Here is a 222,266-nt window from a genome sequence, read left to right as displayed (position 1 = left end):
AGCAAGGCCGTGGCCCTGTCCACCAACTGGCGCACCGCCCAGGGCTACACCGGCGACGTGTGGTTCGACGAGTTCGCCTGGGCGCCGCGCCCGGATCAGCTTTTCAACGCCGTCGTCCCGGCCATCACGCGCGTGGGCGGGCGCATCACGGTCTGCTCCACCCCCTGGGTGCCGGGCAATCTCTTCTGGAAGATCGCCACCGATCATCAGGGCAAATACACCCACTACAGCCGCCACACCATCACCATCCACGACGCCCTGCGCGAAGGCATGCCGCTGCCCGGCGGCCTCGACGAGCTACGGCTGAACTTCGACGCCGCCTCGTGGGCGATGTTCTTCGAGTGCCAGTGGGCCGAAGAAGAGGGCGCGCTTCTACCCTGGAGCCTGCTCGATGCCATCGCCGAGGACATCGCCCCCGTTGGCAGGAAAGCCGCCGCGCCGCGCTATGGCCGCCTGCGCCTGGGCGTCGACCTGGGCCGCGTCGCCGACCGCACCGCGCTGGTGCTGGTCGGTGAGCTGCTCGACCCGGTGAGCGCAGCCCCCACCGGCCGCGTGCGCTTGATCCATCACCACAGCGTGCAGGGCATGGACTTCGCCAGTCAGCGAAGCCTCATCGAGGACTGGATCGCCCGCTATGACCCCGAGCAGGTCGCCATCGACCGCTCCGGCCTGGGCTGGCAGCTCGCCGAGGAACTCGCGCGCGCCCACCCTGGGCGCGTCATGCCGCGCGCCTTCTCCGCCCCCTTCAAGGAGCGGCTCGCCCTCGACCTGCTCAGGCTTGCCGAGCAGAAGCGCCTCTCGATCCCGCGCGACCCGGCGCTGATGGCCGAGCTGCACGCCGTGCGACGCATCCCCACCGCCACCGGCATCCGCTACGACGCCCCCAGGGATGCCACCGGCCATGCCGACCGCTTCTGGGCGCTGGCGCTCGCGCTCGACGGCATGGCCGGGGTCAGCCGCGCCGCGAACATGGAGGTGGAGCTGTGGTGACGCTGCCCGACCGACGGCTCATGCAGATGCTCGCAGAGCACCTGCGCGAGATCGCCCAGCGCCAGGGCAATATCCCATGGCGCACCGGCAACCTCTACAAATCCATCATCGCGCGCGTCATTTCGGACAGCGAAGCCACCGTCGGCACCAATGTCCTCTACGCCCGCGCCGTGCACGACGGCCGGCCGCCGATGGTCATCAAGCCAGCGCGCAAGAAAGCCCTCTACTGGAAAGGCGCGGCGCACCCGGTCAAGGCCGTCAAGCACCCAGGCATCAAGCCCAACCCCTACCTCGCCCGCGCAGCCGAACGCTTCACCCGCGAGCCGCTGCCGCCAGACATCCGCGCATACGTCGGCGAAGAGATGGCGCGCGCGCTCGAAGCGCATTTCAAATCCCTTGGACTGGAGGTCAGACGCAGATGACCACGAATCGACGCCTCATCGCCGGCTTCGGCGCCTCGGCCATCGCCGTGGCCATGATCGCAGGCTTCGAGGGCTACTCCTCCCACGCCTACGACGACGGCGTGGGCGTGCAAACCCTGGGGTTCGGCTCCACCACCCACCCAGACGGCCGGCCCGTCATGCCAGGCGATACCGTCACCCCGCAGCGCGCCGTGGTCATGCTCGCCAACGACGCAGACCGCATCGCCCGCGACCTGGCCCGCTGCATCGGCGACGTGCCGCTCGCACAAAACGAATGGGACGCCTATGTCTCCTGGGCCTACAACGTCGGCCAACGCGCCGCCTGCGCATCCACCCTGGTCAAGCGCCTGAAGCAGACCCCGCCAGACTACGCCGGCGCCTGCCGCGAGCTGCTCAAATGGACGAAGGCCGGCGGGCGCGAGCTGCCGGGGCTCATCAAGCGCCGGCAGGCTGAGTACCGCCTGTGCATGGGAGAGGGCGCATGATCCCGCTGCCCACCGTCTGGATCGCCGCTGCCGCGCTGGCCGCAGGCGCGGCCGGCGGCTATGCGCTGGCGTCAAAAGTCTCGGCTTCCGAGACGGCACAGGCCGAAGCCCGGCTCGCCCGCTGCGAAGCTGGCCGGGCCGAAGACGCCCGCGCCGCCGCCGAACGCACTGCTGCCTTGCTCGCCCGCGCCCAGGACGCAGACCGCGCCGCAGCCGAAAAGCTCGCCGCGCAAAAAGCCGCGTTCGACAAGCGTTTGAAGGAGGTTCGACGTGAGATTTACAGCCTGTCCACTGGCCGCGAGTGTCTGTCTGGCGCTCTGCGGCTGCGCCTCAACCGCGCCATCGCCGGCGCCGACGACCTGCCCGCGCGTCCCGGCGGCGCTGATCCAGCCGCTCCCGAGCCTGCCGACGATACCGCCGTCGCGCAGTGGATCGCAAACGCCGCCAGCGCCTACGACGACTGCCGCGCCCGCATCGACGCCATCCGCCACTGGGACGAGGTGACCCACGATGGCCGATGAAGCCGACCTCGCCCAGGCGAAGAACGAATACGAACTGGCCGCGCTGCTTGCCCGACGGCGACCTCAAGGCCCGGCGCCCACCGGCTATTGCCTGTGGTGCGGCGAGCCGCTCATGGACGCGCGCCGCTGGTGCTCGGCCGAGTGCCGCGACGACTGGGAGCGTCACCAGTCCTTCGACAGCCGCCACCACCAGTGAGAGGCCGGGATCGGCATCGGCGCGCCCGTCTCGTCCTCCACCCAGCCAGCCAGTTCCCGCGCCGGGTCGATGCGCGGGATCAGATCGCCGAAAGCGGCATCGAAAGCCTGCGGGTGCGCCCGCCAGAAGGCATCGATCTCGGCAAGCTCCGCCACGGCAGTCTGATCAAGCATCCCCTGCTCGCGCCCCACCTCGTAGGCCGAGCGCAGATGCAGCGTCCAGTCCAGGTCGAAGGTATAAAGCTCCGCATCCGGCTGCGTGATCACGTCATAGAAACCGAGGAACGCATCGTCTTTTGGATGCGAATAAAGCGTTCTCAGAACACGCCAAGCCATTTCTGCACCCCCTTGCCGCCCTGCGGCGCGAAAACCTGATTCATCAGGCTGCCGCCTTGCGCATTGCGCTTGACATGCAGCGTCGTGCGCTTGCCATCCGATAGATTCACCACGGCCGTCAGCCGCTGATGGTCATGGGTCAGGCGGTAAAACTCGGCATACAGTTTGCCACGGCGCAGGCTCAGCGCGATCTCGCGGTCGCCGCGCCGGATCAGATCATCCATCAGCGCGTTGTAGCGATCGAGCGTCATGGACTGCGGCGTGATGTCGAGCTGCGCGGCAAGCTCGGCGCGGTGCCTCTCCACGTGGCTCATCGCGTAGCGGAGATTGTCCCACCGCGCCATCCTGGCGCGCTCGATCAGCCGCAGCAAATCGCGCCTGGGCAGCGCCTCGCGCTGCCTGGCCGCCATCTGCCAGCGCTCGATCTCGTCGGCTTCCCGCTCGACGACCTCCGGATCCGTCCCCAGATACGCCACCGTCACCGTCCGGCAGCGGAAGTGATACGGCGGCAGCCCCACATTGCCCGGCAGCACCTTCGTCCCGCCGGAAAACGCCATCGTCGCATCCAACATCGGCCAGGCCGCCTTGGCCGCCTCCATGTGGCCGCGCTCGATGGCCGCCAGATACTTGTCGCGCTGCTGCTGGATCGTCTCCATGCGGATCAGCCGCCCGTGCATGCTGCGGCAGATCGGTGTGGTGCGCTCGTCGATCCTCGCGCGCACCTCCAGATACCGCACCTGCGCCTGCTCGTAGCCCGCCACGCGCCCCATCTCCCGCGTCTTCGTCGCGATCGTATCCGCCGTGAGCTGCCAGTACGCCATGCCGCGCGCCTCGATCCCGTCGAACGTCTCGCTCAGCCGCTCGGCGAGCGTCTCATACGACCAGCCGCGCTCGAAAAACTCCGCCACCGCGCCGGTCACCGCCTGGCGCGTGCCCGCGTCCCAGTGCCGGCCGATCCAGTGCATGTCGAACCGGCGCAAAAGCTCGAGCGCCGCCTCGTCCTTCAGGCCAAAGGCGTAATCGATCCCGGCCGCCGCGCGCGCCGCTGCCATCGCCTCGGCCTCATAGATCGCCTGCGGCAGCGTCGCCACCGGCCCATCGAGCGCCCGGCGCATCGCCTCATCGCCGATCTCCGCCTCGATCGCCGCCACGATCCGCGCCTCGTCAGCCTGCGTAAAGCGCGCCGGATCGATGCCGCGCAGGCCTTCCAGCGCCCGCCGCAAAGCCGCCTCGACCCCAAGGCTCCACGAGCGCGTCATCGCTGCGGCCAGCCGCTCGGCGAGCGCCTCGAACGCCGCCTCATCCTTCGCCAGCAGGGCGATCAACTGCCGCTTGAGCCGCGCAAGCCTTGCGCTCTGTGGCGCCATGCCGCACCGATCCATGTCTGACCTCCTCGAACGTCACCCACCGCGCCCCGCAGCACCCGCAGAGGCGGTAGCGCTTGATCAACCCGCCGCCATCGGCCGCCGGCAGCCGCACCGTGCCATACACCCTGACCGCGCCGCTGCCGCATGCCGGGCAGTTCATGTGCCACCTCTGAGTGCCTGACGCGCGCGCTCCAGCATCTGCCGGATGTGCTCGCGCTGCTGTGGCGTCGGCGCCGGTTCTGGCAGCGCCTTGGGGCTTGGCCGCGACGGCACGTGCTGCCAGATCGCCGCTGGCGCAGGCCAGCGATCGGCATGCGCGGCAAGCGATCGGAACGCCGCCCGGATGCGCGGCGCATCGAGCTGCGCATCCCACCGCCCGCCACGCACCATCAGGGCATCCGCCCACGCCAGCGCCACCGCCTCCACCGCATCCGCCGGCGGGCAGCCCTCCAGCCTGAGCACCAGCAGCCGCTGGATACCCTCGGCCACCTCCGCCACCAGCCAGCCGGGCGCCTCACGCATGGCCCACCTCACCGCGCGCGCGTCGCTTGAGCGCCTCCAGCCTGAGCACCCCGTCCACCGTCGCCGACGGCTTGTGCGCACGCTCACCTGCCGCGCCATGGACATCCAGCGCATCCATGCGCGGCGCCGGCGTGCAGCCGGTGCGCGCCTGCACGCTCTCGGCCACGCGCCTCAAATAATTGTGGTTCTCCAGCGGCCGCACATCGCCCGCCTCGCGCTTGGCCAGCATCGCCTCCACCGTCTCGGCCAGCGCCGCCTCCAGCACCTCGGCATCCAGCCCCATCGCCAGCGCCTCACGCGCCAGTCTGAGCGCCCGATCCCAGGCCAGCGCGCGCTTTGCCGAGCGAAACAGCCCGAGATAGCGCACCAGCGCGCGCGACACCCCATCCGGCAGCGTCGCCAGCAGCCCAAACAGCTCCCGCGCCGCCGCCTCCTCGGCCCAGGCCTCCAGGGCCGTCTCTGCATGACACACCGGGCACCTCAGCCTCACCGTGCACCCTCCCGCCGCTGCTGGTAGCCAAGCGCCGCCACCGCCTTGCGCAGCATCGGCGCCGGCGCCCACTCGATCCGCTCCACCGTGCAGCCCATCTGCCTGAGCACCCCCAGCGCATACGCCGGAAACGGCCGTCCCAGCCCATGGCACTGCGCCGCCAGCTTCCTGATCAGCGGCGACCGGTCGTCAGCGGCCCTCACGGCCTTCAGGTAAGGCAGCCGCACCGCGGCGCCGGCCCGCTGCCAGTGCCGGATCAGGCGCACCAGCGCCGCCTCGTCCATCTCGCGGCACGACTCGACCCCTGTCACCTGACGCTGCACCAGCCGGCGCGTCTCCTCGTCCGCGCCCACCTGCGCCGCCGCCATGTGCGCCAGCGCGATCAGCTTCTTTCTGTCCATCCGTCGGCCTCCATCAAACATGCCCGCGCGCCATGCGCGCGCGGGCAGGGTTCATGCGGCAAACAGCATGTAATCGTCCTTTTTCCTGCACATGCAGCACATCCGGTTATGCGGCCCCTCGCTCGCAAACCTTGTGCCGCAGCACATACAGCGCCGCTCGGCTTTCTTCTTCTCCTTCTGCGGCTCCTTGATGTAGATGTGATACTTCACAGAGCTGCGCGAAAGCCCGGTCAGCCGCATGATCTCCTTGATAGACGCCCCGGCGCGATACAGCCCTTCGACGTCCTGGCACACGCCGCTCACCGCTCGGCCCGCCATGTCACGCTCTCGCTCTTGGCCGTCTTCAGGCACGCCCCGATCGCCGGCTGCAGCGGCTCATCCCCGTCGCACGCCATCTCGATCAGCTTCTGCTCGGGCTTGTAGACCGTCTCGGCCTTCACCAGGTCGTCGAACCGGAAGCCCAGCACCGCCTTGAGCCGCTCCGCATCGGCGATCTTCACGCTCGAGCGGCTGGCGATCGACGCCCGGCAGATGCCGGTCGCCACCAGCGCGCAGCCCGTCCCGTGCGCCTCGACGAGCCGCGCGTTGATCCCGTCGAGCTGCTCCTGCAGCGCTTCGATCTCGCCCTTGATCCGCCAGCCCTCGATCAACAGCCGCACGCTCGCCGCATCGAGCTGCGCCTCCTGCCCATCGACGATCTTCACCCCGGCAGGCTGCGCCGCCTTGGCCTCGGTCTGCGCCTTCACCTGCGTTTCCACCTTCTTCAAAGCTGCTTTGGCCATCATTCACACTCCTTTTCAACGCCCGCCGCCACGGGCACGCTCCTGAAACTCTCCGCCAGCGCCTCGAGCGCCTTCATCGCCGCGCCAGCGTCGCCATGCACCGCGATGTCCTTGAGCGTCAGCTCATAACGAGCCAAGCGCCGCATGAGCGCCGCCACGATCCAGGCATCCTCCACCGTCGCCAGGCCGCACTCGATCCGCTCGATAAGGCTTACCCCCCTCTCCCCCTGGGAGAAGGGCCGTGGGAGAAGGCCACCCACCATCCTCACGCCCCCTCCAGATCGCGCCGCGCCGCCGCCACATGCGCAGCCGCCAGCGCCTCGCCAGCCGCCTGCGCCATCATCCGCGCCAGCCGCAGCACCTTCACCACCGCCCGGATCGCCCCCGGCTGCCGGCCGATCTCCATCACCTCGCGCCAGGCCTCGCCGCCGGCCGCCTTCGCCACCGCCTCGATGTCCGCATCCTGCGCCCGCCGCAGGCTCACCCGCTTGCCGATGCGCGAAAACAGCCGGTCAAGGTAAGCCGCCCGGCTCCCACCCGTCATCCGCGTGTAGACCAGGTCATTGCCCACCAGCGCCAGCCCCACCCCCGCCGCGTCAAAGATCGAGCGCAGCGCATCCAGCGCCGCCACCGACAGATGCTGCGCCTCATCCACCACGATCAACCCGCCGGTCTCCCGCACCCGCGCCACGATCTCGCGGTGGATGCGCGCCGGCGACTGTGGGCAATCCTTAACCCCCACCGCCGCCGCCACCTCCTCCAGCGCCGCCGTCACCCCCGCATGCCCGGGCGTCATCACCGCCACCCACACCGCCGGGCGCGTGCGGGCATACTCCTGCACCGCCATCGTCTTGCCGACCCCGGCCGCACCGTAGATCACCGCCACATCGGCGGCCATCTGCGCATACGCCAGCGCCGCCACCACCCGGCCCGCCGTGGGCGTCGGCACGAACGCCGGCGCCTGCGGCAGCCGCGCCGCCGCCCGCTCCTCGCGCGCCGCCATCCACGCGGATAGCCGCTCCACGATCCGCGCCGGATCCGCCGCATACGACCCCGCCAGCACCTGCGACAGCGCCGAAGTACTCACCCCAGCCTCCTTCGCCACCCGGCTCTGGCTTGCCTCGCCCGCCTCGATCAGCCCGCGCACCCGGCTGACCACATCGATCGACTCCGCTACCACTTCCATCTGCCTGCTCCTTTTTCTAAGGTCATCACCCAGCCATCCGCTGCGCCATCTCCAGGATCAGCGCATCCGTCCTGGCCACCAGCTCATCCAGCCGCGCCTCCTCCTGCGCATCCCGCGCAGGACCCGCAGACTGGAACATCCGCACCGCTGCCGGCTCGACAGCGCCAGCCGCATCCGGCGCCGGCGCAGTGAGCATCTCCACCTGCTCCAGATACCTAAGCCGCTCACGCGACGCCCGACGCGCCGCAGCGCGATAGCGCTTCACCGCCTGCGCCGCCATCTGGTCATCGAACGGCGCCACCGACGGCTCTGCCCAGCCGATGAGCTGCCCATCGATGGCGCAGACCGCCACCGGCCTCTTCAAATCGTCCGGGTCGAAGCGCACCACCACCTTCTGCCCGGCCACGCCCCAGCCCGGCTCGCAGGCATACGCATTGCCGCACACCACCACCCTGTTGTCTGGCCGCACCTTCACCGGCTCCGCCGCCATCAGCAGCATCGCCTGCTGGGAGGGCGCCAGCTTGGTCACCACACGCCGGCCGTAGCTCTCGGCGAACACCGCATCGAAACTGCGCCCCTTCGCCGTCTCCGTCCGCCGGCCCTCGCGCGCGTTGTGCCGCGCGATCGCCTCCGCGCAGACCTGCTCGACCAGCGCCCAATCCGCCGCCTTAGAGCCGTAGTTCTCCGGCTTCGCATCCGGTCGGTTGCCCGTATACGCCCCGGCCAGCCGCGCATCCTTTGCGATCTCCTCCGCCAGATCGCGGAACGCCCGCTCGATCGGCTTGGCCTGGCCGTGGAACGGCGTCGCCCAGTGCACCTCCACCCCCAAGAGCGGCAGCGCACCCAGCATCTCATCCGCCTGCACCTTGAAGCGATACCGCCACGGCGCCCCGCCAGTCAGCAGCTTCGCGCCGAACTCACGCCCGTTGTCCATCAGCGCGTGATCCGGCACCCCGTAGCGCGCCACCATGTCCAGGAATGCCAGCAGTGCCGAATACGCGTTCAACGTCGGCGTCAGCCGCCAGCTCAAAATCTTCCGACTATGAATGTCCTGCCACGCCACCAGATGCACCCGGCCAACCCCGCCGCCGAAGCGCTCCGGCAGCCGCACGAATACATCCAGCCGGTGCCCGTCCGCATTCACCCACTCCAGCGCCGACAGATGCGCCACCGAGCGCTGCAGCGGCGAATACATCGCCTCGAACGCCTGCCGCCCCTCCCGCGCCAGCACCACCAGGCGCGAATCCAGCCGCGCCACCCGCCGCGCGATAGAGGCGTAAGACGGCAGCGTCCACCCACGCGACGCCGCATGCGCCTGCACATCCCGCACCACCTTGTGCAGCGATGGCTTCTCCGGCCGCAGATACCCCCTCAGGATCGCATCCCAAGCCTGACCGGAAATCTCCGCCTCGCGCTGCGCCTGCACTCCCCAGCGCGGCGCCAAGAGCGCCGGCCACGCCGCCACCGGCGCACCCTGCACCCCCGCGAACGCCCCATGCCCCCACCACCAGCGCGCCAGCGTCCCCGCCGGCACCCCAACCTCCGCCGCCGCCTGCTGCACCGCATGCCGCGCCGGCATGCCAGCGTCGATCGAGCGCTTGACCGCCAGACACGCCCTTGCCCGGCGCATCGCCTCATCCCGCACCCGTGCCGGCCGCGCGGCCAACTGCTCCATCGCCGCATGCCAGGGCTCGGCGCAGCCGGAAGAAGAAGTGGCGGTGGTGGCCGGAATCGAACCGGCCCCAAGGGTTAGATGCCCTTTGCCTGCGCTCGCCGAGCCGTCGCCCGGTTTGCCACAGGTACCGTCGCCGCGCGGCAGCGCTACCGCCGGTGATACCAAGGCGCATCCAGCGCCACCACCGCCGGCGAGCCCGCCGTCCGCGCTGGCGGGCGCGGCCCCGGACGGAGCGGGGCTGGAGCACACCCCGCCGACAGGCTCGCCGCCGGAGGCGGCGTGGATTTCGGCAAGCCGCTGCTCTGCCAGCCACCGATCGATGCGAGCGCGCACAACCGGCGGCAGAGCCTCGATGTCGTAGACCCGCCGCCGCCCACCCCGGCAGGTCTCCTCTTTGTACGGCCAGGATTCGCGGAGGGCGCGGCGCTCAGCCGCACGCTTTGATACGCCTATCGCCTTGGCGATTTCGTCAATCGACAAGGCTTTCATTCTTCTACCACCCCGTCCTTCAATCCAAGGAGAACGGCTGCCTTGTGCGCCTGCCCGCGTCTACCCTTGAAACGGCCGCGCAGCACCTCGTAGACGATGCGGTCAGAGACGCCGATCTCTCTGGCGAACTGGCGGATCGTCTTGCCGCGCCGCTCAAAATCGGCCCTGACCTCCTCAGGTGACCTGATTGGCTTTGTCAATGCGCTCATGTTTTGTGTATCCTTTGTTCAAGGTAGGCGCATTTTGTAGTCAATCGACGAACATGTCAATAGTCGTTTGACAATTTTTGGAGAGGTCGTGATGTCGCACTTTCATGGTCGCGCTTTGTCGCGCTTTAGCCTGGATGTCGCACTTAAAGCGTCGCACTTCGTGTCGCACTTTCTGGCATGAAGTGCGACGCAGACATCGCGGACAGAATCAAGGCGTGGCGTCACGCTCTTGGTCTCACGCAGGATGAGTTCTCGCGTCGTTCCGGGATTTCAAAGGCGACGCTGGTTGGCTATGAGGTCGGCCAACGCAAGCCAGGATCAGACGCCCTCGCCGCCATCGCCCGCACTGGCGTGGACATGCGCTGGCTGCTGACTGGCGAAGGCGAGATGCTGCCCAAACCCGCGCCAGATAAAGATTTTTCAGACGTCCCCTACGCCCGCCGCCTAGAAAAAATCGGCCTCCTGCTGGCCGGATTGACCGAACAGGAGGCCGCCGCCTTCCTCGATGAGATGTTCGCGCGCGCTCATGACGCGGCAAGGCGGCACGAGCTGGAGCAGGCGCTGATCCAGATGCGCGCCGAACTCGACCGCCTCAAGAAGACGGCCTGATCGCGCCGGCGCTGCTCGAACGCGATTTGAACGCCTTTGAACGCCCTACGCCTTGCCGCATAACGCTTGCAAACCGTTTGCTCCAAAATCACTTATCCACAGCTTATCCACAGCCCCGCTTGCAAAACGCCGCCCCGCCCGCACATCGCCTAACCCCGCGCCGCACAACGAATTTTCGCCACCCCGCCCCACTTGCCCTCCCGCTCTCAAACCAATTGCAAACTCACACTTTCACTCCTCGCAGGTCATGGGCCTCGTCGATTGGGAACTGCTGGTCCTCTTCGTGGGCTTGTTCGTCGTCAACCACGGGTTTGCTTCCACGGGCTTGGCCGCCCATGCGCTGGCACAGCTGGCTGCTCACGGCGTTCATATCGAGCAGCCCGGGGTCTTGCTGGTGCTGGCGCTGAGCCTGTCGAATCTGGTCTCGAACGTTCCGGCGGTGATGTTGCTGCTGCCGCATGTCGGGGGCGAGCCCGCAGCGGTTTTGTTGGCGTTGGTCAGCACCTTGGCCGGCAATTTGTTGCTCGTCGGCTCGATCGCCAACCTCATCGTCGTCGATGCCGCTCAGGCCCTTGGCATCGACATCGGCTGGCGCGATCATGCGCGCATTGGCATTCCGGTTACGCTGTTCTCCCTGGCCATCGTCTGGATCGCGCTGGCCTGAGGGCAACTCTGAACAAGTGCCTCGCGCGCCATCACGGGAACTGATTCAGCGTGGCCTGAGCCGGGTTTTCGATCCACGGAGGTGATTCATGGCATTCCATCCTGTTTGCAAGGCGGAAGATCTGCCGGTTGGCGCACTCAAAGCGGTGACGGTGGGCGGCGAGAAGATCGTCGTCTACCACCTCGACGACGGGTACTACGCCACTCAAGCCGTTTGCCCGCACATGTTCGCCCCGCTTTCGCGCGGGAAGATCATCGACGGTCATCTGATCCAGTGCCCGCTGCACCGGGCTCGGTTTGACATCCGCAGTGGGGAAGTGGTCGAGTGGGCCAATTTCCCGCCGGGAATTCAATTGCTCAACGTCGTCCGCTCGGAGCGGGCGCTCAAGACCTTTCCCGTCAAGCTCAAGGCGGGGACCGTCTACGTCAAGACCGATGAGCCCGCCTAAGGCAACGCTGAATAAGTTCCCGTGATGGCGCGCGCCCGGCCGTGGGCACGCCTTCGGATCGTCAGCCTGTGTTGGGGATCGGCGTGGCACAATTGCGCCCCTCGGTCCTTCCAATGCCACAGTCGCATCCGCCAACCGGTACAGCCGTGTCGCGGAAGGTTGTTCAACCAGATCGGATTCCCCTTAGGGGAACGAAAGTCAGCGCACCATGAGCGAACCCTCTTCGGTCTACGCCGCTTATCTCGGCAATAGCTATCTCTTCGGCGGCAATGCGCCTTATGTCGAAGAACTCTACGAGCGATACCTCACCAATCCCGGCAGCGTGCCGGACAACTGGCGGGCCTATTTCGATGCCCTCCAAAACGTCCCGGCCGTCGACGGCAGCGACGCGCGGGACATTCCGCACCAGCCCGTCATCAACGCCTTTGCGGAGCGCGCCAAGCAGGGCGGCACCAAAGTGGTCGTTGCAGCCGGGGGCGCAAGCGAAGAGGGGCGCAAGCTCGTCGGTGTGCAGCAGCTCATTGCGGCCTATCGCAATCTCGGGACGCGCTGGGCGGACCTCGACCCGCTCAAGCGCACCGAGCGTCCGGCCATCCCCGAGCTGGAGCCTTCCTTCTATGGCTTCACGGACGCCGATCTCGAGACGCAATTCAACACGAGCAACACCTATTTCGGCCGCGAGGTGATGCCGCTGCGCGAGCTGCTCAATGCCTTGCGCGAAACCTATTGCGGAACGCTGGGCGCCGAGTTCATGTTCATCACCGACCAGACGCAAAAGCGCTGGTGGCAGCAAAAGCTCGAGAGCATCCGCAGCAAGCCGAATTTCAGCGCCGAGAAGAAGCGCCACATCCTCGAGCGCTTGACGGCAGCAGAAGGGCTCGAGCGCTATTTGCACACCAAATATGTCGGGCAAAAACGCTTCTCGCTCGAAGGCGGTGAGAGCTTCATCGCGGCGATGGACGAACTGGTGCAGGGGTCGGGTCTCAAAGGCTGCCAGGAAGTCGTGATCGGCATGGCGCACCGTGGGCGTCTCAACCTGCTCGTCAACATCCTCGGGAAAATGCCCGCCGACCTCTTTGCGGAGTTCGAGCATAAGGCGCCCGAGTCCCTGCCCGCCGGCGACGTCAAGTATCACCAGGGTTTCAGCTCCGATGTGGCGACCGCCGGGGGGCCGGTGCATCTTTCGCTTGCGTTCAACCCCTCGCACCTGGAAATCGTCAATCCGGTGGTCGAAGGCTCGGTGCGGGCGCGCCTGGACCGTCGCGGAGACCCGCGCGGCTCGCAGGTGCTGCCGGTGCTGGTGCATGGTGATGCGGCTTTTGCGGGGCAGGGCGTCAACCAGGAAACCTTTGCCTTGTCGCAGACGCGCGGCTACTCCACAGGCGGCACGGTGCATGTGGTGATCAACAACCAGATCGGATTCACCACGTCCGACCCGCGCGACCTGCGCTCCACCCTGTACTGCACCGACATCGTCAAGGGCTATGAGGTGCCTGTGCTGCACGTCAATGGCGACGATCCCGAGGCGGTGGTGCTCGCGATTCAGCTCGCGCTCGAGTTCCGTATGGAATTCGCCAAGGATGTGGCGGTCGATATCGTCTGCTTCCGCAAGCTCGGGCACAACGAGCAGGACACGCCGAGCCTCACGCAGCCCTTGATGTACAAAAAGATCGCTGCGCATCCGGGCACGCGCAAGCTCTATGCCGACAAACTCGTGGCCCAGGGCGTGTTGCGGCCCGAAGAGCCCGAGGAGATGGTCAAGGCTTATCGCGCCGCGATGGACGCCGGACGCCACACGGTCGACCCGGTTCTGACGAACTTCAAGAGCAAGTACGCGGTCGACTGGTCGCCATTCCTCGGCAAGAAATGGACCGATGCGGCCGACACCGCGATTCCGCTGGCCGAGTGGAAGCGGCTGGCCGAGCGGATCACCACGCTGCCTGCGAACATCACGCCGCACCCGCTGGTGAAGAAGGTCTACGACGATCGCGCAGCCATGGGGCGCGGCGAGATCGCGGTGGACTGGGGAATGGGCGAGCACATGGCCTTCGCGTCGCTCGTCTCGAGCGGCTATGGCGTGCGTCTCTCGGGCGAAGACAGTGGCCGCGGGACTTTCTCGCACCGGCATGCCGTCATTCATGACCAGAACCGCGAACGCTGGGACGAGGGGACCTATGTGCCGCTCGAGCATGTCTCCGAAAATCAGGCGCCGTTCCATGTCATCGACTCGATCCTGTCGGAAGAGGCGGTGCTGGGCTTCGAATACGGCTATGGCTCCGCAGACCCGAACACGCTGGTGATCTGGGAAGCGCAATTCGGCGACTTCGCCAACGGCGCGCAGGTCGTCATCGACCAGTTCATCGCCTCGGGCGAAGTCAAGTGGGGCCGACTCAACGGCATCACGCTCATGCTGCCGCACGGCTACGAAGGGCAGGGGCCGGAGCACAGCTCCGCGCGGGTCGAGCGCTTCATGCAACTGGCCGCCGACACCAACATGCAACTCGTGCAGCCGACGACGGCGAGTCAGATCTTCCATGTGTTGCGTCGGCAGATGCTGCGCAACCTGCGCAAGCCGCTGGTGATCTTCACGCCCAAGTCGCTGCTGCGCGCCAAGGATGCCGCTTCGCCGATCTCGGAGTTCACGCGGGGCGGTTTCCAGACCGTCATCGGGGAGCTCAAACCGATCAAGGCAGAGAAGGTCAAGCGCGTCATCGTTTGCTCGGGCAAGGTCTATTACGAGCTGGTCAAGAAGCGTGAAGAAAAGGGCGCCGACGACGTGGCGATCATTCGCATCGAGCAGCTCTATCCCTTCCCGCACAAGTCCTTCGCCGCAGAGCTGCGCAAGTACCCCAATGCGACGGAGTTGGTCTGGTGCCAGGACGAGCCACAAAACCAGGGCGCGTGGTTCTTCATCCAGCACAACATCCACGAAAACATGCAGCCGGGGCAAAAGCTGGGCTATTCGGGCCGTGCCGCTTCGGCATCGCCCGCCGTTGGATACGCGCATCTGCACCAGGAGCAGCAAAAGGCGCTCGTCGAAGGCGCATTTGCGAAGTTGCGCGGCTTCGTTCTCTCCAAGTAAGGCGCGCTCGCGCGCATTGGCGTAACCCATCCCGAAAGAATTCCCCATGTCCTACGTCGAAGTCAAAGTTCCCCAGTTGTCCGAGTCGGTTGCCGAAGCGACCTTGCTGCAATGGAAGAAGAAGCCGGGCGATCCGGTGGCGATGGATGAAATCCTCGTCGAAGTCGAAACCGACAAAGTCGTGCTCGAGGTCCCGGCGCCCGCTGCCGGTGTGCTGGCCGAGATCGTCGCCGGTGACGGCGCGACCGTGGTCGCCGATCAGGTGATCGCCCGCATCGACACGGTGGGCCGCGCCGCCGCAGCGGCGCCCGCAGCCGCGCCTGCCCCGGCCGTCGCAGCTCCGGCATCCGCGCCCGCGCCAGCCGCTGCATCCGCGGCCGCGGCGCCCGCCGCAGGCGCGGCGCCCGCCATGCCGGCAGCGGCCAAGCTGATGGCCGAGCGCGGCCTGTCGGCCGAAGCCGTTGCCGGCACGGGTAAAGATGGCCGCATCACCAAGGGTGATGTGCTCGCCGCTGCAGCCAAGCCCGCAGCGGCGCCTGCCCCCACGCCCGCTGCTGCCGCGCCGGCCGCCAAGCCGGCGCTGGCCCCGGTGGCGGCTCCCGCGTTGCCCGGCCTGGGCGATCGGCCGGAGCAACGCGTGCCGATGACCCGTTTGCGTGCCCGGATCGCGGAGCGGCTGCTGCAATCTCAGGCGACGAACGCCATCCTGACGACCTTCAACGAGGTCAACATGGCTCCGGTGATGGAAATGCGCAAACGTTTCCAGGAGCGCTTCGAAAAGGAGCACGGCGTCAAGATCGGCTTCATGAGCTTCTTCGTGAAGGCCGCGGTGCATGCGCTCAAGAAGTTCCCGATCCTCAACGCTTCGGTGGACGGCAACGACATCATCTATCACGGCTATTTCGACATCGGCATCGCCGTGGGCTCGCCCCGCGGCTTGGTGGTGCCGATCCTGCGCAATGCCGACCAAATGAGCTTTGCCGACATCGAGAAAAAGATCGCCGAGTTCGGCGTCAAGGCCCGCGACGGCAAGCTGTCGATCGAAGAGATGGCGGGCGGCACCTTCTCCATCTCGAACGGTGGCGTCTTTGGCTCCATGCTCTCGACCCCCATCATCAACCCGCCGCAATCGGCCATCCTTGGCGTCCATGCGACCAAGGAGCGTCCGGTGGTGGAGAACGGCCAGATCGTGATCCGTCCGATCAACTACCTCGCGCTGTCGTACGACCATCGCATCATCGATGGCCGCGAAGCGGTGCTGGGGCTGGTCGCCATGAAAGAAGCGCTCGAAGATCCGGCGCGTCTGCTCTTTGACATCTAAGGAAGGGCAATCATGGCTGAACTCAAATTCGACGTCGTCGTCATTGGCGCCGGGCCTGGCGGCTATATCGCGGCGATCCGGGCGGCACAACTGGGTTACCAGGTCGCGTGCATCGACGACTGGAAAAACTCCCAAGGCGGGGCGGCACCGGGCGGCACCTGCACCAACGTCGGATGCATTCCGTCGAAGGCGCTGCTGCAATCGTCCGAATACTACGAACAGGCGCAGCATCACTTCGGTGAGCACGGCATCAGCACCGGCAAGCTCTCGATCGACGTGCCGAAAATGATTGCCCGCAAGGACGCGGTCGTCAAACAGAACAACGACGGCATCCTCTACCTGTTCAAGAAGAACAAGGTGCGGTTCTTCCATGGCCGGGGTTCGTTCGTCCGCGCCGTCGAGGGCGGCTACGAGATTCGGGTGCAGGGTGCGGAGGATCATCTGTTGCAGGCGCAACAGGTGGTTGTCGCCACTGGCTCGGCGCCTCGGGCTTTGCCCGGCGTGCCCTTCGACGAAGAATACGTGCTCTCCAACACCGGCGCCTTGCAGTTGTCCTCGGTGCCCAAGCGCCTAGCTCTGATCGGCTCCGGCGTGATTGGTCTGGAGATGGGATCGGTGTGGCGTCGGCTCGGCGCCGAGGTGACCATCCTCGAGGCCATGCCCACCTTCTTGGCGGCGGTGGACGAGCAAATCGCCCGTGAAGCCCGCAAGGCTTTTGACAAACAGGGCCTGAAGATCGAACTGGGCGTCAAGGTCGGTGGCGTCCAGGTGCAGCGCAAGGGGCGCTCGGCGGGCGTTTCGATCGCCTACACCGACGCCTCGGGTCAGGCGCATGAACTCGCCGTCGACCGGCTCATCGTCTCGATCGGCCGCGTTCCCTACACCGCGGGTCTCAATGCCGAGGCCGTCGGCCTGGCTCTCGACGAGCGCGGGGCGATCGTGGTCGATGAGTGGTGTCGCACCAATCTCCCCGGCGTTTGGGCCGTCGGTGATGTCGTGCGTGGGCCGATGTTGGCGCACAAGGCCGAGGAAGAGGGCGTGGCGGTTGCCGAGCGCATGGCTGGGCAGTTGCCTCAGGTGCACTTCAACACCATTCCCTGGGTGATCTACACCAGCCCGGAAATCGCCTGGGTCGGTCGAACCGAGCAGCAACTCAAGGCCGAGGGCGTGGACTACAAGGTGGGGACGTTCCCCTTCCTCGCCAACGGGCGCGCGCGGGCCATGGGCGACACGACCGGCATGGTCAAAATGCTGGCGGACGCCAAGACCGACGAGGTGCTTGGGGTCCACATCATCGGGCCGATGGCGTCGGAATTGATTGCGGAGGCCGTAATGGCCATGGAGTTCCATGCCAGCAGCGAAGACATTGCGCGGATTTGCCATGCGCATCCGTCCTTGAGCGAGGCGACGAAGGAAGCAGCGCTGGCCGTCGACAAGCGCACGCTCAACTTCTGAGATCGGCGCTTTCGTGTCGGCTTGGGTCAAGCCCATCTTCGAGAGTCAGCTCGCCGCGCGCGGCTATGAGGCCGACGCCGCGCAGCGGCGCGCGATCGACGCGTTGGAGCGTTGCGCCGAGGCGTGGGCGGACTACCGCACACGGCGGTCGAATGCCATCAAAAAGCTGCTCGTACATCCGCCGCTGCCCAAAGGCGTCTATCTCTGGGGCGGCGTCGGGCGCGGCAAAAGCTTCTTGATGGATTGCTTCTACCAAGGGGTGCCGATCCGGCGCAAGACCCGGCTGCATTTCCATGAGTTCATGCGCGAGGTGCACCGGGAACTGGCCGCGCTGCAGGGCACGGTCAACCCCATCGATGCACTGGGTGCGCGCATCGCCCAGCGCTACAAGCTGATTTGCTTCGACGAATTCCACATTGCCGACATCACGGATGCGATGATTCTCCAGCGCGTCCTCGAAGCTTTGTGGCGGCATGACGTCGGCTTCGTCACCACGTCGAACTTCCACCCCGACCGGCTCTACCCCGACGGGCTGCACCGCGAACGTCTGTTGCCGGCGATCGAACTCATCAAGCGCCGGATGGAAGTGATCGAGGTCGATGCGGGAACCGATTACCGCCGCTTGACGCTCGAAGCGGTCGACCTGTACCACACGCCGCTGAGCCCCGAAGCCGAGGCGCGGATGGACGAGGCCTTCGGGCGGCTCGCCGCAAGCGCCGACGAAGACCCGGTCTTACACATCGAGTCCCGGGTCGTGCGGGCGCGTCGGCGTGCCGGCGGCGTGGTGTGGTTCGATTTCGCGACCCTGTGCGGCGGGCCGCGTTCGCAAAACGACTATCTGGAGATCGCCAGCCAGTTCCACACGGTGTTTCTGAGTGGGGTGCCCGCGATGTCGCCGCGCATGGCCGCCGAAGCGCGCCGCTTCACCTGGCTGGTCGATGTGCTCTACGACCGCCGGGTCAAGCTCATCGTCTCGGCCGAAGTCGAGCCCGAGCGGCTCTACACCGAGGGCCCGATGGCGCATGAGTTCGTGCGCACGGCTTCGCGCTTGAGGGAGATGCAGTCGACGAGCTACCTCGCGCTCGCGCACCGCAGCGTTGACACTGCGCTGACTTGAGCGTTGGGGTGTTACGGCAACGCTGAACAAGCCCCTCGCGCGCCGCGCATCCCGGCTGCGGGCGGCCTGCTTCGTTGCAAATCCTCGCCATAGCTTCGGCTATGGCTGCGGTTTGCGCCTCGCATCCCATCCCGCGGCCAGGCGCGCGCCATCACGGGGACTTATTCAGCGTTGCCTTACAGCGCCTCGATGCGCACGATCGCGACCGAAATGTTGTCGCCACCGCCCTTGGCTCGCGCGCGCGCCTTTTCGATGAGGAATTCGCAGGCCTCGCGCGGGCTCAGTGAAGCCGTGACGTAAGCGAGCTCATCGTCGGTGAAATAGTGCCAGAGCCCGTCGCTGCAGGCCAGCAGTACATCGGAAGGTGCGAGCGGCCCCACGTCTGACGCGGTGAGGTTGAGCGGGTCGTCGGTGCCGAGGCAAGCCATCAAGATGTTCGACTGCGGATGCGAGCGCGCCGCCTCTTCCGTCAGCTCGCCCCGATCGACCAGCGTTTGCACATACGAGTGATCCTTCGTTCGGCGCAGCATCTGGCCGTTGCGAAAGTGATAGAGGCGGGAGTCGCCACTGTGGAGCCACGTGCACTCTCCCGACGGAAGAATGAGGAACAGCGCGATCGTGCTGTGCGGCTCTTGCTCGGCGGCCACGGCGGTGAGGCGGATGACGAGGTGCGCGTCTTCGGCGATCTGGCGCAGCAGCGCGGAAGCATCGTCGGTCTGGGGAGCGAAGCGCTCGAACAGTTGCCGGGCCGTGAGGATGACCTGGTCCGATGCCTTGCGGCCGCCGCTGCGGCCCCCCATGCCGTCGGCGACGACGCCCAGCACGCAGCCGCTGACCCGCGGATGCGGGACGATGGCGACTTGATCCTGCTGGTACTCGCGGTCGCCTTTGTGCAGGCCGGTCGCCGCGTTGAGTCGAAAGCCTTGCTTCATGGTGTCGGGTTCGGGAGCAGAGCCGACATTATTGACCCAAAGCGATGGCGCGACGCGGCGGGTCTCGAACGTGCAGCGAATCGCGTATGCTCCGGCTGGTTCCCGCCCAGGGCCAGGCCGACCGGGCGCCGACGGCGGCGGGCCCCTACCGATACGCATGAATTCAGAAACCTCCGTCGATCTCTTGCCGCCCCGGCTGGGCTGGAACCAGCGAACGGCTGAAGATCTCAATCAAAACTGTTTTTGTCGCTCGCTCGACTTCGATCGGCTGCGCAGCCAACTCGCCGCGGGTAACGACCAGGCCCAGGCGCTCGAGCGCTGGTTGCACGATCGCCCGCATTTGTTTGCGTCGACGGTGGTCTTTTTGAGCGAGGAGACGGCGCAGCAGATTGCGGCGTGTGTGTCGGCCATCGAGCATGTCGTCCATTTGCCCGCATACCAGCAGCAGGCGCTCGCGCGCTCGCCCGAGATCGCGCGCATCGACTGGGGCCCGCGCGGGGTGTGCATGGGGTTCGACTTTCATCTCGACGCCAGCGGCCCGAAATTGATTGAGGTGAATACCAACGCCGGCGGCTTGATGCTCAATCTGCAGCTGGCGCGGGCACAGCGCGCCTGTTGCGAGGAGCTCGACTGGGCGCTGAGCGGGCGTGAGCCTTCGCTCGAACAGGTCGAGCAGGATGTGTTCGAGATGTTCCTCGATGAATGGTGTTTGCAGGGGCGCTCGGGGCAGCCGAAGCTGGTTGGCATCGTCGACGAGCGGCCGTCGGAGCAGTATCTGGCACCGGAGTTCGTCGCGTTCCAGCGCTTCTTCGAGCAGCGCGGCCTGCGTGCGAGCGTGCTCGATGTCGCTGCGTTGACCTCGACCGACGGGCGCTTGAGCGCTGAAGGCCGGCCGGTCGACCTGGTCTACAACCGCTTGACCGACTTTTACTTCGAAGCACCCGAGAGTCAGGCGCTGCGCGCGGCTTACCTCGCGGGCTCGGCGGTGGTCACACCCCATCCGAGGGCACATGCCCTCTACGCCGACAAGCGCAATCTGGCTGTGCTGTCCGACGACGCGTTGCTGGCCCGCTGGGGTGTGGAAGCGCCCTGGCGGCAGACACTCCAGCGGGCTGTGCCGCGCACGGAGCTCGTCACGCCGGAGCGCGCCGAGGAACTGTGGGCGCGCCGTCGCACGCTGTTTTTCAAGCCTGCTGGGGGATACGGGGCCAAGGCCGCCTATCGCGGGGACAAACTCACGCGGCGGGTTTGGGAGGAAATCCTGCGGGGTGACTACGTCGCGCAAGCCCTCGTGGCGCCGGCAGCGCGTTTGGTCGAGGTCGATGGCGTTCGTGCCGATTTGAAGTTTGACGTGCGGGCCTATGCCTACGCCGGTCGGGTTCAGTTGCTGGCAGCGCGCATCTACGCGGGACAAACGACGAACTTCCGTACGGCCGGAGGCGGTTTTGCGCCGGTCGTCGTGTTACCGGCTCCAGAGATGGGCCGAGGCTTGGGAACGGCACAAGGGATGTGAGCCATGTGTGGCATTTGTGGTGAATTGCGTTTCGATGGGCGGGAGCCCGAGCTCGCGGCGGTGGCGCGCATGTCCGATCGCCTCGCGCGGCGTGGCCCCGATCATTCCGGCAGTTACAGCGACGGCCCGCTGGCCTTCGGGCACCGGCGGCTGTCGATCATCGACCTCTCGCCCAGCGCGAATCAGCCCATGGTCGACGCGGAGTTGCAACTCGCGCTGGTGTTCAACGGGACGATCTACAACTATCGCGAGCTGCGCGCGGAGTTGGCGGCTCTGGGTTACCACTTCTTCTCCAACGGGGACTCCGAAGTCATCCTCAAAGCCTATCGGGCCTGGGGGGAACGGTGCGTGGAGCGTTTCCACGGCATGTTCGCGTTCGCGATTTGGGACGAACAGGCCCGGCAACTGTTTCTGGCGCGGGACCGGCTCGGCATCAAACCGCTGTACCTCAGCGACGATGGGCGTCGGCTGCGCTTTGCCTCGACCCTGCCGGCTTTGCTGGCCAGTGGCGGGGTCGACACCCAGCTCGACCCGATCGCCTTGCACCATCATTTCACGCTGCACACGGTGGTGCCCGCGCCCAGGACGATCTTGAAAGGCGTGCGTAAGCTCGCGCCGGCCACCACCCTCACCCTCGACGCGACCGGGCGGCGCAGCGAGCGGACCTACTGGACGCTCGACGCGCGCCGGCCGGCCGAGCCTCTGAGTGAGGCGCAATGGATCGACGAGACCCGGCGGCTCTTGACGGCGGCGGTGGAGCGGCGCCGTCTGGCGGCGGACGTGCCCGTGGGGCTGCTGCTTTCGGGCGGGCTGGACTCGAGCTTGCTTGCGGCTTTGCTCGCGCGTGGCGAGACCGACCTGCGCACCTTTTCGATCGGCTTTGAAGACTTGGGCGCCGGGGCCGAGCCGGCCGACGAGTTCCAGTATTCCGACCGGGTGGCCCAGCATCTGGGCACGCGCCATGAGAAGTACGTCGTCTCCAACGCCGAGGTGTTGCAGCGCCTGCCCGAAGCTCTGAGCGAAATGACCGAGCCCATGACGAGTCACGACGTGGTGGCCTTCTACTTGCTGGGCGAGCGGGTGTCGCGTTCGGTCAAAGTGGCGCTTGCCGGGCAGGGCGCCGATGAGGTGTTTGGCGGCTACTTCTGGTACCCGCGGATGCAAGCCGAATCGGGCACACCGCTCGAACGTTTCGCCCGGCATTACTTCGACCGGGATCATGCCGAGTATCTCGAGATGATGGCCCCGGCGTGGCATGTGCCCGACGTGACCTCAGCCTTTGTGGCGGATGCGCTGGAGCGCCCGGGCGCGGACACTTTTCTGGATGCCGTCTGGCGGTTGGACTGCACCACCTTGATCGTCGATGACCCGGTCAAGCGCGTGGACAACATGCCGATGGCCTGGGGGCTCGAGGTGCGGGTGCCGTTTCTCGATCATGAGCTGGTCGAACACGCGATGCGGATGCCGCCCGAGCTCAAACTGCGCGAGGGCGGAAAGTACCCGCTCAAGGCGATCGCCCGTGGCCTCGTGCCCGATGCGGTCATCGACCGGCCCAAGGGCTATTTCCCGGTGCCGGCGCTCAAATACGTGCGCGGGCCTTTTTTGGCGTTCATGCGCGGCATCCTCGAGTCCGACGCCTGCCGACGTCGCGGGCTGTACCAGCGGCCTTATGTGGAACGCCTGTTGGCCGACCCGGAAGGGCCGCAAAGCTTCACCCGCATTCAGGGCAGCAAGCTCTGGCATCTGGCTTTGCTGGAATGGTGGCTGCAGGTCCATGTGGATGGACACGCGCCGTGAAAGTGCCGCTACGATTCCCCGGTTCCGGTTGAGCCCTCAGCCGGTGACACCAACCCCCCGTCAACCCAAACGACAAATTCAGACCATGATCGAACCGCCCGTCCACACCCTCGAAGAACTGTTTGAGCAACTGGGATTGCCTTCCGATGAAGCCAGTCGTCGTGCCTTCATCGAAGCCCACGCCCCACTGCCCAACGAAATCCCGCTGCCCGATGCGCCCTTCTGGACCCCGGCGCAGGCCACCTTTCTGCGCGAGGAGTTGGTCGAGGACGCCGATTGGGCCGAGGTGATCGAGGAGCTCAATACCCTGTTGCGCAAAAACTATCAAAAATGAGAGCAACAGGGCGCCGATTCACGCTGGCAAACGGCGGGAAAAGGCCGTAATCGGCTCGAAGACGGCGCCGATGGGCATACCCGCGATCAACGCCGCTCGTACCAAGGTCGGGTGGCGTTGACGACGCGCACCACCAGCAGCATCACCGGGACTTCGATCAACACGCCGACCACGGTCGCCAGCGCCGCGCCGGACTGAAAGCCAAACAGGCTGATGGCGGTCGCGACGGCGAGTTCGAAGAAGTTCGACGCGCCGATGAGCGCCGAGGGGCCGGCGACCTCATGCTTTTCGCCCAGCGCGCGGTTGAGCAGGTAGGCGAGGCCCGAGTTGAAGAACACCTGCACGAGGATGGGCACCGCCAGCAGCGCGATGACCAAAGGCTGACGCAGGATGGCTTCGCCCTGGAAGGCAAACAGCAGCACCAGCGTGGCGAGCAGGGCGGCGATGGACCAAGGCCCGATGCGCTCGAGCGTCGCGTCGAACGCCGCCTGACCGCGCGCGAGCAGATGGCGCCGCCAGAACTGCGCGAGGATCACGGGCAGCACGATATAGAGCCCAACCGAGATCAACAGCGTCGCCCATGGCACATGGATCGCCGAGAGTCCGAGCAGGAAACCGACCAGCGGGGCAAAGGCAAACACCATGATGGTGTCGTTGAGGGCCACCTGCGTGAGCGTAAAGAGCGGGTCGCCGCCGGTCAGCCGGCTCCAGACGAAGACCATGGCCGTGCATGGGGCGGCCGCGAGCAGAATCAGCCCCGCAATGTAGCTGTCGATCTGCTCGGCCGGCAGCAGCGGCGCGAACAGGTGGCGGATGAAGAACCACGCGAGCAGCGCCATCGAAAACGGCTTGACCAGCCAGTTCACGAACAGCGTCACCCCGATGCCGCGCACATGCGCGCGCACCTGCCCCAGGGCGGAAAAGTCCACCTTCAGCAGCATGGGGATGATCATCACCCAGATCAGCAGCCCCACCGGCAGGTTCACCTGCGCCACCTCGAGCCGACCGATCGCCTGGAACAGCCCGGGAAACAGCTGCCCAAACCCGATGCCCGCCACGATGCACAGCGCCACCCACAGCGACAGGTAGCGCTCGAACACGCTCATCGGCGCGGCGGCGGCGCGCTTGGCGGTGACTTCGCACTGGGCGCTCATGGCCGCTCTTCTTGCGCCAGGGCGCGTGCGGTCGCGGCAAGCGATTCGTGGCGGAGGGCTTCCGGCGGCTGAGCCACCAGGCGCTCGAGCCGGCGCCCAATCGCGGCGAGCGTGGCGCGGAAGGCTTGCAGCCGCTCGTCCTCGCTGCCCTCGACGTTCGAGGGGTCAGGGTAGCCCCAATGCGCGCTCGCTGGATGACCCGGCCAGACCGGGCAGACCTCGCCCGCGGCGTTGTCGCAGACGGTGATGATCAGGTCCATGCGCGGCGCGTCGGGCGCGGCAAAGACATCCCAGCTTTTGCTGTGCAGCCCCGCGGGCGAGATGCCCTCGGCCTCGAGCGCGCGCAAGGCCAGCGGGTTGGGCTGTTGGTTCGGGCGCGGGCTGCTGCCGGCCGAGTAGGCACGAAAGCGCCCTTCGCCGAGGTGATTGAGCATGGCCTCGGCAAGGATGCTGCGCGCCGAGTTGTGGGTGCACAGGAACAAGACGTTGAGCGGGCGGGACATGGGCATGGTGTCGATGTTCGCAAGACTGCGCCGGTTGCGGCCGCGGGCGGCGGGACTGAATCCAGAGCGAGCCGGCCACCCGATCGGCGCCGCCGCCCGACGTCGCTGGGATGACGATGTTACGGCAACGATGGTGACGGTTTTGTGAAAGGCGCGAGTCTTCAAAAATGAGAGCGCCGCAGCGAAGTTTGACGCCGGCGTTGGGCGCAAATTTCATGAAAAAGTCACGCCAAGGCCATCATCGCGTCATTTGAGGTGGCAAGCATGGGGACCGGTTCAACACCGACCGTCGACAGGAGACCCCAGCATGAAAGAACTCCCCAACCCCACCTTCGCGCTCTCGCCCGTGGCCTTGCCCAGGGGGTCGCTTCATCCAGGCATCGCAACGCGTGCTCCGCTGGCGGCCCCGGCGGCCGAGCGCGCAGGCCTGGTCGTGGCCTGGGCGCGCCACCAGGACGAGGTCCGTGCCGCGCAAAGGCTGAGATATGCCGTGTTCGCCGGCGAAATGGGTGCGCGCCTCTCCGGCCCCATTCCCGAGCACGACATCGACCTGTTCGATGACTACTGCGAGCACCTGCTGGTGCGCGACGAAGCCAGCGGCGAGGTCATCGGCACCTACCGCGTGCTCACGCCGGAGCAGGCCCAGCGGGTCGGCAGCACCTACAGCGACACCGAGTTCGACCTCACCCGCCTGCGCAGCCTGCGAGCGCGCATGGTCGAACTTGGCCGCAGCTGCGTGCACCCCGGGCATCGGCACGGCGGCGTCATCATGGCGCTGTGGGGCGCGCTCGGCGAATTCATGGTGCGCAACGGCCTCGACAGCATGATCGGCTGCGCCAGCATTCCGATGCTCCACAACGGCGTCATCAGCGGTGACGTGGCGGCGAGCATCTGGCGCCAGGTCCGGCAAACACATCTCGCGCCGATCGAGCACTGGGTCACGCCACGCCTGCCGCTGCCGGTGGAACAGCTGGACGACAGCCTCAGCGTCGAGCCGCCCGCGCTCATCAAGGGTTACCTGCGTCTGGGCGCCAAGGTGCTGGGCCCGCCGGCCTGGGACCCGGACTTCAACTCGGCCGATCTGCCCATCCTGATGCGGCTGGGCGACCTGCCGACGCGCTACCGCAAGCACTTCCTGGGCCAGTCGTGAGCCTGGGCGTGCCCTCGCGGGATCCGACGCTGCAGCAGTCGCTCGCGGCGCATCTCGCTTCGTTCGCCCCGTCCGATGGCGTGCCGGTACCGGTGGTCAAACCGCCTTCGGCAGCTTATGGTCCCCTGGTGCACCAGCCGCATGGCCGTGCCGACGACGGCGTAGAAGATGGGCGCGGCGGCTACACGAAATTTCCCTAGTTCGTGCAGGCGTTCACCCGCCCTCCGCGTGGCATCGGCTATGCGGTGCTGCGGTATTTCCTCGGCGCATCCTCGGGCGTGATGGAGCATCTAGTGCCCCTGCGGCGGATCGATCCTGCACCCGCGACAGGGGAAATCACCAGGCTTGTCACGCCAGCGTCACGAAAAGTCGTCAACAATCGGTCATGAATCCGTCGCTGGAATTTCGCTGATGTCTGTCAAAAGCGCCCGATCCCCCCAAAGTCAAACGAGCACAGCCCACCAAGCGCAGCCGCCCGGCGCGGGTGGCGCGGCATCCGAGCAGCCCTTACGGCTGCTCGACCGCGATCACAGCATCCTCGCATTCAACGAGCGCGTGCTCGACTGGGCCAGCCGCGCCGATGTGCCACTGCTCGAGCGCTTGCGCTATCTCTGCATCGTGTCGGCCAATCTCGACGAGTTTTTCGAGGTGCGTGCCGAGCCGCATCTCAACGCGATGCTCTCGGGCCAGGCGCGGGGCAGCTACACCGCGGATAGTTACGTCGCCCTCGCGCAGGCGGCGCGCCAGCTGGTGCAGCGCCAGTACGCGGTCTACAACGACGAGCTGATGCCGGCGCTCGCGCGGGAAAACATCTTTGTCCTAGGGCACAGCGAGCGCGATGCCGCACAGCGGCGCTGGGTCAAAGCCTATTTCGAGCGCGAGGTGCGCCCGCTGCTGATTCCGGTCAGCCTCGACCCGGCACACCCGTTCCCGCAGGTGGCCAACAAGTCCTTGAACTTCATCGTGCGCCTCTCGGGTGAGGACGCGTTTGGCCGCGACAACGACATCGCCATCGTCAAAGTGCCTCGGGTCTTGCCGCGCCTCATCCGTCTGCCGGAGAAGGTCTCGGGTGGGCGCACGCTCTTGGTTTCGCTCTCGAGCATCATCCGCTCGCACCTGGCCGATTTGTTCCCGGGCCGCCAGGTCGGGCAGTTTTCGCAGTTCCGGGTCACGCGGCATTCGGACCTCGAAGTCGACGAGGAGGACGTCAAAGATCTGCGGACCGCGCTGCGCCAGGGGCTGGTGCATCGGCACTACGGGCAGCCGGTGCGGCTCGAGGTGTCGGCGGGCTGTGCCGAGGAGTTGAGCCGCTTTTTGCTCGAGCAGTTCGGATTGCCCGATGCCGCGCTGTACCGAGTCGCCGGCCCCGTGAATTTGTCTCGCCTCACGCAGCTCATCGATCTGGTGGGGCGGCCCGATCTGCTGTTTCCCCCGTATGCGCCGCGCTTTCCGCTTCAGATGGTGCCGGGCGTTTCGATCTTTGCGCGCTTGAAAGAAGGCGACGTCCTCATCCACCAGCCTTATGAGAGCTTCGAGGGCGTGCTCGCCTTCTTGCGTGAGGCCGTCCACGACCCGCAGGTGCTGGCGATCAAACAGACGATTTATCGCACCGGGTCGGACCCGCAGTTGCTCGACCTGCTGCGCGAGGCCGTGCGTCGGGGCAAGGAGGTGACCGCCGTGGTCGAGCTCAAAGCCCGTTTCGACGAGGAGGCCAACATCAACTGGGCCGAGGCGCTCGAGTCGGTGGGCGCGCAGGTGGTTTACGGTGTGGTCGGGCTCAAGACGCACGCGAAGATGCTGCTTGTCACGCGCCGCGAGGGGCGTTATCTGCGCCGCTACGGGCACCTCTCCACCGGCAACTACAACCCGCGCACCGCGCGGCTCTACACCGACCTGAGCTACCTCACGGCCGATGCACGGCTCACCGCCGACATGGACCATGTCTTCGTCCACATTGCAAGCCAGACCCGCTTGCCGCGCCTGAACCGGCTGTGGCTCGCGCCCTTCAGCCTGCATCGGCGGCTGATCGAGCGCATCGGGGAATTGGGTCGGGCGGCTGGCGCTGGCCAGGCGGTGGAAATCCTCGTCAAGATCAACGCGCTGACTGATGAGGCGCTGATCCGGGCGCTCATCGCCGCCGGGCAGCAGGGGGCGAAGATCCGGCTCATCGTGCGCGGCGCCTGCATGCTGCCCGCTGGCGTGCCGGGGCAGACCGAGAACATCCAAGTCCGCTCGATCGTCGGCCGCTTCCTGGAGCATTCGCGGGTCTTTTATTTCCGCTGCGGCGACGACGAGGTGCTCTACCTATCGAGTGCCGACTGGATGAACCGCAACATGCTGCGCCGCATCGAGGTTGCCTGGCCGGTGGAGGATCCGGCGCTGCGCCGACGCATCGTCGACGAGTGCTTGCATGCCTACCTGCAAGACACGCACGACGCCTGGGAACTGATGCCCGACGGACATTACCGGCGCATCCATCGCCCGCACGGCATCAGCGCGCAGCAAACGCTCATGCGCCGCTACGGTGCCAAAGGGGCCAACGGCGAGGCGGGGGGCGTATGGAGTTGATTCTTTGGCGCCATGCCGAGGCCGAAGTCGCCGCCGAGGGGCAGGATGACCTGTCCCGGCGCCTGACCGCCAAGGGCGAAAAGCAGGCGGCACGCATGGCCGATTGGCTCGAGCGCCAGTTGCCCGAGGGCGCGCGGGTGCTGTGCAGTCCAGCCGTGCGCACGGAGCAGACCGCCCGGGCGCTCAAGCGGCGCTACAAGCTGCGAGCGGAACTCGCGCCCGACGGCAGCGCGTCCGACTTGCTCAATCTGGTGCAGTGGCCCACCGGAAAGCAACTCGTCGTCGTCGTTGGGCACCAGCCCGCCCTCGGCGAGGCGATCGCGCAGGTGCTGGGGCTGGCCTCCGGCAGTTGCGCCGTTCGCAAGGGCGCGCTGTGGTGGCTGCGCGCTCGCGAGCGCGATGGCCAGTGGCAAACCCTGGTGCGCACGGTTCAAAGTCCAGAGCTGCTTTGACGCTCATAGACCGAAAATTTGGCTCAATTGGGCGGACACCGGCATCATTCGGTCTTTCATTGCTCTGAAATCAGGAGCGAACGAGGTTTCCGCTCGGCACCACGGCCCTGATGGGCGGGTCTGGGATGAGTCGGCGGCGGGGCTTCAAAGGCCGACCAGCTTGAGCTGCCAAGGCGTTTTTTGCCAGGCCAGCGATTCTTCATGCAGCAGGTGCGCGCTCTGAGGCCAGGCTGCAGCCCAGCCCTCGCGGGCCGTCAGCACGAAGCGCCGCAGCCGGCGATCATCGAACTGGAGCGTCAGCCCTTCGAGGTCGGGGTCGCGCCGCGCATGGCAGAGCAGGGCGGCCAGGCGCAGGGCCATGAGCTGGCGCGCGAACACCGTGTCCGCGATCAGATCGGGGTCGAGCTTGCGCAGCTTGCCGCGGTGCCCCAGCACGAGTTGGCTCAGCCGGTGCAACTCCGGCAGCGAAAAGCCGGGTGCATCGGCGTTGTCGAGGATGTAGGCGCCGTGGCGGTGGTAGTTGCTGTGCGAGATCTGTGCGCCGATCTCATGCAGTTGCGCCGCCCAGTTCAGCTTGCGCTCGAGCCGCTCGCGCTCGGCTTCGGTAGACCCTTCGGACACGGTCTGCCCAAACAGGGCCAGGGCCGTGCGCGAGACGCGGTCGGCCTGCTCGGCGTCGACCTCGAAGCGGCGCGCCAGACGCGTCACGGTCGCCACCCGCGGGTCGGTCGCACGGGCTTCGCGGTCGATCAGGTCGTAGAGCACGCCATGGCGCAAGGCGCCAGCGGCCACATGCAGACGGTCGATTTGCAGCAGATCGAACACGGCCCGCAGCACTGAGAGGCCGCCGCCGATGACCGCTCGCCGATCCTCTTTGATGCCCTCGATCACGATGCGCTCGACGGTGCGGGCTCGCAACAGCCGCTCCTGCAGCCAGTCGAGGCCCGCGCGGTCGATCGTGCCGGCGGGCCATCCTGCCGCCGCCAGCGCGTCACCGACGGCGCCGATGGTCCCGGAAGCCCCATAGGCGGTATCCCAGCGCTCCCGCGGGAAGGCCGCGAGGGCTTCGTCGAGCACGGCCTTGGCGGCCACGTCGGCATGCTGAAAGGCGCGCTCGGTCAAGCGACCGTCCGGGAAATGCCGCATCGACCACGCCACCGAACCCACCCGGAACGACTCCATGACCAAAGGCTCGTAGCCCACGCCCAGAATCAGCTCCGTCGACCGCCCGCCGATATCGACCACCAGCCGACGCTCTTCGCTGGCCGGCAGCAGGTGCGCGACGCCGAGGTAGATCAGGCGCGCCTCCTCCCGCCCAGCGACCACGTCGATCGGAAAGCCGAGGATCTGCTGCGCGCCGGCCAGGAAAACATCCCGGTTGCGGGCCTCACGCAGCGTTTGCGTCGCCACTGCGCGCACCTGCCGGCGGGAAAAGCCGGCCAGCCGCTCGGAAAACCGCGCCAGGCAAGCCCAGCCGCGCTGCATCGCTTCGGCCGTCAGATTGCGGTCCTCGTCGAGGCCGGCGCCCTGGCGCACCGTTTCTTTCAGGTACTCGACGCGGCGGATCAAGCCATGCTCGAATCGCCCGATTTCGAGCCGAAAACTGTTCGATCCGAGATCGATGGCGGCAAGCAGGGTTCCGTTTTCCATGAGCGAGGCGGTTTTTGGGTGCAGAACAAGCGCAGCTCGCATCCTACCCCGCCGCCATGCCCGCGCGAGGGGGCTCGCCGGCGGCTTCGTGACGTTCACGAAACTGTCATTTTTGCGTCGTACAGTGCGCTCACCCGTGCAATTGCCGTGGTCATGGATTTCAACCGCAAGGAGTTGTGATGAAGCTGAAGAAATGGTGGGCCGCCCTGGGCCTGTTGAGCGTCGGGCTGGTGGCCCAAACGGCGTACGCGCAAGCCGTGCAGGTCGATCCCAACCTGCCCGTCTACCAAAAGGCCTCCGGTGTGGCTGGCAACTTCACGAGCATCGGCTCGGACACCCTCAACAACCTCATGACGCTCTGGGCTGAGGAATACAAGCGCCTCTACCCCAACGTCAACATCCAGATCCAGGGCGCGGGCTCCTCGACTGCGCCGCCGGCCCTGACCGAGGGCACCTCGAACTTCGGCCCCATGAGCCGGATGATGACCGCCAAGGAAGTCGAGGCGTTCGAGAAGAAGCACGGCTACAAGCCGACCGCGGTGCCGGTCGCCATCGACGCGCTCGCCGTCTACGTCAACAAAGACAACCCCATCAAGGGCTTGAGCATTCCGGAAGTCGACGCGATTTTCTCGTCCACGCGCAAATGCGGCCACCCGACCGACATCACCAAGTGGGGGCAGGTGGGCCTGACCGGCGACTGGACCAACCGCGACATCGCGCTCTACAGCCGCAACTCGGTCTCGGGCACTTATGGTTATTTCAAAGAGCACGCGCTGTGCAAGGGCGACCTGAAGAAGAACGTGGCCGAGCAACCCGGGTCGGCCTCCGTCGTCCAGTCGGTGTCTTCGCAGCTCAACGCGATCGGTTACTCGGGCATCGGCTACAAGACCTCGGGTGTGCGCGCCGTGCCGCTGTCGAAGAAAAAGGGTGATCCTTACGTCGAAGCCGATCCCAAGCACGCGCTCGATGGAACCTACCCGCTGGCGCGCGTGCTCTATGTGTACGTGAACAAGAAACCGAACCAAGCCCTGCCGCCGCTGGAGCGTGAGTTCTTCAAGCTGGTGCTGTCGCAGCAGGGTCAAAAGGTCGTCGTGAAGGACGGCTTCGTGCCGCTGCCGGCCACCATGGCCAAAAAAGCTCTCGACGAGCTGCAAAAGTAAGCGCAGGCAATCCTGAAGCCGGGCCTGGCGCTGGCTGGGCCCGGCTGCTCAACCAAGGAATTGACTCATGAAACGATACCTATTGCCCGCCGCGGTTGCGCTTCTCGAGGCGTCGACGCTGTTTCTCGGTGGCTGTGCCAGCACGCCGTCCAACACCAACGCCCCCTCGGCCGCGCCTGCGGGTAGCCCAGCGGCAGCGCCCGCGCCCGCCGAAAAGGCAGCGAGCCGGGTCCAAAACCTGTTCGTCGCCATGCCCGAAGACGGGCGCCTCTACTATTTCACCGACCCCAAGCTCTACCTGATCTATCTCGATACCGAAGAAGTGGCGCTGCGGCAGACCCGCATCGGCGCGGGCCCAGCCGGACAAACGGTGGTGTTTGCGCTCAGCAATGAAGACGTCAAAGCGAAGGGCCCGGGTTTGGCCGAGCAGCTCTACGACGGCAAGATCGAGGCCAACGCCAAAGACTTCTACGGCGAGGTTGTCAAGGACGGGCGTTTCTACGTCTTCGACCGTTATGCCGACATGAAGTCCTTCATTCAGTCGGGCGAGGTGGGTCTGGCGATGAGCGACATCGGCGCGGGCCCCAAGGGCGCGACGCTGGTTTGGGTGCTCAACACCGAGACGGCCAAGCAAGGCCGGCCGACCGCGCGCATCGAGAAGTTCAAGTCGCTGCATGGCATGAAGTGACAGTAAGATGACGAATCTGTGACGGGCCAGCCGGGCCCGTCTTTTTTGCCAGACAGGGAGAACCTGGCGCCTAAGGCAACGCTGAATAAGTTCCCGCGATGGCGCGCGCCCGGCCGCGGGATGGGATGCGAGGCGCAAACCGCAGCCATAGCCGTAGCTATGGCGAGGATTTGCAACGAAGCAGACCGCCCGCAGCCGGGATGCGCGACGCGCGAGGGACTTGTTCAGCGTTGCCCTAAGACTTCAAAAGCCATACAGATGAGCACCTCAGCCACAAAGCAAAGCCAGAACGCCGCCACCATGCAGACGGCCATGGCCGGGCGCATGCTGCGAGACCGGTTGTTTCAACGGGTCATGTCCGTGGGCGGCATCGGCGTCATCGCTGCCATTTTGGCCATCTTTGTCTATCTCGGTAGTGTCGTTCTGCCCTTGTTCACGCCGCCCGAGGTGCATGATGAAGCCCGATTTGCCGTCCCTGGCGGGTCTGCGTCGCCAAGCTTGCTCTACACCGCCGAAGAACAGCGCGAAATCGGGCTGCGCGTGACCGCGGCCCCGGCGCTTCATTTTTTCGCCTATGGCTCCGGCCAGCCGCTCAAAGAGCTGGCCGTGCCGCTGCCCAAGGACACCCGAGTCACTGCGTTCTCTCGCGGCGCGCTGTCGACCTATGCGATGGGGCTCGGCTTGTCCGATGGTTCGGTGTTGGTGCTCAAGCCCGAGTTCAAGGTCTCGTTCGAGGGCAGCACGCGCCGGATCGACCCCGATGTGGCCTTCCCCCTGGGCGAAGCGCCGCTGAAGATCGCGACCGACGGCAGCGCGGTGGCGCGCCTCGGTATGCAGCAGTCTGAGGAAGGCTCGACGGTCGCGGCTTTGACCGAAGGCGGCCGCTTGTTCCTGTCGGGCGTGAAGGTCGAGCGCAACCCCATCACAGGTGAGGAAAAGAGCGAAATTCAGCAATCCGAGATCAGCCCCGCACCGCGCGAGGTGCGCGACATCCTGATCGAAGACAAGCAGCGCGAAATGTATGTGCTCAGTGGCGACCGCACGCTGCTGCGCTACGACATTTCCGACAAGGCTGCACCCAAGCTGCTCGAGACCCTCGACATCGCCGCCCCTGAGGAGCGGGTCACCGCCCTCACGATGCTCAGTGGCGGCTTTTCACTGATCGTCGGCACCGACAAGGGCAGCCTCACGCAGTGGTTCCCCGTCCGGGTCGAGGGCACCCATTTCAAACTGCGCAAGATCCGTAGCTTCAAGCCCATGGACGGCGCCATTCGCACGCTGGCGCCCGAGTTCCATCGCAAGGGCTTCAGCGCGGGCAGTGACCGCGGGGAAATCGGCGTTTATTTTGCGACCTCGAACCGCCAACTCTTCACCCGAGAACTCAGTGATCGCCCCATCGTCGCTCTGGCCCTTCCGCCGCGCGGCAACGGTTACATCGCGCAGGACGATCAGGGCCAGACCTATGTCGCTGCGGTCGAGAACAACTATCCCGAGGTGTCCTGGAGCGCTCTGTGGGGCAAAGTCTGGTACGAGGGCTATGAGGAGCCGGTTTACGCCTGGCAATCGGCTGCGGCAAACGCGGATTTCGAGCCGAAATTCAGCCTGGCGCCGCTGACCTATGGCACCTTGAAAGCGGCGTTCTACGCGATGATCGTGGCCGTACCGCTCGCTTTGCTGGGCGCCATCTTCACGGCGTATTTCATGTCCCCGCGCATGAGTTCCATCGTCAAGCCCACGATCGAAATCATGCAGGCTTTGCCGACGGTGGTGCTGGGTTTTCTGGCGGGCTTGTGGCTCGCGCCCTATGTCGAAAACAACCTGGCCGGCGTGTTGTTGTGCCTGGTGCTGTTCCCGTTTGGCATTCTGCTGGCATCGTTGATTTATTACCGGTTGCCCGGCCCCTGGCGCGACCGGGTGCCCGCGGGCTGGGAAGCCGCCTTGCTGATCCCCATCATCCTGGTGTTGTTCTGGGGACTGCTCAGCCTCGGTCACCCGATCGAAGCGGCTTTCTTTGGCGGCGACATGCCGTACTGGTTGAGCAACACCATGGGCATCAAGTTCGAGCAGCGCAACTCCCTCGTCGTCGGGATCGCCATGGGGTTTGCCGTGACGCCGACGATCTTTTCGATCGCCGAGGACGCGATCTTCTCGGTGCCCAAACACCTGACCGCCGGCTCGCTCGCGTTGGGCGCGACGCCTTGGCAGACGCTGACCCGGGTGGTGCTGCAGACGGCAAGCCCCGGTATTTTCTCGGCCGTCATGATCGGCTTGGGGCGGGCGGTGGGTGAAACCATGATCGTGCTCATGGCCACCGGCAACACCGCAGTCATGGATTTCAGCATGTTCACCGGCTTTCGCACCTTGTCGGCCAACATCGGCGTCGAAATGCCCGAGGCCGGCGTGGGTGAAACCCACTACCGGTTGCTGTTCCTCTCGGCGCTGATTCTGTTTGCGTTCACCTTCATCGTGAACACCGTGGCCGAGTTGGTTCGGCAGCGCTTGCGCGAAAAGTACAGCACGGTTTGATTGCTCCTATAGAAATAGAAGGCCACGAGAAGTCATGAAAGACTGGTTCAAATCCGGTAGTCCCGGCATCTGGCTCACCGCTGGGGCGGTCGCGCTCGCGGTGGTGATGGTGGTTTCCGTACTGTTGCTCACGGCAGGGCGGGGGCTCGGGCATTTTTGGCCCAAGGCGGTCGCTGAAACCAGCTTCACCGAGCGGGATGGCTCGAAGATCCGCCTCATCGGTGAAATCCGCGAACGTGAAGAAGTCGCGGTGCGGCGCCTGCGCGATTCGGGCTTCAACATCGACAGTCAGGAAAAATTCGTCACCCGGGCGCTCTTCAAGATGGGGAACCGGGACGTGACGGGTGCCGATTTCCGCTGGTTCCCTGAACCCCTCTTGGGGCCGATTGCTTTTCCGCAAGATCTCATCACCATCGAGCGCCGCGAGTGGGGCAATTTTTACGGGCACCTCAAGGCGGTCAAGGAAAACGACCAGGTCGTCGCCGAGGGACCTCAGGCCTGGGTGCAGGCACAGGCCCGATTCGACCGCGCGAAGAAGCTGTTTGCGCAGATCTATAAGCTCGAGAAAAAAGACATCGGCGATGTCAACTATCGGATCGAGCAGCTGCGGCTCGAGCAGCGTCGGGCGGAAATCAGGAATGCGCTGACGCCCGAACTCAAGGCCAGCCTCGAGCAGCGCCGAGCCAAACTCGATGAGGAGTTCTCCGTGCTGCAGGCCCAGTTGCAGAAGCTGCGGGACGAGATCGCTCGGGATTCGCTCGTGGCCGAGATCATGGACGGCCAGGAGAAGGAAGTGAAATTCGCCGTCATCGCGGACATCTATCGACCCAACGCGATGAATCTGGGCGAAAAATTCGTGCATTACGGGCGTAAGTTCTGGGAATTCCTGACGGACGATCCGCGCGAAGCCAACACCGAGGGCGGCATTTTCCCGGCCATCTTCGGAACGGTCATGATGGTGCTGCTGATGTCGGTCATCGTGACGCCCTTTGGCGTGATGGCGGCGATCTACATGCGCGAATACGCCAAGCAAGGCCCGCTGATTCGCATCATCCGGATCTCGGTCAACAACCTCGCCGGGGTGCCGTCGATCGTCTATGGCGTCTTTGGCCTGGGCTTCTTCGTTTATTTGCTCGGTGGCAACATCGACCGGCTGTTCTTCCCTGAAGCCCTGCCGGCGCCAACCTTTGGTACGCCCGGCATTTTGTGGGCCTCGCTGACCCTGGCCTTGCTGACCTTGCCCGTGGTCATCGTTTCGACCGAAGAGGGCTTGGCCCGTGTGCCCCGTTCGGTACGCGAAGGCAGCCTGGCGCTGGGCGCGACCAAGGCAGAGACGCTTTGGCGCACGGTCCTGCCGATGGCCAGTCCGGCGATGATGACCGGCTTGATCCTCGCGGTGGCGAGGGCCGCCGGGGAAGTCGCGCCCCTGATGCTCGTCGGCGTCGTGAAGCTGGCACCCGCGCTGCCGCTGGATGGCTATTTCCCTTTCATCCACCTCGACCGCAAGTTCATGCACCTGGGCTTTCACATCTACGACGTCGGCTTCCAAAGCCCGAACGTCGAGGCGGCCCGTCCGCTGGTGTATGCGACGGCGCTGCTGCTCGTGCTCATCATTCTGGGCTTGAACCTGTTCGCGATCCGCTTGCGCAACCGGCTGCGCGAGCAGTTCCGCGGTCTCGAAACGGTCTGATGCCCCTTTCGTATCCTCAACACCGAACACGCGAACCATGAACACGCTCACGGACTCTCCCCGCAAGGTCGTCCCGCAGATGGCCGAAAAAGCCTTCGCGCCGCTGCCCCCGCTGTCGGAACAGGAAGCCAGCCTCGAGGTCAAAAGTCTCAACCTCTACTACGGCTCCAAGCAGGCGCTGCGCAACATCAACATGGTCATCCCGAAGAAGCGGGTGGTGGCCTTCATTGGCCCCAGCGGCTGCGGCAAGTCCACGCTGCTGCGCTGCTTCAACCGCATGAACGACCTGGTCGACAACTGCCGGATCGAGGGCTCGATCATCCACGAAGGGCGGGACATCTATGCGCCGGGCGTCAACGTCGCCCAATTGCGGCGGCGCGTGGGCATGGTGTTCCAAAAGCCCAACCCCTTCCCAAAGTCCATCTATGAGAACGTGGCCTATGGCCTGCGGCTGCTGGGCATCAAGGACAAGGCGCAGCTCGACGACACGGTGGAGCGCTCGCTCAAAGGCGCCGCGCTGTGGGACGAAGTCAAAGACCGGCTCGATTCCAACGGCCTGAGCCTCTCAGGTGGGCAGCAGCAGCGACTGGTCATTGCGCGGGCGATTGCGCTCGAACCCGATGTCTTGCTGCTCGATGAGCCGTGTTCGGCGCTCGACCCGATTTCGACCGCCAAGATCGAGGAACTGCTCATCGAGCTCAAGGACCGCTTCACGATCGTGATCGTGACCCACAACATGCAGCAGGCGGCGCGGGTGTCGGACTACACCGCCTACATGTACCTCGGAGACCTGATCGAGTACGGCGAGACGGAGCAAATCTTCTTCAAGCCCAACCGCTCAGAAACGGAAGACTACATCACAGGAAGGTTTGGTTGATCATGGGTGACAAGCACATTTCGAGCCAATTCGACGCTGAGTTGACCGTCGCGACGAGCCGCCTGATGGAGATGGGTGGTTTGGTCGAATCCCAGATGCGCGCCGCGATGGAGGCGCTGAAAAACTTCGATACCGATCGTGCGCACGAAGTCCTGCGGCTCGAGTCCGAGGTGAACGCCTTCGAGGTCGAAATCGACCGAGAAATCTCCTCGATCATCAGCCGGCGCCAGCCCACCGCCCGCGATTTGCGTCTGCTGGTGGCGATTTACAAGGCGACGACCAACCTCGAGCGGGCGGGAGACGAGGTGTCGCGCATCGCACGCATGGTGCTCGCACTGGCCCACGACGGCGTGCCGCGGCCCTTGCCGATTGCGGACCTGCAGCTCGCGTTCGAGCTCGCGATGAACCAGCTGCGCAAGGCGCTCGACGCCTTTGCCCGCATGGATGAGCGCATGGCCCTCGAAATCCTCAAAGAGGACGACGCCATCGATGTCGAGTTCAACGGCTTCATGCGCAAGCTCGTCACCTACATGATGGAAGACCCGCGCACCATCAGCGCGAGCCTGGACTTGGTGTTCATCGCCAAGGCCATCGAACGCGTCGGCGACCATGCGAAGAACCTGGCCGAGCAAATCATCTTCATCACCCGCGGGACGGACATCCGGCACGTGTCGCTCGAACAGGTGGAGAACGCCGTCCGATGAGACGTGTGCCTCGGGTGCTGATCGTCGAGGATGAGTCCTCGATCGCTGAGCTGATCGCCGTGAACCTGCGCCACAACGGGTTTGCGCCGATTTGGGCAATGGATGCGGAAGCGGCACAGCGTGAGCTCGACAGTGTGCTGCCCGACGTCATCCTGCTCGACTGGATGCTTCCTGGCTCGAGCGGGCTCGCGCTCGCCAAACGCTGGCGCAGCGATCCACGCACCAAAGACGTCCCCTTGCTCATGCTGACCGCGCGCACCGATGAGGCCGACCGCGTCAGCGGTCTCGATGCAGGCGCGGACGACTACATCACCAAGCCATTTTCGACGAAAGAGCTGTTGGCGCGCATCCGCGCGGTGTTGCGCCGGCGCGCGCCGGCGCCCGTCGATGGGGTGGTACGGATTGGTGAATTGGTGCTGGATGCGGCGACGCATCGGGTGACTTGGCAACAACAGCCGATCAAACTCGGTCCGACCGAATTCAAGCTGCTGCACTATTTCATGCAGCACCCGGAACGGGTGCACAGCCGGGGCCAGTTGCTCGACAAGGTCTGGGGCGACCATGTCTTCATCGAGGAGCGAACGGTCGATGTCCATGTCAAGCGGCTGCGGGAAGCGCTCGGGGCGGCCAGTGCAATGATCGAAACCGTGCGCGGTGCAGGTTATCGCCTGACCGCGCTCGCGACGGGGGTGGCGTCGGCGGGTCCCGAAGCTCAGCGCTGACCGTCTGAGCGGCTGTCTGGCGCGCCCGTCGCCCGTCCGTCTGGGGGCGCGTCCATTGAGCGCACCGCGGAACCCGAGTGCGCGGAGTTGAGGAAGCGCAGGGTGCCGGTCGCTTTGCACCCGATACTTGCAGCATGATCCTAAATCCGGCAGTTGGGCGCGCCCGGGCGGGCCGTCATCGGGCGCGCGGGCAAGGCGCAAACCGCAGCCATGGCGGGCGCCATGGCGAGGATTTGCAACGCCGCCCCCGCACCCGAGGGTGGCTCGACCGGGTGCGCAGCGCTCACCCAAAAGGTGAAGGGCCTGCGCAGCGAAAATTGCTGAAACATCAACACATTGCTTTTCGCGAGTAGCGGTCAACTTCCGGATTTAGGATGATGCACACGATTTCCTGGTGGGTGTTGGCGGGGCTGATCGGGGGCGGCTTGGCAGGCTTGCCGGGCGCTCTGGCGGGGGCATTGCTGGTCGCAGCCGGCTTCGAAGTGGTCAATCGCCGGCGGGCTCGCCGCTGGCTGGCGAACCCTGACCTCGCGCACCTGCCGACCGTCACCCGATTCTGGGCGGAGTTCCTCGATCGGATTCGTCGGCTGTTGCGTGCCAAGGCTGGGGAGGTCGAGGCCGCGGAGCGGCGCCTGGCCGCTTTTTTGAGCGCCCTGCAACAGTCGCCCAATGGCTTCGTCTTGCTTGACGCCCAAGGCCGCATCGAGTGGTGCAACGAGACGGCCGGGAGCCACTTCGGGATCGACCTGTCGCGCGACCAATTTCAGCCGATCACCGGCTTGGTTCGGGATCCGGCATTCGTCGCTTATTTCGCTGCGGGCAACTACCAACAGGAGACTCAAGTCAGCGGCCGCGGCGGGTCAGCCGCCTTGCCGCAGAAGCTTGCGGTCCAGTTGCATGTCTATGGGGACGGGCGGCTGCTGCTGCTCTCGCGCGATGTCACGGCGCTGGCCCAGGCCGAGGCGATGCGGCGGGATTTCGTGGCCAACGTCTCGCATGAGATCCGTACCCCGTTGACGGTCCTCACGGGCTTCATCGAGACCCTGCAGAACCTCGAACTGGATGCGGCCGAACGCGAGCGCTATTTGGCGTTGATGGCCGGGCAGGCCGAGCGTATGCAAACCCTCGTGAGCGATCTGCTCACGCTTTCACGGCTCGAGGGCAGCCCGACGCCCGGATTCAATGAATGGGTCGATCTGCCTTTGCTCATGCATCCGGTTGAGGATGAGGCGCGCGGGCTGGCCCAAGCCCTGTCGATGCAAAGCGGTCGGCCGCATGAGCTTCATTTCGGACCGGTTCCTGAAGTTCAACTGGCGGGCGCACGCAGCGAGTTGCGCAGCGCTTTTTCCAACCTGGTCGGGAATGCCCTCCGCTACACGCCGGGAGGGGGACGGGTCGACGTCGAGTGGTCGCAGCTGCCCGATGGCCGCCTCGAGTTTTCGGTGACCGATACGGGGCCTGGCATTGCGGCCGAGCACCTGCCGCGGCTGACCGAGCGTTTCTACCGGGTAGACCAGAGCCGTTCGCGGGAAACGGGCGGCACGGGCTTGGGACTGGCCATCGTGAAACACGTGATTCAGCGCCACGGCGGCGAACTGCGCATTGCGAGCGCGATCGGCAAAGGCTCACGCTTTTCCCTGGTTTTTCCAACGAACCGCGTCAGGGCTGAGCCGGAACGCGTCTGAAGATCGTCAAAAATTCGTTGTTGTCGCTTGGCCGCTGAATCGAAGCCACACGTGCCCATGCGGAGCCCGCACTGGCCGTCACGGGCGCATCGAAACGCGAGCCGTCGACGATCAGCCAGGGGCAAGCGGCAGAGTCTGCGCCTTGCCGCAGTTCCAGCTGGCCGTGAAAGCGCAGCGCCACCGCCTGCGCGGGCGTGAGTTCTGCGACGGCCACGCATCCGGGGGTTCCGATCAGTGCTTGCACCCGCCGCACCAACGGGACGTAGCTGCGGGCATAGTCCAGCAAGGGCAGCCAAAGGGTCATCAAGAGCACCCAGCAAAGCACCGCGCCCCCAGCGGGGAGGGCGAGACTTTTCCAGATCGCAGCACGGTGACGCCCGGCGCGCCAGGCAATGAGGCGGACCCAGCCGAACGTGGCGAGCACCGCGACGACGAACGCCCAGGGCACGAAGCTCGGTTCGAACCCGGGCGCCAGGCGGGCCACGTTGGCGGCCGGTTGTGGCGGAAAGCCCGTTTGCATGGCGGTCCAGACCACCCAAATGATGAGGGTGCAGGCGCTGAAGAAGATCAGCGTGAACCAGTCGATGAGCGCGGCCACACTGCGCTCCAACGTTGGCAGCGCAAACGCCGCCAGGGTGGCCAAGGCCGGCAGCGCCAGCAACAGCGAACGGTCGCCCGTGGGCGTGAACACGGCGGAGGCGCTCGCAACGACCGCGAACAGCAGCGGTAGCGCCAGGTGCGGATGGTGGGCGGGTTGTCGCAACTGCAGACGCCAACGCCACAGGCTCCAGAGCGCGAGCGGCCAAGCCGGCCAGGTGAACCAAACGAACAGGCGGAGGATGTTGCGCCAGGCCCATCCGGTTTCGGGAAGCTCCACTCGCCAACGCCACAGCCCAAGCACGCCGCAGAGCCCGGCGGTCAAGAGGGTGCAAGCCGCGATCACCAGCGCCACGCGCCGGGACCGGGGGGCTTCTTCGCCCATCGGGTGTGACCCGGCGAGGATGCCCGCCGTGCCGAGCCCGAGCAGGGTGGCCAGGGCCGGTGCGCCGCTGAGCGCGAGGCCGGGTAAGGCCAAGATCGCCGGCCAAGGGCTGCGTGATTCCGGTGGCAAGGTTCGCGCCACACCAAACATCAAGAGGGCTGCAAAACCAAGTTGCGCCACGGCCGGCGTGGTTTCATGGCTCAACTGCGCAAGCCCCAGGCAGGCCAGCAACGCGAGCAGCGCGCCGTCGGCAATCGCACGCGCGTAGTCCTTGGGGCGAGCCTCTCCCCCGAAGGCAAACGAGACGGGCTGGGCACGCGGCGTCAACGCCAGGTGGTAGACCGCGTACCAGGTGGACGCCATGGCGAGCGCAAGCAAGCCCAGGAAGGGCAACCGCGCCGCCCAGGGCGAGGGTAGAGGCAAGCCGGCGACGGCCCAGGCGCCCAGCCAATACGGCAGCAAGGCATCGGCGGCGGGCGCGTCGCTGCCCGGGATGCGCGGTGCGAGCCAGGTCACCGCATCCCACGGGGCCGTGCGGGCGAGTTCGAGCATGTAGCCGAAGCCCGTGATGTCGGCGCTTTTCCAAGGCTCGCGCCCGAGATAGCCCGCCAACAGATACGCGCCGCAGAGCATCAGCAGCGCCCAGCGGGGCAGGCGCCGAACGGCGCTTTGGGCAACGATGGCGGGCGTTGGAAGATTCACGATGGGGCGTCGGACGGGCCAGCGATGGAAAACAAAAGGGCAGCGCGGTTGCCCGAGCTGCCCTCGATGGTGCCTTGCCGGTGCTTACTTGGCGGCAGCCGTCTTTCCGAAGCGGTTGCGGAATTTCTCGACGCGACCGCCCATGGTGTCCACCGATTTTTGGGTTCCGGTGTAGAAGGGGTGCGACTCGCTCGAGGTGTCGAGCTTGAAGAGCGGCAGTTCGCGGCCGTCTTCTATCTTGATCGTTTCCTTCGTGTTCACGCAGGAACGCGTGACGAATTTGAAACCGTTCGACAGATCCACGAAACAGACTTCGCGGTAGTTGGGGTGTATGCCTTCTTTCATGATGCCTCTTCTTCAGCCGCGAGAGCCGCCCCGGCCCATCCGGAGTACTTTTCGCCAAAGCCCTTCATTATAACGGTCAGCCGCCGCGCCGCATCATGTCGAAGAACTCGGAATTGTTCTTCGTGGACTTCATGCTCTTGAGCACCATTTCCATCGCCTCGATCTCGTCCATGTTGTAGATGAACTGTCGCAGGATCCGGGTCTTTTGCAAGACTTCGGGCGGAAGCAAGAGTTCCTCGCGACGGGTGCCGCTGCGGTTGAGGTTGATGGCTGGGAACACCCGCTTCTCATAGAGTCGCCGCTCGAGGTGGATTTCGCAGTTGCCCGTGCCCTTGAACTCTTCGAAGATGACTTCGTCCATGCGGCTGCCGGTGTCGACGAGCGCCGTGGCGATGATCGTGAGGCTGCCGCCTTCTTCGACATTGCGTGCGGCACCAAAGAAGCGCTTGGGCCGCTGCAAAGCATTGGCATCGACACCGCCGGTGAGCACTTTGCCCGAACTCGGAACGACGTTGTTGTAGGCGCGGGCGAGACGGGTGATCGAGTCGAGCAGGATCACCACGTCCTTTTTGAGCTCGACGAGGCGCTTGGCGCGTTCGATGACCATTTCGGCGACGTGAACGTGGCGCGCGGCGGGCTCGTCGAAGGTCGAGGCGATCACGTCGCCCCGGACGGTGCGCTGCATCTCGGTGACTTCTTCCGGGCGCTCGTCGACGAGCAAGACCATCAGGTGCACTTCCGGGTAGTTGGCCGTGATGGCATGGGCGATGTGCTGCATCATCACCGTCTTGCCCGACTTCGGCTGCGCGACGATCAAGGCGCGTTGTCCCTTGCCGATCGGCGCAAAGATGTCGATGACGCGGCAGGTGATGTTTTCCTCGCTCTTGATGTCGCGCTCGAGCTTGAGTTGCTCTTTCGGGAACAGCGGGGTGAGGTTTTCGAACATCACCTTGTGCTTGTTTTGCTCGGGCGGCAGGCCATTGACCTTTTCGAGCTTGTTGAGTGCGAAGTAGCGTTCCCCATCCTTCGGGATGCGAACTTCGCCTTCGATCATGTCGCCGGTGTGCAGGTTGAAGCGCCGCACCTGGCTCGGGCTGATGTAGATGTCGTCGGTGCTGGCCGTGAAGCTCGTGTCGGGGCTGCGCAAGAAGCCGAAGCCGTCGGGCAGGATTTCAAGAACCCCGTCGGCAAAGACTTGCTCTCCGGCCTTGGCCCGCTTCTTGATGATCGCGAACATCAGTTCCTGCTTGCGCATGCGGCCGGGGTTCTCGATTTCGAGGGCCTCGGCCTGCTTGAGCAATTCAGAGACGTGCAAAGCCTTGAGTTCGTTGAGATGCATGAGCAACCTGCGTGGAATGCGGCCGGAACGGGGCCGATGGAGATGGGACGGAAGAGGGGACCCGGGCCCGAGGGCGGAGTCGAAGACGTTGCCGTGGTGTCGCAACGCGCGCCGTGAAGGTCGGCGCTGGGCGAATTATGACAGGAAATGACGGGAGAACCGGCGGCGCAGGACTCGGTGTTTCGAGCAAGACGACTGCCGCGCCGGGCACTCGATCTGGGGCGCTTCCATACGGGGGTGCACCGGCCGGTGCACCCCGGCTGCTGCGCCGCTCAGGCGGCGAGCTGCTGGTCGATGAAGGCGGTCAGCTGGGACTTGCTGAGTGCGCCGACCTTGGTTGCGGCGAGTTGACCGCCCTTGAACACCATCAGCGTCGGGATGCCGCGAATGCCGAATTTGGCCGGCACTTCACGGTTTTCATCGACGTTCATCTTGGCGACGCGAAGCTTGCCCTGGTATTCCTTGGCCACTTCGTCGAGGATCGGGGCAATCATGCGGCAGGGCCCACACCACTCGGCCCAGTAGTCGACGAGGACGGGAAGGTCGGATTTAAGGACGTCGCTTTCGAAGCTCGCATCGGTGACGTGCTGAATCAATTCGTTGGCCATATCGAGATCTGGGAGGGTTGTGGGGTCATCAGGATGGCGTGACCGGGGGCGGTTTGCTGCTGCGTCCGCGCCCGCGCTGGCTGCCGGGGAGGAGAAATTGTGACAGAAACCGGCGCCAGTCGCCGCGGCACAATGACGCGATGGATTCCATCCCAGAAGAACCGGACCGGATTGCGCCACAGGCTGATGTCCGGGCGCGTTGGGCAGCGGCGCTCGAGCACCTGAGCCGGCGGATGCAGGCGCGCGGCGTGCATCCGTCGCGGGTCGTGGTTTTGCTGCCTTACGCGCAGTTGGTCCCGACCGTCGTCGAGCTGTGGCGGAGCCGCGAGCGCGAGGGCTTCATGCCGCGGTTTCAAACCTCACGCCAGTGGGCGGATGAGCTTGGGTTGGTGGCCTGGAGCGAGCCGACAGGCTTGGATTTCACGGGGCAGACGGCGCTCGACCTGCTGACGGCCCGGCATTGGTTGACGCGGGCGGGGTTCGGGGCGGATGCGGCCTGGCTTGCGCCCCGCTTGGTGGAGGCCACGGCAGAACTGGTGCCGGTGGCCGCAGCGCAGGCCCCGGCGCGGCGTGCGGAGTGGGGGCGCTGCTGCATCCACGGCTGCGTGGCCGGTTGGGATGCGCCTTGGCTGCGGCATGAGCGTGCCTTGGCGACGCTGGCATTGACTTGGGCTTCGCAGTCGGCCTACGCCAGCGACGCCTTGTGGGACGACGCGGCGACCGCGGCGTATGAGCTGATTTTCTGGATGGACCATTTCATCCCCGACCCCTTGCTGCATGCGCTCGCTGCGCATTGGGGCGTACGCGCAGAGCCGTTCACGGTCGAGGAGGAGGAGGAGGAGGAGGAGGAGGCCATCCCGCCCGGGCGCCTGCGGGTGCATGCGAAAGTCGGTGATCTCGAAGAAGAAGCCGAGCGGGCGGCGGCCTGCGTTCTCGCCCATGTGCGGAGCGAGCGGCGACCGGTGGCTTTGGCGGCAACGGACCGGTTGCTGACGCGGCGCATCCGCGCATGGTTGGGCTTGCGCGGTGTGCGGGCGCGCGACGAGACGGGCTGGAGGCTTTCGACGACCCGTGCTGCGGCGCGCATCGTCGCCGTGCTGAGGGCCTGTGCTTGGGATGCCTCGACCGACCAGGTGCTCGATCTGCTGAAAAATCTGCCTGGTGATGCGCACGGGGTGGATGCGCTCGAGCGTTGGAGCCGGCAGCGGGCCTGCGCGCGTTGGCGGGACGCGCTGCGACTGGCGTCGCTGGAGGAGGCGGGCTCGGAGGCGTTCGGCGCGAGTGGCCTCGACACGATCGCTCGGGAATGGCTGGCGTCGGTCGAACGCTGGCGCAGCCGGCTGGGCGCGCCCCGGCCGTTCCATCAATGGCAGGATGCGCTGGCAGAGGTGCTGCGCGAGCTGGGCCTCTGGGCCCCGCTGGCTGCCGATCCTGCGGGCAGCGAAGTGCTTGCGGTCCTGGGGCTGGAAGAGTGCGCCCGTGCCGCCTGGCGTCGGCTCGAAAGCACCCAGCACCGAACGACCGCTGCGGAGTTTTTGTCTTGGGTCGAGTCTGCGCTGGAGTCTGCGTCTTTCGTGCCGCCGGCTACGGACGAAGTCGATGTGATCATTGTGCCGCTGGGGCAGATACGCTTGCGCCGATTCGGCGCCGCTGTGTTGCCGGGCTGTGATGCGCGCAGCCTGCCACTCGTTCCCGAGACCTTGGGATTTTGGAGCGACGCGCAACGGCGGATTCTGGGGCTGCCCGATCGCAGCGCTTGGGCCTGGGCGCAACGCCGCGCCTGGGCCGGCGCGCTGACCGCGCCGCAGATCGACATTTTGTGGCGCATGCAGGATGAACAGGGCGAGCCGCTGATGCCCAGCCCGCTGCTGCAGGCGACTTTGGACACCCAGCCTTGGGAAGAGGCGGCCGACCCGCGCAGCGCGCGCGCGCTTGCTCTCGCGCCGCAATGGCCCCCGCAGGCGCTCGGGGCGGATTTGCCGGTGGAGCGGCTGTCGGCCAGTGCGTATGCGGACCTGCGCACCTGCCCGTATCGGTTCTTTGCGCTGCGTCAGCTCGGTTTGCGCTCGCTCGACGAACTCGAGGAGGCGCTCGACGCCAGCGACTATGGCCGTTGGTTGCACGAGATCTTGCGCCGCTTCCACGATGCGTGCCCCAGACCTTCGGGTCGTGCGCGGGAGGATCTGCGGGCGTCGCTCGACGCGGCAGCGGCGGCGGTGGATGGGGGGCGGTGGCTGGAGGCGCCTGACTACCTTCCCTACCGCTTGGTCTGGCCCAGACTGAGGGAGGCTTATCTCGAATGGCTGCTGGAAGTTGACGCGCCGCTGTTGGCGCAGGTCGAAGGCGTGGAGCTGTGGCGCGAGCGGCGGCTCGGACCCTGGCTGCTGGTCGGGCAGATCGACCGGGTCGACCGGCTGCAAGATGGGCGCACGCGCCTCGTCGACTACAAGACCGAGTCGAGGCAGCGCACGCAAAAGCGTGTGCGCGAGCCCGACGAGGATACGCAACTGGCTTTTTACGCCGCGCTTTACCCGGAGTTAACCGTCGAAGCGGCGTATCTGAATGTGCATGATCGCGAAGGCTGCACGATCCATGCGCTGCCCGAGGTGGACGCCCGGCGTGAAGCGCTGCTGCGCTCGATCGAGTTCGATCTTCGGCGCGTCGCCGAGGGCCATCCGCTGCGGGCACTGGGCGAGGGAGAAGCGTGCGACTGGTGTGCGGCCCGGGGCTTGTGCCGGCGCGACTCCTGGCCCGAGGGTGGTCGAGCGGAGGAGGGGGGCGCACCATGAGCGGCGGGCCGTCAAAACCCTCCTACTGGATCGACGTGCGGCAGGCCGAGCCGGCGGAGTTCTACGCCCTCGCGTGTGATCCGGCGCGGCCTGTGGCCGTCGAGGCCTGTGCGGGCGCAGGCAAGACCTGGATGCTCGTGGCGCGCGTGCTGCGCGCCTTGCTCGACGGTGCCGAGCCGCACCAGATACTCGCGATCACGTTTACCCGCAAGGCCGCCGGCGAGATGCGCGCTCGCGTGCTCGAACTGGTCGATGAGCTCGCACGGGCGAGTCACGAGGAGCGTGTGAAGGCCCTGATTGAGCGTGGAGTAGCCCCTGGGCCAGCGGAAAATGCGGCCAAGCAGCTACAAAGTTTGAAGCACCGGCTGCTTGCGGCCGAGCGGCCGATCCAGATTCGCACCTTTCACAGCTGGTTTGCGACGCTGCTGCGCGCTGCACCGATGGCGGTGTTGCAGGAGTTCGGCCTGCCGAGCGTGTACGAACTCATCGAGCGCGACGAAGAGGTGTTCGCTGAAGTCTGGCGGCCCTTCCATGCAGCGGTTTCGGCGGATCCGTCGCTTCAGGCTGATTACGCAGCCCTGGTGGCCGCCGTCGGCCGCTCCGGCGCGATCGAGGCGCTGAGCGCTTTGTTGCAGCGCCGAACCGAGTTTGCGCTGGCCGATGCGCTGGGCGTGGTGGAGCGATCGGTCGCGCCCGCGCAGGCTTTGTTTCCGGCCTTAGCCGGTTATGCCGAGCCGGCGCTGGCGCTGTGCACCGAGGCTGCCCGAGCGCGCTGGTTGCAGAGGGCGCAGGCCCTCGGCCGGGCGCGCGCCAAGACCGCTGAAAACGCCGCGCGGGCGATCGTCGACGCGTTCGAAGCGCACGCTTTAGGGGCTGCCGACCCGCGAGACGGTGCGGTGCAGGGCGGCGATACCGAGCGGGCCCAGGCGCTCCTCGACGCGTTGCGCGGGGCGCTGTTCGTCCGGGATGAGGATCGGCTCAAGCACCATCTCGGCAAGTTTCCGGAGGCGCTCGAGGCCGAAGCCGAGCTCAGGGAGTTGCTGGCGGCGCGGCGGCAGCACGGGGCTTGGATGCACCAGCAACGCATGCTGCGGCTCGGCCGCTGCTTGCTCGGGGTGTACGCCGAACTCAAGCGTGCCCGCGGCTGGGTCGACATGGGAGACATCGAGCGCGCTGCCCATCGCTTGCTCGCCGATCCGACGCTTTCGGGCTGGGTCCAGGAACGACTCGATGCCCAGCTGCGGCATCTTTTGATCGACGAGTTCCAAGACACGAACCCGCTGCAGTGGCAAGCCTTGTATGCCTGGCTCAGCGCCTACGCGGGTGCGGGGACGGCCCCGAGCGTGTTCATCGTGGGCGATCCCAAACAAAGCATTTACCGTTTCCGCCGTGCCGAGCCGCAGGTGTTCGTTGCGGCCCAGCGCTTCATCCGCGAGGGGCTCGGTGGCAGCGTGCTCGGCTGCGATCACTCGCGGCGCTGCGCCAGCGCGGTCATCGAAGCCGTCAACACCGTGATGGAAGCCGCGCAGGCGGCCGGCGAAACCACCGGTTTTCGGACCCACAGCACCGAATCCAAAAGCCTAGGCGAGGTCGGGCGGCTGCCGGCCATCCCGCGCGCATCCCGATCGAAGGCGCGGTCGGCTTCGGATGCCGCTGCGTCTGAGCCAGCGGCAGATGCGGGGGGTGCAGGGAATCGAGGCGATGCAGCGGCCGCTGACAGACCGAACACCGAGGACGCTGCGGCCGTCGTGGACGTGCCGGTCTGGCGGGATAGCCTCAACGAGCCTCGGCTGACGGCCGAAGAGACGCTGCTCGAGCGCGAGGCGCGGCAGGTGGCCGCTTGGATCGCCGCTCGGATCGCCTTGGGCGCCAAGCCCGAGCAATTCATGGTTCTGGCGCGGCAACGCGCGCGGCTGTCGCTGCTCGACGATGCGCTGCGCGCGCTCGGGATTGCGGCGCAGCAGCCCGAGCGCAGCGATCTGAGCGAACTGCCCGAGGTGCAGGACGTCGTCGCCTTGCTCGATGTCCTGGTCTCACCGGTGCAGGACCTGTCGCTGGCCCGAGCGCTCAAGTCGCCCTTGTTTGGCGTGAGCGACGACGCCTTGGTGCGGCTCAGCTTGCGCGTCGCCGAGGCGCGCAGGCGCGAGGCGGCTGCGGTGACCTGGCTTTCGGTGCTGCTCTCGGACGATGCGGCGCTCGATCCCGCGCTCGAGCGGGCGGCCCGGTTGTTGCCGCGCTGGCAGGCAGCTCTGGCGGCCTTGCCTCCGCACGATGCGCTGGCGCAAATCTTTGATGAGGGTGAGGTCGTCGCCCGCTTCGTGGCGGCCGCCCCGCTTGCCCGGCGCAGCGCCGTTCAGGCATGGCTGCACGCCTTGCTGCAGGCGACGCTGCACATCGCGGGCGGGCGGTGTTTAACCCCTTACGCGGTGGTCCGTGCCCTGAAGCGAGCCGGACAGCCCGCGCCCCCCTTGGGCGACGCCGCGGCGGTGCGGCTGCTGACCATCCATGGGGCCAAGGGGCTCGAGGCCGACTGTGTGGTGCTGCTGGACAGCGACAAGCTTCCGCAGGGCAAGAATCGATTTGGGGTGCTGGTGGATTGGCCGGCCGAGGCGCCAGCGCCGCAACGGCTGGTTTTTCTCTCCGCTGAGGCCGACCAGGCCTCGGACATCGCCCCCTTGTTTGAGCGTGAGCAGGCCGAGCGCCGTCGCGAGGAACTCAATGCGCTCTATGTCGCGATGACGCGCGCCCGCGAGACCTTGGTGCTCAGCGCCGTCGAGGCGTCGAGCGGCACCGAGCCCACGCCCTGGCGGCGTTTGATGCCGCATGTCCCAGAGTGGGTGGTGCCGGCTGCGTCGACCCGGCTGCCGAACACTGGCTTGTCGGGGGCAGCCACGAGCTCGACGGTGTTGCTGCGGGGCTTGGAGCCGCTGCCGGTCGAAGGGCTCGGGTTGGACCCCAAGGACCTCGTGCGGTCGAACCGTTCAGGTACCGAGGCGATCACTCGGATCGAAGCGCCCGATGACGAGACGGCCCGGGTCGGCCAGGCGATGCATTGGCTGCTGGAACATGAGGCGCGGGTTTTCGGGGCACCACCGGGCGCCGCTCCCGATGCGCTGCTGCGCAGCGTTGAGCAGCGCTTTGGGCTCGACGGCGCTCAGGCGGATCGGGCCTGGTCGCTGGCACGGGCCGCGCGTTTTGGTGCGGCGCAGTGGGCATGGGATGCGGCCGTGATCGACTGGCAGGCCAACGAGGTGCCGCTGCTGTGGCAAGGGCAGTTGCTGCGCATCGACCGGCTGGTGCGCCGGCGCGACGGGGCTTGGTGGGTGCTCGATTTCAAGAGCGCGGCCCAGCCGCAGGCGCAGGACAGCCTGCGGCTGCAGCTCGAGCGCTACCGAGCGGCGGTGGCGGCCTTCCATCCCGGCGCCGAGGTCTACGCGGGCTTCATCACCGGGGCCGGGCAGTTCTTGGTGCTCCCAGAACCGTCCCCGGATCGCGGGCGCTGAACCCGCCCCCAGGTGGGAGGAGCGAACTCAATCCTGGGTGGCTGCCCCATGCGTGGCCGACCAAGCGCGCAACCACTCGACGGCGACGGTCTCGGGCTGATCGCTATGCGCGGTGTCGATCAGCAGCGGCGGTCCCAGACGTTGCGCCCCGAGGTCTTGCAGCCGCTCGTCGATCAGGTGCGCCGCGCCGCAGAAGGTGTGGGGATGGCCCGCCTCGTCTCCGAGCCCCAGCAGCCCGTAGCGCACCGAGCCGAGGTATCGGGGCTGCTGCTCGAGCGTTTCGAAGAAACGACGGGCGTTTTCCGGCAGGTCGCCGGCGCCGGTGGTCGAGGTGCAAAACAGGAAGGTGGTTTCGGCCGCCGCATCGAAAACGCCCGGGTCGACCGTGTCGAGCGCCTGCACGGTCGGGCTCCAACCCAGATCGGACGCCTCCATGCCCAGTGCCTGCGCGACGGATTCGGCCGTTCCGCCGGAGCTGCCATAAAGAATCATCAAGGGTTGGGTGGATGGGGTCGTGGTCATGATCGGTGTGCTCGGGATTCTGTTCGCGGCTGAGTGTCGGGCGGTATCGGTCGGTGGGATGCTGGCGATCTGCGGCGCCTCCGAGATCCGTTGGGTGCTGGAGAGAGCCGCATAATGCCAGGGTCTGGCCGCTTCGGTTGAGCGTGGCCGGCTCGCTGTCCCCAATCCCGATTCCCCACCCATGAGCCCGATCACCAAGGCCGTGTTCCCCGTCGCGGGCCTCGGCACCCGTTTTTTGCCGGCTACCAAGGCCACACCGAAAGAGATGTTGCCGATCATCGACAAGCCGCTCATTCAGTATGCGGTCGAGGAGGCGTATGCGGCAGGCATCACCGAGATGATCTTCGTCACCGGTCGGCACAAGCGGGCCATCGAGGACCATTTCGACACGGCGTTCGAGCTCGAGCATGAGTTGGAGCAGGCGGGCAAGCTCGCCTTGCTGGAAGTGGTTCGCCAGGTCAAGCCGCCCGAGGTGCAGTGTGTGTTCGTGCGCCAGCCGCGGGCCAACGGCTTGGGTGCGGCGGTGTTGTGTGCCGAGCGTCTGGTCGGCAACGAACCCTTTGCAGTGCTGCTCGCCGACGATTTGCTCGTCGGTGAGCCGCCCGTGCTGGCACAAATGGTGGCGCTGCATCGCTCGCTTGGTGGGAGTTTGCTGGCGACCGAGGAAGTGCCGCGCGAGCAGACGCGGCGCTACGGCATCGTGCACGGCCGCAGCGTCGCGGCATCGGTCACCGCGCTCGATGCGATCGTGGAAAAGCCCGAGCCGGAGCAGGCTCCGAGCACCGAGGCCGTCGTCGGGCGCTACATCCTCAGCCCCCGGGTGTTTCACCATCTGCATCGCGTGGGCACGGGTGCCGGTGGGGAGTTGCAGCTTACCGACGGCATTGCGGCTTTGTTGGCTGAGGAAGCGGTCTATGCCTATCGCTACGCGGGGCGTCGCTACGACTGTGGAAGCAAAGCCGGCTTCCTCGAGGCCACGCTGCGGCTGGGCCTCGAACATCCCGAGACCGGTCCGGCGCTGCGCGCGCTCATGCGCGAGATTGGTTGAACCCAGATTGTCCATGAGGCGGCCCTGCGGGCCTACGCGCGCCCTGGCGGTCGCTTTGCGGCGTCTTCGCGCCCGTGCTCGTCGCCAATAGCCTCGGCTATTGGCTCCTCTCCCGTGCGCGAATCCACGCGCAAACCGCCGCGCCATCTTCGCTCGTCCTCATGGCCAATCTGGGTTGAAAAAGACCGGGCACAGGCTAACAATTTGTAATCATGACCGCGACGCACACCCCGATCGATCCCGAACTCAGCGACTTCGTCGACCGTCTCGACGCCGCCGTCGAAGCGCATATGGAGTGGTCGCGCCGGCTGCTGCGCTGTGCGGTCCTGCGCGTCTCGCCCGGCGACGACGTGCTCTCGGCCGAGGCGCATCGGCTGTGCCGTTTCGGCCGTTGGTTTCAGTCGGCCTATGCTCAGTTCGAGGCGCTCGATGCCGACGCGGCTGCCGCCATCGCCCACGAACATGAAGCCATGCACGCGGCCGTGCGTGCGATCTGCGACGCCGTCCTGAAGGGGCAGCCCGGCTCGGCCGAGGCCCTCGACACTTTCGAGCGCACGCAGCGGGCATTCATCGATCAGCTCGCCCATGTCAAGACGCTGGCGCTCGCGACCGCGGTGCGGCATGACGCGCTGACCGGCTTGCCGATGCGCTACGGCATCGAGCGGGATTTCGCGCTGTGCCGGGCGGATGCGCTGCGGCATGGCGAACGGCTCTGGGTCTTGATGCTCGACATCGATCACTTCAAAGCGGTGAATGATCGTTACGGTCATCCGGCGGGCGACGCCGTGCTGGTGCATTTCGCCCAAGCCCTTCGAAAGCAGCTGCGCAAGAGCGAGCCCCTGTATCGCTTCGGCGGGGAGGAGTTCCTGGTGTTGCTGCGGACCGCGGATGCCGCTCAAGCCCTGCGCGCCGCCGAGCGTTTGCGCGCGGCGCTCGCCCGCAGCCCCGCGACCCTGCCGGACGGGCGCAGCCTTACGGTGAGCTTTACAGCGGGCTTGGCGCCGGTCGGCGCGGAGGAAGAGCTTTCGACCGCCGTGGCACGGGCCGATGCGGCGCTGTATCGAGGCAAGCAAGCCGGCCGCGACCGCGTGGTTCTCGCGGAATAAGGCAAGGCCGATCTTGCCCCCGTCCTCTACGGCCCCATCACGCCGTCGAACATCATCACGTCGACCAGGTCACCCACCCCAACGTTGCCCTGATCGTGGTGCAGCACGATGAGGCCGTTGGCTTGCACCATCGAGCGCAACACGCCCGAGCCTTGGTTGCCCGTGGTGCGTACGCTCAAACACCCGTCGGCGCCGCGGCTCACGATGCCGCGCTGGTATTCGGTGCGGCCGGGTTTTTTGCGCAGCGCCTCGGCGCTGTGGGCCCGCAGCAGCGGCGGCGGTGCGTCGGTGCAGCCCATCATGCGCAGCAGCGCCGGGCGCACGAAGGCCAGAAAGGTCACCATGACCGCCACCGGGTTGCCGGGCAGGCCGAACAACACCGCATCGCTCGACCCTGCGGTCATTTTTTCATAGCTTGAAACGACCGTTTCACGCTGGGAATCCGGTGTTTTTTCTGCAGAAATGCGCCCCACGGCCATGGGGCGGCCGGGGCGCATGGCGATGCGCCAGAAGGCGACGTCGCCGAGCTTTTTCATCATGGCCTTGGTGTAGTCGGCCTCGCCCACGCTGACGCCGCCGCTGGTGATGACGGCGTCGGCCTGCGCGGCGGCCTCGCGAAAACGCGCCTCGAGGGCCGTGGGTTCGTCGCGCACATGGCCGAGATCGATCGGCTCGCAGCCGAGCCGGCGCAGCAGGCCCAGCACGGTGTAGCGGTTGCTGTCGTACACCGCGCCCTCGCGCGGCGCCTCGCCCAGGCTGAGAATTTCATCCCCGGTCGAGAAATACGCCACGCGCGGGCGGCGCAGCACCGAGACCGTTTGCTGCCCGAGGCTTGCCAGCAAGCCGCAGGCGGCGGGCGTGAGCCGCTGGCCGCGGCGCAGCGCAGGCTGCCCGGCCATCAGGTCTTCGCCACGCAAACGCCGGTTGTCGCCGCGCTGTACCACCCCGGCGGGCACGGTGACGCGGTCGCCCTCGCTGCGGGTGAATTCCTGCGGCACGACGGTGTCGAGCCCGGCGGGCAGGATGGCGCCGGTCATGATCTTGAGGCACTCCCCCGGTCCGACCGTGCCTTGCCAGGCTTTGCCCGCGAGCGCCGTTCCGACCACGCGCAGCGTCAGCGCGGCTTCGGGGCGCAGGGCCGCACCGTCAAAAGCGTAACCGTCCATCGCCGAGTTGTCGTGCGGCGGCACGCTCAGTGGCGAGATCACGTCGTCGGCCAGGATGCGGTCGAGCGCGTCGCGCAGTGCCACGGTTTCGGCTTCGCGCACCGGCTCGACGAGGCGTTCGAGGAAGGCGCCCACCGCGTCGGCGCGCAGCGCCTGGGGGTCATAGCCGGCAATCTCGGCGGCGATGGCTTCGAGGGATTTCATGCGGGTCAGCAAAGCGGGAAGGAAGGGGCGGCCCTGCGGGGGGCGCGCGGGGCCTGCGGAGTCAGCGTCGTTCAAGCGCGCGCAGTTCAGCCAGCGTGTTGGCGTTGTAGAAAGCGTGCGCCTCGTCCTGCGCGCGATCGAACGGCACGAGCACGGTGCGGTGCTGCGCCGTCCAGCGGTCGATCTTGCGGCCGCCTTCGTGGGTATAGCGCACCAGACTTTCGAGCAGGTCGACGCACAGCAGGCTGAATACCGGCTGCGCGCGCACCGTGCCGTCTTCTTCGGGCGCGGCGGCCATGGCGATCTCGGCGTTTTCGCGCGCGGCCGCCTCGGCCAGCCGTTGCGCCAGGTCGAGCGGAAAGAGCGGGGTGTCGCAGGGCACCGTGAGCAGCCAAGGCGTTTCGCAACGCTCGAGCCCGGTCAAAAACCCCGCCAGAGGCCCGGCGTAGTCGGCCAGCGTGTCCGGCCAGACCGGCACACCAAACGCTTCGTAGGCCGCCAGATTGCGGTTGGCATTGATCATCACTTCGCCCACCAAGCCTCCGGTTTGGCTGCGCAGCCGCATCAGCGCGTGTAACGCCAGCGGCAGTCCGTTGAAGTTCTGCAGCCCTTTGTCTACCCCGCCCATGCGCGAGCCGCGCCCACCGGCGAGGATGATGGCCGTGATGGCACCGGCCCGGGTCGGCGGCATGGGGGTGTTTTCGGGCGGCGGAACGCCGTGCGCGTGTTCGGAGGAAGGATGCGAGGCAAAGTTCATGCGGGCCTCAGCCTCTCAGCCGCCGATGTAGCTCATTTCGACCCGGCGCGCGCCCCGGCCGACCTCGGTTGGGAGCTGCGCGCGCAGTTCGGAATAGCGATCGGTCCGTTGCTGCCAAATGGCGCCGATGGCGCTGGCGAGTTCCTCGTCGCTCACGGGTTGCTCGCCGCGCAGCAGGTGGCGCAAGTCCCAGCCGCGCTCGGCAAACAGGCACAGATAGAGCTTGCCCTCGGTCGAAAGCCGCGCACGGTTGCAATCGCGGCAAAACGCCTGCGTCACGCTGCTGATGACGCCGATTTCGCCGAGCGCCGGGTCATGCCGGCCATCAGCCCCGGCGTAGCCCCAGCGCTCGGCCGTCTCACCCGGGGCCGACGGGTCGAGCTGAACCAGCGGCAACTCTGCGTGAATGCGGCGCACCACCTCGGCGCTGGGCAGCACCTCGTCCATGCGCCAGCCGTTGGTCGCGCCCACATCCATGTACTCGATGAAGCGCAGCACGATGCCGCTGCCGCGGAAGTACCGCGCCATGGGCAGGATTTCATGCTCGTTCGTGCCGCGTTTGACGACCATGTTGACCTTGATCGGGGCCAAGCCCACCGCCTGCGCGGCCTCGATGCCTTCGAGCACCGCCGCCACGGGAAAGTCCACGTCGTTCATGCGGCGGAACACGGCATCGTCGAGACCGTCGAGGCTGACCGTCACGCGCTTCAAGCCCGCATCCTTCAACGAGCGCGCCTTGCGCGCCAGCAGCGAGCCGTTGGTGGTGAGCGTGATGTCGAGCGGCTCGCCATCATGGGTACGCAACGCCGCGAGTTGCTCGATGAGCCGCTCCAGCCCCTTGCGCAGCAGCGGCTCGCCCCCGGTCAGGCGAAGCTTGCGCACGCCGTGGGCGGTGAAGACGCGGGCGATGCGGGTGATTTCCTCGAAGCTGAGCAGCGCGCTGTGCGGCAGGTAGGGATAGTCCTTGTCGAACACTTCCTTGGGCATGCAGTAGTTGCAGCGGAAGTTGCAGCGGTCGGTCACACTGATGCGCAGATCGCGCAGCGGCCGCCCCAAGCCGTCCCCGAGCAACCCCGTCGCGGCGATGGGCTGCGCGGGTACACGCGCGAGCAGGGTGGTCGTGCGCTCGTCGAGCAGAGGAATTACGCGTTCGGACATGGAATTCATTATGCCGCGCTACCATCTGAGACCATAGGCTCAACCCCGCGCCCTTCGAGGAGACTCGTGATGCCGTCCCGTCGCCGTACCGTTTTGACCCACGCCGCAGCTTGGGCTGCCGTCTCGACCCTGCCGCGCTGGAGCGCCGCGCAGACCGCGGACGCCGGTGCCGCTTCGGCTGCCGCCGCCGAAGCCAAGGCGCCGCCCTTGCCGGCCGTGGGCTCGTTCCTCAAACTGCCGGCGCTCACGCTGCTCGATGGCACGGCGTTTCGGCCCGAGCAGGCCGACGGCCACGTCTGCATCGTCTATTGGTGGGCCAGCACCTGCCCGTTTTGCGCATTGCAAAGCCCGGAAATGCAAAAACTGTGGCTCTCGCACCGAGACCGCGGGCTCGTGATGCTGACGCTCTCGATCGACAAGAAGCCGCAGGATGCCGAGGCCTATCTCAAAAAGAAGGGTTACAGCTTCCCCGCCGCTTGGGTCACGCCAGAAGTCCAGCGTGTCTTGCCCAAGCCCCGCGGCTTGCCGATTACCCTGGTGCGTTCGCGCGAAGGCAAGGTGCTGCAGGCCGAGCGCGGGCAGATGTTCGCCGAAGAGGTCGAGCAGCTGGCACACTGGCTGTGATGCAGCATCAGCGACGTCGCACCGTACTCCCCGCAATCCCCATTTCAAAATTCCTATGGATGCTCAACAACGCTGGAACATCGGTTACTGGATCACGGCACTGCTGCTGTTGCTGACTCTGCAGTCGTGGTGGCAAACGCAGCAGCAGGTCGAAACCGTCCCCTACAGCGCGTTCGAACAGGCGCTGGCCGAGGGTCGGGTGGCCGAAGTGCTGATTGGCGAAAAGCTCGTCACCGGCAAGCTCAAGACCCCGGAAGCCAATGGCAAGACCGTGCTCGTCGCGACGCGGGTCGAGCCCGAGATGGCTCAGCGGCTCGATGCTTACAAGGTTCCCTACACCCGGGTGTACGAGAGCACCTTCTTGCGCGATCTGATGTCCTGGGTCGCACCGACGCTCGTGTTTTTCGGGCTATGGTACTTCGTGTTCCGACGCATCGCCGAAAAACAGGGCGGCATCGGCGGGCTCGGCGGTTTCATGAGCATCGGCAAGAGCCGGGCCAAAGTGTATGTGGAGCAGAACACGGGCGTGACTTTTGCCGACGTCGCGGGGGTCGATGAAGCCAAGGCCGAACTGCAGGAAATCGTGGCCTTCCTCAAAGACCCGCAAGGCTATGGCCGGCTGGGGGCTCGCATGCCCAAGGGGGTGCTGTTGGTTGGTCCACCGGGCACGGGCAAGACCTTGCTGGCCAAGGCAGTGGCGGGTGAAGCGGGCGTGCCGTTTTTCAGCATCAGCGGCAGCGAATTCGTCGAGATGTTCGTGGGTGTGGGCGCGGCGCGCGTGCGTGACCTCTTCGAGCAGGCACGGGAGAAGGCGCCCGCGATCATCTTCATCGATGAGCTCGACGCTCTGGGGCGCGCCCGGGGTGCAGCAGGCCTGGTCGGCGGACATGACGAGCGCGAGCAGACGCTCAACCAGTTGCTGGTCGAACTCGATGGCTTCGACAATTCAAGCGGCCTCGTCGTGCTGGCCGCGACGAACCGGCCCGAGATTCTCGACCCGGCGCTGCTGCGCGCGGGCCGCTTCGACCGTCAGGTGCTGGTCGATCGGCCCGACAAGAAGGGCCGGGTGCAAATCCTTCAGGTTCACACCCGCAAGATTCGCTTGGCCAAGGATGTGGATTTGGAGCAAGTCGCGGCTCTGACCACCGGTTTTTCCGGCGCGGATCTCGCCAACCTGTGCAACGAAGCCGCCCTGGCCGCCACTCGCCGCGGCGCAAGCGAGGTGACCCTGGCGGACTTCACGGTGGCGATCGAACGCATCGTGGCTGGCCTCGAGAAGAAAAACCGCGTGCTCAACCCGCATGAGCGCGAGGTCGTCGCCTACCATGAGATGGGCCACGCGCTGGTGTCGCTGGCCCTGGTCGAGGCGGAGGCGGTGCACAAGGTGTCGATCATCCCGCGCGGCATCGGAGCGCTCGGCTATACCTTGCAGCGGCCGACCGAGGATCGCTTTCTGATGACCCGGCCCGAACTCGAGCACAAGATCGCGGTGCTGCTCGGTGGTCGGGCGGCAGAGAAGCTGGTGTTTGGCCAATTGTCGACCGGCGCTGCCGACGATCTGGCGAAGGCCACCGACATTGCCCGCGACATGGTCACGCGCTACGGCATGGAGGAGTCTTTGGGCTATGTGGCCTGGGAGCCGCCGCGCCAGCAGTTCCTCGACGTGCCCGGTATGCCCACGGCCCCGCAGGCGAGCCCGCAGACCTTGGAGCGCATCGACGAGGCGGTGCGCCGCATCGTCATGGATGCGTTCGACGAGGCCACGGGTGTGCTCACCCGCAACCGCGAGATCCTCGAGCGCTGCGCGCGCGAGCTGCTCGCGCGGGAAACCCTCGATGAGGAAGCGCTGCGTGCGCTCACGCACGATCTGAAACCCTGAAGCCGAACCCATGATGAGTGAAACCAAGAACGCCGCCCTCGGGGCGGAAGCACCACGCCTGCCCGCAGCGATCTGGATCCTGGGCTTCGTGAGCCTGCTGATGGACATCGGCTCGGAGATGATCCACAGCCTCTTACCGATGTTCATGGTGGGCAGTTTGGGCATCAGCGTGGCGCTCGTCGGGCTCATCGAGGGCCTCGCCGAGGCGACGGCGCTGGTCGTCAAGGTGTTTTCGGGGGTGATCAGCGACTGGCTGGGCAAACGCAAGGCGCTCGCGGTGCTGGGCTATGGGCTTGGGGCACTGTCCAAACCCTTGTTCGCCTTTGCCCCCAGCGCCGGCTGGGTGTTTTCGGCGCGCATCATCGACCGCATCGGCAAAGGCATACGCGGGGCGCCGCGCGATGCTTTGGTGGCCGACCTGGCACCCCCTGCTTTGCGTGGCGCCGCCTTCGGGCTGCGGCAGTCGCTCGACACGGTGGGCGCCTTTGCCGGGCCGCTGATCGCAGTTGGCCTCATGCTGCTGTGGGCGAACGACTTCCGTGCGGTGTTCGTCGTCGCGATCATTCCTGCGGCGTTGGCGGTGTTGCTGCTGGCCCTGGGGGTGCGTGATCCGGACGGCACGGCGAGCCGCACGCCGGGCAACCCGATTTCGCGGGCCAATCTGCGTCGGCTCGGCACACCCTACTGGTGGGTGGTCGCGGTCGCAGCGGTTTTTACACTCGCGCGGTTTTCGGAGGCATTTTTGGTTTTGCGCGCCGAGCAAACCGGTGTTCCGGTGGCGCTGGTGCCGCTGGTCATGGTTGCCATGAACGCGGTGTATGCGCTCAGTGCCTACCCCTTTGGCAAGCTCTCGGACCGCGTGTCGCACGGGCCGATGCTGCTGGCCGGTCTGGCGGTGCTGGCCGTGGCCGACCTCGTCATTGCGAGCAGCACGCACTGGAGCGGCCTGCTGGTGGGCGTGCTGCTCTGGGGAGCCCACATGGGGCTGACCCAGGGTTTGCTCGCTGCCATGGTCGCCGAGGTGGCGCCGGCCGATCTGCGTGGCACGGCCTTTGGCTTTTTCAACTTGGTCAGTGGCGGGGCCATGCTCCTGGCCAGTGTGATTGCCGGGGCGCTGTGGCAACAGTACGGCCCGGCCTGGACCTTCGGTGCCGGAGCCGCCTTCTGCGTGTTGGCCGCTCTGGCCTTGTGGGCCCGGCGTTGGGCGCTCGCCGGGTACACGGCATCATGACCAATCAGCCGCCGTGGAAGCGCACCACGAGCGGCACGATCAGCAGCGCCACGATGTTGATGATCTTGATCAATGGGTTGACCGCGGGACCCGCCGTGTCTTTGTAAGGGTCGCCCACGGTGTCGCCCGTAACAGCGGCTTTGTGCGCTTCGCTGCCCTTGCCGCCGAAGTGGCCATCCTCGATGTATTTCTTGGCGTTGTCCCAGGCACCGCCGCCGGTACACATCGAGATCGCCACGAAGAGGCCGGTGACGATCGTCCCCATGAGCAGGCCACCGAGCGCCTTCGGGCCGAGCAACAAGCCGACCAGGATGGGGGTGACCACCGGCAACAGGCTCGGGATCATCATCTCCTTGATGGCAGCCTTGGTCAGCATGTCGACCGCCACGCCGTATTCCGGCTTGGCCGTGCCTTCCATGATGCCTTGAATGGTGCTGAACTGGCGCCGCACCTCCACCACCACCGCGCCCGCGGCGCGCCCGACGGCTTCCATGGCCATGGCACCGAAAAGGTAGGGGATGAGGCCGCCGATGAAGAGGCCGACGATGACCATCGGGTCGGAGAGGTTGAAACTGACCGACTGGCCCAGCCCCTCGAGCTTGTGCGTGTAGTCGGCGAACAGCACCAGCGCGGCCAAGCCCGCAGAACCGATGGCATAACCCTTGGTCACGGCCTTGGTGGTGTTGCCGACCGCGTCGAGCGGGTCGGTGATGTCGCGCACGCTGCTGGGCAGTTCGCTCATCTCGGCGATGCCCCCGGCGTTGTCCGTGATGGGCCCATAGGCATCGAGCGCGACGATGATGCCGGCCATGCTGAGCATGGACATGGCGGCCACCGCAATGCCGTAGAGGCCGGCGAGCCTGTAAGACACCACGATGGCGATGCAGACGAAGATCACCGGCCAGGCCGTCGAGCGCATGGACACGCCCAGCCCCGCGATGATGTTGGTGCCGTGGCCCGTGGTGGATGCCTGCGCGATGTGCTGCACGGGTTTGTATTGCGTGCCGGTGTAGTACTCGGTGATCCAGACCAGCGCAGCCGTGAGCGCGAGGCCGACGACCGTGGCGCCAAAGAGGCGCATTTGGCTGCCGCTTGCGGCGATGGCGTTGTCGGGGATGATCCAGAGCGTCACGCCGAGAAAGAGCACCAGCGAGAGGCCGCCCGCGATCGCCAGGCCCTTGTAGAGGGCGGGCATGACGTTTTTCATCCCAGGCGTCGCTTTGACGAAGAAGCAACCGATGATCGAGGCGATGATGGACACGCCGCCGAGTGCGAGCGGGTAGACGACCGCCTGCGCCGGGGCGGCTGCGACCATCAGCGCGCCGAGCACCATGGTGGCGATCAGCGTGACCGCGTAGGTCTCGAACAGGTCCGCGGCCATGCCAGCGCAGTCGCCCACGTTGTCGCCGACGTTGTCGGCGATCACGGCGGGGTTGCGCGGGTCATCCTCGGGAATGCCGGCCTCCACCTTGCCGACCAGATCGGCGCCGACGTCGGCACCCTTGGTGAAGATGCCGCCGCCGAGCCGCGCGAAGATCGAGATCAGCGACGAGCCAAAGGCAAAACCAATCAAGGGATTGAGCAGGTCGGCGAGGTGCTTGTCGGGTGTGAGGTTGCCATTGCCGACCAGGAACCCGTAGAAGCCCGCTACCCCAAGCAGCCCCAGGCCCACCACCAGCATGCCGGTGATGGCACCGCCGCGAAAGGCCACGTCCAGCGCCGGGCCGATGCCCCGCGTGGCGGCCTGCGCGGTGCGCACGTTGGCGCGCACCGAGACATTCATGCCGATGAAGCCACATGCCCCCGAGAGCACGGCGCCGACGACGAAGCCCACGGCGGTCTTGCCGTCGAGGAACACGCCGATGAGCACCGCGAGCACCACGCCGACGATGGCGATGGTTTTGTATTGCCGCGCCAGGTAAGCAGCCGCGCCGGCCTGGATGGCTGCCGCAATCTCCTGCATGCGGGCGTTGCCCGGGTCTTGCGCAAGAATCCAACTGCGTGCCCACAGTCCGTAGGCCACGGCCAAGAGCCCGCAGACGAGCGCCAAAATCAGCGCCGAGTTGCCAGTCATGTCGATCTCCTCATTCGTTGTTTCGCTTGGAAGGGGCTCAACGCTGTGGAGGAACCCCCGCTGCGTTGCTTCCTCGCGCTCCAGCGGGGGAGGCGATTGGCCAACGCGCGCAATTTACCGCCAAACCGTGACGCTGCGGTGTCGCGCAAGGGCCGTGAAAGTAAAATCAGGGTTAATCCCAATCCCTCCCTTGATCCTCAACAAAACGAAAGAGACTGCTCCTCATGTCGCTCGACAACGTCACGCCCGGCCCGAACGCGCCCGAAGCCTTCAACGTCATCATCGAAATCCCCATGAATGCCGACCCGATCAAATACGAGGTCGACAAAGAAACCGGGGCGATCTTCGTGGACCGCTTCATGAGCACGGCCATGCACTACCCCACGAACTACGGCTACGTGCCCAAGACGCTCAGCGGCGACGGCGACCCGGTGGACGTGCTGGTCATCACCCCGGTGCCGCTGATTCCGGGCGTCGTGGTGCCTTGCCGCGCGATCGGCATCCTGAAGATGCAGGATGAAGCGGGCGAAGACGGCAAGGTGCTCGCCGTGCCGACCGACAAGATTCTGTCGATCTACACCCAGTGGCAAAAGCCCGAAGACCTCAACCCCGCGCGGCTCAAGACCATCGCGCACTTCTTCGAGCATTACAAGGACCTCGAAGAGGGCAAGTGGGTCAAGGTGCTGGGCTGGGAAGGCCCGGAAGCCGCGCGCAAAGAAATCGCCGACGGCATCGCCAACTACAACAAGGCCCACGCCTGAATTTTCAGCCGAATCGTCCGCACGCCGGCATGATTCGGCTCGGTCGTGCTATCAAAAAGTGAAAAGCCCGCAGTTTTGATTGCGGGCTTTTCGCTCGTTGGGTCCTAGTCGATATCGACGCTGTGCACGCCGAAGGTGCCGAGTCGCTGGTCGGCAAAGAAGCGCAGCAGCGTCTCGCGCACGGTCCGAAACGCCAATTCCTCCCAGGGAACCTCCGCCTCGGAGAACAGCCGCGCCTCGATCGTTTCGTGGCCGGGGGCAAACTGCTCGTCGAGCAGGCGTGCGCGGTAGAACAGGTGCACCTGGCCGACGCGGGGCACACTGAGCACGCTGAACAAGCCTTCGATCTGGAAGTGAGCTCCCGCCTCTTCGTCGGTTTCCCGGGCCGCGCCTTGCAGCGCGGTTTCGCCCAGTTCCATGAATCCGGCCGGCAGCGTCCACTTGCCCCAGCGCGGCTCGATGTTGCGCTTGCACAGCAGCACCCGCTCGCCCAGGTAGGGCACGGTGCCGACCACGTTGAGCGGGTTTTCGTAGTGCACCGTGCGGCAGGCGGTGCAGATGGCGCGCTCCCGGGTGTCACCATCGTCGGGCAAACGGTAGACCACCGGGGCGCCGCAGGCGCGGCAGTGTTTGATCGGGCTACGGAACATGACGGCAGTGTACCGATCGGGGTGCCGCCGTGCAGGAACCAAGAGGCTCCGCGGAGGCGTCGGCCATCACAGGCTTTGCTTTCAGGCTTTACTGGTTTTGGTGTGCTTCTCGATCAAGGCCTTGGCGGTGTCGAGCAGCTTTTTGCCGTCGTAACCGCGCTTGTTCATGTCCTCGATCCACTCGACTTCGAGCGTGCGCGAGCGACGGCGAAACTCCTGGGCGGCTTCGGGTCCGATGGTGGCAATGGTGTTGCCGCGCGCCAGGGCGCTTTGGCGGCCCGCCGCGTCGCCCGCTTGTTGGACCTTGCCGAGCCAGCCGGAGGTGGTCAAGCCTGAGTTGGCGTCGATCACTTTCTTCAAGTCCGCGGGCAGGCTGTCGTAACGGTCTTTGTTCATGGCCATGACGAAGCAGGCTGTGTAGAGCGCGCCGCCGGCGGGGTCGAACTCGGCATGGTGGCGCGTCAGTTCCTGCACCTTCACCGACGGGACGACCTCCCACGGCAGGACGCATCCCGCGATGGTGCCCTTCGAGAGCGCGTCGGGGATCGCTGGCAGCGGCATGCCCACCGGGGTGGCACCGAGCGTCGCCAGCAGTTTGGTGACCTGGCGCGACGGGCCGCGGATTTTGAGGCCCTTGAGGTCGGCCGCCGTCCGTATCGGCTGATGGGCGGTATGGATCACGCCTGGCCCATGCACGTTCACCGCGATCAGATGCGTGCCCTTGAACTCGTCGGCAGCAAGCGTTTGGATGTATTCCCACAGTGCCTTGGAGGTGGCTTCGGCGTGGCTCATCATGAACGGCAGCTCGAACGCCTCGATCCGGGGGAAGCGCCCCGCCGTGTAGCCGGGCAGTGTCCAGATGATGTCGGCCACGCCGTCCTTGGCCTGGTCGTAGAGCTGAGCCGGCGAGCCGCCGAGCTGCATGGCCGGGTAGCCCTGGAACTGGATGCGGCCGCCCGACTCCTGGGTCACCTTGTCCATCCATGCCTTGTGCATGTTGATCCAGACGTTGGACTGTGGCGCCATGAAGGTGGCGAATTTCAGCGTGACGGTCGGCTGCGCCAAGCCGCGAATCGCGGGCGCCGCGAGCACGGCGGCTGCGGCGGTGGATTGGAGAAAGCTTCGTCTTGGAATCATGGAGTGCTCCATTGCGGTTCGAAGGGGGTTGATGGTGGGGCGCAGGGCGCGGCCCGGTTGTTCACGAGACGAGCCGGACCAAGCCCAGAGCGAGGCCTGGAAACGCCAGCACGAGGCCGATGCGCACGAAATCGCTGATCAGAAACGGCAGCACGCCGCGGAAGGTTTCGCCCAGCGGCACGCCGCGCGCCAGACCGTTGACCACATACACGTTGAGGCCCATGGGAGGCACGAGCAGGCCGAAGGACACCACCATCAGGATCAGGATGCCAAACCACAGCGCGACGGATTCCTTCGGCATGTCGAAATCGAGCCCCATCACCACGGGGAAGAAGATGGGGATGGTGAGCAGGATGATGGAAAGCTCCTCCGTGACCGTGCCGAGCGCAATGTGCAACGCCACGATGGCCAGCATCACCCAGATCGGCGCGAGGTTCCAGCTGGCGATGAGATCGGTCAACGCCTGTTGCACCTGCGAGAGGGCGAGCGTCGCGTTCATCACGTCCGCGCCGATGAAGATCAGGAAAATCATGGCCGAGCTTTCGGCCGTGGCGAAAAAGCTGTTGCGCAGCTTCGCCCAACTCATTTCACCCTTGGCCAGTGCCGCGAGCAAGGCGGCGAACGCACCCACGGCCGCCCCTTCGGTGGGCGAAAAGAACCCGCCATAGATGCCGCCGAACACCAGCAGGAAGACGGTTGCGATCGGTGCGAGCCCAAGCACGGTCTGCAGCTGCATCCGCGGGCGCTCGGCGTCCACTGCGGGGGCGTGGCCAGGCACCAGGCGCACGTAGATCGCGATGACGATCAGGTAGCTCACCATCGCCAGCACGCCGGGGACGGTCGCCGCCAGAAAGAGCTTGGCGATGTTCTGCTCGGTCAGGATCGCGTAGATCACCAGTGGCACCGAGGGCGGAATGAGGATACCCAGCGTTCCGGCGGTGGCGAGCGTTCCCGTGGCCAGCCGGCCGGAATAGCCGTGGCGCTGCATCTCGGGCAGCGCCACGCCGGTGATGGTGGCGGCGGTGGCCACCGAGGAGCCGCAGATCGCCCCGAACGCCGCGCTGGCCATCACCGAGGCCATCGCCAGTCCGCCGCGCAGACCGCCCACCAGCGCGGCGGTGAACTCGAACAAGGCCTTGCTGATCCCACCTTGCGTGGCAAACTGGCCCATCAGGATAAAGAGCGGAATCACCGAGAGGTCGTAGCTGGCAAAGCGCGCGTAGGCCATGCTGTTGAGGAAGCTGGCGTAGGGCGCCCAGCCGGCGATGGCCACGTAACCGACCGAGCCTGCGACGAACATCGCAATGGCGATCGGCAGGCGCAGCACCATCAGGGCAAACATTAACCCGATGGTCAGGAGCGCGACCTCAGTGCCGCTCATGCGCGGCATCCCGGCTCGGCGGGGTCGCAACGCTCGTGACGGCCGAAGCCCGCGGCGCACTGCACCAGGCCGATGAGGCCGCTCAGGGCAAAACCGAGCGCCAGGCTGGCGTAGGCCGGCCACTCGGGTACGCCGAGCAGCATGGTGGTCGAGCGGTTCTCGAACGACTCCAGCCCGCCGATGCCTGCACGCCAGGCCAGCAGCAGGAACGCCAGCCCCAACACCCCCGCGGCGAGGCGGTCGAGCGCGGCGTTGACCCGACCCGGCGCGCGCGCGGTGAAAAAATCGACGACGATGTGGCCGCGGTGCATCTGGCACAGCGGCATGAACAAGCCCACCACGGCGGCGGTGGCGAGCGCCACGCCTTCGTAATCCCCGGGGAGGCTCCAGCCCAGGGTCTCGCGCCCGAGAATGCTCAGCGTGGCCAGTACCAGGATGAAAGCGAGCAACAGACCCGCCATCCAGGCGAGCCCGCGGGCGAGGGCTTCGAGGAAGTTCAGCATGGAGTTTGGGGGACGCAGCGAGTAGGGACAGAACAGCACCTTTGACCCCGGCACTGGATGCGCGGCGCGCGAGGGAGGCCTTCGGTGTGGCCCTAGAGGGCGCAATTTTAGGCGCGGCGCAGGCTCCGGTTTGCCCAGGCCGGCGCGGGCTCTGCCCAGAGGCAGTGCCCGGCGTCAGACGATTTGCACGCGCAACTCGGATAGCCCGCTCACACCGCCCACCAGCAGGTCGCCCGGCACGACCGCGCCGACACCTTCGGGTGTGCCGGTATAAATCAGGTCGCCCGGTTGCAGTGTCCAGGCCGCGGAGAGATGCTCGATCACTTCGCCGATGTTCCAGATCAGTTTGGCGATTTGGCTGCGTTGGCGTTCCGCGCCGTTGACCTGCAGCCAGATTTCCGCTGTCGTGATGTCGCCCGCCTGGACCGCCGGCGTGATCGGGCTGATGGGGGCCGAGGCTTCGAAGGCTTTGCCGATTTCCCAGGGTCGGCCGAGTTTTTTCATTTCGTTTTGCAGGTCACGCCGTGTCATGTCGAGCCCGACCGCATAGCCGTAGATGTGCCGATGCGCCTCGGCCGCCGGAATTTGCGCGCCGCCGACACCGATCGCAACCACCAGTTCGATCTCGTGGTGCAGGTTGCGTGTCAGGGAAGGGTAGGGCAAACGGCCGGTTTCGCCTTCATTCACCGGGAAGACAGCGTCGGCGGGCTTGAGGAAGAAGAACGGCGGCTCGCGGCCGGTGAAGCCCATTTCTTTCGCGTGTTCTTCGTAATTTCGGCCCACACAATAAACGCGGTGCACCGGAAAACAGGCGTCGCTGTTTCGGACGGGCACGCGCACGGTGGGGGGCGGCGGGAAGACATCATTCATGGCTGGGCTCTTTGGGGTTTTGCCGAAGGAGCCAGTTTGCCACGGCCCCGTGCGGTGGCACACTCGCGGGTGAGGTCCATCGATTTTTACCCATTGTTCAGGAGTCCAGCCATGCAGCAGACATCGAATCGAAACGCTCTTTCGCCGCACCGCTGGGGGGCGGCTGCGCTCGTGGGCGCGCTCGTGCTCGCGGGTTGCGCGGACATGACGGAGACGCAGCGCCATACCGCCATCGGCGCGGGCATCGGAGCGCTTGCCGGCGCGGCCATTGGAGACAGCAAAGGCGCGGCGGCGGTGGGAGCGGGCATCGGCGCGCTTGGCGGCTACGTCTGGTCAACCCAGATGCAGCAGAAAAAAGCGGCGATGGAACAGGCCACGGCGGGAACCGGGGCGACCGTCACGCGTACCGCCGACAACCAGCTCAAGCTCAACATTCCGAGCGACATTTCCTTCGGCACCGGCAGTGCGGCCATCCAGCCGCGCTTGCGCCCTATCCTGGATCAGTTCGCCCAAGGACTGGCCGGGCAGCCGAGCATCGAGGTGCGCATCATCGGACACACCGACAGCACGGGCAGCGACGCGGTCAACAACCCCTTGTCGATCAACCGCGCGGCTGCGGTCCGCGACTATTTGGTGACGCGCGGCGTCGACCCCGGTCGGATCATCATCGACGGTCGCGGGTCGCGTGAGCCGATTGCCGACAACTCCACCGAAGCCGGCCGCGCGAAGAACCGCCGGGTCGAGATCTTCCTGGCCGAGCGCGCTCCGCAGCGCTGAAGCAAACCGGATGGAGGGCTGCCGGGCCCGGCTCCGCAATGATGAAGCTCTACAACTACTTCCGCTCCTCGGCTTCGTTTCGGGTGCGCATCGCGCTCGAGCTCAAAGGCTTGCCGTACCAGTACGTGCCCGTGCACCTTGCCCGGGGTGAGCACCGCGAGGCGGAATTTGTCGCGCTCGCACCCGAAGGGCTCGTGCCCCTGCTCGAACTCGATGATGGCACGCGGCTGTCGCAATCGATGGCCATCATCGAGTTTCTCGACGAAACCCATCGCAGCCCGCCGTTGTTGCCGTCGGAGCCGTTGGCTCGGGCGCGGGTGCGCGCGCTGGCTCAGATCGTGGCGTGCGAAATCCACCCGCTGAACAATCTGCGGGTGCTGCAGTACCTCAAGCGCGAGCTGGGCGCGAGCGAAGAGGCGAAGAACACCTGGTACCGACACTGGGTTCGCCTCGGCCTCGAAGCCTTCGAGCGGCAGTTGGCGCAGCAGCCGCCAACGCGCTTTTGCGCCGGCGAAGCCCCGACGCTGGCCGACTGTTTGCTGGTGCCGCAGATCTTCAACGCGCGCCGTTTCGAATGCGACCTCAGCAGCCTGCCGCGCACCCTGGCGGCCTTTGACGCCTGTATGGCGCTGCCGGCCTTCCAGCGCGCCCAACCGTCTGCATGCCCGGATTTCGAACCGTAGAACCGTTCTTGGTGCCCGCGCCGTTTTTCCGTCCCGACTGGCCCGCGCCGCCTCAGGTTCGGGCTTGTATGACCGTGCGAGAGGGCGGTTGCTCCCGCGCGCCGTTTGATCGGTTCAACCTCGGCGACCATGTGGGCGACGACCCGCAGGCCGTCGCGGAAAACCGCGCGCGGCTCGCCGCTGCGATGGGTATGCGGCCCGTGTTTCTTCGGCAAGTCCATGGAACGGACGTGCTGCGGATCGACGCCGATACGCCCGACGGCACGGCCGCGGATGCGGCGGTGACGGCCTCGCCCCACACGGCCTGCACCGTGATGGTGGCCGATTGCTTGCCCGTGCTGCTGTGTGATATCGAAGGGCGCGTCGTGGCAGCGGCACACGCGGGTTGGCGGGGACTCGCAGGCGAGGAGGGCGTGGGCATTTTGGAGCGAACGGTCGAAGCGATTCGACGCCTCACGGCGCAGAGGAGGGCTTCGAGCGGGGACAGCACAGCAGTTCCAGCGCTGATGGCTTGGCTCGGTCCTTGCATTGGTCCGCAGGCATTCGAGGTGGGCCCCGAGGTGCGTGCGGCTTTTTGTGACTGGGACCCCAGCGCGACCGAGGCCTTCCGCCGCGCGACCGATGGCGCGGCCGACCGCTGGTGGGCCGACTTGGCCCAGCTGGCGCGGCGGCGGCTGCGCGCCCTGGGTGTCGCGCAGATCTACGGCAACGACAGCAGCCCGGCATGGTGCACCGTGACGCAGCGCGACCGCTATTTCTCCCACCGGCGGGATACCGCTCGGCTCGGGGGCACGGGCCGCATGGCGGCCTGCATAGGCTTGGCCTGAGCCCGTCAGCTTGGTGAAGGGGCGCTGGTGCCATACTGGCTGCCTTGGAGATCAATCGAGGAGACGACGGGTGAGTGAATCGAATCGTGTGTTGAGCGGGCTGGACCCGATGGCGGCCGGACAGCAATGGATCGATAGCCTGACCACCGTGTGGTTGCAGGCGATGGCGGGTACCCCGCTCAAGCCCGGTGAGGCCGCCATGCCCGCGGCTCCGAAGCTGTCCATCGCTCCAGAAAAGCTGGCGGAGATCCAACAGGACTACCAAAAGGAGGCGGCGTCGATTTGGCTCGACGTGCTCAGCGGGCGCGCGCCGCTCAAGGATCGACGCTTTGCAGACCCCGCCTGGCAAAAGAACCCTTGGGCCACCTACACGGCGGCCATGTATCTGCTCAACGCACGCACGCTCATGCGGATGGCGGAGGCGATCGAGGGCGACGAGAAAACACGCAATCGCATCCGCTTTGCCGTCGAGCAGTGGGTAGCAGCGGCAGCCCCGACGAACTTCTTTGCGCTCAACGTCGAGGCGCAGCAAAAGGCGCTGCAAACCCAGGGTGTAAGCATCGCCAAGGGCCTGCAGAATCTGCTCGAGGACCTGCGGCGGGGCCACATTTCGATGACCGACGAGAGCCTTTTCGAAGTCGGCCGCAACGTCGCCACCACCGAAGGCGCCGTGGTCTACGAGAACGAGCTGTTCCAGTTGATCGAATACAAGCCGCTGACGCCTACCGTTCATGAGCGACCGTTCTTGTTGATTCCACCCTGCATCAACAAGTACTACATCCTCGATCTGCAGCCGGACAATTCGCTGATCCGCTACGCCGTCAGTCAGGGGCATCGCACCTTCGTGATCAGTTGGCGCAATCCCGACGAGTCGCTGGCGAACAAGACCTGGGACGACTACATCGAAGACGCAGCCATCCGCGCCATTTCGGTGGTTCAGGACATCACGCAGTCCCCCCAAATCAACACCCTGGGCTTCTGCGTCGGCGGGACGATCCTCGCCACGGCTCTGGGTGTGCTCGCTGCGCGCGGGGACGACACGGTGGCGAGCGCCACGTTCCTCACCACGCTGATCGACTTCACGGAAACCGGCGTGCTCGATGTGTTCATCGACGAAGCTTTTGTGCGCTACCGCGAAGCCCAGTTGGGGCATGGCGGCTTGCTCAAGGGGCAGGAACTCGCGACCACGTTCAGTTTCTTGCGTCCCAACGATCTCGTCTGGAACTATGTGGTCGGCAACTACCTCAAGGGCGAGACGCCCCCGCCCTTCGACCTGTTGTATTGGAACGCCGACAGCACCAACCTGCCGGGGCCGTTTTATGCCTGGTATTTGCGCAATACGTACCTCGAGAACAATCTGGTCAAGCCCGGCAAGCTGACCGTTTGCGGCGAAAAGCTCGACCTACGCAAGGTGCGCCAGCCGGTCTACATCTACGGCTCGCGCGAGGACCATATCGTTCCGATCGGTGGCGCCTATGCCAGTACGCAGGTCTTACGGGGCAAGAAGCGCTTCGTCATGGGCGCCTCCGGGCATATTGCCGGTGTGATCAACCCCCCGACTGCGAACAAGCGCAGCCACTGGACGCGCGAGGATGGAAAGTTCCCATCCACCGTCGAAGAGTGGATTGCAGGGGCGACGGAACATCCCGGCAGCTGGTGGCCCGACTGGGCGCGCTGGCTCGCGGCGCATGCAGGCGACAGCATCCCCGCACCCAAGACCTACGGCCGCGGCCGCAAATACCGCGCCATCGAGCCTGCGCCGGGCCGTTACGTCAAGGCCAAGGCCTGAGTTCCTTTTTTCAAACCCGAGGAGACTATTCATGGAAGACATCGTCATCGTTTCCGCCGTGCGCACGGCGGTGGGCAAATTCGGCGGCTCGCTCGCCAAGGTTCCGGCGACGGAGTTGGGTGCCATCGTCGTCAAGGAAGCGCTGCGCCGTGCCGGCGTGGGCCTCGACCAGGTGGGCGAGGTCATCATGGGCCAGGTTCTGGCCGCAGGCGCGGGCCAGAACCCGGCGCGACAGGCCTTGATGAAGGCCGGCATTGCGAAGGAGACGCCGGCGCTCACCATCAACGCGGTCTGTGGCTCGGGCCTCAAGGCCGTGATGCTCGCCGCGCAAGCGATTGCCTGGGGTGACAGTGAGATCGTCGTCGCGGGCGGGCAGGAGAACATGAGCGCGAGCCCCCATGTGCTGCTGGGCAGCCGCGAGGGCCAGCGCATGGGTGACTGGAAGATGATCGACTCGATGATCGTCGACGGCCTCTGGGACGTCTACAACCAGTACCACATGGGCATCACCGCCGAGAATGTCGCCCAGGCCTGCGGCATTACCCGGGAAATGCAGGATGCACTGGCGCTCGCCAGCCAGCAGAAGGCCGCCGCCGCGCAGGAAGCCGGCAAATTCAAGGACGAGATCGTCGACGTGCTGATCCCGCAGCGCAAAGGCGATCCGCTGGTGTTCAATACCGACGAGTTCATCAACAAAAAGACCAGCGCCGAAGCGCTCGCCAGCCTGCGCCCGGCTTTCGCCAAGGACGGTACGGTGACGGCGGGCAACGCCTCGGGCATCAACGACGGCGCCGCGGCGGTGGTGGTCATGACGGCCAAGAAGGCGGCGCAGCTTGGTCTCACGCCCATGGCACGCATTGCGGCCTTTGCCACCAGCGGTCTGGACCCCGCGCACATGGGCCTGGGGCCGGTTCCGGCCACCGAAAAAGCGCTCTCGCGGGCGGGCTGGAAGGTGGCGGACGTGGATTTGTTCGAGCTCAACGAAGCCTTCGCGGCGCAGGCCTGCGCGGTGAACCAAAAGCTCGACATCGACCCGGCCAAGGTCAACGTGAACGGCGGTGCCATTGCCATTGGCCACCCGATTGGGGCCTCGGGCTGCCGAATTCTGGTGACTTTGCTCCACGAGATGCAGCGACGCAACGCCAAACGGGGTGTCGCCGCGCTCTGCATTGGCGGCGGAATGGGGGTTTCCCTGGCTGTGGAACGCTGAAAAATTCGTTCCAATCCAAGCAACGATACCCAATTTCAGAGAGGAGCAAAGCAATGGCACAAAAGGTCGCATACGTCACTGGGGGCATGGGAGGCATTGGGACGGCGATTTGTCAGCGTCTGCATCGCGATGGCTTCAAGGTCATCGCGGGCTGCGGCCCGACGCGCGACTACACCAAGTGGCTCGATGAGCAAAAGGCGCTGGGCTACACGTTTTACGCGAGCGTGGGCAACGTCGCCGACTGGGACAGCACCGTCGAGGCCTTCTCCAAGGCCAAAGCAGAACACGGCCCCATCGACGTTCTCGTCAACAACGCCGGGATCACGCGGGATCGGCTGTTTCTCAAAATGACCCGCGCCGACTGGGATGCCGTCATCGAGACCAACCTCAACTCGATGTTCAACGTCACCAAGCAGGTCGTGCCCGATATGGTCGAAAAAGGCTGGGGCCGGATCATCAACATCTCCTCGGTCAACGGCGAGAAGGGTCAGGCCGGTCAGACCAACTACTCGGCGGCGAAGGCCGGCATGCACGGCTTCACGATGGCGCTCGCGCAGGAACTGGCCACCAAGGGCGTGACCGTCAACACCGTGAGCCCTGGCTATGTCGGAACCGACATGGTCCGAGCCATCCGTCCCGACGTCCTCGAGAAAATTGTCGCGACGATTCCGGTCAAGCGCCTCGGTGAACCCAGCGAAATCGCCTCGATCATCGCCTGGCTGGCGGGCGAGGAGAGCGGCTACGCGACCGGCGCCGATTTCGCGGTCAACGGCGGCCTGCACATGGGTTGAGGCCGACGCGGTCGGGTCGTTCGGCGCCGGTGGAACAGCTCGATGCCGTTGTCATTGGCGCGGGCGTCGTCGGCCTCGCGGTGGGCCGTGCGCTGGCGCTGGCTGGGCGAGAGGTTTGGGTCCTCGAGGCCGCTGGCGCTTTTGGCACCGGCATCAGCAGCCGCAGCAGCGAGGTGATCCACGCGGGCATCTATTACCCGCCGGGCTCGCTCAAAGCGCAACTGTGCGTGCGCGGGCGGCGGCTGCTGTATGACTACTGTGCCGACAGGGCGGTGCCGCACCGCCGCACGGGCAAGCTCATCGTCGCCACGCAGCCGGACCAGCTTGGCACGCTGGGCGTGATTGCCGCGCGCGCGGCAGCCAACGGCGTCGATGACCTGAGTTTGCTCGACGCCGACGAGGCGCGTGCGCTCGAGCCCGCGTTGCATTGCCTCGGCGCCCTGCACGTGCCCAGCACGGGTATCGTCGACAGCCATGCCCTCATGCTGGCGCTGCTGGCCGACCTGGAGCACCTTGGCGGCCTGCTGGTGACAAATTCCGAGGTCTTTAGGGTGGATGCCGGCGTGAATCGGTCCGGTGATGCTATTGTTTTTGAGTTGAGTGACGGCACGCGCATGGCGGCCCGCACGCTGGTGAACGCAGCGGGCCTGCATGCATTGGCGCTGGCGCGGCGCACGCGCACGCCGCGTACGCCGCCCTTGCCGCACGCGGCGTTCGCCAAGGGCCACTATTTCAGCCTGCCACGGCCCGCACCGTTTGAGCGTCTGATCTACCCGATACCGGTCGCTGGTGGTTTGGGTGTGCACCTGACGCTGGATTTGGCGGGTCACGCCCGCTTCGGGCCGGACGTGGAATGGATTGCCGCCGCGCCCGATGGCGGGCCTCCGGCAGATCCCACGCTCTACACGGTGGACCCGGCGCGGGCCGACGCATTCGAGGCCGAGGTTCGCGCCTACTGGCCCGATCTGCCCCGCGGCGCCCTGCAGCCTGCCTACGCCGGCGTGCGGCCCAAAATCAGCGCGCCCGAGGCGCCCGCGGCCGACTTCCTGCTGCTCGGCCCGGCGCAGCACGGGGCGCGCGGCCTGGTGCATCTGCTCGGCATCGAGTCGCCCGGCCTCACCAGCTGCCTGGCTTTGGCCGAGCGCGTCGTGGAACTGCTGCGCTGAGCTTGCGGCGCAACGGGCTGCGATATCCGGGTCGGGGATCCCGTGCGCGCTGCGCCTAGCCACGGGCAGCGGGGCGCGCGGCTTTTTGTGCGGGCAGGGCGTCCCGGGCTTCGGAAGGTGTGAGAGCGGGATCGTCAGCGACCCGAATGACATAATCAGTCGTAGCCATTTCTTGCATGTTCATGACGCTCAAAATCGCCGTTGCCCAGTTGGATTTCGTCGTGGGCGACATGGCCGGCAATGCCCGGCGCATCATCGAAGCGGGCCGTGCGGCCCATGCCCAGGGGGCCCAGCTGCTGCTCACCCCCGAACTCTCCATCTGTGGCTATGCTGCCGAGGACCTGTTTCTGCGCCCGGGCTTCATCGCGGCTTGCGAGGAAGCGCTGGACCAGGTGCGTGTCGCCCTGGCCGATGTGCAAGACCTCACCGTCGTGGTAGGCCACCCGTCGGGCGGCGATTGGCGCACGCGCAGCGTGGCCGTGCCGCAGCGTTACAACGCGGCTACGGTCCTGCGGGGTGGCCAGGTGCTCGCCCGCTATGCCAAGCGCGAGCTGCCCAACTACCAGGTGTTCGACGAGCGTCGCTATTTCGTCGCCGGCGATGCTCCCTGCGTGTTCGAGGTGGCCGGTGTGAAGATTGGCCTCCTGATTTGTGAAGACGCCTGGTTCGATGCTCCGGCGCGCGAGAGCCGTGCCGCGGGCGCGGAGCTGCTCGCCGTGATCAACGCTTCCCCGTTTCACAGCGGCAAGGGCGGCGAGCGCGAAGCCATGATGCGCGCGCGTGTGCAGGACTGCGGACTGCCGCTCGTGTACGCGCACCTGGTCGGAGGCCAGGACGAGCTGGTGTTCGAAGGCCGCTCTTTCGCACTTTCGGCCGATGGCGCGGTGGCGGCCCGGGCGCCCGCTTTTGAAGAAAATCTGCTGATTGCCAGCGTCAAACGGTACGGCGATGCTATCGAAATTGAAGGCTCCGTGGCCCCCGAGGGTACGAGCGAGGCTGACCTGTGGCATGCCCTGGTGCTGGGCGTGCGCGACTACGTCGGTAAAAACGGCTTTCCGGGGGTGATACTTGGGCTCTCGGGCGGCATCGATTCGGCTTTGGTGCTCGCGATTGCGGTGGATGCGCTCGGGCCGCAGCGGGTGCGCACGGTCATGATGCCTTCGCCCTACACCGCGGCGATGAGTCTCGAAGACGCCGCCGAAATCGCGCGGCGTCTGGGCGTGCGCCATGACGTCGTCCCGATCGCCCCCGCGTTCGAGACCTTGCGGGGCTCGCTGGCGCCGCTGTTCGAGGGCCGTGCCGAGGACACCACCGAGGAAAACATCCAGGCCCGCATCCGCGGCCTCATGCTCATGGCGCTGTCCAACAAGTTCGGCGACCTGGTGCTGACCACTGGCAACAAGAGCGAGTTGGCGACGGGTTACTGCACACTCTATGGCGACATGGCGGGCGGTTTTGCGGTCATCAAGGACGTGGTCAAGACCCAGGTCTTTCGGCTGGCGCATTGGCGCAACGCCCACGATCCCTACGGTCGCGGGGCCAACCCCATCCCTGAGCGCATCCTCACACGCCCGCCGAGCGCCGAGCTTCGGCCGAATCAGACCGATCAGGACAGCCTGCCCCCGTATGAGGTGCTCGACGCCATCATCGAGCGCTATGTCGAGCACGACCAATCCGCTGCCGAGATCGTCGCGGAGGGCTTTGACCCGGCGGTCGTCGATCGGGTGGTTCGGCTGATTCGCGTCAATGAATACAAACGGCGCCAAGCGCCCGTAGGCGTTCGCGTCACGCATCGCAGCTTTGGCAAAGACTGGCGCTATCCTATAAGCAACCGTTATCGGGGCTGACACGCGGCCGATCTCAAACCGAAGGCGGTGGCGCCCCAGAGACCGGCACTGCCTTTGATCCGAAGGAGGCCGTGTCGCCTGAGCGTGTTGGCCCCCTGTTTCGATTCACCCGAGGCCCATTTATGAAGCAAATCACCGCCATCATCAAACCGTTCAAACTCGAGGAAGTCCGCGAGGCGCTGGCCGAAGTCGGCGTGACCGGCCTGACCGTGACCGAGGTCAAAGGTTTCGGCCGACAAAAAGGCCACACGGAGTTGTATCGGGGCGCCGAATATGTCGTCGACTTCCTGCCCAAGATCAAGGTTGAAATCGTCGTCAAAGGGGGCGACGTCGACCGCTGCGTCGAAGCCATCGTTCGCGCGGCACGCACGGGCAAAATTGGCGACGGCAAAATCTTCGTCAGCCCGGTCGAGCGGGTGGTGCGCATCCGCACCGGCGAAGAAGACGAAGCGGCGGTCTGAGCCGCACCGCTGCGGGAAGCGGCGGGTTCAGATCTGATCGAGGTCTCGGGCCGTCGTGAATCCCGCCGCTTCGATCAGCCGGCGCGCCAGTTCCGCGGGCTGATCACCGGCATGGATCAAGGCCATTTGCGCCTCGCTCATGTAACCCTGGGCCACACTGGCTTTGAGAAAAGCGAGCAAAGGGTCGTAGTAGCCCGCGACGTTCAGCAGGCCGATGGGCTTGTCGTGGTAGCCCAGTTGCTTCCAGGTCCAGGCTTCGAAAAACTCCTCGAACGTCCCGATGCCGCCAGCCAACGCCAGGAAGGCATCGGCGTGTTCGGCCATGAGCCGCTTGCGTTCATGCATGGTTTCGACGACGCAGAGTTCCGTGCAACCCTGGTGCGCCCACTCGCGTTCCACGAGCGCCTGCGGAATGATGCCGAGCACCGTTCCCCCGGCGTCGAGACAGGCGTTGGCCACTGCCCCCATTAGGCCCGTGTTCCCGCCACCATAGACCAAGCGCCCACCATGCCGACCGATCCACCGCCCAAGCGTCTCGGCCGCCGCAAGCTGCGCCGGATCGTCCCCGGGCCGGGAGCCGCAATACACACACAAGGAAAACGCGGGCCGCAGCATCAGGCGAAACGACTGTAGAGCGCGCTGGCCCAAACGAAGGCGGCGAGCACGAGGCTGACGAGCACTGCCGCACTGCCCAGGTCTTTCGCTTGCCTAGACAAGGGGTGCCAGGCAGGGTCGATTCGGTCGATGGCGGCTTCAACGGCCGTGTTGAGCAGTTCCACGATCAGCACCAGAAGGACGACGCCCCCCAGAGCCGCTCGCTCGAGCCAGCTTTGGCCCAGATACACGGCGAGGGGTAACAGAACCAGCGCGGCCAGCACCTCCTGCCGAAAAGCCATTTCCTCCCAGGCATCCCGCAGCCCGCGCAGCGAGTAGCCGGTGGCATACCAAAGCCGCTCGAGGCCCCGACGCCGCTGATGCACCTGATGCGGCTCGAGCCGATCCCGTTCCAACGGGGGCGGAGGCTGGATGGACTTCATGGCAGGCTTCACGTGGGGCGATTCTCCGTGGGACTGGCCCCCGCGGCCGAGCCCGTACCGACCGTCGTCACGATCCGTGTGCCGGCGATCCGGTCGTGGAGAAACTGCCGGTCCGGATCGAAGCGCGCGGCCAGCATCCAAACCCCCGCCCAGAGGATCCAGACGGACAAGGCGGCGCTTCCCGTAACGTTCAGCGCGGCGCTGATGGCCAAGGCGGGCAAAAACCAAAGCCAACTCAAAAGGTATCGGATCAAGGCTCTGGTTTGCGTCAGGGGCTGGCCGTTGCGATCGGTGATCCGCAGATGCCAGGTCTTCATGGCCAGGGTTTGGCCCTTGGACCAAAACCAGGTGAAGTAAATGCCGCAGACGACGAAGATGAACGCCTGAAGCGCGTGGCGGTTCTGCAGCGCATGGCGGGTCTGCGTCAAGCTGCTAAAGAGATAGCCGGCGACGAAGACCACGCCGAACAACAGCATCCCTTCGTACAACCAGCAGGCCATGCGGCGCCCAAGGGAGGGCGTCGGCAGCCGATCGGGTGCGGACTCAGCCATCGGAATGGTCTCTTTCGGCGCCGTCACGGGCGGGGCCCAGCGCCACTACGCAGGGGCAGCAGCGTCTTGGGACGCAGCCCGGGGATGGTTGCGCTCCTTTGGCCAGCTCCACCGGGCTGAGCGCCACCGGGTGGCGGTTCATGCGGCGCAGACCCGGGCGCAGGCGGTGAAGCTGAGCTGGAGGCCGTCTTCTCCGCAGCAGGCGAGGCCAGCGGAGTGACGAGCTTTCCGGGCTTTCTGGTTCCGTTCGGGGGTTGGGCAGCCGCGGCGAGTCGGCGGCGCTCTTCTTCCGGCAGAGCCTGATAGGCTTCCCAAAGCGCACGCTTGTCTTCGACCTTCAGCTGCTGGCTCTCCCAGAAATTGAGGCGAGCGAGGGTGCGTTGCCGCGGGCTCAAGCGGGCCCATTCCGTCATGCGGCTCTGTAGAACCGATTGCTCTTCGGAGCTCATCCCGTCGAAATTTCTGGCCAGCGCCAGCCATTTGCGTTTTTGCAGGGGGTCCAGCTTGCTCCAAATCGGCGCCAAGGGTCGCAATGCCCGTTGTTCCTCCGAACTCAGTTCGTTCCAGTCCGATTGTTGGCTCGCCAGCAAGGGCGGCGGCCCCGACAGGATTTTTTTGGGCGGAGCCTTTGGCGCAGATGCCGCAAGCGCGGGCGCAGCCGCTGGGGTCAGTGACGTCCCCGGTGCCGGAGAAGGGGCTGCAGTCAGGACTTGCGCCGATGCGTTCCACGCCAACGTCGAAATCAAGGCGACAAACCAAAAGCATCCCGCCGCACGGAGGCCGCGCCGCAGCACGTCAGCCGACGGTGACCCGGTTTCGGAAAGCGGCTGGCTCAGCCGAACGGAACCTCGGTTCATCAGCGCCCGGCACCCTGGGTCGGAGCGACCTTCAAAAACTGGATGAAGCCCGGATCCGTGTAGGCCTGTGGCGGCAGGTCATCGGTGAGCAAGGCCGCATCGATTGCAGCCGCCTCTTGTGCACGCTCGTCGTTGAACGCGTGTTCGAGCAGGTACAGGCCCCAGAGCAAAGCGAGCAGCGGCAACAAAGCCCAAGCTCGGCGCCACCAGGCTTCCGATTCACCGCCGCTGCCCAGGCTGGCCGTCATGTCGCTTTGAATCTCGACAGCGCTGGCGGTCTGCGGACGGAGCACGGCCTCCCGCCGACGCACGGCGACGGCGCGCTCCCGAGCGGCTCTGAGGCGCTCGCTGATTTCGTGTGGAAGCTCGGCCGTCCCCAGACTCAGCACGGCAGCGACCGATCGGCCAAACCGATCTTCCGGCGATGGGGTCGTGGTGTGGGCGCGGGTGTTCATAGTCGAATTCCTTTGGCGCGCAGCGCTTGGGCCAACGTGTGTACAGCGCGCGAGCAATGGGTTTTGACGCTGCCTTCGGAACAGCCCATGGCAGCGGCGGTTTCTGCAACGTCGAGATCCTCCCAGTAACGCAGCAGGAAGGCTTCGCGTTGACGTGGCGGGAGGTCCATCAACGCTTCCTCGATCTGCAGAAGGGTTTCCTTGCGGCTCGTGCTGACTTCCGGGCTGTCTTCGTCGATGGATTCCTGGCTCTGCGGAAAAGTTTCGAGCAGATCGAATTCCCCCTCACCCTCGGGGCCCTCGAAGTCCGAGAGGTTGCTGAAGATCGCATTCCGCGTCTTGCGCCGACGAAACCAGTCGAGCGTGCTGTTCGACAGGATGCGCTGGAACAACATCGGCAGTTCGTCAGCGGGCTTGTCGCCGTAGTGCTCCGCGAGCTTCATCATGCTGTCTTGCACGATGTCGAGCGCAGCCTCCTCGTCGCGCACGTGATAGAGCGCGCGCTTGAACGCCTTGCGCTCGACGCTGCGGAGGAATTCGGACAACTCGCGTTCAGTAGCCAAGGCTGTTGTGAAAGGGTCAAATGGGGCCGTTGGCGTTCAAGACCAACCCGCCCTGGGGTGCGTCGGAAAAGCCAGCAATTATCGCCGCTTGGTCCTGGGGTCATTTCGCGGCTTGTGGCAGCCCATCTTTGGGCGGCGGGCCCGAGCTCGGCTGCGGCGGGTGCGATAATCTGTAATTCCGACACCGGAGAAACGGGTCCTGGCCCGGCGGCGCAAGCAGCACGCCCATGGTCTTGGCCTCAAGTCCCGAAGCGGCTTCACGAGAGCGCGGCCAAGGGGCACCCTAGGTTTTTCGTCAGAGAAATTCTGAAAGGTTGAATATGGAAGTATCGAAAAAAGAGCTGGCGGTGGCCGCTCAAACGGCGGGTCACCGCCATCCCGAGGAGCTTCGCGGCGCCGAAATCCTCGTCAAGGCGCTGCAGGCCGAAGGTGTCAAGTATCTGTGGGGCTACCCTGGCGGTGCGGTTCTGCATATCTACGACGCGCTCTACAAGCAGGACACGATTCAACACGTCCTGGTGCGTCACGAGCAAGCGGCCATCCACGCGGCGGACGGCTACGCACGGGCAACCGGCGAGGTCGGTGTTGCGCTCGTGACCTCCGGGCCCGGCGTGACCAACGCGGTCACCGGCATCGCGACCGCGTACATGGACAGCATTCCGATGGTGGTGATCACCGGCCAGGTGCCAACGGCTGCGATCGGGCTCGATGCTTTTCAGGAATGCGACACCGTTGGCATCACGCGGCCCATCGTCAAACACAACTTTCTGGTCAAGGACGTTCGGCAACTCGCCGAAGTCATGAAAAAGGCGTTTCACATCGCGCGGACCGGTCGCCCGGGTCCCGTGGTGGTGGATATTCCGAAGGACGTTTCGTTCAACAAGACGACCTACCGCGGCTATCCCGAAACCGTCGAGATGCGCTCCTATAACCCGGTTCGACGCGGGCACGGCGGTCAGATCCGCAAGGCGCTGCAGCTGCTTCTGTCGGCCAAGCGGCCCTACATCTACACCGGCGGCGGCGTCTTGCTGGGGAACGCTACCGAGGAGCTGCGCACCCTGGTCGACCTGCTGGGTTACCCCGTGACCCATACACTGATGGGGCTGGGTGCGGTTCCGGCGACCGATCGACGCTTTCTCGGCATGCTGGGCATGCACGGCACTTACGAGGCCAATATGACGATGCAGAACTGCGACGTTCTGCTTGCCGTGGGCGCCCGTTTCGATGACCGGGTGATCGGAAACCCCAAGCATTTCGCCCAAAACGAGCGCAAGATCATTCACATCGACATCGACCCATCGAGCATCTCGAAGCGGGTCAAGGTCGATGTGCCCATCGTCGGCGATGTCAAAGAAGTTCTGAACGAATTGATCCACATGATCCGCGAGGCGGGACAACGCCCGGATCAGCAGGCGCTCGGGGCCTGGTGGGAAACGATCGAATCCTGGCGGGCGCGTGACTGCCTGGCTTATGACCGCGCCAACACCGAGGTCATCAAGCCACAGTATGTCATCGAGACGCTGTGGAACATGACCCGCGACGCCGACGCCTACATCACCTCCGATGTGGGGCAACACCAGATGTGGGCGGCGCAGTATTACAAGTTCGAGCGGCCTCGGCGCTGGATCAACTCGGGCGGGCTGGGCACCATGGGCGTCGGTATTCCCTATGCCATGGGCATCAAACTCGCCAAGCCCGAGAGTGAAGTGTTCTGTGTGACGGGCGAAGGTTCGGTGCAGATGTGCATCCAGGAACTCTCGACCTGCCTGCAATACAACACGCCGATCAAGATTCTCTCGCTCAACAACCGTTATCTGGGCATGGTGCGGCAGTGGCAGGAAATCGAGTACTCGGGTCGATACAGTCACAGCTACATGGATGCGCTGCCGAACTTCGTCAAACTGGCCGAGGCGTACGGCCACGTCGGGATGCTGATCGAGCGTCCGCAGGACGTCGAGCCGGCCTTGCGCGAGGCACGCAAACTCAAGGACCGGACGGTTTTCTTGGACTTCCGCACCGATCCGACGGAGAACGTCTTCCCGATGGTGCAGGCGGGACGAGGCATCACGGAGATGCTGCTCGGTTCCGAGGACCTCTAATCGCTGAACCAGGACGAATCTATCGCGCACCAAGCCCGCGGCTTACCGGCTGCGGGGGAGGGTGGGCGAAATGAGGGCTCATGAATGAAACACATCATTGCAGTATTGATTGAAAACGAGGCCGGTGCCTTGTCGCGCGTGGTCGGCTTGTTCTCGGCCCGCGGCTACAACATCGAGTCGCTCACCGTGGCCCCGACCGAAGACCCGTCTCTGTCGCGCATGACCATCCAGACCACCGGTTCGGACGATGTGATTGAGCAGATCACCAAGCACCTGAACCGTTTGATCGAGGTCGTCAAGGTCGTCGACCTGACCGAAGGCGCTTATACCGAGCGCGAACTGATGATGGTGAAGGTACGCGCGGTGGGCAAAGAGCGCGAAGAGATGAAGCGCATGGCGGATATCTTCCGCGGGCGCATCATCGATGTGACGGAAAAGAGCTACACCATCGAACTGACCGGCGATCAGGCCAAGAACGACGCTTTTTTGGACGCCATCGACCGGACGGCCATTTTGGAAACCGTCCGAACCGGCGCCAGTGGCATCGGGCGCGGTGAGCGAATTTTGCGCGTTTGACTCCCTGATTCCCTGGGTTTTGATCCATTCAACATTTTTTAGGAGAAGGAATGAAAGTTTTCTACGACAAAGACTGTGACCTCAGCCTCATCAAAGGCAAAACGGTTGCCATCATCGGCTATGGTTCGCAGGGTCATGCCCATGCCCAAAACCTCAATGACAGCGGCGTCAAGGTCGTTGTCGGCCTGCGCAAGGGCGGCGCCTCGTGGGACAAGGTGGGCAAGGCCGGCCTCACGGTGCTCGAAGTGAACGAAGCCGTCAAGGCGGCGGACGTGGTCATGATCCTGTTGCCCGACGAGCAAATCGCCGAGGTCTACAAGAACAATGTCGAACCCCACATCCGGCAGGGCGCGTCCTTGGCATTCGCCCACGGCTTCAACATCCATTACAACCAGGTCGTTCCCCGCGCCGATCTCGACGTTTGGATGGTGGCTCCGAAGGCGCCCGGGCACACGGTTCGCAGCACCTACACGCAAGGTGGCGGGGTGCCGCACCTGATTGCGGTGCATCAGGATCGTTCCGGGAAGGCTCGCGAATTGGCGCTCTCCTACGCCATGGCCAATGGCGGCGGCAAGGCGGGCATCATCGAGACCACCTTCAAGGAAGAGACCGAGACCGACTTGTTCGGTGAGCAGGCCGTGCTGTGCGGCGGCGCGGTGGAATTGGTCAAGATGGGGTTCGAGACCCTCGTCGAGGCGGGTTACGCGCCCGAGATGGCCTACTTCGAATGCCTGCACGAGCTCAAGCTCATCGTTGACCTGATCTACGAAGGCGGCATTGCCAACATGAACTACTCGATCTCCAACAATGCGGAGTTTGGCGAGTACGTGACCGGCCCCGAAGTGATCAATGAGGAGTCGCGCAAGGCCATGCGCAATGCCTTGAAGCGCATCCAGAACGGTGACTATGCCAAGATGTTCATTCAAGAGGGTCGACTGAACTACCCGAGCATGACCGCCCGTCGGCGCATCACGGCGGAGCACCCGATCGAGGTCGTGGGCGCGCAGTTGCGAGCCATGATGCCCTGGATCGCGAAGAACAAGCTTGTGGATCAGAGCCGGAACTGAGCGGATTCACCGCTACTCCTCAGGGCCACCTCGGTGGCCCTTTGTATTGGAGCCTCGGCGCCCCCAGCCCCGGGGCGTACACTTCGCTACCAGTGCTGTCAGGTGTAGCGCTGGCCGTTGCGCGCTTGCGACCGGGCCAGGTTGGCCGAAACGCTTGAAAGCGCAGCCTCTCGGCTGCTCGAATGAAACGACGTTGGACGACGAACGATATGCATGACGGAAACGAGGCGGACGGTACGACACCCGGTGTCGCCGTTCGCAAACGTCGCAAGGGTATTTACATCCTTCCGAACCTGTTTACCTTGGCCGCCCTGTTCGGGGGCTTTTATGCGATCGTGATGGCCATGAACGGCCGCTTCGATGCCGCAGCCACGGGCGTATTTGCCGCCATGGTGCTCGACAGCCTGGATGGCCGTGTCGCGCGGATGACCAACACCCAAAGCGCGTTTGGTGAACAGATGGACTCTTTGTCGGATATGGTGTCCTTCGGGGCTGCGCCGGCCTTGATCGCCTATGAATGGGCCTTGCGCGGTTTGGGACGTTGGGGCTGGATCGCGGGTTTCGTCTACTGCGCGTGCGCGGCCCTGCGCTTGGCGCGCTTCAACGTCAACACCAGCGTGGTGGATAAGCGCTATTTCCAGGGCCTGCCATCGCCGGCGGCGGCGGCGCTGGTCATGGGCTTCATTTGGGTCGCCAACGATGCCGGGTTTCAAGGCGCGGAGCTGGCCTGGCCCATGTTCGCCGTGGCGCTGTACGCCGGCTTGACCATGGTCACGAATGTGCCCTTCTACAGCTTCAAGGATGTGAAACTCAAGCAAACGGTTCCGTTCGTAGCGGTGGTCGCCATTGCGCTGGGGATTGCCGTGATCAACATCCATCCACCGGCCGTGCTCTTTTCCTTGTTTGTGGTCTACGGGTTCAGCGGGTACGTGGTCTATGCCTGGCGTCGCTGGCATGGGCAGCCGACCAGTGTCATCAGCACGTCGACAGATGAGCCCGACGAGCGGGGGCTGCATCATTGACGGTGGGCTGTGATACAGTGCATTGCATGAACTTCGCGTTTCCGCTGCTGCTACTTCGACTGTCCGACGGGCGGGGTAGCTAGCGTTCGCGCTTGATCCTCAAAAGGCCCGTTTGCCCCCGCAGCGGGCCTTTTGCTTTGACCTCGGTTTTTCGTTGCGGTTTCGAGTTTTCCCAGGAGTTCCGACATGGCTGACAAGCTGATCATCTTCGACACCACTTTGCGCGACGGCGAACAATCGCCCGGCGCCTCCATGACCCGTGACGAAAAGCTGCGGATCGCGCGTCAACTGGAGCGACTCAAAGTGGACGTGATCGAGGCTGGCTTTGCTGCCAGTTCCAATGGGGACTTTGAGGCCGTGAAGGCGGTCGCGGACGCGATCAAGGATTCGACCGTCTGCTCGCTGGCGCGTGCGAACGATCGGGACATCTCCCGAGCCGCCGAGGCGCTCAAGGGGGCCAATCGTGCGCGCATTCATACCTTCATCGCGACGTCTCCGGTTCATATGGAGATGAAGTTGCGCATGACCCCAGACCAGGTGTTCGAACAGGCCAAGCTCGCGGTACGTTATGCGCGCAACTTGGTCGAAGACGTGGAGTTCAGCCCTGAAGATGGCTACCGCAGCGACGTCGACTTTCTTTGCCGGGTGATCGAAGCGGTGATTGATGAAGGAGCGACGACGATCAACGTTCCGGATACGGTCGGCTACGCCGTGCCGGAGCTCTATGGCAACTTCATCCGCACGCTGCGTGAGCGCATTCCGAACTCCGATAAGGCGATCTGGTCGGTCCATTGCCACAATGACCTGGGGATGGCGGTCGCCAACTCGCTCGCCGGGGTCAAAATCGGCGGGGCGCGCCAGGTCGAATGCACGATAAATGGCTTGGGCGAACGGGCGGGTAACTGCGCGCTCGAAGAAGTGGTCATGGCGGTCAAGACGCGGCGCGACTATTTCGGGCTCGACGTGGGCGTCGACACCCGGCACATCGTCGCTGCGAGCCGCATGGTGAGTCAGATTACGGGTTTTCCGGTTCAGCCGAACAAGGCCGTGGTGGGCGCGAACGCGTTCGCCCACGCCTCGGGGATCCACCAGGACGGGGTGCTCAAGGCGCGCGACACTTACGAAATCATGCGGGCCGAGGATGTGGGCTGGAGTGCCAACAAAATCGTCTTGGGCAAGCTCAGCGGGCGGAACGCCTTCAAACAACGACTTCAAGAGCTGGGCGTGGCCTTGGAGAGCGAGGCGGAGATCAACGCGGCGTTTGCCCGATTCAAGGAACTGGCCGACCGCAAGAGTGAGATCTTCGACGAGGACATTTTGGCGCTGGTCAGCGAAGAGCGCCATGCCCAGGAGCACGATCGCTACGCCTTTGTTTCCTTGGCTCAGCACAGCGAGACCGGAGAGCGCCCGCATGCGGTGATCGTTTTTTCCGAGGACGGCCACGAGGTCCGGGCGGAATCCGACGGCAACGGACCGGTCGATGCTTCGCTCAAGGCGATCGAGTCCCATGTGCAAAGCGGTGCCGAAGTCGTTTTGTATTCGGTCAACGCCATCAGCGGCTCGACCGAAAGCCAGGGGGAAGTGACGATTCGCCTGCAGAGCAGCGGCCGTATCGTCAACGGCGTTGGGGCTGACCCGGACATCGTGGTGGCTTCTGCCAAAGCGTACCTCAACGCACTCAACAAGCTCAGCAGCAAGGCCGAGCGTGTCGCCGCGCAAGGCTGAGCCTAGCCTGATCGCTCGCCAGCTACTTCGCGGTTCGCTGCGGGGGCCGAGTGCCGGGGTGTGATCGGCGCGTCAACGAACCGGCCCTCCCTGGTTTTCACAAGGCGCCTCATAAAATCATCGCAAGCTATTGAGGGTTCGCGTGTTTTTGTGTTTCAATCGGGCCATGGAGTTGGCATCACCGCTTTGATGCTTCGATCGGTGGCTCGGTCCGTCGTTGATTCTTCCTTGAAAGCACTATGTTCCGTCGCTCTGTCTCCCTCATCGTGATTCTCCTGTCGGCTGTTTTCGTGCAGTCGCCTGCGGCAGCGTCGGTGCCCCGCGGGGGCGTTACGGTGGCGAAAAAGACGGCCGAGCCGCCGCGCGTCCGCAAAGCGACGACGGCTCGAAATACACGGGCCGGGGTTCGTAAACACGCGGCGCGGCCGGTGCGAACCGCTGCAGCGGTCGTTCCTGCTCAGCCTTCGTTTGGGGCGCTCGCGGGGCTACATGAGGTTCGCGACCCGCTCGATTTGCGCTCCAGCGTGGCTTTGGTCGTCGATCAGGACACGAACGAGGTCTTGCTGAGCAAAAACGAGCAGGCGGTCTTGCCGATCGCGTCGATCACCAAGCTGATGACCGGTCTGATCATCAGCGAGGCTCAGTTGCCGATGGACGAGAAGATCACCATCACGCAAGACGATGTCGATACGGAAAAAGGCAGCCGTTCGCGGCTCGCTGTTGGCACCGAGCTCACACGCGGTGAACTACTGCATTTGGCACTGATGTCGAGCGAGAACCGCGCGGCGCACGCCTTGGGTCGGACCTTCCCCGGAGGGCTTTCGGTGTTTGTGGCCCGAATGAATGAACGGGCCAAAGCGTTGGGTATGCGCGATACCCGTTATGTCGAGCCGACCGGGCTGTCGAGCCAAAACCAGTCGAGCGCCCGAGATCTGGCCACGCTCGTCGCGGCCGCATCGCACGACGCACGTCTGCGCGAACTGTCCACATCTCCGGGTTACGAGGTGGCCGTTGGGAACCGGCTGCTGCAGTTCAACAACACGAATCGGCTCGTCAAGAGTCCGGTGTGGGAGATTGGCCTGCAGAAGACGGGCTATATCTCGGAGGCCGGCCAATGTCTCGTCATGCAGGCCAAGGTGGCGGGCCGCAAGCTCATCATGGTGTTTCTCGATTCGGCGGGTAAATTGAGCCGCATCGCCGATGCCGAGCGGGTTCGCCGCTGGGTCGAGGCTCAGCATCCCGCACCAACGGCGGCGCGTGGTGGCGCAACCGGCGCTGCGCGGGGTTGATCGGCGGCGTGGAAGCACCCCGCTGTCTTCAGCGCCGAGGAGGCGTGTAGCCCAAGGCCTCTGAGATACGCGCAGCGGTGGCTTCGAGCTTGGGGATCCAGCCTTCGTCGAGGCGCTCGGCGGGTGCCGAAATCGAAAGTCCGGCGACCAGTTGGCCTTGATCGTTGCGGATGCCTGCGGCAATGCAGCGCACGCCAGGTTCGAGTTCCTCGTTGTCCCGGGCCAGCCCGCACTGGCGAACGCGGTTGAGGTCGCGCTCGAGATCGTTGATGCGGGTGATGCTGTTGCTGGTGTGCCCGGCAAGGCCGGTGCGGGTGGCGTACGCGCGGACCCGTTGCGGGTCGTCTTCGGCGAGGAACAGCTTTCCGACCGAGGTCAGATGCAAGGGCGCTCGCGCGCCAATGGCACGGACGACCTGCATCCCGGATCGCTCGCTGTAGGCACGCTCGACGTAGACGATTTCGTCGCCTTGACGGATGCTGAGGTTGACGGGCTGCTGCGTGAGTTTGTGCAACTCGCGCATCGGTTCCAGCGCGGCTTCGCGCACGCTGAGACGACTTTTGACGCGGTTCCCCAGCTCGAGAAAGCGCATCCCCAGGCGATAAAAACCGGGTTCTGGGCGTTCGACAAACCCGCCCATGGCGAGGTCATTGAGGATGCGGTGGGCGGTTGACGCATGAAGGCCGGTTGCCGCGCTCAGGTCTTTGAGGCTCACCGGGCGCGAATGTTCGGCCAGTGCATCGATCAGCGCGAACATGCGCGCAATGACCTGGATGCTGGGTGACTTGTCGACGGAGGCGATTGCTGATTTCATGCGTTCATTCACGGAGAACTGAATTTTACGCAGTGAAATCTGGGCCGCCGGGTGTTCCGCGCTCAGGAGCGGACCCAGCGACCGTTGATCAAGCGCTCGTTCGGCCGAAACTGGGCCTTGTAGTTCATCTTTCGGCTCTCTGCGATCCAGTAGCCGAGGTAGACGAACGGGAGCCCGAGGCGGCGCGCATATTCGATCTGCCACAACACCGCATAAGTGCCGTAGCCGCGCTGGGACTCCCTCGGGTCGTAAAAGGTGTAGACGGCCGAGAGGCCATCGTCCAGCAGGTCGATGATGCTGACGATGCGCAAGGCTCCGGCGACCTGCGTGTCCAAAGCCGGCTCTCGAAATTCGACCAGGCGCGATTCGACGCGGCTTTGCAGCAGGAATTGCTGATATTGGTCGATGCTGTCCTGATCCATGCCGCCGCCTGCGTGTCGAGCCGCTTGATACTCGAGGTAGAGCCGGTAATGGTCGGGCTGAAACGCCAAGGGTTCGGGGTGCGCTTCGAGATGCTGGAGGCGGTTTCGGGTGCGCCTTTGGCTTCGATTGGGCTCGAAGGCGGAAACGGGGATGCGGATCGGTACGCAGGCGCGGCACTCGTCGCAATATGGCCGGTAGGTGAAGATGCCACTGCGGCGGAAACCCTGTTGAACCAATTGGGAATAGATCCCGCGGTCGACCCGGTGGCTGGGCGTCGCGACTTGGGAGCGGGCGATGCGCCCCTCGAGGTAACTGCACTCGTAGGTCGAGGTGGCGTAAAACTGAAGCGCCTGAGGGGGCAGGTCTTTGAGGTGCGTCACGGCTGGGTTTCAGCGGAAGCGAGCAGTGTTTGCCAGTATACGGGTCGGAACGTCCAGCTTGGAGGGGGTAGGGGTGTGAGCGCGCGGATGCGATTGAGGAAGTCCGAGCGTGCGATTTCGCGCGCGCCGAGGGAGGCCAGATGACGGGTGTTTTGCTGACAGTCGATCAGCGGGAGATTTTCGGCGCGGCAAAACGCGACCAAGGCGCTCAGCGCGATCTTGGAGGCGTCCGTGGCGCGGGCGAACATGGATTCGCCGAAGACGGCGCGGCCGATGCTGACGCAATAGAGCCCGCCGACCAGTGCACCATCGATCCAGGTCTCGACGCTGTGGGCATACCCGTGTGCATGAAGGCGCTGGTAAGCGGCCCTCATGTCGGACGTGATCCAGGTTCCTGCTTGGCCGCTCCGGGGCGCCAGGGCGCAGGCTTCGATGACTTGGTCGAAGGCGCTGTCGAAGCGGATGGCGCAGCCTTGGCGCGCGGTGAACCGAAGCAACGTCTTGCGTAGGGATCGGTGCAGGCGGAAATCCGCCACATCGAGCACCATGCGGGGGTCGGGGCTCCACCAGAGGATGGGCTGGTCATCGGCGTACCACGGGAAAATTCCGCTCGAGTAGGCGAGCAAAAGGGTGGGCATATCGAGCGCGCCACCGGCGGCCAGTAATCCCGGCGCGGGCGTTTCGGGTCCCCAGGCGGATCCGACTGGGGGAAAGGGCTCGCCGGGTCGCAGGAGGGGCAGGCGTCGCATGCGCGTCAGGTTCGTGAGGGGTGCAGTCGGGTAAGCAAAGCCCGGAACGGGGCGAGTATGCCGTGGCTGGCGCGCGGGATGTCTCGCTGCGATGTGGCCCCATGGATGTCGGAATCACGCGCAATAAAAAAGCCAGCAGAGTTGCTGGCTTTTTGTTGACTTGGCTCCCCGACCTGGGCTCGAACCAGGGACCTACGGATTAACAGTCCGGCGCTCTACCGACTGAGCTATCGGGGAACAGAACGAAATTATAGCGTCAAAATTTGGCTGATTCGGCCGCTGGCCGAGGATTTTTCAAAAACGTGCGCTTAGCCCGAAGCGGGCGGTGCGCGCCGCGCCGGGATAGAGGTAGACATGGCCATACTGGAACGGAGATTCCTTCCAATAGCGTCGGTCGAACAGATTGTCGATGCCTGCCGTCCAGGTGAGCAGCGTGGTTCTCGCTCGGGTTTGGTAGCGCAGGCTGGCGTCGACCGTGGTCCAGCCCGGTAGGGTCATCGAGCCGTCGGGCAGCACTTGGCGCGGGCCTTCGTGCGCAAGCAACGCGGCAAGGCTCAGGCCCGGCACTTCAGCGGCTTGCCAACTTGCCTGGGCGCGCAACACGGCGCGCGGCACGTTGGTGGGCCGCTGCCCGTTGGTTTCGGGTTCGATCAGACTGCCTTCGCGTCGGGCGTCGAGCAGGGTAGCGCTTGCGCCCAGCTGCCACGGGCCATGTTTCCAGTGGGCCGAGGCTTCGACGCCGCGGTGGATGGCCTCGCCGTCATACTGGCCCAAGCAAGGCGAGAGGCCCAGGCGGGCGCAAGCGTCGAGGTTGCTCATCGGGCGCTGAATGCGGAAGAGGGCGATCTGCCACCCGAGCGCTCCCTCGCGCTCTTCGCCGCCTTTGAGTCCGGCTTCCCATTGGCGCGACTTCAGCGCCGGCAGCGCCTGCCCAGCGTTGAGATACTGCGAAGGCTTGTTCGGGACGACCTGAGACTCCACCCCCTCGCCGTAGCTGGCATATGCCTGCAGCGCCGGCGTGAGGCGGTAGGACAAAGCGACCCATGGGGTCGTGATGCCCTGCGTGTAATGCGTGGCGCGTCGGCCATCGGTGCGGATGCTGTCGCGCGAAAGCCGGGTGTGCCGCAGTCCCAGCCAAAGCGTGGCGCGCGGGCTGAACCGCATCGTGTCGGTGAGTGCGAACTCCAAGCTGCGCTCGTCCCGGTTGGTGTTGGGGTCGGCGGGCGTGGGGTCGGGCGGGACGACACTCAGGCCATCCACCGTGCCGGTACCGACCCAGTTGTAGGCCTGGGGCTGGAAATGGTTGCGCAACTGGCTGGCCAGCAGCCCGAAGCCCAGCTCGTGGGTGATGCCTCCCCATGCAACCGTGCCCCGCAGGTCGGCGCGTGCGGCTTGCTGCGTTCGGTATTCGTCCTCGCTGCGGTAGTCATAGAGGTCGAAGCTGCCGTCGCTGCAGAATCGGTCGTAGCGGTTCTCGGCGCTGCAGCCAAAGGCATAGGCGATGCGGTCGTTGCTTTTGAGACGCTGGCTGCCGAGCTGGGCGGACCAGCGCCAATCGGCATCGATTTGCTGGGTCAGGCGCACGCTCCCAGTCAAGGCTTGAAAGTCCGATGGTTGCGACCAGGGCTGATTGTTCAGGTTCAGGCGCGGGTCGACCGGGGGAGGCAGTCGGTCGCCCAGCAAACTGAATGCCTGCTGGCTCGGCTGGTGCTTGCGGCTGGCTTCGACTTCGGCTTCGACCAGCGTGTCGGCATTGGCCCGCCAGTCGAGCGCGAGTGCGGCCAGGTTGCGATTGCCGTCGAGGTTGCGCGTGAGGGGCCGCAGCGACTCAGTGGCGAGGTTGAGCCGGTAGCCATAAGCGTCTTGCGGGCCGAAACGCCCGCCGAGATCGACCGCGGCGAGCAGGCTGCGCCGCTCGGTGAACTGCAGGCGCGCTTCGCGCAGCGTTTCGTCGGTCGGGCGCTTGACAACGTAGTTGACCAAGCCACCCGGCGCACTGACCCCGGCTTGCAGCCCGCTCGTGCCTTTGAGAATTTCGACCCGCTCTTTGTTGTCGAGCGGGATCGTGGTCTCGGCGCTGATTGGCAAGCCTTCGCGCCGGTAGTTGGTGCGGTTGTCGATGACGAAGCCGCGGACGGTCAAGAAGTCCCAGTAGCCGGGCGCGTTGTAGGCGTCGGACACCGAGGCATCGAGCCGCGTGAGGTCGGCCAGACGCTGTGCGCCCCAAAGATCGATGGCCTCGCGGTCAATGACTTGCGCCGACAGCGGCAGTTCGCGCAATGGCCATGCGCCGAAGCCAGTCACATCGGCCGCAGGTGCGGGGCGCGGCGCGCTCACGGTGACGGGCGCGAGTGTCGCTGCGGGTGGCTCAGTCTGTGCCAGTGCGGCTTGCGCTGCAAGAACGATAGCAGACAAAGACCAGTTTGCGCTGGCGAACTGGCGATTTCTTGGAGATTTTGGCTGGAGAGACGCCATCACGTTTCCTTCAACGTTATGGCAGGTCGGCGTCGCTGGTGTGGCCGTGTGGCACGCCGTGCGGCGTGTGGGCCATAGAGCTTGCTTCCCTGCGCGAGGATTACCTCAATCAGGTTCAAAGGGACTTTCTCAGTCGCGGCCGGGCTGGCCGCAACACCCCTAGCGAATGCACCCTCAACGGGAGCGAACGTGATTGTAAGGGTACTTTCAGGGGCACCTCTCGTGGTGTGGGCACGCCTTGCCCCAGGGTCGCCAGAAAAAACAAAAAGCCCGCGCTCGGCGGGCTTTGGAAGCGGCTGCAAGTCTTCAGTCGAACACCGGTGTCTCGACCCCCAGCACCTTGTGCAGTTTGGGGCTGGTCGTGGTGTATTGCAGAAAGACCTTTTTCTCGGGGAAGACGAAAGGCACGGCGCCGAAGGCGGCCAAGGCGCATTCGTGGAAGCCCGAGAGGATGAGCTTTTTCTTGCCGGGGTAGGTGTTGATGTCGCCGACGGCGAAGATGCCGGGGATGTTGGTCGAGAACTTTTCGGTGTCGACGACGATTTGCTTGCGGTCGATTTCCAGGCCCCAGTCTGCGATGGGCCCGAGCTTGGGCGAGAGGCCGAAGAACACCAGCAGCATGTCGAGCGGCACGACGCGGGTGACACCGTCGGAGCCGGTGACTTTGACGGCGGTGAGACGGTCGTCCTTTTCCTCAAAGCCGGTGATTTGTCCGACGATGAACTGCATTTCATACTGGTCGCAGAGCTCGCGCATCTTGGCGACGCTGGCCGGGGCTGCCTTGAAGCCGTCGCGGCGATGGATCAGGATGACGCTTTCGGCCTTGTTGGGGCCGTCGGCGACGAAGTTGAGCGTCCAGTCGAGCGCGGAGTCGCCGCCGCCGGCAATCACGAGGTTTTTGCCGGCGAACATGGAGGGGTCGCGCACCCGGTAGAACAGTTGCTTGCCTTCGAATTTTTCGATGCCATCGACCTTGAGCGTGCGGGGCTCGAACGCACCGACGCCCGCGGCGATGAACACGGTCTTGGTCAAGAAGGTCGTGCCTTTGGACGTGGCGACGAAGAAGCGGCCGTCTTCCTGTTTTTGGACCGTGGTGACCGTTTGGCCGAAGTGGAACGTGGGCTCGAACGGCGCGATTTGTTTCAGCAGGTTATCGGTCAGCTCCTGCCCGGTGTAGACCGGGACGGCGGGGATGTCGTAGATGGGCTTGTCGGGGTAGAGCTCGACGGGCTGGCCGCCCGGATAGTTGAGCGAGTCGACGACATGAGCCTTGATTTCGAGCAGCCCGAGCTCGAAGACCTGAAAAAGGCCGACCGGACCGGCACCGACGATCACGGCATCGGTCTCGATCGGGCCGGAATGGGCCGCGGCCGTCTCGGCCACGTTGGGGGCGATGTTGGGTTCCATGGGCGGGCCGTTTCGGAGAGTCAGCGGACGAGGTATTGGAGCTTGCCGGTTTTGTCTTTCCAGGCTTCGGCATCGGGCAGCGGCGCTTTGCGCTTGGTGATGCTCTTCCAGGTTGGCAGCTTGGAGAGTTCAGCGTTGATCTTCGTCATGTGGACCTGATCCTTGGGCAGGTCTTCCTCGGCGAAGATCGCGTTCACCGGGCACTCGGGAATGCACACCGCGCAGTCGATGCACTCGTCCGGGTCGATCGCCAGAAAGTTGGGCCCTTCGCGGAAGCAGTCCACGGGGCAAACGTCGACGCAATCGGTGTACTTGCAGTTGATGCAGGCTTCGGTGACAACGTGGGTCATGTTGAGAGATCTCGAGGGTGAATACGGCGCCGCGCAAGGGAAAGCGCAAAGACGCACATTTTATCGGGCGGGCTGCGGACGCCCCCCGAATTGTCCGGGAGACCCCAGCGGGCGTCCTTGATTTACATCATTCCTTCCCGCCCGTACCGGAAGCGGGCGCGAACCGCAACGCCGAGCAAGACGGTTCCCCAGCGAGCACCGCCGCGGCGGTGTGATGCGTCGCCGTATCGACCAGGATCAGCGCGCCCAGCGTGCGGCTGCGCGCGTAGGGACGGATGGGCAGCGCTTGTTGGACTTGAAGCACCACATTCCCGATTTCATTGGCGTGCAAGGCGTGCGCCGCTTGTGGCTGCAAGGTTTGAATGTCGAGGCACTGGCGCACTTCGCGCACTTTGGCCTTGACCCAGCGATGCCCGTGCAGCGCCCAGTACAGACGCCCAGGCACCAAGGGCTCGACGTCCATCCAGGCAACCGTCGCCTCGATTTCCGAGCGCAGCGGGGTGTCTTGCGCGGCCGCCCCGTCGTCGACGAGGAGCCAGTCACCGCGCGAAATATCGAGCTCGCGGTCGAGAATCACGCCGGCACTGTGGCCGGCCGTGATGCCCGTGCTGGGCTGGCGGCGGGCGTCGAGCAGTTCGACGACCGTCGCGGTTTGCCCGCTCGGGAAGACCCGCACTGGCGTGCCGACTTGCAGGGTGCCTTCGGCGAGCCGACCCCAGAGGATGCGACGCCCACGATCCACGTGCGCGGCCTGGGCCATGGACTCGACCCATTGCACCGGAAAGGCCAAGGGTTCTGCGGGATCGGCCTCGCGGCAGGGGGCGGCTTCGAGGTGCTCACGCAGCGTGGGGCCCTGGTAGCCGCACCACTGCGGTTCGGGCGCGGGCGTGACGACGTTGTGTCCTTCCAGCGCCGAGATGGGGACGATGGCCGCGACGTCGAGTCGGGCCTGGGCGGCGAAGCGCTCGATGGCAGCCGAGATGGCTGCAAAAGCGGCTTCGGGCGCGTCGATGGCATCGAGCTTGTTGACCGCAAAGATCAGCGTTGGCACCCGCAACAGCCCGGCAAGCAAGGCATGGCGGCGCGTCTGGGGCAGCAGGTCGAGCTTGGCTTCCTGCCAGCGCAGCTTGAGCGCATCGACGAGGATGACCGCGGCGTCGGCCTGGCTGGCTGCCGTGACCATGTTGCGGGTGTATTGCTCATGCCCCGGAGCGTCGCCCATGATGAACTTGCGGCGCGGCGTGGCGAAGTAACGCCAGGCCACGTCGATGGTGATGCCTTGCTCACGCTCGGCGAGCAGGCCGTCGGTGAAGGCGGCCAGATCCATCGTGCCGCTGCGCTGCGCGCTCGCCAGCTGGTCGCGCAGCACGGCGCGGCTGTCGAGCAGCAGCCGCCCGATCAAGGTGCTTTTGCCGTCATCGACCGAGCCGCAGGTGATGAGGCGTAGGGCGCTTTGGGTGTCTTTTTGGCCGTACCCCGGCGTAAAACGGTCGTTGGTTGCTATCGATTGAGGAGTCATATCGGGTACTGCCCTTGCGTCAAAAATAGCCGTCTTTCTTGCGGCGCTCCATCGAGGCTTCGCTCGTCTGGTCGTCCATGCGCGTTGCGCCGCGTTCGCTGACTTCGGCCTCGAGGGTCTCGGCGATGATTTCCTCGGGGGTTCGTGCCTGGCTCTCGACCGGGCAGGTGCAGGTGATGTCGCCGACGGTGCGAAAGCGCACGGCGCGCTCTTCGACGATCTCCCCCGGCCGCGGCGGTGTCAGCGGGGTGACCGGCACGAGCAGGCCGCGTCGCTCGACGACCGGGCGCCGGTGGCTGTAGTAGAGCGAGGGCAGTGTGATGCCCTCGCGGGCGATGTATTGCCAGACGTCGAGCTCGGTCCAGTTCGAGATCGGGAAGACGCGGAAATGTTCGCCTGGGTGCAGCCGGGTATTGAACAGCGTCCAGAGCTCGGGCCGCTGAGCCTTGGGGTCCCACTGTCCGAAGCTGTCGCGGTGGCTGAAGATCCGCTCTTTGGCGCGGGCTTTTTCTTCGTCGCGCCGTGCGCCGCCGATGAGCGCATCGAAGCGGAACTCCTCGATGGCTTCGAGCAAGGTGACCGACTGGTGGGCGTTGCGGCTCTCATCGGGCCGGGCGAGCCGGACCGTGCCGCGTGCCATCGAGTCCTCCACACTCCGCACGATCAAACGCGCACCCAGCTCGGCCGCGCGCGCGTCACGCACGGCGAGAACTTCCGGGTAGTTGTGCCCGGTGTCGATCATCAAGAGCGGCCAGGGCAGCCGACCCCGGCCAAACGCCTTCTCGGCACAGCGCAACAGCACCAGCGAGTCCTTGCCGCCCGAGAACAAGAGCGCGGGCCGCTCGAAGGCTGCGGTGACCTCGCGCAGGAGGTAAATCGTCTCTTCCTCGAGTGCATCGAGGTGGTGTTGGGACAACGCCGCGGTTGCGGCTGCGCGCAACGGCAGTTTCTCGATCGGGGCATTCACTTCGGGACTCCTTGAGCGTTGAGCGGCGTCACATGCAGGCCGCATTCCTTGACGTTTTCTTGCTCCCACCACCAGCGACCAGCGCGCAGGTCCTCGCCGAGCGCGACGGCCCGGGTGCAGGGCTCGCAGCCGATGCTGGGGTAGAAATGGTCGTGCAAAGCGTTGTAGTCGACCTCGTGCTCGGCGATGTAGCGCCAGACATCGCCCCAGGACCAGTCGGCCAACGGGTTGAACTTGAGCGCGGGGCCTCCCGGGACCTTGCCGTCGGCCTCGATGGGCAGGACACCCTGGCGCGACTCCGACTGTTCGCGTCTGAGGCCCGTGACCCAGGCACGGTGGCCGGCGAGGGCGCGGCCGAGCGGCTCGAGCTTGCGGACGGCGCAGCAGCGCTTGCGCGCGTCGATGCTGCGGTAGATCCCGTCGAGTCCTTGTTGCGCGACGAGCGCGTCGACCGCGTCGGCATCCGGCCGGTAAACCTTCAACGGCGCGTCTGGCCGACTGGCTTGGGCGCGCTGCGTGCGCTCGAGCAGGGCGAGCGTTTCCGCATGGAGACGGCCGGTATCGAGCACGAAGCCGGCGATGGGGAGTTCCAGGCGGTTGATGATGTGTAACACCACCATGTCCTCGGCGCCGAGACTGTTGGCCTGGACCGCCGGGGACTCCTGGGCGGCGCGGCGAAGCAGCGCTTCGGTCGCGGCCAGCCGCTCGGCATAGCCGGCCTCAACCCGGGCATAGCGCTCGACGGCCGCCCGGCTCGAAGTGGCGACGGCCTGGGCTGCAGGTGTCGCTGTGTTCATGCGGCCTCCCGCAGCAGCCGCGCGTGCGGATGGAGCGCGTCCGCTTGATAAAACCCGCTGAACGCCTGGAGCGCGCGTTCGACGGTCGATGTGGCGACGGGGTGCGGAAACTGGGCCGAACTGAATCCGCAGCGTCGCAGCTGCAGCAACTGGTCCACCCGCAGATCGCCAGTGGCGCGGATGTCGCCTCGGAAGCCGCGGCGGCGGCGCAGCAGCCAGGCCTGGCTGTAGGCCCGGCCATCGGTCCATTGCGGGAACTCGAGCTCGATGCAGTGCACGCGATCGAGCGCCAGGCCCAAGACATCGTCGGTGTTGGAGAGTTTGACGCTATTTTGGCCGATAGCCGGCGTTAAATCAGCGTTTAGTGCTATCAAAGTTGACATATTCCTGAAAGATTCGTCGGGGTGGGGCGAGCGGCTCAGGCCGCCTCGGCCTGCCGCTGGGACCGGCGCGCCGTGTCTGCCGCGGCGCGGAAAGGCTCGAGGCCAAGACGCCGCACGGTGTCGATGAAGGCTTCGCCGGGCTTGCGGTGGTCGAGGTAGGTTTCGATCAGCGCCTCGATCGCATCGGGTACTTCAGACGCGGCGAAGGAGGGCCCGAGCACGCGCCCTGGGCCGGCCGGACCGGAGAGCCGGCTTCCGTCGGAGCCGCCGAGCGTGATCTGGTACCACTCTTGGCCGTCCTTATCGACGCCCAGCACGCCGATGTGGCCGCTGTGGTGGTGGCCGCACGAGTTGATGCAGCCCGAAATGTGCAGGTCCAGTGCGCCGATGGCTTCGAGCTCGTCCACATCCTGCCAGCGTTGCAGCAGCGCTTCGGCCAGTGGCAGGGAGCGCGCGTTGGCCAAGGCGCAGTAATCGCCGCCGGGGCAGGCGATCAGGTCGGTCAGCAGACCGATCGTTGGCGTCGCAAGTCCCAGCGCCCGCGCGGCGCGCCACAGTTCGAGCAGATCGTGCTCCTGCACCCACGGCAGCAACAGGTTCTGCTCGTGGGTGATGCGCGCCTCCGACGCACTGAAGCGCTCGGCCAGGTCGGCCGCGGCATCGAGTTGCTCGGCAGTGGCGTCTCCCGGTGCCAGTCCGGGCCGTTTGAAGTTCAGATGCACCGCCCGCCAGTGGGGCCAGCGGTGCGGATGTACGTTGCGGGCCTTCCAGCGCTCGAAGGCGGCGGCTTCCTCCGGCCTTGGTTCGGGCAGCGGCTGGGCTTTGCGCTCGTGCAGTCCTGCAGGCGGCGCGAAGGCCAGGCGCATGCGCGCGAGGGCCTCGGGCGAGATCGTATGCGGCGCACCGTCTTGCTCGACGATGGCCCGAAACTCGGCCTCGACTTCCTCGGCAAACCGTGCGCCCTCAGACTTCACCAGAACCTTGATTCGGGCCTTGTAGAGGTTGTCGCGGCGGCCCCAGCGGTTGTAGGTGCGCAAAACCGCCTCGAGGTAACTCAGGATGTGTTGCCAGGGCACGAACGGCGCGAGCACCGGTGCAATCATTGGCGTGCGGCCCATGCCGCCGCCGACGGCCACCCGAAAACCCAGTGCGTCGTCGCCGCTGCCGGCCCGCGGGTCGCGAACCAAGGTCAGGCCGAGGTCGTGCCAGCCGGTGGCGGCGCGATCCTCCTCCGAGCCACTGACGGCGATCTTGAACTTGCGCGGCAGATACGCGAACTCCGGGTGGAGCGTGCTCCACTGGCGGATCAACTCGCAAAACGGACGTGGATCGGCGACTTCGTCCACCGCAATGCCGGCGTATGCGTCACTCGTGATGTTGCGGATGCAATTGCCACTGGTCTGCACACCGTGCATGTCCACGGCGGCGAGCGCGTCGAGCACGTCGGCCGAGTCTTCGAGCGCAATCCAATTGAACTGCACGTTTTGGCGCGTGGTGAAGTGCGCGTAGCCGTAGCGCAGTCGACTCGGCGGTTCGAGGCGTGCTTGCGCTTCCTGGGCCGCGGCGAAACGCGTGGGTTCGGGCTGGTCGTAGTCACGGGCGATGCGGGCCAACGCACGCAATTGCCGCGCCGAAATCTCGCCATAAGGCACGGCGACCCGCAGCATCGGAGCATGGCGCTGCACATACCAGCCGTTTTGCAGACGCAGCGGTCGGAAGTCGTCGTCCGAAAGCTGCCCCGAGCGCCAGCGCTCGAGCTGTTCCCGGTACTGGGCGGCGCGCTGGCGGATCAGCGCGCGGTCGAAGTCGTCGTATCGATACATGGTTCGGGAGTCAGTGAAGAATCAGTTTGCTGCCCGCCCACAGCAGCAGCAGCGACAGGACGGAGCGGCTCCAGCGCTCGCTGATGTGGATGACGCCGCGGCTTCCGAGCCAGATCCCGGGCAGCGATCCCGCCAGCAGCCAGAACAACATCGGCACGTCGACATTGCCCAGCGTGGCATGCCCCAGTCCGGCGACGAGCGTGAGCGGCACGGCATAGGCAATGTCGGCCGCGACGACCCGGCTCAGCGGCAAGCGGGGATAGAGGAAGAGAAGGGCGCTCACGCCGATCGCACCCGCGCCCACCGAGGTCAGCGTCACCAGGACTCCGATCAGCGCGCCGAGCAACACCGGCAGGCTCCAGTGGCGCGGCCGCAGCGCCCCTGGCGGCAGCGGAGCATCGGCCGCTTCTGGCCGATGCGAACGAGCCGAACCCACCCAGGCCTTGTACAGCGTCGCGCCCGCGGTCAACAGCAGCGCCAGCCCGAGCAGCTGCAGAATCAGGTCTTGCACACCCGGGTGCGCAGGGCCCCAGGCTCGAATCAGCAACAGAGTGATGCCGGCCGCCGGCAGGCTGCCGAGGGCCAGGGCGCCGACGACGGGCCAAGGAACCCATCCCCGACGCATCATGGCCACCGTTCCGCCGAGCTTGGTGAAGGCGGCAAACAACAAATCGGTGCCGACCGCCAGCGCGGGGTGAATGCCGAAGCCGAAAATCAAGAGCGGCGTCATCAGCGACCCACCGCCCACCCCGGTGAGGCCAATGATCAAGCCGACGACCGCCCCCGACAGCCAGAAAGAAAGTGCGTCCATGCCCGCACTGTACGGCTGCCTTATGTCAAAACAAACGATTTATTAGTTGGTTTTATATCAGTATCTGGCATAAAGGCCGGTGCCAAACCCGTTCTGCTCTCGCTGCGGCCCACCCGGGCCGCGCCTACAGGAAGCGCTCGATCAGCCGCCGCGAATGTCGGTCGAGTGCGTGCAGGTCGTCGATGATGAAATGCAACCCATCCGCGCTCGTGATCATCAGGCGCGCCCGGTCGCCCGGCAGCCGCCGGATGTCCTCTTCGCCTTTGAGCTCGAAACGGGTCGGGCCGCGGTCGGTGTCGACTTGCCAGACGCTCGGTGTCGAGAAGGTCGAAACCGAAACCAGCCGCTGTAGGGTCGGCATGAACTCGCGCTCGGCCAATTCGGCCTCGATCAGCGCCCGCGCCGGCTCGGGCAGCCGCTCGAGGCGGTCGAACCAGAGCAACTCATGGCCGTCGCATCCCACGAGCGAAATGCCTTCGCCGGGCGCCGTGATCGGAAATGCCCGCACCGGAACCACGCCAACGTGCGCCGTGCCGTTGGGCATCGTGCAGACCAGACGTCCACGCGGGTCGCGAAAGAGTTCAAAGGCCGCAAACGCCGAGTGAGCAGGAGTGGAAGTGTTCATGGAGCCACCGCTTCATGGGCAGAAGGTTGAGGAACGGCGTGCGCGATCAGCACGGCATCGTGATCGTCCTCGGCATCGTCTTCGGCGTCGGCTTTGCGCGCCTGGGCTTCCCAAAGCCGCCAGTAATGGCCTTGCGCGGCCAACAGCTCGTCGTGCGTTCCGATTTCGACGATTTCGCCCCGGTCCATCACCACGAGCCGGTCGGCCTTGCGCAAGGTCGACAGCCGGTGGGCAATCGCAATCGTGGTGCGCCCGCGCACGAGGTTATCGAGCGCCCGTTGGATCTCTTTCTCTGTCTCCGTATCGACGGCGGAAGTGGCCTCGTCCAGGATCAAGATTCGAGGGTCGATCAACAGCGCGCGGGCGATGCTGATGCGCTGGCGCTCGCCGCCCGAGAGGCTTTGGCCGCGCTCACCCACGAGCGAGTCGTAGCCGTGCGGCAGCCGAAGAATGAACTCGTGCGCATGGGCGGCCCGGGCCGCCGCGACGATTTCCTCGCGCGTGGCATCGGGCTTGCCGTAAGCAATGTTCTCCGCGATGGTGCCGAAGAATAGAAATGGCTCTTGCAAAACCAGCCCGATGTGGCGCCGGTAATCGGCCACCTTGAGCCGCCGCAGGTCGATGCCGTCGACCTGGATCGAACCCTCGGTCACGTCATAAAACCGGCAGATCAGGTTGACCAGCGTGCTTTTGCCCGAGCCGCTGTGGCCCACGAGGCCAACCATCTCGCCGGCTTTGAGTTCGAGGTTGAGGTTGCGGATCACCGTGCGGCTTCCGTAGCGGAACCCCACCCGGTGCATCGTCAGCTGCCCCCGGAGCCCGGCCGGGGGCAGCGGCAGCGGATCCACCGGCTCAGGCACGTTCGAGACATGGTCGAGGATGTCAAAAATACGCTTGGCCCCGGCAGCCGCTTTCTGCGTGACGGAGACGATGCGGCTCATCGAATCGAGCCGCCCGTAAAACCGCCCGATGTAGGCCAGGAATGCCGACAGCACCCCCACCGTCACTTCGCCGCGGCTGACCTGCCAGATGCCAAACCCCCACACGACGAGTAAGCCGATGTCGGTCAACAGCGTCACCGTCGGCGTAAAGAGACTCCAGGTTTTGTTGAGTCGGTCATTCACCGCCAGGTTAAGCTGGTTCGCTTCGCGGAAGCGCCGCGCCTCTCGCGCCTCCTGAGCGAAGGCCTTGACCACGCGGATGCCGGGTATCGTGTCGGCGAGTACGTTCGTGACTTCGCCCCAGACCCGGTCGATCTTCTCGAAACCGGTCCGCAGCCGGTCGCGCACCAAATGGATCATCCAGGCGATGAACGGCAGCGGCAACAAAGTGACCAGCGCCAGCCAAGGGTGGATCGACAACAGAATCGCCGCCGTCATCAACAGCATCAGCACGTCAGCGGCAAAGTCCAGTGCATGCAGCGACAAAAAGACGGAAATCCGGTCGGTTTCACTGCCCACGCGGGCCATCAGATCGCCGGTGCGTTTGGCGCCGAAATAGTCGAGCGAGAGTCCCAGCAAATGTTCGAACGTCGTCGTTCGTAGGTCGGCTGCGATGCGCTCGGAGACCAGGGCCAGCAGCCAGGTACGCGCCCAGCCCAAGGCCCAAGCGAGCAGCGCGGCCCCCAACAGCCCAGCGAGCAACAGCAAGACATAAGACGGGTCGATGCGCTGGCCGTTTTGGAACGGAATCAGCACCTCGTCCATCAGCGGGATCGTCAGGTAAGGGGGCACCAGCGTGGCGGCGGTCGACCCCAGCATCAAGACGAAACCCAACAACAGCTGCCACCGATAGGGGCGCGCAAATCGCCAAAGACGAAGCAGCACCCAGGTCGAAGGCGGTGTATTGCTCTCGCGGGCGCAGTTCGGACATTCCTCTGCGTCCGGAGGAATCGGCGCATGACAGATGGGGCAAGCTGCCCCCGCTGCCGCGTCCAGGGCGGCCTGCGCGCCGTCACGAACGACCCGCAGGAAGGCGCGCAGCAGCGTTTGGGCCTGGGCCGCATGCCGCAGCGTGTAGTGCCAGCGCGCGATACGCTGTGAACCGTCGACCAGTTCGAGCGTCCCGATGCCTGCGTGGTCAGACTGTTCGAGGCTCATGCCTGAGTGCAGCGGATAGCTGCGCCAGACCGGGTCGGCCGCGCCGCCGTGCGAGAGCAGCCGGCGGTCGGTGAGGATCAGACGGCCTTCTTCAAATCGGAGTTGCTCGCTGAGGTCAACCGAAAACGTGGCCAGAACGTTCTCATTCGGATCGAGTGGTGGGTTCAGGGCGGGCGCGGCCTGTGGCGGTGGTTGGTCCGGGGTCGATGGCATGGATCGGAAAAGAGTGGCGCGGACGCGAAAAGGCGCGTCGCTGATGCGTGTAATTGTTGCTCAACGCATGAGGCCCCCCATTCGCTGACAAGGCCATGATGTTGCGTGGCATATTCGAAGGCAGACGGCTACCGACGGTTGCTCATGAACTTTCAAGATCAGGAAATCAAAATACGACGGGCGCAGTTCCTGCGGGGGCCCAACGTCTGGACCTACCGGTCTGTGATGGAGGTGTGGCTCGACCTGGGCGCGCTCGAGGACTATCCCTCGAACCAAATTCCCGGACTGATACCGCGCTTGCGCGAATGGCTCCCGGCGCTCGAAGAGCACCACTGCGGTGTGGGTGAGCGGGGCGGCTTCCTGCAGCGGCTCGAAGAGGGCACCTGGGCGGGGCATGTGCTCGAGCATGTCGTCATCGAACTCCTCAACCTCGCGGGCATGCCCACCGGTTTCGGCCAGACGCGCAGCACTTCGCAGCGCGGCGTCTACCGGATGGTTTTCCGCGCGCGCGACGAAAAAATCGGCCGCGTGGCGCTGGCTCAGGGCCACGCTCTGCTCACTGCCGCGATACAAGGCCGCTCCTTCGATGTCGCCGAGGCTGTGCGTGTCTTGCGCGATGCGATCGACGACTGCTATCTCGGCCCGTCAACCGCCAGCATCGTCTCGGCGGCCACCGACCGCGGCATTCCCCACATCCGCCTCAACGACGGTAACCTCGTGCAGCTGGGCTATGGCGCGCGGCAACGACGCATCTGGACCGCCGAGACCGAAAAGACGAGTGCCATTGGCGAAGGCATTGCGGGCGACAAGGACCTGACCAAAACGCTGCTTCGCGCCTGTGGCGTTCCCGTCCCGCAGGGGCAGGTGGTTGCGAGTGCAGACGAAGCCTGGGAAGTCGCCCAGGATCTGGGCTTGCCCGTGGCAGTCAAGCCGGGCGACGGCAATCATGGGCGCGGCGTCACGCTCGATTTGAACCGCGAAGAGGACGTTCGCGCCGCTTTCGAGCTCGCACGCAAGCACGGGCGCGAGGTGCTGGTGGAGCGCTGCATTTCAGGCGATGAACATCGGCTGCTGGTGGTCGGAGGCCGGCTCGTCGCGGCCGCAAGGGGCGAAAGTGCCTGGATCGTCGGCGACGGCGTGCACACCGTGCGCGAATTGATCGATTTGCAGATCAACTCCGACCCCCGCCGGGGCACCACCGAGGCGCATCCGCTCAACCGGCTCGATCTGTCCGAAGACGACGTGATCCGGCTCGATCTCCAGCGACAGGGCTTACAGCCCGACAGCGTCGTGGAGGCCGGACGTCGTGTGCTGGTTCAACGCAACGGCAACGTGGCCATCGACTGCACCGACGAGGTTCACCCGGAGGTCGCCTTTCAAGCGGGCCTAGCGGCCCGTGCGGTCGGGCTCGATATCGCGGGCGTCGATTTGGTTTGCGAGGACGTCGGGCGACCCCTCGAGGCCCAAGGCGGCGCGATTGTCGAAGTCAACGCCGGTCCGGGCCTGCTGATGCATCTCAAGCCCGCCATCGGCAAACCCCGCCCCGTGGGCCAAGCCATCGTCGAGCATCTGTTCTCGGATGCCGAGGGCAGTCATCCGGGCCGAATTCCCATCGTTGGCTTCTCCGGGACCCGCCACGGTGATCTCGCGGCGCGGTTGGCCGGTTGGCTGTTCCAGCTTGCCGGTCATCGTGTGGCTTCGGCAACCCCCAAAGGGCGCTACATCGCTGGCCGCCCCGTCGGCCTCGTGGCTCGGGATGATTGGGAGGCGGCGCAACGGCTGCTGATGAGTCGGGATACCGATCTGGCCGTGTTCTCCAGCTCGCCCGAGTTGATCCTCGACCATGGCTTGCCCTATGACCGCTGTGATGTGGGTGTCGTCACGGATATGGACGGTTGGGCGGCGCTGGCCCACCACGACATACACGCGCCCGAGCAGATGGTTCGGGTGCTGCGCACGCAAATGGACGTCGTGATGCGTGACGGCTTTGGGGTCCTCAACGCCGATGATGAACGGGTAGTGGGTCTTGGCGAATTCTGCGATGGAGCCGTCATTCTGTACGGGACCCAGACCGCAGCCGGCCGGCCACCGGCACTCGAGCAGCACGTCCGGGAGGGCGGGCGCGCCGCGGTGCTGCACGAGGGCGTGGTTCGCTGGATCGACGGTGCGAGTGAAGAGCCCGGGCCCAACTTGGCCGCATGGCTTGCGCAAAACGACCCGGTCGCGGAAGAGGGTTCTATTCAAGGACTACTCGCCGGCGTGACCGCTGCCTGGGCTGCGGGCATACCGACCGAGTTGATCCGCGCGGGCGTCGCGACCTTTACGTACTGAACCATCCGGAAAGCCCCTCCTGGAGCGCATCAAACATGGAAATCTCGCGTATCCGCGCCCTGCGCGGCCCCAATCTGTGGACCCGGCGCACGGCGCTCGAGGCGATCGTTCGCTGCACCGAGGATGAAGATGATTTGCAGCGGATGCCGGGCTTCGAAGCCCGGCTGCGGGAGCGATTCCCGGCGATCGGCGCCTTGCGTGTCCCCGTCGGTCGGGCCTCACTCGCGCATCTGCTCGAATTGACCGCGTTCGCGTTTCAAACCGAAGCCGGCTGTCCAGTGACATTCAGCCGCACCACGCCCACCGTCGAGCCGCAGACCTATCAGGTCGTGGTCGAGTACACCGAGGAGCCGGTCGGTCGTCAGGCATTCGCCGATGCCGTCGATCTGATCCGTGCCATCCTCGCGGGCGATGCAGCCTTCGATCTCGAGGGCCGGATCGCGGCGCTTCAGGCCTTGGACGAGGATATTCGACCTGGCCCCTCGACGGGCTCGATCATCGCCGCAGCGGTGGCGCGGGGCATTCCCTACCGTCGTCTCACCTCGGGCTCCTTGGTGCAGTTCGGCTGGGGCTGCAAGCAGCGTCGGATTTGGGCCGCGGAAGTTGATTCCACGAGCGCGGTGGCCGAGTCGATCGCGCAAGACAAAGACCTCTGCAAGCGGCTCATGTCGGCTGCGGGGGTGCCGGTTCCCGAGGGCTACCCGGTCGAAAACGTCGAAGAAGCCTGGGTGGCTGCCCAGAAGATCGGCCTGCCGGTGGTGGTCAAGCCGCAGGACGGCAATCAAGGCAAGGGTGTCACGGTCAACGTGACCACGCGCGAGCATCTGGAAATCGCCTACCGCGCCGCCGAAGAGCATGGCACGGTCATGGTCGAGAAGTTTTTGTCCGGCAGCGACTACCGGCTCCTGGTCGTCGGCAATCGCTTGGTTGCTGCGGCTCGGCGCGATCCGCCGCAGGTCGTGGGGGATGGCCAGCACACCGTCGCTGAATTGGTCGAGCAGGTCAATGCAGACCCACGACGCGGCGAGGGCCACGCCACCTCGCTGACCCGCATTCGCCTGGATGAAATCGCGAAGGCGCGGCTTGCCTTGCAAGGACTCACGCCAGAGTCCATCCCCGAAAAAGGGCGTCGCGTGATCTTGCGCAACAACGCCAATCTCTCGACGGGGGGCACGGCCACGGACGTGACCGACGACGTGCACCCGGCGGTGGCCGAGCGTGCCGTCACCGCAGCGCGGATGGTCGGGCTCGATATTTGTGGCGTCGATGTGGTGTGCGAGTCGGTGCTCAAGCCGCTCGAGGCGCAAGGCGGAGGCATCGTCGAGGTCAACGCCGCTCCGGGGCTGCGGATGCACTTGACCCCGTCGTTCGGCCATGGTCGCGCGGTGGGTGAGGCGATCGTCGATTTTCTGTACCCGCCGGGGGAAAACGGCCGTATTCCTGTCGTGGCGGTCACGGGAACGAACGGCAAGACGACGACGGCGCGACTGATCGCGCACCTTTTCAAAGCCAGCGGCTTGTGCGTCGGTATGACCAATACCGACGGGGTTTATGTAGACGGGCGACAAATCGATTCCGGCGACTGCTCGGGCCCCAAGAGTGCGCGCAACGTGCTGATGCATCCCGATGTCGAGGCCGCTGTATTCGAGACGGCGCGAGGCGGGCTTCTACGCGAGGGGCTGGGTTTCGACCTGTGCCGCGTCGCCGTGGTCACCAACATCGGCAGTGGCGACCACCTAGGACTCAACTACATCAGCACCGTCGAGGATCTCGCCGTTTTGAAGCGGGTGATCGTTCAGAATGTGGAACCCGGCGGCTATGCCGTGCTCAATGCCACCGATCCGAATGTGGCCCGCATGGCCGCGGCCAGCCCAGCGCCGGTCATCTTTTTCTCGTTGGACCGCAACCACCCGGTTTTGGCCACACATCGGGCGCAAGGGCTGCGCTGTGTTTATGTCGACGACGGTTCCATCGTCGCGACCGAGGGCGCATGGCGGGAGAGCATCCCCTTGAAGCAAATCCCGCTGACTCGGCAAGGCACGATTCCGTTCCAGATCGAAAACGCCATGGCAGCCATCGCTGCGGCCTGGGGCGCCGGTCTGCACTGGGAGGACATACGGGCGGGATTGGCAAGCTTCACCAGCGACACGGAAAACGCCCCGGGTCGGTTCAACATCCTGGACTATCACGGTGCCACCTTGATCGCGGACTACGGTCACAACCCGGATGCCATGAACGCGCTCGTCAAAGCGGTGGAAGCCATCCCCGCGACGCGCCGCGTGGTCGTCATCTCCGGCGCAGGCGATCGACGCGACGAAGACATTCGCGATCAGACGCGCATCCTCGGACGGGCTTTCGACGAAGCCATCCTGTATCAAGACGCCTGCCAGAGGGGGCGAGCCGATGGTGAAGTCCTTCGCTTGCTGCGCGAGGGTCTGGCAGGGGCACCGCGGACGCGCCAGGTCGAGGAAATCCGAGGCGAATTCAACGCCATCGATCGCGCCTTGAGTGGCTTGCAGATGGGTGACTTGTGCCTCATCCTCGTCGACCAGGTCGAGGAGGCGCTGGCGTACTTGCGCAAGCGCTGTCAAGGCGCCAGTGCCGTCGAAATGACCGCTGCGCTGGCATGAAAAAGCCCGGGTGCGCGACCCGGCCCGGGCTTGACTATTTTGGCGGAGCAGGCGGGATTCGAACCCGCGGTGGGCTATTCACCCACACACGCTTTCCAGGCGTGCGACTTAAACCACTCATCCACCGCTCCGAAGCGTCTTATTGTATCAGCGTGCACGCGCTTTTCGGTCGTGCCGGGTCCGTGGTGCCCCCAATCAAAAGCCACCACCACTCAGCCTAAATCCGGCAGTTGAGCGCGCCCGTGCGGGCCGTCATCGGGCGCGCGGGCAAGGCGCAAACCACAGCCATGGCGGGCGCCATGGCGAGGATTTGCAACGCCGCCCCCGCACCCGAGGGCGGCTCGAACGGGTGCGCAGCGCTCACCCAAGCGGTGAAGGGCCTGCGCACCGAAAATGGTTGAAACATCGACACCTTGCTTTTCGCGAGTAGCGGTCAACTGCCGGATTTAGGTTCATGGATGCACATGCCCCCATTCGCGCTCATAGGTCTGCACCAGCACCTGATTCGAGAGCCGGTTGACCGGGGTGTCGACCCGCGCCATGTCGGGTGGAAACTGAAACAGCGTGGGCAGCGTCTCGGGCGTGAGAAAGCGCAGGCCCGCGGGCAGCTGCGTCGGCGCGCGCCAGGGCCGGTGGCTGGCGATCACATAGCCCCACTCGCCAAAGCTGGGCACATGCGCGTGGTAGGGCGTGGCTTGCAGCCCCGCCGCCTCGACGGTGCGCACCACCGTCCAAAAGCTCTCGCGCGCCACCAGCGGCGAGGTGGTCTGCACGACCGCGTAGCCGCTGGCCGCCAGGTGCTGTTCGAGCAAGGCGTAAAAGCTCTGCGTGTAGAGCTTGCCGATCGCGAAATTGGTCGGGTCGGGGAAGTCGACCACGATGACGTCGAAGATCTCATCGCTGTGCTGCAGCCAGCCAAAGGCATCGGCGTTGACGATTTGCAGCTTGGGCGAGGCGAGCGCACCGGCGTTGAGCGCAGCCAGCGCCGGGTGCGTGCGAAACAGCTCGGTCATCGCCGGGTCCAGTTCCACCAGCGTGACGCGCTCGACGCTCGGGTAGCGCAGGATTTCGCGTACCGCCATGCCGTCGCCGCCGCCGAGCACGGCCACCCGCCGCGGCGCGCCATGGGCCGCCATGGCCGGGTGCACCAGCGCCTCGTGGTAGCGGTATTCGTCGCGTTCGGCGAATTGCAGGTTGCCGTTGAGAAACAGCCGGTGGCCGGCTGCGCCGTGGGTGACCACGATGCGCTGGTAGGGCGTGGTGCGCGTGAGCACCGGCCGGTCGGCATAGAGCTTGTCCTCGGCCAGCGTGGTGAGCGTGTCGCTGGCGGCAAAACCCGCGGCCAGCGCCGCGAGCGTGAGCACGCAGGCCAGCCCGTGCGCGCGCCGCGCGGGCAGCTCGTCGCGGAACAGCCACAGCGCCCACAGCGCCACCGCCGCGTTCATGAAGCCAAACAGCCAGCCCGTGCGCACCAGGCCCAGGTGCGGCACCAGCAGCAGCGGAAACGCCAGCGACACCGCGAGCGCGCCGAGGTAGTCGAAGGTCAACACCTGCGACACCAGCTCGCGCAGGCCCACGTCGCGCTTGAGGATGCGCATCACCAGCGGAATCTCCAGACCCACGAGCGTTCCGATCAGAAGTACCAGCGTGTAGAGCAGAAGCCGAAACGCATCGGGCAGGTAGCCGTGGGCGAGGAACAGCAGCGCCGGCATCGCGCCGCCCCAGAGCGCAACCAGCAGTTCGATGCGCAGAAAGTGCGCGCTCAACTGCCGCGTGAAAAAGCGCGACAGGTACGAGCCCAGCCCCATCGCGAACAGGTAGGCGCCGATGATGGTCGAGAACTGCAGCACCGAGTCGCCCAGCACATAGCTTGCGAGCGTGCCCGCCGCGAGCTCGTAGAGCAACCCGCAGGCCGCAATGACGAACACGCTGGCGAGCAGCGCCACCTCGACCGGGTGGCGGTGCGCGGCCACCGCGCGCCCCGCCTCGGGGACGGCCACCGACATGCGGCGCGCCTCAGCCGTGGATGGCCGCGGCCACGATCAGCGAAATGCCCAGGCACATGGCCGCGACCACCAGCGCCAGCGCACGGTTTTGCTTGGCGACGATCTCCTCCCACAGGTTGTAGGGCGTGAGCTTGTCGATGACGAGGAAGCTGATCCAGAACATCAGCACGCCGATGAGGGCGTAGAGCATCGAGCCAAAGAAGGCTGCGGGCCTGAGCCAGTCGAGTTGCATGGGAACCTCCGCGGGTTAACCCAGATTGTCCATTAGGCGGCCCTACGGGCCTACGCACGCCCTGGCGGTCGCTTTGCGGCGTCTTCGCACCCGTGCTCGTCGCCAATAGCCTCGGCTATTGGCTCCTCCCCCGTGCGCGAATCCACTCGCAAACCGCCGCGCCATCTTCGTGCGTCCTAATGGGCAATCTGGGTGAAAATCAAAAACAAGAGCACACGGCCGGCTATTTATGCCCGCCTCCGCTCGAATACCCCCCAAAACTGCCGCCCGAACTGCGCGTGCTGGTGCTCGAGGTGGCGCAGTTCTGCGTGTTGGGGTCGCAGTCGCTGCAGCGGCTCAAGAGCAGCGCCAACAGCAGCAAGAGCATGAACACGATGATCACTGTGCGCAGGCTCACGCCCGCGTCGGCCGAAAACGGCTGGGCATCGCTGCGCGCGAGCAGCGCCTTTTTGTCCTCGAGGCCGAAGGCGCGCGCGACGGCATCGGCCGGCAGGCGCCGTCCCCCGGACCAGGTCAGCTCCGGGCCCGACTGCTCGCTCGAGAGCAGTTGGTCGCCCGCCGCATAGTCGCGGTTCTCGGTCTGCTGGCCACGCTGCACCTGCCAGTAGAACTCGCCCAGCACATAGGTGGTGGTCGCGCGGTAGGCGCTGGTGAGGGTGTAGCTTTTGCCCTGCCAGGTCGCGCGGCGGCGGTCGCTCGACACGCTCGGCGCGCCGGTCAGCGGCGCGACCAGGCTCCAGCCGTCCGTTGCATCGACGAGGAAGCTGAAGCCTTTCTTGCGGTTGTAGAGCAGGTACTCTTCCCAGCCGAAGGATTCGTCGTCGCCTGGCTCCTGCCCCATGCGGTGCTGAAAACCCACCACCTGCCAGTGCACACCGTCGAGCACGCCGACCGTGCCCAGTGCGATCAATGGGCGCACCGGCTCGTCCTGCGTGGCGTGGCGCAGTTCGCCGCCGATGCCTTGGCTGAGGTCGATCAGGCTTTTGCAGTTCGGGCAGGTGACGGACTTGCTCTGCTCGAGCTGAACGCTCACCGGCGCCCCGCAGTTCGGGCAGGCGAACTGGCGGCCTTGCTCGTCCTTGGCGGATTCGTCCTTGAGGCCGGAGAAGCTCAAGTCCTCCAAGGCCACCGGCTGGCCGCGGCTGAGCTCGGGCGCTGCTTTCGGGTCGCTGAGCTGGGGGCTGTAGTCGATGCTGAGCACCTCGGCGCGGTCGACGCCGCGCAGCTCCACCACCGCGAAGGGCGCGCCCAGCGGCGGCAGCTTGGGCAATTCGCCCTGCGCCGAGCGCAGCGAGACGGTCTGGTTCGACGCCACCGTGTAGGGCTGGCCTCCCACGCGCACGATGGTGCCAACAGCGAAACCGCTTGCCGCGGGCAGCGCCTGGGTGGCCGTGACCGGGCGCGAGAACACATAGGCGCCGTTGTCTTCCGCGAGCCAGGCGCGCGTGCCGTCGTCGAACAGCGCCACCCACTCGGTCCACACCCCCTCGCCGTACTGGTATTGCAGCCGGCCCACCAGGGTGAAGGGCTTGCCGTCGATGCGGCCGCTCGCGCCGAGCTGCAGGGGGCTGTGGTCGTCGAACAGCTCGGCCATCTTGCCGATGCGCTTGAGCACCTCGCCCTCGCGCACGACGATGCTCTGGCAGTAGCCGCAAACCGCGTGCGTGGACTGCGCGCTTTGGAACTCCACTGGCGCGCCGCAGCCGGGGCAGGGGGCGCGGTAGACGCGCTCGGGGCGGCCGCTGTGTTCAGCCATGGCCTGAGCCGTCGACCGCCGCTGCAGCGGCCGGGTTTTTGAGGAAAAACACGGTCACCCCGGCGTGAAATGGTGTTGTGGTGCTATTTAAATTAAAGCGCAGGGTCTGCCTGAGCCAAGGACTCACACCAGTTTTTTCAGCAGCTCGGCCTTCTTCGCGCTGAATTCCTCGTCGGTCAGGATGCCCTTGGCCTTGAGCTCGCCGAGCTTCTCGAGCGTCGCCATCACTTCCTCGGGCTTCACGCCGGCGGGGGCGGCCGCGGCCGCCGGCCCCTGCGACGCCTGCGCGCCCTGCAACCCGGCGGCCAGGTTCTGCGCCAGCACCTGGCCCAGCGCCACGCCGGCACCCAGGCCCATGGCGTCGCCAGCGATGCCGCTGCCGCCGCCGCTGCCCACGCCCTCGGCGAGTTTGGGGATGGCCTGCGCCGTCTGGTACTGCATGAACTTGCCCATGTCGTTGCCGACCATGCCCATGCCGATCTTTTGGTCGAGGATTTTCTGCAACTCCTCGGGCAGCGAGATGCTTTGCACCGTCAGCGCCTCGAGCTTCAGCCCCAGCGTCTCGAACGGCGTGGCGAGCTCCTTGGCCAGCGTCTGCGCAAACAGGACCTGGTTGGCCGCCAGGTCCAGGAAGGGAATGCCGCTGCCCGCCACCGCATTGGCGATGTGCTGCAGCACCAGCCCGCGCAGCTGCCCGTCGAGCTCGGCGGTCGTGTAGCGCTCGCGCGTGCCCGACACCTCGGTGTGAAAGCGCTTGGGGTCCGCGATGCGGTAGGCGTAGTTGCCAAAGGCCCGCAGCCGCACCGCGCCGAAATCGGGGTCGCGCACGGTCACCGGCTGCGGCGTGCCCCATTTCTGGTCGAGTTGCTGGCGCGTGCTGAAGAAATACACATCGCTCTTGAACGGGGACTCGAACAGCTTGTCCCAGTTCTTCAGGTAGGTCAGCACCGGCAGCGTCTGCGTGGTCAGCTTGTAGGTGCCGGGACCGAACACGTCGGCCACCTGGCCCTCGTTGACGAACATCGCCATTTGCGACTCGCGCACCACCAAGGTCGCGCCGTTCTGGATTTCCATGTCGGCCATCGGAAAGCGCCAGGCCAGCGTGCCGTCACCCTCCTCGGTCCACTGGATGATGTCGATGAACTGCTTCTTGATGAAGTCCATGAGCGCCATGGGCGACCTCCGTGCGCTGGGGTTGAGCTGCGGCGCATGATACCCGGCCTAGTCCGCCAGGGCCGGGTCCTCGGCCGCGCCCGTGGCGCTCGAGGCGGCGGCAGCGGCGGGCGCGGCGGCAACACCTTTGCGCACCGCCGCCAGATCCTCAGGGCTGGGCTTCTTGCCGAGCAGCCAGTAATCGAACACGCGCCGCGCGATCGGTGCCGCCGCGGCACCGCCGAAGCCCGCGTTCTCGACCACCATGGCCAGCGCGATCGTGGGCTTGTCCGCCGGCGCGTAGGCCATGTAGAGCGCATGATCGCGCAGGCGCTCGGCGGTTCGTGCGGCGCTGTACTTCTCGTTTTGCTTGACCGTAAACACCTGTGCCGTACCGGTCTTGCCCGCAGCGACGTAGGGCGCGCCGCGGAAGGCATTGGCGCCGGTGCCCTCGATGTTCACGCCAACCAGCGCCTTTTGAATCACGGCGATGTTCTCGTGCCGCGCCACCGCCTCGGCCTTGATTTCTGGGAGCGTTTCGCGCGATTCGCGGGTCACGATGTCGGTGATGGCCTTGACCAGATGCGGCTTCATCTTCACCCCGTCGTTGGCGATCATGCTGGTGGCCTGCGCGAGCTGCAGCATGGTGAAGTTGTTGTAGCCCTGACCGATGCCGAGCGAGATCGTCTCGCCCGCGTACCAGCGCTGCTGCTCCGGGCGCTTGTAGGCTGCGCGCTTCCAGGCGGTTGAGGGCAACACGCCGCGCACCTCGCCCTGCAGGTCGATGCCGGTGAGCGTGCCGAAGCCAAACTTTTCCATCTCGTCGTGGATCAGGTCCACGCCCATGTCGTTGGCGAGGATGTAGTAATAGGTGTCGCAGGACTGCACGATGGACTTGTACATGTCCACGATGCCGTGACCGCCTTCCTTGTCGTCGCGGAAGCGGTGGTTGCCGAACATGAAATAACCCGGGTCGACGATGCTCTGCTGCGGCGTGCGCTTGCCGGTCTCCAGCGCGGCCAGGGCCATGAAGGGCTTGTAGGTCGAGCCCGGCGGGTAGGTTCCGCGCAGCGCCCGGTTGAGCAGCGGCCGGTCGATGGACTCGTTGAGCGCCTGCCAGCTCTCCGCGTCGATGCCGTCGACGAACAGGTTGGGGTCGAAGGTGGGCTTGCTCACGAAGGCCAGCACTTCGCCGGTGCGCGGGTCGAGCGCCACCAGCGCGCCGCGTCGCTCGCCGTAGAGATCCTCGATCAGTTTTTGCAGCTCGATGTCGATCGACAACACCACTGTGTTGCCCGGCGTCGCCGGCTTGCTGGCGAGCTTGCGCACGGCGCGGCCACCGGCCGAGGTTTCGATCCGCTCGTAGCCCGTGATGCCGTGCAGTTGCTCCTCGTAGCTCTGCTCGATGCCCAGCTTTCCGATGTAGTCCGTGCCCCGGTAGTTCGCCTCGTCGCCACGGTCTTCGAGCTGCGCCTTTTCCGCCGCGTTGATGCGGCCGATGTAGCCGATCACATGGCTGGCCGTCTCGCCAAACGGATAGTTCCGAAACAGCCGAGCCTTGACCTCGACCCCCGGAAAGCGCCAGCGCTGCGCGGCGAAGCGCGCGACCTCCTCGTCGCTGAGCTTGGTGCGGATCGGGAGCGACTCGAAGCTCTTGGACTCTTCCATCAGCTTGCGAAAGCGCCGCCGGTCCCGTGGCTCGATCGTGACGATCGTACTCAGGGCCTCGATCGTCGCGTCGAGGTCGCTCACCTTCGACGGCGTGATCTCCAGCGTGTAGGCCGAGTAGTTGTTGGCCAGCACCACGCCGTTGCGGTCGACGATCAACCCCCGGTTGGGCACGATGGGCACGATCGCGGTGCGGTTCGACTCGGCCTGCTCGGCGTATTGCTCGTAACGCAGCCATTGCAGCACGGCCAGGCGCATCAGCAGGGTCGCAAAGGCCGCCAGCACGACGGCGGCCATGACCCAGGCCCGCCGGCTGAAGCGGGCCCGGTCGAGCTCGACGTTGCGCAGCTCCGTCATCTCGGGGTTGGCGCTTGGCGCTAGCGCGCGCGCGGCGTTTCGGGCTCGGGCGTGCGACGCTGGGGCAGCAGCAGCAGCGTGCTGGCCAGCGGCCACAGCAGCGACTCGAACACCGGCGCGAGCAGCACGCTCCAGCCGGGCCAAAGATCTCCGGCCGCCAGCCGAACGCCCACTTCGATCGCGTGCGCGCCAAAGAACAGCGGCGCCACGTGCAGGCTTTGTTCCACCAGTCCAAACCACAGCAGCCGGCGGTGGATCGCGATCGCCAGGAAGCTCAAGACCGTGTAGGCCAGTGCGTGCTGGCCCAGCAAGGCGCCCTGGTGCACGTCCATCGCGAGGCCAAACAGAAAGGCTGCCGCCATGCCCACCCGCCGGGGCTGGTGCACACCCCAGAACACCAGCACGATCGCCAGGACATCGGGCAGCCAGGGCCAGGCGCCAGCGCCCGCAAAACCGGGCAGCATCGACAACGCCCACGCGCCGAACAAAGTCGCCCAAATGAAGACCGGATTGGCCGGCAGCAGCAGCTGCTGCCCTGCACGCATGATCATGGCTTCCTCCGGCGCGTCTCGCGGGGCTCTGCGGGCTCGACCGGCGGGGCAACCGGCACCGGGTTCAGGGGCTCGAGCACCAGCACATGCCGTGCACTGTTCACCTGCGCCAGCGCCTGCGCCACGATGCCCGCAAAAGCCGAGTTGCTCTGGTGCTGGACCGATCGCACCCGAGCCACCGGAATCCCGGGCGGGTAAACGCCGTCGATGCCGCTCGTGACGAGCAAGTCGCCCTCGATCACATCGGCGTTCGCCGGCACGTAGCGCAAGGCGAGGGAGGCCCCATCGGCCGACGGCTCACCCGCCGCGACGCCGCGCGCGCCGGTGCGCACGTTGAGCACCGGCGTGAGCTGTCCACGGTCGACCACCAGCGTGAGCTCGCTCACGAGCGGATAGACCCGCGTGATCTGCCCGAGCAGCCCGGACTCGTCGAGCACGGGCGAGCCGGCCGTCACACCCTGCAGCTGCCCCTTGTCGATCACCAGTCGTTTGCTGTAGGGGTCGCTCGTCTGATAGAGCACCTGCGCCGCGCGACTCGCCACCGTGGTGCGCGCGCGCAAATCGAGCAAGCGCCGCAAACGCTCGTTTTCGAGCGTGAGCAGCTGAACCTGTCCCGCTTGCAGCGACAGCTCGGCGAGCCGCCGGGCCGCATCGGCCTGGGCTTGGGTGGCGGCGTCGACCGAGACGAAATAGCGCGACACCTCGCGCGCGAGCCGCACCGGCTGCATCACGAGCCACTGCACCGGATAGATCGCCGTCGCCACGGCGCTGCGCACCGGCCCCGAAAGCTGCAAGCGCGTGTCGGCCACCATCAGGAACACGGCCAACGCACTGAAAAACAGCAGCTTGGACAGCGCCGATGGTCCCTGCCGGAAGAACGGCGGCGGGCTGTGCTCGAGCGTGTTCAGCGACATGGCCGGATCCGGATCACTGTTGCAGCCGCGGCCCGAGCGGCACAGGCCGCGGCATGGGCTGCCTCAGCCTCTCAGGGGCCGTCGTCCTCACTCGTTGGTGAAAATGCTGCCGAGCTGGTCCATGCGCTCGAGCGCCGTGCCGCAGCCCCGCACCACGCAGGTCAGCGGCTCTTCGGCGACCAGTACGGGCAAGCCCGTCTCTTCGGCCAGCAGCCGGTCGAGGTCGCGCAGCAAGGCGCCGCCCCCGGTGAGCATCATGCCGCGGTCGGCAATGTCGGCGCCGAGTTCGGGCGGCGTCTGCTCGAGCGCGGTCTTGACGGCCGAGACGATGTTGTTGAGCGGGTCGGTCAAGGCTTCGAGGATTTCGTTGCTCGAGATCGTGAAGCTGCGCGGCACACCCTCGGAGAGGTTGCGGCCCTTGACTTCCATCTCCTTGACTTCGGAGCCCGGAAACGCCGAGCCGATTTGTTTCTTGATGGCTTCGGCGGTTTGCTCGCCGATCAGCATGCCGTAGTTGCGACGGATGTAGTTGATGATGGCATCGTCGAAGCGGTCACCGCCCACGCGCACGCTGCCCTTGTAGACCATGCCGCCGAGCGAAATCACGCTGACTTCGGTCGTGCCGCCGCCGATGTCGACCACCATCGAGCCCGAGGCATCGCTGACCGGCAGGCCCGCGCCGATGGCCGCTGCCATCGGTTCTTCGATGAGGTAGACGGCGCTGGCGCCCGCCGCTTCGGCCGCGTCCTTGATGGCGCGCCGCTCGACCTGAGTCGAGCCGCAGGGCACGCAGATGATGATGCGCGGGCTTGGGCGCAGCACGCTGCGCGGGTGCACCATCTTGATGAACTGCTTGATCATCTGCTCGGTGACGACGAAATCGGCGATGACGCCGTCCTTCATCGGCCGGATGGCTTCGATGTTGCCCGGCACCTTGCCGAGCATGGCCTTGGCTTCCTTACCGACGGCCTGGATGACTTTCTTGCCATGTGGGCCACCTTCGTGGCGGATGGCGACGACCGAAGGCTCGTCGAGCACGATGCCCTTGCCGCGAACGTAGATGAGCGTGTTGGCGGTGCCAAGGTCGATCGCGAGATCGGTCGAAAAATAGCGGCGGAACGATCCGAGCATGTGGATATCCTCTACGGGCGGGAACTCAGCGGGGGTGCGCGGTCGGGACGCCCGGGCGGTTGTAGGGTAGGACGGGTTCGGGGCATCGGGCGCCGACTCCGGGGTGCCTCGCACGACCCGGCCCCGCAGGGCGCAGCCGACGGGCCGTCGAGGGCGGGCAAGGTGACGAAGGCGGCGCAGGGTCGGTGCGTGGCCTCAAAGGGCGGATAATAACTGACCCGTCTGCGGGACGACGCCCAACCCGTCCCTCCGCGCGGCCATGCTCGTGCGGCTATTACGTTTTGTTTCCAAAGAATCACCATGTCCCTGTCGGCCCAAGACATCACCCGGATTGCGTCGCTCGCGCGATTGGCGCTTTCCGACGCCGAGCGCGATCGCATGCAGCAGCAGCTCAACGATTTCTTCTCCATCGTCGACGCCATGCGCGCGGTCGACACGCAAGGGGTCGAGCCGCTCGCCCACCCCGTCGGTGCCGTGATGGATGTCGCGCTGCGCCTGCGCGACGACGTCGTCTCCGAAACCGACCAGCGCGCGAGCAACCAGCGCAGCGCTCCGCTGGTCGAGCGGGGCTTGTATCTGGTTCCCAAGGTCATCGAGTAAGGGGCGGCGCGCATGACGACATCGACGACTTCTCTCTCCGGCCCCGAAGACCGCGGCGTTGCCGGTTGGGCGCGCGCGCTGCGCGCACGCGAATGCTCGGCGGTCGAGCTTGCCCGCGCCTATCTCGATCGGATCTCGGCCCATCGCGAGCTCAACGCATTCCTGGCGCTCGACGAAGAGCGCAGCCTCGAGCAGGCGCGCCGGGCCGATGAGCGCCTCGCGGCGGGCGATGCCTCGCCGCTGCTCGGTGTGCCGCTCGCGCACAAGGATGTGTTCGTGACCCGCGACTTCGTCACCACGGCGGGCTCACGCATGCTCGCGGGCTACCGCTCGCCGTTCGACGCCACGGTGGTCGCCCGTCTCGGCCATGGCGCGCCCGACCAGGGGCCCGGCGCGGGCATGGTGACGCTCGGTAAGCTCAATTGCGATGAATTCGCCATGGGTTCGGGCAATGAGAACTCGGCCTATGGACCGGTCTTGAATCCCTGGAGCGCCTCGCGCGTCCCGGGTGGCTCCTCCGGCGGCAGCGCCGCCGCGGTCGCCGCAGGGTTGATCCCCGCTGCGACCGGCACCGACACCGGGGGCTCGATCCGCCAGCCCGCGGCGTTCTGCGGCATCACTGGCATCAAGCCGACCTATGGGCGGGTCAGCCGCTACGGCATGGTGGCCTTTGCCTCGAGCCTCGACCAGGCGGGTCCGATGGCGCGCACCGCGGAAGATTGCGCCCTGCTGCTGAGCGCGATGTGCGGCCCCGACCCCGACCGCGACTCCACCTCGCTCGATGTGCCCGCGGAGGATTTCAGCCGCGCGCTCGACGCGCCGCTCGACGGCTTGCGCATCGGGCTGCCCAAAGAGTTCCTGGGTGAGGGCGTTGCCCCCGACGTGCGCGCGGCCGTCGACGCGGCGCTCGCCGAGCTGCAGCGCCTGGGCGCGCGCCTGGTCGACATCTCGCTGCCGCGCACCGAACTGGCCATACCGGTCTACTACGTGCTCGCACCGGCCGAAGCCAGCTCGAACCTGGCACGGTACGACGGGGTGCGCTATGGCCACCGCGCCCGCGACTATGCCGATCTCATCGACATGTACGAGAAAACCCGCGCCGAAGGCTTTGGCGACGAGGTCAAGCGGCGCATCATGATCGGCACCTACGTGCTCTCGCACGGCTACTACGACGCCTACTACCTGCAGGCGCAGAAAATCCGCCGCCTGATCGCGGACGACTTCCAGCGCGCGTTCGAGGTTTGCGACGTGATTGCCGGACCGGTGGCGCCCACGGTCGCCTGGCCGCGCGGGGGGCACCGCGCCGATCCTCTGGCCGACTATCTGGCCGACGTCTTCACGCTGCCCGCCTCGCTCGCCGGCCTGCCCGGCATGAGTGTGCCCGCCGGTTTTGGCGAGGGCGGCCTGCCCGTGGGCCTGCAGCTCATCGGCAACTATTTCCAGGAAGCGCGGCTGCTCAATGTCGCGCATCGCCTCCAGCAGGTGACCGACCACCATCTTCGCCGTCCGGCAGGTTTTTGACATGACGAGCCCTCTGATCCAAGGTTACGAAGTCGTCATCGGCTTCGAGACGCACGCCCAGCTTTCCACCCAGAGCAAGATCTTCAGCCGCGCGGCGACCGCCTTCGGGGCCGAGCCCAACACGCAGGCCTGCGCGGTCGATCTGGCGTTGCCCGGAACGCTGCCGGTGATGAATCGTGGCGCGGTCGAGCGCGCGATCCGCTTCGGCTTGGCCATCGGTGCCCACATTGCGCCGCGCAGCATCTTCGCGCGCAAGAACTACTTCTATCCCGACTTGCCCAAGGGCTACCAGATCAGCCAGTACGAAATTCCGGTGGTGCAAGGCGGAAGCGTCAGCTTCTACCTCGGCGACGAGAAAAAGACCGTTCGTCTGGTGCGTGCGCATCTCGAGGAAGACGCGGGCAAAAGCCTGCACGACGCCTTCCACGGCATGAGCGGCATCGACCTCAACCGCGCGGGCACGCCGCTGCTCGAGATCGTCACCGAGCCCGACATCCGCTCGAGCGCCGAGGCCGTGGCCTACGCGAAGGAGCTGCACAAGATCGTCACCTGGATCGGCATCTGCGACGGCAACATGCAGGAAGGTTCGTTCCGCTGCGACGCCAACGTCTCGGTGCGCAAGCCCGGCCAGCCGCTGGGCACCCGCCGCGAGATCAAGAACCTCAACTCCTTCAAGTTCATGCAGCAGGCCATCGACTACGAGGTGCGCTGGCAGATCGAGCAACTCGAAGACGGCCGCGCGATCGAGCAGGCGACCGTGCTGTTCGACCCCGACACCGGCGAGACCCGCGCCATGCGCACGAAAGAAGACGCGGCCGACTACCGCTACTTCCCCGATCCCGACCTGCCGCCGCTCGTGATCGCGCCCGAATGGGTCGAGCAAGTGCGCGCCGCCTTGCCCGAATTGCCGCGCGCCATGGCCGAGCGCTTCGTGCGCGACTACGGCCTGCCCGAATACGACGCGACCACGCTCACGCAAAGCCAGGCCATGGCAGCCTATTTCGACGCGGCCGCGCAGGCGAGCGCTCAGCCCAAAATGGCCAGCAACTGGATCATGGGCGAGATCTCGCGCCGGCTCAACGCCGAAGAGATCGACATCGCGCAGGCACCGGTCGCGGCGGCCACGCTCGCCGCGCTCATCGCGCGCATTCAGGACGGGACGATTTCAAACAACGCGGCCCGCCAGGTGTTCGATGCGCTCTGGCGCGGCGAAGGGCAGGATGTCGACGCGCTGATCGAGGCCAAGGGCCTGCGACAGATGAACGACACCGGCGCGCTCGAGGCCATCATCGACGAGGTGCTCGCGCGCAACGCCGACAACGTCGCACAGTTCAAGGCCGGCAAGGACAAAGCATTCAACGCGCTCGTCGGCCAAGTCATGAAGGCCAGCGGCGGCAAGGCCAACCCGCAACAGGTCGGCGCGCTGCTGCGCCAAAAGCTCGGGGCTTGACCCCCGACCACATCGCTTCGGGCGGTTACCGGCTGGAGGGCGCGGCGGCGGCTGCCGATCCGGCCCAGAGGGGGCGCAAACGCTGTCGGTCGGCGTCGAAGCGCTCGTCGATGCGCTTCTTTTCTTCCTGCTTGTCGAGGATGAAGCGCTCTTGCGCGGCGATCGCCTGGGTGTTGTCTTCGAGTTGCCGCCGCAATGCCGGCGGCATGCGGCTCGGGTCCTTGAGGTAGAACTCCCGCTCGGCCTCGAGCGCTTTGCGCTCGCGCTGCAATTCGGAGAGGCGCTCGCGTGCCGCTTCGATCACGTGGTCGACCTGAGCCAGCGCCTCACGCCGCTCGTTTTCGAGAACCTCGGGCCGCGGATAGCGGATCAGCAAGGCGCGGTCGCGGCGGCGCTGCTCTTCGGCGCGGGCCTTCGCTTCCGCTTGCGCACGCTCGCGCTCCTCGATGGCAGCACGCTCTGCGGCGGTCAAGGACGGTGGGATGCGCCGCACGATGACGCCGCTCGGGCTGATCTCGAGTTGCTCGCGATCGATGCATTCGACGATCGGCCGGTCCGAGGTGAGCTTACGGCCCCGCGCGTCGACACAGGTGTAAACATTGGCCGCCATCACGCTCTGGCAGACGCTCAGTGCGACCGAGCCCACCGCGGCCCAAGTCACCGGGGGCGCCATCCGGGTTGAATTCATCCGCTCTCCCTTCGCTGTTCGTGCGGCGGCCGAGCGCAGCCCCGGTGCGATCAAACGCCGTAGCGTGCGCGATACGCTTCGACGCGGGCGCGGTGCTCCGCAAATTCGTTGCCGCTTTGTTGCTGCAGATACTGCAGCAGATCGGCGAGTCGCGCAATGGCGCAGACCTGCAGACCGAGTCGATCGCGGACATATTGCACGGCGCTGTACGGCACGTCTTGGCCCGCTTCGGTCGCCATCTCCTGCCGGTCGAGGGCGACGGCGACCGCATGGGGCCGCGCCCCCGCCGACTCGATGAGCGCGATCGACTCGCGCACCGCCGTTCCTGCAGACATCACGTCGTCGACGATCAGCACACGCCCCTGCAGCGGCGCGCCGACGAGCTGGCCGCCTTCGCCGTGGTCTTTGGCTTCCTTGCGGTTGTAGGCAAAGGGGACGTTGCGCCCGAGCCGCGCCAGCTCGATCGCCACCGCCGTCGCCAAGGGGATGCCCTTGTAGGCCGGGCCAAAGATCATGTCGAACTCGATGCCGCTGGCGAGCAGCGAGCGTGCATAGAATTGTGCGAGCCGGCCGAGGCTGGCGCCGTCACAGAAGAGGCCGGCGTTGAAGAAGTAAGGCGAAAGCCGCCCCGCCTTGGTGCGGAATTCTCCGAAACGCAGCACCCCTTGTTCCAGCGCGAATTGCACGAACGCCTGCGCCAGGGCGTCGGAGGCGGCGCTGCCATCGTTTTTTTCCACCATGGGAGTTTCCTTGCTCAAGATCACCACGCTCAACCTCAACGGCATACGATCGGCCACAACCAAAGGGCTCGAGCGGTGGCTGGCGCAGCACGCGCCGGATTTTATGGGGGTGCAGGAAGTCAAGGCCCAGGCGGCCGATGTGCATGGACGCTTCGACGCGTTGGCGGGTCTGCGCGGGCACTTTCACTTTGCACAGAAAAAAGGCTATTCCGGGGTGGGCATCTACACGCGGCACGAGCCGAGCGACGTTCTCGCGGGCTTTGGCGTGCCGGAGTTCGACGACGAAGGGCGCTATCTCGAGCTGCGCTTCGATACCCCCACTCGGCGCCTCTCCATCATCAGCGCCTACTTTCCCAGCGGTTCCTCCGGGCCCGAGCGGCAGGAGGCGAAGTACCGTTTCCTCGACGCGATGGGCGCGCATCTGCGCTCGCTCCAGGCGAGCCGCGCGTTCATTCTGCTCGGCGACGTCAACATCGCCCATCAGCCCATCGACCTCAAAAACTGGAAGGGCAACCAGAAAAACAGCGGCTTCCTGCCCGAAGAGCGGGCCTGGATGACGCGCCTGATTCAAGAGGTGGGGCTGGTCGATGTGTACCGGGCGCTGCACCCGGACGTGACCGAAGAGGCCTACACCTGGTGGAGCAACCGGGGGCAGGCCTGGGCGAAGAACGTGGGCTGGCGCATCGACTACCACCTGGCCACGCCCGACCTGGCCGCGCTGGCGCGGGATGCCGAGGTTTACAAGGCCGAGCGGTTTTCCGACCACGCGCCGCTGAGCATCCGCTACGACTTCAGGCTGTGATTGCGGGATGCGCGGCGCGCGAGGGACGGGTTCAGCGTTGCCCAAACACGGCCTGCCAGAGGTTCAAGACCGCGGTGCGTTCGCGCGCCACGCGCTCGGGGTCGACCTGAGTGGGTTGCTCGTCGAGGCGGGCCTGATGCTGGATGCGGCGCAGTTCCCGATAGGCGTCGGCCGCCGCGGCACCGATGCCGGGCGCGAGCAGGCCCGCCGCCTCGGCCCGGTGCAGCAGCGCGATGTTGCCCACGTTGTCGATGAGTTCGGGATGGGTGGCGGCGTGGGCCAGCACGAGGAACTGCACCGCAAACTCGACGTCGACCATGCCGCCCGCGCTGTGCTTGACGTCGAACCGTTCGGGCGGCAGGCGGTGCGAGGCACGCACCCGTTCGCGCATCGCCAGGATTTCGGTTTTGAGGGCCTGCGCGTCGCGCGGGGCCGTGATGACGTCGCGCCGCACGGTGTCGAAGCGCGGGCGCAGCGGCGGCCAGCCGATGACGAAGCGCGCCCGCGTCATTGCCTGATGCTCCCAGGTCCAGGCGGTGTTGCTGCCGCGCTGGAGCTGGTAGTCCGCATAAGCGGAAAAACGCGTCACCAGCAGGCCTGAATTGCCGTTGGGCCGCAGCGCCGTGTCGATTTCGAACAGGTCGCCTTCGCCCGTCTTCAGCGTGAGCCAGGTGATCAGGCGCCGAACGAAGGCGGCGTAGATTTCGCAGGCTCGCGGCTCTTCGTCCTCGTAGACGAACACGATGTCGAGGTCGCTCCCGTAGCCCAGTTCTTTTCCGCCGAGCTTGCCGTAGCCAATGATGGCGAATTGCGGCTCGTCCCGATGGCGCTGCCGCAGGCGCTGCCAGCACCAGCGCGCGGTGAGGGCGAGCACCGAGTCGGCCAGCGCGCTGAGGTCGTCGGCGACCTGCTCGACCGTGATGACGCCTTCGAGGTCGCGCGCGAGCGTGCGGAACACCTCGGCATGGTGGGCGCGGCGCAGCGCATCGAGCAGGGCCTCTTCGTCGTCTTCACCGGTTCGGGCGAGCGCCTGGGCGCGGGTCTCGAGGTCACGCTCGAACGCGACGGGGTCGAAGCGTTCCTCGAACAAGGCGTCGCTGGCCAGCTCGTCGATCACGCCCGGGTGTTGCATGAGGTAGCGCGCAGGCCAGCGCGCTGCACCGAGCAGGCGCAGCAGCCGCTCATGGACGGAAGGCCGCTCGATCAGCAGCGCGAGGTAGCTCTCGCGGCGCAGCAGGGTTTCCATCCAGTCGACCAGGCGCAATGCACCTTCTTCGCGGATGCGCCCCTCGTCGAGCCATTGTTGGGTGCGCTGCAGCAGCCGGATCAGCCGGCGTTGGGCTTCGTCACGCAGGGCCTGCACACGGGGCTGGTCGCGCCACGGGGTGACGCGCTCGCGCAGGCCGGGACTGAGTTGCGGCAGCAGCGCGTCCCAATCGGCCGCCGGTGCGGTGGGCTCTTGGGCCGAGTTGCGCCCGTTGCAGCCGGGGCAGGGGCTGGCGCCGCCGCCGAGCAGGCGGTCGAATTCGGCGGAGACGAACTCGCGGTGGCGGTCGAGCTCGGCGAGGAACGGGCAGAGTCCGTCGTAGCCCAGGGTGCGCGCGATCCACCCGAGGTCGGCGTCATCGCTGGGCAGCACATGGGTTTGCTGGTCGTCGAGGTACTGGATGCGGTGTTCGACCCGCCGCAGGAAGCGGTAGGCCTGGGCCAGCCCCTCGGCGGTTTCGGCGGGCATGAGGCCGGCGCGCGCCAGCCGCTTGAGCGCAGCGAGGGTCGGCCGGGTGCGCAGCTCGGGGAATTGACCGCCCCGCACGACCTGCAACAACTGCACGATGAACTCGATTTCCCGGATGCCTCCGCGCGAGAGCTTGACGTCGTTGGCGCGGCCGGGCCGCCCGGCGCTGCGGCGGGCGGCGTGCTCGCGAATTTGGCGGTGCAGCGCGCGCAGGCTTTCGAACACCGCGTAGTCGAGGTAGCGCCGGAACACGAAGGGCTGGACCAGCGAGCGCAGGGCGAGCGCTGGCGGGCCGAGCGCATCGGTCGGGGCGACCGCGCGGCTCTTGAGCCAGGCGAAACGCTCCCACTCGCGGCCTTGAACGAAGAAATACTCTTCGAGCGCATCGAGCGACAGCGCGACCGGCCCCGAGTTTCCATTGGGTCGCAGCGCCAAATCGACGCGGAAGACGAAGCCGTGCTCGGTGTTGTCGCCAATCAGCGATTGCACACGGCGCACGAGCCGGGCGAAATACTCTTGGTTGGAGATGCGCCCCCGACCGTCGGGCAGGCCCTCGGTTTCGCCGTCGCTTTCATACACGTAGATCAGGTCGATGTCGCTCGACACGTTGAGCTCGCGCGCGCCGAGCTTGCCCATGCCGATGATCCAGACGCGGCTGCGCGTGCCGTCGGGCTTGCGCGGCGCGCCATGCCGGGCGTCGAGTTCCTCCATTGCCTTTTGGCAGGCGAGGTCGAGTGCCCACTCGGCGAGGGTCGTCATCGTCGAGGTGACGGTCTCGAGCGGCGCCTGCGCGTCGCAGTCGAGTTCGATCAGGCGCTGCAACACCAGCTGGCGCACGACGCGCAGCGCGGCATCGAGCGCGAGGCCCCGCTGGCTCAGAGCCGCGTAGGCGGCATCCAGGGCCGCACGGTCGGGCGCGCCCTCGGGCAGAAGGCTGCGCTCATCGGCGTAGCGCCGCGCGATGCGTTGGTAAAAGCGCGAATAGGGCGCCCAAGGGGGAGCGAGTGCGGTCACGGGCTCCGTGCATGGGGAACTGCGGTCGATGGGGCTGGTCATAATTGGTCGAGGACTGCACCGCCGATGAACGAGACCGCCCCCCCGACTTCCCCCACCCTGATGCGCCTGGTTCGTCGGGCGCTTCAGGTCGTCGTGTGGACGCTCGGGGCTGGCGTTGTGGCTTTGGCCGTCGTCTGGGCCGCGCTGCAGGGGTGGATTGTGCCGAGAATCGACGATTGGCGTCCGCAGCTCGAACGCTATGCCAGTCGCACGCTCGGGGTCACGGTGCGCATCGGGCGCATCGAGGCGCAGCGCGGCGCGTGGGTGCCCTCGTTCACGATCGACGATGTGGCGCTGCTCGACGCGCAGGGCGAGCCGGCCTTGCGCTTGGCGCGGGTGCTGGCGACGCTGACGCCGCAAGGCCTCCTGCGCGGGCATTTCGATCAGCTGGTGCTCGACGGCCCTGAGCTCACCGTGCGGCGCATGCCCGATGGCCGCTGGCGCATCGGAGACTGGATGCTCAACGCCGGCGGGGGGAGTGACGCGGCGGCGGATTGGTTTTTCTCGCTGCCCGAGTTCGTGATTCGCGGCGCGACGCTGCACTACGCGGACGAACGCCTGGGTGCGGAGCCGCTGACGCTGAGCGCGGTCGATTTCCTCATGCGCAACGGGCCGCGCAGCCACGCGCTGCGGCTCGATGCGACGCCGCCCGAAGGCTGGGGCAGCCGCTGGTCGCTGCGCGGCCAGTTCCGCCGCGGACTGCTCGATCGCCATGCGGGGCGTCTGCAGGGCTGGTCCGGCCAGATCTATGGCGATTTTGGGCACTTGCGGCTCGAGCCGGCGCAGGCGCTGTTGGCGAGCCTGGGGGCCGGACACTGGAAGAGCGGCGAAGGTTCGGCCCGGGTCTGGATCGACGTGACACACGGCGACGCGGTGGGCGCCACGGCCGACTTGGCGCTCGAGCGCGTGTCGCTGACGCTGCAGCCCGAACTGCGACCGCTCGAGCTCGACGCCTTGTCGGGTCGGGTCGGCGCCCGGCGCCTCGCCGGCGGCTTCGAGGTGTACACGAAGGGCCTGCAATTCGAGGCGGGCGACGGGCGCCGCTGGCCGGGCGGCGACCTCTACGCCATGCACACGGCGGCCGAGGGACGCCTGCCTGCCGTGGGCGAAGTGCGCGGCGAGCGCATCGACCTCGAAGCGCTGGCCCGAATCGCCGACAGCCTGCCGCTCGACGCCGACGCGCGCGCCGCGCTTGAGACCTATGCCCCGCGCGGCTTCATCGAGCGCGTGCAGGCGCGCTGGGAGGGCAGCTTGGCCGAGCCGAGCCGGTATGACGTGTCGCTGCGGGGGCGTGGCCTGGGCCTCGCATGCAACCGCCCGGTCGGCGCCGGGGAAATGTCTGCGCACACGGCGTCGGAGTCTGGAGCTCCCGTCGCGGCGCTGTGCTTCTCAGGGCTGGATCTGGAGCTGGACGCGAATGCGCGCGGCGGCTCGGTGCGCGTACACAGCGACACGACCGCGACGCTGACGCTGCCGCGCGTGTTCGAAGAGCCCGAGCTGGGCTTGGACCGCATCGACGCGCGTGCCCGTTGGACGCTCAAGGGCTCGACGCTGGAGGTGCCGCGCTTCGACATCGATTGGGCCAACGCGGACCTGGAAGGGCGCGTGGGCGGCAGTTGGGCGGCGCCGTCGGGGGGCGCGCACGGGCCTGGAACGCTGGACTTGAGCGGCACGGTGGCGCGCGCCAACGGCGCGCGGGTGTATCGATATCTGCCGCTGCATTTGCCGCAGCAGGTGCGGCATTACGTGCGCGACGCGATCCGTCAGGCCGAGTTGCGCGATGTCTCGGTGCGCGTGCGCGGTGATTTGCGGCGCCTGCCCTATGCCGACGGCAAGAGCGGCGAGTTCCGCTTCTCAGGCAAGCTGCGCGACGCCACCTTTGCGTTCGTTCCAGCGCCCGAGGTCGGCCCGGCGGCGGCGAACGGCCTCGCGCCCTGGCCCGTGCTCGAGAAGCTCTCGGGCGATTTGACCTTCGAGCGCAACGGCATGCGGCTGACCTCGGCGCGCTCGGGCGTACAGGGCGCACCCGGGCTGGAGCTCCGGGATTTGCAAGCACGCTTGCCCGACTTCAGCCACGACCCGACGGTCGAGGTTTCGTTTGCGATCCAGGGGCCGGGCGGCGCCATGGTCGACCTCGTTCGCCAAAGTGCCCTGCACCGGGTGACGCATGAACTCTTCGCGGGCACCGAGATCAAGGGAAACCTGCGGGGGCAGATTCAGCTCAAGGTGCCGATCCACCAGGCGCAGGAGACCCGGGTGCAGGGCAGCTTCGCGCTCGACGGCAATGACTTACGTTGGGCGCCCGAAGTGCCGCTGCTCGAGCGTCTGCGCGGGCGGGTGGCGTTTACCGAGAGCAGCGTCACGCTCTCGGGCGTTCAAGGCCGGATCTACGGTGGAGAGGCCCGCATCGAGGGCGGTGCACGACCGCGCCCCGGAGGTGGCATCGGGCCCTTGGCGCTGCGCGTGCAAGGCGTGTTGAGCGCCGACGGATTGCAGCGCGCCCGCGAGTTGGCCGAATTGCAACCCGTGTTGCGCCGCCTGCGCGGGACGGCGGCTTACACCGCCAGCGTCGATGTCGGTGGCACGGCGGTGGCGGTGCCGCAGTGGCGCGTGAACAGCACGCTCGAGGGCCTGGCGATCGACGGTCCCGAGCCCTTGGGCAAGCCCGCCGCGCTGGCGCTGCCGCTGCGGCTCGAGAACGTGCTCGAAGATGCGGCGGCGCAGCCCCCCGTGCAGCGGCTGCAGTTCGAGCTCGGGGACCGGGTTGCGGTGACTTATCTGCGCACGCTCGAGGCGGCCTCGCCGCGCGTGCTGCGCGGCCGCATCGCGGTGGGTTTGCGGCCGGGGGAGAGCGCGCCTTTGCCTGAGTCGGGCGTGCTCGCCAACATCGCCCTCGCGCGGCTCGATGTGGGTGCGTGGGAGGCGCTCTGGACGGGCGCGGCGAGCGGTGCGGGGTCGGCCAGAGCGGGTGAGGCGACCGGGGTCGCAGCCGCCTTGCCGTCGTGGCAGGACTATTTGCCGACCTCGATGGCGCTGCGGGCCGACGAGTTGAATGTTGCGGGGCGGCGTTTTGACCAGGTGGTTGCCGGCGGCCGGCGTGAGGGGCCGGTTTGGCGTCTCAACGTGGCCGCGCGTCAGTTCAATGGCTACCTCGAATACCGCGAGCCGAGCGCGATTGGGGGCGCGCGCTTGCACGCACGCCTGGCCCGGCTGGCGATCCCCCGCGAGGAAGCGCAGCAGGTCGAGAACCTGATGTTCGAGCCGCAGACGGCGCAAACCTTGCCCGCGCTCGACATCGTGGCCGAAGACTTCGAGTTCGGGCCGCGGCGGCTCGGGCACCTCGAAATCGAGGCGGTCAACCGGGGCGGTACCGCGCAGCAGCCGCGCGAATGGCGGCTCAACCGGCTACAGCTCTCGGTGCCCGAGGCGACGCTCAAAGCCACCGGCAACTGGGCGGCTGCGGCGCAGGCGGGAGCGGATCGCAGCCTTCGGCGCACCGAGCTCGACCTCGACCTCGACGTGCGCGATGCGGGCGCGCTGCTCACGCGCTTTGGCATGCCCGATGTGGTGCGCCGCGGCAGTGGCAAGCTGCAGGGCAAGCTGGCGTGGAACGGCTCGCCGTATGCGCCGCACCCGCCGAGCCTCGATGGTGCGCTGCACATCGACATCGAGAACGGTCAGTTCCTCAAGGCCGATCCGGGGGCGGCGAAGCTGCTCGGTGTGCTCAGCCTGCAGGCGCTGCCGCGGCGGCTGACGCTCGACTTCCGCGATGTGTTCAGCGAGGGCTTTGCCTTTGATTTCGTGCGCGGGGATGTGCAGGTCGAGCGCGGCATGGCGCGCACCAACAACCTGCAGATGAAGGGCGTCAACGCCGCCGTGCTCATGGACGGCTGGGCCGACATCGTGCATGAAACCCAGGATTTGCGGGTCGTGGTGGTGCCCGAAATCAACGCGGGCACGGCCTCGCTCGTGGCCGCAGCCATCAACCCGGCAATCGGTTTGGGCACGGTGCTCGCGCAGCTCTTCGTGCGCCAGCCGCTCATCAAGGCCAATACGCAGGAATTTCGCATCGTGGGCTCCTGGAGCGACCCCCAGGTGCAACGGGTCAACGGCGCTGCGCGGCCGGCGGCTCCGGCTTCTGCTGCGGCCCCGGCGGCCTCGGCCGCCTCCTCGCCGAGCTCCGCAGCCGCTATGGAGCGTCAACCATGAAAATCGCCGCCATTCAGATGGTCTCGGGGCCGCGCGTGGCCGACAACCTGGCGCGCGCTCAGGCGCTGCTCGAAGCGGCTGCCGCCGCCGGCGCGGAGCTCGCCGTGCTTCCGGAGTATTTCGGCTTCATTGGCGACGACGCGCACAAGCTCGGTGTGGCCGAGCCTTGGGGCTGCGGGCCGATGCAGGATTTGTTGCAGCGCTCGGCACGCACGCTGGGGCTCTGGATCGTCGGCGGCTCACTGCCGGTACAAACCGCGCAGGCAGGGCGCGCGACCAACAGCTCGCTGGTGTTCGACCCGGGCGGCCACGTGCGCGCGCGCTATGACAAGCTGCATCTGTTCCGTTTCGACGATGGCGAGCGTCGCTACGACGAAGCCGCCACGCTCGACGCGGGCGCGCAGGCGGTGTGCTTCGATCTGCCTTCGCGCGACGGGCACACCTGGCGCGTGGGGCTGAGCATTTGCTATGACCTGCGCTTCCCCGAGCTCTACCGCGCCTACGCCGAAGCGGGATGCACCTTGCTGACCGCGCCGAGCGCCTTCACCGCCCTCACCGGGCAGGCGCATTGGGACCTGCTCACGCGCACCCGTGCGGTCGAGAACCTCTGCGGCCTGGTTGCCGCCGCGCAAGGCGGCCGGCACGAGAACGGGCGCCGCACCTGGGGCCACAGCCGGCTGGTCGATGCCTGGGGCCGGGTGCTGGCCGATGCGGCCGAGGGGGAAGCCGTGGTGCTGGCCGAACTCGAACTGCCGGCGCTGCGCGCGACGCGCCAGCGGCTCGACGCGCTCGCGCATCGGCGGCCGGCCTCGGTCTTGCGGGTCGCCCGTGCACAGGAACCGATGACCGGTGAGTTGCAAAAATGAGAGCAACACATGACCCAACCACGCGGGGATTGGGGCAAATTCATTCATTTTTCTCGTTTTGGCGCTCGCTCGGGGGCGATGCGGCATCGCGCGCGGCGGGTTCGCCCCGGTCGCGGCCGGAAAACATCGTCCACCAGACGATGAAGACGAGGAGGAGCAGCGCACCGAGCGCTTCGAGCATCAGCAGCAGCATGGGTTCGGGGCTTCTTCAGTGTGGGCTTCGGGTGGGGGCATTGGCCGCGATTGTAGGAACGCTGCTGGCCGGCTGCGCGAGCGCGCCGCCTCCAGCCCCGAGCGGTGCGCCTGCCCCAGTCGCTGTGCTGTCCGACGACGGCGGGCCGCTGCCGCCCGTGATCGAGCGCGGCAAGAGCCGTTGGGTGCCCGCGCGCTGGAGCGAGTTGCCGGGCTTCGACGACGACGCGCTGCATGAAGCTTGGAACGCCTGGGTGCGCAGCTGCGAGCGGCCTGGCGCGGCGCTCGCGGCCCTCTGTCCGGAGGTGCGCCAGCTCGCCATCGGCAGCGCCGAGGAGCAGCGCGCGTGGATGCGCGCGCGGCTGCAGCCTTACCGCGTCGAAACCCCCGACGGCCGCGCCGAGGGCCTGCTCACCAGCTACTACGAGCCCGTGTTCGAAGCCTCGCGCCTGCCGCGTGAGGGTTTTCGGGTGCCGCTCTACGCGCCGCCCGCGGGCCTGGTGCCGAGCCGGCCTTGGTACACGCGCGAGCAAATGGACGTCTTGCCCGAAGCGCGCGCGGCCCTGCGCGGGCGGGAACTGCTCTGGCTGGCCGACCCGGTGGACGCGTTGATGCTGCACATCCAGGGCTCGGGCCGGCTGCGCGTGACCGAACCCGACGGCCGCGTGCGGCTGGTGCGGCTGGCCTTTGCCGGCACCAATGGACAGCCCTACCAAAGCGTGGGCCGCTGGCTGCTCGATCGTGGCGAGCTGCGCGATGCGAGCTGGCCCGGGATCAAGGCCTGGGTCGCGCGCAACCCGCAGCGGGTGCAGGAGATGCTGTGGGCCAATCCGCGCGTGGTGTTCTTCCGCGAAGAACCGCTCGATGACTTCGATGCGGCCTTCGGCCCGCGCGGGGCACAAGGCGTGGCGCTCACGCCGGGCCGCTCGATTGCGGTGGATCCGCAGAGCATTCCCTATGGCACGCCGGTGTGGCTGGCCTCGAGCGGTCCGCAGACGCAGCTCGCGCGGCTGGTGCTGGCGCAAGACACTGGCAGCGCCATCGTCGGCGCGGTGCGCGCGGACTATTTCGCCGGCTGGGGCGCAGAAGCCGGTGAACTCGCCGGCCGGCTCAAGCAGCCGCTGCGGCTGTGGGTGCTGTGGCCCAAATGAGCGCGTTTGGGGGCTCGAGACGGCGCGCTGCGGCGCTACGATGCGTCATCAGCTTTTCACAAAAAGCTTCCATGCTCCGGGCGTTGTTTCAACTGCCGGAGGTTTCATGTCCTTTCCTTTGTTCCGCACTTTCAAGATGAGCGCGCTGTGTACCGCTGCCCTGATCGCCCTGTCCGCCTGTGGCGGCAGCGATGATCTCGAACTCGTCTCGGTCGAATTCACGCATACGCCCGCGCCGAAAGCCTCGGAGCCGGACCTGATGGCCAAGACCTACACCAGCTCCAAGGCCATCTACACCTACTCCAACGGCCTCAAGGAAGAGCACCCGCTGAGCTACAACACCCTCTACAGCGTGGGCGATAAGATCAACGAGAACAAGGGTGTCAAAGTGCCCGCCGGTCAGTTGTTCGACGCCCAGATGAACCCGCTCCAAGACCCCTTGGGCCAGCCGCTGGTGGCCGAGACGCCCGACTCCAACAGTCTGCTCAAAGTGGGCAGCAAGCTCTACCTGGTCACGCACTATGAGTACGACTGGCTGCTTTCGGACAAGTCCGAGGCCTGGACCAAGCCGGGCTGGTACAGCCGCGCGCCGATGTCGATGACGCTCACCGAGCTCAAGCAGGAAAGCAACGGCAAGCTCTCGGTGGTCAAACAACGGCCAATCGACTTCTCCAGCGTCGACGGCTTGTGGATTGCCTGCGCGGGCGGCCCGACGCCGTGGAACACCCACCTCGGCTCGGAAGAAGACTACGACATGATCTACAACCCGCTCGACAAGAACTACAGCACGACCACGGCGGGCGTGAAGTCGATGACGGAGCTGTACTTCAAGAACGCCAAGCAGGCCAATCCCTACGCCTACGGCTGGATTCCCGAAGTCACCGTCAAGGAAGACGGCAGCACCAGCGTGGTGAAGCATTACGCCATGGGCCGCGGCACCTGGGAACTCGCCCGTGTCATGCCCGACGCCCGCACCGCCTACATGGGCGATGACGGCACCCACGGCCAGATGGTGATGTTCGTCGCCGACAAGAAGGCCGACCTGTCGGCCGGCACGCTCTACGGCGCCAAGTTCACCCAGACCAGCGCCGACGGCGGCGGCAAGGGCAACCTGGAATGGATCCGCCTCGGCCACGCGACCGACGCGGAAATCAAGGCGCTGATCGACAAGGGCACGAAGTTCACCGACATCTGGGACGCCAAGCCCTTCGACACCACCGCCAAGTCCTGCCCCGCGGGCTACAAGCACATCCGTGCCGGCAGCACCACCGACGAGTGCATCGCGCTCAAGCCCGGCATGGAAAAGGCCGCCGCCTTCATCGAGACGCGCCGCTACATCGCCTATCTCGGCGGCACGACCGAGTTCAACAAGTACGAAGGCGTCACGGTCAACGCCAAGGACAACAAGCTCTACTTGGCGATCACCGCCATCGACCGCGGCATGATCAGCTCCGCCGGCGAGCCCGCCGACCACATTCGCTTCAACAAGTTGAGCGCGGGCGCGACTTACACGGCCGACATGAAGTCCGGCGTCAAGGACACCTCCGGCAACCTGATCGACTCGCCGCACGTGGCCGTCAATCTGTATGTGGAGCCGGCGCTGTTGGGGCAGGACATCGCCAAGGATGACAAAGGCAACACGGCGTCCGATGACCGCATCGCCAACCCCGACAACCTGTTCTTCTCGGAGAAGATGCGCACGATCTTCATCGGGGAAGACTCCAGCTCGGCGCACACCAACAACTACCTCTGGGCCTACAACGTCGACACTAAGAAGCTCTCGCGCATCCTGTCGCTGCCTGCCGGTGCCGAGTCGACCGGCTTGCAGGTGCTCGACAACCTCGATGGCAAGGGCGCTTACATCATGAGCAACAGCCAGCACTGGGGTGACTTGTCGGCAAACGTGCCCGAGCCGCTCAAGTCGGAGCTGAAGAAGCGCATCGATGTGTTCCATGCCGATGTGGGCTACATCGGCGGATTGCCCACGCTCAAGTAAGCCCGGCGCGATTCGGGTCCGGTGCCACAGCGCCGGATGTTCCAGCGGGCGGAACGTTATGCAGGGCGTTCTGCCCGCGACTTTTTTCGGAGTTTCATGAAGGCCATGGGAACGCAGCGTCACACCATCTCATCGGGCGCACGGGTCTGGCGTGGAGTGGGGGTGGCCGTTGCCTTGGGGCTGTCGGTCCTCGGCGCGCGTTGCGGCGGGGGTGGATCGGCCGCCTCTGTGCCGGGCGATGTCGCCGCTGCCCCTCCAGCGCCGGCGCTGCGCGGCGAGTCGGTCAGCCTGCTGCTGTTCGACAACCCTTATGCCTACATTCCCGCGCAGTGCTACATCGAAACTTCGCGCGGAACACAAAACGCCTGCCAGTTTTGCCACACCAACGGGGTCTACGCGCTGGGCTTGGGCAACAATCTTCCGCAGGCCGGGGCGTCGGAACGCATCGGCAATTTACAGACCGACTACAGCTTCGCGCCGTTTTCCCGCACGGCCCCACCAGCCGTGCTCAACCGTTGGCGCAACACGCTCGCGCCCGAAGAACTGGCCCTGGCCGTGCGCGCGCTCGGCGTCGACCCGGCCCGATGGGACATGCAGGCCTGGATCCGGCAGGACAATTGGCGGGCAGCTTACGCCCAGCGCCCTGGCGATGCGCGCGATTGGGATGGAAAACGGGACGGCCCTTTCCGTTTGTTCCCCGGCCTTGCGCCCGATGACTTGCCCGCGCAAGACGATGGTTTCGTGCGCACCGGGGTCGCGGCCCGCAGCGTCTTCAGCGACGCGCGCGGCGGCAACACCGGCTGGCGGGCGGTCAACTTCATGCCCTACGGCATCTTCACGCCGCACACCGGCTCGGTCTCGGGCATTTACATCCGGCTGCCGCAAGCGTTCATGCGCAACGAATCGGGTGCGTTCGACCTGACCACCTATGAGCGTAACCTCGACCTCGTCGAACGTGCCATCCAGGACCGCCTGACACCCGCTGACGGCAGCCACTACGTGGGCGCGGCGCGCGAGCAGCCCTTGGAGCGCGGCACCTACCCGGTGGGCACCGAATTCGCGCACCCACTGCACTATGTCGATGTGCAGGCCGATGGAAGCGATCCGGCCATCAGCCCCTACCCCGGAACCCGCGCGCGCCGGGTCAAGGAGGTGCGCTACATGGTCAAGTGGAAAGCCTTCAAGCACAGCGACTTTGGCCCCAACCAAAAGGAAGAGGGCCTGCCCGTGTATGGCAACGCCAGCCAGGGCTGGGTGGACAACGGCGTGGGTTGGTTCCTCTCGGGTTTCATCGAGGATGCGCAGGGCCAGCTTCGGCCGCAGCGGCTCGAGGAACTCACGCAGTGCATCGGCTGCCACAGCGGCGTCAACGGCACGGAGATCAACCGCAGCTTCACCTCGGGCGTCGGCGTCACCATCGACAGCACCTGGGTCATGGCGCGCAAATTCCCGGGTGCCGCCGGCTGGCGCGAGATGGACTACCTCGGCTACGTGGCCGACGTCCGAGCCGCGCCTGGCGACACGCCGGGGCGCGCCCGCCTGGGCGACCCTGACAACCGCCGCGAGGGCAAGGGCGAACTGCGCCACTTCCTCGACAACGTGGTCGGTGCCAGCCTCTACGGCGACATGCCGCCAGCCATCGAGCGCTACCTCGCACAGATGGTGCAGCGCGCGCGCGGCTACGCCCAGGATTGGCCGGCCCTTGACCGCACCGATGCCGCGCGCTTTGCCGCCGTGCAGGCGCAGCGCCAGCAGCTCATGCGCAGCTTCACGAGCCGCGGCGACCATCTGGCCGCGGATGGTTCGGTCGCAGGTGCGCTGCTCTACCCACCGCAGGCGGACGCGCTCGAGGCCGCACGGCGTTACCGTCAGGTGGTGGCCACGCAGCGCTACACGCTGGGCAAGGATGTGTTCGCGCAAACGCCGCTGTCTCTGCTCTATCTGCGCAGCGAGGCCGAAGCGTTCACTCACTTCGACGGCACGCCCTACCGCTTCGGTGAGCGTATCACCGACCGCAGCGTCGAACGCGACGACCCCGCCAAAGACACCTACCTCGCCGGCAATGTACCCACGCTGATCGACCCCGCGCGGCCCTACGCGGCCGGCGGCACCTACAACCCGAACTACATTCCCCTGTTGGCGACGCCGCTGCGAATGGAGACGCGGCACTGAGAGGCTGAGCCTCTGAGCCACGCGGGATCGGTGCCTGGAACGGCGGCCGACGCCGGGATGCGCGGCCCGCGAGGGACGGGTTCAGCGTTGCCCTAACATTGGCGAAATTCCCACCCAGCCGCCATGACGGGACCCCAACCCCCCAGCTTGCAGATCGAGCGCCAAGAGGCCGACGCCCAGGCGCCGGTGCGGGTGCGGCTCGAGGGCGACTGGTCGGCGGCGGCGCTGGCGCGCAGCGGCCGGCTCGAGGCGCTTGCGCGGGCGCAGGCGGCCGCCGGCCCCAGCGCGGCTTGGGACCTGAGCGGCGCCGCGCGACTGGACCACCTGGGCGCGCAATGGCTGTGGGACGCCTGGGGCCGGCGCTGGCCCGAGCGGCTGGAGGCCACACCGGCGCAACGCGCGATGCTCGAGCGCGTGGCGCGCTGGTCCACGCTGCCGCCACCGCCGGCTTCGGGCTGGCTGCCCGGCGTGCGGCGCCAGTTCCTGCGGCTGGGCGCGGGGCTGTTTCTCGTCGCCGATCATCTGCGCGACCTGCTGGCCCTCGTCGGGCAACTGGCGCTCGACCTGCTGGCGCTGCTGCGCGCGCCGCGCATGGGGCCCTGGCGCGATGTGTCGGGCCATCTCTATCGCATCGGGGCGACGGCCTTGCCGATCACTGCGCTGGTGGGCTTTCTGATCGGCGTGGTCTTGGCCTATCTGACCTCGCAGCAGCTCAAGCTCTTTGGGGCAGAAACCTTCATCGTCAACATCTTGGGCCTGTCGCTGATTCGCGAGCTCGGGCCGGTGCTCGCTGCGGTGCTGATCGCGGGGCGGTCGGGATCGACCATCACGGCGCAGATCGGCGTGATGCGCATCACCGAGGAAATCGACGCGATGCGGGTCATGGGCATTGCCCGCGGCTTTCGGCTCGTGATGCCGCGCGTGATCGCGCTCGCCGTGGCGATGCCGCTCTTGACGCTGTGGACGACGATCGCCGCGCTGATCGGGGGGATGCTGGCCGCCGAAGTGGCCTTGGGGTTGAGCCCCGCTTATTTCATCAGCAACCTGCCGCGCGCGGTGCAGGCGAGCAATCTCGGGCTGGCGATGGGCAAGTCGCTGGTGTTTGGCGTGCTCATCGCGCTGGTGGGGTGCCACTACGGGCTGCGGGTGAAACCCAACACCGAGAGTCTGGGCGCAGGCACCACGGCTTCGGTCGTGACTTCGATCACGGTCGTGATTTTGGTCGATGCGCTGTTCGCCGTGCTGTTCAAGAACGTTGGCATCTGAGCGCCCATGAGCCCCGTCATCGATCCCGTCGTCCAAATCCGCGGCCTGTGGTCGGTGTTCCACGCGGGCGGCGAGGATGTGGTGGTGCACCGCGACCTCGATCTCGACATCGCGCGCGGCTCGCTCGTGTCCATCGTCGGCGGATCGGGCTCGGGCAAGACCGTCTTGTTGCGGCAGATCTTGGGCCTGGCCACGCCCGCGCGCGGCACGGTGACGGTGCTCGGCGAACCTGCGTCGCGCCTGGCGCGCGCCGGGGCGGCGACGCGGGTGGGCATGCTCTTTCAGCACGGGGCGCTGTTTTCGGCCTTCAGCGTGCTCGACAACATCGCGCTGCCGCTGCGCGAGTTGCGCGCCTTCCCCGAGACGCTGGTGCGCGAGGCGGCGCTGGTCAAGCTGTGCATGGTGGGGCTGTCGGAGCGCGACGCGCACAAAATGCCCGCGGAGCTTTCGGGCGGCATGATCAAGCGTGTGGCGCTGGCGCGCGCGCTCATCATGGACCCGCCGCTGCTGCTGCTCGACGAGCCGACCGCTGGCCTCGACCCGGGCAGCAGCGACGCGTTTTGCGGGCTGCTCGCGAGCCTGCACCGCGAGTTGGGGCTCACGGTGGTCATGGTCACGCACGATCTCGACACCATCTTGGAACTCAGCACCCAGATTGCGGTCGTTGCCGACAAACGCATCGTCGTTTCTGGCCCGCCGCAAGAAGTGCTTGCCTTCGACCACCCCTTCGTGCACGATTTTTTCTTTGGCGGCCGCGGACGCCGCGCCATGACCCTGCTGCGCGAGCGTGGGCTGAGCGTCGCAGCGCCCCCCGCAACCGCTGCCTCCGCGCCCGACCTTCTGGCACCCCGCTGACCCATGGAAAACAAAGCCCACGCCCTCGCTGCCGGTGCCTTCGTCCTGTTGTTGACGCTGCTTTTGGGCGCCATGGCCTGGTGGCTCACCCGCGATGGTGGGCTGCAGAGGGTCTATGAGATCAGCTCACCCAACCCCGTGACCGGCCTCAACGTGCAGGCGGCCGTGCGGCTCAAGGGCGTTCCTGTGGGGAAAGTCACCGCCATCGCGTTCGATCCCAAAGTGCCGGGCAACGTGCTCGTGCGCATCAGCGTCGATGCCGGCACACCGATTACCCGCTCGACCTGGGCCACGCTGGGCTACCAGGGCGTGACGGGCATTGCCCACATCGCGCTCAACGATGATGGAACGTCCCAAGAGCCGCTGACCTCCGAGGACGGGCCGCCGCGCATCCCGCTGCGCCCCGGACCGGTCGGGCAGGTCCTCGACGAAGGCCAGCGCCTGCTCGGGCAGCTCCAGGAAGCGGCGACCCGGCTCAACGCTTTGCTGGCACCGCAAAACCAGCAAGTCCTGATCCGTGCGGTCGAAAACGCCGGCGCAGCCGCCCAAGGGGTGCAGCAACTCGCGCTCGGCCTGCAGCGTGAAGTCCCGCCGCTGGCCCGCGCGGGCAGCGAGAGCCTGCAGTCCTTGCGCCTCACGCTCGACGAAACCCGCCAGGCCGTTGCCCAGGTGCGCGGTGCGGTCGATCGTTTGACGGCGCCCGGCGGCCCGGTCGAGCAGATCGGGCGCGGTGCCGAGGCCCTGGCTTCGAGCGCGCAGACGCTCCAAGCAGAAACCCTGCCCCAGTTGCACCGCAGCGGTGCCGAGGCCGAACGCGCCGCGCGCGCGTTTGCGCGGGCTGCAACCGCACTGACCGACAACCCACAGGCCCTCGTCTGGGGTACGGCGCCGCCGCCCCCCGGCCCGGGTGAGCCCGGCTACCCGCCGCCAGGCGCTGCCGTGCCACCGCGTGATCCGTAATCTGGCGGTTGAGCGCCGAACCGAGTAAAGTTCAAAAATGAGAGCATCTAAGCCCGATTTCATGCCGGCGATCCTGCGATTTGGCTGGATTTTTCTGCTGCTCGTGGGCTGTGCGGCCCTGCCCGGGCCGGCCCCGCGCCCGAGCACCTTCGATCTTGGGCCTAGTCCCACCGGAGCGGCCGCGACGGCCAAGCCCCAGGCCGAGCCGCCGCTGGCACTGGCCACGCCCGACGCCGCGCCGGCGTATGAGACCACCGCGATGCGCTACCGCTATGACGGTGGCGCCGCAGCCTATGAGCTGCACGCCTACGCCCAGGCGCGCTGGAGCACCACACCCGCGCAGCTCGTCGGCGTGCGCTTGCGCGAGCGACTGGCGCTCGACCGCCCGGTCGTCGCCCCGGGCGAGGCGAGCGCGCCGCGGCTGTTGCGGGTTCAGATCGAAGACTTTTCCCAAGTTTTTGCGGCCGCCCCTGCCGGCCCCGGCACCGCCTCGCGCGGCGTGGTCCGCCTGCGCGCCACCCTCACCGACACCACGGGGCCGCGCCCGAAGCTGCTGGCGCAGCGCCTGTTTGAGGCCGAGCGGCCTGCGCCCAGCGCCGATGCGGCCGGCGGCGTGCAAGCCCTCACCGCCGCGACCGACGCCGCGCTCGAGTCGCTCGCGCAGTGGCTGCGCGAGGCCCCTGTGGCGCCTTGATGCCCGTGCCGGGCCGGTTCGGCGTTGTGTTCGGTTCCGGCTCAGCGCAACCAGCCCGGAAACAGTTTGCCCAGGCCGTCGGCCATCACCTCCACCGCGAGCGCCGCGAGGATCAGGCCCATGAGCCGCGTCATGACGTTGATGCCGGTTTTGCCGAGCACCCGCGCGATCGGCTGCGCGAGTGAGAACGACAGCGCCACCGCCAGCGCGATGACCACGCCATAGCCCACTAGCGCCATGTGTTGCCAGAAGTTTTTCGCCTGCTGCGCGTAGATCACCACCGTCGACATGGTGGCCGGCCCGGTAAGCAGCGGAATGGTCAGCGGCACGACGGCGATGCTCGCGCCGTGGGCCGCCTTTTCGGCGCCGTCTTCGAGCTCATGCGTTTGCGCCTTGGCTTCGGCCGGCTGGGCGTTGAGCATGTTCATCGCGCTCAGGAGCAGCAGCAGACTGCCCCCCACCTGGAAGCTCGCCAGCGTGATGCCGAAGAAGTCGAGGATTTGCAGGCCCAGCAAGGCGCTCGCGGCGATCACCACGAAGGCGCTGAAGGCTGACACCATGATGGTGCGCCGCCGCTGCACGCGGTCGAAACCCTGGGTGTAATGGATGAAGAACGGAACGATGGCCAGCGGGTTGACGATGGCCAGCAGCGTGATGAGCGGCTTGAGATTCATGCCCCCGATTGTGGGGCAGCCGCGCCTTCGGACGGGGCTGGCGCGTCGGCTGCGGCCTGCGGCGTGCGCCGCTTGAACATGCCCCAGCCGTCCATCTGCAGCACGGGCTCGTCGCGCTGGTTGAACATCTCCCATTGCGTGCGCACCAGGCCGACATCGGGCCGCGAGCGCATGGGCTTGCGCTCCATCACCCGGCTTTGCAGCCGCAGCGTGTCGCCGGGGTAAACCGGCTTGAGCCAGCGGATGTGTTCCAGCCCCGGCGAGCCCTGGCTTGCGGCGTAGCGCAGAAAGTGGTCCACCATCAGCCGCATGGCCATCGCGCAGGTGTGCCAGCCGCTCGCGCACAGCGCGCCGAACACCGACGCGCGGGCGGCTTCTTCATCGAGGTGAAACGGCTGGGGATCGAACTGCCGCGCAAAGTCGAGGATGGCTTCGCGCGTGGGCGTCACGCTGCCCAGCGCCATCACGCTGCCGACTTCGAGGTCTTCCCAGTAGTAGCGGATTTCAGGGGCAGAGACGGGCGGTTCCGGGGTATGCATGGCGGTCTTTCGGAGAGAGTGAGGCAGCCGCTTCGGGCGGTGTGGTCCAGAATAGCAAAGGCGGCCGCGGCTTGCCTGTCGCCTCGGGGATGCTTGGCGACCGCACCCGGGGCCGGGGCGTCGCCGCACGGCCATGCGTTCACTTTTTTGATGAGGAGTCCTGCTATGGGTACACACACCGAGCTCACCGCTGCCGACGGTTTTCGGCTCTCCGCCTTTGTCGCGCGTCCCGCGGGTCGGCCGCGCGGGGGCATCGTGGTCATCCAGGAAATCTTTGGCGTCAACGCCCACATCCGCGAGGTGACCGAGGGCTATGCCGCCGAAGGCTATCTGGCCGTGGCGCCGGCGCTGTTCGACCGCGTGCGCCGCGGCGTCGAGCTGGGGTACAGCCCTGCCGACATGGAGGCGGGCTTTGCCGTCATGCAGGCGGTCGAGCAACTGCCCCCGCCCGGCGCGCTGGGCGACATCCAGGCCGCCATCGACTACGCGGCGCGCGAGAGCGGCGGCAAGGTCGGCATCGTCGGCTATTGCTGGGGCGGGCTCATGACCTGGCGCGCCGCGTGCGAGCTCCAGGGCCTGGCTGCGGCCGTTCCCTACTATGGCGGCGGCATCACCTCCGAGCTCGAGTCAGCGCGGCAGCCGCGGGTGCCGGTGCTGGCCCACTTCGCCGAGCAGGACCCGTGGATTCCGCTGCCCAGCGTCGAAGCCTTCCGTGCGCGCCACCCCGAAGTCGAGGTGCACTTGTACCCCGCGCACCATGGCTTCAATTGCAACCACCGCGCGGCCTGGAACGAGGCGGCGGCGCGGCTCGCGCGCGAGCGGACCCTGGCCTTTTTCGCCCAGCACGTCGGTTAGGGCAACGCTGAACCAGTCCCTCGCGCGTCGCGCATCCCAGCTGCGGGCGGTCTGCGTCGTTGCAAATCCTCGCCATAGCTTCGGCTATGGCTGCGGTTTGCGCCTCGCATCCCATCCCGCGGCCGGGCGCGCGCCATCGCAGGAACTTATTCAGCGTTGCCTTATTGATCCGGCCAGGTGAAGATTGAACTCGGTAGCCAGGTCCTGGCTTGGCGTCGTGTCTGGATCCCGGACTTCGCCATGGTAACGAGGTTCAAACATATTCTGGCCGGATCAATAGGGCAAGGCTGAACCAGTCCCTCGCGCGCCATCGCGGGAACTGCTTCAGCGTTGCCTTGATGCCGCCCCTTCGGTCAGGGGGCGTCGGGCTCGCGCCACCGCGCCTCGATGACCTGCAAAAAGGCCTTGAGCGCGGCGCTGTTGTGCCGCCGCTGCGTGTAGGCGGCATAGAGCCAGATGTCGCGCGGTGAATAGTCCGACAGCGCTGCCTGCAGCGTGCCGCTCTCGATCTGCTCTTGAACCAGCACCTGGGGCAGCCACACCATGCCGAGGCCGGCCGTGGCCATCGCGATGAGCGGCGCGGTGTCGCTCGCATCCATGCGGCTGTGCACCGGCACGCTCACCGGCTCCCCTTCGACTTCGAAGCGCCATTGCGCGGCGCCTTGCAGCGGCGTGAGCGTGAGCGCATCGAGCGTGCCGAGCTGATCCGGGTGCGTGGGATAGCCATGCTGCTTCCAAAAGCCCGGCGTCGCCGCGACGACGAAGGGCACCCGCTGCAGCCGCCGCACGATCAGGTTGTCGTCGCCGATACGGCCCACCCGCAGCGCAACGTCGATGCCCTCGGCGATCAAGTCCGCGGGCGTGTTGCTCAGCACCAGGCTCAGGTGAACCTTGGGGTAGCGCGGCAGAAACTCCGCCAGCAGGGGCGGCAGCAGCGTGCGCGCGAGTCCGTGGGGCGCGGCCACGCGCAGTCGCCCGGAAGGCGCGCGGGCGCGCTCCTGCAACTCGGCGCGGGTCGCCTCGACCATCTCCAGCAGGGGCTCGCTACGCTCGAGCAGCAGTTCGCCGGCATCGGTGAGGCTCACGCTGCGGGTGCTGCGGTTGAAGAGCCGCACGCCCAGTTGCGCTTCGAGTGCCGCGATGTATTTGCTGACGTTCGCCTTGGAGAGGTCGAGCGTGCGCGCCGCCCCGGCAAAACTGCCGCGCCGGGCGACTTCGCGGAAGGTGCGCAGCAGGTCTAGTGAGTCCATTGTTTCAATTTCGTGAACACCATGCTTCGGATTCGCCCTGTTTATTGGGGACGCAATGGAGCCATCTTCGACTCACAATCACCGCACGGTCGATTGATCGATTGTTGTTCAACCTAGGAGTCCATCATGAAAGCACGTCAAGTTCTCGTTTCCACCGCTTTGTTCGCCGCTGCCGCTACCGCCTTCGCCGGCCAACCCTACGCCGGCGAGTTCCCGGTCACCCAGCCCGACTTCACGCCTTCGAGCGTTTCGCGCGCCGTGGTTCAGGCTGAAGCCAAAGTCAGCGCCATCGACGCGGGTGACGCGAGCCGCGTTGTCGTCTCGGCGCCGGCCTCGAACCTGAGCCGCGAAGAAGTGCGTACCGCCGCCCGCGCGGCGATGCGCGCCGGCCACGGCCCTGCCGCTGGCGATCTGATGTAAATCGCTCGGGCGCGGTCCCCATCGGCCTGGCATGCGTTTCGCGCGCATGCCAGGCCGATTCTTTTTACGGCGGTGGTAGTTGCGCGAGATAACGCCGTCGCCAGAAGAACAGCCCAGTGCCGACGGCCACCAGGGCCATCCCGGCGGCGGTCCATGCCAGCGCCGCCGGATTGTGGATGAAGGGCATGAATTCGAAGTTCATGCCGAAGAACCCTGTGATCAGGTTCAGCGGCAGGAAGATGGCCGTCAAGGCGGTCAGCGTGCGCATGATGTCGTTGGTGCGGTGCCCCTGGACCGCGAAGTGCATCTGCACGGCGGTTTCGATGTTGTGCTCCAGCCGCGTGACGTGGCGCATCACCCGCTCGATGTGCTCGAGCACGTCGTGGGCACGCACCCGCAGCAACTCGACACGGTGGCTGTCCTCCGCCGTGTCGGCATAGCGGTGTTCGAAGCCCGCGGCAAAGCGATCGACCGCGCTGTGCTGGTCCTCGCACGAGGATTGCAGCTCATGCAGGGTCGTGCGCGCCTGCAGCAAGGCCGACCAATTCGAGAATCGGGAGCGCGGGTGGAGCAGCTCGTTTTGCCAATGCTCCAACTGACGGCTGAGTTCACCGCGCAGTTCCAGATAGTCGTCGACGATCTGGCTGATGATGCGCAGCGTCGCATCCCGCGGGTCCGCAGGCACGCCGCGCGCGCCGGCGGACCGGGTGTCGGCTTCGCGCGGCGCAGCGGGCAGCAGACGCGCCGCATAGCTGTCGCGGACCGCCCCGTCGTCGGGGTGTATGGTCAATAGCACCCGGTCGAACACCGCAAACCCGACCGCCGCGGTGTCGATGCGTTGCAGGATCGGCGGGCCGCCGCGCATGGGCAGGGTCTCCATGCGGCCCGCGTCCGTGCGTTTCGTGCCTCGGCCCAGCCTGCGGAAAATCAGCAAGTCGTAGTCGCTGGTTTCATCGTGGCGCGAAGCCAGCTGTGCGTTGAGCAAATCGCTCACATGCAGGTCCAGCAGCGCCGCGCCGGTGAGCCGCTCGAGGGCGGGGAGCAGCGTCGGATGGGCTTCGGAAAAGTGGCTGCGGGTGCAGCCGATCCATAGGAAGCCTTCCTGCGGGCTCGCCCAATTCGAGGGGGCAGGCTCGATCTCTTCCAGCCCCTGTCCGCGGATCCAAAAAACCCGGATGGGCGCGACGGGATTCGACATTTTTCGCCCTTTGCCGGCAGGAATTGGACGTTTTTAGCGATTACTTTTGAATTAACCGGGCGGCATCCCGGGCGAAATAGGTCAGCACGCCGTCGGCGCCGGCGCGCTTGAAGGCCAGCAGGCTCTCCATCATCACCGCATCGTGGTCCAGCCAGCCGTTGGCTGCGGCGGCCTTGAGCATCGCGTATTCCCCGCTCACCTGGTAGGCGAAAGTGGGCACGCGGAATTCGTCCTTCACGCGGCGCACCACGTCGAGGTAAGGCATGCCAGGCTTGACCATCACCATGTCGGCACCCTCGGCGATGTCGAGCGCGACTTCGCGCAGCGCCTCATCGGAGTTGCCCGGGTCCATCTGGTAGACCTTTTTGTCGGCCTTGCCCAGGTTGGCTGCCGAGCCCACGGCGTCGCGAAACGGGCCATAGAACGCGCTCGCGTACTTGGCGCTGTAGGCCATGATGCGCGTGTGCACATGGCCACGGTCTTCCAGCGCGCGGCGGATCGCGCCGATGCGCCCGTCCATCATGTCGCTCGGCGCCACGATGTCCACGCCCGCTTCGGCCTGGGCCAGCGCCTGCTCGACCAGAACCTCGACGGTTTCATCGTTGAGGATGTAGCCCGTCGCATCCAGCAAGCCGTCCTGGCCGTGGCTGGTGTAGGGGTCGAGCGCCACGTCGGTCATCACGCCGAGCTGCGGGAACTCTTTCTTCAGCGCCCGCACCACGGTCGGCACGAGGCCCTCGGGGTTGCTGGCCTCGCTGCCGCGTTCGTCCTTGAGTTCCGCGCGGATCACCGGGAACAGCGCCATCACCGGAATGCCCAGCCGCACGCAGTCCTCGGCCACGGGCAGCAGCAGGTCCAGGCTCAGCCGCTCCACGCCGGGCATCGATGCCACGGCTTCCCGCCGGCCCTGGCCCTCGAGCACGAACACCGGATAAATCAAATCGTTCACGCTGAGCGCATGCTCGCGCACCAGCCGGCGCGTGAAATCGTCGCGGCGCAGCCGCCGCGGCCGGCCAAGGGGATAGGGGGCGTAAGGGGTGCTCATACGCAAAATTGTGCCCGATGCGCGGCAGCCGCGCACCCGTGCATCGCACGCAGTCGATGCCGCTCGAGCCTGCGCGCCCTGCCCAGGCGCTTGCGTTCCCCGCCGGATGCGGTTCGTTCGAGCCTTCAAGGCGTGGGACTCCTACAGGCGCTTGAATCCCGAGTTGCAGTTTGCTACAGTTGGGCCGGGCGTTTCGGCGCCCCCCGCTTTTCCTCCCTGAGCGGGGCCTTGATGTGTGACAGCAAAAAGGCTTTCTTCCCCGGCCCTGTGCCGGGGTTTTTTTTGCCCGCAGCCCGCGCAGGGCCGCCGGCTGCGTCCTACACTCCTTCCCATGCTCTGGATCAAAGCCCTGCACATCGTCTTCGTGGCCAGCTGGTTCGCTGGCCTGTTCTACCTGCCGCGCATCTATGTGAACCTCGCCATGGTCGCGCCCGAGTCGGTCGCCGAGTACGAGCGCCTCATGCTCATGGCGCGCAAGCTCATGCGTTTCACCACGCTGCTGATGGTGCCGGCCGTGGTGCTGGGCCTGGTGCTGTGGCTGTATTACGGCATCGGCAAAGGGCCCGGGAACGGCTGGCTGCACGCCAAGCTCGTCGTGGTGGCGCTCGTGCTCGGCTACCACCATGCTTGCTGGAAGCTTTTGGGCAAGTTCGCTGCGCGCGCCAACACGCGCAGCCATGTCTGGTTCCGCTGGTTCAACGAGGTGCCGGTGATCCTGCTACTCATCGCGGTGGTGCTGGTGGTCGTCAAGCCATTCTGAGGCTGCTCGACCGGGCAGCATCCATGAGCCCGAATCCATGCGCAAGTCCGCGACCGTGCCCTTGGCGCTGCTGTATGCGGCGCTGATCGTCTACGCGAGCCTCTATCCGTTCGAAGGCTGGCGCGCGGTCGGCATCGCGCCCTGGTCGTTCTTTCTGACACCGTTGCCGCGCTACTGGACGGCCTTCGACGTCCTGACGAATTTCGCGGGATACGCGCCGTTGGGATTCCTGCTGGGCCTGGCGCTGCGCGAGCGGCGCTCCAGCCTCTGGATGCTCGGGGGCGCGGCTGGAATCGCCGCGGTGCTTTCCTTTACCCTCGAAGCGCTCCAGACCTACATCCCCCAGCGCGTCCCATCGAATCTGGACTGGCTGCTCAATGTCGCCGGCGCGTTGGCCGGTGCCGGCTTGGCTTGGGTGCTGGCGCGCCTGGGCGGGCTGCGTCGCTGGCAGCGCATCCGTGCGCGCTGGGCCGTCGAGGAGGTCCGCGCAGGCTGGATCTTGCTCGCGCTCTGGCCCGTCGGGCTGTTGTTTCCGTCCGCCGTGCCTTTTGGTCTCGGACAGGTCTTCGAGCGGCTGGAGCTGGCGACGGTGCGCTGGCTCACCGGCACGCCTTTGCTGGAATGGTTGCCGCTGCGGGAGACCGAACTCGAACCTTTGTTGCCCAGCGCCGAAATGGCAACCGTCGTGTTCGCGCTGCTGGCGCCGAGCCTGCTGGCCTGTCTGGTCGTGCGCCGGCCGCTGGATCGCTGGCTGCTTGCGTGGTTTTCCCTGCTGGTCGGGACCGGGGTGACGGCCTTGTCTGCCGCCTTGAGCTATGGGCCGCAACACGCCTGGGCCTGGCTGACGCCGCCGGTGCTCGCCGGCATGCTGGCGGCCGCGGGCTTGATCGTGATCCTGGTCTTGCTGCCGCGTCGGGCGGCGGCGGGTGTCTTGTTGCTGGCGCTGGCCTGGGAACTCAGTCTGATCAATCGTGCCCCCCTCGACCCCTATCTCGCCCAAACCCTGCAGACCTGGGAGCAGGGTCGCTTCGTGCGCTTTCATGGCCTGGCGCAATGGGTGGGCTGGCTTTGGCCCTATGCGGTTCTCGCCTATGTGCTCACCGACCTGGCGCGCCGCGATCCACCCATGACGCGCGAGGTGGGCTGATCGACCCCTACAATCCGGCGCATCATGATCGCCCGATCCACTCCAGACTCCATGCCCGAGGTGCGCGAGCTCGTTCCTCGCGCGGCGGACCCGTCGCCCGGTTCTTCCTATTACCGTCGCCACATCTTCTTCTGCCTCAACCAACGCGAAGGCGGGCAGGCCTGCTGCGCGGCTGCGGGGGCGCAACAGGCCTTCGATCATTGCAAGCAGCGCGTCAAGGAGCTAGGTCTGGCCAGCCCGGGGCAGGTCCGGGTCAATAAGGCGGGGTGTTTGGATCGCTGTGCGGCGGGACCCGTCGCCGTGGTCTATCCCGAGGCGGTCTGGTATTCGTATGTGGATTTGTCCGATGTCGACGAGATCGTCGAATCCCATCTGCGCGACGGCCGTGTGGTCGAGCGCCTGCTGACGCCGGCGCATCTCGGCCGCTGATCGCACCGGGCGGTACCTGCGGCCGATCTTTCGTTTGCGCGTGGCGAGCGCCGTCCTGGCGGGGCGCCACGTTCTTCACTTCTGTTTGCGGATATGAACACTTTCCTCTTGACTTGGCTCCATCGGCTTCGTCGACTGCTGCTCGCGCCGCGCTTCTGCTTGCTCGCGCTGGCGGTGCTGGCGGCTCCCGTGTCGGCGCAGCCCGTGGCCTGGCCGCAGCCACCCGAGGTGGCCGCGCGCTCCTACCTGCTGATGGACGTCACCGCGAACCAAATGCTCGCTGGCAAGGACATCGATACGCCGGTCGAGCCGGCATCCTTGACCAAGCTCATGACGGCTTATGTGGTGTTCGACGCCTTGCGGGCGAAGAAGATCGACCTCAAGCAGACCTTGCCGGTCAGCGAGCGCGCCTGGCGTATGCCCGGCTCACGCATGTTCATCGATCCGAAGATGCAGGTGCCTGTGGAGGATCTGCTCAAGGGCATGATCGTCCAGTCCGGCAATGACGCAACCGTCGCGCTGGCCGAGGGCGTCGGCGGCACGGTCGAGCGATTCGTCGAAATGATGAATGCTCAGGCGCGCGCTCTGGGCATGAAGGCCACGACCTTCAAGAACCCCGAGGGCCTCACGGAGCCCGGCCACACCACGACGGCCCGCGACCTGAGCATCCTCGCGACCCGCCTGATGACCGATTTCCCGCAGTACGTTGGCTATTACGCGATCAAGAAGTACCGCTATCCGGGCACGCCGACCGCCAACGACACGAACCGTAACCTGCTGCTGTTTCGCGATCCATCGGTCGACGGCCTCAAGACCGGCCACACCGCCGCGGCGGGCTACTGCCTGATCGCGACCGCCAAGCGCGATTATCCGAACGTGGGGCCACGGCGCTTGCTGGCGATCGTTCTGGGGGCGGCCAGTGAGAACGACCGCGCCAACGAGGCGCAAAAGCTGTTGAACTGGGGTTACGCGGCCTTCGACGCCGTCAAGCTCTTCGAGGCGGGCCAGCCGGTGGCCACGCCGCCGGTCTGGAAAGGCACGGAAAAGGTCGTCAAGCTCGGCCGTCCACAACCCATCGTCGTGGCCGTTCCGAGCGGCGCAGCAGCCCAGGTCAAAACGCAGGTCGTTCGCCCGGATCCTCTGGTGGCGCCTTTTGCGCAGGGCCAGCAATTGGGCGTGCTCAAGCTGACGTTGGCCGACCAGCCCTTGCTGGATGTCCCGCTGGTGGTCCTCGAGCCGGTGGAGCAGGCCGGCCTGTTTGGCCGCGCATGGGATAGCTTGCGCCTCTGGATCCGCTGACGGCGCCACCCCGCTGGCAGCTCGGGCGGCATGTTCCGCCTTGGAGTCCCGCCGCAGATGAACGGGGCTGAGCTTGCGCCGCTTGGGCTCAGGGGGTATACTGATTGGCTTTCCCGCTGTTGGGGCGGGGTATTTGTGCGCGCTTGCCTTGGGGTTTTGCTTTGGGCAGGGTCTACAGGCAGCGCGTGGTTTTTGACGTTTAGGGACGTTTTTATTTATGCCAACCATCAATCAATTGGTGCGTCACGGGCGCGAGGCCGAAAAGGTCAAGTCGAAGAGCCCGGCGATGCAGAACTGCCCGCAACGGCGTGGCGTTTGCACCCGTGTTTACACCACGACCCCGAAGAAGCCGAACTCCGCTTTGCGTAAGGTTGCCAAGGTGCGCCTGACCAACGGGTTCGAAGTCATCTCCTACATCGGTGGCGAGGGCCACAACCTTCAGGAGCACTCCGTGGTCCTGGTGCGCGGCGGTCGTGTCAAAGACTTGCCCGGTGTTCGTTACCACATCGTCCGCGGCGCCCTGGATTTGCAGGGTGTGAAGGACCGCAAGCAGGCGCGTTCCAAGTACGGTGCCAAGCGGCCGAAGGCCAAGTAAGGCGCTTGATTGGGCTGTCGAAGCCCGGTATCGGTGTCGTCCCAGCGCGTGGTGTGTCGGGGCGGCGTAGTGACCCGGTCGTCGGGTCGAGTAAGTGGAAGTCGTGTTGACTTTCGCGGCATCGCTGAAGATGCCAACTGAAGCAAAAGAGGTTCAAAAATGCCACGTCGTCGTGAAGTCCCTAAACGCGAAATCCTGCCGGATCCCAAGTACGGCAACGTCGAACTCTCCAAGTTCATGAACGTGATCATGGAGAGCGGCAAGAAAGCGGTGGCCGAGCGCATCATCTACGGCGCCCTCGAAACCATCGAGCAAAAGACCGGCAAAGACCCGGTCGAGGTGTTCAGCATCGCCATCAACAACGTCAAGCCGATGGTCGAGGTGAAGTCGCGTCGTGTCGGCGGCGCCAACTATCAAGTGCCCGTCGAGGTCCGCCCGGTTCGTCGCCTGGCGCTCTCCATGCGCTGGATCAAAGAAGCTGCCCGCAAGCGCAGCGAGAAGTCCATGGCCTTGCGTCTGGCCAATGAGCTCATCGAGGCCACCGAGGGCCGCGGTGGTGCCATGAAAAAACGCGATGAAGTGCATCGCATGGCCGAAGCCAACAAGGCCTTCAGCCACTTCCGCTTCTAAGTTCCTGTCCCTTATTTGGTGTCCAGGCCCGCCACGAGCGGGCCTGGCCCTTTTCTCGAAAGATCATCATGGCACGTAAAACGCCCATCGAGCGCTATCGCAACATCGGTATCTCCGCGCACATCGACGCCGGCAAAACCACCACCACCGAGCGTATCCTTTTCTATACCGGCGTGAATCACAAGATCGGTGAAGTTCACGACGGTGCGGCCACCATGGACTGGATGGAGCAGGAGCAAGAGCGCGGCATCACGATCACGTCCGCTGCCACGACCTGCTTCTGGAAGGGCATGGATCTGTCCTATCCCGAGCACCGGATCAACATCATCGACACCCCGGGCCACGTCGATTTCACCATCGAGGTGGAGCGCTCGATGCGCGTGCTCGACGGCGCCTGCATGGTTTATTGCGCGGTCGGCGGCGTGCAGCCGCAGTCCGAAACCGTGTGGCGTCAGGCCAACAAGTACAAGGTGCCGCGTCTGGCCTTCGTCAACAAGATGGACCGTACGGGCGCGAACTTCTTCAAGGTCTACGAGCAGATGCGCACGCGTCTGAAGGCCAATCCCGTGCCCATCGTCATCCCGATCGGCGCCGAAGAGAACTTCAAGGGCGTCGTGGACTTGCTCAAGATGAAGGCGATCATCTGGGATGAGGCCTCGCAGGGCATGAAGTTCGAATATCAGGACATTCCCGCCGACCTCGTCGAAACCGCCAAGGAGTGGCGCGAAAAGATGGTCGAAGCGGCAGCCGAAGCCTCCGAAGACTTGATGAACAAGTACCTCGAAGGCGGCGACCTGACGGAAGCCGAGATCAATCAAGGCCTGCGCACCCGCACCATTGCGGGCGAAATCCAGCCCATGCTCTGTGGAACCGCGTTCAAGAACAAGGGCGTGCAGCGCATGCTCGACGCGGTCATCGACCTGCTGCCTTCGCCCGTGGATGTGCCTCCGGTTCGTGGCTTTGACGAAGACGGCAACGAAGTCACCCGCAAAGCGGACGACAACGAGAAGTTCGCCGCGCTGGCCTTCAAACTCATGACCGACCCGTTCGTGGGGCAGCTGACCTTCGTTCGCGTGTATTCGGGCGTGTTGACCAAGGGCGACACGGTTTACAACCCCGTGCGCGGCAAGAAAGAGCGCATCGGCCGTATCGTGCAGATGCACGCCAACAACCGCCAGGAAATCGAAGAGATCCGCGCGGGCGACATTGCTGCCTGTGTGGGCCTCAAAGACGTCACCACCGGCGAAACCCTGTGTGACCCGTCGGCCGTCATCACGCTCGAGCGGATGCAGTTCCCCGAGCCCGTGATTCGTCAGGCCGTCGAACCCAAGACCAAAGCGGACCAGGAGAAGATGGGCGTCGCGCTCTCGCGTCTGGCGGCGGAGGACCCCTCCTTCCGCGTGCAGACCGACGAAGAATCCGGCCAGACCATCATCGGCGGCATGGGCGAATTGCACCTCGAAATCATCGTCGACCGCATGAAGCGTGAGTTCGGCGTCGAGGCGAACGTCGGAAAGCCGCAGGTGGCTTACCGCGAAACCATTCGCAAGAAAGTCACCGACGTCGAGGGCAAGTTCGTTCGTCAGTCCGGCGGTAAGGGCCAATACGGTCACGTCGTCTTCACGGTCGAGCCCCAAGAGCCGGGCAAGGGCTTCGAATTCGTCGATGCCATCAAAGGCGGCGTGGTGCCGCGCGAGTACATCCCGGCGGTTCAGAAGGGCGTGGAAGAAGCGCTGAACTCCGGCGTGCTGGCAGGCTACCCCGTGGTCGACGTCAAGGTCACGCTGACCTTCGGTTCGTACCACGATGTCGACTCGTCGGAACAGGCGTTCAAGATGGCCGCCATCTTCGGTTTCAAGGAAGCGGCCAAGCGTGCCAACCCCGTGATTCTCGAGCCGATGATGGCCGTCGAGGTCGAAACCCCCGAGGAATACGCCGGCAACGTCATGGGTGACCTTTCGTCGCGGCGCGGCATGGTCCAGGGTATGGACGACATGCCGGGCGGCGGCAAAGTCATCAAGGCCGAGGTGCCGCTGTCGGAGATGTTCGGTTACTCGACCGTGCTGCGCTCGATGTCCCAAGGTCGTGCGACGTACACGATGGAGTTCAAGCACTACGCCGAGGCGCCCAAGAACGTCGCCGACGCGATCATTGCCGCCCGGGCCAAGTAAGTCCGAGCGCGGCAGGCAGCCCGCGGGGCTGCCTGCCGATCTTTTCTTGTCTGCGATCGTGGTGCCGGGCTGTTCCCGTGCTGACCGATTCCGCAACCCGATGCAGACGTTAAACCAGTCACGGGTATTGTTCTTTGGAGAAATGACATGGCAAAAGAGAAATTCGAGCGGACCAAGCCGCACGTGAACGTGGGCACGATTGGTCACGTCGACCACGGCAAGACCACGCTGACGGCGGCGATCACCACCGTGCTGGCGAGCAAGTTCGGTGGGGCGGCCAAGAAGTACGACGAGATCGACGCGGCTCCAGAAGAAAAGGCTCGCGGCATCACCATCAACACCGCGCACGTCGAGTACGAGACCGCCAACCGCCACTACGCCCACGTCGACTGCCCTGGTCACGCCGACTACGTCAAGAACATGATCACGGGCGCGGCCCAAATGGACGGTGCCATCCTCGTGGTGTCGGCTGCCGACGGCCCCATGCCCCAGACCCGCGAGCACATCCTGCTGGCCCGTCAGGTCGGCGTGCCCTACATCATCGTCTTCCTCAACAAGTGCGACATGGTCGACGACGAGGAACTCCTCGAACTCGTCGAAATGGAAGTGCGCGAACTGCTCAGCAAGTACGACTTCCCCGGTGACGACACCCCCATCATCCGTGGCTCGGCCAAACTCGCCCTCGAAGGCGACAAAGGCCCGCTCGGCGAGCAGGCGATCATGAAGCTCGCCGAAGCGCTCGACACCTACATCCCCGAGCCCAAGCGCGCCATCGACGGCCCCTTCCTCATGCCCGTCGAAGACGTCTTCTCGATCTCTGGCCGCGGCACCGTCGTCACCGGCCGTATCGAGCGCGGCATCATCAAAGTCGGTGACGAAATCGAAATCGTCGGCATCAAGCCCACGCTCAAGACCACCTGCACCGGCGTCGAAATGTTCCGCAAGCTCCTCGACCAGGGCCAAGCGGGCGACAACGTCGGCATCCTGCTGCGCGGCACCAAGCGCGAAGAAGTCGAGCGCGGCCAAGTGCTGTGCAAGCCCGGCTCCATCAAGCCGCACACCCACTTCGTCGGCGAGGTCTACGTCCTCTCCAAGGAAGAAGGTGGCCGTCACACGCCGTTCTTCAACAACTACCGTCCGCAGTTCTACTTCCGCACCACCGACGTGACTGGCTCGATCGAGCTGCCCGAGGGCAAGGAAATGGTGATGCCCGGTGACAACGTCGCCATCACCGTCAAGCTCATCGCTCCGATCGCCATGGAAGAAGGCCTGCGCTTCGCCATCCGCGAAGGCGGCCGCACCGTCGGCGCCGGGGTCGTGTCGAAGATCATCGAGTAATCCCGTCCTGAGGAATGGTCATGTCACTCAAGCAAAAAATTCGCATCCGCCTCAAGGCCTTCGATTACAAACTGATCGACCAGTCCGCGGCCGAGATCGTCGACACCGCCAAGCGCACGGGCGCCATCGTCAAGGGCCCGGTGCCGCTGCCGACGCGTATGAAGCGCTTCGACATCCTGCGCTCGCCCCACGTCAACAAGACCAGCCGCGACCAGTTCGAAATCCGCACGCACCAGCGCCTGATGGACATCGTCGACCCGACCGACAAGACCGTGGACGCGCTGATGAAGCTCGACCTGCCGGCGGGCGTCGACGTCGAGATCAAGCTGCAGTGACGGCTGCACGGGCAGGTTCGGCGCATGCCGAGCTTGCCCCATATTGGGTTTCTAGATAAAATACTAGGCTTCCCTTTTTCTGGGAAGTTTCATCAACCTTCTCCCATATTCAACGGGGCGACCAATTGAAGCCGCCTCGGTGGGAGTCATGGAGAAAATAATGAGTCTTAGCAATCGTCTCGGATTGCTGGGCCGCAAGGTGGGCATGATGCGTCTGTTCACCGATGATGGGGACGCAGTGCCCGTCACGGTGATCGATGTGTCGAACAACCGCGTGACCCAGGTGAAAACGGAGGATTCCGACGGCTACGTGGCCCTGCAAGTCACGTTTGGTCAGCGGCGTGCCTCCCGTGTGACGAAGCCGCTGGCGGGCCATCTGGCCAAAGCGGGCGTCGAGGCGGGCGAGGTGACCCGCGAATTCCGTGTAGCCCCCGAAGTTGCCGCGCAATATCCCGCAGGTTCGACCCTGCCGGTTGCGACCTTGTTTGCTGCGGGCCAGAAAGTCGATGTCCAAGGGACTTCGATCGGTAAGGGCTACGCGGGCACGATCAAGCGGCACAACATGTCGTCGCAGCGCGCTTCCCACGGTAACAGCCGTTCGCACAATGTTCCGGGCTCCATCGGTATGGCGCAGGATCCGGGTCGCGTTTTCCCCGGAAAGCGCATGACGGGTCACATGGGTGTCGATACGGTGACGACGCAAAACCTGGATGTGATCCGGGTCGATGAGGCGCGTCAGCTGTTGCTGGTCAAGGGCGCGATCCCCGGCTCCAAAGGTGGCTTCGTGACGGTTCGTCCCGCGGTCAAATCCAAATCTTCGCAGGGAGCGAACTGATGCAGCTCGAACTCCTCAATGAACAAGGCCAGGCGGCGGCCACCTATGAAGCGCCGGAGACGGTGTTCGGTCGGCCCTACAACGAAGACCTGATCCATCAGGTGGTCGTGGCCTATCAGGCCAACGCCCGTCAAGGCACGCGTGCGCAGAAAGATCGCGCCGCCGTCAAGCACTCGACGAAAAAGCCCTTCAAGCAAAAAGGCACGGGTCGCGCTCGTGCGGGTATGACTTCCTCGCCGCTGTGGCGTGGGGGTGGTCGGATTTTCCCGAACAGCCCGGACGAAAACTTCTCGCAAAAGATCAACAAGAAGATGTATCGCGCCGGTATGGCGTCGATCTTCTCTCAACTGGCGCGTGAGGGCCGCATTGCCGTCGTCGATTCGATGCGTGTGGACTCGCCCAAGACGAAGCAGTTCGCGGACAAGCTCAAGGCGATGAACCTGAAGTCGGTTCTCGTCATTGCCGACGAGGTCGATGAGAACCTCTACCTCGCCTCGCGCAACCTTCCGAACGTTTTGGTGGTTGAGCCCCGCTATGCGGATCCCGTGTCGCTCGTGCGTTACAGCAAAGTGCTCGTGACCAAAGGCGCCATGGACAAACTCAAGGAGATGTTCGCATGAGCCGGATCAATCCCACGCCTGCGGAGCGCCAGTTCGACGAAGGCCGCTTGATGCAGGTTCTCGTGGCGCCGATCGTTTCGGAAAAGGCCACGATGGTCGCCGAGAAGACCAACGCGGTGACCTTCAAGGTGCTGCGCGACGCGACCAAGCCTGAGATCAAGGCAGCGGTCGAACTGCTCTTCAAAGTCGAAGTGCAGGGCGTCTCGGTGGTCAATGTCAAAGGTAAGACCAAGCGGTTTGGCAAGACGGTAGGCCGGCGCGACCATGTGCGCAAGGCTTACGTCATGCTCAAGCCGGGTCAAGAGCTGAACCTGTCCGGGGAGGCTGCGTAATCATGGCTGTCATCAAACTCAAACCGACCTCGCCCGGCCGTCGTGGCGTCGTCAAGGTCACGCGTGACCATCTGTACAAGGGCGAGGCCTATGCGCCGCTGCTCGAGCCTCAGCACCAGAAGTCGGGGCGGAACAACAACGGGCACATCACGACGCGCCACAAGGGCGGTGGACATAAGCACCACTACCGCGTCGTCGATTTCCGTCGCAACAAGGACGGGATTCCTGCCAAGGTCGAACGCATCGAATACGACCCGAACCGCTCTGCGCACATCGCGCTGGTCTGCTACGCCGATGGCGAGCGCCGCTATGTGATCGCGCCGCGTGGCTTGGAAGTGGGCGCGACCATCGTCAGCGGCTCCGAGGCGCCGATTCGCGTCGGCAACACGCTGCCCATTCGTAACATCCCCGTGGGTTCGACGATCCACTGCATCGAGCTCAAGCCCGGTGCCGGTGCGCAGCTCGTGCGCTCGGCCGGCACGTCGGCGACGCTGCTGGCTCGCGAAGGAACCTACGCCCAGGTGCGGATGCGCTCGGGCGAGGTTCGCAAGATCCACATCGAGTGTCGCGCCACGATCGGCTCGGTCGCCAATGAGGAGCACAGCCTGCGCCGTCTGGGCAAGGCTGGTGTGAAGCGCTGGATGGGTATCCGTCCGACGGTCCGTGGCGTCGCGATGAACCCGATCGACCACCCGCACGGTGGTGGTGAAGGCCGCACGGGTACGGGTCAGCCGCCGGTCGACCCGTGGGGCAATCTGACCAAGGGTTATCGCACCCGCAACAACAAGCGCACGCAAGTCATGATCGTGTCGCGTCGGAAGAAGTAAGGGGTAACAAATGACTCGCTCTCTCAAAAAGGGTCCGTTTGTTGACCACCACCTGGTGGCGAAGGTCGACAAGGCGATTGCCACCAAGGACAAGAAGCCGATCAAGACTTGGTCGCGTCGCTCGATGATCCTGCCGGAATTCATCGGTCTGACGATCGCCGTGCACAACGGCAAGCAACACGTGCCGGTGTACATCACCGACCAGATGGTGGGCCACAAACTTGGGGAGTTCGCGCTGACGCGGACCTTCAAGGGCCACCCCGCGGACAAGAAAGTCCAGAAGAAATAAGGAAAGACCATGGAAACACGTGCAGTCCTTCGGGGCGTTCGTCTGTCGGTCGACAAAGGCCGTCTGGTCGCTGATCTGATCCGCGGCAAAAAGGTCGATCAGGCGCTCAACATTCTGCAGTTCACGCAGAAAAAAGCGGCCGTCATCATCAAGAAGGTGCTCGAATCGGCGATTGCCAACGCCGAGCACAACGATGGCGCCGACATCGACGAGCTCAAAGTCAAGAGCATTTATGTCGAGCAGGGTCCTTCGCTGCGTCGTTTCACGGCGCGCGCGAAGGGTCGCGGTAACCAGATTCGCAAACCCACCTGTCACGTCTACGTGACGGTCGGCAACTGATAAGGGGCCTGGACGTTATGGGACAGAAAATCCACCCGACCGGGTTCCGACTGGCCGTCACCCGCAATTGGGCGTCGCGCTGGTATGCGAATGACCGTGAGTTTGCCGGCATGCTCGCCGACGACATAAAGGTTCGCGAGTATCTGAAAAACAAGCTCAAGAACGCTGCGGTCTCGCGCATCGTCATCGAGCGCCCGGCCAAAAACGCGCGGATCACGATCCACTCGGCCCGTCCGGGTGTGGTGATCGGTAAGCGCGGCGAAGACATCGAGGCGCTGAAGAAAGAGCTGGGCGCCCAGCTCGGCGTGCCCGTTGCGGTCAACATCGAGGAAGTGCGCAAGCCCGAGATCGATGCCAAGCTGATCGCGGACAGCATCACGCAGCAATTGGAAAAGCGGATCATGTTCCGCCGTGCCATGAAGCGCGCGATGCAAAACGCCATGCGTTTGGGTGCCCAGGGCATCAAGATCATGTCGTCGGGCCGCCTCAACGGGATCGAAATCGCCCGCTGCGAGTGGTATCGCGAAGGCCGCGTGCCGCTGCACACGCTGCGCGCCGACATCGACTACGGCTTCTCTGAAGCGAAGACCACCTATGGCGTGATTGGCGTCAAGGTGTGGGTCTACAAGGGCGACACCTTGGGCCGCAACGACCAGCCCGTGGCCGAGACGCCGCGTCCCGACGACGAGCGTCGCCCGCGCGGTCCGCGTCGTGATGCACGCCCCGGGGAGCGCCGTCCGAGCGGCGCCCGTCGGCCCGCCGGTGCGCAAGGTGCACCGGCCGATGGCAGCGACAAGCCTGCCGAGGCTCTGGGCGCTGAGAGCAAACCCGCCGTTAAGCGCGTTCGTAAAGCAGACGCGCCAGCCGCAGCCGCTGACGGCAAATCCGGAGAATAAAGATGCTGCAACCTGCACGCAGAAAGTACCGCAAGGAACAAAAAGGTCGGAACACCGGCATCGCCACCCGTGGGAACACGGTTGCGTTCGGTGACTTTGGCCTCAAGGCGATCGACCGCGGTCGTCTGACCGCGCGTCAGATCGAGTCGGCCCGCCGCGCGATTTCGCGCCACGTCAAGCGGGGTGGGCGGATCTGGATTCGCGTCTTCCCCGACAAGCCGATTTCGACGAAGCCTGCTGAAGTCCGTATGGGTAACGGTAAGGGCAACCCCGAGTACTACGTCGCCGAAATCCAGCCGGGCAAGGTGATTTACGAAATCGTCGGTGTGCCTGAGCAGCTCGCGCGCGAAGCGTTCCGCCTTGCCGCCGCGAAGCTTCCGCTGCGCACCACGTTCGTGGCGCGTATGGTTGGCCAATGATTCAGGAGAAGAAACCGATGAAAGCTGCTGAATTGCGCCAAAAAGACGTTGCCGGGCTCGAAGCCGAGATCAAATCGCTGCAAAAGGCCCATTTCGGCCTGCGGATGCAGAAGGCGACGCAACAGTTGAACAACACGGGCTTGCTGCGTCAGACGCGTCGAGACATCGCACGGGCCAAGACCATCCTTGCTGAGAAGCAAGCGGCGGCCAAGTAAGGAGTGACCATGACGGAAGCAAAGACATCCATCAAGCGCACCTTGATTGGCAAAGTGGTGAGCGCCAAGCGCGCCAAGACCGTGACGGTGCTCGTGGAGCGTCGCGTCAAGCATGAGCTCTACGGCAAGATCGTTGCGAAGTCGAGCAAGTACCACGCGCACGACGAGAAGGGCGAGTTCCAACTGGGCGACGTGATCGAAATCACCGAGAGCCGGCCGATTTCCAAGACCAAGAACTGGGTTGCCACCCGTTTGGTCGAGAAAGCTCCGACGGTCTGATCGAGAGTCCCTCGGGACGCTCAGACATCGCAAAGCGGTCCACAATGTGGACCGCTTTTTTGTTGTTGGTGGTTTTTTAGAAGGAGTGGTTTCATGATTCAGTTGGGTGATGCATTGCCGGACGTGACGGTGTTCGAGTTTGCGGAGGCGCCGCAAGAGGGCTGCGCAGTCGGCCCGGCGCCGGTTTCGGTGGCAAAGGCTGCGGCGGGCAAGACCATCGCGCTCTTTGGCTTGCCCGGAGCGTTCACGCCGACTTGCTCGGCGCAGCATTTGCCCGGTTACCGCGATCAAGCCGAGGCGTTCAAGGCGGCGGGGGTCGATGAGATCTGGTGCCTCAGCGTGAACGACCCGTTCGTCATGCATGCTTGGGGGAAGGATCAACAGGTGGGAGGTCGCATCCGCATGCTTGCGGATGGGGATGCCGCGTTCGCCCGGGCGACCGGTTTGACACTCGACCTGACCGGCAAGGGCTTTGGCCTGCGCAGCGCGCGCTACTCGATGCTGGTGCGTGATGGGCGCGTGGTGAGCCTCAACATCGAGGCTCCGGGGCGCTTCGAGGTCAGCGACGCGCAAACTTTGTTGGCCCAGGCGCGAGGGCTGGGGCAGCGCTGAGCCAGGCCGCCGCCCGCCGCCACTCGAGGCGGCGGGGGCTTGGATTCCAAGGGGTTTCTCTGGCGCTGCCTCGTGGGTGATCCTGCTACAGATCCACCTTGAGGTAGTGCGCGCCCTCGAGCGGGTTGTAGTAATACGGAGGAATCTCGACGAAGCCCAACTCGGCATAGAGACTGCGGGCCGCTTCCATGTCGTCGAGCGTGTCGAGCAGCACACAGTCGTAACCCGCCAGCCGCGCGGCTTCGAGCGTGGCTTCGGCGAGTTGCCGGCCCAGGCCAAAGCGGCGAAAGGGTTTGCGGACGTAGAGCCGCTTCATTTCGGCGGCGTTGGGGTAGTCCACGTCGGGCAGCGGCTTGAGCGCGCAGCAGCCTGCCGGAGCGCCGTTGACGCGGGCGAGAAAGAGGGCGCCATCGGGCGCGCGATAGGGGCCCGGCAAGGAGGCCAGCTCTGCTTCGAAGTTCTGGAAACACAGGTCCACGCCGATGCTCTGCGCGTATTCGCGCATCAGTGCCGCGACCGCAGCCAAATCCTCGTCGCTCACGGCGGGCTCTACGCTCGGGAGGGGTGGATCGGCGTCGGGGTCAAGCGGGCGTTCGTCGTTCATGGCGACCGTCCATTCGGGATGTCTTTTAGCGACCCAAAGCAGCCACCCAAGCCATGAAGCCGGCGCAGATACCGAACAGCGCCAGTGCCAGGAGCCGCTGAGCGACACCGTCGGCGGCCGCCAGAGGCTGGAGCGCCGGATCCACCGGTTTGTCGCCGCGGATCATGGCCTGTACCAGAGGGTGCCGTTTGACGCGCTGGTGATAGATGACCGCCCCCACGTGCAGGCACACGAGCGCGATCAACAGCAGCTTGCCCACTTCGGTGTGGTAGTGGGTGGCAGCGGAAACCGTCGTCTCGCTCACGAAGCGGGTGAGCGGGCCTTGGAAGGCGATTTCATCGTCACTCATCAGCCCAGTGGACACTTGAGCGGCGAGTACGGCGAGCATGGCGAACACCGACAGCGACCCCAAGGGGTTGTGACCCACCTCGACGATCGGCGCTGCCTTCCCGCGCAGGTAAGCAATGAGGGTCTGCAGGCCCACCGGGAAATGGGAAAAGTGCGACCAGTATCCGCCCCAGAACCCCCAAAGCAGCCGGAACAGCACCAAGGCGCCGACGGTGTACCCCATGCGGAAATGCCAGACCATGGCGTTGCCGCCGATGTTCCCCGTGATGACGAGGCCAACGACGCAGAACACCAGCGCCCAGTGGAAGACGCGGGTCGGCAGATCCCAGACACGAATGGACGGCATGCAAGCAACTTTCAAACAAGGAAGGCACAATGCGGGCGAACCGGCTCTTGCAAGCAAGTTTAGCCCGTGCGCGGGGCGGGCGTCGGTTGCCGGTTTCACTCGGCCCTGCCCCGACGCTGATTTGACGCACTCAACGAAAGGACTGTTCATGAAGAAAACACTCGCCCTCTTGACCTTGGCCGCCACCGCGACCCTGCTGACCGCGCCCGCTCAGGCCCAATTCGCCAAACCCGATGACGCCATCAAGTATCGCAAGGCCGCATTCACGGTGATGGGCGCGCACTTTGGCCGCATCGGCGCGATGGTCAACGGCAAGGCGCCCTTCGACGCCAAGGCCGCTGCCGAGAACGCCGACCTCGTCGCCACCATGAGCCACTTGCCGTGGTCGGCGTTTGGCCCAGACACCGACTTGGGCGACACCAAGGCCAAGCCTGAAATCTGGAAGGAACAGGCCAAGTTCAAGCAAGGCGCCGAAAAACTCCAGGCCGAGGCCGCCAAGCTGGCTGCCGCCGCCAAGACCGGCAACCTCGACAACCTCAAGGCCGCTTTCGGTCCGACGGCCGAGACTTGCAAGGCCTGCCACGACGCTTTCCGGGCCAAGTGAGTCACCCCAAGCCGGACGGTGCTTGCTTTTGAATTGATAGCAAGAAAAGTCCGAATTGCGCTGGCGTACGGCCAGAAATAATCAAAAAAGCCTGCTCGGCCACGCCCGGGCAGGCTTTTTTCTGGTGACGGCTCAGGCCTTTTGCCGCAGCAGTTCTTCGATCAACCGGTGCAGCTCGGCGAAGTCGGGCTCGCCCACATAGCGCTTGACGATGCGGCCCTGCTTGTCGACGAGATAGGTGGTGGGTGTGAGTTGCACGTCGCCCCACGCCTTGGCGACGCTGCCGGTGTTGTCGATGGCGACCTTGAACGGCAGCTTGCGCGTCTGGGCGAAATTGACCACGTAAGCGGGCGGGTCGTACTGCATGGCGACCGCCAGCGTCTCATAGCCTCGAGGCGCGTATTTCTCGTGGGTGGCGACGAGCTTGGGCATTTCCGCCACGCAGGTCGTGCAGGTCGTCGCCCAGAAGTTCACGAGCAGGACCCGACCCTTGAAGTCCGCCGTGGTCTGTTTGCTGCCGTCGAGCAACACGAAGGTGGATGGCGGCGCCGGTGTCGCGCCGGTACCGAGCGCCAGATAGCCACCGACCGCGAGCACGACGGCGGCGATGACGGCATAGAGCAAGTGTGGTTTCATTTCATTCACCTGGAGCGTTCTTCATGCATCGGCGTGAGTTTAGGGCAACGCTGAATAAGTCCCCGTGATGGCGCGCGCCTGGCCGCGGGATGGGATGCGAGGCGCAAACCGCAGCCATAGCCGAAGCTATGGCGAGGATTTGCAACGAAGCAGACCGCCCGCAGCCGGGGTGTGCGACGCGCGAGGGACTTGTTCAGCGTTGCCTTAGGGCGTTGCCTCAAGCCGCGCAGGCGAGCAGGACGTCCACCAGCGCCTCGGGTGCGCTGATCATGGGGTCGTGACCGGTGGCGAGTTCGACCACGCGCGCGCCGGGGAGCCAGTGGCCGTCCCAGAAGCGCGCATCCCGCACGCGCTGGCGGATCACATCGATGGTGGCCAGGGGCGGCGCGGTGCAGTCGATGAAGGTGCGCGGCACGCGGGCGACCCGCTGCACGTCGAAATCGAGCGGTGCCTCGTACGTGTGACCGGGGTGCGGCGTTTGCCGCCTCGCCACCCTGGCATGCGGTTCGGCCGAGAGCCCAAACACCGCGGGGTCGGGCGGCGGAAAGCTGAAATCGGCACGCGCGCGGGCGGCGGCCAGGCGGGCCTCCCGGGTGGCGCTGGCGTGGGTGCTGCTCCAGCTCTCGCCAGGCTTGGGAACGACCGCGTCCACGTACACCAGGTGCGCGAGCCGCTCGCCCATGCGGTCGGCGACCGCCGTGCCCAGCATGCCCGCATACGAGTGCACGGCGAGCACGACCGCGTCGAGTTCCTCGGCTTCGATGACGCCGATCACGTCGGCGATATGGGTCTCGAGCGTGATGCTGGGCGAGAGCAGATGCGCGCGCTCGCCCAGCCCCGTGAGCGTGACCGCATGCACCCGGTGCCCGGCGCGTGCCAGCGGGCGCACCACCTCGCGCCAGCACCAGCCCCCGTGCCAGGCGCCATGAACCAAAACGAAATTCGCCATCAGATCACTCCTTTGCTGCGCAGATCGTCAATTCGTGCCGCGTCCCAGCCCAGCCACTCGCGCAGCACCTCGTCGGTGTGCTGTCCGAGCAGGGGCGGCGGGCGGTCGTGTCGCACCGGTGTCGCGCTGAGCTTGAGCGGGCTCGCCACGAGCTGCAGTTCGGGGTTGTAGGGGTGCGCCCAGGTCTCGACCATGCCGCGCGCGCGCACCTGCGGGTCGGCAAAGACCTCGGCGAGGTTGTTGATCGGTCCGCACGGCACCTTCGCCGCTTCGAGCGCGGCGAGCCAGTCGGCCTTGCTGCGCTGGCGCAGCAGCGACTCGAGCAGCGGAATCAAGGTGTCGCGGTGACGCACGCGCTCGGGGTTGTGGGCAAAGCGAGGGTCCTCGGCCAGGTCGGGCCGCCCCGCTACCGCGCAGAAGCGGGCGAACTGTCCGTCGTTGCCGACCGCCAGAATGATGTGTTCGCGCGTTCCGTCCGGGGCGGGCGCGACTTCGAACACCTGATAGGGCACGATGTTTTGGTGGGCATTGCCCATGCGGCGCGGCACCTGGCCGCTCACGAGATAGTTCGCGCCCAGGTTGGCCAGCATGGCCACTTGCGCGTCGAGCAAGGCGGCGTCGATCACCTGGCCCTCGCCGGTGCGCTCGGCGTGGCGTAAGGCCGCGAGAATGGCGACCGTGGCGTACAGCCCGGTGAACAGATCTGCGACCGCCACACCGACTTTTTGCGGTCCGCCGCCCCGTTCGTCGCGCTCGCCGGTCACGCTCATGAGCCCGCCCATGCCTTGGATCGCATAGTCGTACCCGGCGCGCTCGCGGTAGGGGCCGGTCTGGCCAAAGCCGGTGACGCTGCAGTAGACGAGGCGCGGGTTGATCGCGTGCAGGCTGGCCGCATCGAGCCCATATCGCGCCATGTCACCGACTTTGAAGTTTTCAATGAACACGTCGCAATGCAGCACCAGCGCGCGGATCAGCGCCTGGCCCTCGGGGTGCGACAGGTCGCAGGTGATCGAGCGCTTGTTGCGGTTGGTGCCGAGGTAGTAGGCGGCTTCGGGTGTGTCGCGTCCGCTCGTGTCTTTGAGGAACGGTGGCCCCCAATGGCGGGTGTCGTCGCCGCTGCCGGGGCGTTCGACCTTGATGACATCGGCGCCGAGGTCAGCCAGGGTCTGGGTGCACCAGGGCCCGGCGAGCACGCGGGAGAGGTCGAGGATGCGGATACCGTCGAGTGCGTTCATGCCTGCATTGTGCGCAAAGCGGCACCAACCGGCGCAAACCCGCGCATCGCTGCCGCGATAATGACCCGCATGAAGTTTCGCGCCATTTTCGTCCCCGTCTTTCTGGTTGCCGGCCTCGGGCTCGGCGCTTGCAGTCCGAGTTGGAATTGGCGCGACCTGCGCCTGGAACAAGCCCCGATCCGCATCCAATTGCCGTGCAAGCCCGAGCAGGCCAGCCGCCGCGTGCCGCTCGCCGGTGAACTGGTGGATTTACAAATGACCGGTTGCGCCACCCAGGGCACCACATTCGCCGTGACCGCCGCGCGGCTCAGCGCGGGAGCCTCGCCCGCCGCCGTGCTCGCGGCCTGGCGCGAGAGCATGCTGCAAACCCTGCATGCCAGCGAGGTGCAGGAGCGGCCCTACACCCCAAGCGGCAGCGGCATGCTGGCGCTGCCGCAATCGGTGCGGGTCGACGCGCGGGGCACGCAACCCGACGGTAAGCCGGTGCAGGCCAGCGCCGTCTGGTTTGCGCGCACCGATCCCAACGGCGTGTGGGTCGTGCATGCGGCGGTCTATGGCGCCAAGACCGACCCGGCCGTCGTCGAGACCTTCCTCGGCGCGGTGCGTGGCGACTGAGAGGCTGAGAGGGAATTGGTCATGCCCGCTTTGACGCCCCAAAACACGCCAGAGGGCGTTGCAAATGCGCGCCGTAGCCCGAGCTACGGCTGTGCTTTGCGCCTACTCGGGCGCGTTTTGGGGCGCCCCTTCCGGCACGCCCAATTACCTCTCAGCCTCTGAGGCTCGGTGGCTTGGTCGAGCCTTTGCAACGAAGCAGACCGCCCGCTGCCGGTATGCGCGGCGCGCGAGGGACTTGTTCAGCGTTGCCATAATTCCACGCCATGAACCGCGTGCTGCTCATTGCCCATGCTCCGCTGGCCAGCGCCTTGCGCGATTGCGCGGTGCATGTGTTTCCCGACGCGGCGGACCGCGTGGCCGCACTCGACGTGCAGCCCGACGTTGCGCCTGAGGCGACGCTGGCCGCCGCACGCGAACTCTGCGCGGCCTGGGCGCCCGAGGCGGTGCAGGGCGTGTTGGTGCTGAGCGACTTGTTCGGGGCGACGCCCTGCAATGTGGCCCAGCGTTTGGTCGAATCGCTGGCCGAAGAGCCGCGCGAGGCGGCGCTGATTGCGGGCGTCAACGTGCCCATGCTGCTGCGCGCCTTGAGCTATGTGCGCGAGCCGCTCGAGGCGCTGGCGTCGCGGGCTTTGCTGGGCGGCACGCAAGGGGTGATGCGGGTGGCCGCCGCAGCACCGCAGAACCAGGTGAGGAGACACCATGACCGTGACCCGGACCGTAACCATCAGCAATAAGCTCGGCTTGCACGCGCGCGCGTCGGCCAAGCTCACCAAGCTCGCGGGCAGCTTCCCCTGCGAGGTCTGGATGAGCCGCGGCGAGCGCCGCGTCAATGCCAAAAGCATCATGGGCGTGATGATGCTCGCCGCGGGTATCGGCACCGATGTGACGATCGAAACCTCGGGCGAGCGTGAGCAAGAGGCCATGGATGCCCTCGTCGCGCTCATCGACGACAAGTTCGGGGAGGGCGAGTGAGCCGCTTGCGCGCACCCCGCCGCGCCCGCCCGTACGGCTGGAGCGGCGCATGACCTTCAGCATCCACGGCCTGGCCGTTGCGCGCGGCGTGGCCATCGGCCGCGCGGTGCTGGTGGCGTCGAGCCGGCTCGACGTGGCGCACTATTTCATCGAGGCCGACCAGGTCGAGGCCGAGATCGCGCGCCTGCGCGTGGCGCGCAACTCGGTGGTGGAGGAACTGCAGCGGCTGCAGAAAGACCTGCCCAAGGATGCGCCGCATGAACTCGCGGCGCTGCTCGACGTGCATCTGATGCTGCTGCAGGACGAGGAACTGACCACTGGCGTCAAGCGCTGGATCCGCGAGCGGCTCTACAACGCGGAGTGGGCGCTCACCACGCAGTACGAAGTGCTGGCGCGCCAGTTCGATGAAATGGAGGACGCCTACCTGCGCGAGCGCAAGGCCGATCTGGAGCAGGTCGTCGAGCGCGTGTTGCGGCACATGACCGGGGCGGCCTCGCCGGTGGCCGCACCGCAGCCAGCGCGCGCCCATCGGGAGGGCGAACTGCTGCTCGACGACAGGCACGACGTGCCGCTGGTGCTGGTGGCGCATGATCTGTCGCCGGCCGACATGCTGCAGTTCAAGAAAAGCGTGTTTGCTGGCTTCGTGACCGATGTGGGCGGCAAGACCAGCCACACCGCGATCGTCGCGCGCAGCATGGACATTCCCGCCGTGGTGGGCGCGCGCACGGCCAGCCAGCTCGTGCGGCAGGACGACTGGATCATCGTCGATGGCGAGGCCGGCATCGTCATCGTCGACCCCTCGCCCATCATCCTCGCGGAGTACGGCTTCAAGCAGCGCCAGGGTGCACTGGAGCGCGAGCGGCTCTCGCGCTTGCGCCACACACCGGCGGTCACCCGCGACGGGCAGCGCATCGAGCTGCTGGCCAACATCGAAATGCCCGACGACACGCGCGCGGCGCTCAAGGTGGGCGCGGTCGGCGTCGGGCTGTTTCGCTCGGAGTTCCTGTTCATGGGCCGCCACGGCGTGCTGCCCGATGAGGAGGAGCAGTACCAGGCCTACCGCGCCGCCGTCGAAGGCATGCAAGGCCTGCCGGTGACCATTCGCACCGTCGACGTTGGCGCGGACAAGCCGTTCGACGAAGTGCGGCACGATGAGGCGCACCTCAACCCGGCGCTGGGGCTGCGCGCGATTCGCTGGAGCCTGTCGGAGCCGGCCATGTTCCTCACCCAGCTGCGCGCCATCCTGCGCGCAGCAGCCCACGGGCCGGTGAACCTATTGATTCCCATGCTCGCGCACCTCGGGGAAATACGGCAGACCCAGGTCTTGCTCGCCCAGGCGCGCGCGCAGCTCGAACGCGCGGGCACGCCCCACGGCTGGGTGCGTGTGGGCGCGATGATCGAAGTACCCGCGGCAGCCTTGATCGTCGACCGCTTTGCGCAAGGCTTCGACTTCCTCTCCATCGGCACCAACGACCTGATCCAGTACACGCTGGCCATCGACCGTGCCGACGAAACCGTCGCCCATCTCTACGACCCGCTGCATCCGGCCGTGCTGCGGCTGATTGCGGCCACGCTCGACGCGGGCACGCGCCATGGCAAGCCGGTGAGCCTCTGCGGCGAGATGGCGGGCGACCCGGCGCTCACGCGCTTGCTGCTGGGGCTGGGGCTGCGTAGCTTTTCGATGCACCCGGCGCAAATCCTCGCGGTCAAGCAAGAGGTCTTGCGCGCCGACGCCGCGCGGCTGCGCGACTGGGCGCTCGCCGTGATTGCGGACGACGAGCCCGCGGCCATGCTGGCTGCGTCGGCCTGATCAACGCGCGCGTGTGCCGACCACGGCTGCGCCGATGATGAGCGCGCCGGCCAGCCACACGCTCGGTGCCGGTGGCTCACCGCGCACCGCGACCAGCAGCAGCGTCGACAGCAGCGGCGTGAGAAAGCTCAGGATGCCGATGTGCCGCGCATCGCCACGCTTCAAGGCCGCATCCCACAAAAAGAACGCCGCGCCGAGCGGGCCCAGGCCCATCAGCGCGATCAGCCCGAGGTCGCGTGCGCTCAGGTGCACCGCCGGCTCCAGCAGCGCATGGCACAGCAGCGAAAGCAAGCCTGAGACCAGCGCGAACAGGCCGATGGCAGCGGTGGGGAAGGCGCGCACGCGCTGCGTCAGCAGCGAATAGCTCGCCCACACGAAGGCCGCGCCCGCCGCGGGCAGATAGCCCCAGGCCAGCCCGCCGGTGAGACCATCCGAGCTGCCGCGCCCGCCCAGAATCACCAGCGCCGCGCCGGCAAAGCCGATCAGCGCCGAGGCCACATGCGGCAGTCGCAGCCGCACGCCGCGCAGAAACAGCGGCGCGAGCACCACCATCAGCAGCGGCCAGAGGTAGTTCACCAGATTGGCCTCGACCGGCGGCGCGTGCGCCAGCGCGGTGAACAGCAAAAAGTGGTAGCCAAACAGCCCGTAGACGCCCAGCGCGAGCGTGCGCGTGGGGACGCGCCATTGACGAGGGTCAAGTCTGGAGAGCGGCAAAGCCACGACACTGCCGACCAGCAACGCGCTGCCCGTCAGCAGAAACGGCGGCACGTGCGCCAGCGCCACGCCCAGCGTGGCCAGCGTCGCCCACAGGCCGATGGCGCCGAGCGCCAGCAAGGTCGGTGCGGCCTTCCTCACATCGTCACCAGAAGGAAACCACGCCCATGAGCAGCTTTGACCACAAAGCCTTGATGAAAGACATCAACGAAAGCCTCGCCCCGTTCCGCAAAACCCAGCCTCATGCCATGGCCGGCTTTGGCCAGCTCGCGCGCGCCGCCGTGACCGATGGCGTGCTCAGCGCCAAGCACAAGGAGCTGATCGCGCTGGCGATCGGGATTTCCAAGGGCTGCTCGGGGTGTATCGGCTTTCATGTGAAGGCGCTGCACCAGCTCGGCTGCACGCGCGCCGAGTTGGAAGAGATGCTCGCGGTTTGCGTCTACATGGGCGGCGGCCCATCGCTGATGTACTCGGCCGAGGCCCTGGCTGCGTGGGAGAAAACGGCGCCGGAAGCCCAAGCGTCTGCTACATAACGAATAGCACAGGAGCGGCATTTCACGCCGGCATATGGCCAAAAAGCCTGAAAACCGTGCTCAGCGGGTGCCTGCGGCCTCGCCGAGCACGCCGCCGGCCTGCTGGTCGGCGTGGTAGCTGCTGCGCACCAGCGCGCCCACGGCCGCGTGGCGAAAGCCCATCGCGTAAGCCTGTTCCTCGAACATGCGGAAGGTGTCGGGGTGCACGTAGCGCCGCACCGGCAGGTGGTGGCCGCTGGGCGCGAGGTACTGGCCGATGGTCAGCATGTCGATGTCATGCGCGCGCATGTCGCGCATGACCTGCAGGATTTCCTCGTCCGTCTCGCCCAGGCCCACCATCAGGCCGCTCTTGGTCGGGATGTGCGGGAACAGCGCCTTGAACTTCTTGAGCAGGTTCAGGCTGAACGCATAGTCCGAGCCCGGGCGTGCTTCCTTGTAGAGCCGCGGCACCGTCTCGAGGTTGTGGTTCATCACGTCGGGCGGAGCGGCCTTGAGGATTTCGAGCGCGCGGTCGTCGCGGCCGCGGAAGTCCGGCACCAGCACCTCGATTTGCGTCTGGGGCGAGAGCTCGCGCGTCTTGCGGATGCACGCGACGAAGTGGCCGGCACCGCCGTCGCGCAGGTCGTCACGGTCCACGCTGGTGATGACGACATAGCGCAGCTTGAGCGCGGCAATCGTGCGCGCCAGGTTTTCCGGCTCCGCCGGGTCGAGCGGGTCCGGCCGGCCGTGGCCTACGTCACAGAACGGGCAGCGGCGCGTGCACTTGTCACCCATGATCATGAAGGTGGCCGTGCCCTTGCCGAAGCACTCGCCGATGTTGGGGCAGCTCGCCTCCTCGCACACGGTGACAAGCTTGTTGGCGCGCAGGATGTCCTTAATCTCATAGAAACGCGTGGTCGGGCTGCCCGCCTTCACCCGGATCCACTCGGGCTTGCGCAGCACTTCGCCGGTGGAGTGCACCTTCACCGGAATGCGCGCGAGTTTGGCCGCGGCCTTCTGCTTGGCGCTGGCGTCATAGGCTTCGCGCGGCTGGGCGTCGTGTACGATGCGGGATTCGGTGGGGTTCATGGTCATGGCGTCTCAGGCGCGGCCTTCAGTGGGGGCGGGGTGCGAGTCGGCGCTCGAGCTCCCGCGCGAGCTGCCGGGCCACGTCGTCCCAGCGCGCTGCGACGCCGATTGTAGAAAGGTCCACCGTGCGCAAGCCCGCGTAGCCGCAGGGGTTGATGCGCGCATAGGGCTCGAGGTCCATCGCCACGTTGAGCGCCACGCCGTGGTAGCTGCAATTGCGGCTGACCTTGATGCCCAGCGCCGCGATCTTGCCCAGCCCGCGGAACGGGTCGCCCGCGGGCATGGGGCCGGTGAGCGCGGCATGCGAGAACGGGTCGTCGAGTCGTACATAGACGCCGGGCGCGCCGCTGACGCGGTGGCCGGTGACACCGAACTGCGCCAGCGTGTCGATCAGCGCAGCTTCGAGCCGCCAGACGTATTCCTTGACGAAATAGCCCGCGCGCCGCAGATCGATCAGCGGATAGGCCACCACCTGCCCCGGTCCGTGGTAGGTCACCTGTCCGCCGCGGTTGGTCTGCACCACCGGAATGTCACCGGGTGCGAGCACATGCTCCGCGCGGCCCGCCAGCCCCTGCGTGTACACGCTCGGATGCTCGCAGATCCAGAGTTCGTCGGGCGTGTGTGCGTCGCGCCGGGCGGTGTAGTCCTGCATCGCCGCCAACGTCGGACCATAGTCCACGCGGCCGAGCCAGCGCGTCTGCATCGCGCCCGCCGGCTCGGTCACAGCACCACCTGCACCATCGGGTGCGTGGAGAGCGTGCGGTAAAGCTCATCGAGCTGCTCGCGGCTCGTCGCGTGGATGTGCAAGGTCAGGCCGAGGTATTTGCCGGTGCGGCTCGGGCGTTGCTCGAGGGTTTGCGGGTCGTAGGCCGGATCAAAAGCCCGCGCCACATGCACCACGGCCTCGACGAAGCCCTCCACCTGCGCACCCATGACCTTGATTGGGAACAGGCACGGATACTCGATCAGCGAGTCCTGGTGCGGCTTTCCCAAGCGGTCGTTCGGATTCGTCGGCTCGTTCATTGCGAAGACTCCTGCTTGGCTTGTTGATACGCCGCGTACAGCGCCGCATAAACCGGCCCCGGCTTGCCGCTGCCCACGGGGCGGTCATCGAGCGTCGTCACGGGTAGTACCTCCTTCGTGGCCGATGACAGCAACAACTCATCGGCTGCTTCCACCTCCGCTCGGTCGATCCGCCGCAACTCGAAACCCAGGCCCAGCTGGCGGCAGAACGATTCGATCAGGCGATAACGCACCCCTTCGAGCACCAGATGGTCGAGCGGTGGCCCCATCACGGTGCGCCCCCGCACCACCCACACATTGCTCGCCGAGCCTTCGCTCAGGAAGCCCTCGCGGAACATGATGGTTTCTGCAGCGCCCACGTCGGCGCTGATTTGCCGCGCCAACACAGACCCGAGCAGGCTGGTGCTTTTGATGTGCGCCAGCTTCCAGCGGAAATCCTCGGCGCTGACGCAGGCCACCCCAAGTGCGCGGTCGAGGCTTGAGGGCGGTCGCATCACGTTCGTCATCGCAAACACCGTGGGGCTTGCGTCCGTCGGGATGACATGGTCACGCAGCGCGACGCCCCGCGTGACCTGCAGATAGACCAACTGGTCGAGCCGGCTCACGTCGCCTTCGGCGCGCTGCACGGCTAGGCGCTCGATCAGCTGCTGCGCGATCGCCAGCCAGCCCGCGCGGTCGAGCGGTGGGGTCATGCGGACGGCGGCCAGCGAACGCTCGAGCCGATCCATGTGCTGCGCGAACAGGAAGGGTCGCCCCGCATAGACCGGGATCACTTCGTAGACGCCGTCGCCAAAAATGAACCCGCGGTCCATCACGCTGACTCGGGCGTTGGGCAACTCGGTGTACGCGCCGTTGAGGTAGCAGGGCAGAGGAGGCAAATCTTCGGCTTGCATGAGCGGGATTGTCCAACGCTTTTGGCAACGCTGAATAAGTTTCCGCGATGGTGCGCGCCCGGCTGCGGGATGGGATGCGAGGCGCAAACCGAGACAATAGCCGCAGCTATGGCGAGGATTTGCAACGACGCAGACCGCCCGCAGCCGGGATGCGCGACGCGCGAAGGACTTGTTCGGCGTTGCCTTTTGCCCCGCGGAGGCGCCCCCTTGGTTTCGGGAGCTGGCCGCCTCGGGCGAAAAGCCTGGCGATTCAGGGGTTTCTACGTATAATGAGGGGCTTTGCAGGCACCACGCAGCACTTCGGCGGCGAGTCCCGGTGGGCTTTCGATCCTGAGCCCAGTCGGAAAACCTCTGGATCCACAAGATGACACGTGACGATTCGGCGGAAGAATTCAAGCCGCTGAGCGCCGAAGAAGCTCGGGCCCTGCTGGAGCGGCTTCCCCGGCTCTCGCCTTGGCGGGTCGTGTGGGTCCAGGCGATCGTCGGGTTCATCGTTGCGGCGATGGCGGGCGTCCTCAGCGGCCGACTGGCCGTTTTGGGGTCGGCGGCCTACGGCGCCTTGGCGGTCGTGTTGCCCACGGCCGTCTTGGCTCGGGGGATCTCCGGCAAGGCGGCTTCGGGTGCGTCCCAGTCGGCGATGCGGTTCTTCGTCTGGGAAGCGGCAAAAGTTGGACTGACGGTGGCACTGCTGATGTTGGCGCCCCGCCTGGTCCCAGGTTTGAGTTGGCCTGCGCTGTTGATCGGCCTGGTGCTGACGATGAAGGCATATTGGGTGGCGCTTTGGCGTCGCGCATCGTTTGGAAACTGAAAACGGGTAGGAACACCGATGGCTGCTGAACAACACGGACCGACCGCGGGCGAGTACATCGTCCACCACCTCACCCATTGGCAAAACAAGCCGATGCAAGGGGTGATCGACTTTTCCGTCTTCAACCTCGATTCCATTTTCTGGTCGGTGGTCTTGGGCATCGTCGGCACCTGGCTGCTGTGGCGCGCCGCCCGTTCCGCCACTTCGGGGGTTCCTGGACGTTTCCAAGCGGCCGTCGAAATCCTGGTCGAAATGGTCGACAGCCAGGCCAAGGGCATCATCCACAATGCCGAGAGCCGCAAGCTCGTCGCCCCCATGGCCCTGACCGTGTTTGTCTGGATCTTCCTGATGAACGCCATGGACCTTTTACCGGTCGACTTCATTCCCATGATCTGGTCTTGGATCTACGGCGCGGCCGGGCACGATCCACATCATGCCTACATGCGCGTCGTCCCCACTGCGGACCTTTCCACGACGCTCGGACTGTCGGTCTCGGTGCTGCTCGTCTGCATTGCCTACAACATCAAGATCAAGGGTATCGGCGGCTGGGTCCACGAGCTGTTCACCGCGCCTTTCGGCAGCCACCCCTTGCTGTGGCCGGTCAATTTCGTGATGCAGATGATCGAATTTGCAGCCAAAACGGTTTCGCACGGGATGCGACTGTTTGGCAACATGTACGCGGGTGAGCTGGTCTTCATGCTGATCGCACTGATGGGCGGCGCTGCAGCGATGTCGCTGTCGGGCATCTTGCTGTCGATCGGGCATGTGATTGCGGGCAGCATTTGGGCCATCTTCCACATCCTGATCATCACGCTGCAGGCTTTCATCTTCATGATGCTGACGCTGATCTACACCGGTCAGGCCCACGAAGCCCACTGAGTTCCGTTCCGCTTTCCCCTTTTTTCCTTTCCACTTAACCTTTAGGAGCTTTTCATGGAAAACATTCTCGGTCTCGTCGCTCTGGCTTGCGGCATCATCGTTGGTCTGGGCGCCATCGGTGCCTCCATCGGCATCGCCCTGATGGGTGGCAAGTTCCTGGAATCCTCCGCCCGCCAGCCCGAGCTGATGAACGAACTGCAGACCAAGATGTTCATTCTGGCTGGTCTGATCGACGCCGCCTTCCTGATCGGTGTGGCCATCGCTCTGCTGTTCGCTTTCGCCAACCCCTTCGTGCTGCGCTGATTCCGCTCGCCTTTCACGACCGAAAGGACAAGCCGTGAACATCAATGCAACCCTGTTCCTGCAGGCGGTTGTCTTTGCGATCCTGGTCTGGTTCACGATGAAGTTCGTGTGGCCGCCGATCACCAAGGCGCTGGACGAGCGGGCTCAGAAAATCGCCGACGGGCTTGCCGCGGCCGACAAGGCGCGGTCCGAGCTGTCCGCCGCGAATCAGCGCATCGAGGCCGAACTGGCCCAGGCGCGCGCGGAATCGGCGGCCCGTCTGGCCGAAGCCGAGCGGATGGCGCAGCGCGTCATCGAGGAGGCCAAGGCTCGCGCCAATGAAGAGGCAGCCAAGATCGTTGCAGCCGCTCAGGCCGAAGCCGAGCAGCAAGCCGTCAAGGCGCGCGAAGCGCTCCGTGAGCAGGTCGCGATTCTGGCCGTCAAAGGCGCCGAGCAAATCCTGCGTAAGGAAGTCAATCCGGCCGTCCACGCAGAATTGCTCCATCGTCTGAAGTCTGAGCTGTAAGAGGGACGTCCATGGCCGAACTTGCCACCATTGCACGCCCCTACGCCGAAGCTCTGTTCAAGGCGACCGCCGCCGATCTCGACGGCACGGTGGCATGGCTCGACGAGCTCGCTGTCATTGCCCAAAACGAGCAACTGTTGCAGTTTGCGGAAGATCCCAAGGTCAGTGCCGAACAGGTTTTCGAGCTGGTTCGCTCGGTGCTGCGCACCCCGTTGCCCGAAGTGGGGCAGAATTTTCTGCGGACCGTGATCGAGAACGGGCGCCTTGCGGTCTTGCCCGAGATCGCGGCCCAATACCGCGCCTTGCGCAGCGAGCAGCGCGGTGTCGCAGAAGCGGTCATCCAAAGCGCCTACCCGATCGATCCCGCCGCGTTGCAAGACGTCTTGGCGGTGCTCGAGCGGCGCTTTGGTCGCAAGCTCGACGCCCGCGTCGAAGTCGACCCGGCTTTGATCGGCGGGATCCGCGTCTCGGTGGGCGACGAGGTGCTCGACGCCTCGGTCCAAGCCCGTTTGGAACAAATGAAAGTCGCGCTGACGGCGTAAGCCATCGGCTCATTTAAGAAAGAAGGAAAGAGTCATGCAACTCAATCCCGCAGAGATTTCCGAACTCATCAAGAGTCGCATCGAAGGGCTGGCCCCCAGCGCCGACATTCGCAACCAGGGCACCGTCGTGTCCGTGACGGACGGCATCGTCCGCATCCACGGTCTGTCCAACGCGATGCAGGGCGAAATGCTCGAATTCCCGGCGACCGCGGCCGGCGTTCCCACCTATGGCCTTGCCTTGAACCTCGAGCGCGACTCCGTCGGCGCCGTGATTCTGGGCGAGTACGAGCACATTTCGGAAGGCGACACCGTCAAGTGCACGGGCCGCATTCTCGAAGTGCCCGTGGGCCCCGAACTCATCGGCCGCGTCGTCAACGCGCTGGGCCAACCCATTGACGGCAAGGGCCCGATCAATGCCAAGCTCACCGACGTCATCGAAAAGGTCGCCCCGGGCGTGATCGCCCGGAAGTCGGTCGACCAACCCGTCCAGACCGGTCTGAAGTCCATCGACTCGATGGTCCCGGTCGGCCGTGGCCAGCGTGAATTGATCATTGGCGACCGCCAGACCGGTAAGACTGCCGTGGCGATCGACGCGATCATCAATCAAAAAGGTCAGAACATGACCTGTATCTACGTGGCCATCGGTCAAAAGGCCTCGTCGATCAAGAACGTCGTTCGTGCGCTCGAGCAGGCCGGCGCGATGGAGTACACCATCGTCGTGGCTGCTTCGGCATCCGAGTCGGCCGCCATGCAGTACATCGCAGCCTACTCCGGCTGCACGATGGGTGAATACTTCCGTGACCGAGGCCAGGACGCCCTCATCGTCTATGACGATCTGTCGAAGCAGGCGGTGGCCTACCGCCAGGTGTCGCTGCTGCTGCGCCGTCCGCCGGGCCGCGAAGCCTACCCTGGCGACATCTTCTACCTGCACAGCCGTCTGCTCGAGCGGGCTGCGCGCGTGAACGCCGACTATGTCGAGAAGTTCACCAATGGCGAAGTCAAGGGCAAGACCGGCTCGTTGACCGCGTTGCCGATCATCGAAACCCAAGCTGGTGACGTCTCGGCCTTCGTTCCGACCAACGTGATTTCGATCACGGACGGCCAGATCTTCTTGGAAACCAACCTGTTCAACGCCGGCATCCGTCCCGCCATCAACGCGGGTATCTCGGTGTCTCGCGTGGGTGGTGCGGCGCAGACCAAGCTGATCAAGTCGCTCTCCGGCGGCATCCGGACCGACCTCGCGCAGTACCGCGAACTCGCGGCCTTCGCCCAGTTTGCGTCGGACCTCGACGAAGCCACGCGCAAGCAACTCGACCGCGGCGCGCGCGTCACCGAGCTGCTCAAGCAGCCGCAGTACAGCCCGCTGCCCATCTCGCTGATGGCCGCCTCGCTGTACGCGGTGAACAAGGGCTTTCTCGACGACATCGACGTGAAGAAAGTCCTTCCGTTCGAACATGGCCTGCATGCTTATCTGAAAGACAAGCACGCCGCGCTGTTGGCCAAGCTCGAAGCCGAGAAGGCCATGGACAAGGACGCCGAGGCCGAGCTCAACGCCGCCATCACCGCCTTCAAGAAAACGTTCGCCTGAACGCGTCGGAGCTTTAGGAGGCTGATATGGCAGCAGGCAAGGAAATTCGGGACAAGATCAAATCGGTGGAGAACACCAAGAAGATCACCAAGGCGATGGAAATGGTCGCCGCCTCCAAGATGCGCAAAGCGCAGGACCGGATGCGTGCTGCCCGCCCCTACAGTGAGAAAGTGCGGGCCATTGCGGTCAACCTCGGCGAGGCCAACCCCGAATACGTGCATCCGTTCATGCGGGTTCACGATGTGAAGGCGTCGGGCTTCGTGGTGGTCACGACGGACAAGGGCTTGTGCGGCGGCATGAATACCAACATCCTTCGTGCCGTGACCAACAAGATGCGCGATGTCCAGGCGCAGGGCCACGACATCCGCACGGTCGCCATCGGCAACAAGGGGTTGGGCTTCCTCAACCGCATCGGCGCGAAGGTGTTTGCCCAAGCGACGCAGCTCGGCGACACCCCGCACCTCGATCGCCTCATCGGCCCGGTCAAGGTGCTGCTCGACCAATACGCCAAGGGCGAACTCAACGCGGTTTACCTGTGCTACACCCGCTTCATCAACACGATGAAGCAGGAGTCGGTCGTCGAGCGCCTGTTGCCCCTGTCGGCCGCCGAGATGAGTGAGCAGTCGCGTGCCGCCGGCGCGCAACACTCCTGGGACTACATCTACGAGCCCGATGCGCAAAGCGTCATCGATGACCTGCTGCTTCGCTATGTCGAGGCATTGGTTTATCAGGCCGTCGCGGAAAACATGGCGTCCGAGCAGTCCGCTCGGATGGTGGCCATGAAGGCGGCGACCGACAACGCGGGCAACGTGATCAGTGAACTCAAGCTCGTCTACAACAAGACGCGCCAAGCGGGCATCACGAAGGAACTCTCCGAGATCGTGGCGGGCGCCGCTGCGGTCTGACGGCAGGCCGCAGGGTCGACGGTTCATCAAGATTGATATTTTTGGAGCAAAAAATGGCTCAGGTTGAAGGAAAAATTGTTCAGTGCATCGGCGCCGTCGTGGACGTCGAGTTTCCGCGGGACCAAATGCCCAAGGTGTACGACGCACTCAAGATGGAAGGGTCGGCGCTGACTTTGGAAGTTCAGCAACAGCTCGGCGACGGCATCGTTCGTACCATTGCGCTGGGCTCTTCCGAGGGTCTGCGTCGCGGCATGGTGGTGCAGAACACCGGCCACCCAATCACCGTGCCCGTCGGCAAGGCGACCCTCGGGCGCATCATGGACGTGCTCGGCAACCCCATCGACGAGCGAGGGCCGGTCGATTCCGAGCTCACCGCCTCGATTCACCGCAAGGCGCCGTCTTATGACGAGCTGTCGCCTTCGACCGAGCTGCTCGAGACCGGCATCAAGGTGATCGACTTGGTTTGCCCGTTTGCCAAGGGCGGCAAGGTGGGTCTGTTCGGCGGCGCCGGTGTCGGCAAGACCGTCAACATGATGGAACTCATCAACAACATCGCCAAGGCGCACTCGGGTCTGTCCGTGTTCGCGGGCGTGGGTGAGCGCACCCGCGAGGGCAACGACTTCTACCACGAGATGGCCGAGTCGGGCGTCGTGAAGCTCGACAACCTCGCCGAGTCGAAAGTGGCCATGGTGTACGGTCAGATGAACGAGCCGCCGGGCAACCGCCTGCGCGTGGCGCTCACCGGTCTGACCATCGCTGAATCCTTCCGCGACGAGGGCCGTGACGTGCTGTTCTTCGTGGACAACATCTATCGCTACACCCTAGCCGGTACCGAAGTGTCCGCGCTGTTGGGCCGTATGCCTTCGGCCGTGGGTTATCAGCCGACGCTGGCGGAAGAAATGGGTCGGCTGCAAGAGCGGATCACCTCGACCAAAGTGGGCTCGATCACCTCGATTCAGGCCGTCTACGTTCCGGCCGACGACTTGACCGACCCGTCGCCCGCGACGACCTTCGCGCACCTGGACTCGACCGTCGTGTTGTCTCGTGACATTGCCGCGCTCGGTATCTATCCCGCGGTGGATCCGCTGGACTCGACCAGCCGTCAGCTCGACCCGCTGGTCGTGGGTCAGGAGCACTACGAAACCGCGCGCGCCGTCCAAGGCACGCTGCAGCGCTACAAAGAACTGCGCGACATCATCGCCATTCTCGGTATGGACGAGTTGGCTCCCGAAGACAAGCTGGCGGTGGCCCGCGCCCGGAAGATGCAGCGCTTCCTGTCGCAGCCGTTCCACGTGGCTGAAGTGTTCACGGGCGCCCCTGGCAAGTACGTCCCGCTGTCCGAGACGATCCGGGGTTTCAAGATGATCGTCAACGGCGAGTGCGACCATCTGCCCGAGCAGGCCTTCTACATGGTCGGCACGATCGACGAGGCGTTCGAGAAGGCGAAGAAACTGGCCTGAAGCTGAGCGGCCTGGCTTTCCTGTTCGGGGCGGGCCAGGCCATCCGTCCGGTTTTCTTCCAACTTCTCATTTCATGGAGCAACTATGAGCACGATCCACGTCGATGTGGTCAGCGCCGAGGAGTCCATCTTCTCGGGAGAGGCGCGTTTCGTCGCCTTGCCCGGTGAGGTGGGCGAACTGGGCATCTATCCGCGCCATACGCCGCTGATTTCGCGCATCAAGGCGGGGTCGGTTCGTATCGAGCTCGCGGACGGGCGAGAAGAGTTCATCTTCGTCGCTGGTGGCATCCTCGAAGTTCAGCCCAATCGGGTCACGGTTCTGTCGGACACGGCGGTTCGCGGCAAGGATCTCGACGAAGAGAAAGCCAACGAGGCGCGCCGTGCCGCCGAAGAAGCGCTCAAGAACGCCAAGAGCGAGATCGAGCTGGCCAAGGCTCAATCCGAACTGGCGGTCATGGCCGCCCAGCTCGCCGCCTTGCGCAAGTACCGCAGCAAGAAGTGGAGCGACTGAAGCCGACTCGCTCCGCTCGCCCCCTCGAAAAGCCCCCGTGAAATGTGCTTTCCGCGGGGGTTTTGTTTTTTGGATCTGCGAGAACCGCTCATGGGCTCAGCGGCCGGGGGCGCACCGCCGACCGGTGCACGCCCACACGGCAGCTATTCGGCGTGGCCCGAGGCGCCCTCCCGGCGATAGTGGCCCGACTTGCCACCCTTTTTTTCGATCAGGCGCACCGACTGGATGGTCATGCCGCGATCGACTGCCTTGCACATGTCGTAGATGGTCAGGAGAGCCACCTGGACAGCCGTCAGCGCCTCCATTTCGACGCCGGTTGGGCCGACCGTTTCCACCGTCGCCTGGCACTCCACGGCGGGCGTTTCACCGCGTTCGGGCGCGCTGGCCGTGAGTTCGATCGCGACGTGGGTCAAGGCCAAAGGGTGGCACAAGGGAATGAGGTCGCTCGTGCGCTTGGCGGCCATGATGCCGGCAATCCGAGCGATGCCCAGGACGTCGCCCTTACGGCTGGTGCCCGCCCGGATCTGCTCGAGCGTGGCCGGCTGCATCTCGATGCGGCCCGCAGCGACGGCGGTTCGGCGGGTCGCGGGCTTTTCGGCGACGTCGACCATATGGGCGCGGCCCTGCGCATCGAAATGCGTGAGCGTCGAGGTGTCAGATGGGTCGGTCTTCATAGGGCAGTGTCCGGGTTGGGCGCGGAGTTGAACCCAGATTGTCCATTAGGCGGCCCTGTGGGCCTACGCACGCCCTGGCGGTCGCTTTGCGGCGTCTTCGCCCCCGTGCTCGTCGCCAATAGCCTCGGCTATTGGCTCCTCCCCCGTGCGCGAATCCACGCGCAAACCGCCGCGCCATCTTCGTGCGTCCTAATGGACAATCTGGGTTGAATTTTGCGCGCATCATAGTGCTTCGCTTTCCCTCCTCTGAAGGCTACGTTCCGATATGAAGCCCATGGTCCAGGCGCTGCGCGCGCATTTGCCCCGGTTGCTGCGGTTTCGTCCCATGGTGCTGGCCCTTTCGATCGGTCTCGCAGCCGTGACCAGCCTGGCGCCGAGCCCGAGCGCTGCGCAACTTCCGGCACTCGGCGATGGTGGCTCGCTGGGGGCTGCCGAAGAGCGCAGCATCGGTGAGCGCATCGCGCGCCTGATCTATGCCGACCCCGACTATCTGGAGGATCCCGTCCTGGCCGACTATGTCGAGGGTGTGTGGGCGCCCCTTCTCGCCGCGGCCAAGCTGCGGGGGGAATTGCCGCAGGAACTCGAAGACCGCTTCGCCTGGCAAATCATGTTGTTGCGCGACCGCAGCATCAATGCGTTTGCGCTGCCGGGCGGCTACCTGGGCCTGAATCTGGGCCTGATCGGCGCGGTGAGCCAGCGGGATGAACTCGCTTCGGTGCTGGCGCATGAGCTCAGCCATGTGACGCAACGGCACATTGCCCGCATGTTCGAGCGGCAGGATCAGCAGGCGCCCTTGTTGCTCGGGGCGTTGTTGCTGGGGGCGGTGGCGATGAGCCGCAACCCGGAAATGGCCAACGCCATCCTCGTGGGCGGCCAGGCGGTCGCCGCGCAACAGCAACTCAACTTCACCCGTGACATGGAGCGTGAAGCGGACCGCGTCGGGTTGGGCCTGATGGGCCAAGCCGGCTACCAGCCGGAGGCTTTCGTGCGGATGTTCGAGCGGCTGCAGCAAAGCGCACGCCTCAACGACGATGGAAGCTTTCCCTACCTGCGCAGCCACCCGCTCACGACCGAACGTCTCGCGGAGATGCGCGCTCGATTGTCGGAGCGTGCCAACCCCGGCGCTGAGCCGCCAACGGACATGACCCAAATGCTGATGGCGGCGCGCGCGCGGGTGCTGGCCAAGCCGGGCGCCGATGCGCTGCGCCGATGGGCGCAGGAGCCGCGCGATCCGGCTTTCGCGACCCAAAGTGCGCCGCGCCGGGCAGCGGCGCTGTATGCCGCGGCCTTGGCGCAGCAGGCGCTGGGCGATGCCTCGGCCGCAGAACGGATCGCGGCGGACCTAGTCCCTCTCGTATCGGACGATGCGCAAGCCTCGCGCTGGGTGCGCCTGCTGCGCGCCGAGTTGGCGCTGAACGCTGGCCGCCCCGATGTTGCCCTCGCAGTGTTGCGGCTGGGCGGTCCGCAGCAGCGCGAGAGCCTGCCGCGTCCGGAGCGTCTGCTGGTGGCCGAGGTCGAAATCCAGCGGGGTCAGCCCGAGCGCGCGGCGGCGGCCTTGCAAACCTGGCTGGCCACCCATCCGAAGGATGGCCTGGCCTGGCAGTGGCTTGCGCAAGCCTGGCGCAAGCAAGGCTTGACCGCGCAACCCGTGCGTGCCGAGGGCGAGCAACGTTGGGCACGGCTGGACCTGACCGGCGCGCTCGACCGCTTCCGGGCCGCGCAAGCGCTCCTTGCGCAGGCGCCAAAAACGCCTGCCAATGACATCGAAGCGGCGATTGTCGACAGCCGGGTGCGTCAAACTCAGGCGGCCTTGAAGGAGGAATTGCAGCGCGAGCGGCCCAGCCGCTGAGGCCGCGTTGCCTTAGGGCAACGCTGAACAAGTCCCTCGCGCGTCGCGCATCCCGGCTGCGGGCGGTCTGCTTCGTTGCAAATCCTCGCCATAGCTGCGGCTATTGTCTCGGTTTGCGCCTCGCATCCCATCCCGCGGCCGCTCGCGCACCATCGCGGGAACTTATTCAGCGTTGCCTTAGACGACCGCGTCGATCAGCAAGCCGAGCGCCGAATAAATCAGCGAGCCGAGGAGTGCCGCACCAAAGCCGCTGACCTGAAAGCCCGCGAGAATGCTGCCCGCGAGCCAAAACATCAAGGCGTTGATGACGAAAAGGAACAGCCCCAGCGTCACGACGGTGACCGGCAGGGTCAGCAGCACCAGCACCGGCCGCACGATGGTGTTGAGCAGGCCGATGACCGCCGCCGCGACGAGCGCCGCGGTGAATCCAGCGACCTGCACGCCCGGATAGAGCTGAGACACCGCCACCAGCGCGATGGCGTAGAGAAACCACTTCAAAATGAGCTTCATGGCGGCAGGATAACACCGCCCAAGGGCAAGGCGGGAAATCGACTCGCCCTCGGGCGCAGCCCGACGCGCTGCCGACAGTCCCTGGGTTCAGCCGGCGGGCTTCGAGCGCCGGCGGCGCCAAAGGTCCAGGCCCAGAACGCCTGCGACGCAGAGGACGCCCAAGCCCCAGCGGGCAGCGGTTTGCCCCGTGGTGGCGGCCTGTGCGTTGCCAAACCAGGGGGCCAGCAGCGGCTCGCCGGCCACCATGTGGGCGCCGGTCCAGGCCAGGACGGCGGCGCCGAGATGAATGATCACCGGGAAGCGCTCCACGAGCTTGAGGACGACGCTACTGCCGAACACGACGATGGGCACGCTGATCAACAGCCCGACGATCACCAAATCGATGGCGCCGTGGGCGGCCCCCGCCACACCGAGCACGTTGTCGATGCCCATCAGGGCGTCGGCGACGACGATGGTGCGGATGGCGCCAGCGAAGGTCTGGGCCGGTTTGACCAGAGCCTGTCCCTCGTCGTCGGTGCCCTCGTCATCGTCGAGCAACTGATACGCGATCCAAAGCAGACCGAGGCCGCCGACGGCCATGAGGCCCGGGATGCGCAGCAACCAAACCACCCCGACCGTCATGGCGCTGCGCACGACGATGGCGCCCACCGTTCCCCAGACGATGGCCCGGCGCTGCAGCGCGCTGGGCAGGGTGCGCGCCGCCAGCGCGATGACGATGGCGTTGTCGCCGGCCAGGACGAGGTCGATCAGAACGATGGCGAGCAGAGCGGACCACCAGGCCGCGGAGAACAGATCCAACAAGGTCACTTCCAATTCAGAGGCGCTGCAACAAGGCCGCCAATGATAGGACGAGCAGGACGGACGGGAGCGGCTGGGTGCGCTCGTGTTGGACGGCGGCCCAAATCCCCACGCTCGGCGGGTCGATCGCTTGTCGACTACGATCATTGCACCGAAAGGGGAGTAGCGAGCCTAGGCGGCGGGGGATGACCCGAAGCCCGGGCGCAGAGGTCCCGTCAGCACGTCGGTCCGGGCAACCCAGCGTTGCCGCAAGGAGCCGTCCGGGTTCTGCAGAGTCTGAAGCCTCCCGCAAGACCTTTTGGTGCTTAGGCAACGCTGAATCAGTTCCCGCGATGGCGCGTGCCCGGCCGCGGGATGGGATGCGAGGCGCAAACCGCAGTCATAGCCGCAGCTATGGCGAGGATTTGCAACGACGCAGACCGCCCGCAGCCGGGATGCGCGGCGCGCGAGGGACTGGTTCAGCGTTGCCCTTATCCCTGGCTCGCGCCGGGGTTGGTTTCACCCTGTATCGAGGTCTTGCATGCAAACCGTAGCACCCCTGTGGCTTTGGGCCCTGTTCGTCGCGATCGTCATCGTCGCCCTCTGGATCGATTTTTCCGTCCTCAAACGCGATGGACCGCGCGACACCGGCTTTCGCCAGGCGCTGAACTGGTCGCTGATCTGGGTCGGCGTGAGTTTCGCCTTCAACGCGCTGCTATGGGCGGCGCTGTGGCACACCAGTGGCGACTCTGCGTTTGCCACGGCCCGTGCGCTCGAGTTTTTCACCGGCTATTTGCTCGAAAAGAGCCTGGCGGTGGACAACATTTTTGTGTTTCTGATGATCTTCAGCTACTTCGCGGTGCCCGCGGCGTATCAGAAGCGGGTGCTGATGATCGGCGTGCTCGGCGCCATTGCGCTGCGCGCGGTGATGATTCTGCTCGGCGCTTGGCTGCTGGCCCAATTTCACTGGGTGCTCTATGTGTTTGGCGCGTTCCTGCTGATCACCGGGGTGAAGATGTGGCGTGCCGCGGGTGAAGAGCCCGCGCTGGAAGACAACCCGGCGCTGCGGCTGCTCAAACGCGTGTTGCCCGTCAGCGCGCAGTACGACGGCGAGCGCTTCTGGACCCGGGAAAACGGCGTCCGCGTGGCCACGCCCTTGTTGATGGTGGTGGCGCTCGTCGCGTTGACCGACGTGGTGTTCGCGGTGGATTCGATTCCCGCGATTTTTGCCATCACCACCGACCCCTTCATCGTGCTGACCAGCAACGTGTTTGCGGTTCTGGGGCTGCGCGCGATGTACTTTCTGCTCGCGGCCGTGGCGGCGCGCTTTCACCTGCTGAGTTACGGTTTGGCGCTGATCCTGGTGTTCATCGGCACCAAGATGCTGATCGTCGATTTCATCCAGATTCCGATCTGGCTGTCACTCGGCGTGGTGGTGAGCATCCTCATCGGCGCGATGCTGCTGAGCCTGCGGGGAGCCGGGACCAAGCCGGCTGCCTAAGGCAACGCTGAACCAGTCCCTCGCGCGCCGCGCATCCCGGCTGCGGGCGGTCCGCTTCGTTGCAAATCCTCGCCATAGCTTCGGCTATGGCTGCGGTTTGCGCCTTGCATCCCATCCCGCGGCCGGGCACGCGCCATCGCGGGAACTGATTCAGCGTCGCCCTAAAATCGAAAACCATGGCCGAGATTCACATCGCCGACCTCGAAGCCGCGATCAACTGGTGGCGGGAGCGCGCGCCGGCCGGTGACGGTCTGAGCCTCGCGCCGCCGCTGCAGGCGCTGGCCGAACTTTATGGACGTCTCGTCTGGGCGCGCGCGACCACCGTGCCGCCCGAGGCTTTCAGCGCCGAGGCCTGGGATGCATGGCTGGCCTGGTACGAGACCACGCCGGACACACCGTGCATTGCGATCTGCTCGACCAGCCAGGGGGATGCGGTGTGCAAAGGCTGCGGCCGCAGCTTCGACGAGGTGCAGCACTGGCCGGCTTTCTCGCCAGCGCAAAAGCGCGCCGTCTGGCGCCGCATCAGCGCCGAGGGCAGCGCCTGGCGCTTCAACCGCTACGCCGAGCGGGCGGTTGCTGGCGGTGCGAGTGCTCCAAAATAAGTAGCTTTATCTGACCGTTTGGCGCTGGGGTACGGCCAGAAATCCTCGAAAACCGGTGCCCAGGCTGCCCTTGCGGCTGCTGCGGGCGCATTCAGCAGGCCACGGGCGGCCGCATCGTTCACTTCCAGCGCGTGAGCGCGAGTTCGACGTGATGGGCGCCGTCCGAGAGCGCGAGGGCGTCCTCCTGCACCGTGGCCTGCAGCTGCATGCTGCGCTGCGCGAGCGCGCCGAGCGCACGCACGGCCAGCGCGTCCAGGCGCCAGACCTGCAGCCGGTCGAGCCGCGCGAGCTTGCCTTCGATGCCGCGCCACCAGACCTCGGCGGCCGGTGCAAACGCATAGACGACGACCGCATCGGCTTTTTGGCAGGCCTTGACGAGCGGCTTGTCCTCGGGCTGGCCGACCTCGATCCACAGGCGCTTGCGGCCGGTGAAGTCCGTCAGCGACACATCGGGGTCGTCCGGGTCGGAGAGCCCCGCGCCAAAAGCCAGCGTGCCGTCGCCGTGGCTCAGCGCCTGCAGCTGCCAGGCGTTGAGCGCGAGCGCGGCCAGCCGCACCATCATGCGCTCGTCGGTTTCGCTCGGGTGCCGCGCCAGTGTCAGCGCATGGTCGGCGTAGTAGCCGTGGTCGATGTCGGCCACGGCGACCTGCGCCTTGAAGATGGTGGATTTGAGCGCCATGGCAGACTCGCCGGTTCAAAAAAAGGAGCAACAACCCACCGGATGGCGCTGGGGTACTGCGAAATTAGTCAGAAAAACAGCCGGGCGAGGCCGTCCTGGCCCGCGCTGGCGCCGCGGTCGCTCGCTCAGCCTCTCAGACCCGCCGCGCCAGCTCGGCCGCCTTGCCCACGTAGCGCGCGGGCGTGAGCGCGAGCAGCCGCGCCTTCTCGGCCTCGGGAATGTCGAGCGAGCGGATCAGCGCGTGCAGTGCCTCGGCCGTGACGGTCTTGCCGCGGGTGACTTCCTTGAGCTTTTCGTAGGCGCCCGGCACACCGAAGCGGCGCATGACCGTCTGGATGGGCTCGGCGAGCACCTCCCACGAGGCGTCGAGGTCGGCCGCCAGCGCCTCCTCGTTGAGTTCGAGCTTGTTCAGGCCGGTGAGCAGCGACTGGTAGGCCAGCACCGCATAGCCCAGCGCCACGCCCATGTTGCGCAGCACCGTGGAGTCGGTCAGGTCGCGCTGCCAGCGCGAGATGGGCAGCTTCTCGGAGAGGTGGCGCAGCAAGGCGTTGGCCAGTCCGAGATTGCCCTCGGCATTCTCGAAGTCGATCGGGTTGACCTTGTGCGGCATGGTCGAGGAGCCGATTTCGCCCGCTTTGAGCTTTTGCTTGAAGTAGCCCAGGCTCACATAGCCCCAGATGTCGCGCGCGAGGTCGATCAGGATGGTGTCGGCGCGCGCCACGGCATCGAACAGCTCGGCCATGTAGTCGTGCGGCTCGATCTGGATGCTGTAGGGCTGGAAGTTCAGCCCCAGGCCCAGCGGCTCGGGGGTTTCGACCACCTTGCGGCTGAACGCCTCCCAGTCGAAGTCCGGCCAGGCCGCCAGGTGCGCGTTGTAGTTGCCCACGGCGCCGTTCATCTTGGCGAGGATCTTCACGCCGGCAATGCGCTCGATCGCCGCGTGCAGCCGCACCGCCACGTTCGCCAGCTCCTTGCCGACGGTGGTGGGACTGGCCGTTTGGCCGTGGGTGCGGCTGAGCATGGGCACTTCGGCGTAGGCATGCGCCAGCTCGCGCAGCTTGAACAGGATGCGGTCGAGCGCAGGCAGCAGCACCAGATCGCGCGCGCAGCGCAACTGCAGCGCATGCGCGGTGTTGTTGATGTCCTCGCTGGTGCAGGCGAAATGCACGAACTCCGCGGCGCGCTCGAGCTCGGGGCGGGCCTCGAACTTGGACTTGAGCCAATATTCGACCGCCTTGACGTCATGGTTGGTGGTCTTCTCGATCTCCTTGATCGCCAGCGCATCGGCGGTCGAAAAATTCTTCACCAGGCCCAGCAGATAGGTGCGCGCGCCGGGCGAGAGTGGCTTGAACTCGGCGAACCCGGCGTCGGACAGCGCAATGAACCACGCCACTTCGACCTGAACGCGGCGGTGCATATAGCCCTGCTCGCTCATGAGGGGGCGCAGGGCAGAGAGCTTTTCGGCATAGCGGCCGTCGAGCGGCGACAGGGCGGTCACGGGTTCGAGATTCATGGGCCCAATTGTAGGCACCGCCGCCCTCGACCCCGGCGGCGCGCGCCCCGTCAGCCCGGCGCAGGTTCGCTGGCTAGAATGGACCGGCCGAACGCAGCAGCCCTGCCGCAGCCAACCCCAGCGACCGAACGAAGCGAGCGACATGAAACTCATCGGATCCCTCACCAGCCCCTACGTCCGTAAGGTGCGTATCGTCATGGCGGAGAAAAAACTGGACTATCAGCTCGTCACCGAGGATGTCTGGTCGGCCGAGACGCACATCCACGACTACAACCCGCTGGGCAAAGTGCCCTGCCTCGTCATGGAAGGGGGTGAGGCCGTATTCGATTCGCGCGTCATCGTCGAATACCTCGACACGCTCTCGCCCGTCGGCAAGCTCATTCCGCCCAATGGCCGCGAGCGCGCCGAAGTCAAGACCTGGGAGGCGCTGGCCGACGGGCTGCTCGACGCCGCCATCCTCGCGCGCCTCGAAGCCACCTGGCCCGGCCGCACCGACGCGCAGCGCAGCGCCGCATGGATCGAGCGCCAGCTGGGCAAGGTCCGCGCGGCGCTCAAGGCCATGAGCCTGGGGCTCGGGGACAAGCCCTACTGCAGCGGGGTGCACTTGAGCCTGTCGGACATCGCGGCCGGCTGTGCGCTCGGCTACCTGGATTTCCGCTTCCCGGAAATGACCTGGCGCTCAGACTATCCCAACCTGCACAAGCTCTACGACAAGCTCATGCAGCGGCCGAGTTTCATCGATACCCGCCCGCCGTGCTGATGAGGTATGCCCTAGGGCAACGCTGAATAAGTCCCCGTGATGGCGCGCGCCTGGCCGCGGGATGGGATGCGAGGCGCAAACCGCAGCCATAGCTGCAGCTATGGCGAGGATTTGCAACGACGCAGACCGCCCGCAGCCGGGATGCGCGACGCGCGTGGGACTTGTTCAGCGTTGCCCTAAGCCGCCTGCGTGGGCACGCGCGGCGCCAAGGCGCACATCAGTTCGTAGCCGACCGTGCCCGCGGCGGCAGCCACTTCGTCGATCGGCAGCCAGGTGCCGCGGCTCGACCGTCCCCAGAGCGTGACTTCACTGCCCAGGCCTGCCTCGGGCACGGGGCCGAGGTCGATGGCCAGCATGTCCATGCTGACCCGACCGACCGTGCGGCAGCGGACCCCGTCTACCAGCACCGGCGTTCCGGTCGGGCACAGGCGCGGATAGCCGTCCGCGTAGCCGCAGGCGGCAATGCCGATGCGCATGGGCTGGGGTGCGGTGAAGGTCGAGCCATAGCCCACGCTGTCGCCCGCCACGAGGTCTTGCGTGGCAATCAGGCGCGTGGCGAGCGTCATCGTCGGTTGCAGGCCCCAATGGACGATGCCGTGCTCGGGATGATCCGGCGCGCTTCCATAAACCGCGATCCCCGGGCGCACCCAGTCGGCCACCACCGCAAGGCGCCCCGCATGGGTGACGAGTGCGTCGCCCGAATGGCGCAGCAGCGCCGCGCTGTTCGATAGGCTGCGCTCGCCGGGCAGGTCGGCCGTGACGGCGGCGAAGACCGCGATTTGCTCAGCGATGCCGCGCGGGCCGTCAGCATCGCTGAAATGCGTCATGAGCGTGATTTCCTCGACCTGGGGCAGCGCGTTAAGGCGTGTCCAGGCCCCGCGGTAGCGCGCGGGTTTGAACCCGAGGCGGTTCATGCCGGAATTCATTTTCAAAAACACCCGGTGCGGGCGCTGCGTCTTGTGCATCGCCAGCATGTCGATCTGGGCCTCGCAGTGCACGACATGCCAGAGGTCCAGGCGCGAGCACAGCTCCAGATCGCGCGGCTCGAACACCCCTTCGAGCAGCAAGATGGGGCCGCGCCACCCCAAAGCGCGCACCCGCTCGGCCTCGTCGAGGTCGAGCAAGGCAAAGCCGTCGGCGGCGCGTAGCCCTTCGTAGACGCGCTCGATTCCATGGCCGTAGGCGTTGGCTTTGACGACGGCCCAGACGCGGGCGTCGCCGGCTGCGAGGCGTGCGCGTGCGAAGTTGTGCCGCAGGGCTTCGGTGTGAATGGTGGCTGAGATGGGGCGTGGCATGGCGTACGGATTTTGGCACCGCGCGCGGGGCGATCGATTCGGGGTGCGTGATATAACCCGGCGTCGTTTTCCGGCAGACGCAGGGCCTCCAGCCCAGGGCGCATCTGTCCTCACCCCCGATCGATGCAGGCATCAGCGCCGCTGGTGCGCAGGACGCAGGAGCTCATGAAGCGCGGCTTTTACACCATCATGGCGGCGCAGTTTTTCAGTTCGCTGGCGGACAACGCTTTGTTCGTTGCGGCCGTGGAACTGCTCAAGACCAGCGGCGGAGCCGAGTGGCAACGCGCGGCCCTGGTGCCGATGTTTGCGCTCTTCTACGTCATTCTTGCGCCCTTCGTGGGTGCCTTCGCCGACGCGCGCCCCAAAGGCCAGGTCATGTTTCTCAGCAACGGGGTCAAGGTCCTCGGTTGCCTGATGATGCTGTTTGGCTCGCACCCTTTGCTGGCCTATGCGGTCGTGGGCTTGGGCGCTGCAGCCTATTCCCCGGCGAAGTACGGCATCTTGACCGAGTTGCTGCCGGCATCCCAGCTCGTCAAGGCCAACGGCTGGATCGAGGGCCTGACGATTGCTTCGATCATCCTCGGCGTGCTGGTCGGCGGCCAACTCGTCGGGCCGCACATCTCGGGGCTGCTGCTGCGCGTGGACCTGCCGCTGATCGACACCGGAATCGACACGCCCGCGCAGGCCGCGATCGCGGTGCTCATCGGCTTTTACGCCTTGGCCGCCTGGTTCAACACGCGCATCCCCCGCACGGGCGTGGCCATGCGTCCCATGCCGCAGCGCAGCTTGATGTTGCTGCCCGATTTCTGGCGTTGCAACCTGCTGTTGTGGCGCGACAAGCTCGGCCAGATTTCGCTGGCGACGACCACGCTGTTTTGGGGCGTCTCGGGCAACCTGCGCTACATCGTGCTGGCCTGGGCTGCTGCGGCGCTCGGCTACGGCACGACCCAAGCCTCGGCACTCGTCGGTGTGGTGGCCATCGGCACGGCGGTCGGCGCCGTGGCCGCTTCGCTGCGTTGCCGGCTGGAGATGGCGCCGCGGGTCATGCCTTTGGGCATCCTGATGGGCGTGCTCGTGATTGCGATGAACTTCATCACGAATGTCTGGGTGGCGGTGCCCTTCTTGATCGTGCTGGGCGGCTTGGGCGGCTTCATGGTGGTTCCGATGAATGCTTTGCTGCAGCACCGTGGACACAACCTCATGGGCGCGGGCCGCTCGATCGCCGTGCAAAACTTCAACGAGCAGGCGGCGATCCTGGGCATGGGGGCGCTCTATAGCCTGTTCACCGGGCTGGGTCTTTCGGCGTTCGGCGCCATCACCGGCTTTGGGCTGGTGGTCGCCGGCAACATGTGGCTCATCTACCGCTGGCACGCGCGCAATCTCCGTGAACACCCCGAGGAGGTGGCGCGCCTGATGGCCATGGCTCGCTGCGACAAACTTCATGGATGAACGCGGCCGCGCGGCCGCGGCGCTGCTGTTCAACGCGCTCGTCTGGGGGCTTTCGTGGCTGCCGTTCCGGACCCTGTATGAACGGGGCTGGCATCCATTGGCCGCCACGGCGCTCGTTTATGGCGCCATCGTTGCGGGCTTGCTGCTCTGGCGGCCCGGCCTGCTCGCGGGCTTGGTCCGCAACCGCTCGCTGGGGTGGCTGGCGCTCGCGTCTGGCCTGACCAACGCCTGTTTCAACTGGGCGGTGACGGTGGGCGACGTGGTTCGCGTCGTGTTGCTGTTCTATCTCATGCCGGCATGGTCGATTCTGTTCGCTTGGTGGCTGCTGGGGGAGAGGCCGGACCGATGGGCGCTGGCCCGCCTGCTGCTGGCCCTGGCGGGCGTGGTGCTCGTCTTGAAGCCGCCCGAAGCACCATGGCCTCTGCCGTCGAGTCTGTCGGATGTGCTGGCCATTCTGGGCGGCGCGAGCTTTGCTTTGACCAACGTCTTGTTGCTGCGCTGGCGCTCGCAGCCCGACGACTTGCGGGCGTTTTCGATGTTTTTCGGCGGAACGCTCGTGGCCGCGCTGTCGGCGGCAGCGCTCGGCTCAGCGGTGGTTCCTGCGTCGTTCGAGGGCGTGCGTGCCGCTGCACCATGGGCCCTGGCCTTGGGGGTGGGCCTGCTCGCAGGCAATGCGGCGTTGCAATACGGTGCCGCGCGGCTGCCGGCGCAAGCCACGGCGCTCATCATGCTCTCGGAAGTGGTGTTTGCGAGCGCTTCGGCCCTCTGGCTCCATGCAGCCGCTTGGGAGGCGCGAACCTTGCTGGGCGGGGCGCTCGTGCTGGCCGCCGCGGTGGCCGCATGGGTGCGGCCTCGGGCGGTTTGAGTCTTGCCTTAGGTTCAACGGGCTGCAGCCGCCGCTTTGAGCCAGCGTTTAAGCTGCGGCAAATCACCCGGCAGCGCCAGCCAGGCGTCGCAGCCCATGGCGCGCGCGAGCCAAGCCCGCAGCGGTGCGCGCCGATCGGAAAACACCAGGAGCGGCATCGTCGCCCGGGATGAGCCCCGGCGCAGCTGACGGCACAGGCCGAAAACGCGGCTCCCGAAAAAGGCTTCATCGAGCAGGAGGGCCTCTGGTCCACCCTGGTCGATCTGGTGCTGCAAGGCCACGCCATCACCGGCGACGCACACGGCATAACCGGCCCGCTCGAGGCTCTTGGCGAGCGCGCTTTGCGCGAGACGGGCGGCTCCGCCGAACACGATGCGGCGCCGGGTCGGCTCGGCAGTGGCGGGTTCGGGGGCTGTATCCGCGGTTGCCGTCTGCGCGAGTTCGGGTAGCGTGAGGCGGATCGGGCCCGCCCGGGCGGGCGTGCCAGCGGGCGCGGCTTGAGCCTCGCGCCACAGGAGCAGGCTGGCTTCGTCGATGCGGTCGGCCGAGACGCTCGCTGCTGGGGCGGACGGGTTCGGCTCGATCGCGTCGACCTCGGAGGGCGAGAACGGGCGCGTCGCTGGAAAGCCCGATTCCGGCGCGCGCGTGTCGGTGGCTGGTTCTCCCGAGTGGGACAAGGGGGCGAAGGGCTGCGTGGCCAGGAAGGCGCGCTGAGAGCCCGAGTCGGCGTGCCCGGCGGACGGGGGCTCGGGCAACTCATCCCAAAGGGTGATGGCGCGGGTTTCTTCGGTGCGCAGTTCCGCTTGCGCATCCGCGGGCCCGAATTCTTTCAGCACCGCCTCGAGGCTTTCGATCGTCAGGGGGCGACGCAGAACCGGCCAGCGGCCGTGCGGCGTCCCGCCGATCAGCAGGACGGATTGGAGGGCGTGGAGTTCGCGCTCGACCGAGTGCAGCGTGGCTGGATCGTCGCCGTTGACCACGATCAGGTCGGCTTCGGCCAGGCTCGGTGCCAGCGCAAAGGCCCGGTTGTGGTGCATCAGCGCGATGAGGGGTAGGCGGTCGATGGGGGCAAGGCCGACGAGGGCCAGACGGGTGGGATCCATGCGACTCATTATTCGCATGGGCCAAGGCTTGTCCAGGGTCATTGCGCGGTTTGCCGTCCAAGCCAGCGCACTTTCGTGAACAATCTCCCGAATCAGCGCTCAGGCCAGGCCGAACTCGTCGCCCGAGGAGCGGCAAGCGGCGGTTCAGCGTTGCCCTCAACCCCACAGGAAAGGCTCATCGACATGACGAAGCTGACGGATTTCGAGGTCGAATCGATCAACGGAGAACGCATCCCTCTCTCCCGCTACGCGGGTCAAGTGGTGTTGGTCGTCAATACGGCCAGCGCTTGTGGATTCACGCCGCAGTTCGCAGGACTGCAGCGGCTCTACGAAAAATATGGTCCCAAGGGCTTCGTGGTGCTGGGTTTTCCCTGCAACCAATTTGGCGGACAGGACCCGGGTTCGGCCGAGGAAATCGCGACCTTTTGCACGCGCAACTTTGGCGTGACCTTTCCGATGATGGCCAAGGTCGAGGTCAATGGGCCGAACGCGCATCCGCTGTTCGAATGGCTCAAGGAGCAGGCCCCTGGTTTGCTTGGAAGCCGCGCGATCAAGTGGAACTTCACGAAGTTCCTGGTCGGCAAAGACGGGCAGGTGATCCGGCGCTACGCGCCGACCGACGCGCCCGAGACGCTGGAGCGCGACATCGAGGCGGCTTTGGCTGCGTGAGGCGCGCGGCGCTTATTCAGCGTTGGCTGTGCGCTGCTGACGGCGTTGCCGGGCGCGGCTGATGGTGGTGCCCGCCTCGTCGAGCGTCAGTCCGTACATGTCGGCAAAGTCGGCGAGGGTGGCGGCGCTGGCTTCGAAGGCGCGCAGCAGCGCCTCGTCCCGGGCCGCTCGCTGACTGACTTCGGCCAAGGCGGCTTCGAGGGCCGCCTGTTCGGCCTCCGACTTTCCACGCAGTTCGTCCCAGCCCTCGAGGGTGGTCCGCCCCGAAGCTTCGATGATCTCGACGAGCTGACGATGAAGTTTGGCCGTCGCATCACCTTCGGGCTCGCGTCCGGTGGCGCGTCGCACGCACTCGAGCAGCGCATGGATCTGATGTTCCGGTGCGGTCGCCTCGGCAAAGCTGCCATCGAGGTCGAGGCGCGGCGCCCCCGAAGCGACGGCCCGCAGGTAGCGCGTGCTGCGCGTGTGCAGCGCGAGCGCCGCTTTGAGTTCGGGTGCGGAGAGCTCCGGGTGCAGGCGCATCAGGTCGTGAAAGATCCCCCGCTTGAGCGGCCGGGCCACCGGCCCGAAGACGGCCGGGTGCCACGCAGCGAGCTGTTCCAGCAGCGGATGACGTCGTGGTGCCGCACCACGCCTGGGCTTGCGCGACCCGCTGCGCGCGGCTGTTGGCGTGCTCGAGACCGGCTCCTGGGCGGTGGACGAGCGGGGCGTGGCAGAAACTTCAGTCATGGGGCGGGTCGTCGTTGCATCGGGGCTGCGATCATGCCAGAAGGTCTGCGTCCGCCCGCGATGCCGGGCGCGCCAGCCATTCGTCGAGGACTTCGACCCAATGCCGCACCGGCACGGGCGCTGCGGCCTGCAGGTGCGTGATGCAGCCGATGTTCGCGCTGACGATGGTCTCGGCCGGCACGGCGGCGAGCCGGGCCAGTTTGCGGTCGCGCAGCTGCAGCGACAGTTCGGGCTGAAGCACGCTGTAGGTTCCCGCCGAGCCACAGCACAGATGCGATTCCGCTGGCAGCTCGACCTGGAAGCCCAGCGCCGTCAAATGCGTCTCGACGCCACCTTTGAGCTGTTGCCCGTGCTGCAGTGTGCAGGGCGGGTGGTAGGCCAAGCGCGGCGCAGCGGCGCGGATACCCGCCACCGCCTGCGGCGCGCGCTCGCTCAGGAGCGCGACCATTTCGGGCAGCAGTTCGGACAAGTCGCGCGTGAGGGCGCTGATGCGCGCGGCGCGCTCCGCGTAGGCCGGGTCGTGCTGTAGGTGATGCCCATATTCCTTGACGGTCACGCCGCAGCCCGAGGCATTCATGACGATGGCTTCGACGCTGCCGGCTTCGACCTGCGGCCACCAGGCATCGATGTTGGCCCGCATGTGCGCGAGGCCTCCTTGTTGGTCGTTGAGGTGGAACTTCACCGCGCCGCAGCAGCCCGCTTCACGCGCGATGAGCGTCTGGATGCCGCAGGCGTCGAGCACGCGCGCGGTGGCGCTGTTGATGTTGGGCTGCATCGCCGGTTGCACACAACCGGCGAGCATCAGCACTTTGCGCGGGTGCTCCCGTGTCGGCCAGGCACCCGCGTCCTGCGGCGCTGGCACCTTGGCCTTGAGCGTTGCGGGCAACAGGCCGCGTACCCGCTGGCCGAGCTTCATCGCTGGGCCAAACAGGGGTGAGGTCAGGCCTTCCTTGAGCGCCCAGCGCAACAGCCGCTCGCCCGTGGGCCGCGGCACCTGTTCTTCCACGATCTGTCGCCCAATGTCGACGAGATGCCCGTATTGCACGCCGCTCGGGCAGGTGCTCTCGCAGTTGCGACAGGTCAGGCAGCGGTCGAGGTGCAGCTGGGTTTTGCGCGTGGGTGCCGCGCCTTCGAGGACTTGCTTGATGAGGTAGATGCGGCCGCGCGGGCCGTCGAGCTCGTCGCCGAGCAACTGGTAGGTCGGGCAGGTCGCGGTGCAGAAGCCGCAATGCACGCATTTGCGCAGGATCGCCTCGGCCTCGCGGCCTTCGGGGGTGGCGGCGTATTGAGGGGCCAGTTGGGTTTGCATGGTGCAGCCTCTCAGACCGGGGCGGCCATCGGTCCAGGGTTGAAGATGCCCGCTGGGTCGAACGCTTCCTTGATGCGGCGGTGGATGCGATCCAGCGGGGGGCTTAGAGGCTCAAAACGCTCATTCGCCAGCACGAATTGGTCTTCTGGTGCTATGGATAGCGTAGCGTGTCCGCCCAGCCGATGGGCGATGTCGCGCAGCGCGCCGCCGGCTTGCAGGGGGGCGAGCACCCAGCGCTGGGCACCGTGCCACTCGATCAGCGCGGGGCCGGCTTGGCCTGGGACGTGCGGCGTCTCGGGTGCGGTTTGGGGCAGCGAGAGCCGCCAAAGCGCAAGAGCGGCATCCCGCTGCGCGAACCAAGCGTGGTTCTGGTCCCGAATCGAGGTCCAGAATTCAGCCGCCACGTCCGGCGCGATGCGTTCGCCGCCGATGCTTCGGCAGGCCGATTCGACGGCGGCACTGGCGCCCCGAAGCCGCAGCCACAACTGCCCATGCCCGCTGGCATCGAGTCGCCAGACGCTGGCGTTGAGCGGCAGCGGCTGCGCGCCCCAACGGTGGAGCTGCTCGAGGGCGTCGGCCTGGGTGAGTTCGAGCGCGAGCGTCGCCTCCGCCGGCGGCGTCGGCAGGACCTTGAGGCTGACCTCGGCCAGGATGCCGAGGCTGCCCCAACTGCCGGCGAGCAGCCGCGAGACGTCATAGCCTGCGACGTTCTTCATCACCGTGCCGCCAAAGCGCAGCAGTTCGCCTTGGCCGTTGATCATCTGCACCCCGAGCACATAGTCGCGCACGGCGCCCACGTTCGCGCGGGCCGGGCCGCTCAAGCCCGCGGCGACCATGCCGCCCACCGTGCCGCTGGGGGCAAAGCGCGGCGGCTCGAACGGCAGGTACTGCCCGCGCTCGGCAAGCGTCGCTTCGACCGTCTCGAGCGGTGTGCCGCCGAGCACGCTCACGACCAGCTCGGTCGGCTCATACGAAACGATGCCGCTCAAAGGGCGCAGGTCGAGTGCGGTTCGTCCGGCCGGCGCGGGCATGCGGCTGGCCTTGGTGCCGCCACCGACGATGGCGAGCGGTGTGCGTCGTGCAGCCGCCTCGCGGACGGCATGGATCAGGTTGTCGAGCTCAGGGTGGACCATGTCGCCTATGGTACGGGGGCGACCGGCGCTGGAGCTGAATTTTTTGAACCGTGGTCGTGCGCCTTTTTGGAATCGATGGCGATGCAGCGAACGAAAAAAGGCCCGCCGAAGCGGGCCAAAACCTTGAGGAGACAACCTGCCGGGAGATCGACAGGCCGCAGCGGGGCAGGGTGCCACTGCGGCCGAGGGGATCAAGGCAACGCTGAACAAGTCCCTCGCGCGTTGCGCATCCCGGCTGCGGGCGGTCTGCGTCGTTACAAATCCTCGCCATAGCTGCGGCTATGACTGCGGTTTGCGCCTCGCATCCCATCCCGCGGCCGCTCGCGCGCCATCGCGGGAACTGATTCAGCGTCGCCTCAACGGTTGTAGGCGGTTTCGCCGTGCGCTGTGATGTCCAGACCCTCGCGCTCCTCTTCTTCCGACACCCGCAGGCCGATGGTGAGGTCCACGATCTTGTAGGCCACGAAGGACACGACGCCGGACCAGACCACGGTCAGCAGCACGGCCTTGGCCTGCGTCCACACCTGACTTGCGATCGAGTAGTCGGCTGCCGTCACGACGGTGCCCGTGACCCAGTCGGCCACAAAGCCGGGGCCGCCGAGCGCCGGGCTGTTGAACACACCGGTGAGCAGAGCACCCAGGATGCCGCAGACCCCATGCACGCCGAACACGTCGAGCGAGTCGTCCGCGCCCAGCAGTTTCTTGAGGCCATTGACGCCCCACAGCCCGGCAAAGCCTGCCAACAGGCCGATGATCAGCGCGCCGCCGATACCGACGTTGCCCGCGGCCGGCGTGATCGCCACGAGGCCTGCGACGGCACCCGAAGCGGCACCCAGCATCGAGGCTTTGCCGCGCATCAGCGCCTCACCCGCGCACCAGGCGAGCACGGCGGCGGCCGTCGCCCCGAAGGTGTTGATGAAAGCCAGTGCCGCGGTGCCGTTGGCTTCCAGGGCGGAGCCAGCGTTGAAGCCGAACCAGCCCACCCACAGCAGCGAGGCGCCCACCATGGTCAGCGTCAGGCTGTGCGGCGCCATCGCCTCTTTGCCGTAGCCCATGCGCTTACCCACCATGAAGGCCCCGACCAGGCCCGCCACCGCGGCGTTGATGTGCACCACGGTGCCGCCCGCAAAGTCGAGCGCACCCCACTGCCAGATCAGGCCCGCCTTGGCATTGAGGCTGTCGACGGCGTCGGCCGCTGTGTAGGCATCCGGCCCCATCCAGAACCAGACCATGTGCGCGATCGGCGCATAGCTGAAGGTGAACCAGATCGCCATGAACAGCAGCACGGCGGAGAACTTCATGCGCTCGGCGAACGAGCCCACGATCAGCGCGCAGGTGATGCCGGCGAAGGTGGCCTGGAATGCAGCGAACACGATTTCCGGAATCACCACGCCCTTGCTGAATGTGGCGGCATTGGCAAATGTGCCCGTGGTGTTGTCCCAGACGCCTTTCATGAACAGCCGGTCGAAGCCGCCGATGTAGGCGCTGCCCTCGGTGAACGCGAGGCTATAGCCGTAGATGAACCACAGCACCACGATCAGCGAGAAGGTGACCATCACCTGCATCAGCACCGACAGCATGTTCTTGCTGCGCACCAGGCCGCCGTAGAACAGCGCCAGGCCGGGCACCGTCATCATGATGACGAGCAGCGTGGCCACCATCATCCAGGCGGTGTCGCCCTTGTTGGGTACGGGCGCGGGTGCCTTGGCTTCGGCTGCGGCTGCCGCGGGTGCGGCCGCAGCGGCGGGGGCTGCAGCGGCAGCCGGCGCATCGGCGGGCTTGGCTTCTGCGGCAGGTGTCTCGGCCGAAGCCGCTGCCACCGGGCTGGCCGGGGCTGCGGGTGTTTGCGCCCAAGCCGTTGCACCGAGCAGCAGACCCAAGCCCAGGGTGAGGGAGGCGAGTAATCGTTTCATGGGAGTGTCCTCAGATCAGGGTTTCAAAGGGCGCCTTCGCCCGTCTCACCGGTGCGGATGCGGATGACCTGCTCGAGCGCGGAGATGAAGATCTTTCCGTCGCCGATGCGGCCGGTGCGTGCCGCACCTTCAATGGCTTCGATGGCGCGGTCGACCAAGGCTTCGGGCACGGCGGCTTCGACCTTGACCTTGGGCAGAAAGTCGACGACGTATTCGGCACCGCGGTAGAGCTCGGTGTGGCCTTTCTGGCGTCCGAAGCCTTTGACTTCGGTGACCGTGATGCCCTGCACGCCGATGCCCGAGAGCGCTTCGCGCACCTCGTCGAGCTTGAAGGGCTTGATGATGGCGATGATGAGTTTCATGGGTCCTCCGGTGGGGGCAGGTCAGAAGCTGTACTTCAGGCCCAGCACCAGGGCGTTGCGGCCCGTGAACTTGCCGCTGGGCGTGAAATAAACCGTCTTGTCGGCGTCGGTGCCCACGGCGGCCACGGTGCCGGTGAGGCCATTGCCGAAATCCTTCGCCAAGGTCAGCGACCAGTCGGTGTACGAACCGGCGCTGAAGTTCTTGATGCGCTGGTGGCCCACGTGCGGGGTGAGCGTCATGCCGTTGCCCAGGTCGACGGCAGCGCTCAGGTCGAGGTAGCCGCTGTTCTTGCTGTTGGGCGTGCCGAACAGGTTGGAGACGCTGTGCGAATACTTGGCCGTGAACATGCCGTAGGTCAGCGCGCCGTAAAGCTCGTCGGTGTTGGCATTCGCGCCGGTGACATCCTTGAGCTTGTTGCTCGGATATTCATAGCGCAGATAGCCCACGTCGAAGCCGAGGTCCTTGGCGATCTCGCCCTTGTAGCCGGCATAGAGGTCGAGTTCCATCGAACCCTTGCTGGCGCCCGCGTCCTTGATCCACTTGATCGTCGAGGCCCAGGCGCCGACGTAGAACCCGCTCTTGTGGCTGAAGTCGATGCCGCCTTGCAGCGCCGGGTCGAGGCGCGACTGCGAGATGCCGCGGTAACGATAGTCCGTCACGACGCCCACGTTGTAGCCGAGCGTGTACTCCGGCGCGGGGGCGGTGGCCTGCGCGAAGGCCGGGGTGGCGGCGAGCAGCGTCGCGGCGGAAGCGAGAACCAGCGGAAGGGTGCGTTGCATCATGATGAACTCCTGAGAGGGGCGTGAAAAAGAAAGGGCTCGCGGTCGTATGAGCACAAGCCGTGCCAGGTCGCAGAAAGCCAACATTCGCGCCCCTATCGGGCGCGATTGGGCTAATATGACTGTATGAATCAACAGTGCGCCTCGATTCGGTGCATCCGCTGGCGATGCGGCGGATGTTTTGCGCCCCAAAACGGGGCCTGCGTCCGATGAGTCTTGCTTTGGTGCAAAGCCGGGCCTTACTCGGCCTCGACGCGGCGGCGGTGACCGTCGAAGTTCATCTGGCCAACGGCTTGCCGAGCTTCACCTTGGTGGGGCTGGCCGATGTCGAGGTCAAGGAAGCGCGGGAGCGGGTGCGTTCAGCCTTGCAGAACGCTGGCCTCGAATTCCCGAACAACAAGCGCATCACGGTGAACCTCGCCCCCGCCGATCTGCCCAAGGACTCGGGCCGTTTCGATCTGCCGATCGCGCTGGGCATCCTCGCCGCCAGCGGCCAGATCGACGCCGCGCGGCTCGCCGGCCATGAATTCGCGGGCGAGCTTTCGCTCTCCGGCGAACTGCGCCCGGTGCGCGGCGCGCTCGCCATGAGCCTGGCGCTGCATCGTCAACAGGTGCCGGCCCGCTTGGTGTTGCCGCCCGGCAGCGCCGAGGAGGCCGCCCTGGTGCCCGGCGCCGAGGTGTTCCGCGCGCGGCACCTGCTCGACGTGGTACGCCGCTTCCGTCCTGCGGACGCCCAGTCCCATGCCGAAGGCACAGACCCCGCCGCGCCCGAAGCGGCCGAGGGCTGGTGCCGCGTGCAGGCCAGCCCCGCGGTGGCGGCTGCAGCCTACCTCGACCTGGCTGACGTCAAGGGCCAAGCGGCGGCACGGCGTGCATTGGAGATCGCCGCAGCCGGTGGCCACAGCGTGTTGCTGGTTGGGCCGCCAGGCTCGGGCAAGTCCATGCTGGCACAGCGCTTTGCCGGCTTGCTGCCCCCCATGACGGTCGACGAAGCGCTCGAGAGTGCGGCCGTGCTCAGTTTGGCCGGACGCTTCGCGCTCGAGCGTTGGGGGCAGCGGCCCACTGCGGCGCCGCACCATACCGCGAGCGCGGTGGCGCTGGTGGGTGGTGGCTCGCCGCCACGCCCTGGGGAGATTTCACTCGCGCACCAGGGGGTGTTGTTTCTCGATGAGTTGCCGGAATTTCCGCGCGCCGCCCTCGAAGCGCTGCGCGAGCCGCTGGAGACCGGGCAGATCCGCATCGCACGCGCGGCCCGCCGCGCTGAGTTTCCCGCGCGCTTTCAGCTGATCGCGGCCATGAACCCTTGCCCCTGCGGCTGGCTCGGGTCGAGCGTGCGCCATTGCCGCTGCACCCCCGACCAAGTCGCGCGATACCAGGGCAAGCTCAGCGGCCCGCTGCTCGACCGCATCGACCTGCACGTGGAAGTGCCCGCGCTGCCGGCCGACGAATTGCTCGCCGCGCCTGCGGGCGAGCCGAGCGCCGTGGTGCGCACGCGCTGCATCGCCGCGCAGCAGCGCGCCCTCGAGCGCCAGGGCAAACGCAATCAGGCTTTGCAGGGGCAGGAGCTCGACACACACCTGCGGCTCGACGCCGCAGCGGCCAAGTTCCTCAACACGGCGGCGGCCCGGCTGGGCTGGAGCGCCCGCTCCGTCCACCGCGCCCTCAAGGTGGCCCGCACCATTGCCGACCTGGCGGGCAGCGAGTCCACCCAGGTCGCCCATGTGGCCGAGGCCATGCAACTGCGGCGCGCGCTGCGCGCCGCGTCTTAGGACAACGCTGAATCAGTCCTTCGCGCGCCATCGCAGGAACTCATTCAGCGTTGTCTTAAATTCAATAGGGGCGCAAATGCGGGCCGTCGAGCCGCACGGTTTGCCCGGGTTGCCAAGGCGGCGGATCGGCCGTTTCGTAACGGCGCAGGGTGCCGTCGCGCATCCGCACCGTCGTCACCCAGACCGTGCGTGCCGTCACATTCTTTTCGACTTCTTTGCCGACGTAGGCGCCACCGATTGCGCCGCCGATGGTCGCGAGCGTCTTGCCGGTTCCGCCGCCGATCTGATTGCCGAGTAAGCCACCGATGACGGCACCGCCCGCGACCCCGGCGAGGCCGCCTTCGCCTTTACGGCGCTCTTGATGCACCTCTTGCACGACGCCGCAATGCGGGCAGGCCGCTGGGGTGGCGTGCGGCGGTGCAGCCCAAGTCAGGGACAGAGGCGCGAGCGCCATCGAGCCGACAAAGCCGATCGAGAGTGCGACGAGCAGGCGGGGCAGAGGCTGGCGGTTCCAGGTGTTCATGGGTTTCAGGGCGTGTTGGGGTTCATCCGTTGGCGGCATCGCGGTGTCGCGGCAGGGCGGCGGGCCAGGGTCTGCCTCGACCTTCCTGCGCGCCGGACCGTGAGCTTGCGAGACGCCCCTGGTTTGTGTCTCCGACCGACCGCGCCAGCGCCGTAAACATCGGTAAGAGCTGTGATCGACGCCGAGGCGTTGGGGCAACGCTAAAAAAGTTGGCCGCGAGCCGTCACGGGGCGGCTTCGCCGCCGCCATAACGACCCTTCGGCCGGCCGGTTCGGGGTCAACGGGTCCCCCGGGCGCGAACACTGGGGCTGGCGGTGAGCCTCTCAGAGATTCGGCCCCAGCCAGCGTTTGAGTTCTTCGACGGCCACGCCGCTGCGCTGGGCCAGGTCGGTGAGTTGGTCTTCGCCGATGCGGCCGACGTTGAAGTAGGTGCTTTCGGGGTGGCTGAAATAGAAGCCGCTGACGCTGGCAGCCGGGGTCATCGCAAGGCTTTCGGTGAGGCCCATGCCGATTTCATCGCACTGCAGCAGCGCGAACAAGCCGCGCTTGACGCTGTGGTCCGGGCAAGCGGGGTAGCCCGGCGCGGGACGGATGCCTTGGTAGCGCTCTCGGATGAGGTCTTCGAGGCTTAAGTGTTCATCGCTCGCGTAGCCCCACAGGTCGGTGCGTACGCGCCAGTGCAGCCATTCGGCGAAGGCTTCGGCCAGACGGTCGGCGAGCGCCTTGAACAGGATGGCCGAGTAGTCGTCGTGCGCGGCGAGGAATTCCTGCTCTTTCTTCTCGGCGCCAAGGCCAGACGTGACCGCAAACATCCCGATGTAGTCGCTGGCGACGCCACGCGGCGCGATGAAGTCGGCCAGACAACGGCTCGGGCGCATCCGGCCGTCCACCTCTTCCTTGGCCGCTTGCTGCCGCAATCCATACCAGGTCAGCGCGACCTGGGTGCGGCTCTCGTCGGTGTAGATCTCGATGTCGTCGTCGCGCACGCTGTTGGCCGGATACAGGCCGACCACGCCGCTGGCCGTGAGCCAGCGCCCCTCGATGAGCCGCTTGAGCATCGCTTGTGCATCGGCGAACACACGGCGGGCCTCTACACCGACGACCGCGTCATCGAGGATGGCCGGATAGGGACCCGCGAGATCCCAGGTCTGGAAGAACGGGCCCCAGTCGATGTAGCGCGCAAGCTCGGTGAGATCGACATTGCGGAACACGCGCCGGCCGATGAACTTCGGCGCCGGCGGCGTGTAGCCCGACCAGTCGATGGCGGTCTTGTTCACGCGCGCCTGCGCGATCGGCCACAGCGGGGTTTGCTTCTTTCCCGCATGCTGGGCGCGTACCCGCGCATAGTCGGCGTTGAGTTCGGCGATGGTCTGCACCCGCTGGTCGCCAATGAGGCTTTGCGCGACGCTTACGCTGCGCGAGGCATCGGGCACGTAGACCACGGGGCCTTCGTAGTTCGGAGCGATTTTCACGGCCGTGTGCACGCGGCTCGTGGTGGCCCCGCCGATGAGCAGTGGCACGCCGCGTTCGCGGAACCACGGGTCTTTTTGCATCTCGGAGGCGACGTATTGCATCTCCTCGAGGCTCGGCGTGATCAGCCCCGACAGCCCGACGATGTCGGCGCCTTCGGCCTTGGCCCGCGCGAGGATTTCGTGGCAGGGCACCATCACGCCCATGTTCACGACCTCGAAGTTGTTGCACTGCAGAACCACGGTCACGATGTTCTTGCCGATGTCGTGCACGTCGCCCTTGACGGTGGCGATGACGATTTTGCCTTTGGCCTGCACGTTCTCGCCCGCGGCGGCCTGTTGCAGCTTCTCGGCTTCGATGTAGGGCAACAGGTGCGCGACGGCTTGCTTCATCACGCGGGCGCTCTTGACCACCTGGGGCAGGAACATTTTGCCCGCGCCGAACAGGTCGCCGACGACATTCATGCCCGCCATCAGCGGGCCTTCGATGACTTCGAGCGCGCGGCCGCCGCGTGCGCGCACGGCCTGGTACGCCTCCTCGGTGTCGGCATCGATGAAGTCGGTGATGCCGTGCACCAGCGCGTGCGAGAGACGCTCCTCGACCGTGCCCGCACGCCACTCGTTCTTCTTGCCCTCGTCGCGCGCCGCGCCTTTGGCGGTCTCGGCGATCTCGATCAGCCGCTCGCTCGCGTCGGGGCGGCGGTTGAGCACCACGTCCTCGACGCGCTCGCGCAGCACGGGGTCGAGCTCGTCGTAGACGCCGATCATGCCGGCGTTGACGATGCCCATGTCCATGCCTGCGGCGATCGCGTGGTAGAGAAACACCGTGTGGATCGCTTCGCGCACCGCGTCATTGCCGCGGAAGCTGAACGAGACGTTGGACACGCCGCCCGAGACTTTGGCGCCGGGCAGGTTTTGCTTGATCCAGCGGGTCGCTTCGATGAAGTCCACCGCGTAGTTGTTGTGCTCCTCGATGCCGGTGGCGATGGCGAAGATGTTGGGGTCGAAGATGATGTCTTCGGGCGGGAAGTCCACCTCGTCGACCAGAATGCGGTAGGCCCGCTCGCAAATTTCGATCTTGCGCGCAAAGCTGTCGGCCTGCCCCTGCTCGTCGAACGCCATGACCACGGCTGCGGCGCCGTAGCGCTTTACGAGCCGCGCCTGCCGCTTGAATTCCTCGACCCCTTCCTTCATGGAGATGGAGTTGACGATGCCTTTGCCCTGCACGCACTGCAGGCCGGCTTCGATCACCTCCCACTTGGAGCTGTCGATCATCACGGGCACGCGCGCGATGTCGGGTTCGCCAGCCATGAGGTTGAGGAAGCGCACCATGGCGGCCTTGCTGTCGAGCATGGCCTCGTCCATGTTGACGTCGATGATCTGCGCGCCGTTTTCCACCTGCTGGCGCGCCACCGCCAGCGCTTTTTCATACTCGCCGGCCAGGATGAGCCGCGCAAAGGCCTTGGAGCCCGTGACGTTGGTGCGCTCACCAATGTTCACGAACAGCGAACCCGGCCCGATGACGAGCGGCTCCAACCCGGAAAGGCACAGCGGGGCCGGGGCCTCCTGCGAGGCAAGCGACGAGGAGGGGGCCGACGATGGAGACATGGAACTCACCTGAAAGAAAGCCGAGCGGCGTGTACAGGTGAGCGTCGTTGTGCGCGGCGCCGCCGCGGGGAAGATACGGTCCAAGCCTGACGGGCCACCGGCCCGCTGCAACGCTCCTTGGAGGCCGCAGATTTTAAGGCAACGCTGAATCAGTCCCCCGTGTGTCGCGCATCCCACGGCCCAGTGTGCGCGGGCGCGCATTTGACGCTCCCTGGTCAAGCCGGCAGAATGAACCCCAAACACGAGGGTGGGTCGATTTCGGAGTGGCCCGTATCGTGACCCGGGTGGGCTCTGTGCGCTTCTCCATCGGGCGTGGTTTTCGGCCTGTTTGTGTGGGGTCGCCAGTCTTTTTCAGCGAACTGTGAGGTTTTCGTGCGCGTTCCTCGGGGCCAGGTGGGTGGCGTGACCGTTTCTTCGAGTCAGCCGGTGTCGCAGCCGGCGGACCGGGAAGCGTTGCGTCGCCGCTTCGATGAGGAGCTCGCGCAGCTGCAGGAGCTGCCGGTCAGCTCGTGGCTGCTCCAGCAGCCCGCCGATGAACAGCAGGCGGCGCCGGGCGAGCCGGCCAGCGAAATCAATGTGGACGTGGCGCTTGCGCCCGTGTTGGTCGAGTTGCGTCGACAGCTGGGCGCTTTCCCCGGGCATTGCGCGCACATCACGTCAGGCGATGGAGCGATGTTGGCGATCTTCCGGCCCGACACGAATACCGTGTTCGTGCGCGATCGCGTCGACGTGCACGAGCTGGGCGAACTGTCTTGGCGCCCGCGTCCAATGGGCGCTGCGCAGCCGCCACGGGGCTGGCGCGTGACGACCGCCGACGCGATTCAATGGCGCTTTTCCTTGTTGGGCCCGGCGGGCGACCAGGCGCTCGCGCGCCACTGGCGCCATGCTCCGCTGGTGTTGCGCGAGACGCCGCCGTTCAATTTTTCTTTGGTTCGCGGGCGCCAGTTCGAGCTGCTGCACCTGCTTCAAAGCGGCCCCCGGACCTTTGCCGACATCGCTCGCCGCGTCGGAGGCGACGAGGCTCAGCTCAGCCGCGAACTCGTGACGCTGATGCTGATGGGCTGCCTCGTCATTGGCTGACGGGGGCGTTCGCCGGATGTTCGGGGCTTGATCCGCCGCGTTCGTTGCCCGTGCTGGCTTCGTCGCGCCGAAACGGGCCGGCGGCGCCGAGCTTGCGGGTGGCCAGCGGCGCGACCGCGTCGTGGATCGCGCCGATGTGCTGCGGCGTGGTGCCACAGCAGCCGCCCACGATGTTGACCAGCCCCTCAGCGGCGAATTCGCGCAACAGCCGACTCGTGACTTCGGGGGTTTCATCGAAGCCGGTGTCGCTCATGGGGTTGGGCAGACCCGCGTTGGGGTAGCAGCTGATGTAGGTGTCGGGCGCGGCTTTGGCGAGTTCCTGGATGTAGGGGCGCATGAGCGCCGCGCCGAGCGCGCAGTTGAGGCCGACGGCCAGCGGCCGCGCGTGCCGCACCGAGTACCAGAACGCCGTGACGGTCTGTCCGGAGAGGATGCGCCCCGAGGCGTCGGTCACGGTGCCGCTGATGATGAGCGGCAGCCGCTCGCCGGTGGCGTCGAAGGCATCTTCGATGGCGAACAGTGCAGCCTTGGCGTTGAGCGTGTCGAACACGGTCTCGACCAGCAGCACGTCGACGCCGCCTTCGATCAGTGCCAGCGTCTGCTCGAGGTATGCGGCGCGCAGTTCCTCGAATGTGACATTGCGCGCCCCGGGGTCGTTCACGTCGGGGCTGATGCTCGCGGTCTTGGGCGTGGGGCCGAGCGCACCAGCGACGAAGCGCGGATGCTCGGGCGTTTGAAATTGGTCGCAAGCCGCGCGGGCGATGCGCGCCGAGGCCAGGTTCATCTCGCGCGCCAGATCGGACATGCCATAGTCGGCCTGCGCGATGCTCGTGGCACCAAAGGTGTTGGTTTCGATCAGGTCGGCGCCGGCGGCGAGGTAGCTTTCGTGGATGTCGCGGATGAGGTCGGGCCGGGTGATCGAGAGCAGTTCGTTGTTGCCCTTGACGTCGCGTGGGAAGTCCTTGAACCGCTCGCCCGGGCAGCCCTCGCCGCGGCAGCCTTCGCCCCGGTACTGGGCTTCGGTGAGCTTGAAGCGCTGGATCATCGTGCCCATGGCGCCGTCGAGGATGACGATGCGCTGCGCGAGAATCTCGGGCAGCTGCGCCGCGCGGGTGTAGTGCAGGGGTTTCATGCCCACGATTGTAGAAAGGCATGGCCCGCCCCATGCCGCGTGCGCCGCGCCATCGGTTTTTTTGAACAAAAACCGCTGATCCCCGGCGTGAAATGGTCGGTGTTTGCTATTGTTTTTGAGGTTTTTGTTTGTCCGACCTGTCCATCCTTCAGCAGGTATTTGGTTACCCGAGTTTTCGCGGCGCGCAGGCCGAGATCGTCGCGCACGTGGCCGCCGGCGGCGACGCGCTGGTGCTCATGCCCACGGGCGCGGGCAAGAGCCTGTGCTACCAGGTGCCGGCGATCGCGCGCGCACGATCGGGCCACGGCACCACGCTCGTCGTCTCGCCCTTGATTGCACTCATGCACGACCAGGTCGGCGCGCTGCGGGAGCTGGGCGTCGCGGCCGAGCTGCTCAATTCCACGCTCGATGCCGCACAGGCGGCCGAGGTCGAGCGTCGCCTGCTGCGCGGCGACCTCACGCTGCTCTACGCCGCGCCCGAGCGTGTGACGACCCCGCGCTTTCTCGCCTTGCTCGACACCTTGCATGCGCAGGGGCGGCTTGCGCTTTTCGCCATCGACGAGGCGCACTGCGTGAGCCAGTGGGGGCATGACTTCCGACCCGAATACCGGGGTTTGTCGGTGCTGCACGAGCGCTATGCCGGTGTGCCGCGCGTGGCCTTGACGGCGACGGCCGATGCGCTCACGCGCGCCGACATCATCGAGCGGCTGCAGCTCGAGGACGCGCGGCTGTTCGTCAGCAGCTTTGACCGGCCCAACATCCGCTACACCATCGTCGAGAAGCGCGATGCGACCGCGCAGCTCGTGCGCTTCATCGAACGCGAGCATGCCGGCGAGGCCGGCATCGTCTACTGCCAGTCGCGCCGCAAGGTCGAGGAACTGGCCGACACCCTCTGCCGCCATGGCATCGAGGCCCTGCCCTACCACGCCGGCCTGCCTGCCGAGGTGCGCCAGGCGCATCAGGACCGTTTCCTGCGCGAGGACGGCTTGGTGATGGTCGCCACCGTCGCGTTCGGCATGGGCATCGACAAGCCCGACGTGCGCTTCGTCGCGCATGTGGACCTGCCCAAGAACATCGAGGGCTACTACCAGGAAACCGGCCGCGCCGGCCGCGACGGCCTGCCCGCCGACGCCTGGATGGCCTACGGCCTGCAGGACGTGGTGAACCAGCGCCGCATGATCGACGAGAGCCCCGCACCCGACGAGTTCAAGGCCGTGCTGCGCGGCAAGCTCGACGCCCTGCTGAGCCTGGCCGAGAGCACCGACTGCCGCCGCGTGCGGCTGCTGGCCTACTTCGGCGAGTCGAGCGAACCGTGCATGAATTGCGACAACTGCCTGCAGCCCCCCACCACCTGGGACGGCACCGAGGCGGCGCGGATGTTGCTCTCGACCATCTACCGGGTGCAGCAGACGAGCGGCATGGCCTTCGGCGCCGGCCACATCCTCGATGTGTTGCGCGGCAAAGCGACCGACAAAGTGCAGCAGCACGGCCATGAACGACTCAGCACCTTCGGCATCGGCGCGGCCTACAGCGAGCCGCAGTTGCGCGCGGTGTTGCGCCAGCTGCTCGCCACCGGCGCGCTCGCCGTGCAGCCGGTGGCACTCGCCAGCGGGCGAAGCTTCGACACCCTGGTGCTCACCGAGGCCTCGCGCGCGGTGCTGCGCGGCGAGCGCCCCGTGCGCCTGCGCGAGGTCGCCACCGCCAGCGCCGCGGGCGCGCGCCGCCGGGAACGCGCAGCCACGCCCCGTGTCGCGGCAGCGGCTGCGGCGCTCGACGCAGCCGCCCAGGCCCGCTTCGAGGCGCTCAAGGCCTGGCGCGCCGACGTGGCGCGCGAGCACCAACTGCCTGCCTATGTGATCTTCCACGACGCCACGCTCGCCGCCATCGCCGAGCGCTGTCCCGCCGACCTCGAATCGCTCGCGCAGATCAGCGGTATTGGCTCGGTCAAGCTCGAGCGCTACGGCGCGGCGCTGATCGAGGTTTGCCGGGCACGCTGAAGCGCCGGTTTGGAGTCGCGCGCGATCCATCCCCGCGATGGCGCGCGAGGGACTTGTCGAGCGTGGTTTGCGACGCGAACGGCGGCACAATCCGCCGATGATTCGAGCCGTAGACATTGAAGCCGCCGCCCAGCGTCTCTCTGGGCAGGTGCTGCACACGCCATGCGTGGCCTCGCGCACGCTCTCGGAAATCGTGGGCGCGCAGGTGTTCCTCAAGTTCGAGAACCTGCAGTTCACCGCGTCCTTCAAGGAGCGCGGCGCTTGCAACAAGCTCGCGCAGCTCAGCGCTGAGGAGCGCGCGCGCGGTGTCATTGCGATGTCGGCCGGCAACCATGCGCAGGGGGTGGCCTACCACGCGCAGCGCCTGGGCATCCCTGCGGTGATCGTCATGCCGCGCTACACCCCTGGCGTGAAGGTCGAGCGCACGCGCGGCTTTGGTGCCGAGGTGGTGCTGCACGGCGACACGCTCGAGGCGGCACGGGAGCATGCGTTTACGCTCGCCCGCTCGCGCGGGCTGGTCTTCGTCCACCCCTATGACGACCCCGACGTCATCGCCGGCCAGGGCACGGTGGCGCTGGAAATGCTGCGCGACGTGCCCGAACTCGACGTGCTCGTCGTAGCCGTGGGGGGCGGCGGCTTGATTTCCGGCATGGCGGTCGCCGCGCGCGCTCTCAAACCGGGCTTGGAGATCTTTGGCGTGCAGACCCAGCGCTTTCCGGCCATGGTCAACGCCATCAAGGGCACGCAGTGGCCGCAGGGCAGTTCCACCATCGCCGAGGGCATCGCCGTCGGCGCGCCCGGCCGGCTGACCGAGGCGATCATCCGCGAGACGGTCGATGACCTGCTGCTGGTCGACGAGGCCGACATCGAGCAGGCCGTGCTGATGCTGCTCGAAATCGAAAAAACCGTCGTCGAAGGGGCGGGTGCGGCGGGCCTGGCGGCCGTGCTGCGACACGGCGAGCGTTTCCGCGGCCGCCGCGTTGGCCTGGTGCTTTGCGGCGGCAACATCGAGCCGCTGCTGCTCGCAGCCTTGATCGAGCGCGGCATGGTGCGCGCCGGCCGCCTCACGCGGCTGCGGGTGCATGCGCGCGACGTGCCCGGTGCGCTCGCGCGCATCACCGCCATCGTGGCCGAAGCGGGCGCCAACATCGACGAGGTGCATCACCAGCGGGCGTTCTCAGCGCTGCCGGCCCAGAACGTCGAGATCGAGCTCGTGTTGCAGACCCGTGGGCCGACCCATATCCGCGAACTGATCGAGCGCCTGCAGGCGGCGGGCTTCGAGGCCGCTTCGTACTGAAGGCAACGCCGAACAAGTCCCCGCGCGTCGCGCATCCCAGCTGCGGTTGTCGAAATTCAGAGCCCACCGTTAGAATCCGCGCCGAAGGCTCAACCATTGAGGAAAATCAAATCATGTCTGCAGCAACCCCGGCCCACGACGACGCGCAAACCCAGGACCCGATCGAGGAAGTGACCAAATACGCCCCGCTGGTGATCCCGGTGGCCGGGGGCGTTTTGATCTTCCTGCTCGCCTTCATCGCCGTTTTCATGGCCTGAACGGGACGGCTCCGGCCGTTTTTTCAGCTTTTTACAAGCGCGGTTTAGCCCCGCCGATCGGCCCTCGGGCCGCACGGAAGCAAGGGGCAGCGCTTTCAAGAGGTGAGCATCGAGCCACCCAGGCCTGTGCCGGGTGGCTTGATTTTTTGGGTCTCCGGGCGCATGTTTCCTGCCGACGCGGTCATTGGGCCGCGAGGCCACAGGAGGGACCATGCCGCAGATCCGCCCCGCTGCCGTTGCCGGCGCCTTTTATCCCGGGCAGCCTTATGTGCTTGCCCAAGAAGTCGAGTCGATGCTGCAGCAAGCGGCATCGAACCCATCGCCGGCCTCCGCGCATCCTCCCAAGGCCTTGATCGTCCCGCACGCTGGGTATGTGTATTCGGGCCCCGTCGCCGCGCAGGCCTACGCTCAGTTGCTTCCGTGGCGCGATCAGATCCAGCGCGTCGTGCTGCTCGGGCCGGTCCACCGCGTGCCGGTGCGAGGCATCGCCTGGCCGGGCGTCGAGGCGTTCGCGACGCCGCTCGGAACGGTGCCGATCGATCGTGCAGCGCTCGCCGCCATCGCCGACCTGCCGCAAGTCGTGCAAAGCCCGGCCGCGCACGCGTGGGAACATTCGCTCGAGGTGCAGTTGCCGTTCTTGCAAGCCGTGCTCGACCGCTTCAGCCTGGTGCCGCTCGCGGTTGGAGATGCCAGCGCCGAAGAGGTGGCCGAGGTGCTCGAGCGGCTCTGGGGCGGCCCCGAGACGCTCATCGTCGTGAGTTCCGATCTGTCGCACTACCACCCCTACGGTGAGGCGCGGCGGCTCGACGCCGAGTCGGTCCAGACCATGCTGGAGCTGCGTCCGGTGCTCGACCACGAGCAGGCATGCGGTGCCACGCCGGTCAACGGCCTGTTGCTCGCGGCGCGCCGGCATGGGTTGCACCCGCATCTGCTCGATCTGCGCAATTCCGGCGACACCGCGGGTGACCGCTCGCGCGTCGTGGGCTATGCCGCCTTGAGTTTCACGGAGCCTAGCCATGTCGCACCCGGCCACGCCTGAGTTGGGCCGTGCCTTGCTGAGGCTCGCGCGTGCGGCGATCGAGCGCGCGCTCGGGATGCCCGGCCACGCACTGCCGCCGTTTTCCGAGGCAGTCGAAGCCGCGCTCGACGCGCCGGGCGCGACCTTTGTCACGCTGACCCAGCGCGGCACCCTGCGTGGTTGCATCGGGTCCTTGGTCGCACACCGGCGCTTGCGCGAGGACGTGCAGGCCAACGCGGTTGCCGCGGCGCTCGAAGACCCGCGCTTTGCTCCCCTGTCGGCGGACGAACTGCCGCGCACCGAGGTCGAGGTGTCGCTGCTCTCGCCTCCGCAACCGATCCCCGTGCACAGTCGGGCCGAAGCGCTGCGGGCGCTGCGCCCGGGCGTCGACGGCGTGATCTTCAGCTGGGGCCCGTACCGCAGCACTTTTTTGCCCCAGGTTTGGGAGCAACTGCCCGAGCCCGAGGTTTTTCTGCAGCACCTCGTGGCCAAGGCGGGCCTGCCGCCCGACTTTTGGGATACCGGGGTGCGGCTGCAGCGCTACACCGTCGAGAAGTGGCGGGAGAGCGACGTTGAATCCGGATCCGAGAAGCGCACTGATGTCTGAAATCATCGAAATGCAAACCCCCGAAAGCCTGCACCCCGCGCAGTGGTGGCACAAGCTCGACGACGGCCGCATCCAGTGCGACCTGTGTCCGCGCGATTGCAAGCTGCACGAAGGGCAGCGCGGCGCCTGCTTCGTGCGCATGCGCGTCGGCGACGCGATGGTGCTCACCACCTATGGCCGCTCCTCGGGCTTTTGCGTCGACCCGATCGAGAAGAAGCCGCTCAATCACTTTTATCCGGGCAGCGCGGTGCTGTCTTTCGGCACCGCGGGCTGCAACCTGGCCTGCAAGTTCTGCCAGAACTGGGACATCAGCAAGTCGCGCGACATGGATCGCCTGATGGATCAGGCCTCGCCCGAGGCGATCGCCGAGACGGCGCTGCAGACCGGCTGCAAGAGTGTGGCCTTCACCTACAACGACCCGGTCATCTTCGCCGAGTACGCGATGGACACGGCCGATGCCTGCCACGCGCGCGGCATTCAGACGGTGGCGGTCACGGCGGGCTACATCCACGCCGAGCCGCGACGCGCCTTCTTCTCGAAGATGGACGCCGCCAATGTCGACCTCAAGGCCTTCACCGAGGACTTTTATTTCAAGCTCACGGGCGCGCATCTGCAGCCGGTGCTCGATACGCTCGTCTACCTCAAGCACGAGACCTCGGTGTGGTTCGAAATCACCACGCTCTTGATCCCGGGTCACAACGACTCGGATGCGGAGCTCACCGCGCTTTCGAAATGGGTCGCGCGCGAACTCGGGCCCGACGTGCCGCTGCATTTTTCGGCCTTTCACCCGGACTTCAAAATGCCCGACGTGCCGCCCACGCCACCGGCGACGCTGCGTCGCGCACGCCGCATGGCGCTCGAGCAAGGCCTGCATTACGTCTACACCGGCAACGTGCACGACCCGGAAGGCGACACCACCTACTGCCCGCAGTGCCATGCCGCGTTGATCGAGCGCGACTGGTACGAGATCCGCAGCTACCGCTTGACGCCCGACGGCCACTGCCCCGACTGTGGCGCTGCCATCGCGGGCCGCTTCGACACCCAGGCCGGGCACTTCGGACGCCGCCGCATTCCGATCCGGATGGGTTGAGGCAAGGCCGGACCAGTCCCTCGCGCGCCTCGCATCTCGGCTTCGGGCGGTGCCATCGCCGGCACTGATTCAGCGTTGCCCTCAGACCCTGGCCGCGGCCCGGCTGCTGGCGCGACAATGCGCCCATGCCTGTCGCACCCGCGTCCGCTCCCGCTGCACCCGAGGTTTCGTCGGCACCGCCGCCAGCGAAGCCCGCGGCGCTGAGCGGCCCGCAAAAGGCCATGCGCAAGCTTGGCCTGGTGCGCGACATGGACCTGGTGCTGCACCTGCCGCTGCGATGGGAGGATGCGACCCGCCTCGTGCGGCTGGTCGATGCCCGAGTGGGCGAGGTGGTTCAGTTCGAGGCCACGGTGACGGCCTGCGAAGTCGTCAACCGCGGCCGCCGCCAGCTGGTTGCGACCGTGGAGGATGGCGGTGCGCGTTGCGAGCTGCGCTTCTTCCATTTCTATCCCACGACGCGCCGCGCGCTCGAAGTCGGCGCGCGCGTGCGGGTGCGCGGCGAACTGCGCCACGGCCTCTTTGGCCTGACGGTCATGCACCCGACGCTGTCGGTCGCAGGGTCGCCCCTGCCCAGCTCGCTCACGCCGGTCTACCCCACGGTGGCGGGCTTGCCGCAAACCTATTTGCGTCGCGCCATTGCGCAGGCGCTGCAGCGCGCCGACCTCTCCGAGACCATTCCGCCCGAGTTTTTGGATCAAAACCTGCTTTCCCCAGCGTGGAATGGCCGCCTGGCGCTCACTTTTTTGCATCAACCGCCGCCCACGGAGTGCCCGCAGACGCTCGAAGACCGGCAGCATCCGGCCTGGCAGCGGCTCAAGGCCGAGGAACTGCTCGCGCAGCAGCTCGCGCAGGCCCAGGCGCGGCGCGAACGTGCACGCCTGCGCGCGCCGGTGCTGGTGTCGGCGCCTGGCCCACAGGCGCTGCCCGAGCGTTTGCTCGCCGCGCTGCCGTTCGCGCTGACCGGTGCGCAAAACCGGGTCGTGGCCGAAGTCGCGGCCGATCTCGCGCGCGAGCGGCCCATGCACCGGCTGCTGCAGGGGGATGTGGGCTCGGGCAAGACGGTGGTCGCGGCGCTGGCGGCTGCGGTCGCGATCGATGCGGGTTGGCAATGTGCGCTGATGGCGCCGACCGAGTTGCTCGCCGAGCAGCACTTCGGCAAGCTCGTGGCTTGGCTGGCGCCGCTGGGCGTCGAGGTGGCCTGGCTCACCGGCAGCCAGAAGAAGGCCGAGCGTACCGCGGCGCTCGCGCGCATCGCCTCGGGCCAGGCGGCCCTGGTCGTGGGCACGCATGCGGTCATACAGGCGCAGGTCCAGTTTGCGCGGCTGGGCTTGGCCATCATCGACGAGCAGCACCGCTTTGGCGTCGCGCAGCGCCTGGCTTTGCGCGACAAGCAGGCCGCCAACGGCTTCGAGCCGCATTTGCTGATGATGTCGGCGACGCCGATTCCGCGCACGCTGGCCATGAGCTACTACGCCGACCTCGATGTCTCCACGCTCGACGAGCTGCCGCCGGGGCGCACGCCGGTGCTCACGCGCGTGCTCTCCAACGCGCGGCGCGGCGAGGTGGTCGAGCGCATCCGCGGCCAGCTCGCGCAGGGCCGCCAGGTCTATTGGGTGTGCCCGCTCATCGAGGAGAGTGAGGCGCTCGACCTGCGCAATGCCACCGCCACACACGCCGAGCTGACCGCCGCGTTGCCGGGCGTCACGGTGGCCTTGCTGCATTCGCGCATGCCGGCTGCCGACAAGCGCGCGGTGATGGCGGCGTTTGCGTCGGGCGAGGTCGGCGTGCTCGTGAGCACCACCGTCATCGAAGTCGGCGTGGACGTGCCCAACGCCAGCCTCATGGTCATCGAACATGCCGAGCGCTTCGGCCTGAGTCAGTTGCACCAGTTGCGCGGCCGGGTGGGTCGGGGTGCTGCCGCCTCGGCCTGCGTGCTGCTCTATGAGGCACCCGAGGGCGGGCGTTTGGGCGAGACGGCGCGGGAGCGGCTGCGCGCCATGGTCGAGACACACGACGGCTTTGAAATTGCACGGCGCGACCTCGCCATTCGCGGCCCCGGCGAGTTCCTCGGCGCGCGCCAGTCGGGCACGCCGCTGTTGCGTTTTGCCGACCTCACCGCCGACGCGGCGCTGCTCGAATGGGCGCGGCGGGTGGCACCGCAATTGCTCGAACGCCACCCCGATTTGGCCGCGCGTCACGTGGCGCGCTGGCTCGGGGGAAAATCCGACTTTCTCAAAGCCTGAAACGCTGCTGTCCGCGATGACCCTGACCGAACTCAAATACATCGTCGCCGTCGCGCGCGAGAAGCATTTCGGTCGTGCGGCCGAAGCCTGTTTCGTCTCGCAGCCGACGCTGTCGGTGGCGATCAAGAAGCTCGAAGACGAGCTCGAATGCAAGCTCTTCGAGCGCTCGGCCACGGAAGTCACGGTGACGCCGCTCGGGGCCGAGATCGTGCGCCAGGCGCAGGTCGTGCTCGAGCAGGCGGCCGAGATCCGCGAAATCGCGCGGCGCGGCAAAGACCCGCTCGCCGGGCCGCTCAAGCTCGGCGTCATCTACACCATCGGCCCCTACCTGCTGCCCGACCTCGTGCGTCAGATCATTCTTGCGACGCCGCAGATGCCGCTGATGCTGCAGGAGAACTTCACCGCGCGCTTGCTGGAGATGCTGCGCACCGGCGAGCTCGACTGCGCGATCATGGCCGAGCCGTTCCCCGACACCGGGCTGGCCATCGCGCCCTTGTACGACGAGCCGTTTTATGCCGCGGTGCCTTTGAGTCATCCGCTGGCGACGCAGAGCTCGGTCACGTCGCAGCAGCTCAAGGATGAGACCTTGTTGCTGCTCGGCAACGGCCATTGCTTTCGCGACCATGTCTTGGAGGTCTGCCCCGAATTCGCGCGCTATTCCAGCCATGCGCAGGGCATCCAGAAGAGCTTCGAAGGCTCGTCCATCGAAACCATCAAGCACATGGTCGCCGCGGGCATGGGTGTCACGCTCGTGCCGCGTCTGTCGGTGCCCGCCGAAGCCCTGTGTGCGCCCAAGCGCGGCAAGAAAGCCGAAGGCTTCGTGCGTTACCTGCCTGTGGTCGATGCTGATGGCGCAGCACCCCCCTCGCGCCGGGTCGTGCTCGCCTGGCGCCGCAGCTTCCCGCGTTACGAGGCCATTGCCGCGCTGCGCAATGCGGTCTACGCCTGCGAGCTGCCGGGCGTGACCCGGTTGTCCTGAGCCTAAATCCGGCAGTTGACCCTCGCCTCGCGCCCTGTTTACCCACCCACCCGATGTCCACCGACGTGTTCCGCCTCCGAGATCGCTTGCCGCTGTACCTCGATCTGATCCGCTGGGACCGCCCCGCGGGTTGGCTGCTGTTGCTGTGGCCCACGCTGAGCGCGCTGTGGATCGCGGCCGATGGCTTTCCCGGCTGGCATTTGCTGGCGGTGTTCACGCTCGGAACCATCCTCATGCGCAGCGCGGGCTGCTGCATCAACGACGTGGCCGACCGCAACTTCGACCGCCATGTGCGGCGCACGGCCGCTCGGCCGGTCACCAGCGGCCGCATCGATGTGCGCGAGGCCCTGGCCGTGGGCGCGGTGCTGGCGCTGCTGGCATTTGGCTTGGTGCTCACCACCAACCGCGCAGCCGTTGCCTGGTCGTTTTTCGCGCTCGCGATCAGCGTGGTTTATCCCTATGCCAAGCGCTTCGTATCGATGCCGCAAGCGGTCCTCGGCGTGGCGTTCAGCTTTGGCATTCCCATGGCTTTTGCCGCGGTGCAGGGCCAGGTGCCGCCGTTGGCCTGGTGGCTGCTGGCGGGCAATCTGTTCTGGGTGCTGGCCTATGACACAGAGTACGCCATCGTCGACCGCGAGGATGACCTCAAAATCGGCATCCAGACCTCGGCCATCACGCTCGGCCGCTGGGACGTCCCCGCGATCGCGGCCTTTTACCTGATTTACCTTTATTTTTGGCTCTACCCCGGCGAAATTTGGGCTCGAGATGCTCTATTTTTCATAGTGGCCGGGGTGGCGCTGGCCCAAGTCGCCTGGCACATCGTCCTCATCCGCCGCCGCGACCCGGCCGGCGCCTTCCGGGCGTTTCGGCTCAATCACTGGCTCGGGTTCACCCTGTTCGCGGGCCTCGTGCTGCAGCGCGCTTTCCGTTAACCAGCCCCTCGCGCGTCACGTGGTGCCAGAGTGGCTGGCGGAGCGTTGCCTTAGCCGCCAAACGCGTCGCCCAGCTCGCGCGCGCGCTCGTGCGCGGCGAGCAGGGCTTGGATGAACGCCGTCTTCACGCCCGCCTGCTCGAGCGCCGTCAACGCGGCATGCGTCGTTCCGCCCTTGGAGGTCACGCGCTCGCGCAAGGTTTCGGGGCTTTCCTCGCTGGCTTGCGCCAGCGCGGCCGCGCCGCTGAAGGTCGCGATGGCGAGCCGGTAGGCCTGCTCGGCACTCAGCCCCATCTGGGCGCCGGCCTCGCGCATCGCCTCGAGGAAATAGAACACATAAGCCGGGCCGGAGCCCGACAGGGCGGTCACCGCGTCCAGTTGAGCTTCTTCATCCACCCACAGACAGGCGCCCGTGGCTTCGAGCACCGACTCGACCAACCGACGTTCGTCCGCCGTCACTGCTGCTCGGGCATACAAACCCGAAATGCCTTGGCCGATGAGCGCCGGCGTGTTGGGCATGGCGCGCACGATGCGCTCGCTGGCCAGCCATCGGCCGATGCTCTCGGTCCGGATGCCTGCGGCCACGCTCAGGTGTAAAGCGGTCGCAGCCCAGGGCGCGGCGGCGGCTGCGGCCTGCGCGAACACCTGAGGCTTGATCGCCCAGACCATCAGCGAGGCGCGCGCGAGCTCGGGGCCAGCTTGCGCGAGCGTGCGCACGCCGAAGCGTGCCTCGAGCTGCTCGCGCGCGGCCGCGTGCGGCTCGACGACGAGCAAAGCATCCGGGCGCAGTCCGCGGCGGCACAAACCACCCAGGATCGCGCTGGCCATGTTGCCGCCACCAATGAAGGCAATCGGCTCGGGGAGAGAGGTGTTGGGCGTATTCATGCGGACATTTTCGCAACTTCCCGCCGCGCCGGGCGGGTGCGCGAGGGCCGATGCGCCCGCTCCGAGCCGACTCTTCGGGGTTACAACGATCCGAATGTCTGCATAAGCTCAGAAACCTTTGGCACTCCTGTGAACCAAGAGGAGTGCCATGCAAATCCACCACGTTGGGTACCGCATCCGGGGGTTTTACCGG

At 66.1% G+C, this 222,266-nt stretch carries 215 protein-coding genes, 3 tRNA genes, 1 pseudogene and 2 riboswitches (1 of these 221 running past the window's edge); of the genes and pseudogenes, 120 read left to right on the top strand and 99 right to left on the bottom strand.

Annotation, left to right across the window (positions count from 1 at the left end):
- The 5 genes in view from EDC62_RS01070 to EDC62_RS01050 are tightly spaced (each overlapping or abutting the next) and all read left to right on the top strand, a layout consistent with a single transcriptional unit that may run on beyond the window.
- Window positions 1-990 carry the 3' portion of a terminase large subunit domain-containing protein gene (locus EDC62_RS01070; protein WP_124219506.1) on the top strand. Its footprint begins 786 nt before the window's first position, so only the last 990 of its 1,776 coding nucleotides appear in the window; its start codon lies beyond the left edge, outside the window; the stop codon is at window positions 988-990.
- On the top strand, window positions 987-1,412 hold the full coding sequence (locus tag EDC62_RS01065; protein WP_124219505.1) for a phage virion morphogenesis protein: 426 nt from the start codon (window positions 987-989) through the stop codon (window positions 1,410-1,412). Before EDC62_RS01070 ends, EDC62_RS01065 begins: the two co-directional genes overlap by 4 nt.
- A complete protein-coding gene (locus tag EDC62_RS01060) occupies window positions 1,409-1,897 on the top strand; it encodes a lysozyme (RefSeq protein ID WP_124219503.1) in 489 nt (162 codons plus the stop codon). Before EDC62_RS01065 ends, EDC62_RS01060 begins: the two co-directional genes overlap by 4 nt.
- A complete protein-coding gene (locus tag EDC62_RS01055) occupies window positions 1,894-2,418 on the top strand; it encodes a hypothetical protein (protein ID WP_124219500.1) in 525 nt (174 codons plus the stop codon). Before EDC62_RS01060 ends, EDC62_RS01055 begins: the two co-directional genes overlap by 4 nt.
- Window positions 2,408-2,614 carry a hypothetical protein gene (locus EDC62_RS01050; protein ID WP_124219498.1) on the top strand — a complete coding sequence of 69 codons (207 nt, stop codon included), beginning with the start codon at window positions 2,408-2,410 and terminating at the stop codon, window positions 2,612-2,614. Before EDC62_RS01055 ends, EDC62_RS01050 begins: the two co-directional genes overlap by 11 nt.
- Here EDC62_RS01050 and EDC62_RS01045 read toward each other — a convergent pair.
- The 13 genes from EDC62_RS01045 to EDC62_RS00995 form a co-directional block, all read right to left on the bottom strand.
- Entirely contained in the window at window positions 2,581-2,949 is a 369-nt protein-coding gene (locus tag EDC62_RS01045; protein WP_124219496.1) for a hypothetical protein, read from the bottom strand. The genes EDC62_RS01050 and EDC62_RS01045 overlap by 34 nt on opposite strands.
- Window positions 2,931-4,316 carry a structural protein gene (locus EDC62_RS01040; RefSeq protein WP_124219494.1) on the bottom strand — a complete coding sequence of 462 codons (1,386 nt, stop codon included), beginning with the start codon at window positions 4,314-4,316 and terminating at the stop codon, window positions 2,931-2,933. The genes EDC62_RS01045 and EDC62_RS01040 overlap by 19 nt, the downstream gene beginning before the upstream one ends.
- Complete coding sequence (locus EDC62_RS13270; protein WP_425469934.1) at window positions 4,249-4,476, bottom strand: NrdR family transcriptional regulator; 228 nt, start codon at window positions 4,474-4,476, stop codon at window positions 4,249-4,251. The genes EDC62_RS01040 and EDC62_RS13270 overlap by 68 nt, the downstream gene beginning before the upstream one ends.
- On the bottom strand, window positions 4,473-4,838 hold the full coding sequence (locus EDC62_RS01035) for a hypothetical protein (protein ID WP_124219492.1): 366 nt from the start codon (window positions 4,836-4,838) through the stop codon (window positions 4,473-4,475). The genes EDC62_RS13270 and EDC62_RS01035 overlap by 4 nt, the downstream gene beginning before the upstream one ends.
- Window positions 4,831-5,310, bottom strand: a complete 480-nt coding sequence (locus EDC62_RS01030) for a hypothetical protein (RefSeq protein WP_124219490.1) — start codon at window positions 5,308-5,310, stop codon at window positions 4,831-4,833. Before EDC62_RS01030 ends, EDC62_RS01035 begins: the two co-directional genes overlap by 8 nt.
- A 14-nt stretch (window positions 5,311-5,324) precedes the next feature.
- Window positions 5,325-5,729 (bottom strand): phage protein GemA/Gp16 family protein, encoded by a 405-nt coding sequence (locus EDC62_RS01025; protein WP_170158997.1) that lies wholly within the window; start codon window positions 5,727-5,729, stop codon window positions 5,325-5,327.
- Window positions 5,730-5,780: 51 nt separating this feature from the next.
- Window positions 5,781-6,047, bottom strand: coding sequence for a hypothetical protein (locus EDC62_RS01020; protein ID WP_124219486.1), 267 nt, complete (start codon window positions 6,045-6,047; stop codon window positions 5,781-5,783).
- Window positions 6,029-6,514, bottom strand: coding sequence for a hypothetical protein (locus tag EDC62_RS01015; RefSeq protein ID WP_124219484.1), 486 nt, complete (start codon window positions 6,512-6,514; stop codon window positions 6,029-6,031). Before EDC62_RS01015 ends, EDC62_RS01020 begins: the two co-directional genes overlap by 19 nt.
- Window positions 6,511-6,774 carry a hypothetical protein gene (locus tag EDC62_RS01010; protein ID WP_124219482.1) on the bottom strand — a complete coding sequence of 88 codons (264 nt, stop codon included), beginning with the start codon at window positions 6,772-6,774 and terminating at the stop codon, window positions 6,511-6,513. The genes EDC62_RS01015 and EDC62_RS01010 overlap by 4 nt, the downstream gene beginning before the upstream one ends.
- Window positions 6,775-6,776: 2 nt before the next feature.
- Window positions 6,777-7,697, bottom strand: coding sequence for an AAA family ATPase (locus EDC62_RS01005; RefSeq protein ID WP_124219480.1), 921 nt, complete (start codon window positions 7,695-7,697; stop codon window positions 6,777-6,779).
- A 25-nt stretch (window positions 7,698-7,722) separates the two neighbouring features.
- Window positions 7,723-9,372, bottom strand: a complete 1,650-nt coding sequence (locus tag EDC62_RS01000; protein ID WP_170158996.1) for a transposase domain-containing protein — start codon at window positions 9,370-9,372, stop codon at window positions 7,723-7,725.
- Window positions 9,373-9,410: 38 nt separating this feature from the next.
- Window positions 9,411-9,523, bottom strand: a tRNA-Arg gene (locus EDC62_RS12935).
- A gap of 334 nt (window positions 9,524-9,857) precedes the next feature.
- Window positions 9,858-10,070: a DNA-binding protein gene (locus EDC62_RS00995; protein WP_124219476.1), complete on the bottom strand. Its 213-nt coding sequence runs from the start codon at window positions 10,068-10,070 to the stop codon at window positions 9,858-9,860.
- A gap of 177 nt (window positions 10,071-10,247) precedes the next feature.
- Between EDC62_RS00995 and EDC62_RS00990 the strand changes: the two genes are divergently transcribed.
- The 7 genes from EDC62_RS00990 to zapE all read left to right on the top strand — a co-directional run bounded on the left by EDC62_RS00990 (window position 10,248) and on the right by zapE (window position 18,766).
- The gene (locus tag EDC62_RS00990; RefSeq protein ID WP_124219474.1) at window positions 10,248-10,679 is read left to right on the top strand and encodes a helix-turn-helix domain-containing protein; all 432 of its coding nucleotides are present in this window, start codon (window positions 10,248-10,250) and stop codon (window positions 10,677-10,679) included.
- A gap of 247 nt (window positions 10,680-10,926) precedes the next feature.
- Window positions 10,927-11,343, top strand: a complete 417-nt coding sequence (locus EDC62_RS00985; RefSeq protein ID WP_124219472.1) for an SLC13 family permease — start codon at window positions 10,927-10,929, stop codon at window positions 11,341-11,343.
- Window positions 11,344-11,431: 88 nt separating this feature from the next.
- A complete protein-coding gene (locus EDC62_RS00980) occupies window positions 11,432-11,791 on the top strand; it encodes a Rieske (2Fe-2S) protein (protein WP_124219470.1) in 360 nt (119 codons plus the stop codon).
- Window positions 11,792-11,999: 208 nt separating this feature from the next.
- A complete protein-coding gene (locus EDC62_RS00975; RefSeq protein WP_124219468.1) occupies window positions 12,000-14,873 on the top strand; it encodes a 2-oxoglutarate dehydrogenase E1 component in 2,874 nt (957 codons plus the stop codon).
- Between the two features lie 46 nt (window positions 14,874-14,919).
- On the top strand, window positions 14,920-16,194 hold the full coding sequence (gene odhB, locus EDC62_RS00970; protein ID WP_124219466.1) for a 2-oxoglutarate dehydrogenase complex dihydrolipoyllysine-residue succinyltransferase: 1,275 nt from the start codon (window positions 14,920-14,922) through the stop codon (window positions 16,192-16,194).
- A gap of 12 nt (window positions 16,195-16,206) precedes the next feature.
- A complete protein-coding gene (gene lpdA, locus EDC62_RS00965) occupies window positions 16,207-17,649 on the top strand; it encodes a dihydrolipoyl dehydrogenase (protein ID WP_124219463.1) in 1,443 nt (480 codons plus the stop codon).
- 13 nt (window positions 17,650-17,662) lie between these two features.
- Window positions 17,663-18,766, top strand: a complete 1,104-nt coding sequence (gene zapE / locus EDC62_RS00960) for a cell division protein ZapE (RefSeq protein ID WP_124219461.1) — start codon at window positions 17,663-17,665, stop codon at window positions 18,764-18,766.
- Between the two features lie 176 nt (window positions 18,767-18,942).
- Here the strand turns inward: zapE and EDC62_RS00955 are convergent, their stop codons facing one another.
- On the bottom strand, window positions 18,943-19,698 hold the full coding sequence (locus EDC62_RS00955) for a PP2C family protein-serine/threonine phosphatase (protein ID WP_124219449.1): 756 nt from the start codon (window positions 19,696-19,698) through the stop codon (window positions 18,943-18,945).
- Window positions 19,699-19,855: 157 nt separating this feature from the next.
- Between EDC62_RS00955 and EDC62_RS00950 the strand changes: the two genes are divergently transcribed.
- From EDC62_RS00950 to EDC62_RS00940, 3 genes are all read left to right on the top strand, one after another.
- Complete coding sequence (locus EDC62_RS00950; RefSeq protein ID WP_124219447.1) at window positions 19,856-21,211, top strand: hypothetical protein; 1,356 nt, start codon at window positions 19,856-19,858, stop codon at window positions 21,209-21,211.
- 3 nt (window positions 21,212-21,214) lie between these two features.
- Complete coding sequence (locus EDC62_RS00945) at window positions 21,215-23,008, top strand: N-acetylglutaminylglutamine amidotransferase (protein WP_124219445.1); 1,794 nt, start codon at window positions 21,215-21,217, stop codon at window positions 23,006-23,008.
- 88 nt (window positions 23,009-23,096) lie between these two features.
- Window positions 23,097-23,342: a DUF2789 domain-containing protein gene (locus EDC62_RS00940; protein ID WP_425469944.1), complete on the top strand. Its 246-nt coding sequence runs from the start codon at window positions 23,097-23,099 to the stop codon at window positions 23,340-23,342.
- 86 nt (window positions 23,343-23,428) lie between these two features.
- Here EDC62_RS00940 and arsB read toward each other — a convergent pair whose 3' ends face one another.
- Both arsB and EDC62_RS00930 read right to left on the bottom strand, forming a co-directional pair.
- Window positions 23,429-24,496: an ACR3 family arsenite efflux transporter gene (gene arsB / locus EDC62_RS00935; protein ID WP_124219442.1), complete on the bottom strand. Its 1,068-nt coding sequence runs from the start codon at window positions 24,494-24,496 to the stop codon at window positions 23,429-23,431.
- Entirely contained in the window at window positions 24,493-25,005 is a 513-nt protein-coding gene (locus tag EDC62_RS00930) for an arsenate reductase ArsC (RefSeq protein WP_124219439.1), read from the bottom strand. The genes arsB and EDC62_RS00930 overlap by 4 nt, the downstream gene beginning before the upstream one ends.
- Before the next feature lie 301 nt (window positions 25,006-25,306).
- On the opposite strand from EDC62_RS00930, the gene EDC62_RS00925 reads away from it, so the two are divergent.
- The 3 genes from EDC62_RS00925 (at window position 25,307) to EDC62_RS00915 (ending at window position 29,169) form a co-directional block, all read left to right on the top strand.
- Entirely contained in the window at window positions 25,307-26,149 is an 843-nt protein-coding gene (locus tag EDC62_RS00925) for a GNAT family N-acetyltransferase (RefSeq protein WP_124219437.1), read from the top strand.
- A gap of 411 nt (window positions 26,150-26,560) precedes the next feature.
- Window positions 26,561-28,717 (top strand): polyphosphate kinase 1, encoded by a 2,157-nt coding sequence (gene ppk1, locus EDC62_RS00920; RefSeq protein WP_124219434.1) that lies wholly within the window; start codon window positions 26,561-26,563, stop codon window positions 28,715-28,717.
- Window positions 28,708-29,169: a SixA phosphatase family protein gene (locus EDC62_RS00915; protein WP_124219432.1), complete on the top strand. Its 462-nt coding sequence runs from the start codon at window positions 28,708-28,710 to the stop codon at window positions 29,167-29,169. Before ppk1 ends, EDC62_RS00915 begins: the two co-directional genes overlap by 10 nt.
- Before the next feature lie 144 nt (window positions 29,170-29,313).
- Here the strand turns inward: EDC62_RS00915 and EDC62_RS00910 are convergent, their stop codons facing one another.
- A complete protein-coding gene (locus EDC62_RS00910) occupies window positions 29,314-30,819 on the bottom strand; it encodes a Ppx/GppA phosphatase family protein (protein ID WP_124219430.1) in 1,506 nt (501 codons plus the stop codon).
- Here EDC62_RS00910 and EDC62_RS12930 point away from each other — a divergent pair.
- From EDC62_RS12930 to phoB, 8 genes are all read left to right on the top strand, one after another.
- Window positions 30,742-30,999 carry a hypothetical protein gene (locus EDC62_RS12930; RefSeq protein WP_170158991.1) on the top strand — a complete coding sequence of 86 codons (258 nt, stop codon included), beginning with the start codon at window positions 30,742-30,744 and terminating at the stop codon, window positions 30,997-30,999. The two genes, EDC62_RS00910 and EDC62_RS12930, sit on opposite strands and share 78 nt — an antisense overlap.
- Window positions 30,999-31,979: a PstS family phosphate ABC transporter substrate-binding protein gene (locus tag EDC62_RS00905; protein WP_124219428.1), complete on the top strand. Its 981-nt coding sequence runs from the start codon at window positions 30,999-31,001 to the stop codon at window positions 31,977-31,979. The genes EDC62_RS12930 and EDC62_RS00905 overlap by 1 nt, the downstream gene beginning before the upstream one ends.
- Window positions 31,980-32,046: 67 nt before the next feature.
- Window positions 32,047-32,667, top strand: coding sequence for a hypothetical protein (locus EDC62_RS00900; RefSeq protein ID WP_124219425.1), 621 nt, complete (start codon window positions 32,047-32,049; stop codon window positions 32,665-32,667).
- Window positions 32,668-32,925: 258 nt separating this feature from the next.
- Window positions 32,926-35,193, top strand: coding sequence for an ABC transporter permease subunit (locus EDC62_RS00895; protein WP_124219423.1), 2,268 nt, complete (start codon window positions 32,926-32,928; stop codon window positions 35,191-35,193).
- A 34-nt stretch (window positions 35,194-35,227) separates the two neighbouring features.
- Entirely contained in the window at window positions 35,228-36,883 is a 1,656-nt protein-coding gene (gene pstA, locus EDC62_RS00890; RefSeq protein ID WP_124219421.1) for a phosphate ABC transporter permease PstA, read from the top strand.
- A gap of 79 nt (window positions 36,884-36,962) precedes the next feature.
- Window positions 36,963-37,760: a phosphate ABC transporter ATP-binding protein PstB gene (gene pstB, locus EDC62_RS00885; RefSeq protein WP_211330910.1), complete on the top strand. Its 798-nt coding sequence runs from the start codon at window positions 36,963-36,965 to the stop codon at window positions 37,758-37,760.
- Window positions 37,761-37,762: 2 nt separating this feature from the next.
- Window positions 37,763-38,464: a phosphate signaling complex protein PhoU gene (gene phoU, locus EDC62_RS00880; RefSeq protein WP_124219417.1), complete on the top strand. Its 702-nt coding sequence runs from the start codon at window positions 37,763-37,765 to the stop codon at window positions 38,462-38,464.
- Window positions 38,461-39,186: a phosphate regulon transcriptional regulator PhoB gene (phoB, locus tag EDC62_RS00875; RefSeq protein WP_124219415.1), complete on the top strand. Its 726-nt coding sequence runs from the start codon at window positions 38,461-38,463 to the stop codon at window positions 39,184-39,186. The genes phoU and phoB overlap by 4 nt, the downstream gene beginning before the upstream one ends.
- Before the next feature lie 140 nt (window positions 39,187-39,326).
- Here the strand turns inward: phoB and EDC62_RS00870 are convergent, their stop codons facing one another.
- Complete coding sequence (locus tag EDC62_RS00870; protein ID WP_124219413.1) at window positions 39,327-39,515, bottom strand: hypothetical protein; 189 nt, start codon at window positions 39,513-39,515, stop codon at window positions 39,327-39,329.
- A gap of 45 nt (window positions 39,516-39,560) precedes the next feature.
- Between EDC62_RS00870 and phoR the strand changes: the two genes are divergently transcribed.
- Window positions 39,561-40,871: a phosphate regulon sensor histidine kinase PhoR gene (gene phoR / locus EDC62_RS00865; protein ID WP_124219411.1), complete on the top strand. Its 1,311-nt coding sequence runs from the start codon at window positions 39,561-39,563 to the stop codon at window positions 40,869-40,871.
- On the opposite strand, the gene EDC62_RS00860 is transcribed toward phoR, so the two are convergent.
- From EDC62_RS00860 to trxA, 4 genes are all read right to left on the bottom strand, one after another.
- Window positions 40,846-42,555 (bottom strand): hypothetical protein, encoded by a 1,710-nt coding sequence (locus tag EDC62_RS00860; RefSeq protein WP_124219409.1) that lies wholly within the window; start codon window positions 42,553-42,555, stop codon window positions 40,846-40,848. The two genes, phoR and EDC62_RS00860, sit on opposite strands and share 26 nt — an antisense overlap.
- Window positions 42,556-42,639: 84 nt before the next feature.
- On the bottom strand, window positions 42,640-42,900 hold the full coding sequence (locus tag EDC62_RS00855) for a type B 50S ribosomal protein L31 (protein ID WP_124219407.1): 261 nt from the start codon (window positions 42,898-42,900) through the stop codon (window positions 42,640-42,642).
- A gap of 76 nt (window positions 42,901-42,976) precedes the next feature.
- Window positions 42,977-44,239, bottom strand: coding sequence for a transcription termination factor Rho (gene rho / locus EDC62_RS00850; RefSeq protein ID WP_124219405.1), 1,263 nt, complete (start codon window positions 44,237-44,239; stop codon window positions 42,977-42,979).
- 272 nt (window positions 44,240-44,511) lie between these two features.
- A complete protein-coding gene (gene trxA, locus EDC62_RS00845) occupies window positions 44,512-44,847 on the bottom strand; it encodes a thioredoxin TrxA (RefSeq protein WP_124219403.1) in 336 nt (111 codons plus the stop codon).
- Between the two features lie 140 nt (window positions 44,848-44,987).
- On the opposite strand from trxA, the gene EDC62_RS00840 reads away from it, so the two are divergent.
- The gene (locus EDC62_RS00840) at window positions 44,988-47,636 is read left to right on the top strand and encodes a PD-(D/E)XK nuclease family protein (RefSeq protein ID WP_124219401.1); all 2,649 of its coding nucleotides are present in this window, start codon (window positions 44,988-44,990) and stop codon (window positions 47,634-47,636) included.
- Window positions 47,633-51,139 (top strand): UvrD-helicase domain-containing protein, encoded by a 3,507-nt coding sequence (locus EDC62_RS00835; RefSeq protein ID WP_124219399.1) that lies wholly within the window; start codon window positions 47,633-47,635, stop codon window positions 51,137-51,139. Before EDC62_RS00840 ends, EDC62_RS00835 begins: the two co-directional genes overlap by 4 nt.
- 27 nt (window positions 51,140-51,166) lie before the next feature.
- Here the strand turns inward: EDC62_RS00835 and EDC62_RS00830 are convergent, their stop codons facing one another.
- Complete coding sequence (locus tag EDC62_RS00830; protein WP_124219397.1) at window positions 51,167-51,661, bottom strand: flavodoxin domain-containing protein; 495 nt, start codon at window positions 51,659-51,661, stop codon at window positions 51,167-51,169.
- Window positions 51,662-51,842: 181 nt separating this feature from the next.
- On the opposite strand from EDC62_RS00830, the gene galU reads away from it, so the two are divergent.
- Both galU and EDC62_RS00820 read left to right on the top strand, forming a co-directional pair.
- Complete coding sequence (gene galU, locus EDC62_RS00825) at window positions 51,843-52,709, top strand: UTP--glucose-1-phosphate uridylyltransferase GalU (RefSeq protein WP_124219395.1); 867 nt, start codon at window positions 51,843-51,845, stop codon at window positions 52,707-52,709.
- A gap of 212 nt (window positions 52,710-52,921) precedes the next feature.
- On the top strand, window positions 52,922-53,815 hold the full coding sequence (locus EDC62_RS00820) for a diguanylate cyclase (RefSeq protein WP_124219392.1): 894 nt from the start codon (window positions 52,922-52,924) through the stop codon (window positions 53,813-53,815).
- 26 nt (window positions 53,816-53,841) lie between these two features.
- Here the strand turns inward: EDC62_RS00820 and moeA are convergent, their stop codons facing one another.
- The 3 genes from moeA to moaA form a co-directional block, all read right to left on the bottom strand.
- A complete protein-coding gene (gene moeA, locus EDC62_RS00815; RefSeq protein ID WP_124219390.1) occupies window positions 53,842-55,185 on the bottom strand; it encodes a molybdopterin molybdotransferase MoeA in 1,344 nt (447 codons plus the stop codon).
- A 61-nt stretch (window positions 55,186-55,246) separates the two neighbouring features.
- Window positions 55,247-55,876 (bottom strand): molybdenum cofactor guanylyltransferase MobA, encoded by a 630-nt coding sequence (mobA, locus tag EDC62_RS00810; protein ID WP_124221043.1) that lies wholly within the window; start codon window positions 55,874-55,876, stop codon window positions 55,247-55,249.
- An 81-nt stretch (window positions 55,877-55,957) separates the two neighbouring features.
- Window positions 55,958-57,100, bottom strand: coding sequence for a GTP 3',8-cyclase MoaA (gene moaA / locus EDC62_RS00805; RefSeq protein WP_124219388.1), 1,143 nt, complete (start codon window positions 57,098-57,100; stop codon window positions 55,958-55,960).
- Window positions 57,101-57,169: 69 nt separating this feature from the next.
- Between moaA and EDC62_RS00800 the strand changes: the two genes are divergently transcribed.
- From EDC62_RS00800 to EDC62_RS00790, 3 genes are read left to right on the top strand one after another with little or no spacing between them, the layout of a single operon-like run.
- Window positions 57,170-57,724, top strand: coding sequence for a TlpA disulfide reductase family protein (locus EDC62_RS00800; protein WP_124219386.1), 555 nt, complete (start codon window positions 57,170-57,172; stop codon window positions 57,722-57,724).
- A 55-nt stretch (window positions 57,725-57,779) separates the two neighbouring features.
- Window positions 57,780-59,603, top strand: a complete 1,824-nt coding sequence (gene ftsH, locus EDC62_RS00795) for an ATP-dependent zinc metalloprotease FtsH (RefSeq protein ID WP_124219384.1) — start codon at window positions 57,780-57,782, stop codon at window positions 59,601-59,603.
- A 13-nt stretch (window positions 59,604-59,616) separates the two neighbouring features.
- Window positions 59,617-60,834 (top strand): MFS transporter, encoded by a 1,218-nt coding sequence (locus EDC62_RS00790; RefSeq protein ID WP_124219382.1) that lies wholly within the window; start codon window positions 59,617-59,619, stop codon window positions 60,832-60,834.
- Window positions 60,835-60,838: 4 nt separating this feature from the next.
- Here the strand turns inward: EDC62_RS00790 and EDC62_RS00785 are convergent, their stop codons facing one another.
- Window positions 60,839-62,908 (bottom strand): sodium-translocating pyrophosphatase, encoded by a 2,070-nt coding sequence (locus EDC62_RS00785; protein ID WP_124219380.1) that lies wholly within the window; start codon window positions 62,906-62,908, stop codon window positions 60,839-60,841.
- Between the two features lie 224 nt (window positions 62,909-63,132).
- On the opposite strand from EDC62_RS00785, the gene ppa reads away from it, so the two are divergent.
- Window positions 63,133-63,669 carry an inorganic diphosphatase gene (gene ppa / locus EDC62_RS00780; RefSeq protein ID WP_124219379.1) on the top strand — a complete coding sequence of 179 codons (537 nt, stop codon included), beginning with the start codon at window positions 63,133-63,135 and terminating at the stop codon, window positions 63,667-63,669.
- Window positions 63,670-63,773: 104 nt separating this feature from the next.
- On the opposite strand, the gene EDC62_RS00775 is transcribed toward ppa, so the two are convergent.
- From EDC62_RS00775 to EDC62_RS00755, 5 genes are all read right to left on the bottom strand, one after another.
- Entirely contained in the window at window positions 63,774-64,319 is a 546-nt protein-coding gene (locus EDC62_RS00775) for an NUDIX hydrolase (RefSeq protein ID WP_124219377.1), read from the bottom strand.
- A gap of 81 nt (window positions 64,320-64,400) precedes the next feature.
- Complete coding sequence (locus EDC62_RS00770) at window positions 64,401-65,456, bottom strand: TRAP transporter substrate-binding protein (RefSeq protein ID WP_124219375.1); 1,056 nt, start codon at window positions 65,454-65,456, stop codon at window positions 64,401-64,403.
- 61 nt (window positions 65,457-65,517) lie between these two features.
- Window positions 65,518-66,837 carry a TRAP transporter large permease gene (locus EDC62_RS00765; RefSeq protein WP_124219373.1) on the bottom strand — a complete coding sequence of 440 codons (1,320 nt, stop codon included), beginning with the start codon at window positions 66,835-66,837 and terminating at the stop codon, window positions 65,518-65,520.
- Window positions 66,834-67,340 (bottom strand): TRAP transporter small permease, encoded by a 507-nt coding sequence (locus tag EDC62_RS00760; RefSeq protein ID WP_124219371.1) that lies wholly within the window; start codon window positions 67,338-67,340, stop codon window positions 66,834-66,836. The genes EDC62_RS00765 and EDC62_RS00760 overlap by 4 nt, the downstream gene beginning before the upstream one ends.
- A 174-nt stretch (window positions 67,341-67,514) precedes the next feature.
- Window positions 67,515-68,210 carry a fumarylacetoacetate hydrolase family protein gene (locus EDC62_RS00755; protein ID WP_124219369.1) on the bottom strand — a complete coding sequence of 232 codons (696 nt, stop codon included), beginning with the start codon at window positions 68,208-68,210 and terminating at the stop codon, window positions 67,515-67,517.
- A 111-nt stretch (window positions 68,211-68,321) separates the two neighbouring features.
- Here EDC62_RS00755 and EDC62_RS00750 point away from each other — a divergent pair, with 111 nt between their 5' ends.
- From EDC62_RS00750 to EDC62_RS00710, 9 genes are all read left to right on the top strand, one after another.
- On the top strand, window positions 68,322-68,987 hold the full coding sequence (locus tag EDC62_RS00750; protein WP_124219367.1) for a YiaD family glycine zipper/OmpA-like lipoprotein: 666 nt from the start codon (window positions 68,322-68,324) through the stop codon (window positions 68,985-68,987).
- A gap of 41 nt (window positions 68,988-69,028) precedes the next feature.
- Complete coding sequence (gene maiA, locus EDC62_RS00745) at window positions 69,029-69,670, top strand: maleylacetoacetate isomerase (protein WP_124221041.1); 642 nt, start codon at window positions 69,029-69,031, stop codon at window positions 69,668-69,670.
- Between the two features lie 68 nt (window positions 69,671-69,738).
- A complete protein-coding gene (gene pgeF / locus EDC62_RS00740) occupies window positions 69,739-70,497 on the top strand; it encodes a peptidoglycan editing factor PgeF (RefSeq protein ID WP_245968704.1) in 759 nt (252 codons plus the stop codon).
- Between the two features lie 109 nt (window positions 70,498-70,606).
- Window positions 70,607-72,286 (top strand): class I poly(R)-hydroxyalkanoic acid synthase, encoded by a 1,680-nt coding sequence (phaC, locus tag EDC62_RS00735; RefSeq protein ID WP_124221039.1) that lies wholly within the window; start codon window positions 70,607-70,609, stop codon window positions 72,284-72,286.
- Between the two features lie 31 nt (window positions 72,287-72,317).
- Window positions 72,318-73,496 (top strand): acetyl-CoA C-acetyltransferase, encoded by a 1,179-nt coding sequence (locus tag EDC62_RS00730; protein WP_124219363.1) that lies wholly within the window; start codon window positions 72,318-72,320, stop codon window positions 73,494-73,496.
- Window positions 73,497-73,549: 53 nt separating this feature from the next.
- Window positions 73,550-74,287, top strand: a complete 738-nt coding sequence (gene phbB, locus EDC62_RS00725; protein ID WP_124219361.1) for an acetoacetyl-CoA reductase — start codon at window positions 73,550-73,552, stop codon at window positions 74,285-74,287.
- Between the two features lie 29 nt (window positions 74,288-74,316).
- Window positions 74,317-75,453: an NAD(P)/FAD-dependent oxidoreductase gene (locus EDC62_RS00720; protein WP_124219359.1), complete on the top strand. Its 1,137-nt coding sequence runs from the start codon at window positions 74,317-74,319 to the stop codon at window positions 75,451-75,453.
- Window positions 75,454-75,635: 182 nt separating this feature from the next.
- Entirely contained in the window at window positions 75,636-77,300 is a 1,665-nt protein-coding gene (locus EDC62_RS00715) for an NAD+ synthase (RefSeq protein ID WP_124219357.1), read from the top strand.
- A gap of 122 nt (window positions 77,301-77,422) precedes the next feature.
- A complete protein-coding gene (locus EDC62_RS00710) occupies window positions 77,423-77,761 on the top strand; it encodes a P-II family nitrogen regulator (RefSeq protein WP_124219355.1) in 339 nt (112 codons plus the stop codon).
- Between the two features lie 27 nt (window positions 77,762-77,788).
- Here EDC62_RS00710 and EDC62_RS00705 read toward each other — a convergent pair whose 3' ends face one another.
- The 6 genes from EDC62_RS00705 to EDC62_RS00680 are packed head-to-tail and all read right to left on the bottom strand — an operon-like array spanning window position 77,789 to window position 81,224.
- Window positions 77,789-78,376, bottom strand: coding sequence for an LOG family protein (locus EDC62_RS00705; RefSeq protein WP_124219353.1), 588 nt, complete (start codon window positions 78,374-78,376; stop codon window positions 77,789-77,791).
- Complete coding sequence (locus EDC62_RS00700; RefSeq protein WP_124219351.1) at window positions 78,376-78,798, bottom strand: diacylglycerol kinase; 423 nt, start codon at window positions 78,796-78,798, stop codon at window positions 78,376-78,378. The genes EDC62_RS00705 and EDC62_RS00700 overlap by 1 nt, the downstream gene beginning before the upstream one ends.
- 8 nt (window positions 78,799-78,806) lie before the next feature.
- Window positions 78,807-79,349 carry an RDD family protein gene (locus EDC62_RS00695; RefSeq protein ID WP_124219349.1) on the bottom strand — a complete coding sequence of 181 codons (543 nt, stop codon included), beginning with the start codon at window positions 79,347-79,349 and terminating at the stop codon, window positions 78,807-78,809.
- A 23-nt stretch (window positions 79,350-79,372) separates the two neighbouring features.
- A complete protein-coding gene (locus tag EDC62_RS13265; RefSeq protein ID WP_124219347.1) occupies window positions 79,373-80,206 on the bottom strand; it encodes a DUF3106 domain-containing protein in 834 nt (277 codons plus the stop codon).
- Window positions 80,206-80,661, bottom strand: coding sequence for a DUF3619 family protein (locus EDC62_RS00685; RefSeq protein WP_124219345.1), 456 nt, complete (start codon window positions 80,659-80,661; stop codon window positions 80,206-80,208). Before EDC62_RS00685 ends, EDC62_RS13265 begins: the two co-directional genes overlap by 1 nt.
- A complete protein-coding gene (locus EDC62_RS00680) occupies window positions 80,658-81,224 on the bottom strand; it encodes an RNA polymerase sigma factor (protein WP_124219343.1) in 567 nt (188 codons plus the stop codon). The genes EDC62_RS00685 and EDC62_RS00680 overlap by 4 nt, the downstream gene beginning before the upstream one ends.
- 320 nt (window positions 81,225-81,544) lie before the next feature.
- Between EDC62_RS00680 and EDC62_RS00675 the strand changes: the two genes are divergently transcribed.
- From EDC62_RS00675 to EDC62_RS00650, 6 genes are all read left to right on the top strand, one after another.
- Window positions 81,545-83,323: an acetolactate synthase 3 catalytic subunit gene (locus EDC62_RS00675; RefSeq protein WP_124219341.1), complete on the top strand. Its 1,779-nt coding sequence runs from the start codon at window positions 81,545-81,547 to the stop codon at window positions 83,321-83,323.
- 84 nt (window positions 83,324-83,407) lie between these two features.
- Window positions 83,408-83,899, top strand: a complete 492-nt coding sequence (gene ilvN, locus EDC62_RS00670; RefSeq protein WP_124219339.1) for an acetolactate synthase small subunit — start codon at window positions 83,408-83,410, stop codon at window positions 83,897-83,899.
- Window positions 83,900-83,949: 50 nt separating this feature from the next.
- Entirely contained in the window at window positions 83,950-84,966 is a 1,017-nt protein-coding gene (gene ilvC, locus EDC62_RS00665) for a ketol-acid reductoisomerase (RefSeq protein ID WP_124219337.1), read from the top strand.
- Window positions 84,967-85,175: 209 nt separating this feature from the next.
- Window positions 85,176-85,988 carry a CDP-diacylglycerol--serine O-phosphatidyltransferase gene (gene pssA, locus EDC62_RS00660; protein ID WP_124219335.1) on the top strand — a complete coding sequence of 271 codons (813 nt, stop codon included), beginning with the start codon at window positions 85,176-85,178 and terminating at the stop codon, window positions 85,986-85,988.
- A 186-nt stretch (window positions 85,989-86,174) separates the two neighbouring features.
- Window positions 86,175-87,713: a 2-isopropylmalate synthase gene (locus EDC62_RS00655; protein ID WP_124219332.1), complete on the top strand. Its 1,539-nt coding sequence runs from the start codon at window positions 86,175-86,177 to the stop codon at window positions 87,711-87,713.
- 239 nt (window positions 87,714-87,952) lie between these two features.
- Entirely contained in the window at window positions 87,953-89,002 is a 1,050-nt protein-coding gene (locus tag EDC62_RS00650) for a serine hydrolase (RefSeq protein ID WP_124219330.1), read from the top strand.
- 28 nt (window positions 89,003-89,030) lie between these two features.
- On the opposite strand, the gene EDC62_RS00645 is transcribed toward EDC62_RS00650, so the two are convergent.
- The 15 genes from EDC62_RS00645 to EDC62_RS00575 all read right to left on the bottom strand — a co-directional run bounded on the left by EDC62_RS00645 (window position 89,031) and on the right by EDC62_RS00575 (window position 104,837).
- Entirely contained in the window at window positions 89,031-89,816 is a 786-nt protein-coding gene (locus tag EDC62_RS00645; protein ID WP_124219328.1) for an IclR family transcriptional regulator, read from the bottom strand.
- A gap of 62 nt (window positions 89,817-89,878) precedes the next feature.
- Window positions 89,879-90,619: an arginyltransferase gene (locus EDC62_RS00640; protein WP_124219326.1), complete on the bottom strand. Its 741-nt coding sequence runs from the start codon at window positions 90,617-90,619 to the stop codon at window positions 89,879-89,881.
- The gene (aat, locus tag EDC62_RS00635) at window positions 90,616-91,368 is read right to left on the bottom strand and encodes a leucyl/phenylalanyl-tRNA--protein transferase (RefSeq protein WP_124219323.1); all 753 of its coding nucleotides are present in this window, start codon (window positions 91,366-91,368) and stop codon (window positions 90,616-90,618) included. Before aat ends, EDC62_RS00640 begins: the two co-directional genes overlap by 4 nt.
- Before the next feature lie 161 nt (window positions 91,369-91,529).
- A tRNA-Asn gene (locus EDC62_RS00630) sits at window positions 91,530-91,605 on the bottom strand.
- A gap of 57 nt (window positions 91,606-91,662) precedes the next feature.
- Window positions 91,663-93,783 carry a TonB-dependent siderophore receptor gene (locus tag EDC62_RS00625; protein ID WP_245968703.1) on the bottom strand — a complete coding sequence of 707 codons (2,121 nt, stop codon included), beginning with the start codon at window positions 93,781-93,783 and terminating at the stop codon, window positions 91,663-91,665.
- Between the two features lie 129 nt (window positions 93,784-93,912).
- Window positions 93,913-94,014: riboswitch (TPP riboswitch) on the bottom strand.
- A 135-nt stretch (window positions 94,015-94,149) separates the two neighbouring features.
- Entirely contained in the window at window positions 94,150-95,250 is a 1,101-nt protein-coding gene (locus EDC62_RS00620) for an NAD(P)/FAD-dependent oxidoreductase (RefSeq protein WP_124219319.1), read from the bottom strand.
- A 20-nt stretch (window positions 95,251-95,270) separates the two neighbouring features.
- Window positions 95,271-95,600 (bottom strand): ferredoxin FdxA, encoded by a 330-nt coding sequence (gene fdxA / locus EDC62_RS00615; protein ID WP_124219317.1) that lies wholly within the window; start codon window positions 95,598-95,600, stop codon window positions 95,271-95,273.
- A gap of 127 nt (window positions 95,601-95,727) precedes the next feature.
- Window positions 95,728-97,119, bottom strand: coding sequence for a sulfate adenylyltransferase subunit 1 (locus EDC62_RS00610; RefSeq protein ID WP_124219315.1), 1,392 nt, complete (start codon window positions 97,117-97,119; stop codon window positions 95,728-95,730).
- A 19-nt stretch (window positions 97,120-97,138) separates the two neighbouring features.
- The gene (cysD, locus tag EDC62_RS00605) at window positions 97,139-98,131 is read right to left on the bottom strand and encodes a sulfate adenylyltransferase subunit CysD (RefSeq protein WP_124219312.1); all 993 of its coding nucleotides are present in this window, start codon (window positions 98,129-98,131) and stop codon (window positions 97,139-97,141) included.
- Window positions 98,083-98,883 carry a phosphoadenylyl-sulfate reductase gene (locus EDC62_RS00600; protein ID WP_124219310.1) on the bottom strand — a complete coding sequence of 267 codons (801 nt, stop codon included), beginning with the start codon at window positions 98,881-98,883 and terminating at the stop codon, window positions 98,083-98,085. Before EDC62_RS00600 ends, cysD begins: the two co-directional genes overlap by 49 nt.
- Window positions 98,880-99,266: a DUF934 domain-containing protein gene (locus tag EDC62_RS00595; protein ID WP_124219308.1), complete on the bottom strand. Its 387-nt coding sequence runs from the start codon at window positions 99,264-99,266 to the stop codon at window positions 98,880-98,882. Before EDC62_RS00595 ends, EDC62_RS00600 begins: the two co-directional genes overlap by 4 nt.
- 35 nt (window positions 99,267-99,301) lie before the next feature.
- Window positions 99,302-101,089: a nitrite/sulfite reductase gene (locus EDC62_RS00590; RefSeq protein ID WP_124219306.1), complete on the bottom strand. Its 1,788-nt coding sequence runs from the start codon at window positions 101,087-101,089 to the stop codon at window positions 99,302-99,304.
- A gap of 10 nt (window positions 101,090-101,099) precedes the next feature.
- Complete coding sequence (locus EDC62_RS00585) at window positions 101,100-101,900, bottom strand: sulfite exporter TauE/SafE family protein (RefSeq protein WP_124219304.1); 801 nt, start codon at window positions 101,898-101,900, stop codon at window positions 101,100-101,102.
- 124 nt (window positions 101,901-102,024) lie between these two features.
- Complete coding sequence (locus EDC62_RS00580) at window positions 102,025-102,525, bottom strand: cyanophycin metabolism-associated DUF1854 family protein (RefSeq protein ID WP_124219302.1); 501 nt, start codon at window positions 102,523-102,525, stop codon at window positions 102,025-102,027.
- On the bottom strand, window positions 102,522-104,837 hold the full coding sequence (locus EDC62_RS00575; RefSeq protein ID WP_124219300.1) for a cyanophycin metabolism-associated ABC transporter: 2,316 nt from the start codon (window positions 104,835-104,837) through the stop codon (window positions 102,522-102,524). Before EDC62_RS00575 ends, EDC62_RS00580 begins: the two co-directional genes overlap by 4 nt.
- Window positions 104,838-104,981: 144 nt before the next feature.
- Here EDC62_RS00575 and EDC62_RS00570 point away from each other — a divergent pair, with 144 nt between their 5' ends.
- Together EDC62_RS00570 and cphA are read left to right on the top strand one after the other, a co-directional pair.
- Window positions 104,982-107,168: a cyanophycin synthetase gene (locus tag EDC62_RS00570; RefSeq protein WP_124219298.1), complete on the top strand. Its 2,187-nt coding sequence runs from the start codon at window positions 104,982-104,984 to the stop codon at window positions 107,166-107,168.
- 35 nt (window positions 107,169-107,203) lie between these two features.
- A complete protein-coding gene (gene cphA, locus EDC62_RS00565) occupies window positions 107,204-109,798 on the top strand; it encodes a cyanophycin synthetase (protein ID WP_124219296.1) in 2,595 nt (864 codons plus the stop codon).
- A 40-nt stretch (window positions 109,799-109,838) separates the two neighbouring features.
- Here cphA and EDC62_RS00560 read toward each other — a convergent pair.
- From EDC62_RS00560 to EDC62_RS00515, 10 genes are all read right to left on the bottom strand, one after another.
- Window positions 109,839-109,929, bottom strand: a tRNA-Ser gene (locus tag EDC62_RS00560).
- Between the two features lie 86 nt (window positions 109,930-110,015).
- On the bottom strand, window positions 110,016-110,204 hold the full coding sequence (locus EDC62_RS00555) for a hypothetical protein (RefSeq protein WP_124219294.1): 189 nt from the start codon (window positions 110,202-110,204) through the stop codon (window positions 110,016-110,018).
- Between the two features lie 46 nt (window positions 110,205-110,250).
- Complete coding sequence (locus tag EDC62_RS00550; RefSeq protein WP_124219292.1) at window positions 110,251-111,804, bottom strand: polyamine aminopropyltransferase; 1,554 nt, start codon at window positions 111,802-111,804, stop codon at window positions 110,251-110,253.
- Between the two features lie 10 nt (window positions 111,805-111,814).
- Window positions 111,815-112,036, bottom strand: coding sequence for a DUF350 domain-containing protein (locus EDC62_RS00545; protein ID WP_124219290.1), 222 nt, complete (start codon window positions 112,034-112,036; stop codon window positions 111,815-111,817).
- A 223-nt stretch (window positions 112,037-112,259) separates the two neighbouring features.
- Window positions 112,260-113,792, bottom strand: coding sequence for a DUF4178 domain-containing protein (locus EDC62_RS00540; RefSeq protein WP_124219288.1), 1,533 nt, complete (start codon window positions 113,790-113,792; stop codon window positions 112,260-112,262).
- A gap of 123 nt (window positions 113,793-113,915) precedes the next feature.
- On the bottom strand, window positions 113,916-114,965 hold the full coding sequence (locus EDC62_RS00535) for an SPFH domain-containing protein (RefSeq protein ID WP_124219286.1): 1,050 nt from the start codon (window positions 114,963-114,965) through the stop codon (window positions 113,916-113,918).
- Window positions 114,966-115,013: 48 nt separating this feature from the next.
- Window positions 115,014-116,969, bottom strand: a complete 1,956-nt coding sequence (mrdA, locus tag EDC62_RS00530) for a penicillin-binding protein 2 (protein ID WP_124219284.1) — start codon at window positions 116,967-116,969, stop codon at window positions 115,014-115,016.
- Window positions 116,970-116,989: 20 nt separating this feature from the next.
- Window positions 116,990-117,520: a rod shape-determining protein MreD gene (gene mreD, locus EDC62_RS00525; protein WP_124219282.1), complete on the bottom strand. Its 531-nt coding sequence runs from the start codon at window positions 117,518-117,520 to the stop codon at window positions 116,990-116,992.
- A complete protein-coding gene (gene mreC / locus EDC62_RS00520; RefSeq protein ID WP_124219280.1) occupies window positions 117,517-118,434 on the bottom strand; it encodes a rod shape-determining protein MreC in 918 nt (305 codons plus the stop codon). Before mreC ends, mreD begins: the two co-directional genes overlap by 4 nt.
- Window positions 118,435-118,521: 87 nt before the next feature.
- Window positions 118,522-119,565 (bottom strand): rod shape-determining protein, encoded by a 1,044-nt coding sequence (locus EDC62_RS00515; RefSeq protein ID WP_124219278.1) that lies wholly within the window; start codon window positions 119,563-119,565, stop codon window positions 118,522-118,524.
- A gap of 300 nt (window positions 119,566-119,865) precedes the next feature.
- Between EDC62_RS00515 and gatC the strand changes: the two genes are divergently transcribed.
- From gatC to gatB, 3 genes are read left to right on the top strand one after another with little or no spacing between them, the layout of a single operon-like run.
- Complete coding sequence (gene gatC / locus EDC62_RS00510; protein ID WP_124219276.1) at window positions 119,866-120,165, top strand: Asp-tRNA(Asn)/Glu-tRNA(Gln) amidotransferase subunit GatC; 300 nt, start codon at window positions 119,866-119,868, stop codon at window positions 120,163-120,165.
- 12 nt (window positions 120,166-120,177) lie between these two features.
- Window positions 120,178-121,686, top strand: coding sequence for an Asp-tRNA(Asn)/Glu-tRNA(Gln) amidotransferase subunit GatA (gatA, locus tag EDC62_RS00505; protein WP_124219274.1), 1,509 nt, complete (start codon window positions 120,178-120,180; stop codon window positions 121,684-121,686).
- Between the two features lies 1 nt (window position 121,687).
- Window positions 121,688-123,136: an Asp-tRNA(Asn)/Glu-tRNA(Gln) amidotransferase subunit GatB gene (gene gatB, locus EDC62_RS00500; RefSeq protein WP_124219272.1), complete on the top strand. Its 1,449-nt coding sequence runs from the start codon at window positions 121,688-121,690 to the stop codon at window positions 123,134-123,136.
- Window positions 123,137-123,161: 25 nt separating this feature from the next.
- Here gatB and EDC62_RS00495 read toward each other — a convergent pair whose 3' ends face one another.
- Window positions 123,162-123,824, bottom strand: a complete 663-nt coding sequence (locus EDC62_RS00495; protein WP_245968702.1) for a DUF4124 domain-containing protein — start codon at window positions 123,822-123,824, stop codon at window positions 123,162-123,164.
- A 50-nt stretch (window positions 123,825-123,874) separates the two neighbouring features.
- Window positions 123,875-124,564 (bottom strand): orotate phosphoribosyltransferase, encoded by a 690-nt coding sequence (gene pyrE / locus EDC62_RS00490; RefSeq protein WP_124219270.1) that lies wholly within the window; start codon window positions 124,562-124,564, stop codon window positions 123,875-123,877.
- On the opposite strand from pyrE, the gene EDC62_RS00485 reads away from it, so the two are divergent.
- Window positions 124,563-125,366 (top strand): exodeoxyribonuclease III, encoded by an 804-nt coding sequence (locus EDC62_RS00485; protein ID WP_211330884.1) that lies wholly within the window; start codon window positions 124,563-124,565, stop codon window positions 125,364-125,366. The two genes, pyrE and EDC62_RS00485, sit on opposite strands and share 2 nt — an antisense overlap.
- A 31-nt stretch (window positions 125,367-125,397) precedes the next feature.
- Here EDC62_RS00485 and glnE read toward each other — a convergent pair whose 3' ends face one another.
- Window positions 125,398-128,157, bottom strand: coding sequence for a bifunctional [glutamate--ammonia ligase]-adenylyl-L-tyrosine phosphorylase/[glutamate--ammonia-ligase] adenylyltransferase (glnE, locus tag EDC62_RS00480; RefSeq protein WP_124219268.1), 2,760 nt, complete (start codon window positions 128,155-128,157; stop codon window positions 125,398-125,400).
- Window positions 128,158-128,181: 24 nt separating this feature from the next.
- Between glnE and EDC62_RS00475 the strand changes: the two genes are divergently transcribed.
- Both EDC62_RS00475 and EDC62_RS00470 read left to right on the top strand, forming a co-directional pair.
- Window positions 128,182-132,366 carry a YhdP family protein gene (locus tag EDC62_RS00475; RefSeq protein WP_124219266.1) on the top strand — a complete coding sequence of 1,395 codons (4,185 nt, stop codon included), beginning with the start codon at window positions 128,182-128,184 and terminating at the stop codon, window positions 132,364-132,366.
- Entirely contained in the window at window positions 132,363-133,232 is an 870-nt protein-coding gene (locus EDC62_RS00470) for a carbon-nitrogen hydrolase family protein (RefSeq protein ID WP_124219264.1), read from the top strand. Before EDC62_RS00475 ends, EDC62_RS00470 begins: the two co-directional genes overlap by 4 nt.
- Before the next feature lie 40 nt (window positions 133,233-133,272).
- Here EDC62_RS00470 and EDC62_RS13115 read toward each other — a convergent pair whose 3' ends face one another.
- The gene (locus EDC62_RS13115) at window positions 133,273-133,425 is read right to left on the bottom strand and encodes a hypothetical protein (RefSeq protein ID WP_245968743.1); all 153 of its coding nucleotides are present in this window, start codon (window positions 133,423-133,425) and stop codon (window positions 133,273-133,275) included.
- Between EDC62_RS13115 and mltA the strand changes: the two genes are divergently transcribed.
- From mltA to EDC62_RS00435, 7 genes are all read left to right on the top strand, one after another.
- Entirely contained in the window at window positions 133,358-134,575 is a 1,218-nt protein-coding gene (mltA, locus tag EDC62_RS00465) for a murein transglycosylase A (RefSeq protein ID WP_245968742.1), read from the top strand. The two genes, EDC62_RS13115 and mltA, sit on opposite strands and share 68 nt — an antisense overlap.
- Window positions 134,576-134,681: 106 nt before the next feature.
- Window positions 134,682-136,571: a PhoX family protein gene (locus tag EDC62_RS00460; protein WP_170158994.1), complete on the top strand. Its 1,890-nt coding sequence runs from the start codon at window positions 134,682-134,684 to the stop codon at window positions 136,569-136,571.
- Between the two features lie 96 nt (window positions 136,572-136,667).
- Window positions 136,668-138,743: a hypothetical protein gene (locus tag EDC62_RS00455; protein ID WP_124219258.1), complete on the top strand. Its 2,076-nt coding sequence runs from the start codon at window positions 136,668-136,670 to the stop codon at window positions 138,741-138,743.
- A gap of 123 nt (window positions 138,744-138,866) precedes the next feature.
- A complete protein-coding gene (locus EDC62_RS00450; protein WP_124219256.1) occupies window positions 138,867-140,009 on the top strand; it encodes an MlaE family ABC transporter permease in 1,143 nt (380 codons plus the stop codon).
- 6 nt (window positions 140,010-140,015) lie between these two features.
- On the top strand, window positions 140,016-140,864 hold the full coding sequence (locus tag EDC62_RS00445) for an ABC transporter ATP-binding protein (protein WP_124219254.1): 849 nt from the start codon (window positions 140,016-140,018) through the stop codon (window positions 140,862-140,864).
- A 3-nt stretch (window positions 140,865-140,867) separates the two neighbouring features.
- Window positions 140,868-141,824: an MlaD family protein gene (locus EDC62_RS00440; RefSeq protein WP_124219252.1), complete on the top strand. Its 957-nt coding sequence runs from the start codon at window positions 140,868-140,870 to the stop codon at window positions 141,822-141,824.
- A gap of 37 nt (window positions 141,825-141,861) precedes the next feature.
- Window positions 141,862-142,518 (top strand): ABC-type transport auxiliary lipoprotein family protein, encoded by a 657-nt coding sequence (locus tag EDC62_RS00435; RefSeq protein ID WP_245968701.1) that lies wholly within the window; start codon window positions 141,862-141,864, stop codon window positions 142,516-142,518.
- 41 nt (window positions 142,519-142,559) lie between these two features.
- On the opposite strand, the gene EDC62_RS00430 is transcribed toward EDC62_RS00435, so the two are convergent.
- Window positions 142,560-143,192 carry a MarC family protein gene (locus EDC62_RS00430; RefSeq protein ID WP_124219250.1) on the bottom strand — a complete coding sequence of 211 codons (633 nt, stop codon included), beginning with the start codon at window positions 143,190-143,192 and terminating at the stop codon, window positions 142,560-142,562.
- Window positions 143,189-143,731 (bottom strand): MaoC family dehydratase, encoded by a 543-nt coding sequence (locus EDC62_RS00425; RefSeq protein ID WP_124219248.1) that lies wholly within the window; start codon window positions 143,729-143,731, stop codon window positions 143,189-143,191. The genes EDC62_RS00430 and EDC62_RS00425 overlap by 4 nt, the downstream gene beginning before the upstream one ends.
- A 165-nt stretch (window positions 143,732-143,896) precedes the next feature.
- Between EDC62_RS00425 and EDC62_RS00420 the strand changes: the two genes are divergently transcribed.
- Window positions 143,897-144,586, top strand: a complete 690-nt coding sequence (locus EDC62_RS00420) for a dienelactone hydrolase family protein (RefSeq protein ID WP_124219246.1) — start codon at window positions 143,897-143,899, stop codon at window positions 144,584-144,586.
- 353 nt (window positions 144,587-144,939) lie between these two features.
- Here the strand turns inward: EDC62_RS00420 and EDC62_RS00415 are convergent, their stop codons facing one another.
- Window positions 144,940-145,836 (bottom strand): LysR family transcriptional regulator, encoded by an 897-nt coding sequence (locus tag EDC62_RS00415; protein ID WP_124219244.1) that lies wholly within the window; start codon window positions 145,834-145,836, stop codon window positions 144,940-144,942.
- Between the two features lie 126 nt (window positions 145,837-145,962).
- Between EDC62_RS00415 and EDC62_RS00410 the strand changes: the two genes are divergently transcribed.
- Window positions 145,963-146,256, top strand: a complete 294-nt coding sequence (locus EDC62_RS00410; protein WP_124219242.1) for a hypothetical protein — start codon at window positions 145,963-145,965, stop codon at window positions 146,254-146,256.
- A 64-nt stretch (window positions 146,257-146,320) separates the two neighbouring features.
- Here EDC62_RS00410 and EDC62_RS00405 read toward each other — a convergent pair whose 3' ends face one another.
- Both EDC62_RS00405 and hemB read right to left on the bottom strand, forming a co-directional pair.
- A complete protein-coding gene (locus tag EDC62_RS00405) occupies window positions 146,321-147,454 on the bottom strand; it encodes a magnesium transporter CorA family protein (RefSeq protein WP_124219240.1) in 1,134 nt (377 codons plus the stop codon).
- Window positions 147,455-147,494: 40 nt separating this feature from the next.
- Complete coding sequence (hemB, locus tag EDC62_RS00400) at window positions 147,495-148,499, bottom strand: porphobilinogen synthase (RefSeq protein WP_211330883.1); 1,005 nt, start codon at window positions 148,497-148,499, stop codon at window positions 147,495-147,497.
- Between the two features lie 331 nt (window positions 148,500-148,830).
- Here hemB and EDC62_RS00395 point away from each other — a divergent pair, with 331 nt between their 5' ends.
- The 20 genes from EDC62_RS00395 to EDC62_RS00300 all read left to right on the top strand — a co-directional run bounded on the left by EDC62_RS00395 (window position 148,831) and on the right by EDC62_RS00300 (window position 162,866).
- The gene (locus EDC62_RS00395) at window positions 148,831-149,259 is read left to right on the top strand and encodes a CopD family protein (protein WP_124219236.1); all 429 of its coding nucleotides are present in this window, start codon (window positions 148,831-148,833) and stop codon (window positions 149,257-149,259) included.
- 37 nt (window positions 149,260-149,296) lie between these two features.
- Complete coding sequence (locus EDC62_RS00390; RefSeq protein WP_124219234.1) at window positions 149,297-150,406, top strand: VanZ family protein; 1,110 nt, start codon at window positions 149,297-149,299, stop codon at window positions 150,404-150,406.
- A gap of 51 nt (window positions 150,407-150,457) precedes the next feature.
- Window positions 150,458-150,835, top strand: coding sequence for a (2Fe-2S) ferredoxin domain-containing protein (locus EDC62_RS00385; protein WP_124221031.1), 378 nt, complete (start codon window positions 150,458-150,460; stop codon window positions 150,833-150,835).
- Window positions 150,836-150,928: 93 nt separating this feature from the next.
- Window positions 150,929-152,134: a D-alanyl-D-alanine carboxypeptidase family protein gene (locus EDC62_RS00380; RefSeq protein WP_124219231.1), complete on the top strand. Its 1,206-nt coding sequence runs from the start codon at window positions 150,929-150,931 to the stop codon at window positions 152,132-152,134.
- 217 nt (window positions 152,135-152,351) lie between these two features.
- The gene (rpsL, locus tag EDC62_RS00375; protein WP_124219229.1) at window positions 152,352-152,729 is read left to right on the top strand and encodes a 30S ribosomal protein S12; all 378 of its coding nucleotides are present in this window, start codon (window positions 152,352-152,354) and stop codon (window positions 152,727-152,729) included.
- A gap of 159 nt (window positions 152,730-152,888) precedes the next feature.
- On the top strand, window positions 152,889-153,359 hold the full coding sequence (rpsG, locus tag EDC62_RS00370; RefSeq protein ID WP_124219227.1) for a 30S ribosomal protein S7: 471 nt from the start codon (window positions 152,889-152,891) through the stop codon (window positions 153,357-153,359).
- A 68-nt stretch (window positions 153,360-153,427) separates the two neighbouring features.
- The gene (gene fusA, locus EDC62_RS00365) at window positions 153,428-155,530 is read left to right on the top strand and encodes an elongation factor G (protein WP_124219225.1); all 2,103 of its coding nucleotides are present in this window, start codon (window positions 153,428-153,430) and stop codon (window positions 155,528-155,530) included.
- A 147-nt stretch (window positions 155,531-155,677) separates the two neighbouring features.
- A complete protein-coding gene (gene tuf / locus EDC62_RS00360; RefSeq protein WP_124219223.1) occupies window positions 155,678-156,868 on the top strand; it encodes an elongation factor Tu in 1,191 nt (396 codons plus the stop codon).
- A 20-nt stretch (window positions 156,869-156,888) separates the two neighbouring features.
- Window positions 156,889-157,203, top strand: coding sequence for a 30S ribosomal protein S10 (gene rpsJ, locus EDC62_RS00355; protein ID WP_124219221.1), 315 nt, complete (start codon window positions 156,889-156,891; stop codon window positions 157,201-157,203).
- 160 nt (window positions 157,204-157,363) lie between these two features.
- The gene (rplC, locus tag EDC62_RS00350) at window positions 157,364-158,038 is read left to right on the top strand and encodes a 50S ribosomal protein L3 (protein WP_124221029.1); all 675 of its coding nucleotides are present in this window, start codon (window positions 157,364-157,366) and stop codon (window positions 158,036-158,038) included.
- Entirely contained in the window at window positions 158,038-158,658 is a 621-nt protein-coding gene (gene rplD, locus EDC62_RS00345; protein WP_124219219.1) for a 50S ribosomal protein L4, read from the top strand. The genes rplC and rplD overlap by 1 nt, the downstream gene beginning before the upstream one ends.
- Window positions 158,655-158,990, top strand: coding sequence for a 50S ribosomal protein L23 (gene rplW, locus EDC62_RS00340; protein WP_124219217.1), 336 nt, complete (start codon window positions 158,655-158,657; stop codon window positions 158,988-158,990). The genes rplD and rplW overlap by 4 nt, the downstream gene beginning before the upstream one ends.
- Window positions 158,991-158,992: 2 nt before the next feature.
- Window positions 158,993-159,817 (top strand): 50S ribosomal protein L2, encoded by an 825-nt coding sequence (rplB, locus tag EDC62_RS00335; RefSeq protein WP_124219215.1) that lies wholly within the window; start codon window positions 158,993-158,995, stop codon window positions 159,815-159,817.
- 10 nt (window positions 159,818-159,827) lie between these two features.
- A complete protein-coding gene (gene rpsS / locus EDC62_RS00330; protein ID WP_124219213.1) occupies window positions 159,828-160,106 on the top strand; it encodes a 30S ribosomal protein S19 in 279 nt (92 codons plus the stop codon).
- 9 nt (window positions 160,107-160,115) lie between these two features.
- Window positions 160,116-160,445: a 50S ribosomal protein L22 gene (gene rplV / locus EDC62_RS00325; protein WP_124219211.1), complete on the top strand. Its 330-nt coding sequence runs from the start codon at window positions 160,116-160,118 to the stop codon at window positions 160,443-160,445.
- A gap of 17 nt (window positions 160,446-160,462) precedes the next feature.
- The gene (rpsC, locus tag EDC62_RS00320; RefSeq protein ID WP_124219210.1) at window positions 160,463-161,341 is read left to right on the top strand and encodes a 30S ribosomal protein S3; all 879 of its coding nucleotides are present in this window, start codon (window positions 160,463-160,465) and stop codon (window positions 161,339-161,341) included.
- A 2-nt stretch (window positions 161,342-161,343) separates the two neighbouring features.
- Window positions 161,344-161,760 (top strand): 50S ribosomal protein L16, encoded by a 417-nt coding sequence (gene rplP / locus EDC62_RS00315; protein WP_124219208.1) that lies wholly within the window; start codon window positions 161,344-161,346, stop codon window positions 161,758-161,760.
- A 17-nt stretch (window positions 161,761-161,777) separates the two neighbouring features.
- Complete coding sequence (gene rpmC, locus EDC62_RS00310) at window positions 161,778-161,975, top strand: 50S ribosomal protein L29 (RefSeq protein ID WP_124221027.1); 198 nt, start codon at window positions 161,778-161,780, stop codon at window positions 161,973-161,975.
- Between the two features lie 9 nt (window positions 161,976-161,984).
- On the top strand, window positions 161,985-162,254 hold the full coding sequence (gene rpsQ / locus EDC62_RS00305; protein ID WP_124219206.1) for a 30S ribosomal protein S17: 270 nt from the start codon (window positions 161,985-161,987) through the stop codon (window positions 162,252-162,254).
- A 93-nt stretch (window positions 162,255-162,347) separates the two neighbouring features.
- Window positions 162,348-162,866: a peroxiredoxin gene (locus EDC62_RS00300; protein ID WP_124219204.1), complete on the top strand. Its 519-nt coding sequence runs from the start codon at window positions 162,348-162,350 to the stop codon at window positions 162,864-162,866.
- An 85-nt stretch (window positions 162,867-162,951) separates the two neighbouring features.
- Here EDC62_RS00300 and EDC62_RS00295 read toward each other — a convergent pair whose 3' ends face one another.
- Both EDC62_RS00295 and EDC62_RS00290 read right to left on the bottom strand, forming a co-directional pair.
- On the bottom strand, window positions 162,952-163,371 hold the full coding sequence (locus EDC62_RS00295) for a GNAT family N-acetyltransferase (RefSeq protein WP_245968741.1): 420 nt from the start codon (window positions 163,369-163,371) through the stop codon (window positions 162,952-162,954).
- Window positions 163,372-163,495: 124 nt separating this feature from the next.
- Window positions 163,496-164,164, bottom strand: a complete 669-nt coding sequence (locus EDC62_RS00290; RefSeq protein ID WP_124219200.1) for a cytochrome b/b6 domain-containing protein — start codon at window positions 164,162-164,164, stop codon at window positions 163,496-163,498.
- A 148-nt stretch (window positions 164,165-164,312) separates the two neighbouring features.
- Between EDC62_RS00290 and EDC62_RS00285 the strand changes: the two genes are divergently transcribed.
- Window positions 164,313-164,768 (top strand): c-type cytochrome, encoded by a 456-nt coding sequence (locus EDC62_RS00285; RefSeq protein ID WP_124219198.1) that lies wholly within the window; start codon window positions 164,313-164,315, stop codon window positions 164,766-164,768.
- Between the two features lie 132 nt (window positions 164,769-164,900).
- Here the strand turns inward: EDC62_RS00285 and EDC62_RS00280 are convergent, their stop codons facing one another.
- From EDC62_RS00280 to EDC62_RS00270, 3 genes are all read right to left on the bottom strand, one after another.
- Entirely contained in the window at window positions 164,901-165,404 is a 504-nt protein-coding gene (locus tag EDC62_RS00280; protein WP_124219196.1) for a TlpA family protein disulfide reductase, read from the bottom strand.
- Window positions 165,405-165,621: 217 nt separating this feature from the next.
- Complete coding sequence (locus tag EDC62_RS00275) at window positions 165,622-166,353, bottom strand: alpha/beta fold hydrolase (protein ID WP_124219194.1); 732 nt, start codon at window positions 166,351-166,353, stop codon at window positions 165,622-165,624.
- The gene (locus tag EDC62_RS00270) at window positions 166,353-167,588 is read right to left on the bottom strand and encodes a CaiB/BaiF CoA transferase family protein (protein ID WP_124219192.1); all 1,236 of its coding nucleotides are present in this window, start codon (window positions 167,586-167,588) and stop codon (window positions 166,353-166,355) included. The genes EDC62_RS00275 and EDC62_RS00270 overlap by 1 nt, the downstream gene beginning before the upstream one ends.
- 69 nt (window positions 167,589-167,657) lie before the next feature.
- Between EDC62_RS00270 and EDC62_RS00265 the strand changes: the two genes are divergently transcribed.
- From EDC62_RS00265 to ptsP, 4 genes are all read left to right on the top strand, one after another.
- Window positions 167,658-168,203: a hypothetical protein gene (locus EDC62_RS00265; RefSeq protein WP_124219190.1), complete on the top strand. Its 546-nt coding sequence runs from the start codon at window positions 167,658-167,660 to the stop codon at window positions 168,201-168,203.
- 263 nt (window positions 168,204-168,466) lie between these two features.
- On the top strand, window positions 168,467-168,937 hold the full coding sequence (locus tag EDC62_RS00260) for a PTS sugar transporter subunit IIA (protein ID WP_124219188.1): 471 nt from the start codon (window positions 168,467-168,469) through the stop codon (window positions 168,935-168,937).
- A complete protein-coding gene (locus EDC62_RS00255) occupies window positions 168,903-169,175 on the top strand; it encodes an HPr family phosphocarrier protein (RefSeq protein ID WP_124219187.1) in 273 nt (90 codons plus the stop codon). The genes EDC62_RS00260 and EDC62_RS00255 overlap by 35 nt, the downstream gene beginning before the upstream one ends.
- A 49-nt stretch (window positions 169,176-169,224) precedes the next feature.
- Window positions 169,225-170,985, top strand: a complete 1,761-nt coding sequence (gene ptsP, locus EDC62_RS00250; RefSeq protein ID WP_124219184.1) for a phosphoenolpyruvate--protein phosphotransferase — start codon at window positions 169,225-169,227, stop codon at window positions 170,983-170,985.
- Here ptsP and EDC62_RS00245 read toward each other — a convergent pair whose 3' ends face one another.
- Complete coding sequence (locus EDC62_RS00245; protein WP_245968700.1) at window positions 170,986-171,840, bottom strand: DMT family transporter; 855 nt, start codon at window positions 171,838-171,840, stop codon at window positions 170,986-170,988.
- 26 nt (window positions 171,841-171,866) lie between these two features.
- On the opposite strand from EDC62_RS00245, the gene EDC62_RS00240 reads away from it, so the two are divergent.
- Entirely contained in the window at window positions 171,867-172,232 is a 366-nt protein-coding gene (locus tag EDC62_RS00240; RefSeq protein ID WP_124219182.1) for a carboxymuconolactone decarboxylase family protein, read from the top strand.
- A gap of 60 nt (window positions 172,233-172,292) precedes the next feature.
- Here EDC62_RS00240 and lipA read toward each other — a convergent pair whose 3' ends face one another.
- Genes lipA through EDC62_RS00220 form a run of 4 tightly spaced genes read right to left on the bottom strand, consistent with a single transcriptional unit; the run spans window position 172,293 to window position 175,216 of the window.
- Window positions 172,293-173,300, bottom strand: coding sequence for a lipoyl synthase (lipA, locus tag EDC62_RS00235; RefSeq protein WP_124221023.1), 1,008 nt, complete (start codon window positions 173,298-173,300; stop codon window positions 172,293-172,295).
- A 25-nt stretch (window positions 173,301-173,325) separates the two neighbouring features.
- The gene (gene lipB / locus EDC62_RS00230) at window positions 173,326-174,003 is read right to left on the bottom strand and encodes a lipoyl(octanoyl) transferase LipB (RefSeq protein ID WP_124221021.1); all 678 of its coding nucleotides are present in this window, start codon (window positions 174,001-174,003) and stop codon (window positions 173,326-173,328) included.
- Between the two features lie 17 nt (window positions 174,004-174,020).
- Window positions 174,021-174,323 (bottom strand): YbeD family protein, encoded by a 303-nt coding sequence (locus EDC62_RS00225; protein WP_124219180.1) that lies wholly within the window; start codon window positions 174,321-174,323, stop codon window positions 174,021-174,023.
- Complete coding sequence (locus EDC62_RS00220) at window positions 174,320-175,216, bottom strand: aminotransferase class IV (RefSeq protein ID WP_245968699.1); 897 nt, start codon at window positions 175,214-175,216, stop codon at window positions 174,320-174,322. Before EDC62_RS00220 ends, EDC62_RS00225 begins: the two co-directional genes overlap by 4 nt.
- A 364-nt stretch (window positions 175,217-175,580) precedes the next feature.
- Between EDC62_RS00220 and EDC62_RS00215 the strand changes: the two genes are divergently transcribed.
- The 9 genes from EDC62_RS00215 to EDC62_RS00175 all read left to right on the top strand — a co-directional run bounded on the left by EDC62_RS00215 (window position 175,581) and on the right by EDC62_RS00175 (window position 182,716).
- The gene (locus tag EDC62_RS00215; protein WP_124219178.1) at window positions 175,581-176,024 is read left to right on the top strand and encodes an ATP synthase subunit I; all 444 of its coding nucleotides are present in this window, start codon (window positions 175,581-175,583) and stop codon (window positions 176,022-176,024) included.
- An 18-nt stretch (window positions 176,025-176,042) separates the two neighbouring features.
- Window positions 176,043-176,903, top strand: a complete 861-nt coding sequence (atpB, locus tag EDC62_RS00210) for a F0F1 ATP synthase subunit A (RefSeq protein ID WP_124219176.1) — start codon at window positions 176,043-176,045, stop codon at window positions 176,901-176,903.
- 54 nt (window positions 176,904-176,957) lie between these two features.
- Window positions 176,958-177,206 (top strand): F0F1 ATP synthase subunit C, encoded by a 249-nt coding sequence (gene atpE / locus EDC62_RS00205; protein ID WP_058933479.1) that lies wholly within the window; start codon window positions 176,958-176,960, stop codon window positions 177,204-177,206.
- Window positions 177,207-177,240: 34 nt separating this feature from the next.
- Window positions 177,241-177,711: a F0F1 ATP synthase subunit B gene (locus tag EDC62_RS00200; RefSeq protein ID WP_124219174.1), complete on the top strand. Its 471-nt coding sequence runs from the start codon at window positions 177,241-177,243 to the stop codon at window positions 177,709-177,711.
- A gap of 11 nt (window positions 177,712-177,722) precedes the next feature.
- Window positions 177,723-178,253, top strand: a complete 531-nt coding sequence (locus EDC62_RS00195; protein ID WP_124219172.1) for a F0F1 ATP synthase subunit delta — start codon at window positions 177,723-177,725, stop codon at window positions 178,251-178,253.
- 34 nt (window positions 178,254-178,287) lie between these two features.
- Window positions 178,288-179,841: a F0F1 ATP synthase subunit alpha gene (gene atpA / locus EDC62_RS00190; protein WP_124219170.1), complete on the top strand. Its 1,554-nt coding sequence runs from the start codon at window positions 178,288-178,290 to the stop codon at window positions 179,839-179,841.
- A 26-nt stretch (window positions 179,842-179,867) separates the two neighbouring features.
- Complete coding sequence (gene atpG, locus EDC62_RS00185; protein WP_124219168.1) at window positions 179,868-180,746, top strand: F0F1 ATP synthase subunit gamma; 879 nt, start codon at window positions 179,868-179,870, stop codon at window positions 180,744-180,746.
- Window positions 180,747-180,799: 53 nt separating this feature from the next.
- Complete coding sequence (atpD, locus tag EDC62_RS00180; RefSeq protein WP_124219166.1) at window positions 180,800-182,206, top strand: F0F1 ATP synthase subunit beta; 1,407 nt, start codon at window positions 180,800-180,802, stop codon at window positions 182,204-182,206.
- Window positions 182,207-182,290: 84 nt separating this feature from the next.
- Window positions 182,291-182,716: a F0F1 ATP synthase subunit epsilon gene (locus EDC62_RS00175; RefSeq protein WP_124219164.1), complete on the top strand. Its 426-nt coding sequence runs from the start codon at window positions 182,291-182,293 to the stop codon at window positions 182,714-182,716.
- Window positions 182,717-182,859: 143 nt separating this feature from the next.
- Here EDC62_RS00175 and moaC read toward each other — a convergent pair whose 3' ends face one another.
- Entirely contained in the window at window positions 182,860-183,390 is a 531-nt protein-coding gene (gene moaC / locus EDC62_RS00170) for a cyclic pyranopterin monophosphate synthase MoaC (protein WP_124219162.1), read from the bottom strand.
- Window positions 183,391-183,655: 265 nt separating this feature from the next.
- On the opposite strand from moaC, the gene EDC62_RS00165 reads away from it, so the two are divergent.
- A complete protein-coding gene (locus tag EDC62_RS00165) occupies window positions 183,656-185,239 on the top strand; it encodes a M48 family metalloprotease (RefSeq protein ID WP_342767059.1) in 1,584 nt (527 codons plus the stop codon).
- Between the two features lie 177 nt (window positions 185,240-185,416).
- On the opposite strand, the gene EDC62_RS00160 is transcribed toward EDC62_RS00165, so the two are convergent.
- Together EDC62_RS00160 and EDC62_RS00155 are read right to left on the bottom strand one after the other, a co-directional pair.
- Window positions 185,417-185,749, bottom strand: coding sequence for a phage holin family protein (locus EDC62_RS00160; protein ID WP_124219160.1), 333 nt, complete (start codon window positions 185,747-185,749; stop codon window positions 185,417-185,419).
- Window positions 185,750-185,836: 87 nt separating this feature from the next.
- On the bottom strand, window positions 185,837-186,547 hold the full coding sequence (locus tag EDC62_RS00155; RefSeq protein ID WP_124221015.1) for a TerC family protein: 711 nt from the start codon (window positions 186,545-186,547) through the stop codon (window positions 185,837-185,839).
- Between the two features lie 520 nt (window positions 186,548-187,067).
- Between EDC62_RS00155 and EDC62_RS00150 the strand changes: the two genes are divergently transcribed.
- Both EDC62_RS00150 and EDC62_RS00145 read left to right on the top strand, forming a co-directional pair.
- Window positions 187,068-188,027 (top strand): TerC family protein, encoded by a 960-nt coding sequence (locus EDC62_RS00150; RefSeq protein ID WP_124219158.1) that lies wholly within the window; start codon window positions 187,068-187,070, stop codon window positions 188,025-188,027.
- 176 nt (window positions 188,028-188,203) lie between these two features.
- Window positions 188,204-188,629, top strand: coding sequence for a DUF3717 domain-containing protein (locus EDC62_RS00145; protein WP_124219156.1), 426 nt, complete (start codon window positions 188,204-188,206; stop codon window positions 188,627-188,629).
- 118 nt (window positions 188,630-188,747) lie between these two features.
- Here the strand turns inward: EDC62_RS00145 and EDC62_RS00140 are convergent, their stop codons facing one another.
- Together EDC62_RS00140 and purB are read right to left on the bottom strand one after the other, a co-directional pair.
- Window positions 188,748-189,308, bottom strand: a complete 561-nt coding sequence (locus EDC62_RS00140; protein WP_124219154.1) for a YaeQ family protein — start codon at window positions 189,306-189,308, stop codon at window positions 188,748-188,750.
- Window positions 189,309-189,441: 133 nt separating this feature from the next.
- Window positions 189,442-190,821 carry an adenylosuccinate lyase gene (gene purB / locus EDC62_RS00135; RefSeq protein WP_124219152.1) on the bottom strand — a complete coding sequence of 460 codons (1,380 nt, stop codon included), beginning with the start codon at window positions 190,819-190,821 and terminating at the stop codon, window positions 189,442-189,444.
- A 142-nt stretch (window positions 190,822-190,963) separates the two neighbouring features.
- On the opposite strand from purB, the gene EDC62_RS00130 reads away from it, so the two are divergent.
- Window positions 190,964-191,581, top strand: coding sequence for a glutathione S-transferase C-terminal domain-containing protein (locus EDC62_RS00130; protein WP_124219150.1), 618 nt, complete (start codon window positions 190,964-190,966; stop codon window positions 191,579-191,581).
- Window positions 191,582-191,757: 176 nt separating this feature from the next.
- On the opposite strand, the gene alr is transcribed toward EDC62_RS00130, so the two are convergent.
- Entirely contained in the window at window positions 191,758-192,876 is a 1,119-nt protein-coding gene (gene alr / locus EDC62_RS00125; RefSeq protein WP_124219148.1) for an alanine racemase, read from the bottom strand.
- A gap of 165 nt (window positions 192,877-193,041) precedes the next feature.
- Here alr and lplT point away from each other — a divergent pair, with 165 nt between their 5' ends.
- Together lplT and EDC62_RS00115 are read left to right on the top strand one after the other, a co-directional pair.
- Complete coding sequence (gene lplT, locus EDC62_RS00120; RefSeq protein ID WP_124219146.1) at window positions 193,042-194,325, top strand: lysophospholipid transporter LplT; 1,284 nt, start codon at window positions 193,042-193,044, stop codon at window positions 194,323-194,325.
- Entirely contained in the window at window positions 194,318-195,190 is an 873-nt protein-coding gene (locus EDC62_RS00115) for an EamA family transporter (RefSeq protein ID WP_124219144.1), read from the top strand. Before lplT ends, EDC62_RS00115 begins: the two co-directional genes overlap by 8 nt.
- A 14-nt stretch (window positions 195,191-195,204) precedes the next feature.
- Here EDC62_RS00115 and EDC62_RS00110 read toward each other — a convergent pair whose 3' ends face one another.
- On the bottom strand, window positions 195,205-196,293 hold the full coding sequence (locus tag EDC62_RS00110) for a response regulator (RefSeq protein ID WP_124219142.1): 1,089 nt from the start codon (window positions 196,291-196,293) through the stop codon (window positions 195,205-195,207).
- A 183-nt stretch (window positions 196,294-196,476) separates the two neighbouring features.
- Between EDC62_RS00110 and EDC62_RS00105 the strand changes: the two genes are divergently transcribed.
- Window positions 196,477-196,962: a glutathione peroxidase gene (locus EDC62_RS00105; RefSeq protein ID WP_124219140.1), complete on the top strand. Its 486-nt coding sequence runs from the start codon at window positions 196,477-196,479 to the stop codon at window positions 196,960-196,962.
- 12 nt (window positions 196,963-196,974) lie between these two features.
- On the opposite strand, the gene EDC62_RS00100 is transcribed toward EDC62_RS00105, so the two are convergent.
- The 6 genes from EDC62_RS00100 to EDC62_RS00075 form a co-directional block, all read right to left on the bottom strand.
- Window positions 196,975-197,691 carry a ProQ/FinO family protein gene (locus EDC62_RS00100; protein ID WP_124219138.1) on the bottom strand — a complete coding sequence of 239 codons (717 nt, stop codon included), beginning with the start codon at window positions 197,689-197,691 and terminating at the stop codon, window positions 196,975-196,977.
- A gap of 31 nt (window positions 197,692-197,722) precedes the next feature.
- Window positions 197,723-199,000, bottom strand: coding sequence for a glycolate oxidase subunit GlcF (glcF, locus tag EDC62_RS00095; RefSeq protein ID WP_124219136.1), 1,278 nt, complete (start codon window positions 198,998-199,000; stop codon window positions 197,723-197,725).
- 11 nt (window positions 199,001-199,011) lie between these two features.
- On the bottom strand, window positions 199,012-200,133 hold the full coding sequence (gene glcE / locus EDC62_RS00090; protein ID WP_124219134.1) for a glycolate oxidase subunit GlcE: 1,122 nt from the start codon (window positions 200,131-200,133) through the stop codon (window positions 199,012-199,014).
- 356 nt (window positions 200,134-200,489) lie between these two features.
- Window positions 200,490-202,046, bottom strand: a complete 1,557-nt coding sequence (locus tag EDC62_RS00085) for an ammonium transporter (protein ID WP_124219132.1) — start codon at window positions 202,044-202,046, stop codon at window positions 200,490-200,492.
- A 23-nt stretch (window positions 202,047-202,069) separates the two neighbouring features.
- Window positions 202,070-202,408: a P-II family nitrogen regulator gene (locus tag EDC62_RS00080; protein ID WP_124219130.1), complete on the bottom strand. Its 339-nt coding sequence runs from the start codon at window positions 202,406-202,408 to the stop codon at window positions 202,070-202,072.
- A 21-nt stretch (window positions 202,409-202,429) separates the two neighbouring features.
- Window positions 202,430-203,191: a TorF family putative porin gene (locus EDC62_RS00075; protein ID WP_124219129.1), complete on the bottom strand. Its 762-nt coding sequence runs from the start codon at window positions 203,189-203,191 to the stop codon at window positions 202,430-202,432.
- 206 nt (window positions 203,192-203,397) lie between these two features.
- Here EDC62_RS00075 and EDC62_RS00070 point away from each other — a divergent pair, with 206 nt between their 5' ends.
- Window positions 203,398-204,957, top strand: a complete 1,560-nt coding sequence (locus EDC62_RS00070) for a YifB family Mg chelatase-like AAA ATPase (RefSeq protein ID WP_124219126.1) — start codon at window positions 203,398-203,400, stop codon at window positions 204,955-204,957.
- A gap of 61 nt (window positions 204,958-205,018) precedes the next feature.
- On the opposite strand, the gene EDC62_RS13200 is transcribed toward EDC62_RS00070, so the two are convergent.
- Window positions 205,019-205,480, bottom strand: a complete 462-nt coding sequence (locus tag EDC62_RS13200; RefSeq protein WP_281273771.1) for an outer membrane lipoprotein — start codon at window positions 205,478-205,480, stop codon at window positions 205,019-205,021.
- Window positions 205,481-205,803: 323 nt separating this feature from the next.
- A complete protein-coding gene (gene metH / locus EDC62_RS00060; protein WP_124219124.1) occupies window positions 205,804-208,557 on the bottom strand; it encodes a methionine synthase in 2,754 nt (917 codons plus the stop codon).
- 32 nt (window positions 208,558-208,589) lie between these two features.
- A riboswitch (S-adenosyl-L-homocysteine riboswitch) is annotated at window positions 208,590-208,682 on the bottom strand.
- A gap of 247 nt (window positions 208,683-208,929) precedes the next feature.
- On the opposite strand from metH, the gene EDC62_RS00055 reads away from it, so the two are divergent.
- Window positions 208,930-209,637: a hypothetical protein gene (locus EDC62_RS00055; RefSeq protein WP_124219122.1), complete on the top strand. Its 708-nt coding sequence runs from the start codon at window positions 208,930-208,932 to the stop codon at window positions 209,635-209,637.
- Window positions 209,638-209,725: 88 nt separating this feature from the next.
- Here EDC62_RS00055 and EDC62_RS00050 read toward each other — a convergent pair.
- Window positions 209,726-210,769: pseudogene (locus EDC62_RS00050) on the bottom strand (homocysteine S-methyltransferase family protein); the annotation flags it as partial.
- Window positions 210,770-210,897: 128 nt separating this feature from the next.
- Here EDC62_RS00050 and recQ point away from each other — a divergent pair.
- The 9 genes from recQ to ubiA all read left to right on the top strand — a co-directional run bounded on the left by recQ (window position 210,898) and on the right by ubiA (window position 221,189).
- The gene (gene recQ, locus EDC62_RS00045; protein ID WP_124219118.1) at window positions 210,898-212,766 is read left to right on the top strand and encodes a DNA helicase RecQ; all 1,869 of its coding nucleotides are present in this window, start codon (window positions 210,898-210,900) and stop codon (window positions 212,764-212,766) included.
- A gap of 97 nt (window positions 212,767-212,863) precedes the next feature.
- Entirely contained in the window at window positions 212,864-214,063 is a 1,200-nt protein-coding gene (locus tag EDC62_RS00040; RefSeq protein WP_124219116.1) for a threonine ammonia-lyase, read from the top strand.
- Between the two features lie 113 nt (window positions 214,064-214,176).
- Window positions 214,177-214,320, top strand: a complete 144-nt coding sequence (locus EDC62_RS12925; protein ID WP_170158992.1) for a hypothetical protein — start codon at window positions 214,177-214,179, stop codon at window positions 214,318-214,320.
- Window positions 214,321-214,531: 211 nt separating this feature from the next.
- Window positions 214,532-215,359 (top strand): AmmeMemoRadiSam system protein B, encoded by an 828-nt coding sequence (amrB, locus tag EDC62_RS00035; protein ID WP_124219114.1) that lies wholly within the window; start codon window positions 214,532-214,534, stop codon window positions 215,357-215,359.
- Complete coding sequence (gene amrA / locus EDC62_RS00030) at window positions 215,337-215,945, top strand: AmmeMemoRadiSam system protein A (RefSeq protein ID WP_124219112.1); 609 nt, start codon at window positions 215,337-215,339, stop codon at window positions 215,943-215,945. The genes amrB and amrA overlap by 23 nt, the downstream gene beginning before the upstream one ends.
- Window positions 215,938-217,035 (top strand): AmmeMemoRadiSam system radical SAM enzyme, encoded by a 1,098-nt coding sequence (amrS, locus tag EDC62_RS00025; RefSeq protein WP_245968698.1) that lies wholly within the window; start codon window positions 215,938-215,940, stop codon window positions 217,033-217,035. The genes amrA and amrS overlap by 8 nt, the downstream gene beginning before the upstream one ends.
- Before the next feature lie 125 nt (window positions 217,036-217,160).
- Window positions 217,161-219,278 (top strand): ATP-dependent DNA helicase RecG, encoded by a 2,118-nt coding sequence (gene recG / locus EDC62_RS00020; RefSeq protein WP_124219110.1) that lies wholly within the window; start codon window positions 217,161-217,163, stop codon window positions 219,276-219,278.
- A 16-nt stretch (window positions 219,279-219,294) separates the two neighbouring features.
- On the top strand, window positions 219,295-220,257 hold the full coding sequence (locus EDC62_RS00015; RefSeq protein ID WP_124219108.1) for a LysR substrate-binding domain-containing protein: 963 nt from the start codon (window positions 219,295-219,297) through the stop codon (window positions 220,255-220,257).
- A 53-nt stretch (window positions 220,258-220,310) separates the two neighbouring features.
- Window positions 220,311-221,189 (top strand): 4-hydroxybenzoate octaprenyltransferase, encoded by an 879-nt coding sequence (gene ubiA, locus EDC62_RS00010; RefSeq protein WP_124219106.1) that lies wholly within the window; start codon window positions 220,311-220,313, stop codon window positions 221,187-221,189.
- Between the two features lie 50 nt (window positions 221,190-221,239).
- On the opposite strand, the gene proC is transcribed toward ubiA, so the two are convergent.
- Window positions 221,240-222,073: a pyrroline-5-carboxylate reductase gene (gene proC / locus EDC62_RS00005; RefSeq protein WP_124219104.1), complete on the bottom strand. Its 834-nt coding sequence runs from the start codon at window positions 222,071-222,073 to the stop codon at window positions 221,240-221,242.
- Window positions 222,074-222,266 lie beyond the last annotated feature (193 nt).

The organism is Tibeticola sediminis (assembly GCF_003843835.1).
GTDB lineage: Bacteria > Pseudomonadota > Gammaproteobacteria > Burkholderiales > Burkholderiaceae_C > Tibeticola > Tibeticola sediminis.
Note: the sequence above shows the minus strand (reverse complement) of the source record. Positions and strands in the feature narration are given on the sequence as shown.

Excerpts from the sequence above, each read along its gene's own strand:
- EDC62_RS01060 (WP_124219503.1), top strand. The coding sequence starts at position 1,409 with ATGACCACGAATCGACGCCTCATCGCCGGCTTCGGCGCCTCGGCCATC.
- EDC62_RS01055 (WP_124219500.1), top strand. The coding sequence starts at position 1,894 with ATGATCCCGCTGCCCACCGTCTGGATCGCCGCTGCCGCGCTGGCCGCA.
- EDC62_RS01050 (WP_124219498.1), top strand. The coding sequence starts at position 2,408 with ATGGCCGATGAAGCCGACCTCGCCCAGGCGAAGAACGAATACGAACTG.
- EDC62_RS01045 (WP_124219496.1), bottom strand. The coding sequence starts at position 2,949 with ATGGCTTGGCGTGTTCTGAGAACGCTTTATTCGCATCCAAAAGACGAT.
- EDC62_RS01040 (WP_124219494.1), bottom strand. The coding sequence starts at position 4,316 with ATGGCGCCACAGAGCGCAAGGCTTGCGCGGCTCAAGCGGCAGTTGATC.
- EDC62_RS13270 (WP_425469934.1), bottom strand. The coding sequence starts at position 4,476 with ATGAACTGCCCGGCATGCGGCAGCGGCGCGGTCAGGGTGTATGGCACG.
- EDC62_RS01035 (WP_124219492.1), bottom strand. The coding sequence starts at position 4,838 with ATGCGTGAGGCGCCCGGCTGGCTGGTGGCGGAGGTGGCCGAGGGTATC.
- EDC62_RS01025 (WP_170158997.1), bottom strand. The coding sequence starts at position 5,729 with ATGGACAGAAAGAAGCTGATCGCGCTGGCGCACATGGCGGCGGCGCAG.
- EDC62_RS01020 (WP_124219486.1), bottom strand. The coding sequence starts at position 6,047 with ATGGCGGGCCGAGCGGTGAGCGGCGTGTGCCAGGACGTCGAAGGGCTG.
- EDC62_RS01015 (WP_124219484.1), bottom strand. The coding sequence starts at position 6,514 with ATGATGGCCAAAGCAGCTTTGAAGAAGGTGGAAACGCAGGTGAAGGCG.
- EDC62_RS01010 (WP_124219482.1), bottom strand. The coding sequence starts at position 6,774 with ATGGTGGGTGGCCTTCTCCCACGGCCCTTCTCCCAGGGGGAGAGGGGG.
- EDC62_RS01005 (WP_124219480.1), bottom strand. The coding sequence starts at position 7,697 with ATGGAAGTGGTAGCGGAGTCGATCGATGTGGTCAGCCGGGTGCGCGGG.
- EDC62_RS01000 (WP_170158996.1), bottom strand. The coding sequence starts at position 9,372 with ATGGAGCAGTTGGCCGCGCGGCCGGCACGGGTGCGGGATGAGGCGATG.
- EDC62_RS00995 (WP_124219476.1), bottom strand. The coding sequence starts at position 10,070 with ATGAGCGCATTGACAAAGCCAATCAGGTCACCTGAGGAGGTCAGGGCC.
- EDC62_RS00990 (WP_124219474.1), top strand. The coding sequence starts at position 10,248 with ATGAAGTGCGACGCAGACATCGCGGACAGAATCAAGGCGTGGCGTCAC.
- EDC62_RS00985 (WP_124219472.1), top strand. The coding sequence starts at position 10,927 with ATGGGCCTCGTCGATTGGGAACTGCTGGTCCTCTTCGTGGGCTTGTTC.
- EDC62_RS00980 (WP_124219470.1), top strand. The coding sequence starts at position 11,432 with ATGGCATTCCATCCTGTTTGCAAGGCGGAAGATCTGCCGGTTGGCGCA.
- EDC62_RS00975 (WP_124219468.1), top strand. The coding sequence starts at position 12,000 with ATGAGCGAACCCTCTTCGGTCTACGCCGCTTATCTCGGCAATAGCTAT.
- odhB (WP_124219466.1), top strand. The coding sequence starts at position 14,920 with ATGTCCTACGTCGAAGTCAAAGTTCCCCAGTTGTCCGAGTCGGTTGCC.
- lpdA (WP_124219463.1), top strand. The coding sequence starts at position 16,207 with ATGGCTGAACTCAAATTCGACGTCGTCGTCATTGGCGCCGGGCCTGGC.
- EDC62_RS00955 (WP_124219449.1), bottom strand. The coding sequence starts at position 19,698 with ATGAAGCAAGGCTTTCGACTCAACGCGGCGACCGGCCTGCACAAAGGC.
- EDC62_RS00950 (WP_124219447.1), top strand. The coding sequence starts at position 19,856 with ATGAATTCAGAAACCTCCGTCGATCTCTTGCCGCCCCGGCTGGGCTGG.
- EDC62_RS00945 (WP_124219445.1), top strand. The coding sequence starts at position 21,215 with ATGTGTGGCATTTGTGGTGAATTGCGTTTCGATGGGCGGGAGCCCGAG.
- arsB (WP_124219442.1), bottom strand. The coding sequence starts at position 24,496 with ATGAGCGCCCAGTGCGAAGTCACCGCCAAGCGCGCCGCCGCCGCGCCG.
- EDC62_RS00930 (WP_124219439.1), bottom strand. The coding sequence starts at position 25,005 with ATGCCCATGTCCCGCCCGCTCAACGTCTTGTTCCTGTGCACCCACAAC.
- EDC62_RS00925 (WP_124219437.1), top strand. The coding sequence starts at position 25,307 with ATGAAAGAACTCCCCAACCCCACCTTCGCGCTCTCGCCCGTGGCCTTG.
- ppk1 (WP_124219434.1), top strand. The coding sequence starts at position 26,561 with ATGTCTGTCAAAAGCGCCCGATCCCCCCAAAGTCAAACGAGCACAGCC.
- EDC62_RS00915 (WP_124219432.1), top strand. The coding sequence starts at position 28,708 with ATGGAGTTGATTCTTTGGCGCCATGCCGAGGCCGAAGTCGCCGCCGAG.
- EDC62_RS12930 (WP_170158991.1), top strand. The coding sequence starts at position 30,742 with ATGCTCGAATCGCCCGATTTCGAGCCGAAAACTGTTCGATCCGAGATC.
- EDC62_RS00910 (WP_124219430.1), bottom strand. The coding sequence starts at position 30,819 with ATGGAAAACGGAACCCTGCTTGCCGCCATCGATCTCGGATCGAACAGT.
- EDC62_RS00905 (WP_124219428.1), top strand. The coding sequence starts at position 30,999 with ATGAAGCTGAAGAAATGGTGGGCCGCCCTGGGCCTGTTGAGCGTCGGG.
- EDC62_RS00900 (WP_124219425.1), top strand. The coding sequence starts at position 32,047 with ATGAAACGATACCTATTGCCCGCCGCGGTTGCGCTTCTCGAGGCGTCG.
- EDC62_RS00895 (WP_124219423.1), top strand. The coding sequence starts at position 32,926 with ATGAGCACCTCAGCCACAAAGCAAAGCCAGAACGCCGCCACCATGCAG.
- pstA (WP_124219421.1), top strand. The coding sequence starts at position 35,228 with ATGAAAGACTGGTTCAAATCCGGTAGTCCCGGCATCTGGCTCACCGCT.
- pstB (WP_211330910.1), top strand. The coding sequence starts at position 36,963 with ATGGCCGAAAAAGCCTTCGCGCCGCTGCCCCCGCTGTCGGAACAGGAA.
- phoU (WP_124219417.1), top strand. The coding sequence starts at position 37,763 with ATGGGTGACAAGCACATTTCGAGCCAATTCGACGCTGAGTTGACCGTC.
- phoB (WP_124219415.1), top strand. The coding sequence starts at position 38,461 with ATGAGACGTGTGCCTCGGGTGCTGATCGTCGAGGATGAGTCCTCGATC.
- EDC62_RS00870 (WP_124219413.1), bottom strand. The coding sequence starts at position 39,515 with ATGTTTCAGCAATTTTCGCTGCGCAGGCCCTTCACCTTTTGGGTGAGC.
- phoR (WP_124219411.1), top strand. The coding sequence starts at position 39,561 with ATGATGCACACGATTTCCTGGTGGGTGTTGGCGGGGCTGATCGGGGGC.
- EDC62_RS00855 (WP_124219407.1), bottom strand. The coding sequence starts at position 42,900 with ATGAAAGAAGGCATACACCCCAACTACCGCGAAGTCTGTTTCGTGGAT.
- rho (WP_124219405.1), bottom strand. The coding sequence starts at position 44,239 with ATGCATCTCAACGAACTCAAGGCTTTGCACGTCTCTGAATTGCTCAAG.
- trxA (WP_124219403.1), bottom strand. The coding sequence starts at position 44,847 with ATGGCCAACGAATTGATTCAGCACGTCACCGATGCGAGCTTCGAAAGC.
- EDC62_RS00840 (WP_124219401.1), top strand. The coding sequence starts at position 44,988 with ATGGATTCCATCCCAGAAGAACCGGACCGGATTGCGCCACAGGCTGAT.
- EDC62_RS00835 (WP_124219399.1), top strand. The coding sequence starts at position 47,633 with ATGAGCGGCGGGCCGTCAAAACCCTCCTACTGGATCGACGTGCGGCAG.
- EDC62_RS00830 (WP_124219397.1), bottom strand. The coding sequence starts at position 51,661 with ATGACCACGACCCCATCCACCCAACCCTTGATGATTCTTTATGGCAGC.
- galU (WP_124219395.1), top strand. The coding sequence starts at position 51,843 with ATGAGCCCGATCACCAAGGCCGTGTTCCCCGTCGCGGGCCTCGGCACC.
- EDC62_RS00820 (WP_124219392.1), top strand. The coding sequence starts at position 52,922 with ATGACCGCGACGCACACCCCGATCGATCCCGAACTCAGCGACTTCGTC.
- moeA (WP_124219390.1), bottom strand. The coding sequence starts at position 55,185 with ATGAAATCCCTCGAAGCCATCGCCGCCGAGATTGCCGGCTATGACCCC.
- mobA (WP_124221043.1), bottom strand. The coding sequence starts at position 55,876 with ATGCCGCCGACCCGGGCCGGTGCCATCACGGCCATCATCCTCGCCGGT.
- moaA (WP_124219388.1), bottom strand. The coding sequence starts at position 57,100 with ATGTCCGAACGCGTAATTCCTCTGCTCGACGAGCGCACGACCACCCTG.
- EDC62_RS00800 (WP_124219386.1), top strand. The coding sequence starts at position 57,170 with ATGCCGTCCCGTCGCCGTACCGTTTTGACCCACGCCGCAGCTTGGGCT.
- ftsH (WP_124219384.1), top strand. The coding sequence starts at position 57,780 with ATGGATGCTCAACAACGCTGGAACATCGGTTACTGGATCACGGCACTG.
- EDC62_RS00790 (WP_124219382.1), top strand. The coding sequence starts at position 59,617 with ATGAGTGAAACCAAGAACGCCGCCCTCGGGGCGGAAGCACCACGCCTG.
- EDC62_RS00785 (WP_124219380.1), bottom strand. The coding sequence starts at position 62,908 with ATGACTGGCAACTCGGCGCTGATTTTGGCGCTCGTCTGCGGGCTCTTG.
- ppa (WP_124219379.1), top strand. The coding sequence starts at position 63,133 with ATGTCGCTCGACAACGTCACGCCCGGCCCGAACGCGCCCGAAGCCTTC.
- EDC62_RS00775 (WP_124219377.1), bottom strand. The coding sequence starts at position 64,319 with ATGTTCCGTAGCCCGATCAAACACTGCCGCGCCTGCGGCGCCCCGGTG.
- EDC62_RS00770 (WP_124219375.1), bottom strand. The coding sequence starts at position 65,456 with ATGATTCCAAGACGAAGCTTTCTCCAATCCACCGCCGCAGCCGCCGTG.
- EDC62_RS00765 (WP_124219373.1), bottom strand. The coding sequence starts at position 66,837 with ATGAGCGGCACTGAGGTCGCGCTCCTGACCATCGGGTTAATGTTTGCC.
- EDC62_RS00760 (WP_124219371.1), bottom strand. The coding sequence starts at position 67,340 with ATGCTGAACTTCCTCGAAGCCCTCGCCCGCGGGCTCGCCTGGATGGCG.
- EDC62_RS00755 (WP_124219369.1), bottom strand. The coding sequence starts at position 68,210 with ATGAATGATGTCTTCCCGCCGCCCCCCACCGTGCGCGTGCCCGTCCGA.
- EDC62_RS00750 (WP_124219367.1), top strand. The coding sequence starts at position 68,322 with ATGCAGCAGACATCGAATCGAAACGCTCTTTCGCCGCACCGCTGGGGG.
- maiA (WP_124221041.1), top strand. The coding sequence starts at position 69,029 with ATGAAGCTCTACAACTACTTCCGCTCCTCGGCTTCGTTTCGGGTGCGC.
- pgeF (WP_245968704.1), top strand. The coding sequence starts at position 69,739 with ATGACCGTGCGAGAGGGCGGTTGCTCCCGCGCGCCGTTTGATCGGTTC.
- phaC (WP_124221039.1), top strand. The coding sequence starts at position 70,607 with ATGGCGGCCGGACAGCAATGGATCGATAGCCTGACCACCGTGTGGTTG.
- EDC62_RS00730 (WP_124219363.1), top strand. The coding sequence starts at position 72,318 with ATGGAAGACATCGTCATCGTTTCCGCCGTGCGCACGGCGGTGGGCAAA.
- phbB (WP_124219361.1), top strand. The coding sequence starts at position 73,550 with ATGGCACAAAAGGTCGCATACGTCACTGGGGGCATGGGAGGCATTGGG.
- EDC62_RS00715 (WP_124219357.1), top strand. The coding sequence starts at position 75,636 with ATGACGCTCAAAATCGCCGTTGCCCAGTTGGATTTCGTCGTGGGCGAC.
- EDC62_RS00710 (WP_124219355.1), top strand. The coding sequence starts at position 77,423 with ATGAAGCAAATCACCGCCATCATCAAACCGTTCAAACTCGAGGAAGTC.
- EDC62_RS00705 (WP_124219353.1), bottom strand. The coding sequence starts at position 78,376 with ATGCTGCGGCCCGCGTTTTCCTTGTGTGTGTATTGCGGCTCCCGGCCC.
- EDC62_RS00700 (WP_124219351.1), bottom strand. The coding sequence starts at position 78,798 with ATGAAGTCCATCCAGCCTCCGCCCCCGTTGGAACGGGATCGGCTCGAG.
- EDC62_RS00695 (WP_124219349.1), bottom strand. The coding sequence starts at position 79,349 with ATGGCTGAGTCCGCACCCGATCGGCTGCCGACGCCCTCCCTTGGGCGC.
- EDC62_RS13265 (WP_124219347.1), bottom strand. The coding sequence starts at position 80,206 with ATGAACCGAGGTTCCGTTCGGCTGAGCCAGCCGCTTTCCGAAACCGGG.
- EDC62_RS00685 (WP_124219345.1), bottom strand. The coding sequence starts at position 80,661 with ATGAACACCCGCGCCCACACCACGACCCCATCGCCGGAAGATCGGTTT.
- EDC62_RS00675 (WP_124219341.1), top strand. The coding sequence starts at position 81,545 with ATGGAAGTATCGAAAAAAGAGCTGGCGGTGGCCGCTCAAACGGCGGGT.
- ilvN (WP_124219339.1), top strand. The coding sequence starts at position 83,408 with ATGAAACACATCATTGCAGTATTGATTGAAAACGAGGCCGGTGCCTTG.
- ilvC (WP_124219337.1), top strand. The coding sequence starts at position 83,950 with ATGAAAGTTTTCTACGACAAAGACTGTGACCTCAGCCTCATCAAAGGC.
- pssA (WP_124219335.1), top strand. The coding sequence starts at position 85,176 with ATGCATGACGGAAACGAGGCGGACGGTACGACACCCGGTGTCGCCGTT.
- EDC62_RS00655 (WP_124219332.1), top strand. The coding sequence starts at position 86,175 with ATGGCTGACAAGCTGATCATCTTCGACACCACTTTGCGCGACGGCGAA.
- EDC62_RS00650 (WP_124219330.1), top strand. The coding sequence starts at position 87,953 with ATGTTCCGTCGCTCTGTCTCCCTCATCGTGATTCTCCTGTCGGCTGTT.
- EDC62_RS00645 (WP_124219328.1), bottom strand. The coding sequence starts at position 89,816 with ATGAAATCAGCAATCGCCTCCGTCGACAAGTCACCCAGCATCCAGGTC.
- aat (WP_124219323.1), bottom strand. The coding sequence starts at position 91,368 with ATGCGACGCCTGCCCCTCCTGCGACCCGGCGAGCCCTTTCCCCCAGTC.
- EDC62_RS00620 (WP_124219319.1), bottom strand. The coding sequence starts at position 95,250 with ATGGAACCCAACATCGCCCCCAACGTGGCCGAGACGGCCGCGGCCCAT.
- fdxA (WP_124219317.1), bottom strand. The coding sequence starts at position 95,600 with ATGACCCACGTTGTCACCGAAGCCTGCATCAACTGCAAGTACACCGAT.
- EDC62_RS00610 (WP_124219315.1), bottom strand. The coding sequence starts at position 97,119 with ATGACTCCTCAATCGATAGCAACCAACGACCGTTTTACGCCGGGGTAC.
- cysD (WP_124219312.1), bottom strand. The coding sequence starts at position 98,131 with ATGCGGCCTGCATGTGACGCCGCTCAACGCTCAAGGAGTCCCGAAGTG.
- EDC62_RS00600 (WP_124219310.1), bottom strand. The coding sequence starts at position 98,883 with ATGAACACAGCGACACCTGCAGCCCAGGCCGTCGCCACTTCGAGCCGG.
- EDC62_RS00595 (WP_124219308.1), bottom strand. The coding sequence starts at position 99,266 with ATGTCAACTTTGATAGCACTAAACGCTGATTTAACGCCGGCTATCGGC.
- EDC62_RS00590 (WP_124219306.1), bottom strand. The coding sequence starts at position 101,089 with ATGTATCGATACGACGACTTCGACCGCGCGCTGATCCGCCAGCGCGCC.
- EDC62_RS00585 (WP_124219304.1), bottom strand. The coding sequence starts at position 101,900 with ATGGACGCACTTTCTTTCTGGCTGTCGGGGGCGGTCGTCGGCTTGATC.
- EDC62_RS00580 (WP_124219302.1), bottom strand. The coding sequence starts at position 102,525 with ATGAACACTTCCACTCCTGCTCACTCGGCGTTTGCGGCCTTTGAACTC.
- EDC62_RS00575 (WP_124219300.1), bottom strand. The coding sequence starts at position 104,837 with ATGCCATCGACCCCGGACCAACCACCGCCACAGGCCGCGCCCGCCCTG.
- EDC62_RS00570 (WP_124219298.1), top strand. The coding sequence starts at position 104,982 with ATGAACTTTCAAGATCAGGAAATCAAAATACGACGGGCGCAGTTCCTG.
- cphA (WP_124219296.1), top strand. The coding sequence starts at position 107,204 with ATGGAAATCTCGCGTATCCGCGCCCTGCGCGGCCCCAATCTGTGGACC.
- EDC62_RS00555 (WP_124219294.1), bottom strand. The coding sequence starts at position 110,204 with ATGTTTCAACCATTTTCGGTGCGCAGGCCCTTCACCGCTTGGGTGAGC.
- EDC62_RS00550 (WP_124219292.1), bottom strand. The coding sequence starts at position 111,804 with ATGTCGGTGGCCGTCCCCGAGGCGGGGCGCGCGGTGGCCGCGCACCGC.
- EDC62_RS00545 (WP_124219290.1), bottom strand. The coding sequence starts at position 112,036 with ATGCAACTCGACTGGCTCAGGCCCGCAGCCTTCTTTGGCTCGATGCTC.
- EDC62_RS00540 (WP_124219288.1), bottom strand. The coding sequence starts at position 113,792 with ATGGCTGAACACAGCGGCCGCCCCGAGCGCGTCTACCGCGCCCCCTGC.
- EDC62_RS00535 (WP_124219286.1), bottom strand. The coding sequence starts at position 114,965 with ATGGCGCTCATGGACTTCATCAAGAAGCAGTTCATCGACATCATCCAG.
- mrdA (WP_124219284.1), bottom strand. The coding sequence starts at position 116,969 with ATGACGGAGCTGCGCAACGTCGAGCTCGACCGGGCCCGCTTCAGCCGG.
- mreD (WP_124219282.1), bottom strand. The coding sequence starts at position 117,520 with ATGATCATGCGTGCAGGGCAGCAGCTGCTGCTGCCGGCCAATCCGGTC.
- mreC (WP_124219280.1), bottom strand. The coding sequence starts at position 118,434 with ATGTCGCTGAACACGCTCGAGCACAGCCCGCCGCCGTTCTTCCGGCAG.
- EDC62_RS00515 (WP_124219278.1), bottom strand. The coding sequence starts at position 119,565 with ATGCTCGGATCGTTCCGCCGCTATTTTTCGACCGATCTCGCGATCGAC.
- gatC (WP_124219276.1), top strand. The coding sequence starts at position 119,866 with ATGTCCCTGTCGGCCCAAGACATCACCCGGATTGCGTCGCTCGCGCGA.
- gatA (WP_124219274.1), top strand. The coding sequence starts at position 120,178 with ATGACGACATCGACGACTTCTCTCTCCGGCCCCGAAGACCGCGGCGTT.
- gatB (WP_124219272.1), top strand. The coding sequence starts at position 121,688 with ATGACGAGCCCTCTGATCCAAGGTTACGAAGTCGTCATCGGCTTCGAG.
- EDC62_RS00495 (WP_245968702.1), bottom strand. The coding sequence starts at position 123,824 with ATGAATTCAACCCGGATGGCGCCCCCGGTGACTTGGGCCGCGGTGGGC.
- EDC62_RS00485 (WP_211330884.1), top strand. The coding sequence starts at position 124,563 with ATGGGAGTTTCCTTGCTCAAGATCACCACGCTCAACCTCAACGGCATA.
- pyrE (WP_124219270.1), bottom strand. The coding sequence starts at position 124,564 with ATGGTGGAAAAAAACGATGGCAGCGCCGCCTCCGACGCCCTGGCGCAG.
- glnE (WP_124219268.1), bottom strand. The coding sequence starts at position 128,157 with ATGACCAGCCCCATCGACCGCAGTTCCCCATGCACGGAGCCCGTGACC.
- EDC62_RS00475 (WP_124219266.1), top strand. The coding sequence starts at position 128,182 with ATGAACGAGACCGCCCCCCCGACTTCCCCCACCCTGATGCGCCTGGTT.
- EDC62_RS00470 (WP_124219264.1), top strand. The coding sequence starts at position 132,363 with ATGAAAATCGCCGCCATTCAGATGGTCTCGGGGCCGCGCGTGGCCGAC.
- EDC62_RS13115 (WP_245968743.1), bottom strand. The coding sequence starts at position 133,425 with ATGCTGCTGCTGATGCTCGAAGCGCTCGGTGCGCTGCTCCTCCTCGTC.
- EDC62_RS00460 (WP_170158994.1), top strand. The coding sequence starts at position 134,682 with ATGTCCTTTCCTTTGTTCCGCACTTTCAAGATGAGCGCGCTGTGTACC.
- EDC62_RS00455 (WP_124219258.1), top strand. The coding sequence starts at position 136,668 with ATGAAGGCCATGGGAACGCAGCGTCACACCATCTCATCGGGCGCACGG.
- EDC62_RS00450 (WP_124219256.1), top strand. The coding sequence starts at position 138,867 with ATGACGGGACCCCAACCCCCCAGCTTGCAGATCGAGCGCCAAGAGGCC.
- EDC62_RS00445 (WP_124219254.1), top strand. The coding sequence starts at position 140,016 with ATGAGCCCCGTCATCGATCCCGTCGTCCAAATCCGCGGCCTGTGGTCG.
- EDC62_RS00440 (WP_124219252.1), top strand. The coding sequence starts at position 140,868 with ATGGAAAACAAAGCCCACGCCCTCGCTGCCGGTGCCTTCGTCCTGTTG.
- EDC62_RS00435 (WP_245968701.1), top strand. The coding sequence starts at position 141,862 with ATGAGAGCATCTAAGCCCGATTTCATGCCGGCGATCCTGCGATTTGGC.
- EDC62_RS00430 (WP_124219250.1), bottom strand. The coding sequence starts at position 143,192 with ATGAATCTCAAGCCGCTCATCACGCTGCTGGCCATCGTCAACCCGCTG.
- EDC62_RS00425 (WP_124219248.1), bottom strand. The coding sequence starts at position 143,731 with ATGCATACCCCGGAACCGCCCGTCTCTGCCCCTGAAATCCGCTACTAC.
- EDC62_RS00420 (WP_124219246.1), top strand. The coding sequence starts at position 143,897 with ATGGGTACACACACCGAGCTCACCGCTGCCGACGGTTTTCGGCTCTCC.
- EDC62_RS00415 (WP_124219244.1), bottom strand. The coding sequence starts at position 145,836 with ATGGACTCACTAGACCTGCTGCGCACCTTCCGCGAAGTCGCCCGGCGC.
- EDC62_RS00410 (WP_124219242.1), top strand. The coding sequence starts at position 145,963 with ATGAAAGCACGTCAAGTTCTCGTTTCCACCGCTTTGTTCGCCGCTGCC.
- EDC62_RS00405 (WP_124219240.1), bottom strand. The coding sequence starts at position 147,454 with ATGTCGAATCCCGTCGCGCCCATCCGGGTTTTTTGGATCCGCGGACAG.
- hemB (WP_211330883.1), bottom strand. The coding sequence starts at position 148,499 with ATGAGCACCCCTTACGCCCCCTATCCCCTTGGCCGGCCGCGGCGGCTG.
- EDC62_RS00395 (WP_124219236.1), top strand. The coding sequence starts at position 148,831 with ATGCTCTGGATCAAAGCCCTGCACATCGTCTTCGTGGCCAGCTGGTTC.
- EDC62_RS00390 (WP_124219234.1), top strand. The coding sequence starts at position 149,297 with ATGCGCAAGTCCGCGACCGTGCCCTTGGCGCTGCTGTATGCGGCGCTG.
- EDC62_RS00385 (WP_124221031.1), top strand. The coding sequence starts at position 150,458 with ATGCCCGAGGTGCGCGAGCTCGTTCCTCGCGCGGCGGACCCGTCGCCC.
- EDC62_RS00380 (WP_124219231.1), top strand. The coding sequence starts at position 150,929 with ATGAACACTTTCCTCTTGACTTGGCTCCATCGGCTTCGTCGACTGCTG.
- rpsL (WP_124219229.1), top strand. The coding sequence starts at position 152,352 with ATGCCAACCATCAATCAATTGGTGCGTCACGGGCGCGAGGCCGAAAAG.
- rpsG (WP_124219227.1), top strand. The coding sequence starts at position 152,889 with ATGCCACGTCGTCGTGAAGTCCCTAAACGCGAAATCCTGCCGGATCCC.
- fusA (WP_124219225.1), top strand. The coding sequence starts at position 153,428 with ATGGCACGTAAAACGCCCATCGAGCGCTATCGCAACATCGGTATCTCC.
- tuf (WP_124219223.1), top strand. The coding sequence starts at position 155,678 with ATGGCAAAAGAGAAATTCGAGCGGACCAAGCCGCACGTGAACGTGGGC.
- rpsJ (WP_124219221.1), top strand. The coding sequence starts at position 156,889 with ATGTCACTCAAGCAAAAAATTCGCATCCGCCTCAAGGCCTTCGATTAC.
- rplC (WP_124221029.1), top strand. The coding sequence starts at position 157,364 with ATGAGTCTTAGCAATCGTCTCGGATTGCTGGGCCGCAAGGTGGGCATG.
- rplD (WP_124219219.1), top strand. The coding sequence starts at position 158,038 with ATGCAGCTCGAACTCCTCAATGAACAAGGCCAGGCGGCGGCCACCTAT.
- rplW (WP_124219217.1), top strand. The coding sequence starts at position 158,655 with ATGAGCCGGATCAATCCCACGCCTGCGGAGCGCCAGTTCGACGAAGGC.
- rplB (WP_124219215.1), top strand. The coding sequence starts at position 158,993 with ATGGCTGTCATCAAACTCAAACCGACCTCGCCCGGCCGTCGTGGCGTC.
- rpsS (WP_124219213.1), top strand. The coding sequence starts at position 159,828 with ATGACTCGCTCTCTCAAAAAGGGTCCGTTTGTTGACCACCACCTGGTG.
- rplV (WP_124219211.1), top strand. The coding sequence starts at position 160,116 with ATGGAAACACGTGCAGTCCTTCGGGGCGTTCGTCTGTCGGTCGACAAA.
- rpsC (WP_124219210.1), top strand. The coding sequence starts at position 160,463 with ATGGGACAGAAAATCCACCCGACCGGGTTCCGACTGGCCGTCACCCGC.
- rplP (WP_124219208.1), top strand. The coding sequence starts at position 161,344 with ATGCTGCAACCTGCACGCAGAAAGTACCGCAAGGAACAAAAAGGTCGG.
- rpmC (WP_124221027.1), top strand. The coding sequence starts at position 161,778 with ATGAAAGCTGCTGAATTGCGCCAAAAAGACGTTGCCGGGCTCGAAGCC.
- rpsQ (WP_124219206.1), top strand. The coding sequence starts at position 161,985 with ATGACGGAAGCAAAGACATCCATCAAGCGCACCTTGATTGGCAAAGTG.
- EDC62_RS00300 (WP_124219204.1), top strand. The coding sequence starts at position 162,348 with ATGATTCAGTTGGGTGATGCATTGCCGGACGTGACGGTGTTCGAGTTT.
- EDC62_RS00295 (WP_245968741.1), bottom strand. The coding sequence starts at position 163,371 with ATGCGCGAATACGCGCAGAGCATCGGCGTGGACCTGTGTTTCCAGAAC.
- EDC62_RS00290 (WP_124219200.1), bottom strand. The coding sequence starts at position 164,164 with ATGCCGTCCATTCGTGTCTGGGATCTGCCGACCCGCGTCTTCCACTGG.
- EDC62_RS00285 (WP_124219198.1), top strand. The coding sequence starts at position 164,313 with ATGAAGAAAACACTCGCCCTCTTGACCTTGGCCGCCACCGCGACCCTG.
- EDC62_RS00280 (WP_124219196.1), bottom strand. The coding sequence starts at position 165,404 with ATGAAACCACACTTGCTCTATGCCGTCATCGCCGCCGTCGTGCTCGCG.
- EDC62_RS00275 (WP_124219194.1), bottom strand. The coding sequence starts at position 166,353 with ATGGCGAATTTCGTTTTGGTTCATGGCGCCTGGCACGGGGGCTGGTGC.
- EDC62_RS00270 (WP_124219192.1), bottom strand. The coding sequence starts at position 167,588 with ATGAACGCACTCGACGGTATCCGCATCCTCGACCTCTCCCGCGTGCTC.
- EDC62_RS00265 (WP_124219190.1), top strand. The coding sequence starts at position 167,658 with ATGAAGTTTCGCGCCATTTTCGTCCCCGTCTTTCTGGTTGCCGGCCTC.
- EDC62_RS00260 (WP_124219188.1), top strand. The coding sequence starts at position 168,467 with ATGAACCGCGTGCTGCTCATTGCCCATGCTCCGCTGGCCAGCGCCTTG.
- EDC62_RS00255 (WP_124219187.1), top strand. The coding sequence starts at position 168,903 with ATGACCGTGACCCGGACCGTAACCATCAGCAATAAGCTCGGCTTGCAC.
- ptsP (WP_124219184.1), top strand. The coding sequence starts at position 169,225 with ATGACCTTCAGCATCCACGGCCTGGCCGTTGCGCGCGGCGTGGCCATC.
- EDC62_RS00240 (WP_124219182.1), top strand. The coding sequence starts at position 171,867 with ATGAGCAGCTTTGACCACAAAGCCTTGATGAAAGACATCAACGAAAGC.
- lipA (WP_124221023.1), bottom strand. The coding sequence starts at position 173,300 with ATGAACCCCACCGAATCCCGCATCGTACACGACGCCCAGCCGCGCGAA.
- lipB (WP_124221021.1), bottom strand. The coding sequence starts at position 174,003 with ATGCAGACGCGCTGGCTCGGCCGCGTGGACTATGGTCCGACGTTGGCG.
- EDC62_RS00225 (WP_124219180.1), bottom strand. The coding sequence starts at position 174,323 with ATGAACGAGCCGACGAATCCGAACGACCGCTTGGGAAAGCCGCACCAG.
- EDC62_RS00220 (WP_245968699.1), bottom strand. The coding sequence starts at position 175,216 with ATGCAAGCCGAAGATTTGCCTCCTCTGCCCTGCTACCTCAACGGCGCG.
- EDC62_RS00215 (WP_124219178.1), top strand. The coding sequence starts at position 175,581 with ATGACACGTGACGATTCGGCGGAAGAATTCAAGCCGCTGAGCGCCGAA.
- atpB (WP_124219176.1), top strand. The coding sequence starts at position 176,043 with ATGGCTGCTGAACAACACGGACCGACCGCGGGCGAGTACATCGTCCAC.
- atpE (WP_058933479.1), top strand. The coding sequence starts at position 176,958 with ATGGAAAACATTCTCGGTCTCGTCGCTCTGGCTTGCGGCATCATCGTT.
- EDC62_RS00195 (WP_124219172.1), top strand. The coding sequence starts at position 177,723 with ATGGCCGAACTTGCCACCATTGCACGCCCCTACGCCGAAGCTCTGTTC.
- atpA (WP_124219170.1), top strand. The coding sequence starts at position 178,288 with ATGCAACTCAATCCCGCAGAGATTTCCGAACTCATCAAGAGTCGCATC.
- atpG (WP_124219168.1), top strand. The coding sequence starts at position 179,868 with ATGGCAGCAGGCAAGGAAATTCGGGACAAGATCAAATCGGTGGAGAAC.
- atpD (WP_124219166.1), top strand. The coding sequence starts at position 180,800 with ATGGCTCAGGTTGAAGGAAAAATTGTTCAGTGCATCGGCGCCGTCGTG.
- EDC62_RS00175 (WP_124219164.1), top strand. The coding sequence starts at position 182,291 with ATGAGCACGATCCACGTCGATGTGGTCAGCGCCGAGGAGTCCATCTTC.
- moaC (WP_124219162.1), bottom strand. The coding sequence starts at position 183,390 with ATGAAGACCGACCCATCTGACACCTCGACGCTCACGCATTTCGATGCG.
- EDC62_RS00165 (WP_342767059.1), top strand. The coding sequence starts at position 183,656 with ATGAAGCCCATGGTCCAGGCGCTGCGCGCGCATTTGCCCCGGTTGCTG.
- EDC62_RS00160 (WP_124219160.1), bottom strand. The coding sequence starts at position 185,749 with ATGAAGCTCATTTTGAAGTGGTTTCTCTACGCCATCGCGCTGGTGGCG.
- EDC62_RS00150 (WP_124219158.1), top strand. The coding sequence starts at position 187,068 with ATGCAAACCGTAGCACCCCTGTGGCTTTGGGCCCTGTTCGTCGCGATC.
- EDC62_RS00145 (WP_124219156.1), top strand. The coding sequence starts at position 188,204 with ATGGCCGAGATTCACATCGCCGACCTCGAAGCCGCGATCAACTGGTGG.
- EDC62_RS00140 (WP_124219154.1), bottom strand. The coding sequence starts at position 189,308 with ATGGCGCTCAAATCCACCATCTTCAAGGCGCAGGTCGCCGTGGCCGAC.
- purB (WP_124219152.1), bottom strand. The coding sequence starts at position 190,821 with ATGAATCTCGAACCCGTGACCGCCCTGTCGCCGCTCGACGGCCGCTAT.
- EDC62_RS00130 (WP_124219150.1), top strand. The coding sequence starts at position 190,964 with ATGAAACTCATCGGATCCCTCACCAGCCCCTACGTCCGTAAGGTGCGT.
- alr (WP_124219148.1), bottom strand. The coding sequence starts at position 192,876 with ATGCCACGCCCCATCTCAGCCACCATTCACACCGAAGCCCTGCGGCAC.
- lplT (WP_124219146.1), top strand. The coding sequence starts at position 193,042 with ATGAAGCGCGGCTTTTACACCATCATGGCGGCGCAGTTTTTCAGTTCG.
- EDC62_RS00115 (WP_124219144.1), top strand. The coding sequence starts at position 194,318 with ATGGATGAACGCGGCCGCGCGGCCGCGGCGCTGCTGTTCAACGCGCTC.
- EDC62_RS00110 (WP_124219142.1), bottom strand. The coding sequence starts at position 196,293 with ATGGATCCCACCCGTCTGGCCCTCGTCGGCCTTGCCCCCATCGACCGC.
- EDC62_RS00105 (WP_124219140.1), top strand. The coding sequence starts at position 196,477 with ATGACGAAGCTGACGGATTTCGAGGTCGAATCGATCAACGGAGAACGC.
- EDC62_RS00100 (WP_124219138.1), bottom strand. The coding sequence starts at position 197,691 with ATGACTGAAGTTTCTGCCACGCCCCGCTCGTCCACCGCCCAGGAGCCG.
- glcF (WP_124219136.1), bottom strand. The coding sequence starts at position 199,000 with ATGCAAACCCAACTGGCCCCTCAATACGCCGCCACCCCCGAAGGCCGC.
- glcE (WP_124219134.1), bottom strand. The coding sequence starts at position 200,133 with ATGGTCCACCCTGAGCTCGACAACCTGATCCATGCCGTCCGCGAGGCG.
- EDC62_RS00085 (WP_124219132.1), bottom strand. The coding sequence starts at position 202,046 with ATGAAACGATTACTCGCCTCCCTCACCCTGGGCTTGGGTCTGCTGCTC.
- EDC62_RS00080 (WP_124219130.1), bottom strand. The coding sequence starts at position 202,408 with ATGAAACTCATCATCGCCATCATCAAGCCCTTCAAGCTCGACGAGGTG.
- EDC62_RS00075 (WP_124219129.1), bottom strand. The coding sequence starts at position 203,191 with ATGATGCAACGCACCCTTCCGCTGGTTCTCGCTTCCGCCGCGACGCTG.
- EDC62_RS00070 (WP_124219126.1), top strand. The coding sequence starts at position 203,398 with ATGAGTCTTGCTTTGGTGCAAAGCCGGGCCTTACTCGGCCTCGACGCG.
- EDC62_RS13200 (WP_281273771.1), bottom strand. The coding sequence starts at position 205,480 with ATGAACACCTGGAACCGCCAGCCTCTGCCCCGCCTGCTCGTCGCACTC.
- metH (WP_124219124.1), bottom strand. The coding sequence starts at position 208,557 with ATGTCTCCATCGTCGGCCCCCTCCTCGTCGCTTGCCTCGCAGGAGGCC.
- EDC62_RS00040 (WP_124219116.1), top strand. The coding sequence starts at position 212,864 with ATGATTCGAGCCGTAGACATTGAAGCCGCCGCCCAGCGTCTCTCTGGG.
- EDC62_RS12925 (WP_170158992.1), top strand. The coding sequence starts at position 214,177 with ATGTCTGCAGCAACCCCGGCCCACGACGACGCGCAAACCCAGGACCCG.
- amrB (WP_124219114.1), top strand. The coding sequence starts at position 214,532 with ATGCCGCAGATCCGCCCCGCTGCCGTTGCCGGCGCCTTTTATCCCGGG.
- amrA (WP_124219112.1), top strand. The coding sequence starts at position 215,337 with ATGTCGCACCCGGCCACGCCTGAGTTGGGCCGTGCCTTGCTGAGGCTC.
- amrS (WP_245968698.1), top strand. The coding sequence starts at position 215,938 with ATGTCTGAAATCATCGAAATGCAAACCCCCGAAAGCCTGCACCCCGCG.
- recG (WP_124219110.1), top strand. The coding sequence starts at position 217,161 with ATGCCTGTCGCACCCGCGTCCGCTCCCGCTGCACCCGAGGTTTCGTCG.
- EDC62_RS00015 (WP_124219108.1), top strand. The coding sequence starts at position 219,295 with ATGACCCTGACCGAACTCAAATACATCGTCGCCGTCGCGCGCGAGAAG.
- ubiA (WP_124219106.1), top strand. The coding sequence starts at position 220,311 with ATGTCCACCGACGTGTTCCGCCTCCGAGATCGCTTGCCGCTGTACCTC.
- proC (WP_124219104.1), bottom strand. The coding sequence starts at position 222,073 with ATGAATACGCCCAACACCTCTCTCCCCGAGCCGATTGCCTTCATTGGT.